At 28.8% G+C, this 199,176-nt stretch carries 182 protein-coding genes, 1 tRNA gene, 2 rRNA genes, 2 riboswitches and 2 other annotated features; of the genes, 27 read left to right on the top strand and 158 right to left on the bottom strand.

The window, feature by feature from the left end:
* The 3 genes from BLP75_RS13125 to BLP75_RS13115 form a co-directional block, all read right to left on the bottom strand.
* Positions 1-171, bottom strand: a 16S ribosomal RNA gene (locus BLP75_RS13125); the annotation flags it as partial.
* A 328-nt stretch (positions 172-499) separates the two neighbouring features.
* Positions 500-1,870, bottom strand: coding sequence for a hypothetical protein (locus BLP75_RS13120; protein ID WP_092726754.1), 1,371 nt, complete (start codon positions 1,868-1,870; stop codon positions 500-502).
* Between the two features lie 237 nt (positions 1,871-2,107).
* A complete protein-coding gene (locus BLP75_RS13115; protein WP_092726753.1) occupies positions 2,108-3,352 on the bottom strand; it encodes a serine hydroxymethyltransferase in 1,245 nt (414 codons plus the stop codon).
* A 575-nt stretch (positions 3,353-3,927) separates the two neighbouring features.
* On the opposite strand from BLP75_RS13115, the gene BLP75_RS13110 reads away from it, so the two are divergent.
* Positions 3,928-4,716 carry a threonine/serine exporter family protein gene (locus tag BLP75_RS13110; RefSeq protein WP_092726751.1) on the top strand — a complete coding sequence of 263 codons (789 nt, stop codon included), beginning with the start codon at positions 3,928-3,930 and terminating at the stop codon, positions 4,714-4,716.
* Positions 4,716-5,177, top strand: a complete 462-nt coding sequence (locus BLP75_RS13105) for a threonine/serine exporter family protein (RefSeq protein ID WP_092726749.1) — start codon at positions 4,716-4,718, stop codon at positions 5,175-5,177. The genes BLP75_RS13110 and BLP75_RS13105 overlap by 1 nt, the downstream gene beginning before the upstream one ends.
* Positions 5,178-5,323: 146 nt before the next feature.
* Here BLP75_RS13105 and BLP75_RS13100 read toward each other — a convergent pair whose 3' ends face one another.
* A complete protein-coding gene (locus BLP75_RS13100) occupies positions 5,324-5,776 on the bottom strand; it encodes a SoxR reducing system RseC family protein (protein WP_092726748.1) in 453 nt (150 codons plus the stop codon).
* A gap of 139 nt (positions 5,777-5,915) precedes the next feature.
* Positions 5,916-6,209 carry a metal-sensitive transcriptional regulator gene (locus BLP75_RS13095; protein WP_092726746.1) on the bottom strand — a complete coding sequence of 98 codons (294 nt, stop codon included), beginning with the start codon at positions 6,207-6,209 and terminating at the stop codon, positions 5,916-5,918.
* Positions 6,210-6,416: 207 nt separating this feature from the next.
* On the opposite strand from BLP75_RS13095, the gene BLP75_RS13090 reads away from it, so the two are divergent.
* Entirely contained in the window at positions 6,417-6,662 is a 246-nt protein-coding gene (locus tag BLP75_RS13090; RefSeq protein WP_092726744.1) for a small, acid-soluble spore protein, alpha/beta type, read from the top strand.
* A 92-nt stretch (positions 6,663-6,754) separates the two neighbouring features.
* Here the strand turns inward: BLP75_RS13090 and BLP75_RS13085 are convergent, their stop codons facing one another.
* The 23 genes from BLP75_RS13085 to BLP75_RS12975 form a co-directional block, all read right to left on the bottom strand.
* Entirely contained in the window at positions 6,755-8,548 is a 1,794-nt protein-coding gene (locus tag BLP75_RS13085) for a hypothetical protein (RefSeq protein WP_092726742.1), read from the bottom strand.
* 224 nt (positions 8,549-8,772) lie between these two features.
* Positions 8,773-10,563 (bottom strand): aspartate--tRNA ligase, encoded by a 1,791-nt coding sequence (gene aspS, locus BLP75_RS13080; protein WP_092726740.1) that lies wholly within the window; start codon positions 10,561-10,563, stop codon positions 8,773-8,775.
* 207 nt (positions 10,564-10,770) lie between these two features.
* A complete protein-coding gene (gene hisS, locus BLP75_RS13075; RefSeq protein ID WP_092726738.1) occupies positions 10,771-12,033 on the bottom strand; it encodes a histidine--tRNA ligase in 1,263 nt (420 codons plus the stop codon).
* Complete coding sequence (gene hemZ, locus BLP75_RS13070; protein ID WP_092726736.1) at positions 12,023-13,495, bottom strand: coproporphyrinogen dehydrogenase HemZ; 1,473 nt, start codon at positions 13,493-13,495, stop codon at positions 12,023-12,025. Before hemZ ends, hisS begins: the two co-directional genes overlap by 11 nt.
* Before the next feature lie 60 nt (positions 13,496-13,555).
* Positions 13,556-14,185, bottom strand: coding sequence for an MBL fold metallo-hydrolase (locus BLP75_RS13065; RefSeq protein WP_092726735.1), 630 nt, complete (start codon positions 14,183-14,185; stop codon positions 13,556-13,558).
* Positions 14,186-14,197: 12 nt separating this feature from the next.
* Complete coding sequence (gene dtd / locus BLP75_RS13060) at positions 14,198-14,647, bottom strand: D-aminoacyl-tRNA deacylase (RefSeq protein ID WP_092726733.1); 450 nt, start codon at positions 14,645-14,647, stop codon at positions 14,198-14,200.
* Positions 14,648-14,657: 10 nt separating this feature from the next.
* Positions 14,658-16,871 (bottom strand): RelA/SpoT family protein, encoded by a 2,214-nt coding sequence (locus BLP75_RS13055; protein WP_092726731.1) that lies wholly within the window; start codon positions 16,869-16,871, stop codon positions 14,658-14,660.
* 109 nt (positions 16,872-16,980) lie between these two features.
* The gene (locus tag BLP75_RS13050; protein ID WP_092726729.1) at positions 16,981-17,493 is read right to left on the bottom strand and encodes an adenine phosphoribosyltransferase; all 513 of its coding nucleotides are present in this window, start codon (positions 17,491-17,493) and stop codon (positions 16,981-16,983) included.
* A 14-nt stretch (positions 17,494-17,507) separates the two neighbouring features.
* Positions 17,508-19,985: a single-stranded-DNA-specific exonuclease RecJ gene (recJ, locus tag BLP75_RS13045; RefSeq protein ID WP_092726762.1), complete on the bottom strand. Its 2,478-nt coding sequence runs from the start codon at positions 19,983-19,985 to the stop codon at positions 17,508-17,510.
* 44 nt (positions 19,986-20,029) lie between these two features.
* Positions 20,030-21,694, bottom strand: a complete 1,665-nt coding sequence (locus BLP75_RS13040; protein ID WP_092726727.1) for an ABC1 kinase family protein — start codon at positions 21,692-21,694, stop codon at positions 20,030-20,032.
* A gap of 96 nt (positions 21,695-21,790) precedes the next feature.
* Positions 21,791-22,291, bottom strand: coding sequence for a gamma carbonic anhydrase family protein (locus BLP75_RS13035; protein ID WP_092726725.1), 501 nt, complete (start codon positions 22,289-22,291; stop codon positions 21,791-21,793).
* Between the two features lies 1 nt (position 22,292).
* A complete protein-coding gene (gene scfB / locus BLP75_RS13030) occupies positions 22,293-23,666 on the bottom strand; it encodes a thioether cross-link-forming SCIFF peptide maturase (protein WP_092726723.1) in 1,374 nt (457 codons plus the stop codon).
* A 149-nt stretch (positions 23,667-23,815) separates the two neighbouring features.
* Positions 23,816-24,187 carry a hypothetical protein gene (locus BLP75_RS13025; RefSeq protein ID WP_092726721.1) on the bottom strand — a complete coding sequence of 124 codons (372 nt, stop codon included), beginning with the start codon at positions 24,185-24,187 and terminating at the stop codon, positions 23,816-23,818.
* Between the two features lie 237 nt (positions 24,188-24,424).
* The gene (gene scfA, locus BLP75_RS13020) at positions 24,425-24,568 is read right to left on the bottom strand and encodes a six-cysteine ranthipeptide SCIFF (RefSeq protein WP_092726719.1); all 144 of its coding nucleotides are present in this window, start codon (positions 24,566-24,568) and stop codon (positions 24,425-24,427) included.
* Between the two features lie 65 nt (positions 24,569-24,633).
* On the bottom strand, positions 24,634-24,996 hold the full coding sequence (locus BLP75_RS13015; RefSeq protein WP_092726716.1) for a TIGR04086 family membrane protein: 363 nt from the start codon (positions 24,994-24,996) through the stop codon (positions 24,634-24,636).
* A 58-nt stretch (positions 24,997-25,054) separates the two neighbouring features.
* The gene (yajC, locus tag BLP75_RS13010; RefSeq protein ID WP_092726715.1) at positions 25,055-25,342 is read right to left on the bottom strand and encodes a preprotein translocase subunit YajC; all 288 of its coding nucleotides are present in this window, start codon (positions 25,340-25,342) and stop codon (positions 25,055-25,057) included.
* 219 nt (positions 25,343-25,561) lie between these two features.
* Entirely contained in the window at positions 25,562-26,683 is a 1,122-nt protein-coding gene (gene tgt, locus BLP75_RS13005; protein ID WP_092726713.1) for a tRNA guanosine(34) transglycosylase Tgt, read from the bottom strand.
* A 16-nt stretch (positions 26,684-26,699) separates the two neighbouring features.
* Complete coding sequence (locus tag BLP75_RS13000) at positions 26,700-27,206, bottom strand: phosphate-starvation-inducible PsiE family protein (RefSeq protein ID WP_242872434.1); 507 nt, start codon at positions 27,204-27,206, stop codon at positions 26,700-26,702.
* A gap of 9 nt (positions 27,207-27,215) precedes the next feature.
* Positions 27,216-28,241 carry a tRNA preQ1(34) S-adenosylmethionine ribosyltransferase-isomerase QueA gene (gene queA / locus BLP75_RS12995; RefSeq protein WP_092726712.1) on the bottom strand — a complete coding sequence of 342 codons (1,026 nt, stop codon included), beginning with the start codon at positions 28,239-28,241 and terminating at the stop codon, positions 27,216-27,218.
* 149 nt (positions 28,242-28,390) lie between these two features.
* On the bottom strand, positions 28,391-29,407 hold the full coding sequence (gene ruvB, locus BLP75_RS12990; protein ID WP_092726710.1) for a Holliday junction branch migration DNA helicase RuvB: 1,017 nt from the start codon (positions 29,405-29,407) through the stop codon (positions 28,391-28,393).
* A 35-nt stretch (positions 29,408-29,442) separates the two neighbouring features.
* On the bottom strand, positions 29,443-30,045 hold the full coding sequence (ruvA, locus tag BLP75_RS12985) for a Holliday junction branch migration protein RuvA (protein ID WP_092726708.1): 603 nt from the start codon (positions 30,043-30,045) through the stop codon (positions 29,443-29,445).
* Entirely contained in the window at positions 30,038-30,547 is a 510-nt protein-coding gene (gene ruvC, locus BLP75_RS12980; RefSeq protein ID WP_092726707.1) for a crossover junction endodeoxyribonuclease RuvC, read from the bottom strand. Before ruvC ends, ruvA begins: the two co-directional genes overlap by 8 nt.
* Before the next feature lie 120 nt (positions 30,548-30,667).
* Positions 30,668-31,291: a hypothetical protein gene (locus BLP75_RS12975; protein ID WP_092726706.1), complete on the bottom strand. Its 624-nt coding sequence runs from the start codon at positions 31,289-31,291 to the stop codon at positions 30,668-30,670.
* A gap of 157 nt (positions 31,292-31,448) precedes the next feature.
* Here BLP75_RS12975 and BLP75_RS12970 point away from each other — a divergent pair, with 157 nt between their 5' ends.
* Together BLP75_RS12970 and BLP75_RS12965 are read left to right on the top strand one after the other, a co-directional pair.
* Positions 31,449-31,769 carry a hypothetical protein gene (locus BLP75_RS12970; protein ID WP_092726704.1) on the top strand — a complete coding sequence of 107 codons (321 nt, stop codon included), beginning with the start codon at positions 31,449-31,451 and terminating at the stop codon, positions 31,767-31,769.
* 182 nt (positions 31,770-31,951) lie between these two features.
* Complete coding sequence (locus BLP75_RS12965; RefSeq protein ID WP_092726703.1) at positions 31,952-32,275, top strand: DUF1540 domain-containing protein; 324 nt, start codon at positions 31,952-31,954, stop codon at positions 32,273-32,275.
* 85 nt (positions 32,276-32,360) lie between these two features.
* On the opposite strand, the gene BLP75_RS12960 is transcribed toward BLP75_RS12965, so the two are convergent.
* The 3 genes from BLP75_RS12960 to nadE all read right to left on the bottom strand — a co-directional run bounded on the left by BLP75_RS12960 (position 32,361) and on the right by nadE (position 35,261).
* Complete coding sequence (locus BLP75_RS12960) at positions 32,361-33,506, bottom strand: ComEC/Rec2 family competence protein (RefSeq protein ID WP_242872433.1); 1,146 nt, start codon at positions 33,504-33,506, stop codon at positions 32,361-32,363.
* A gap of 136 nt (positions 33,507-33,642) precedes the next feature.
* Positions 33,643-34,365 (bottom strand): YebC/PmpR family DNA-binding transcriptional regulator, encoded by a 723-nt coding sequence (locus BLP75_RS12955; RefSeq protein WP_092726701.1) that lies wholly within the window; start codon positions 34,363-34,365, stop codon positions 33,643-33,645.
* Positions 34,366-34,505: 140 nt separating this feature from the next.
* Entirely contained in the window at positions 34,506-35,261 is a 756-nt protein-coding gene (gene nadE / locus BLP75_RS12950) for an NAD(+) synthase (RefSeq protein WP_092726699.1), read from the bottom strand.
* A 239-nt stretch (positions 35,262-35,500) separates the two neighbouring features.
* Between nadE and BLP75_RS12945 the strand changes: the two genes are divergently transcribed.
* Positions 35,501-35,869 (top strand): sulfite exporter TauE/SafE family protein, encoded by a 369-nt coding sequence (locus BLP75_RS12945; RefSeq protein WP_170139190.1) that lies wholly within the window; start codon positions 35,501-35,503, stop codon positions 35,867-35,869.
* Positions 35,869-36,246 carry a sulfite exporter TauE/SafE family protein gene (locus BLP75_RS12940; RefSeq protein WP_092726696.1) on the top strand — a complete coding sequence of 126 codons (378 nt, stop codon included), beginning with the start codon at positions 35,869-35,871 and terminating at the stop codon, positions 36,244-36,246. Before BLP75_RS12945 ends, BLP75_RS12940 begins: the two co-directional genes overlap by 1 nt.
* A 135-nt stretch (positions 36,247-36,381) precedes the next feature.
* Here BLP75_RS12940 and BLP75_RS12935 read toward each other — a convergent pair whose 3' ends face one another.
* The 4 genes from BLP75_RS12935 to hflX all read right to left on the bottom strand — a co-directional run bounded on the left by BLP75_RS12935 (position 36,382) and on the right by hflX (position 39,710).
* On the bottom strand, positions 36,382-37,026 hold the full coding sequence (locus BLP75_RS12935; RefSeq protein ID WP_092726694.1) for a YigZ family protein: 645 nt from the start codon (positions 37,024-37,026) through the stop codon (positions 36,382-36,384).
* Between the two features lie 171 nt (positions 37,027-37,197).
* Positions 37,198-37,635: an NUDIX domain-containing protein gene (locus tag BLP75_RS12930; RefSeq protein ID WP_092726693.1), complete on the bottom strand. Its 438-nt coding sequence runs from the start codon at positions 37,633-37,635 to the stop codon at positions 37,198-37,200.
* Positions 37,636-37,752: 117 nt separating this feature from the next.
* A complete protein-coding gene (locus BLP75_RS12925; RefSeq protein WP_092726691.1) occupies positions 37,753-38,418 on the bottom strand; it encodes a HEAT repeat domain-containing protein in 666 nt (221 codons plus the stop codon).
* Between the two features lie 8 nt (positions 38,419-38,426).
* Positions 38,427-39,710, bottom strand: coding sequence for a GTPase HflX (gene hflX / locus BLP75_RS12920; protein WP_092726689.1), 1,284 nt, complete (start codon positions 39,708-39,710; stop codon positions 38,427-38,429).
* A gap of 135 nt (positions 39,711-39,845) precedes the next feature.
* Between hflX and BLP75_RS12915 the strand changes: the two genes are divergently transcribed.
* Positions 39,846-40,109 (top strand): cysteine-rich small domain-containing protein, encoded by a 264-nt coding sequence (locus BLP75_RS12915; protein WP_092726688.1) that lies wholly within the window; start codon positions 39,846-39,848, stop codon positions 40,107-40,109.
* 64 nt (positions 40,110-40,173) lie between these two features.
* Here BLP75_RS12915 and BLP75_RS12910 read toward each other — a convergent pair whose 3' ends face one another.
* The 4 genes from BLP75_RS12910 to BLP75_RS12895 all read right to left on the bottom strand — a co-directional run bounded on the left by BLP75_RS12910 (position 40,174) and on the right by BLP75_RS12895 (position 44,322).
* Positions 40,174-40,809 (bottom strand): TIGR01906 family membrane protein, encoded by a 636-nt coding sequence (locus BLP75_RS12910; protein WP_092726686.1) that lies wholly within the window; start codon positions 40,807-40,809, stop codon positions 40,174-40,176.
* A 185-nt stretch (positions 40,810-40,994) separates the two neighbouring features.
* On the bottom strand, positions 40,995-42,545 hold the full coding sequence (locus tag BLP75_RS12905) for an ABC-F family ATP-binding cassette domain-containing protein (protein ID WP_092726684.1): 1,551 nt from the start codon (positions 42,543-42,545) through the stop codon (positions 40,995-40,997).
* Between the two features lie 268 nt (positions 42,546-42,813).
* The gene (locus tag BLP75_RS12900) at positions 42,814-43,521 is read right to left on the bottom strand and encodes a zinc dependent phospholipase C family protein (protein ID WP_092726682.1); all 708 of its coding nucleotides are present in this window, start codon (positions 43,519-43,521) and stop codon (positions 42,814-42,816) included.
* A gap of 9 nt (positions 43,522-43,530) precedes the next feature.
* Complete coding sequence (locus tag BLP75_RS12895; protein ID WP_092726681.1) at positions 43,531-44,322, bottom strand: N-acetylmuramoyl-L-alanine amidase family protein; 792 nt, start codon at positions 44,320-44,322, stop codon at positions 43,531-43,533.
* A gap of 144 nt (positions 44,323-44,466) precedes the next feature.
* Here BLP75_RS12895 and BLP75_RS12890 point away from each other — a divergent pair, with 144 nt between their 5' ends.
* Entirely contained in the window at positions 44,467-44,829 is a 363-nt protein-coding gene (locus BLP75_RS12890; RefSeq protein ID WP_092726680.1) for a hypothetical protein, read from the top strand.
* 314 nt (positions 44,830-45,143) lie between these two features.
* Positions 45,144-46,127: a SpoIVB peptidase S55 domain-containing protein gene (locus BLP75_RS12885; protein WP_092726677.1), complete on the top strand. Its 984-nt coding sequence runs from the start codon at positions 45,144-45,146 to the stop codon at positions 46,125-46,127.
* Positions 46,128-46,216: 89 nt separating this feature from the next.
* On the opposite strand, the gene yunB is transcribed toward BLP75_RS12885, so the two are convergent.
* Positions 46,217-46,921 (bottom strand): sporulation protein YunB, encoded by a 705-nt coding sequence (yunB, locus tag BLP75_RS12880; RefSeq protein ID WP_092726674.1) that lies wholly within the window; start codon positions 46,919-46,921, stop codon positions 46,217-46,219.
* Between the two features lie 315 nt (positions 46,922-47,236).
* Here yunB and BLP75_RS12875 point away from each other — a divergent pair, with 315 nt between their 5' ends.
* The gene (locus tag BLP75_RS12875; protein WP_092726672.1) at positions 47,237-49,966 is read left to right on the top strand and encodes a transglycosylase domain-containing protein; all 2,730 of its coding nucleotides are present in this window, start codon (positions 47,237-47,239) and stop codon (positions 49,964-49,966) included.
* A gap of 82 nt (positions 49,967-50,048) precedes the next feature.
* Here BLP75_RS12875 and spoVAE read toward each other — a convergent pair whose 3' ends face one another.
* From spoVAE to BLP75_RS12820, 11 genes are all read right to left on the bottom strand, one after another.
* Positions 50,049-50,411 (bottom strand): stage V sporulation protein AE, encoded by a 363-nt coding sequence (spoVAE, locus tag BLP75_RS12870; protein WP_092726671.1) that lies wholly within the window; start codon positions 50,409-50,411, stop codon positions 50,049-50,051.
* Between the two features lie 6 nt (positions 50,412-50,417).
* Entirely contained in the window at positions 50,418-51,434 is a 1,017-nt protein-coding gene (spoVAD, locus tag BLP75_RS12865; RefSeq protein ID WP_092726669.1) for a stage V sporulation protein AD, read from the bottom strand.
* A gap of 12 nt (positions 51,435-51,446) precedes the next feature.
* A complete protein-coding gene (spoVAC, locus tag BLP75_RS12860) occupies positions 51,447-51,890 on the bottom strand; it encodes a stage V sporulation protein AC (RefSeq protein ID WP_092726667.1) in 444 nt (147 codons plus the stop codon).
* 2 nt (positions 51,891-51,892) lie between these two features.
* Positions 51,893-52,309 carry a stage V sporulation protein AB gene (locus BLP75_RS12855; protein WP_170139192.1) on the bottom strand — a complete coding sequence of 139 codons (417 nt, stop codon included), beginning with the start codon at positions 52,307-52,309 and terminating at the stop codon, positions 51,893-51,895.
* 11 nt (positions 52,310-52,320) lie between these two features.
* Positions 52,321-52,905, bottom strand: a complete 585-nt coding sequence (locus BLP75_RS12850; protein WP_092726664.1) for a stage V sporulation protein AA — start codon at positions 52,903-52,905, stop codon at positions 52,321-52,323.
* A gap of 100 nt (positions 52,906-53,005) precedes the next feature.
* Complete coding sequence (sigF, locus tag BLP75_RS12845; protein ID WP_092726662.1) at positions 53,006-53,770, bottom strand: RNA polymerase sporulation sigma factor SigF; 765 nt, start codon at positions 53,768-53,770, stop codon at positions 53,006-53,008.
* 26 nt (positions 53,771-53,796) lie between these two features.
* Positions 53,797-54,231 carry an anti-sigma F factor gene (spoIIAB, locus tag BLP75_RS12840; RefSeq protein WP_092726660.1) on the bottom strand — a complete coding sequence of 145 codons (435 nt, stop codon included), beginning with the start codon at positions 54,229-54,231 and terminating at the stop codon, positions 53,797-53,799.
* A gap of 13 nt (positions 54,232-54,244) precedes the next feature.
* A complete protein-coding gene (spoIIAA, locus tag BLP75_RS12835) occupies positions 54,245-54,580 on the bottom strand; it encodes an anti-sigma F factor antagonist (protein ID WP_092726658.1) in 336 nt (111 codons plus the stop codon).
* 97 nt (positions 54,581-54,677) lie between these two features.
* Positions 54,678-56,651, bottom strand: a complete 1,974-nt coding sequence (locus BLP75_RS12830) for a molybdopterin-dependent oxidoreductase (RefSeq protein WP_092726656.1) — start codon at positions 56,649-56,651, stop codon at positions 54,678-54,680.
* A 206-nt stretch (positions 56,652-56,857) separates the two neighbouring features.
* The gene (locus BLP75_RS12825) at positions 56,858-58,489 is read right to left on the bottom strand and encodes a DEAD/DEAH box helicase (RefSeq protein ID WP_092726655.1); all 1,632 of its coding nucleotides are present in this window, start codon (positions 58,487-58,489) and stop codon (positions 56,858-56,860) included.
* A gap of 130 nt (positions 58,490-58,619) precedes the next feature.
* The gene (locus tag BLP75_RS12820) at positions 58,620-59,579 is read right to left on the bottom strand and encodes a calcium/sodium antiporter (RefSeq protein ID WP_092726654.1); all 960 of its coding nucleotides are present in this window, start codon (positions 59,577-59,579) and stop codon (positions 58,620-58,622) included.
* A 318-nt stretch (positions 59,580-59,897) separates the two neighbouring features.
* Between BLP75_RS12820 and pflB the strand changes: the two genes are divergently transcribed.
* Together pflB and pflA are read left to right on the top strand one after the other, a co-directional pair.
* Positions 59,898-62,129 (top strand): formate C-acetyltransferase, encoded by a 2,232-nt coding sequence (gene pflB, locus BLP75_RS12815; protein ID WP_092726653.1) that lies wholly within the window; start codon positions 59,898-59,900, stop codon positions 62,127-62,129.
* Between the two features lie 366 nt (positions 62,130-62,495).
* Positions 62,496-63,230, top strand: coding sequence for a pyruvate formate-lyase-activating protein (gene pflA, locus BLP75_RS12810; protein ID WP_092726651.1), 735 nt, complete (start codon positions 62,496-62,498; stop codon positions 63,228-63,230).
* Between the two features lie 93 nt (positions 63,231-63,323).
* Here the strand turns inward: pflA and thiI are convergent, their stop codons facing one another.
* Entirely contained in the window at positions 63,324-64,496 is a 1,173-nt protein-coding gene (thiI, locus tag BLP75_RS12805; protein WP_092726650.1) for a tRNA uracil 4-sulfurtransferase ThiI, read from the bottom strand.
* 47 nt (positions 64,497-64,543) lie between these two features.
* Positions 64,544-65,695 (bottom strand): cysteine desulfurase family protein, encoded by a 1,152-nt coding sequence (locus BLP75_RS12800; protein ID WP_092726648.1) that lies wholly within the window; start codon positions 65,693-65,695, stop codon positions 64,544-64,546.
* Positions 65,696-66,680: 985 nt separating this feature from the next.
* Here BLP75_RS12800 and BLP75_RS12795 point away from each other — a divergent pair.
* Complete coding sequence (locus tag BLP75_RS12795; protein ID WP_092726647.1) at positions 66,681-67,676, top strand: asparaginase; 996 nt, start codon at positions 66,681-66,683, stop codon at positions 67,674-67,676.
* Between the two features lie 110 nt (positions 67,677-67,786).
* On the opposite strand, the gene BLP75_RS12790 is transcribed toward BLP75_RS12795, so the two are convergent.
* On the bottom strand, positions 67,787-69,829 hold the full coding sequence (locus tag BLP75_RS12790) for an ATP-dependent helicase (protein WP_092726645.1): 2,043 nt from the start codon (positions 69,827-69,829) through the stop codon (positions 67,787-67,789).
* Between the two features lie 456 nt (positions 69,830-70,285).
* Here BLP75_RS12790 and BLP75_RS12785 point away from each other — a divergent pair, with 456 nt between their 5' ends.
* Positions 70,286-70,963 carry a DUF975 family protein gene (locus BLP75_RS12785; RefSeq protein WP_092726643.1) on the top strand — a complete coding sequence of 226 codons (678 nt, stop codon included), beginning with the start codon at positions 70,286-70,288 and terminating at the stop codon, positions 70,961-70,963.
* Positions 70,964-71,149: 186 nt separating this feature from the next.
* Here the strand turns inward: BLP75_RS12785 and BLP75_RS12780 are convergent, their stop codons facing one another.
* The 34 genes from BLP75_RS12780 to BLP75_RS12615 all read right to left on the bottom strand — a co-directional run bounded on the left by BLP75_RS12780 (position 71,150) and on the right by BLP75_RS12615 (position 107,991).
* Positions 71,150-72,709: a ClC family H(+)/Cl(-) exchange transporter gene (locus BLP75_RS12780; RefSeq protein WP_330385811.1), complete on the bottom strand. Its 1,560-nt coding sequence runs from the start codon at positions 72,707-72,709 to the stop codon at positions 71,150-71,152.
* Between the two features lie 70 nt (positions 72,710-72,779).
* Positions 72,780-72,872: transfer RNA gene (locus BLP75_RS12775), tRNA-Ser, on the bottom strand.
* Positions 72,873-73,029: 157 nt separating this feature from the next.
* Complete coding sequence (locus BLP75_RS12770) at positions 73,030-74,040, bottom strand: ABC transporter substrate-binding protein (RefSeq protein ID WP_242872432.1); 1,011 nt, start codon at positions 74,038-74,040, stop codon at positions 73,030-73,032.
* 344 nt (positions 74,041-74,384) lie between these two features.
* A complete protein-coding gene (locus tag BLP75_RS12765) occupies positions 74,385-75,809 on the bottom strand; it encodes a sensor histidine kinase (RefSeq protein ID WP_092726640.1) in 1,425 nt (474 codons plus the stop codon).
* Positions 75,809-76,498, bottom strand: a complete 690-nt coding sequence (locus tag BLP75_RS12760) for a response regulator transcription factor (protein WP_092726639.1) — start codon at positions 76,496-76,498, stop codon at positions 75,809-75,811. Before BLP75_RS12760 ends, BLP75_RS12765 begins: the two co-directional genes overlap by 1 nt.
* A 231-nt stretch (positions 76,499-76,729) precedes the next feature.
* A riboswitch (cobalamin riboswitch) is annotated at positions 76,730-76,911 on the bottom strand.
* 39 nt (positions 76,912-76,950) lie between these two features.
* Positions 76,951-77,262 (bottom strand): energy-coupling factor ABC transporter substrate-binding protein, encoded by a 312-nt coding sequence (locus BLP75_RS12755; RefSeq protein WP_092726637.1) that lies wholly within the window; start codon positions 77,260-77,262, stop codon positions 76,951-76,953.
* The gene (locus BLP75_RS12750; RefSeq protein ID WP_092726635.1) at positions 77,234-77,977 is read right to left on the bottom strand and encodes an energy-coupling factor ABC transporter permease; all 744 of its coding nucleotides are present in this window, start codon (positions 77,975-77,977) and stop codon (positions 77,234-77,236) included. Before BLP75_RS12750 ends, BLP75_RS12755 begins: the two co-directional genes overlap by 29 nt.
* 192 nt (positions 77,978-78,169) lie before the next feature.
* Positions 78,170-79,033, bottom strand: a complete 864-nt coding sequence (locus BLP75_RS12745; protein ID WP_092726633.1) for an ABC transporter ATP-binding protein — start codon at positions 79,031-79,033, stop codon at positions 78,170-78,172.
* Positions 79,033-80,109 (bottom strand): FecCD family ABC transporter permease, encoded by a 1,077-nt coding sequence (locus BLP75_RS12740; protein WP_092726631.1) that lies wholly within the window; start codon positions 80,107-80,109, stop codon positions 79,033-79,035. The genes BLP75_RS12745 and BLP75_RS12740 overlap by 1 nt, the downstream gene beginning before the upstream one ends.
* Entirely contained in the window at positions 80,109-81,137 is a 1,029-nt protein-coding gene (locus BLP75_RS12735; protein ID WP_092726630.1) for an ABC transporter substrate-binding protein, read from the bottom strand. Before BLP75_RS12735 ends, BLP75_RS12740 begins: the two co-directional genes overlap by 1 nt.
* 273 nt (positions 81,138-81,410) lie before the next feature.
* On the bottom strand, positions 81,411-81,680 hold the full coding sequence (locus BLP75_RS12730) for a hypothetical protein (RefSeq protein WP_092726628.1): 270 nt from the start codon (positions 81,678-81,680) through the stop codon (positions 81,411-81,413).
* A 551-nt stretch (positions 81,681-82,231) separates the two neighbouring features.
* Complete coding sequence (locus BLP75_RS12725; protein ID WP_092726627.1) at positions 82,232-82,540, bottom strand: DUF8180 domain-containing protein; 309 nt, start codon at positions 82,538-82,540, stop codon at positions 82,232-82,234.
* Positions 82,541-82,554: 14 nt separating this feature from the next.
* Positions 82,555-82,971: a DUF3842 family protein gene (locus BLP75_RS12720; protein WP_092726625.1), complete on the bottom strand. Its 417-nt coding sequence runs from the start codon at positions 82,969-82,971 to the stop codon at positions 82,555-82,557.
* 68 nt (positions 82,972-83,039) lie between these two features.
* Positions 83,040-83,225, bottom strand: coding sequence for a CooT family nickel-binding protein (locus BLP75_RS12715; protein WP_092726623.1), 186 nt, complete (start codon positions 83,223-83,225; stop codon positions 83,040-83,042).
* A gap of 291 nt (positions 83,226-83,516) precedes the next feature.
* Positions 83,517-84,455, bottom strand: a complete 939-nt coding sequence (lipS2, locus tag BLP75_RS12710) for a LipS2 family lipoyl synthase (protein WP_092726621.1) — start codon at positions 84,453-84,455, stop codon at positions 83,517-83,519.
* The gene (gene lipS1, locus BLP75_RS12705) at positions 84,452-85,318 is read right to left on the bottom strand and encodes a LipS1 family lipoyl synthase (protein WP_092726619.1); all 867 of its coding nucleotides are present in this window, start codon (positions 85,316-85,318) and stop codon (positions 84,452-84,454) included. Before lipS1 ends, lipS2 begins: the two co-directional genes overlap by 4 nt.
* Before the next feature lie 3 nt (positions 85,319-85,321).
* Entirely contained in the window at positions 85,322-87,250 is a 1,929-nt protein-coding gene (gene acsV, locus BLP75_RS12700; RefSeq protein WP_092726618.1) for a corrinoid activation/regeneration protein AcsV, read from the bottom strand.
* A gap of 168 nt (positions 87,251-87,418) precedes the next feature.
* Positions 87,419-87,793: a glycine cleavage system protein GcvH gene (gene gcvH / locus BLP75_RS12695; protein ID WP_092726617.1), complete on the bottom strand. Its 375-nt coding sequence runs from the start codon at positions 87,791-87,793 to the stop codon at positions 87,419-87,421.
* Between the two features lie 30 nt (positions 87,794-87,823).
* Positions 87,824-89,950, bottom strand: a complete 2,127-nt coding sequence (acsB, locus tag BLP75_RS12690) for an acetyl-CoA decarbonylase/synthase complex subunit alpha/beta (RefSeq protein ID WP_092726615.1) — start codon at positions 89,948-89,950, stop codon at positions 87,824-87,826.
* A 97-nt stretch (positions 89,951-90,047) separates the two neighbouring features.
* The gene (gene acsE / locus BLP75_RS12685) at positions 90,048-90,860 is read right to left on the bottom strand and encodes a carbon monoxide dehydrogenase/acetyl-CoA synthase methytransferase subunit (RefSeq protein WP_092726614.1); all 813 of its coding nucleotides are present in this window, start codon (positions 90,858-90,860) and stop codon (positions 90,048-90,050) included.
* A 50-nt stretch (positions 90,861-90,910) separates the two neighbouring features.
* Positions 90,911-92,287 carry an acetyl-CoA decarbonylase/synthase complex subunit gamma gene (gene acsC, locus BLP75_RS12680; protein WP_092726611.1) on the bottom strand — a complete coding sequence of 459 codons (1,377 nt, stop codon included), beginning with the start codon at positions 92,285-92,287 and terminating at the stop codon, positions 90,911-90,913.
* A 30-nt stretch (positions 92,288-92,317) separates the two neighbouring features.
* Positions 92,318-93,262: an acetyl-CoA decarbonylase/synthase complex subunit delta gene (gene acsD / locus BLP75_RS12675; RefSeq protein ID WP_092726609.1), complete on the bottom strand. Its 945-nt coding sequence runs from the start codon at positions 93,260-93,262 to the stop codon at positions 92,318-92,320.
* 19 nt (positions 93,263-93,281) lie between these two features.
* Positions 93,282-94,052, bottom strand: a complete 771-nt coding sequence (locus BLP75_RS12670) for an ATP-binding protein (protein WP_092726607.1) — start codon at positions 94,050-94,052, stop codon at positions 93,282-93,284.
* A gap of 62 nt (positions 94,053-94,114) precedes the next feature.
* Entirely contained in the window at positions 94,115-95,512 is a 1,398-nt protein-coding gene (lpdA, locus tag BLP75_RS12665; RefSeq protein WP_092726605.1) for a dihydrolipoyl dehydrogenase, read from the bottom strand.
* A 109-nt stretch (positions 95,513-95,621) separates the two neighbouring features.
* Positions 95,622-96,503, bottom strand: a complete 882-nt coding sequence (locus BLP75_RS12660; RefSeq protein WP_092726604.1) for a methylenetetrahydrofolate reductase — start codon at positions 96,501-96,503, stop codon at positions 95,622-95,624.
* 31 nt (positions 96,504-96,534) lie between these two features.
* Positions 96,535-97,212 (bottom strand): methylenetetrahydrofolate reductase C-terminal domain-containing protein, encoded by a 678-nt coding sequence (locus tag BLP75_RS12655; protein WP_092726602.1) that lies wholly within the window; start codon positions 97,210-97,212, stop codon positions 96,535-96,537.
* 27 nt (positions 97,213-97,239) lie between these two features.
* Positions 97,240-98,112 (bottom strand): bifunctional 5,10-methylenetetrahydrofolate dehydrogenase/5,10-methenyltetrahydrofolate cyclohydrolase, encoded by an 873-nt coding sequence (locus BLP75_RS12650; protein WP_092726600.1) that lies wholly within the window; start codon positions 98,110-98,112, stop codon positions 97,240-97,242.
* A gap of 94 nt (positions 98,113-98,206) precedes the next feature.
* Complete coding sequence (locus BLP75_RS12645) at positions 98,207-98,839, bottom strand: cyclodeaminase/cyclohydrolase family protein (RefSeq protein ID WP_092726599.1); 633 nt, start codon at positions 98,837-98,839, stop codon at positions 98,207-98,209.
* Between the two features lie 92 nt (positions 98,840-98,931).
* Entirely contained in the window at positions 98,932-100,608 is a 1,677-nt protein-coding gene (locus BLP75_RS12640; RefSeq protein WP_092726598.1) for a formate--tetrahydrofolate ligase, read from the bottom strand.
* Between the two features lie 148 nt (positions 100,609-100,756).
* Positions 100,757-101,536 (bottom strand): ATP-binding protein, encoded by a 780-nt coding sequence (locus BLP75_RS12635; RefSeq protein WP_092726596.1) that lies wholly within the window; start codon positions 101,534-101,536, stop codon positions 100,757-100,759.
* A gap of 226 nt (positions 101,537-101,762) precedes the next feature.
* The gene (gene cooS / locus BLP75_RS12630; protein ID WP_092726594.1) at positions 101,763-103,682 is read right to left on the bottom strand and encodes an anaerobic carbon-monoxide dehydrogenase catalytic subunit; all 1,920 of its coding nucleotides are present in this window, start codon (positions 103,680-103,682) and stop codon (positions 101,763-101,765) included.
* 379 nt (positions 103,683-104,061) lie between these two features.
* Positions 104,062-104,973 (bottom strand): bifunctional enoyl-CoA hydratase/phosphate acetyltransferase, encoded by a 912-nt coding sequence (locus BLP75_RS12625; RefSeq protein ID WP_092726592.1) that lies wholly within the window; start codon positions 104,971-104,973, stop codon positions 104,062-104,064.
* Between the two features lie 107 nt (positions 104,974-105,080).
* Complete coding sequence (locus BLP75_RS12620) at positions 105,081-106,223, bottom strand: tetratricopeptide repeat protein (RefSeq protein ID WP_092726590.1); 1,143 nt, start codon at positions 106,221-106,223, stop codon at positions 105,081-105,083.
* A gap of 13 nt (positions 106,224-106,236) precedes the next feature.
* On the bottom strand, positions 106,237-107,991 hold the full coding sequence (locus BLP75_RS12615; RefSeq protein WP_092726588.1) for a B12-binding domain-containing radical SAM protein: 1,755 nt from the start codon (positions 107,989-107,991) through the stop codon (positions 106,237-106,239).
* 166 nt (positions 107,992-108,157) lie between these two features.
* On the opposite strand from BLP75_RS12615, the gene BLP75_RS12610 reads away from it, so the two are divergent.
* Complete coding sequence (locus BLP75_RS12610) at positions 108,158-108,358, top strand: hypothetical protein (RefSeq protein WP_092726586.1); 201 nt, start codon at positions 108,158-108,160, stop codon at positions 108,356-108,358.
* A 4-nt stretch (positions 108,359-108,362) separates the two neighbouring features.
* Here BLP75_RS12610 and BLP75_RS12605 read toward each other — a convergent pair whose 3' ends face one another.
* The 4 genes from BLP75_RS12605 to BLP75_RS12590 form a co-directional block, all read right to left on the bottom strand.
* Positions 108,363-109,289, bottom strand: a complete 927-nt coding sequence (locus BLP75_RS12605) for a hypothetical protein (RefSeq protein ID WP_242872431.1) — start codon at positions 109,287-109,289, stop codon at positions 108,363-108,365.
* Positions 109,290-109,520: 231 nt separating this feature from the next.
* Positions 109,521-111,221: an arginine--tRNA ligase gene (gene argS / locus BLP75_RS12600; protein ID WP_092726582.1), complete on the bottom strand. Its 1,701-nt coding sequence runs from the start codon at positions 111,219-111,221 to the stop codon at positions 109,521-109,523.
* 93 nt (positions 111,222-111,314) lie between these two features.
* The gene (locus tag BLP75_RS12595; protein WP_092726581.1) at positions 111,315-111,758 is read right to left on the bottom strand and encodes a 2-thiouracil desulfurase family protein; all 444 of its coding nucleotides are present in this window, start codon (positions 111,756-111,758) and stop codon (positions 111,315-111,317) included.
* A 130-nt stretch (positions 111,759-111,888) separates the two neighbouring features.
* Positions 111,889-114,267 carry an endonuclease MutS2 gene (locus BLP75_RS12590; protein ID WP_092726580.1) on the bottom strand — a complete coding sequence of 793 codons (2,379 nt, stop codon included), beginning with the start codon at positions 114,265-114,267 and terminating at the stop codon, positions 111,889-111,891.
* A 281-nt stretch (positions 114,268-114,548) separates the two neighbouring features.
* On the opposite strand from BLP75_RS12590, the gene BLP75_RS12585 reads away from it, so the two are divergent.
* Positions 114,549-116,000 carry an aminoacyl-histidine dipeptidase gene (locus BLP75_RS12585; protein WP_092726578.1) on the top strand — a complete coding sequence of 484 codons (1,452 nt, stop codon included), beginning with the start codon at positions 114,549-114,551 and terminating at the stop codon, positions 115,998-116,000.
* A gap of 77 nt (positions 116,001-116,077) precedes the next feature.
* Here BLP75_RS12585 and BLP75_RS12580 read toward each other — a convergent pair whose 3' ends face one another.
* The 19 genes from BLP75_RS12580 to infC form a co-directional block, all read right to left on the bottom strand.
* Complete coding sequence (locus tag BLP75_RS12580) at positions 116,078-117,304, bottom strand: DUF4179 domain-containing protein (protein ID WP_170139193.1); 1,227 nt, start codon at positions 117,302-117,304, stop codon at positions 116,078-116,080.
* Between the two features lie 14 nt (positions 117,305-117,318).
* Positions 117,319-117,840 (bottom strand): sigma-70 family RNA polymerase sigma factor, encoded by a 522-nt coding sequence (locus BLP75_RS12575; protein ID WP_092726575.1) that lies wholly within the window; start codon positions 117,838-117,840, stop codon positions 117,319-117,321.
* A 154-nt stretch (positions 117,841-117,994) separates the two neighbouring features.
* On the bottom strand, positions 117,995-118,915 hold the full coding sequence (locus BLP75_RS12570) for a GNAT family N-acetyltransferase (protein ID WP_092726574.1): 921 nt from the start codon (positions 118,913-118,915) through the stop codon (positions 117,995-117,997).
* A gap of 73 nt (positions 118,916-118,988) precedes the next feature.
* The gene (locus tag BLP75_RS12565; RefSeq protein ID WP_092726572.1) at positions 118,989-119,396 is read right to left on the bottom strand and encodes a DUF3887 domain-containing protein; all 408 of its coding nucleotides are present in this window, start codon (positions 119,394-119,396) and stop codon (positions 118,989-118,991) included.
* 17 nt (positions 119,397-119,413) lie between these two features.
* Complete coding sequence (locus BLP75_RS12560; protein ID WP_092726571.1) at positions 119,414-120,226, bottom strand: YhfC family intramembrane metalloprotease; 813 nt, start codon at positions 120,224-120,226, stop codon at positions 119,414-119,416.
* 14 nt (positions 120,227-120,240) lie between these two features.
* Positions 120,241-121,461: a sensor histidine kinase gene (locus tag BLP75_RS12555; protein ID WP_170139195.1), complete on the bottom strand. Its 1,221-nt coding sequence runs from the start codon at positions 121,459-121,461 to the stop codon at positions 120,241-120,243.
* Positions 121,462-121,551: 90 nt separating this feature from the next.
* Positions 121,552-122,268: a LytR/AlgR family response regulator transcription factor gene (locus tag BLP75_RS12550; protein ID WP_092726568.1), complete on the bottom strand. Its 717-nt coding sequence runs from the start codon at positions 122,266-122,268 to the stop codon at positions 121,552-121,554.
* Positions 122,269-122,467: 199 nt separating this feature from the next.
* Positions 122,468-123,601 (bottom strand): XRE family transcriptional regulator, encoded by a 1,134-nt coding sequence (locus BLP75_RS12545; protein ID WP_092726567.1) that lies wholly within the window; start codon positions 123,599-123,601, stop codon positions 122,468-122,470.
* A 198-nt stretch (positions 123,602-123,799) separates the two neighbouring features.
* Positions 123,800-124,372 (bottom strand): HD domain-containing protein, encoded by a 573-nt coding sequence (locus tag BLP75_RS12540; protein WP_092726565.1) that lies wholly within the window; start codon positions 124,370-124,372, stop codon positions 123,800-123,802.
* A gap of 33 nt (positions 124,373-124,405) precedes the next feature.
* Positions 124,406-126,817, bottom strand: coding sequence for a U32 family peptidase (locus tag BLP75_RS12535; RefSeq protein ID WP_092726564.1), 2,412 nt, complete (start codon positions 126,815-126,817; stop codon positions 124,406-124,408).
* 94 nt (positions 126,818-126,911) lie between these two features.
* The gene (locus BLP75_RS12530; protein ID WP_092726562.1) at positions 126,912-127,511 is read right to left on the bottom strand and encodes a cell division protein ZapA; all 600 of its coding nucleotides are present in this window, start codon (positions 127,509-127,511) and stop codon (positions 126,912-126,914) included.
* Between the two features lie 24 nt (positions 127,512-127,535).
* Positions 127,536-129,926 (bottom strand): phenylalanine--tRNA ligase subunit beta, encoded by a 2,391-nt coding sequence (gene pheT / locus BLP75_RS12525; RefSeq protein WP_092726561.1) that lies wholly within the window; start codon positions 129,924-129,926, stop codon positions 127,536-127,538.
* 16 nt (positions 129,927-129,942) lie between these two features.
* Positions 129,943-130,962 carry a phenylalanine--tRNA ligase subunit alpha gene (pheS, locus tag BLP75_RS12520; RefSeq protein WP_092726560.1) on the bottom strand — a complete coding sequence of 340 codons (1,020 nt, stop codon included), beginning with the start codon at positions 130,960-130,962 and terminating at the stop codon, positions 129,943-129,945.
* Positions 130,963-131,011: 49 nt separating this feature from the next.
* Positions 131,012-131,243, bottom strand: a binding site (T-box leader).
* Between the two features lie 52 nt (positions 131,244-131,295).
* Positions 131,296-132,093 (bottom strand): TrmH family RNA methyltransferase, encoded by a 798-nt coding sequence (locus BLP75_RS12515; RefSeq protein ID WP_092726558.1) that lies wholly within the window; start codon positions 132,091-132,093, stop codon positions 131,296-131,298.
* A 1-nt stretch (position 132,094) separates the two neighbouring features.
* On the bottom strand, positions 132,095-132,766 hold the full coding sequence (locus BLP75_RS12510; protein WP_092726757.1) for a potassium channel family protein: 672 nt from the start codon (positions 132,764-132,766) through the stop codon (positions 132,095-132,097).
* 60 nt (positions 132,767-132,826) lie between these two features.
* On the bottom strand, positions 132,827-134,203 hold the full coding sequence (locus BLP75_RS12505; RefSeq protein WP_092726556.1) for a TrkH family potassium uptake protein: 1,377 nt from the start codon (positions 134,201-134,203) through the stop codon (positions 132,827-132,829).
* Positions 134,204-134,542: 339 nt separating this feature from the next.
* A complete protein-coding gene (gene rplT, locus BLP75_RS12500; protein WP_092726553.1) occupies positions 134,543-134,899 on the bottom strand; it encodes a 50S ribosomal protein L20 in 357 nt (118 codons plus the stop codon).
* A gap of 53 nt (positions 134,900-134,952) precedes the next feature.
* The gene (gene rpmI, locus BLP75_RS12495) at positions 134,953-135,147 is read right to left on the bottom strand and encodes a 50S ribosomal protein L35 (protein WP_092726551.1); all 195 of its coding nucleotides are present in this window, start codon (positions 135,145-135,147) and stop codon (positions 134,953-134,955) included.
* Between the two features lie 27 nt (positions 135,148-135,174).
* On the bottom strand, positions 135,175-135,666 hold the full coding sequence (gene infC, locus BLP75_RS12490; protein WP_330385813.1) for a translation initiation factor IF-3: 492 nt from the start codon (positions 135,664-135,666) through the stop codon (positions 135,175-135,177).
* A 461-nt stretch (positions 135,667-136,127) separates the two neighbouring features.
* On the opposite strand from infC, the gene BLP75_RS12485 reads away from it, so the two are divergent.
* Positions 136,128-137,531: an ATP-dependent metallopeptidase FtsH/Yme1/Tma family protein gene (locus BLP75_RS12485; RefSeq protein ID WP_092726547.1), complete on the top strand. Its 1,404-nt coding sequence runs from the start codon at positions 136,128-136,130 to the stop codon at positions 137,529-137,531.
* A 150-nt stretch (positions 137,532-137,681) separates the two neighbouring features.
* Here the strand turns inward: BLP75_RS12485 and thrS are convergent, their stop codons facing one another.
* The 13 genes from thrS to queG all read right to left on the bottom strand — a co-directional run bounded on the left by thrS (position 137,682) and on the right by queG (position 154,209).
* A complete protein-coding gene (gene thrS / locus BLP75_RS12480) occupies positions 137,682-139,601 on the bottom strand; it encodes a threonine--tRNA ligase (RefSeq protein ID WP_092726546.1) in 1,920 nt (639 codons plus the stop codon).
* A 137-nt stretch (positions 139,602-139,738) separates the two neighbouring features.
* Positions 139,739-139,961: a binding site (T-box leader), on the bottom strand.
* Positions 139,962-140,026: 65 nt separating this feature from the next.
* Entirely contained in the window at positions 140,027-140,629 is a 603-nt protein-coding gene (locus BLP75_RS12475) for a DUF445 domain-containing protein (RefSeq protein ID WP_092726544.1), read from the bottom strand.
* Between the two features lie 94 nt (positions 140,630-140,723).
* The gene (locus BLP75_RS12470; RefSeq protein ID WP_242872430.1) at positions 140,724-141,524 is read right to left on the bottom strand and encodes a putative sporulation protein YtxC; all 801 of its coding nucleotides are present in this window, start codon (positions 141,522-141,524) and stop codon (positions 140,724-140,726) included.
* Between the two features lie 263 nt (positions 141,525-141,787).
* Positions 141,788-142,723 carry an ABC transporter permease gene (locus tag BLP75_RS12465; protein ID WP_092726543.1) on the bottom strand — a complete coding sequence of 312 codons (936 nt, stop codon included), beginning with the start codon at positions 142,721-142,723 and terminating at the stop codon, positions 141,788-141,790.
* Positions 142,723-143,817: an ABC transporter permease gene (locus BLP75_RS12460; protein ID WP_092726541.1), complete on the bottom strand. Its 1,095-nt coding sequence runs from the start codon at positions 143,815-143,817 to the stop codon at positions 142,723-142,725. Before BLP75_RS12460 ends, BLP75_RS12465 begins: the two co-directional genes overlap by 1 nt.
* A 1-nt stretch (position 143,818) precedes the next feature.
* Entirely contained in the window at positions 143,819-145,378 is a 1,560-nt protein-coding gene (locus BLP75_RS12455) for an ABC transporter ATP-binding protein (protein ID WP_092726540.1), read from the bottom strand.
* Between the two features lie 386 nt (positions 145,379-145,764).
* Positions 145,765-146,817 carry a BMP family lipoprotein gene (locus tag BLP75_RS12450; RefSeq protein WP_092726538.1) on the bottom strand — a complete coding sequence of 351 codons (1,053 nt, stop codon included), beginning with the start codon at positions 146,815-146,817 and terminating at the stop codon, positions 145,765-145,767.
* A 321-nt stretch (positions 146,818-147,138) separates the two neighbouring features.
* Positions 147,139-147,987, bottom strand: a complete 849-nt coding sequence (locus BLP75_RS12445; protein WP_092726536.1) for a DegV family protein — start codon at positions 147,985-147,987, stop codon at positions 147,139-147,141.
* A gap of 40 nt (positions 147,988-148,027) precedes the next feature.
* Entirely contained in the window at positions 148,028-148,498 is a 471-nt protein-coding gene (gene trmL / locus BLP75_RS12440) for a tRNA (uridine(34)/cytosine(34)/5-carboxymethylaminomethyluridine(34)-2'-O)-methyltransferase TrmL (protein ID WP_092726534.1), read from the bottom strand.
* A 203-nt stretch (positions 148,499-148,701) separates the two neighbouring features.
* Complete coding sequence (locus tag BLP75_RS12435; protein ID WP_170139196.1) at positions 148,702-150,060, bottom strand: VanW family protein; 1,359 nt, start codon at positions 150,058-150,060, stop codon at positions 148,702-148,704.
* 1 nt (position 150,061) lies between these two features.
* Positions 150,062-150,691 (bottom strand): endonuclease III, encoded by a 630-nt coding sequence (nth, locus tag BLP75_RS12430; protein ID WP_092726532.1) that lies wholly within the window; start codon positions 150,689-150,691, stop codon positions 150,062-150,064.
* Between the two features lie 227 nt (positions 150,692-150,918).
* The gene (locus BLP75_RS12425) at positions 150,919-153,177 is read right to left on the bottom strand and encodes an ATP-binding protein (protein ID WP_092726530.1); all 2,259 of its coding nucleotides are present in this window, start codon (positions 153,175-153,177) and stop codon (positions 150,919-150,921) included.
* A 126-nt stretch (positions 153,178-153,303) separates the two neighbouring features.
* Positions 153,304-154,209 carry a tRNA epoxyqueuosine(34) reductase QueG gene (gene queG / locus BLP75_RS12420; protein ID WP_092726529.1) on the bottom strand — a complete coding sequence of 302 codons (906 nt, stop codon included), beginning with the start codon at positions 154,207-154,209 and terminating at the stop codon, positions 153,304-153,306.
* A 64-nt stretch (positions 154,210-154,273) separates the two neighbouring features.
* On the opposite strand from queG, the gene BLP75_RS12415 reads away from it, so the two are divergent.
* Complete coding sequence (locus BLP75_RS12415) at positions 154,274-154,678, top strand: RusA family crossover junction endodeoxyribonuclease (protein ID WP_092726527.1); 405 nt, start codon at positions 154,274-154,276, stop codon at positions 154,676-154,678.
* A 141-nt stretch (positions 154,679-154,819) separates the two neighbouring features.
* Here BLP75_RS12415 and BLP75_RS12410 read toward each other — a convergent pair whose 3' ends face one another.
* The 10 genes from BLP75_RS12410 to BLP75_RS12365 form a co-directional block, all read right to left on the bottom strand.
* The gene (locus tag BLP75_RS12410) at positions 154,820-155,815 is read right to left on the bottom strand and encodes an aldo/keto reductase (RefSeq protein ID WP_092726526.1); all 996 of its coding nucleotides are present in this window, start codon (positions 155,813-155,815) and stop codon (positions 154,820-154,822) included.
* Between the two features lie 33 nt (positions 155,816-155,848).
* Positions 155,849-156,685 carry a deoxyribonuclease IV gene (locus BLP75_RS12405; protein ID WP_092726525.1) on the bottom strand — a complete coding sequence of 279 codons (837 nt, stop codon included), beginning with the start codon at positions 156,683-156,685 and terminating at the stop codon, positions 155,849-155,851.
* Between the two features lie 97 nt (positions 156,686-156,782).
* On the bottom strand, positions 156,783-157,349 hold the full coding sequence (locus tag BLP75_RS12400) for an ArsR/SmtB family transcription factor (protein ID WP_092726523.1): 567 nt from the start codon (positions 157,347-157,349) through the stop codon (positions 156,783-156,785).
* Between the two features lie 83 nt (positions 157,350-157,432).
* A complete protein-coding gene (gene glsA / locus BLP75_RS12395) occupies positions 157,433-158,350 on the bottom strand; it encodes a glutaminase A (RefSeq protein WP_092726521.1) in 918 nt (305 codons plus the stop codon).
* 96 nt (positions 158,351-158,446) lie between these two features.
* Positions 158,447-160,114 carry a nucleoside kinase gene (locus BLP75_RS12390; protein WP_092726519.1) on the bottom strand — a complete coding sequence of 556 codons (1,668 nt, stop codon included), beginning with the start codon at positions 160,112-160,114 and terminating at the stop codon, positions 158,447-158,449.
* A gap of 40 nt (positions 160,115-160,154) precedes the next feature.
* Positions 160,155-160,916 carry a sugar phosphate isomerase/epimerase family protein gene (locus tag BLP75_RS12385; protein WP_092726518.1) on the bottom strand — a complete coding sequence of 254 codons (762 nt, stop codon included), beginning with the start codon at positions 160,914-160,916 and terminating at the stop codon, positions 160,155-160,157.
* Between the two features lie 9 nt (positions 160,917-160,925).
* Positions 160,926-161,459 carry a signal peptidase I gene (gene lepB / locus BLP75_RS12380; protein ID WP_092726516.1) on the bottom strand — a complete coding sequence of 178 codons (534 nt, stop codon included), beginning with the start codon at positions 161,457-161,459 and terminating at the stop codon, positions 160,926-160,928.
* 61 nt (positions 161,460-161,520) lie between these two features.
* A complete protein-coding gene (locus BLP75_RS12375) occupies positions 161,521-162,321 on the bottom strand; it encodes a hypothetical protein (RefSeq protein WP_092726515.1) in 801 nt (266 codons plus the stop codon).
* A gap of 194 nt (positions 162,322-162,515) precedes the next feature.
* Entirely contained in the window at positions 162,516-163,814 is a 1,299-nt protein-coding gene (locus tag BLP75_RS12370) for an RsmF rRNA methyltransferase first C-terminal domain-containing protein (protein ID WP_092726512.1), read from the bottom strand.
* Positions 163,811-164,536, bottom strand: coding sequence for a PrsW family intramembrane metalloprotease (locus BLP75_RS12365; protein WP_092726510.1), 726 nt, complete (start codon positions 164,534-164,536; stop codon positions 163,811-163,813). The genes BLP75_RS12370 and BLP75_RS12365 overlap by 4 nt, the downstream gene beginning before the upstream one ends.
* 123 nt (positions 164,537-164,659) lie before the next feature.
* Between BLP75_RS12365 and sleC the strand changes: the two genes are divergently transcribed.
* Entirely contained in the window at positions 164,660-165,931 is a 1,272-nt protein-coding gene (gene sleC / locus BLP75_RS12360) for a spore cortex-lytic germination protein SleC (RefSeq protein ID WP_092726508.1), read from the top strand.
* Positions 165,932-165,966: 35 nt separating this feature from the next.
* Here sleC and BLP75_RS12355 read toward each other — a convergent pair whose 3' ends face one another.
* The gene (locus tag BLP75_RS12355; protein ID WP_092726507.1) at positions 165,967-167,337 is read right to left on the bottom strand and encodes a PdaC/SigV domain-containing protein; all 1,371 of its coding nucleotides are present in this window, start codon (positions 167,335-167,337) and stop codon (positions 165,967-165,969) included.
* Between the two features lie 453 nt (positions 167,338-167,790).
* Between BLP75_RS12355 and BLP75_RS12350 the strand changes: the two genes are divergently transcribed.
* The 3 genes from BLP75_RS12350 to BLP75_RS12340 are packed head-to-tail and all read left to right on the top strand — an operon-like array spanning position 167,791 to position 170,499.
* Positions 167,791-168,636, top strand: a complete 846-nt coding sequence (locus BLP75_RS12350) for a DUF3100 domain-containing protein (RefSeq protein WP_170139197.1) — start codon at positions 167,791-167,793, stop codon at positions 168,634-168,636.
* Between the two features lie 22 nt (positions 168,637-168,658).
* The gene (locus BLP75_RS12345; RefSeq protein WP_092726504.1) at positions 168,659-169,129 is read left to right on the top strand and encodes a hypothetical protein; all 471 of its coding nucleotides are present in this window, start codon (positions 168,659-168,661) and stop codon (positions 169,127-169,129) included.
* Positions 169,130-169,185: 56 nt separating this feature from the next.
* Positions 169,186-170,499 (top strand): M20 family metallopeptidase, encoded by a 1,314-nt coding sequence (locus BLP75_RS12340; RefSeq protein ID WP_092726502.1) that lies wholly within the window; start codon positions 169,186-169,188, stop codon positions 170,497-170,499.
* An 83-nt stretch (positions 170,500-170,582) separates the two neighbouring features.
* Here the strand turns inward: BLP75_RS12340 and BLP75_RS12335 are convergent, their stop codons facing one another.
* From BLP75_RS12335 to BLP75_RS12320, 4 genes are all read right to left on the bottom strand, one after another.
* The gene (locus BLP75_RS12335) at positions 170,583-171,869 is read right to left on the bottom strand and encodes a transcriptional regulator (protein ID WP_092726501.1); all 1,287 of its coding nucleotides are present in this window, start codon (positions 171,867-171,869) and stop codon (positions 170,583-170,585) included.
* Positions 171,870-172,108: 239 nt separating this feature from the next.
* Positions 172,109-173,467 carry a 23S rRNA (uracil(1939)-C(5))-methyltransferase RlmD gene (rlmD, locus tag BLP75_RS12330; protein ID WP_092726500.1) on the bottom strand — a complete coding sequence of 453 codons (1,359 nt, stop codon included), beginning with the start codon at positions 173,465-173,467 and terminating at the stop codon, positions 172,109-172,111.
* Positions 173,468-173,494: 27 nt separating this feature from the next.
* Complete coding sequence (locus BLP75_RS12325) at positions 173,495-174,217, bottom strand: pseudouridine synthase (protein ID WP_092726498.1); 723 nt, start codon at positions 174,215-174,217, stop codon at positions 173,495-173,497.
* Positions 174,217-174,546 (bottom strand): DUF1904 domain-containing protein, encoded by a 330-nt coding sequence (locus BLP75_RS12320; protein ID WP_092726496.1) that lies wholly within the window; start codon positions 174,544-174,546, stop codon positions 174,217-174,219. Before BLP75_RS12320 ends, BLP75_RS12325 begins: the two co-directional genes overlap by 1 nt.
* A gap of 295 nt (positions 174,547-174,841) precedes the next feature.
* Between BLP75_RS12320 and fba the strand changes: the two genes are divergently transcribed.
* Positions 174,842-175,705, top strand: coding sequence for a class II fructose-1,6-bisphosphate aldolase (fba, locus tag BLP75_RS12315; protein WP_092726494.1), 864 nt, complete (start codon positions 174,842-174,844; stop codon positions 175,703-175,705).
* Positions 175,706-175,818: 113 nt separating this feature from the next.
* On the opposite strand, the gene BLP75_RS12310 is transcribed toward fba, so the two are convergent.
* The 7 genes from BLP75_RS12310 to BLP75_RS12280 all read right to left on the bottom strand — a co-directional run bounded on the left by BLP75_RS12310 (position 175,819) and on the right by BLP75_RS12280 (position 181,291).
* Positions 175,819-176,304, bottom strand: a complete 486-nt coding sequence (locus BLP75_RS12310) for a hypothetical protein (protein WP_092726492.1) — start codon at positions 176,302-176,304, stop codon at positions 175,819-175,821.
* A 29-nt stretch (positions 176,305-176,333) separates the two neighbouring features.
* Complete coding sequence (locus tag BLP75_RS12305; protein ID WP_092726490.1) at positions 176,334-176,894, bottom strand: 5' nucleotidase, NT5C type; 561 nt, start codon at positions 176,892-176,894, stop codon at positions 176,334-176,336.
* A 155-nt stretch (positions 176,895-177,049) separates the two neighbouring features.
* A complete protein-coding gene (locus BLP75_RS12300) occupies positions 177,050-177,898 on the bottom strand; it encodes a hypothetical protein (protein ID WP_092726489.1) in 849 nt (282 codons plus the stop codon).
* A 96-nt stretch (positions 177,899-177,994) separates the two neighbouring features.
* Complete coding sequence (locus tag BLP75_RS12295) at positions 177,995-178,687, bottom strand: metallophosphoesterase (RefSeq protein WP_092726488.1); 693 nt, start codon at positions 178,685-178,687, stop codon at positions 177,995-177,997.
* A 96-nt stretch (positions 178,688-178,783) separates the two neighbouring features.
* A complete protein-coding gene (locus tag BLP75_RS12290) occupies positions 178,784-179,584 on the bottom strand; it encodes a GTP pyrophosphokinase (RefSeq protein ID WP_092726487.1) in 801 nt (266 codons plus the stop codon).
* A gap of 50 nt (positions 179,585-179,634) precedes the next feature.
* Positions 179,635-180,549 carry an MBL fold metallo-hydrolase gene (locus BLP75_RS12285; protein WP_092726486.1) on the bottom strand — a complete coding sequence of 305 codons (915 nt, stop codon included), beginning with the start codon at positions 180,547-180,549 and terminating at the stop codon, positions 179,635-179,637.
* 13 nt (positions 180,550-180,562) lie between these two features.
* Positions 180,563-181,291, bottom strand: a complete 729-nt coding sequence (locus BLP75_RS12280; RefSeq protein WP_092726485.1) for a YkgJ family cysteine cluster protein — start codon at positions 181,289-181,291, stop codon at positions 180,563-180,565.
* Positions 181,292-181,377: 86 nt separating this feature from the next.
* Between BLP75_RS12280 and BLP75_RS12275 the strand changes: the two genes are divergently transcribed.
* The gene (locus BLP75_RS12275; protein ID WP_092726484.1) at positions 181,378-181,629 is read left to right on the top strand and encodes a hypothetical protein; all 252 of its coding nucleotides are present in this window, start codon (positions 181,378-181,380) and stop codon (positions 181,627-181,629) included.
* Positions 181,630-181,991: 362 nt separating this feature from the next.
* Positions 181,992-182,327: a hypothetical protein gene (locus tag BLP75_RS12270; RefSeq protein WP_092726483.1), complete on the top strand. Its 336-nt coding sequence runs from the start codon at positions 181,992-181,994 to the stop codon at positions 182,325-182,327.
* 150 nt (positions 182,328-182,477) lie between these two features.
* Here BLP75_RS12270 and adhE read toward each other — a convergent pair whose 3' ends face one another.
* Both adhE and BLP75_RS12260 read right to left on the bottom strand, forming a co-directional pair.
* On the bottom strand, positions 182,478-185,123 hold the full coding sequence (adhE, locus tag BLP75_RS12265) for a bifunctional acetaldehyde-CoA/alcohol dehydrogenase (RefSeq protein ID WP_092726481.1): 2,646 nt from the start codon (positions 185,121-185,123) through the stop codon (positions 182,478-182,480).
* Between the two features lie 421 nt (positions 185,124-185,544).
* Complete coding sequence (locus BLP75_RS12260; protein WP_092726480.1) at positions 185,545-186,141, bottom strand: DUF4230 domain-containing protein; 597 nt, start codon at positions 186,139-186,141, stop codon at positions 185,545-185,547.
* 172 nt (positions 186,142-186,313) lie between these two features.
* Between BLP75_RS12260 and BLP75_RS12255 the strand changes: the two genes are divergently transcribed.
* Positions 186,314-187,909 (top strand): putative manganese-dependent inorganic diphosphatase, encoded by a 1,596-nt coding sequence (locus BLP75_RS12255; RefSeq protein WP_092726478.1) that lies wholly within the window; start codon positions 186,314-186,316, stop codon positions 187,907-187,909.
* Between the two features lie 109 nt (positions 187,910-188,018).
* On the opposite strand, the gene BLP75_RS12250 is transcribed toward BLP75_RS12255, so the two are convergent.
* The 10 genes from BLP75_RS12250 to rrf all read right to left on the bottom strand — a co-directional run bounded on the left by BLP75_RS12250 (position 188,019) and on the right by rrf (position 199,155).
* Positions 188,019-188,543: a peptidylprolyl isomerase gene (locus tag BLP75_RS12250; RefSeq protein ID WP_092726477.1), complete on the bottom strand. Its 525-nt coding sequence runs from the start codon at positions 188,541-188,543 to the stop codon at positions 188,019-188,021.
* A 156-nt stretch (positions 188,544-188,699) separates the two neighbouring features.
* Entirely contained in the window at positions 188,700-189,290 is a 591-nt protein-coding gene (locus BLP75_RS12245) for an AAA family ATPase (protein WP_092726475.1), read from the bottom strand.
* A gap of 155 nt (positions 189,291-189,445) precedes the next feature.
* Positions 189,446-190,198, bottom strand: a complete 753-nt coding sequence (locus tag BLP75_RS12240; protein ID WP_092726473.1) for a patatin-like phospholipase family protein — start codon at positions 190,196-190,198, stop codon at positions 189,446-189,448.
* An 18-nt stretch (positions 190,199-190,216) separates the two neighbouring features.
* Complete coding sequence (locus tag BLP75_RS12235) at positions 190,217-191,515, bottom strand: M18 family aminopeptidase (protein ID WP_092726471.1); 1,299 nt, start codon at positions 191,513-191,515, stop codon at positions 190,217-190,219.
* 110 nt (positions 191,516-191,625) lie between these two features.
* Positions 191,626-193,860, bottom strand: coding sequence for a DUF3553 domain-containing protein (locus tag BLP75_RS12230; protein WP_092726469.1), 2,235 nt, complete (start codon positions 193,858-193,860; stop codon positions 191,626-191,628).
* Between the two features lie 314 nt (positions 193,861-194,174).
* A complete protein-coding gene (locus BLP75_RS12225; RefSeq protein ID WP_092726468.1) occupies positions 194,175-194,993 on the bottom strand; it encodes an energy-coupling factor ABC transporter ATP-binding protein in 819 nt (272 codons plus the stop codon).
* Positions 194,986-195,684: a cobalt ECF transporter T component CbiQ gene (cbiQ, locus tag BLP75_RS12220; RefSeq protein ID WP_092726466.1), complete on the bottom strand. Its 699-nt coding sequence runs from the start codon at positions 195,682-195,684 to the stop codon at positions 194,986-194,988. Before cbiQ ends, BLP75_RS12225 begins: the two co-directional genes overlap by 8 nt.
* Before the next feature lie 110 nt (positions 195,685-195,794).
* Positions 195,795-195,978, bottom strand: a riboswitch (cobalamin riboswitch).
* A gap of 134 nt (positions 195,979-196,112) precedes the next feature.
* Positions 196,113-197,888, bottom strand: a complete 1,776-nt coding sequence (locus BLP75_RS12215; protein WP_092726463.1) for a cobaltochelatase CobT-related protein — start codon at positions 197,886-197,888, stop codon at positions 196,113-196,115.
* Positions 197,889-197,959: 71 nt separating this feature from the next.
* Positions 197,960-198,913 carry an AAA family ATPase gene (locus tag BLP75_RS12210; protein ID WP_092726462.1) on the bottom strand — a complete coding sequence of 318 codons (954 nt, stop codon included), beginning with the start codon at positions 198,911-198,913 and terminating at the stop codon, positions 197,960-197,962.
* A gap of 125 nt (positions 198,914-199,038) precedes the next feature.
* Positions 199,039-199,155, bottom strand: a 5S ribosomal RNA gene (gene rrf, locus BLP75_RS12205).
* Between the last annotated feature and the right edge of the window lie 21 nt (positions 199,156-199,176).

Here is a 199,176-nt window from a genome sequence, read left to right as displayed (position 1 = left end):
TATGTTATCCCGTATTAGCATACCTTTCGGTATGTTATCCGTGTGTACAGGGCAGGTTACCCACGCGTTACTCACCCGTCCGCCGCTCTCTTCCGAAGAAGATCGCTCGACTTGCATGTGTTAGGCACGCCGCCAGCGTTCATCCTGAGCCAGGATCAAACTCTCATATAAAAGTTGTCCATTGCTCAGCTAATCATTATCTGAATATCTGGCTTGGTTGTTTGTGTTTAATTCTATAAAGAATTATGTTTGTTTCTATAAATTAACCTACTGTTTAATTTTCAAAGTTCTTTTTTGTTGTCCTCTTTTCTTAAGGACAAGTAATACTATATCACCTATAATTAACATGGTCAATGCTTTTTTACAAAGTTTTTTATATTTTATTTCTTTAATCATATATTTCCCCATTTTCACAAAAAAATACAGGAATATTTTAATATCCTGTATTTTTATATACAAATATTATTTGAACTAAATTTTATTAACAAACTTAATTAAATCATAGTATAAATATAGCAACTATAGTTGTTACCGCAAGACCTATCATTACTGGTATAAAATTTCTCTTGCCTAACTCTACTGGGCTAACTCCACAAATAGCTGCTACTGCAATAAGTGACCACGGCACTATACAACCTCCACCTACCCATATAGCAGATATCTGACCTAATGCCGTAAGTGCACCTACATTAATATTTATAGCATTCCCAAATACAGCTGCTAACGATCCAGCCAAAGACATACCAGAAAATCCAGATCCATCTAACCCAGTTATTCCTCCAACAATAGTTTCAATCCCAGCTGCAGCAACTTTATTAAATGGTACTGCTTGAGATAATGCAACTCCTATATCTGATAATAATCCTTGTGATCCTTGCGGTAATACATCTCCAAATACTTTAACTATAGGAGCATCACCTAAATAGAAAAATGCCGCTATTGGAATAATTACAGCAAATACTTTTATTGCAAATGTAAAACCTTCTATTATATGTTCTGCAACCTTATCTAATGTTGTTTTAGGGTTATTCATAGTATTTATTATAATTAATAGTACACCAGCAGTACCTCCTAATAATGCAGACGCATCTCCACCTTTTAAATTAAATTTATACATTGCAACTATATCTAATATAAATCCTATAGCTACTAAAAGTACTGATATTTTTGCTTTTGGACCTATCTCCTTAGCTTCAAAATCTTTAGTTGTTGCTAATTCTTCGTCAAATACTCCATTTTTCAAATCTCGTCTTAACATATAAAAAGCAACTGATATTGTTACAATCCCCATTATCCAATATAAGATCATACCTTCTTTTATAACAGCCTCTACAGGTATACCTGCAGCTCCAGCCGTTATACTAGGCGCACCTTGAATAATAAAATCTGTAGATAGTGCTAATCCATGACCAAACAAATTCATCGCTACAGCTAATCCCATTGCAGGTAAACCTGATCTTAATGCTATTGGTAAAAATACAGCTCCTACTAATGCAGATGCTGGTGATGGCCAGAAAAACCAAGACATGAAAAACATTACAGTTCCAGCTACGAAAAATGCTGCAGTAGAACTTTTTATAGATTTAGAAAATGGCTTTACCATAAAATCAATTGCATTATTCTCTTCCAATGATTTTGATAATGCAACCATAATACCTATTATTAAAAGAACTGGACCTAGCTCTTCCAATGCTACTACAAAGGATGTAAATACTCCGGCTAAAGCACCTACCACACTTTTTTTATAAAACAAACCTAATAAAAATGTACCTATTATACAAGGTATTACACTTTCTTTTCTCATTATCATAGTAATCAATATAATGATCATGAATAAAATATAGATGTAGTGAGCTCCTGTTAATGCCAACTTTATCCCCCCTTAAGTTCTGATACAATCATTATATGAACTTTAAAGAAACTTGTTCCAGTTGCAGTGTCTATGTTATTTACTTAACTTTTTAAATTTGTTCGTAAACAAACTTAAATTATTCATTGTCTACTCTATAGACAATATTTCAAATGAAAAAAAAGATGAATATATAGTTATATCCACCTTTATTGTATGAGTCTGTTTAATTTTAATATTAAATTCTAAATCATCTTTTTAATTCATTAAATTATATTCTTCATATAATGGATATTTATTAGTTAGACTTATTACTAATTCTTTTGCCTTTTCTTCATTGTCATAAGTTAAACATAAATCTATAGCTTCAGCTATAATAACCATATCTTCTTCCTTCATTCCTCTAGTTGTAACTGCTGGTGTTCCTATTCTTACTCCACTTGTTACTATATATCCATTAGGATCATTAGGTATAGAATTTTTATTCACTGTTATATATGCTTCATCTAGTCTATGTTCAGCTTCTTTTCCTGTTATATTTTTATTCGTTAAATCTACTAATATTAAGTGATTATCACTACCTCCACTTAATAACTTAAACCCTCTCTTTGTAAGTTCTTCAGCCAAAGCCTTACAATTTTTAACTACTTGTTTTTGATATTCTTTAAATTCATCGCTTAATGATTCCTTAAAACAAACAGCCTTAGAAGCAATTATATGTTCAAGTGGTCCACCTTGTATTCCTGGGAATATCGCCTTATCTATAGCAGCAGCATATTTTTCTTTACAAAGTATAATACCTCCGCGAGGACCTCTTAATGTTTTATGAGTTGTACTTGTAACAAAGTCCGCTACTTCACATGGATTTTGATGAAGACCTGCTGCAACTAATCCTGCTATATGAGCCATATCTACCATAAGCATAGCGCCTACTTCATCAGCTATTTCTCTAAATTTTCTAAAATCTATTTCTCTAGGATAAGCACTTGCCCCTGCTACTATTAACTTTGGCTTTACTTCGTGTGCAACTTTTCTTACTTCTTCGTAATTTATAAGTCCATTTTCTTGACATATACCATATTCATGGAAATTAAAATATTTTCCTGATATATTTACAGGCGAACCGTGAGTTAAATGCCCTCCCTGTGATAAATTCATACCAAGAACAGTATCACCAGGGTTAAGGATAGCAAAATATACACCTAGATTTGCATTAGCACCTGAATGTGGTTGAACATTTGCATGCTCAGCATTAAATATTTTTTTCAATCTTTCTATAGCAATAGATTCCATTTCATCTATATGCATACATCCTCCATAATATCTTTTTTGAGGATATCCTTCAGCATATTTATTAGTTAAATGACTTCCCATAGTTTCCATAACTGGAATTGATACTATATTCTCTGAAGCTATAAGCTCTATATTTCTTTGTTGTCTTGTTAATTCTTTTTTCATACTCTCATAAATTTCTGGATCTGCTTTTTTTAAATTTTCAAACATAATAAACCCTCCTATAATAAAAGTTTATAATTTAGGAAAAATAAATTATAAAACAATAATTCTTTTTATAATTTATTCCTAAAAAAATCCCTTTAAAACTTAATTTTTTATGCTTAAGGATATTATGATACTTAATTTTCTGTTGATAACTCATGAAAGTAAGTTATATCAACAAATTGGTTTTAGGCATAAAAAACATTTTGAGCAACGGACGAAGTCGTTGGCGACATCAGCGAAGCGAATTTTTTATATAAATTAATTTTTATAATTTTTCAAAGTATTAAAGGGGAATATATTTATTAATTTAGAATATCTTTATGAAGTGGCTAATTTAAAAATTATATTTAATTTATAAATATATCAACATATATATATTCAAATTTTGTATAGTTTAATCCATATATTTTTAATTGTTTTGAATAAAGTAAATCAATATTTTTTGCAATTTAAAACTTTGTAAAATACAGGCTTGTGTTAATCTTTATTAATAATAAAAAATAATTTAATTTATTGATAACATCTAATGCAAAATTTGGTATAATCGTTATATTAATTTTTATTTGGAGGTATTTTGGATGGGTAACGAGTATAATCAAGAATACAAAAAAGATGTACTTCGATTAGCATTATTTTTAGGAGAGCTTATGCTTTCTAATGGTGCAGAAACTTATCGCGTTGAGGATAGCGTTTTGCGAGTTTGTAGGTCAAGAGGTTTTAAACATATAAATGTGTTTACTTCTCCTACTGTAATAATTATTTCCGATGAAAGATTTGATGGTCTTTCTTTTATGAAAACAATAAAAAGTAGATCGATAAACTTAAATAAAATATCATTATTGAATAATTTTTCAAGGGAATTTGTAACTAATACTGATATTTCAATTAACGATGCTATAAAGCAGTTAAAAGAATTAGGAGATGTTAGCTCTTATCCCCCTAATCTAGTCTATTTATGTACTGGATTAGCATCAGCATTCTTTGCATGCTTATTAGGTGGTAATAACATAGTTAATTTTATATTTACATCTATAACCTCAATACTTGCAGTTATTACTTATAAAAAAATAATGAAAATAAGTTCTATACCTGCGTTTTCAAGTTTAGTAGCATCTTTATTAATCGCATCGGCAGGAGTAATACTTACTCAATTAGGTTTATTGGATACTCCTAGAATGTTAATAGTAGGATCTATTATGCCATTGCTACCTGGAGTATCATTTATAAAAGGTATTCGTGATTTAATATCCGGAGATTTAATGTCTGGTGTTGCTCGTGCTTTTGATGCTGGTATGACAGCAATATCAATCGCTTGTGGCGTTGGACTGATATTAGATATTTGGCTTAGAGTTGGAGGTGTATTCTAATGACAGATATGCCAGTTTACATGCACTTTATTTATGCTGCATTGTCTACAGTTGGATTTTCAGTATTTTTTAATGCTCCAGTAGCATCATTAATTCCAGCAGGAATCACTGGTGGTGTTGGATGGGCTATATATTTCTATCTAATGACAACTACATCAAATTCAATACTTTCAAACTTCGTTGCCGCATTAGTTGTTTCTTTATTTAGTGAAATATTAGCTAGAAAATTAAGACATCCAGCAATATTATTTGTAATTCCAGGTATTATACCATTAGTTCCAGGACTTGGTATGTACAACACAATGCTATTTCTAGTTCAAAAAAATTACGATATGGCAATATCTACTGGTGCTGATGTACTGTTTGTTGGAGGTGCAATAGCATTAGGTGTTTTAGTTATAACTTCATTAGCTAGAACTATTAGTATTTTTAAGATAAAGAAAAAATTAAATTCACAGTGACTGATTACAATCATTGAAAAATTAGAGTTTATTACGCAAACAAATTCTAATTAAAATTACTAAAAAAATATTATTTCATAAAAAATAGCCCTCTCTAACAATCCTATTAGAGTTGGCTATTTTTTATTACAGATGAACAGTCAATATTATAGTTTAATTTCTGAACCACCTTTTAGTACTACTTCGGTTACAATAGGTATGTATTCTCTACTGTCTCTAAACTTACTATCATTCTTCTTTAAAATTAAAAAGGCTAGTAACATTAGAATTAATCCCATCATGCCGCTAAGCAATTCTACATTTCCATTAAATGATATTGAATCAAGTATGAAATATGTAGTAATAGTTCCAACTAATAAAAATAATAAAGGTAACATATATACTATTGCAGCTGCCTTTAATACATTAACAGTTTCCATATTAACTTTAACTCTATCCCCAACTTGTGCTCCTATAGTATTATCCACTTCAACTATAATATCTTTTTTTTCTGAAGTTGTAGCACATTTACCGCAAGATGCACAAGCAGAATGTCTTTGCATTTTTAATTTAGCTGTTTTCTTGTCCACAATGTCTACAATATAGCCTTGTTGTTCCAAAAAAATCCCCCCCATTTTTTATTTACTTGTATATTAATATATATTTTTTACAAATAACTAACCTTATTTATATGCTAATTATAATATTAACTATTTTAACTATAATATAGCTCAATTTAATTTTTAAAATTTATATAACTTACTTAGTAAACTTATTTATAGTGCTCATAAGCTCATCTATCATATTTTCTGTACCTTCTACATCTCCATTTTTTAAACTCTCAGAAACACACCCCTTTATGTGATTTTCTAAAATAATAGTTCCAACTTTATTAATAGCGGATCTTATTGCAGATATTTGGATTAATATATCTACACAGTATCTCTCATCATCCACCATTTTTTGAATTCCCTTTACTTGACCTTCTATTCTCTTAAGTCTCTTCATAAGAGCGTCTTTATCATTTTTTTCTGATAAATGCTTTTCTTCCATAGTTTCACCTCATATTTATCTGATATTAATATTATAACTTATTTTTAAAAAACCTTACATAATAGTTATAATTTTATTTAATCTTGTTATAAATTTATTGTATTTTGTTCATTCTAAAAATATAAGCTTTAAAATATTAATTTAGTTACATCAATATTTATTTAATAAGTATTTTAGAAATTTATTATATTAAAAGGAGATATTTATATGGATAATCAATCTAAAATGAATGCGAAACAAGCTTTAAATAATATGAAAATGGAGATAGCTAATGAATTAGGTTATAACTATAATTCAGAAACTAATAAGATAGAAAGCAATGCACCTCAAGGAACGTTAGAAGGTGCTGCTAAAAACGTTCTTGCTGGTGAAGAAGTCGGAGGATTAGCAACTAGAAAATTAGTTGAAATGGGAGAAGAAATATTACTAAATGAATATAACAATAAAAATTAACTTTATTAAAATGTATTAAATATTTTGCATTATCATTATAAAATAATAAAAACGTGTAGTTATTCTCTACACGTTTTTTTATATAAAAAACATTACTTATGCTCTTGAAAGTATACTTTCTCGCTATAAGAAATTAAATCATTATATTCTTCCTTGGAGTATGTATCGCTCTTTAGTGCGAATTCTGAAAGGTTTGTTTCTATCCAATGTTCATCAAACTCATTCTTGGTCTTTGCTGAAGCATAGAAAGTTCTACAGTCTGGACAAGTAAACATATTGTGAACTAATAATTTTTCAATATTTTTATAAACGGTATAGACACCAGATACTTTAAGTTGATATAAAACCATTTTTTCACATCTGGGACAGACATAATGAGATTTATTATATAAGGAATCATTATATAATAAACTAGGAAAGCTTTCATAGTCTAAACGTGCTTCTCTACAAGATTCAATCCCTCTAATTGTGCCTATCCAATCTATATCTTTTAAAAATAATCTTCTCTGTTTTAATTCCTCAATCCATCTATGATTTACTCTTTTTATTTCTTCTTCACTTGTGTTTGATATTATTTCTTTTATGTTTATAATTCGTTTATTTATATTATTTATAAATGATTTATAACTACCCTCTGTAGTAAATATATTTTCAATCATTTCTAAATTTATTTTTTCTAAGTCTGAGTAAGATATAGGAGATAGTGGTATTAAATCTAATTCAAGTTTAAACATATTTACATCTCTAGTATCCTCTATAACGTCTTCTTCACTATACTCAAATCTATAAATATTTTGTATTAGGTTATTATATATTTCATAAAAGCTAAAAATTTTCTTTTTCTTATCTTTATCATATGAATAAAATTCATTTATATCAACTAATAAGTTTCCATTCGGATAATGAATGTAATTCTTAAAATTTTCTTTAAATACTTCACTGATAGCTAATAAACTTACCATCATTTCCCACTCATTATTTAAAGTTAACATTCTAGGTCTTCTACCTACCATACAAATTAAATCTTTAGCAATTTTAGTATCAGATGATCCTTCAATATAATTTAAAATCTCACATTCAACTTCCTTGCTATATACTTGATTGCTTAATTTTATATCAACCTTATTTATATTTATTTTAAGTCCAAAGCTTACAATGCCTCCACCTAACACCTCTACCACTTGGCTAGTATAAACATTACCTTTATCTATTTCTATAATTAACTGATTTGATAATTCCTCTTCAATAAATCCTAATTTATTATTATCTTTATCATAGACAGCAATAGTACAATACTTATTTTCATTATCATACTCTTTTACTAATCTAGTTACGTCACCTTTTTTCATATTAGAAATTAATTCTTGCCTATCATCAAAGGTAACATCAATAACCTCAGTTATAAGTTCATCTGATAAATGCGAAAATAATGAATCTAGTTTAATTTTTTTCTTTTGTGAAGGCTTCGGTGTTCCTTTAATTATTCTAGCTTGCAATTCCTTTTGAGAATTTGATGTTTTTGTTATTTCTAAGACTTCTCCATAGTAATTTAGGCCTGCATTAATTCTAGGAGCCAATATATCTGTTACATCTTTATTACATTTTCCTATGTATTCATTATTTTCATTGTAAACCTCTATAATCTCTTTGCTTTGATTTTCAATTTTACTTACTAATAATAGTATCTCGTTATTTTTCATTTGATTTATAATTTCATTAACTTTATTTGATTCTTCTAATTCAATATACGTTATAAGTGAATCTATATTTTCTAAGTTAGATATATTTACTTTTTTATTTACATTGTTGTAGGCGTTATTTGACTTAGAATTATTGTTCTTGTCATGAAAATTTCGTCTTCCTAAGAGTTTTTTTATCATACCCATCAAACATCTTCCCTTCTATCCTTATATATATGTCCTAGTATATCGCATATTTATACCATATTTTACATATTTCTTGAATTTATTATTTATAATATAATTACACCTCTTACAAAAAACTAATAAAGCATTATACTCTAATTTTCCTTAAGCATAAAAAAGTACCTACTGAATTAGTAGGTACTTTTTAACTGATAAATATTTTATCAATTTATATTAATCTAAAATTATTCTTTGTCTGCTATTTCAACTTTTATACTTAATTCTTCTAATTGAGTATCTTCAGCAACAGCTGGAGCATTTGTCATAGGGCAAACAGCACTTTGGTTTTTAGGGAATGCTATAACATCTTTTATGTTAGTAGTTCCAGCTAATATCATTACAAGTCTATCAAGACCAAATGCTATACCAGCATGAGGAGGAGTTCCGTACTTGAATGCATCAAGTAAGAATCCAAACTTCTCTTGAGCTTCTTCTTCAGAGAATCCTAAAGCTTTGAACATTTTTTGTTGAACGTCAGCGTTAAATATTCTAACACTTCCTCCACCTACTTCATATCCATTTATAACTATATCATAAGCCTTAGCTCTTAAAGATGCTTTATCATCACCATTTAATCTTTCTATGTCTTCATCTAATGGAGATGTGAATGGGTGATGCTTAGCTATCATTCTTCCTGTTTCTTCATCTTCTTCAAATACAGGGAATTCAGTTACCCATAACATGTTGTAAACATTGCTATCTAATAAGTTAAGTCTTCTTGCAACTTCAAGTCTAACTTGTCCTAGAGCATCAAATACTACTGAGTTTTTGTCAGCAACAAATAGTAATAAGTCACCAGCTTCAGCATTCATTCTATCAAGTATAGCTGTCATTTCTTCTTCATTGAAGAATTTAGCTATTGGAGAAGTAACTTCTCTATTTTCGCCTATTCTCATCCAAGCAAGACCTTTAGCTTTATAAGTCTTAGCATGATCTTCTATTTTACTTAATTGTTTTTTACTTATTGCTTCACTTTGTCCTTTAACATTTATACCTCTAACACTCATACCATCTTTAGTAGCATTAGCAAATACTCCAAATCCACAGTTTGCTACTATATCAGATATATTAGTTAATTCATATCCAAATCTAGTATCAGGCTTATCTGAACCGTATCTTTCCATAGCTTCAGCATATGTCATAACTGGAAGTGGTAATTGAACATCTACATTTATAGTTTCTTTAAATATAGTTTGAACCATTTTTTCCATTATAGCCATAACATCTTCTTGTTCAACGAAAGACATTTCACAGTCTATTTGAGTAAACTCTGGTTGTCTGTCAGCTCTTAAGTCTTCATCTCTGAAACACTTAACTATTTGGAAGTATCTATCCATACCACTTACCATTAATAATTGTTTAAATAATTGTGGTGATTGTGGTAATGCATAGAATTTACCTTCGTTAACTCTACTTGGTACTAAGTAGTCTCTAGCGCCTTCTGGAGTTGGCTTTATTAAGAAAGGTGTTTCTATTTCAAAGAAATTATTTGAAGATAAGTAGTTTCTAACTATGTTAGCAACTCTACTTCTTAACATTAAAGTCTTTTGCATAGATGGCTTTCTTAAATCTAAGTATCTATACTTTAATCTTAATTCTTCTGATACATTGTCATCATCTTTTATGTATATTGGTGGTGTTTCCGATTTATTTAATAATCTAAGTTCAGTTGCGAATATTTCTATATCACCAGTTGGCATGTTAGGATTTTTAGAACTTCTTTCTGCAACCTTCCCTTTAACAGCTATAACATACTCTGATCCTAATTTTTCAGCTTTAGCGAAAGCTTCTGCATTAACATCAGTATCGAATATTATTTGACATAATCCACTTCTATCTCTTAAGTCAACGAATACTAATCCACCTAAGTTTCTTTTCTTTTGTACCCATCCCATAAGTACAACTTCTTCATCAATGTTTGATTCTCTTAAGTCCCCACAATAGTGAGTTCTTTTTAATCCGTTTAGAGTTTCCATTATCTACCCTCCAGGTCTTTATTTTAATTCGATTATACACCTATTATTTCTTAATATCAAAAATATGTCAATAAATGAGAAATAATTTATAATCTATCTAAACACAATTTAAAGTTATTTTTACCTATATTAAGTAAAAATAACTTTAAATTTCTTAATTATATATATTTATTATTTAGACTTATAAATTTTAAATTGAATTTATAATTATAGTCTATTTTTTAGCTCTGTTACTATTTCACTTAATTTTATAGTAGTTTGTTGTGATGCAGCCATGTCTTTAAGAGTTACACTATCATTAGCTAATTCATCATCACCTATAACTATAGTAAATTTAGCATTTATTTTATCAGAATACTTAAATTGAGCTTTCATACTTCTATCTAAGTGGTCTGCATCTGCACTTATATGATTAGTTCTTAGATCTTTTAATATTTTAAAGCTTTTTACTTTAGCAGCTTCTCCTAAAGTGGCTATGAATATATCTGTTGATTTAGGATTTGGTATTTCTATGTTGTTATTTTCCATCGTTAATAATAGTCTTTCAGCTCCTATAGCAAAACCTATACCACTAACACCTTTAGGTCCTCCTAATTGTTCAACAAGCCCATCATATCTTCCACCACCACAAACAGTACTTTGTGAACCTATATCATTAGATATTATTTCAAATGCAGTTTTTTTGTAGTAATCTAAACCTCTAACTATAGTTTTATCAACTACAAAGTTTATCTCCATTTCTTTTAAGTACTCTTGTAACTTTCCAAAATGATCCTTACAATCATCACATATATGATCTATCATAAATGGTACATCTTTTAAATTTTCTTGACAGTTAGGATTTTTACAATCTATAACTCTCATTGGATTTTTATCTTTTCTTTCTAAGCAAGTTTCACATAATACATCACTCTTAGCATCAAGGTATTCTTTTAACTTAGCATTATATTCAGCTCTACAAGTTGGACATCCAACAGAGTTTACACTTACTGCTAAATCTTTAAGACCAACTTCATTGAAAAATTGTACTGCTAAAGCTATAACTTCAGCATCTAATGATGGCTTATCACTACCTAAAGCTTCTATCCCAAATTGATGGAATTGTCTTTGTCTACCAGCTTGTGGTCTTTCATATCTAAAGCAAGGTGTTATATAAAATAACTTAGTTGGTTGAGTATCAGCATGTAATTTATTTTCTATAAATGCTCTAACTACACCAGCAGTACCTTCTGGCTTTAAAGTTATATCTCTTTCACCTTTATCAGTGAATGAGTACATTTCTTTTTGTACTATATCTGTAGTGTCTCCAACACTTCTTTTAAATAGCTCTGTATGTTCAAATACTGGAGTCCTCATTTCTTCATATCCAAATAGTGCACAAACTTCTCTAAATTTATTCTCAACATAATTCCATTTGTATGCATCTTTTGGAGTTATATCCTTAGTTCCTCTTGGAGCTTTAGTTAACATTTTGGTAAATCTCCTTTCTCTTTCTTTCAATCATTTCATCTACTCTATCTATATATTGTTCAACGTTCTTTACGTTTTCTACTCTTTCAATTCTATCTTCATCAACATATACAAATTTTGAAATAGACCCTGCACCTAATGCATAGTTGCTTTGCTTCTCCTCCATTATTTGTATATTGTAAATACACTCATATCCTTCTTTAGCATAACCTATGTTTTCTAAATTTCCTAACATATGTTTTTGACGATACATGTAATATGGATTTAATCCCATATTTTTAGCATATTCCATTGATAAATCTATCATTTTTATCATTTCTTCATATCTTGTAAGCTCATATTTATCTAAGTTTTCTTTTAATGAAGATGCTCTCTTAACAGCTAATGTGTGAACTGTTAAACTCTCTGGAGAAAGCTTTTTAATTTCTTCTAAAGTATTTCTAACCATCTCTAAATCTTCATCAACTAAACCTAATATAAGATCCATATTTATATTATCAAATCCAATTTCTCTTGCCATATTAAAACAATCAATAATATCTGCTACACTATGATCTCTACCTATTTTTTGTAGTGTCTCATCGTTCATAGTTTGAGGATTTATACTTATTCTACTTACATTATGCTTTTTAAGAACTTCTAGTTTTTCCCTAGTTATCGAATCTGGTCTACCTGCCTCTACCGTAAACTCTTTAATAGTACTTAAATCTAATTCTTTATATAAAGCATTAATTAAAGTATCTAAATCTTCATGTTCTAGAGCTGTAGGAGTTCCTCCTCCAATATATAAAGTTTCTATTTCTTTATTAGTATCTTTAAGTATTTTTGCCATACCTTTTATTTCTAGTATTAACTTCTCTACGTATTCTTTTCTTAAGTGTCCAAATTGCTTTAAAGGATTTGCAGGGAATGAGCAGTAATAGCATCTAGTTGGGCAAAATGGAATTCCTACATATAAAGAAATTTTATTTTTATCTATAGGATAAATAAATACTCTTTCTCTTTTAGCTATTTCTAATGCTAAATCTATTTTTTCATCCATTATAAAATACTTTTCTTTAAGAATTTCTCTTATTTCTTCATCAGATTTTTGTTCATCTAATAAAGTATGAACAATTTTAACCGGTCTAATTCCAGTAAGTATACCCCAAGGAACATAAGTATGTAGTCTATTTTGTAGTACCTTAAACATACTTCTTTTTATACACTCTTTAGTAACTTTTTTTATTTCTTGTTCACTTAGACCACCGATTTTAACATGGTCAGCAAATTCAAATTTTAATTCATAGTTTTCATAGTACTTAGTTTTAGAAATTACATTATCATTGTAAACATAAAGCACATTTTCTAACATCCTACCAAAACTTTTTTGTTCTATAAATTCGAAGGTAGTAGTAAATAATTTTATCAACTCAGCTACTTCATATTTATAATCATGTCCTTTTAAAATTACACCTATCATAATTTGCTCCTTTTTTATAGTAGTAACATGTTAACTAGGAGCAGTAAGTAATATTGTATATTATCTGCTCATATATGGATTAGTCATTTTTTCTACACCTAATGTAGAGTGAGGACCATGACCAGGATATATTACTACATTATCTTCATATTTTGATATTTTTTTAAGTGATTTTTCTATTTGCTTATAGTCACCGCCATATAAGTCCGTTCTTCCTATACTTCCAGCAAATAAAGTATCTCCTGTAAACATTTCATTTCCAACTCTTATGCACATACATCCTTTAGTATGTCCTGGAGTATGTAGAAATGTTAATTTTAAGTTTCCTAATTCTAATTTATCCTTATCTTTAACATATATATCTGCATCAAGCTCTTGAGGCCCACAATGCATCATATTACTTAGATTTTTCTTCTTGTCTAAAAGTAGTTCTTTTTCATCATGATGAGCAATTACTTTTGCATTAGTTCTTTCTTTTATGTATTTAACTGCACCTATATGATCACCATGACCATGAGTAAGTATTATATATTCTAAAATCAACCCATTGTTTTTTATATAACTTAAAACCTTTGATTCTACATTTGCACCTAAGCCTGGATCTATTACAGCACATTTTTTACTTTCATCGTCACTTAAAATATATATATTCTCACCAAAATTTGGTTCAACAAACTTCTCTATCTTCATTTTAAATCCCCCTTAGAAACTTTTATTTGATTCTAACAGTATAGTAACAGGACCATCATTAGTTAAGTCTACCATCATATGAGCACCAAACTCTCCTGTGCCCACTACTACATCTTGATCCTTAGCTTTTTTTATAAATTCTTCATATAAAGGTATCGCTACATCTGGTCTTGCAGCATTTGAAAAACTTGGTCTTTTTCCTTTTCTACAATCACCGTATAAAGTAAATTGAGATACTACTAATAGTTCTCCACCTACATCTTTTAAAGATAAATTCATTTTCTCATTTTCATCTTCAAAAATTCTTAGATTTAAAATTTTATCTATCATATAATCTACATCTTTAGATGTATCTTCATGAGTTACTCCTAACAAAACAAGTAATCCTTTACTTATTTCTCCAGTTACATTTTCATCTACTGTAACTTTAGAAGAAGATACTCTTTGAACTACTGCTCTCATATCTTACCTCCTAATTTACTACTCTATATATATCTTCTACACCTGGTATAGATTTTATTTTTTTCATTAATAGTGTTAATTCATCTATGTTGTTAACTTCAACTAATAAGTTAACACTTACTATGCTATCTTTTCCTTTTCTAGCATTTATACCATTTAAACTCACTTTATCTATTGCTACCATATGAGTTATATCATTTATTATACCTTTTCTGTCAACTGCTCTTATTTGAATTTCTGCTTCAAATTTAGACTTGTTAGCATCACTCCATGAAACTTCAAGTAATCTATTTTGGAAGAAATCACCATTGCTATTTGCATTTGGGCAGTCTGCTCTATGTATAGCAACACCTCTTCCTTTAGTAACATATCCAACAATATTATCACCTGGAAGAGGATTACAACATTTAGCAAATCTAACTAATATATTGTCTAATCCTTTTACAACTATTCCTTGAGAGTTGTTTTTTCTTTTTTTCTTATACTCTTGATCACTTAAGTTATGGTTTTTAAAATCTTCTGGCTGATTTGCTAGTTGATCTTTTTGTATTTTTTTCGCTTCTTTTTCATAAAGTTCTCTCACCTTAGAAACTACTTGCGATGCCATTATACCACCGTATCCAATTGTAGCAATTAAATCTTCTACACTTGGTTGATTGAAGGTTTTAGCAATATGTTGCATATGTTTATCTATAGATGGATCTTTTGTTGGCAAGCTATATTTCTTAAATTCTCTTTCTAATATTAAGCTTCCACGTTCTATATTTTCTTCTCTTCTTTCCTTTTTAAACCATTGTCTTATTCTACTTTTGGCATTAGGAGTTTTAACTATACTTAGCCAGTCTCTACTTGGTCCATTAGAATTAGCTGAAGTTAATATTTCAACTATATTCCCATTTTGAAGTTTGTAATCAATAGTTACTATTCTTCCATCAATTTTAGCTCCAACACATTTGTTACCTACATTAGTATGAACTCTATAAGCAAAATCTATAGGTGTTGCTCCTGCTGGAAGTTCTATAACATCTCCCCTTGGAGTAAATACATAAACTTGACTACTAAATACATCTTCTTTAAGTGCGTCTAAAAACTCTTGTGGATCTTTTAAGTCTTTTTCCCATTCCATCATTTGTCTTAGCCATTTAAGCTTTTCTTCTATATTTTGCTTACTTCCTTCAGCTGATTTACCTTCTTTATATTTCCAGTGAGCTGCTATTCCGTATTCAGCTATTCTATGCATTTCTTTAGTTCTTATTTGAATTTCTACAGGATCTCCATCTGGACCTATCACCGTTGTATGTAAACTTTGATACATATTTGGTTTAGGCATTGCTATATAGTCTTTAAATCGACCAGGGATAGGCTTCCATAATGTATGTACCATTCCAAGTACAGCATAACAATCTTTTACAGTATCTACTATTATTCTAACTGCAGTTAAGTCATAGATTTCTTCAAAACTTTTATGCTTATTATTCATCTTGCTATATATACTGTAAAAATGTTTTGGTCTACCATATACATTATATGAAATATTAACGCTTTTTAACTTTTCATCAAGCATTTCAAGTACATTTTCAATATATGCTTCCCTCTGGCTTCTTTTTTTAGCTACTTTTTCAACTAAATCATAATATCCTTCTGGATCTATATATCTTAAAGCTAAGTCTTCTAACTCCCACTTTATCATAGATATACCTAATCTATTCGCTATTCCACCATAAATCTCTAGAGTTTCTTTAGCTTTAGCCTTAGCCTTTTCAGGAGGCATAAATTTTAAAGTCCTCATATTGTGTAATCTATCAGCTAATTTTATAAGTATGACTCTTATATCTTTAGCCATTGCTAAAAACATTTTTCTTAGATTTTCAGCTTGTGTTTCCTCTTTTGATTGATACTTAATTTGTCCAAGTTTTGTTACCCCATCTACTAAGTTAGCTACTTCTTGTGAGAACTCTCTTTCTATATCTTCATATGTGTAATCCGTATCTTCAACAACATCGTGTAAAAGTCCCGCTACTATAGTTTCTATATCAAGTTCCATGTCACTAAGTATATTAGCAACAGCTATTGGATGTATAAAATAAGGTTCCCCTGATTTTCTAAACTGTCCTTCATGAGCACTTTTTCCAAAGTAATAAGCTTTTTCCACTAAACTAACATCTGCATTAGGTGCATAACTTTTTATTTTATCAATTAGTTCTTGTAATTGTTTATCATGCATAATACCACCTATTTTAAGTATGAAATTCGCATTTCTGCGTTAATTATATCTAAAATTCTCTTTTCGTTATACTAAAATAGTTGGTATGATACCAACTATTTATATGTTATTAGTATTTGATTAGAGAATTAACATTATATTGAGTTAATTTATCTCTTCCATTTAAAAACTCTAGTTCTATTAAGAATTGCATAGAAACAACTTCTCCACCTAACTTTTCTATAAGCTTAGCAGCAGCTTCCATAGTTCCTCCAGTTGCTAATAAATCATCTACTATTGCAACTCTTTGACCTGGCTTTATAGCATCTTTGTGTATTTCTAGCGTATCAGTTCCATATTCTAATCCGTAGTTATAGCTTTCTACTTCATGAGGTAATTTTCCTGGTTTTCTAACAGGAACAAATCCTATTCCCATTCCATAAGCAACAGGTGTACCCATTAAGAATCCTCTTGCCTCTGGCCCTACTATTACATCTACATTTTTATCTTTTAAATCCTTTATAAATTCATCTATTGTAAATTTAAAAGCTTCTCCATCTTGCATTAATGTTGTTATGTCTTTGAAGTTTATACCTTCTTTTGGGAAATTTTCTACTTCTCTTATTACTTTTCTTAAATCCATTTTTTGGACTCCTCCTAATAGCTTTCTTTGTATTCTTTGCTCAACTCTTTCAAATTTTTAAGTATCTTACTTTCATCTAAGTTTAGCTTTTCATTTGGTTTTGGTAATATATTTATATAAATAGATTTTATATTTAATATTTCATCATATTTAAATCCAAAATCTAGTAATGACAATTCTTTAAATACTTTTATTATCGCAAATAGCTTTAGAGGTATCATATTAAATACCTTTTTTATGTCCTTTAAATTGATTTCTATATTTTTTTGGCTTAAAGCTATTTTATATACTGAAATGAACTCTTCTCGATCTAAAACTAAGTTATTTACAATATTTTTTAAGTAAATTAAATCCGTTTGGCTATAATATTTGATAATTGAAGTTTCATTATTCGCGTTCGTGCATAAATACGAATAATCGCCTTTATTATACAAATAATCATAAAGAATAATATTATTATATCTTTTTATGTCTATTTTATCAATATTTGGAGAAAATATAAGTTGTAGTTTATCATTATTACTAGTAAAATTATTATAACTAACTTCAAATTCTCCACAAATTTCCTCATCAACTAATGATATATCTGATAGTGCATTATAAAATCCATTAACTGTATTTGCTATAATTAAGGTATTCTTAGTTATATGTTCAAATATATTTATATTTTTATTTCCATTTAAGGCTTCCTCTATATTAGATGCATTCATTTTATTGCAAATAGCATCTTCATCTACATCATTTAACTTGTATAAGTTGTCTATATCGGGAATAATTTTTTCAAATAATTCTATTGAATCCTCATTTAAGCTTGTATTTTTAGGATGTGATAACCTCATATCTTTTAATAAAAATTGGACACTACGATTGCCCATAAAATTATTTTCATCTAGTTGGAATAGTACATCTACTTTATCACCTGTATTAAATCCACCTTTTAAATATGCCATATTAAAGCCTATACAGTCATATGATTTCTCTTTTTCTATGGTAAACTTCAGATGCTGCTTGTTTTTACCTATAGCCATTATATTTTTAAGTATTGCATCTCGAACTATAAATCGAGGATTTGGATTGCTTAGCCCAAACGGTTCTAATTTATGAAGTTCTTCTACTAAGTCTAAATTTATTGCATGTTCTTCTAATTCAAACTCAACTTTTATATTTTCAATTAAATCATCTTCACTTAATTCGTATTGGGCAAACTTATTTACTTCTCTTGAAAGTTGTTCCACCTTATCAGAGTCCAACCCTAAACCTGCAGCTTGCTCATGACCACCAAATTTATTTAGTAAATCTTTACACCTAACTAGAGCATCAAATATGCTAAATCCTTTTATAGATCTTGCTGAACCAGTAGCTTCTCCATCTTCTATAGTTAATAATATTGTTGGCTTATAATACTTTTCAGTTAATTTAGATGCAACTATACCTATTATTCCATGTTGCCATCCTTCTTTAGCTATAACTAAAACTTTATCACTTTTATATCTTTCATTAGATTCTATGATAGCTTCTGCTTCTTGATACATCTTAGCTTCTATTAATTGTCTTTCATTATTTTTCTCTTCTAGTATATTAGCTATCTCTTTAGCTTTTTCAATTGACTTAGTAGTGAATAATTCTACGCCCAGCTTTGAATATCCCAGTCTACCTGATGCGTTTATTCTTGGGCCTATAGCAAATCCTATGTGTGAAGATCCTATTTTATCACTTTCTACTCCGCAAACTTTTATAAGTTCTTTTAATCCTATATTTTTGCCTTCTGACATAAGTTTTAAACCATTTTTTACAATAATTCTATTTTCGTCTACCAATGGAACTATATCACAAATTGTAGCTAGAGTTACTATTTCTAAATAATTATATAAACTAGTTTTAAATTCTTCTTTTGGTGTAAGTGCTTGAATAAGTTTGAAAGCCACACCACATCCACATAGCATGTCAAAAGGATAATTACAATCATCTTGTTTTTGATTTATAACAGCATATGCATTAGGAATTTCACTTTGGCATTCATGGTGATCTGTTATTATAACATCAATACCTAGCTCATTTGCTAAATCAACTTCTTTAACTGATGTAATACCACAGTCTACACTTATAATAAGGTCGCATCCTTGTGAATGTATGTTTTTTATAGCATCTTCATTTATTCCGTATCCTTCTTCTAATCTATTTGGTATGTAATAATTAATTGGATAATTTATAGAATCAAAGTATATACATAATATAGATGTTGAAGAAACCCCATCTACATCATAGTCTCCATATATCCATATTCTTTCTTTATTTTCAATTGCTATATTTATTCGCTCTACAGATTTTTTCATATCTTTCATTAAGAAAGGATCTCTAAGATAATCTAGCGATGGATTCATAAATATTTCGGCATCTTTTTCATTGTCTATTTTCCTATTTTTCAATATTTGACTAATTTCCGGGGAAATTTTTAGCTTATTACTCAATTCGTCTGTTTTTACACTCCCCATGTGTTTTAATGTCCATTTTTTATTAAATTTCAACCTTTTCACCTCTATTTCTTCCTATACTGCGATCTAAATATCTTAATCACTAACAATAGTCCTATTATAAAAGATATAAAGAACCCAGATAAAGCTGTAAGTCTTATCCAACTATTCCCATTTATATTTGGTGACGCTATTATTAACGATGAACCTACAACTATAGATGCTAATACCAAACTTAACGATATTTGAGTAGTTAAATCAGTTATTCTTCTTTCTAATGACTCAAATTTAACATCATCTATTTGAATTTTTATATTATTTTTTTCTATATTTCTAAGTATACCCCTCATTTGCTTTGGTAAAGTTTTAATATCTAAAATCATTTCTTCTGTAGCATGCTTTGTATTCATGAACACTCTTTGAGGATTAAATTTATTCACATAATAATATTTCATAAATTCTTTTCCTATTGATGAAACTGAAAAATCAGGATTTAATTCTCTGCCTGTTCCTTCTAAAGTTATTACAGTTTTAGCTAATGTTGCTAATTGAGAAGGAATTGATACTTTATACTTTCTAAAAAACCTAAATACTTCATTCATTATATCTCCAATACTAATTTTATCTATCGGAACATCATAATAATAATGCATTAGATATAATAAATCTTGTCTAAGTCCACTTATATCAATTTCGGTGTTTAACGCATCCATTTCCATTAAAATATAAATTACTCGATCTACATTTTTTTCTATAACAGCTATAGCTACTTCATTTAATAAATTTAAGGTTTTTTTATCTACTATACCTATCATACCAAAATCAATATATGAAATTGTATTTTCTCCTAATACAAATATATTACCTGGATGAGGATCTGCATGGAAAAATCCATGTTCGAAAATTTGTTTAAATAAAGACCTTACACCTATATCACTAATGTTTTTGGTATTCCATCCATTGCTTCTAATCTTCTTTATATCACTTAATTTAACTCCATTAATCTTTTCCATTACTAATACACGCTTAGTGCTATATTCACCGTATATTTCCGGAATGTATACTTCACTACTATCTCTAAATATTTTTCTAAATTTTATAGCATTTATAGCTTCAAAATTATAGTCCAGCTCCCTAAGTAATTGTGTTTGGAATTCTTCAACTATCTGTATTAAATCAACTTCTATATCTTTATTAAAATCTTTTAATGCTACTGCCATGGTCTTTAATATTTCTAAATCTGATTTTATTGTTTCTTCGATATTCGGTCTTTGAATTTTTACAATAACTGACTCACCAGTTTGCAACTTAGCTTCATATGCTTGTCCAATTGATGCTGCTGCTAAAGGCTTATCATTAAAATCTATAAATACTTTTTCTATATCTAATCCTACTTCATGTTTAAATATTTCTTTTGCTATATTTGTGTCATATGGCTCTACACTATCTCTAAGTTTACTTAATTCATCTATAATATCTTGATCTAATAAATCTTTTCTTGTGCTAAGAATTTGACCTAATTTTATATAAGTAGGTCCTAATTCTTCTATTGCTCTTCTTATCTTTTCACCTGTTGACATGTTCTTTATTTCATCAGATGGATTTGTTATTGGTATTCTATAAGCTACGCCCTCTATATTTAATTTTTCTACTATAAATGAAAATCCGTATTTTATTAATATATGAACTATCTCTTTATATCTTTTTAAGTTCTTGTAACTTACTCTCATTTTTATCAACTCCGCTTTATGTTATATAAATAAAATTTATAATTTTATATTATTTAAAAAAAGGGCAATATTAAGATTGCCCTTTTAATTTTACTACTATTTATGATTATTTGCAGTTTCTACATATTTTAAAGCAGAATTCACAAGATTTTCTTTTTCTTTTTCATTTAATTCTCTCACTACTTGAGCTGGAGATCCAAAAGCTAATACTCCTGATGGTATTTTTTTACCTGGAGGAACTAAACTTCCCGCACCAAGTAAAGTATATTCTCCTATTTCAGCTCCATCTAGTACTATCGATCCCATACCTATTAAAGTATTATCTCCTATTGTACATCCATGTATTAATGCTTTATGTCCAACAGTTACATTTTTTCCAACTACAGTAGGATGATCTTTACATATATGAATTACACTTCCATCTTGTATATTTGTATTTTCCCCTATTGTAACAGTATTTTCATCTGCTCTTATAACTACGTTGTACCATATATTTGCATTTTTTTCTATTGTAACTTTACCTACAACATCTGCACTTTCTGCTATAAACACAGATTCATCAATTTTTGGTTCTGTACCTTGATACCCTTTTATCATTTTATTCACCTTCTAATAATAATTTTGCCTGTATCATTATTGAACATTCTGTACGTTTCTTTTGCATTTCACAACCAAGTTCATATGGTTTCATTACATCACCATTAAAGTTAGTTGCATTTGCGTGACATCCACCTGAACAGTAGAATTTATTCCAACATTTTTTACAGTCTTCTTTACTGTACACGTGTGCATTTCTGAAGCTTTCTGTTAATTCTTCTGGGAATACTATCTCTTCATCTAATATGTTAGCCATTTTATATTCTTCATTTCCAACAAATTGATGACATGGATATATATCACCTTCTGGAGTTATTGATAAGTATTCATTACCTGCACCACATCCTGTTATTCTTTTTATTACACATGGACCTTGGTTTAAATCTATCATAAAGTGGAAGAACTTAAAGTCATCCCCTTTTACTTTCATGTCAGCATACTCAACAGCTAGCTTTTCATATTCTTCAAATACCCTAGGCATATCTTCTTCTCTAAGTGCATATGGATTAGATTCTTCACCTACAACTGGCTCTACTGAAGTAAGTTTAAATCCTTCATTTGCAAAGTGCATAACATCTTTAGAGAAATCTAGATTATCTCTTGTGAAAGTACCTCTTATGTAATAATACTTGTCCTCAGGTCTATTCTCTACTAGTTTTTTGAACTTAGGTAATATTATATCATGACTACCTTTATCATTTAATGTTGGTCTCATGTTATCATTTACTTCTTTTCTTCCATCTAAACTTAATACAACATTGTGCATATTCTCATTTATGTATTCTATCTTTTCATCATCTAATAATATTCCATTAGTTGTTATTGTAAATCTTATGTTCTTGTTATTTTCCTTTTCTACACTTCTTCCGTACTCAACTAATTGTTTAACAACATCAAAGTTCATTAAAGGCTCTCCACCAAAGAAATCTATTTCTAGGTTTCTTCTGTTTCCTGAGTTAGCTATTAAGTAGTCTATAGCTTTTTTACCAACCTCAAAGCTCATTAATTCTTTAGCTCCACCAAAATCTCCTTGGGCAGCAAAACAGTATTTACATTTTAAATTACAGTCATGAGCTACATGTAGACATAAAGCTTTTACAACCTTTTTTCTATCTACAAAGCTTGGATGAAACTGATAAGTATCTTCTGTATATAAAAGACCTTCATTTTCTAAAGTCTCTATTTCCTCATATGCTTCTATTATTTGTTCTTTTGAGTATTGTGCTCCTAGTGTATTTAATATTTCCTCTTTTGTGTTTTCTTTATAGTAATCTACTAAATTATAAGCTACTTCATCAACTACATGAACTGCCCCTCCATTTACATCTAGTACTATATTGTATCCGTTCATTGAAAACTTATGTATCATACTCATATATATGTCCTCCTAATATCAAATTGCTCCATCTATATTGACAATTTTCCCAAATTGTATTTTAACTCTATTCTTCATTATATAACTTTAATAAAGTATAGGCAAATAAAATTAAATAAGGTTGCCAATTAAGGCAACCTTATTTAATTTTATATAATTTTTTGTATTTCCTTCATTGGTATTTCTATTAATTTTTCTAAACCATTTATTTTTTCACCTGTAAATTCTAATAATGCATCTTTCTTTTCAATAATTAAATTGCCAACTTTATTAAAATCAACTTGTTCAAACATTTCTGTTACATTATTTCCTACTGAAGATACTGCTTCCCCTACTTTGTCCAATTTAACTGAACTTAATATATCTTTATTATCATCAACTAAGTTGCTAACATTTTGAACTTGTTCTCCTATAAATGAATTAGCATGTAGCATTTTATCTATTTTAAATTTTTCTATCACTATAAGCCCAGCTGATATTAATATAACTGAGCCAAGTATAGTTCCTAACTTAATTTTCATAATATCTCCTCCAAAGTGTTAATTTTATCTAGATTATATCATATTTTAAGATAATATACATGACGTTGAATATATTTAATATCTATATTTTATAATTAGTTCGTATAAACGCTAATATTATTATATTCTGAGTAACATACGAATTTATTAATGCTATAAACAAATAAACTTTTTTACTAAAAATAAAATAAGACCCCATAATTATGGAGTCTTACCTCATAGTGTATTAAAAATTTATTATCTTTCACACTCTTGGTTTGCAACTGTACAAGAAGTTTTACAAGCTGATTGGCAAGATGTTTGACATTCTCCACATCCACCTTTTGCAGCACTATTCTTTAAAGTAGCTTTAGATAAAGTTTTAATATGCTTTTTTTCCATTTCAACTACCTCCTACTTAAATTTTCCATATTGATTATATCACAAAAAATCAATATGGAAAACTTCTATTTAAAGTTTACACCTAAAACTCCGCCTATACCTCCTGATAGAGATACTAGTAATACTTTATATAGCATGTCAATTTCGAAAGCAAATTGATCTTTAGCTAAAAATACTATTAATATAAGACATACTATGTACATTAATCCAACTAACAGTCCGTATATAAGACCTTTTTCTTTTATATGTTTAGAGGCATAAAATCCTCCAAAAGCTGATGATATTGTTGTTATAAATGATGAAGCCATTGCAATGCTGCTTCCTGACACACTAGTAAATGTTAATATTAAGTTATAAATTAATAATGTTACTAAAGTTAATATGTATGCATATCCTAGTCCTTTTAGAATATGATTAGATTTTTCCATAAAAACACCTCCCCTTATACAATATATATTCAAGAGGAGGTATCTAAATTCCAAATTATTATTCTGATTTTTTCTTTGGTTCAACAGTACCTATAGCCCATTTTTCAAATGGAACTTTATTTCTGTTTGGACCTAATTCTAATACAACATGATCTTCTTCAACTTTTGCAACTGTAGCTATTATTCCACCTATAGTGCTAACTTTATCTCCAACTGCTAAAGTCTCTCTCATTTCTTTTAATTGCTTTTCTTTTTTCTTTTGAGGTCTTATTAATAAGAAGTAGAATACAGCAAATACTGCTACCCACATTAATATTCCCATTATCATCTGTTGAGTTGATCCCATGGTTTTCACTCCTTCAAATTATAGTTTATGTATTACACTACGATATAATCATTATATATTAAAACAATTATAATTAATAGTGTAAGTTGTCTAAATTATTCCTTTAATAAATATTATAAAGTTATTGATTGATTTATTCTATATATTTTAAAAAGGGACCTTAAATTAATTTATTTCTGTAATAAATTTTATTTTTATCAGCCCCTTTTATATTAAATATTACTTTGTGTATCCGTAAGCTTTGAAGAATTCTTCTTTAAAATCTAATAATCTATCTTCCATTATAGCTTCTCTTACTTGCTTCATTAAGTTTAATAAAAAGTGTAAGTTATGTGTAGTTATAAGTCTTGATGCTAATATTTCATTAGCTTTTACTAAGTGTCTTATATATGCTCTAGAGTAATTTCTACAACAGTAGCAATCACAATTTGGATCTAATGGTCCAAAATCTCTAGCATATGAAGCATTTCTAACTACAATTTTCCCAACGCTTGTCATAGCTGTACCATTTCTAGCTATACGAGTCGGAAGTACACAGTCAAACATATCTATTCCTCTTATAACACCTTCAAGTAAATCGTCAGGACTTCCTACTCCCATTAAGTATCTTGGCTTGTTTTCTGGCATTAAAGGCACTGTATAATCTAATACTTCATACATTAACTCCTTAGGTTCACCAACACTAAGTCCACCTACTGCATATCCAGGTAAATCTAGCTCTAAGATTTCTTTAGCTGATTGCTCTCTTAAGTCCTTGTACATACCACCTTGTATTATACCAAATAATGCTTGTTTTTCAGTGTTTGTATGTGCTTCTTTACATCTTTTTAACCATCTAGTAGTTCTTTCTAAAGAATTTTTAACATATTCTCTATCTGCAGGATATGGAGCACATTCATCAAATGCCATCATTATATCTGATCCTAAAGCATTTTGTATTTCCATAGCTTTTTCTGGACTTATAAAATGTTTAGATCCATCTATATGAGATCTAAAATGTACACCTTCTTCAGTTATTTTTCTAAGTGGCCCTAGACTGAATACTTGGAAACCTCCACTATCTGTAAGTATTGGTTTATCCCAGTTCATAAATTTATGAAGTCCACCAGCTTCTTTAACTAAATCATGTCCCGGTCTCATATATAAGTGATACGTATTACTTAATATTATTTGAGATCCTATTTCTTTAAGTTCTTCTGGAGTCATTGACTTTACTGTTGCTTGAGTCCCAACAGGCATAAATATAGGAGTTTCTATAACTCCATGTGGAGTGTGTAATCTACCTAGTCTAGCTCCACTTTGTTTACATGTTTTTATAAGTTCATATCTTATTGCACTCATGTTTTGTCTCCTTGTTTTAATGTTTTGATTTTTCTGCTTGTAATTTTTTCTCTCTACAAGCTTCACATTCTTCACAACTTTGTCCTTCTTCGCATTCTTCATAATGAATGCTTGTGACATTAATATTGCTATTATCGTTACTTACTAAATATTTTCGTATTGCAAATATTCCAGCTATTGCTATTACTCCAATTAAAACATCCGCCATACCTTCGCTTTTTGGAAGCAATAACATTTTTCTTGCTATGGCATATAATAAAACTTCTATTAATGCACCAGGAAGATGAAGAGATAGCATAACAACCAACTCTACACCTATTACTAGCAGTAGTATTTGACCTAATAGGTCATTAAGCTGACTATATTGTACTGGAGTCTGAAACTCTACTATATAGGCTTTCCATATCATTCTTAGGACATCGATAGTCCCTAAAAATACAGCAATTAAAACTACCATTGCTAAAATAGATTCAAATATATACGCTATTCTTAATGATAAATTATTTTTATCTAAATTTTTCATTATTTCCCCCTATTTTATAATCATAGCATCTCCAAAACTGAAAAATCTGTATCTTTCTTGTACTGCAATATCATATGCATTAAGTGTACTTTCTTTTGAGCAAAGAGCACTTACTAGCATTATTAATGTAGATTCAGGCAGATGGAAATTAGTTATAAGTTTATCTACTACTTTAAACTTATATCCTGGATAAATAAATATATTCGTCCAACCGCTACATTCATTTATAGATCCATCTTCATTACTTGCTGATTCTACTGTTCTACAACTAGTAGTACCTACGCATATAACTTTATTTCCATTAGCTTTCGCTTTATTTATTTTTTCACTTGCTTCTTTATCAACCACATAATACTCTGAATGCATCTCATGGTTTAAAACATCATCAACTTTAACAGGTCTAAAAGTACCTAAACCAACATGTAAAGTTACAAAGGCAATATCTACACCTTTTTCTTTTATTTGATTTAATAACTCTTCTGTAAAGTGTAGCCCTGCAGTTGGTGCCGCTGCTGAACCATTATGTTTAGAATATACAGTTTGATATCTTTCTCTTTCTTCTAATCTCTCTGTTATATATGGAGGTAGAGGCATATTTCCTAATTCATCTAAAACTTCTTCAAATATTCCTTCATAATGGAACTTGATTATTCTAGACCCTTCTTCTGCTAATCTAACTACTTCTCCTATAAGTTTTCCATTACCAAATGAAAACTTAGTTCCTATTTTAGCTCTTTTACCTGGCTTAACTAATGCTTGCCAAGTATCTTCTTCTGTTCTTTCTAATAGTAAAAATTCTATCTTACCTCCAGTATCTAGTTTCTCTCCGATCAATCTAGCTGGTATTACTCTAGTATTATTAAGAACTAAACAGTCTCCTGGATTTAAATAATTTATTACATCTTTAAAAATTTTATGCTCTATTTCTCCTGTTTTCTTATCTAGTACCATTAATTTAGAACTAGATCTATCTTTTATAGGAACTTGAGCAATTAATTCTTCTGGTAGGTCAAAGTAAAAGTCACTCGTCTTCAATTTTCAACTTCCTTTCCAAAATTTTATACAGTTACCATGATAACAAAAAATAAGTGTTTTTTCTATACAAATATGCTTATTTGCATACATAGTTAGAAACTCTTATTATTTGAATATTATACAAAACTTAACTTATCTATTTTATTTTATTACTTACTTGGATACGGTATATTTAAATGTTCATATGCTAATGGCATAGCAATTCTACCTCTAGGTCCTCTGTTTATAAATCCTAATTGTAATAAATATGGTTCATAAACATCTTCTATAGTATTTCTATCTTCACCTATTGAAGCCGCTAGAGTATCTAATCCAACAGGTCCACCTCTAAACTTTTCTATGATAGTCATTAATAACTTCTCATCTACATAGTCTAATCCTAAGTTATCTACGCCTAAAAGTTCTAAAGCCTTTTGTGCCACATCATCTGTTATATCTCCATCAGCTCTTACTTGTGCATAATCTCTAACTCTTTTTAATAATCTATTCGCTATTCTTGGTGTTCCTCTAGACCTTCTAGCAATCTCTGTAGCTCCGCCTACTTCTATGTTTGCTCCTAGTATCTCTGCAGATCTGATTACTATTTGAGCTAGTTCATCAACTGTATAATAATCTAGCTTGCAAATTACTCCAAATCTATCTCTTAATGGATTTGTAAGCATACCAGCTCTAGTTGTTGCACCTATTAATGTAAACTTAGGTAAGTCTAATCTTATACTTCTTGCTGAAGGTCCTTTACCTATTATTATATCCAAACAAAAATCTTCCATAGCTGGATATAAAACTTCTTCTACACTTCTATTTATACGATGTATTTCATCTATAAATAAAACATCATTTTCATTTAAATTGGTAAGTATTGCAGCCAGATCGCCTGCCCTCTCAATAGCAGGTCCTGAAGTAATTCTTAAATTAACACCCATTTCATTAGCTATTATATTTGATAATGTTGTTTTACCAAGTCCTGGAGGACCGTATAAAAGGACATGATCTAACTGTTCATTTCTTGATTTTGCTGCTTCGATAAATATTTTTAATTGTTCTTTAGCTTTTTCTTGTCCTAAATAATCATCTAGTGATTTAGGTCTTAGACTATTTTCTATATCAACATCTTCGTTTTTCATTGTAGATGTAATTATTCTATTTTCATCTTCAAAATCGAACATTTATGTTCCCCCTTCTATAAGTTTGTATTATTAATTTACCTTAAAGATTTACTCATTATATATGTTAAAGATTTCTTTATTATATCTTCTGTGTTTAATCCATCTTTTTTGCACTTATCTACTGCCTCTTTAGCTTCTTGTGAAGAATAACCAAGTGCTAATAAAGCATCTACTGCTTCATCTTTTGACACAGCTATAGGCGCCTGTGTAAGCAGTGTAGGTTCAAATTCAATATTATTTTTATCTACTTTATCTTTTAATTCTAATACTATTCTTTCTGCTGTTTTTTTACCTACACCAGGTGCTTTAGATAGCTTAACAATATCTTCACTTAATATGTAAGCACCTAACTGACCCGGAGTACCAAATGATAAAATTCCTAAGCCTACCTTAGGACCTATTTTTGAAACAGAAGTTAGTAGCTCAAACATTTGCATTTCTTCTTTTGTAGAAAATCCACAAAGGCTCATATCATCTTCTCTAACAATTAACTTAGTATATATTTTTGCCATCTTTCCCATTTGTAAATCTTTAATTGTATTTGATGATGCATTTATTTTATATCCTATATCATTATTTTCTATTACTATACTATCTAAATATATTTCTTCAATAGTTCCTTTTATATAACTATACATATTTACCCCCTATGTTTTTCAGAGTTTTCTCTAATTTATTAGCATGAGCATGACATATAGCTACAGCTAGTGCATCTGCTACGTCATCTGGTTTTGGTACTTGCTTTAAATTTAAAAATGATGTTACCATTTGTTGTACTTGAGCTTTTTGAGCTCTACCATAACCTACAACACCCTGCTTTACTTGAAGTGGAGTATATTCATAAACAGGCTTATCATTATGTGCACATGCAAGCATTGTAACTCCTCTAGCTTGAGCTACTGTTATTGCTGTTTTTACATTTTTATTAAAGAACAGCTCTTCTATTCCGACTTCATCTACATTATATTTTTTTATTATAAGATCAATGCCTTTATAAACAAGTTCTAAGCGTTTTAAAATATCCATACCTGCAGGTGTTGTAACTGCACCATAGTCTATTACTCTAAACTTAGAATTTTTATACTCTATTATCCCAAACCCAACTATAGCTATCCCTGGGTCTATGCCTAATATTATCAATTTTGTATTCCTCCTGCTAAAACTTTACCGTTCATATAAAACTTATGTTCTAATCTATTATATCACAAGTTTTTATATACAACAAAAAACAACCTCATCTAAGGGGTTGTTTTAATGTTATTAACTTCCAAACTCTTCTAATCTTGTATATGCTTCATCTTCTGAGTTTAGTATTATTCCTTTTTTAATCTCATCTTGAACTTTCTTAGGTAAAGCCCCTATACTTATATCAGTTTTTTCTACAAGTTCTTTTTTACCTTCTTTATCATATTTATACAATACTATAAATTCATCTTCTGTCTCTAAAGTATATTTGTTAAACTTAGCTGGATCTACTTTAGTATCTGCATCACCTGTTGACCCTACCTCAGACAATATAATTTCATATTTACTTAAACTTTCTACATGTCTTTCTGGATATTTTTCTTTCAAGTAGTCTCTTATTTCTGTTTCACTTTTATTAAGTAACGCTTTATCTATAGTGCCTATCATAATAGGTGCTGTATCTGAATCACTTCCATCTGTACTTTTTTTATGTACCCAAACTTCACAATCCTTACTTAATTGGAATACTTCTTTATTTTCTTTTTCTACAGTTTTTTCAATTTTCTTCTCAGCATTAGCAGTTTTATTTCCTGTATCTCTAGTTTTCACTCCTAAGTAGATTCCACCACTTAAAACAACAACCCCTAGCAATATTAATGCTGGCGCTTTCCAATTAAATGGATCTTTTCTTTCAAACATAAAAATACCTCCTTCTACATAGACTTTTATCCTTGATAAATTTTTCATAAAATTTAGGAATTTTTTAGTAGTTTTTATATTTGGATTTTTATCCCATTTTGCAAATTTTATACATATTATATGTTATCATTTAAATTTTTTATTTGGAGGTGATGTAATGAGTGCATATGTTAGATTACTATCTGATAGACTTGACTTCTTAGAGTTTAAACAAAATATACTCCTTTTAAAACAACCTCAACATAAAGCCTCTGTTTTTCATGAATTAAAATTAGAAGATTTTTTAAAAATTAGAGACTTCTCTGCTGAAATTGAAGAAAAAATTTTATCAGGAAGCAGAATAACTATATCTGATTATGAGAAGGAACTTTTTATAATTTGGCCACCAATAAAGATGTATCCTTCAGCTTCTACTCTAGTCGCTAAAGCATTGATGAGTGAGGATAACTTCAGTACTTTATTTAAATATTTCAATTGATTAATCGTATGCATTTATACTTTAAATCCACTGAGAGAATTTATTCTCTCAGTTCTTATTTGTACACCTTTTTTGTGCACCATTTAATTCATACTTAATTTTTTATAGTAAATTTTGATATAAATTTTATATTTTGGGAGATACTCATTAAAGAACAAGATATTTGTTAGGAGGTATTTTTTATGTCAAATATAAACTGTAATGTAATGAATTGTGCTCATAATGATAGTGGGGTTTGTTACGCAAATAAAATTTCTATAAATGGTAAAAAATCTCGTACTAGTACTCATACTTGTTGTGGGTCATTTTTAGATGCTGCTAATTATAGCAATCTAACTAATAATACAGAAGGAAATGGACCTTGTTCATTTGTTGGCTGTAATGTTAAAACTTGTACTCATAATGCTGGTACTGTATGTGCACTTAACAATATTGCTGTAACTTCTAGCGCTCCAAAAGCTAATTTATATTCAGAAACATATTGTTCTAGTTTTAAGTGTAAATAATTTATCAATTACATATGTTTAATATTTAATAATGTAATAAAGAGCACCAAGTATTATACTTGATGCTCTTTCTAATGTTTAATATTTAATAACAAATACTACAAGCAGTCCTTTTGCTTTCTTCTATAGTACCTGCAATTGGATTTTTCATGCCTGAACAAGTTGGATCGCTATGATACTTTTTACCTTTAGCACTCCAATATACTTTATCGGCATTAACTATATCTTTTATTTTTTTATTTTCACTTTCTATCTTTTCTTCACTAACACTTGGAGATACATTTGTTTCTTGAGTTATAACTTTTTCTTTGTTATAAGTAGTATTTTTATTATATTTAGAGTTCTTCCCTGAATTGTAACTACCTTTTTTACAGTCTACTTTTAGTCCATTTCCTGTTGAAATAACTATTATATCCTTACATTCATCACTTCTATGGACTTCTATAGATTTCTCTTTTAATAAATCCATTGTTTCTTTATGTGGATGTCCATATTTATTATCTTCTCCAACCAATATAACTGCATATTCTGGATTTGTTTTTTCTATAAATTCTCTAGTTGAACTACTATGAGACCCATGATGACCTATTTTTATTAAATCAACATCTCCTGGATTTAAATTTTTCTCAATATCAGCCTCTGCATCACCCATTAACAGTATTTTATCGTTGCCATTTGTATATGATAAAACTATAGAATTATTATTTGGATCATCTGTATTAGCTACAGACAACACCTTAAATTTTGAATCTCCTAGTTTGAATTCACTATTTAATAATGGAACACTCGGCGATAAACCTTTATCAGCGGCAGATTCTATAAAATCTCTATAGCTTTTAGTATCTGCATCTCCATTACTTACATATAAATGATTAACTTTTATAGCATCTACTACCGCATCTAATCCACCTATATGGTCTGCATGTGGATGTGTTGCAAATACATATTCTAGTTCCTTTACGCCTTGATCTTTTAGGTAATTTACTACTCTCTTTTCATCATCATTGTCTCCACCATCTATAAGTGCAGCTTTACCATCTTTAATAATCAAAATAGCATCTGAGTTACCAGTATCTATAAAGTGTATTTGTGAATCATCACTTTTATTTATTGATACATTACTATTTGATAAGTTACTTGAATTATCATCTACAGATTCACATCCAATCTGTAAATAACCAAGTACTATTATCATCATTATACATAATATATTTTTTAATTTATTGTTCATAATTTTTTTATAAAGGGTCGTTTCCTCTTTAATGTCCTTTCTGATTAATTTATTATATTTACTTATTTTTGTATAAAAAAATACTGCCTAAAACATAAATCTTAAGACTTATATTTAAAGGCAGTATTTGAGTAAATTATTCGTTTATTTCCCAGTTATGGAAGATATTTTGAACATCATCATCATCTTCAAGCATATCTACTAATTTATTCATATTCTTTAATTGAGCTTCATCAGTTAATTCTGCAGTTGTCTGAGGAATTAATTTTACATCCGCAGATATAAACTCATATCCTTTAGCTTGTAATGCATCTCTAACTGCACTAAAATCTTCTGGTGTAGTTACTACTTCATATCCATCTTCTTCAGTTATGAAATCTTCAGCTCCAGCTTCTAAAGCTACGTCCATTAATTCTTCTTCTGAAACTTCGTCATTAGCCTCTATTAATATTTGTCCTTTATTATCGAACATGAATGATACACATCCACTAGTACCTAGATTACCACCATTTTTATCGAAATAGTATCTTACATTTCCAGCAGTTCTGTTTTTGTTATCAGTTAAAGTTTCAACTATAACTGCAACTCCTCCTGGTCCATATCCTTCATAAACTATAGTTTCGTAATTTTCATTAGCTCCAGCTCCAGCACCTTTTGCTATAGCTCTGTCTATGTTGTCATTTGGCATATTGTCAGCTTTAGCTTTTTCTATTGCTGTCTTTAAGTTTGCATTGTAATCTGGGTTTCCTCCACCCTCTTTAGCTGCAACTGCTATTGCTCTAGCATGTTTAGTAAATATTTTTGCTCTTTTTGCGTCTTGTTTACCTTTTTTATTGATTATATTTCCTATACGTCCCATAATTCCACTCCTTAATACGTATAATTAGTATATATATTACTTGAGGGTAAATATTTAAAGTATGTACCCATTTGTTTAGTATATATTTAGTAATTTTATTATCACTCGTAAATTTTAGCACAAATAATTAAATTAGTAAATTAGAACTTAGGTGGTTTTGGAGCTATATGTCTTTTATGTTCACTTATTCTGTGTAATCTTTCTATAATTTCCTTATCTTTTTGAGGTACTTCGTCTAATCTTCCTTCAACTACCGCATCTATCATATCATAAGTTGTACCCATTTCTATTTCATCAGTTTGACCTTCCCAAAGTCCTGCTGACGGAGATTTATTTATAACATCTTCGTGCACCCCTAATGCCTTTGCCCATTCATATACGTCTCTCTTTGTAAGATTAGCTAGAGGTACTAAATCAACTCCTCCATCTCCATATTTAGTAAAGTATCCTGTATGTATTTCAGCTGCATTATCTGTTCCAACTACTAAGTACCCTAAATTATTAGCTACAGTATATACAGTGCTCATTCTAACTCTAGCTCTTAAATTTGCATCTGTCATTCTTAAATATTCTTCTTTATGTAAATTCTTTTCTTTTAATTTTTCTGTTACTGTATTTAGTATTAAGTTTTGAGGCTCTGTCAAATCTAAATCTAAGTATTCTATATTACATCCATTTATAACTTTTAAAGCGTCTTCTCTATCACTTGGATTACTTTTTATACTCATTATCACTCCCATAGAATTTTCAGGAAATGCTTTTTTTATAAGATAAGCAACTACTGCTGAATCTATACCTCCAGATACACCTACTACTAACCCCTTGCAGTTTGCTTCTTTAACTTTTTCTCTTAGCCATTCAACTGTCTTATCTATTTTTATATTTATATCTGTCATATTTTACTCCTCTCTCATTTTTACATTTTTTGTATAAATGTATTATATCATATAATTTTATACTTCTATAATCTAGGTTTATTTTACCTTAATTTTAAGTATTTACTCTTTATTTATACAACGTATTATAAACTATTTTTATATAAATTTTATTTAATGTTAAGGTAAAAATAATAATATTTGGTTTTATAAATATAATTTGCTATTTAGGTAAAAAATATAATGAGTAGGTGATTAATGTGAAAAATAATAAATTTGGATTTAGCTTTAAAAACTCCTTAATCGGCTTATTTACAGGCTTTATTAATGGTGTATTTGGTTCTGGAGGGGGAACTCTTCTAGTTCCAATTTTAAATAATATTGTAAAAGTAGAAGAACATAAATCTCATGCTACTGCTCTAGCTATAATCTTATTTTTAACAGGTGCAAGCTCTGCAGTATATATTTCTAAAGGTACTTATGATATAGGACTTACATTTAAGGTAGCTATTGGAAGCATCATTGGTGGTGTTATCGGAGCTAAAATTTTATGTAAAGTTACTGGTAAATTTTTAAGAATATCTTTTGGATCAATTATGATTATTGCTGCGCTAAGGATGGTGTTTTAATGTTATTTGCAATAATTGGTTTTTTCGCTGGTATAATTGGTGGTATGGGAATGGGAGGCGGAACTATTTTAATTCCAGCTTTAATTTTATTGGCAGGAATTGATCCTAGGATAGCTCAAAGTGTTAACTTACTATCCTCTATCCCAATGACTATAATAGCCCTTTTTATACATATAAAAAATAAAAACGTAGTTTTAAAACTAGTAATCCCAATAGCATTATTTGGAGTCTTAGGTGCTGTTTGTGGCTCATTTGTCGCTAACTACATATCTCCACAAATTTTAAAAAGAGTATTTGGGTTATTCTTATTGATAGTTGGCTCTATAGAAATAAAAAAAGGGGTTAGTGTGCCTAAAAATAAAAATTGCCCTAAATAAATTTGTTCTTACAGAAAATTCACTTTGCTCATAACGTTAAAGATTTCATCCGTCACTAAAAAAATGGTTAGCTAAATTTTTAGCTAACCATTTTAAATAAAAACTAAGTTTTTATCTTCATAAATTATAGCATACTTAAAGAATTATTTGACCATCTTGTTCCGATAAATAAAATTCTTCACCCAAAACTATTTCTGCTGTAGCACTTGTTATATCTACCATTCTTGATGTTAAAGAATCAACTTCACTAATTCTTGAATATACTATCATTTCTACATTATCTTCATAAATAGTATCTTTCACAAAATACCCCATATTCATTATTTCATTTTGAATTTTTCCAAGTTGATTATAATCTATCTTTATTTTAACCTCTTGATACATTACTTTCTCAATTATTTTAGCTACTTCTAATCCTACTTTTGCACCTTTAGTATATGCCCTAACTAATCCCCCTGCGCCTAATTTTATACCTCCAAAGTATCTAGTCACGACAACTACTACATCTCTTAAATCTTCTTTTTTTATTACTTCTAATGTAGGTATTCCAGCTGTTCCTTGTGGTTCTCCATCATCACTATATCTTTGTATATTCATGTTTTTTCCAACTGTATAAGCCCATACATTATGAGTTGCATCTTTGTGTTTTTTCTTTATTTCATTTACAAACTCCACTGCTTCTTCTTCTGTTTTTATAGGTTTTGCATAACCGATAAATGTTGATTTTTCTATTATAATTTCATCCGAACCAAAATCATGTAGTGTCTTATATGTACTCATTTTTTCCTCCTAGTATTTCTCTTTAGCTTGTTTCTATAATTTATGTTTAATTTGATTTAGTTATTTTATTAAATGTATTTATATAATTTATATACTTTATTATATCCAATATAACTATATAAATCAAAAAGAAAGGGCTAAGCCCTTTCCTATTCTTCTTCTATTAATTTTTTATACAGTCGCATTACCTTCAACTATTTGCTTTTTTAAGTCTTTATATTTTTTATATGATATATCTACTAACGACTTTTCTTTGCTATGAGTCAGCATATCTAATGCTTCTTTCACTTTATAGAATCCACCATCAGTAAGGTCATCATTTAGAATATATTCTGTAGTTTCGGTCTCCATAATATACCACATTACAGCATTGCATATTTCTTTTTGTCTACTTCTTGAGAAAAATTCATACATAGTATCACCAGCTGTTTCTATAACAGTAGCATCTACTCCTGCTTCTTCCTTAACTCTTAAAACTGCACTTTCATGCTGAAACTCATCTTCATTAATCTTACCTTTAGGAAGTGTCCATTCACCTCTATCATTTTTAACTATAAGCACTTTATTTGCATAAAATACTACTCCACCTGCACAACGTCTTACTATCATATCAAATTCCCTCCTAGTAACTAAATTCTTTTTTTTATGTTAACTTCTGGAGATAAACCATAGGTAAAAGTTTATTTTGTTAATTATATGTTATCTATAAAACCTTTATGTTAAATTTTAATTCTTTGATTTTTCTAAAATATCAATAGCTTCTTCATAAGCTCTTAATACATAATCTTTTTCAAATTGTTTCTTACTTTTTAACTGTCTTAACATCTTTAAACTATTAGTATTACCTATTTTCGCAAGAGCCTTAGCACAATATTGCCTAGTCTGTGCATTGGTGTCATAAAGTCCTCGTTGTAGATATTCTCTACTTTTAGGTGATTCAATCTTTCTTAGTGCTGAATAAGTGATTCTTCTTACATCTGAGTGTCTATGCCCTGTTAATGGATGTAGTAGTTGTAAAAATCTATCATCCTTAAGTTCACCAGTGGCCCAGATTAAAATCATTAAATCCTCAGCATTTCTTTCGGTAAGTATTCTTTTATAAAGTTTCCTCTTAAAATCCACCACTCTTTCTGCATTTAAACTATTCATAAAATCTAGTCTTTCTGATTTATTAAGACCTAAGAATTTATCAATAGTATCTTTAGAAAGCTCAACTTTATCTTTAAGCATAGCTTTGATTTCAAGTTTAGCTTTGATTAGTTGGTCATTGATTTCTGAAGTTGACAAATTTCTAATTTTACTAATTTGAGATACTGTTTTTGATTCTTTATATAGAAGATAGGTTATGTAATAATCTTCTAAGTTGTCTATATTATCCCAACTTATATTCATATTATTACCTACTTTTCTAATATATAGTCTTTATATATATTATAATCTTCTTCCATTAAATTTACATCAAGTGTTATTCCATTTTCCCCATATTCAAAGTTTTCAACATTATACTTTTCTTTCATTTTGCTGAATATATCACCTTTGTCATATGGTAGTAATAAAGTTACATTATACGTATTTTCCATTAATGCATCTTCTATAATACCTAGTAATTTATCCATATTTATGCCTTTTTTAGCTGATACATAAATTACATCATCATGATTTTTAGGATATATATCTAACTCTAGTCTGTCTATTTTATTGTAAACAAGTATTGTTGGTTTAGCATCTGCACCTAACTCTTTTAATACACTTTCAGTAGTCTTTTTTTGTAATTCATAACTAGAATTTGTAGCATCAATTACATGCAGTATTAAATCTGCATATTGTACTTCTTCTAATGTAGCTTTAAATGCTTCTACTAAATCATGGGGAAGTTTACTTACAAATCCAACAGTATCTACTACTAAGAATTCTTTTTTACTTGGTAAAAGAGCTTTTCTTAGAGTTACATCTAATGTTGCAAAAAGCATATCTTTTGCTAATACTTCTTTGTCTTGTTCATAATCTTTGTGTGTTTTTATCAGTTCATTTAATAAGGTAGATTTTCCTGCATTTGTATATCCTACTAATGCAACTATTGGTATATTTGATTTTAGACGCTGAGCCCTTTGAGTTTCTCTAGTCTTTTTAACCTCTCTAAGTTCGCGTCTAATATCTGCCGCTTTATTAAGTATATTTCTTTTATCTAATTCAAGCTTTTGTTCTCCTGGACCTCTAGCACCTATACCAGCACCAGTTTTACTAAGCTCTCCACCCATTCCTGTAAGTCTAGGTAATCTATATTTTAATTGAGCTAGCTCAACTTGAAGCTTTCCTTCTTTACTAAGAGCTCTCTGAGCAAATATATCTAGTATTAATGTTGTTCTATCTATAACTTTAATACCCACTACTTGTTCTATATTTCTTATATGTGCTCCTGATAATTCATCATTAAAAACTACCATTGTAGCTTCTAATGATTCACAATATGCTTTTATTTCTTCAACTTTTCCTTTTCCTACGTAAAATGCAGCATCTCTACTTTGTTTATTTTGAATTAAACTTCCTACAACTTCAGCTCCTGCTGCTTTTGCTAATTCTTTAAGTTCTTCCATTGACTCATTTATGTCTATATCATCAATTTTTCTTGCTGTAGAAGTTATATTAAGTCCTACAAGCAACGCTTTTTCTCTTTTTTCTTCCATCTTAACACCTCATTTTAATACTTATGTAAAATTTTTGTGTACTTTTTATACCTTTGTCACTATTTTTTTTATTATACCATTAATGTAAATATTTAGTATAATTATATTAGTTCTATAAAATTAGGAGGTTTTAATATGAGTGAAAATTATAAGTTTTTCAACCATAAAAATTGTGAGTACTTCCCTTGTCATAAAACTAATAAACCAGAAGAATTTAACTGTTTATTTTGCTATTGTCCATTATATGCTTTAGGTAAAAACTGCGGCGGAAATTTTAAATATAGTGAAAATGGTATTAAGGATTGTTCTAATTGTTTATTACCTCATAATAAAAACAACTATGACTATATTATGAGTAAATTCCAAGATATTATTAAAATAACTTCTAAGGAAGATTAAGGTATCATAATTTTTTAGTAGACTGTTATTTTAATATTGAGTTAGAATCAAAAAGGAGAGCATATTACTGCACTCCTTTTTTTCTTAATAATCTATATATAATATAAATTAGCATGCTAGATAAAAATATAAGAGCTAACATCATAAGACCAGCATGAAAGAAAAATGCTTCTGGCAGCATAGTTATTACAGGATCTATTTTAGGATTAAAAATCCAATAGTCATTGTCAAACATTAATTTATGAAACATTGTAAAACTATATTCAAAATTTATTATGATTGGTATTGATAGTATCACTGGTATACTAATTAATGAAATTGATGTTATCTTTAAAAAAGAAAGATTTTTATTTTTTATATTTATAATTATGCCAACTAATGAAATCACTAACGTTATATTAAAAATTTTATTTATATTTTGAAATATATCTCTTACTTCTTCAAAATGTATTTTTCCTTGTGGTGAGGATGGTATCGTAGGCATTTTAAATTCTTTCTTATCTTTACTTAAATTATAGTCTATTAAATAATCATAATTCAATCTAATTTCTTCTTCAGTTAAACCACTTAATTTTGGTATATCTAAGTTGGATATATCATAGTAATAAATTTCTTTAAAACCCACAGTAAATTTTATTACCCCAGTTATTATTAATATGCTAAAGCATACCGAAAATATTATATTTAAAATTTTTTTCATATGTTAAATACCCCTAAATTATAATTTTGAACTTAAGTACTTTTATATTTACCATTTATTTATTTTTTATATTATACGTAATATATTTTTTATTTTATAGTAATCTCTATTAATTACTTAATAACCTAGATATAATTAATCTCCCTGAAAACATTAGATTTACAGGGAGATTAAAATTTATAAATTTATACTATTTTAGTAGTGAAATCTTCTATATTCCATACATCATCAACTATATCCATATAGAATTCAGGCTCATGGCATACTAATAAAACAGTTCCCTTGAATTCTCTTATAGCTTTCTTTAATTCATCCTTTGCTTCTACGTCTAAATGGTTTGTAGGCTCATCTAGAACTAGTAAGTTTATATTTTTTAGCATTATCTTGCATATTCTAACTTTAGCAGCTTCTCCACCACTTAAAACTCTCATCTGACTTGTTATATGTTCATTTGTTAATCCACACTTAGCAAGATTCTGTCTTACTTCAAAATTACTAAGTCCAGGGAATTCTGACCAAATTTCATCCATAGGAGTATTGTAATTGTCTCTTGAACTTTCTTGTTCAAAATAACCTACATCTAAATAATCTCCTAATTTAACATTTCCTTCAAAAGGTTTTGTTATTCCTAATAAAGTTTTAAGTAATGTTGATTTACCTATACCATTCATACCTTTTAATGCTATCTTTTGGTTTCTTTCTAATATGAAATTAAGTGGTTTAGTTAATGCTTCATCATATCCTAAAACTAAGTTTTCAGTTTCGAATACAAATCTACTTGATGCTCTAGATTCCTTAAATCCAAATGTAGGCTTTATTTTTTCCTTTGGTCTTTCTAAAATTTCCATTTTATCTAATATCTTTTGTCTACTGTTTGCCATACCACGAGTAGCAACTCTTGCTTTATTTCTAGCAACAAAGTCTTCTAATTTTTTTCTTTCTTCAACCTGTTTTTCATATGCATTTTCTTCTTGACGTTTTTTTATCTCATCAAGTCTAACAAACTCATCATAGTTACCTTTATATCTATTTAACTCTCCATTTTCCATATGATATATTACATTACATGTATCATTTATGAAAGGTATATCATGAGATACTAATATAAAGCTATTTTCATATTCTTGAAGATATCTTGTTAACCAAACTATATGTTCTTCATCTAAGTAGTTTGTAGGCTCGTCTAATATTAATATAGTAGGATTTTCAAGTAATAACTTTGTTAGAAGTACTTTTGTTCTTTGACCCCCACTTAGGTCAGTAACATCTTTATCTAATCCTATTTCACCTAAACCTAGCCCATTAGCAACTTCTTGTATTTTAGCATCTATCATATAGAAACCACTATTTTCTAAAATAGTTTGTATTTCCGCTGTCTCTTCTAGAAGCTTTGTCATTTCTTCATCACTAGCTTCTCCCATTTTATCATACATACCGATCATTTCTTGTTCTAAGTCAAACATATTTTTAAATGCATCTCTTAGTATATCCCTTATACTTTTACCTTTTGTTAATACTGTATGCTGATCTAAGTAACCTACAGTCGCCCTAGATGACCACTTTATATCACCTGCATCTGGCATAAGTTTTTTAGTTATTATATTTAAAAAAGTCGATTTCCCTTCTCCATTAGCTCCAACTAGTGCTATATGTTCACCTTTTCTAAGTCTAAATGAAACATTTTCTAGTATAGTTCTTGCTCCGAAACCATGACTTACATTTTCAACTACTAGCATTTTTCCACCTCTTTATTATTTTTTGTCTACATATTCTATACTATAATATATTCTTTTTTGACTTAAATCAAGTATTCTACCTAATAAACACATAGTTAATGCTATAAGATTTTCATATTTGTTGAATGACTTTATTAATCATTGAAATTTTATACTTTCTAATGTTTATTGCATAAAAATAGAATTAAACAAAACTATGTATATTTTAACACCTTATCTGTCTAATCCTATTCATACTTTTATAAATCTATATCGTGATATATTAATTTTACATGTATATTAAGTCTTTAAAAAACATAATCATACATCCAGCTGTAGATTTTTGAGATAACGTCAATGATTTAACAGCTGTCAAATAAAACTTTGTATTTATATCATTTATATTCTTATACATATAATCTATATTTAGAGCATGCATAGAATTGTGATCTGCATATTCCTCTATGCTATCCAATATTAATGGAATATCACTTGATTTAAATCGTTTTATTTTTTTATAATTTTCTTTTACATATACCTCAAATTGTCTATGGTTATCTAATAATCTTCCTTTAGCATGTTGAGGTATAGTTAAATCCTGTATTATATGACATGCAGCTCCAAAGAAAAACATACTTTTAGAAAAATTATCTTCTTTAAAGTACTTTAAGGCTTTGTTATAATAATTAACTGCTACTGTCATAGCATTTTCCTCATAACCATATTTACCTTTTCCTTCTATAGGATTATAAAAATGATGATATGATTTAAAATCTTGATCTGCCCAAACTAGACCTTGATTCATTTGTGTTAAATATTCTTTAAAGAATCTATATTCATTTTTATATCCAGAATTTTTCAACATATCCAAAGCATTATTTTGTATAAATAAATGAACTTCACAAGTAGTATTTATTATGCTTTTTTTAATTGGATTTACTACCTTAAAAGTTCCTCTTAAGGCTGATGCATATGCATTTTCTATTTTTTTCTTCATCGTAATCACCTAATTTTTTTGTCTTAAATATTCTTCAACTCCATCTGCAACACTTTGCATTAACTTTCTTTGATAGTCTGGATTAGACATCATCTGGTCTTCATTATAATTACTTAAAAATCCCATTTCAACTAAAACAACAGGTACTTCAGACCAGTTAAATCCTGTTAAATCATTACGTTCAAATATTCCATTTACATTAATTCCTGCATTAGTCATTTGATTTTTTACTAATTTGGCACATTGACTACTAGAGTCATATATATTAGATGTATATTTGCTTTCTTTAGCTGGTATCAATATCGATGCTCCCGTTTTACCTGAGTTATCTAAACTGTCTGCATGAATTCTTATAACCATATCAGCTTTTTTATCATTAGCTAATCTTGCTCTTTCTGCATTACTTATATTAACATCATGAGTTTCTCTCGTCATCATGACATTATAACCCTTACCTTCTAGTATATGTTTTAATACTGTAGATGCTTCTAAATTTAATACATATTCTGGTTTTTTTGTTGCAATCCCTGTTGCTCCTGATGATACCCTTGCCTTAGTTTGAGATGATCCTGGAGCTACAGGTTCTGGGTTAGGATCTCCCTTTTCTTGGTGACCCGGATCTATATATATTAGAAAATTTTTTTCATTTGTTTTATTGTCCTGTTTTTTGTCATCTTTTTGCTGTATACCTTTACTAATTAAATTTGTACTTTTATAAAGATTACTAATTGGATTTGATGTTCCTATAATAATGATACCTATAGCAATTATCGTAGTTACCAATAATCTATATTTTTTCATATTGTATACCCCTTTCATACATAAATTAATAAAAAATAAATACTTATAGTATTATTTCCAATATTTATATTTTTATTTAATTTTATTCTTTAGTTTTTATTTAATAAGTAATACATATATATTTATATAGGGGGTATTGTATATATGGGTTGCGATAATAATAATACAAATTCAAAAAAACAGCCAGTTTTATGTAAATTTGGTTATGTAGATTATATAGTTCTTGCTTCAACTATAGCTATAGCTTTAGCAGAGGATTTTGATAATACTGATTTAAATATATTGGCTACTTTTTTTGCTGTATTGTCAGATGAATTAGCATTAATAGCTTCTGTACAACAATGTCCTTCTTCTGAAGATGGTGATACAAGTGAGGAAGTTTTCGTTCCACCGGTTCCTGATGTAGCTGTAACTTCATCTAGATCTAAAACAAATTTTAAAAATAATAATCCTAAAAAAAGAACTGTAATCAAAAAAATTAAAAGAAAAAAAATCAAAAAAAAATAAACACTTAGTTATCATAATTATTAAGTGTTTTACTTTTATTATTTATTTTTACATAGCTTCCATTTTAATTTTTATTTCTTCATAAATATCTAATCATTATATATATCATTTATACATATATGAACTTTATTAATAATTTTTATAGTATTGTTTATACTAATCAATCATTTTATTGATAATTAATTGATTAATTGTTTATTTTTGAAATCTACGGTTTTATTGTTTCTGTTTTCCAAGAATCAAAAACCTATTCTTGTACAACATAATATTAAGCACCAAAACTTATCAAGTATTTGACAGAAAGAAGGTGTTTTATGGGTACAAGAATTTCGACCTCTAAAAAACAAAATTTAATAAAGTTAAAAATTATCTTTATTGCTTCTTTTTTATTATATTTTTTCTCTAGCAGCTTAATTTATGCACAATCTAATTCAGATTCAGATTATTTAATTCCAATTGGTAACATAGTGCAAATTGATGCTGAATTAAAAAATGTGATAGTTAGAAATTACGTTGAAGGATCTCCTTTTACATTAGGTGATGCTATCATAGCAATTAACAAAACTCCTATAAGCGATTATAGTGACTTTTCAAAATTGTTGTCTAGCATATCTCCTTCAGATAAGGTTTCTGTTTTGGTAGGAAGAGGAACTCATAACTTTACCTTAGAAACTACTAAGTCTGAGTTAGAAAAAGTAAACATAAATGGTTTACTTTCAGGTTTTGCTACTTTAACTTATATTAATCCTAATGATAATACTTTTGGAGCTGTTGCTCACCCTATTAGTGTAGGTACTTCTCGAAAAGTTGATATAAGATTAGGTAATATATCTACAACTTCAGACTTACTTATACAAAAATCAGTTAAAGGTAGTGTTGGTTCAATTAGTGCTAAAAGAAAAGATACTATAGGTCAATTTACTACAAATACTGATTTTGGTATTAAAGGTGATATAGTAGGCTTTGATACATCTAATTTAAAATCATATAAAGTTGCCTCTTTAGATGAAATTCAATTAGGCAAAGCTCAAGTTATATTACAAACAACTTCTAATGGTTGTCAAAAATTTGATATACAAATAATAGATATACAAAAACAAAGATCACCACAATCAAAAACATTAAAGTTCAAAATAGTTGATAAAGATTTATTAGCTCAAACTGGAGGAGTTGTCCAAGGAATGAGTGGTACTCCTATAGTTCAAGGTGATAAAATAATTGGTGCTATATCTCATGCAGTTGAAAATGATCCAAGTTTTGGATATGCAGTTTTTATTCAGTGGATGACTGATAAATAATTTTAACATTTAGGGAGTAGGTTAAAATCTACTCCCTATTTATCTATATTTTGCATTTTTTTATAATTTATATTCATTGTTTATTATTTTTATTTACTTTTAGTATTGTTTACGTCTACCTTAGGAATAGTATTTATTACTCCATTATCCGGTATATTTACATAGCTATTAGGAACATCTCCTACTATTATAGTTTCACATATTGGTATTTGTGCTTTCACTTCTTTAGTTGTAGTAGTTAATGGTATAACTACTTTTACTTGTGTCTTAGCTTGCAAATAAATTGAGTGTCTTGATTGATTAATTCCTGATGATTCAAAGTTAGTTTTAAAGTCTACGGATACAGTTCCGATTGGCTCTATCGAAACTTTAAGTTGAGGCCCATATTTAGCAAGTATAGGACTTCCAAGTGCTGTTCCTATTGGTATGTAAGATGTTGTAGTTTTCACTTGTTTTAATTCATCCTGAATTTGGAGTGCTACATCTGATGCTATTTTATTCATCATTATTGTATTAGCTTGAATCATAGTTATTTTTCCATCGGAATCTAACTTAGTATTCATTAAATCAGAATAACTTATTTTATCTTTTACTATTTCTCCAACAGCCTTATTGATTGATCTATTTGCTAACTCTAAGGCCTTAGTTTCTGCAAGTACCGTTATTGTAGGCCTTAAGCTTGTATCTACATATATAAAACTTCCTATAAATACTGATAATACAAATATAGTTGAAAAAATAACTATTATTTTCTTAAAATCGTTACTTTTTGGCTCTCTAAGTTTTCTCTTCATATTATTCCCCCTTACATATCTTATGTTTCCATCATTTATTACTTGCTTTTTTATTGATATAATTATATTTTTTTATAACTTTAAACAATCACATATTTTTGCCTCTATTAGCTAAAAATAAATTATATTAATACTATTTTTAATACCATTTATTTTTTTATTTTGTTAACTATTTTTATCCATAAAAAATGTATACTATTTTTTTTTACATTGACGTATATATTAAGTGTTACATTCTATTCATTTTTATTATGTAATTAGAAAATTATGCATAGATGTGGTATAATATTACATTAAGTAAGGAGGTTAAGCTTAATGAGTAATGATAACAATGAGAATAAAAATAAAATTAGAAGAAAGAAAGTTACTTCATCTTCTACACCAAGTAGTTCAAGCACTACTCGTAAAAGTGGTACTCGACCTACGAGGCCAAATAGTAGTTCTACTTCAAATACAAGTAATTCTTCTTCGAGGCCTAGTAACGCTTCTTCTAATAAGAAAAAAAGTACTCGACCAAGCAATAAGAATGACAAGTTTAAGTTCTTAAGAGTTGCTGGTATAGTATTTTTAGTTATGCTAGTTGTTGGAACTGCAGCTGGGACAGGTTTAGTATTTGCTTCACTAAGAAATGTTGAACCAGTTACTAAAGCACTTCTAGATAAGAAAACTTATCAGACAACTACTATTAAATACTCTACAGGAGAAATTTTATCCAATGCACCTAGTGTTAATAAAAAGGAACCTGTACGCTTAGATGATATGAGTGATTATCTAAAAAAAGCTGTTATTGCCATAGAGGATGAAAGATTCTACGAGCATGGCGGTGTTGATGTCAAAGGTTTACTTCGTTCTGTTGTTAAGACCTTAACAGGAACTAAGCAAGGTGGTAGTACAATACCAATGCAGGTATCTAAAATGTTATTAACATCTAAAGAGCAAAGTATACCTCGTAAAATTAAAGATATTTACTATGCATATGAAATGAGTAAAACTTTAACCAAGGATGAAATTTTAGAAGTTTATTTAAATAACTTCTTCGTTGGTAAAGGTCTTGCTGGCGCTGAAGCTGGAGCTAGAGGATATTTTGATAAACACGCTAGTGAGCTTTCATTAGCAGAATCAGCATTACTTGCTGGATCTACTAAAAACCCTACTAGATACTCTGCTTATAAAACTGCAAAGTTAGAGGGTACTGAAGGTAAAGAAGACGTAGAAAACAAGTTATTGTTCTTTATAAATACTCCTGATGATCTACTTGATGATCCTAGTGCAATGGAATTACAAATGGTTGATAAGTTAGATTCATGGGGACTTATTCCTACAAAAGAAACTTACAAACAATTAAAATCTGGTACTATGGTTGTTAGAAAGGCTATAAATAACCCAGATGCTAAAATAAGACAAGAAACTGTTTTGGCTAAAATGTTACAAGTGGGTTCTATAACTCAAGAAGAGCATGATAAGGCTGTTGCAGAACAAATAAAAATAAAACTTCCTAAACCAAAAGATACTGTAGTATCTTCAGTTGAAGATCTTATCGAATATGAAGTTATAGATGCTTTAGTTCAACAAGGTAATACTAAGGATGAAGCTTATAATATGTTCTATAATGGAGGATTAATAATAAATACAACTATTGATCCAAGTATGCAAGATGTATTAGAGGAAGAATATAAAAATGGTTCAAACTTCCCTGGATCGAGAAACGGAGAGGGAATTCCACAACCTCAGTCTTCAATGGTTATTTTAGACTATAGAAATGGTCAGATAAAGGCTTTAGTTGGTGGTAGACATATAACAGGAAGAAAAGGTATAAATAGAGCTACTGATCCAAAACAACCTGGATCAACTATTAAACCATTATCAGTATATACTCCTGCTATAGATACATTAAAAATAACTCAATCTAATGCATTTAGTGATGCTAAAGGTGGATATAAGTTCAAACAAAATAATAAATGGAATCCTAATACAACAACTGCCGGAAGCGGTACTATGAGTTTACGTAAAGCACTTGCTTACTCATCAAATACTATTGCTATAAAAACTGCAGAGATGTTAGGTGAAACTTATGAAGACACTGTTGATGTAATGATAGATTACCTAAGAAACTTCGGAATAAGTACATTAGTTGATAGTAAAACTACTGACCCTAGTCATAATGATAGAACTTATCCAGCCTTAACATTAGGTGGTATGACAAAAGGTATATCTCCACTTGAAATGGCTGCAGCTTATGGTACTTTAGCTAATGGTGGTGTATATGTAGAACCTATAATATTCACTACTATAACTAGTTATGATGGCCAGTTAATAGTAAAAAATACTCCTGAAGAACACAAGGTTGTAGAACCTGATGTAGCATATGTTATAACTGATATGTTACAAGCTGTTATAACTGAAGGTATAGGTGGCTCTGCATCTCTTCCTAAAGATATGCCAGTTGCAGGTAAGACAGGTACAACTAATAAATCTTTAGATGTTTGGTTTGTTGGCTATACTCCATATTATGTTGGTGCAACTTATATTGGTGATGATGCTGGTAGGAGAGATCCTAATACAGGTGAAATATTAGCACGTCAAAGTGTTTCTGGTGGTAGTGGTACAGCTGCTAAATTATGGGCTAAAGTTATGAGACAGGTTCATGAAAACTTAGATACAGTTAAATTTAAAGTACCAGAAAATGTGTACTTTACTAAGATAAACTTAATAGATGGTGGTAGATCTTCTGGTGGTTCTAGCGCTGCATTTGTAGAAGGTACTGCTCCTAGCAAATATTCTTCTTATAGAAATCCAGCTCCTAAGGTAGAAAAGAAACCTGAAGAAGAAACAAACACTAATCCTGATGACGGTGGTGGAACTACTCCAACTCCTCCTGATGGTGGCGGAACTACTCCAACTCCTCCTGATGGTGGTGGAACTACTCCAACTCCTCCTGATGGTGGTGGAACTACTCCAACTCCTCCTGATGGCGGTGGAACTACTCCAACTCCTCCTGATGGTGGCGGAACTACTCCAACTCCTCCTCAGGAACCAACAGAATAAACAAAAATGGACTATCTTAAATATGATAGTCCATTTTTTTATATAATTAAAATATTTATAATAAATTTACAGTTATTTAATTTTAAGGCTTAGCTTTTGGAGTAAATACAACTGCCATTATATATCCAAAAACTATAGCTGCTGCTATACCTCCAGCTGTAGCTGTAGTACCTCCTAAAAATATACCTAAAAAACCATCTGTCTCAATGGACTTCATAACACCTTTAGCTAAAGAGTAACCAAATCCAATAATAGGTACTGTTGCTCCTGAACCACCAAATTCTACTATAGGCTCATATACGCCTAAGAATGTTAAAATAACCCCAGCAGTAACATAAGTAACCATTACATATGGAGTTTGCATTTTAAAATAATCCATAAGTACTTGTGCAATTAAGCAAATTAGGCCACCTACAAAAAATACTTTTATATAATCTAATATCATATTTTATCACTCCTCATTAACTATAACCACAGCATGGGCAACACAAGGTATAGTTTGTTTTTGTAGTGTACTTGTTGGTGATAATAAAGCTCCTGTTGATACCAACATTACTTTATTAAATTCTTTATTTTTTAGTTTATTATAAATATAACCTGCAAATATAGATGCTGAACATCCACATCCACTTCCACCACAATGAACATCTTGTTCTTCTAAATCAAATACTTCTATTCCACAATCAGTATAAACATTAGAGATATCTATACCTTTTTCTTTTAACAAGTCTTCTGTGATTTGCTTACCTAATTTACCAAGGTCTCCTGTTGCTATTAAGTCAAAGCTATTAGGATCGTCCTTAGTGTCATTAAAATATGCATAAATTGTGTCAATAGCTGCTGGAGCCATTGCTGCGCCCATATTATTACCATCATCAATACCTTTGTCTATAACTTTTCCTACAGTTAAAAACTTAACTTTAGGACCCTCTCCTTTTGAGCTTATAAGCACACTACCTGCACCTGTAACTGTCCACTGTGCTGTCATAGGCTTTTGATTTCCAAGTTCTAGAGGAAATCTAAATTGTCTCTCAGCTGTACAATAATGACTAGATGTTCCAGATAATATAAAATCAGCAAATCCACCATCTATTAGCATCGAGCTTAGACACATACCTTCTGCCATAGTAGAACACGCACCATATATTCCAAAAAACGGAATTTGAAGTTCTCTAGCCGCAAAAGAAGCTGGGAATAATTGATTTATTAAATCTCCACCTATCAAGTAGTTTATATCTTCTAATTTTTTTCCTGCTTTTTCTGCTGCTTTTTTCATAGCAGTTTGAACCATTTTACTTTCCGATAACTCCCATGATTTCTCACCATATAAATCATCATCTAATATTAAATCAAAATACTCTGACTTAGGACCTTTGCCTTCTTTAGGTCCTACTACAGATGCCGCAGATATTATAGTCGGCCCATTTTGTAATTTAACTGTTCTATTTCCTATCCTTTTAGTTGACATCTCTTCACCATCCTACTTTACAAGAGTAAAAATATAATAAAAAAATCCACATAAGATTGATGAGCCTATACCATAAACTAATACAGGTCCTGCAACTTTAAATAAATTTGCACCTACCCCTAAAACATAACCTTCTCTTTTATATTCCATGGCTGGAGACACTATAGAGTTTGCAAATCCAGTGATTGGAATAATAGATCCAGCTCCTGCTCTTTTACCTATAAGGTCATAAATACCTAAACCAGTAAGAAATGCACCTATAAATATTAAGGTTATAGATGTTGATGTTGCTGCTGCCATTTTATCAAGACCTGCTAATTTCATATATGCATCATTTATTCCTTGTCCTATAACACATATAGTTCCTCCTACTAAAAAAGCAAGAGTATAGTTTTTCAAATATTTCGGCTTTGGACTTATTTCATCTACATATTGTTTATACTTTTTTTTATCCATAGCTATCCTCCTTGTATTATTTGCCATCCTATGAATGATCCTACTACTTTTCCAATAAGCATAGATATTATTATATATTTTAAACACATTGTAGGAATTTTAAGTCTTCTAGATACTACCGGTATATAATCTAATACTTCTGTAAGACCTGAACTTAAAAAACCAACAAAAACGCCATAGGCTAATCCAAAGACAACTACTCCAATTTTGCCTAAATTAAAATGTATACTTTGGATAGATATAAATCCACCTAGTAATGTACCTACCACTAATAAACATTCATATACATTTATATATTCTTTTGTTTTACTAACTTGAGCCATTCTAGGTATAATACCAATTAATATTAATAAAGCAACTACACCTGCTCCTACCATTATTCCTGATGAAACTCCAAATAAAATTAAAAATGCTTTCACACCATACCTCATTATTTCTTTCTTAGTTGATTTTCGATTTCTTTATTCAAAGAAATCATTTTTAAGTCTAGAGGGCTAGGCTCTCCCTTAGAATACGTAGGTATAAATTTGTTAAAAAACACAGCCACACCAATACCTATTCCTATTGAATATGGTAGCTGGAAATAAGGTAAGTATAATTTAGCATCTTTAGTAATTGCATTTACCATCATAAATTGAGACTGTGCCATATTTACATCTGCATGAAAATTCATTATCCCCATTATAGATCCCATTAATACGACTATTGAAACTATAAATACTCTTAGGTATTTTGTCTTATCTACTTTTAAGTCATCAAAAAAAATTATTACATCATCTGGATTTAAAAAATTAAGACGTAAGTTTAAATGCTTATTATTAACAGCTTCTATTATTTCACCTAAATGTATTACGTCATACTTAGAAGTATTATTTTTATAATTTCTTAGGGGGATTTTTTTTATTTCATTTTCATACTCTTTTGGATATATAGAGTATATATCCTCTAAATAGATATTAGTTTTAGTAATATTAAAAGGGGTTATTTTTTTAGGTATTAAGTAAATATCTTCCATTTATAATCCCTCCTTCTTTGTTATTATTTGTTTAATACAAAAAAATAAACCATAAAATTTAATTAGATTTATACTAAGTAAATTCATGGCTTATTTTAATTTAACTAATATATGATTTTAACTTTGATAATACTTTTTTCTCTATTCTTGATACTTGAACTTGAGATATATTTAGTAATTCTCCTATTTCACTTTGAGTTTTATCTTCAAAATATCTCAACATTATTATCTGTCTTTCTCTTTTTTCTAATTTTCCCAATACCTCTTTTAAAAGTAAATTATCTATTACCTTTTCTTCTTCACTTTCACCCTTCATACTTATTTTGTCTATTAAGCATATCGGATTTCCTTCTTCTTCATGTATTACTCCATGTAAGTATTCTACTGAAAAATTTGATTCCATAGCCATTACTAAATCTTCTTTTTCTACATCAAGTTCTTTAGCTAGCTCTTCAATGCTAGGCTCTCTTCCTAACCTTTTGGTTAATATTTCACTAGTTGTTTTAGCTTTTATGGCTATTTGTTTTAAAGATCTTGATACTTTAACCATACCATCATCTCTTAGATATCTTTTAATTTCTCCTAATATCATAGGTACCGCATATGTTGAAAACTTGACATTAAACTTTGGATCAAACTTATATATGGCTTTCATTAGACCTATAGAACCTAATTGGAATAAATCATCTCTATCATAACCTATATTTAAAAATTTTGTAACAACACTTCTAACTAATCCTAAATTATTAGCTATTAAAATTTCTTTAGCCTCTTCATCCCCATGCTGTACCTTATCTATTAATTTAAGTGTCTCTTCATGGCTAAGCAATGCTCTTTTTTCTTCTTTTTTTGCAGTTATCCCCATAATAAAACCTCTATTCTTTTTGGACTTTATTTAGGTAAGTTTATTTTTTTTGTCATTACTATCTTTGTTCCATCATTTTTTATTGAACTTACCGTTACACCATCCATAAAGCTTTCCATGACAGTGAATCCCATACCTGATCTTTCAAGCTCTGGTTTTGATGTATAAAGTGGTTGCATAGCCATTTGAACATCTTCTATACCATTTCCTCTATCTTCTACTACAATTTTTACTTCATCTTCATTTTCATTTATTTCACATCTTAAGTATACAAACTTTGACTCATCTTCATCATATCCATGTATGATGGCATTTGTTACAGCTTCTGATACTGCTGTTTTTATATCTGCTAATTCATCTATTGTTGGGTCTAACTTTGCTGCAAAAGATGCAACTATAACTCTTGCTAAACTTTCATTTTCAGACTTGGCAGAAAACTTCACTTCCATTATATTACTCATAATATATTCCCCCTTACAAAGAACTTACTACTTCTTCATATGTATCGTAAATGCCTATTATCTTGTTCATACCTGATAAATTAAATATTTTTTTGACTCTTGCATTTACGTTTACTACTGATACTTTTCCACCTTCGTTGGAAACCTTTTTATATCTTCCTATAATTACACCTATACCTGATGAATCCATAAATTTGATATTTTTAAAATCAAATATTATATTTTTTACTGACTTTGACATCAATATATCATCTATTTCATCTCTAACTTCATTAGTTATATGATGATCTAGTTCTGTAGACATAAATTCTATTACTAGATTTTTGTTATCTAAAGAATATTTTATCATTGGTATGCCCCCTTACTTTATTAAAAGTTATCTTAACTCTCTTATACTTCTAAATGAATTCTAGTAAGCAACATACTTATCCTTCAGTGAAATTTAACTACTTTTGTTTTATTATGTCTACAAAGGTTTCATTATACACTACTTGTCCCCCCATATCAGATGTTCCTCCTTCTATTAAGAAGTTTGGATTACCATGTTTTTTCCACCATCCTGCATACATTTTTATAATATAATCACTTATACTATTATCTATGTTTATTTCAACGTCTATTTTGGCATATTTAGATCTCAGACTTACAACCTCATTATTTTCTATATTTAACATATTTGCCATTTTATAGTTAATATATGCCTTAGATATACATTTTTTATCCATAAAGTGTTGACTGAATAATGTTTCTGAAGAATGATTAGTCAAAATTCTAAATCTATTTTCCTGCTTTATACTATAATATTTAGGTATAGGACTTAGTCCATCATTTTTAGCTTCATTAGAATATAATTCAAATTTTTTAGAATCTGTTTCAAAATTTTTACCTTCCCATGCTATAGGATTATGTATAGTTATAAAATCTTGTTTTATTTTTTCTAAGCTTATATCTTTATAAAATTGACTTAAAGGTTTTATTATTTGGTTTAAATATTCTCTTTTGCTAACATAAGGATATTCTTTAATATTCATTTTTTTTGCTAATTCTCTAAAGAAATAGTATTCATCCATTAATTTACATTTAGGTTCAACTGCTTTTTCATTATATGTTATATATGGATTCGTCATTGAGCTAAATACAATATCTTCACTTTCTAAGGTATTTGTACAAGGTATAAACAAATCACAAGCCTTAGCTGTATCTGTCATAAACATATCAAAACATACCTTAAATTCAATTCTTGAAATAGCCTTTTCTAATTGATTTAGATTTGGTAATTGATTTAGCAAATTACTTTTTGTAATAATAGCCATCTTTAAAGGTATTTGTTGTTTATTGTCAATAGTTTCATTTATGAATTCACTTATTTCACTAACATAAAACTCTCTACTATCACAATACTTAGAGCTATTATAAGGATCTAAATTTAATACTTTGGGATATACCATATTAGCATAGTTTATGCCACCTCCACTAAATCCAATTTGACCTGTTATAGCACCTAATGCATTTATAGCCCTTATTGTATTACCTCCATTTGTATATTTTTGCATTCCTGTACCTATGTGGATACAACTATATTTATTAGTGTATAAATTGACTATTTTTTCTACCATGTCTAATGTTACACCACATTCATCTAATAAATAATTTATATCTAGTGTGTCTAAATATTTTCGATACTCATCAAATCCCTTAACATAACTTTTTATATATTTTTTATCACATAAATTTTTTTCTATTATAATTTTCGCCATAGCCATAGCTAGTGCACCATCTGTTCCTGGCTTTATTTGAACATATAAATCAGCTTTGTCTGCTGTAGATGTTTTAATTGGGTCTATAACAACTATGATGGATCCATTTTTCTTAGCTTTATTTATCATTTGCATTGTATGTATTGTAGTATATGCTGGATTTTTTCCCCAGACAAAAATACTTTTACTATTTAGCATATCTTCTATTGCATGACCTTTAACATATCCAAAATCATATTTTTGAGCTTTTATTCCTGCACTCCAGCATGGTCCACCTTTACCTCTACTACCCCCACCATAAAAGTTAAAAAATATTTCTCCTATACTTTTTAGTACTGATCCATTTCCATATTGTTCATAATACATTACAGACTGTGAAGAGTAGTTTACTTTATAGTAATTTAGCTTTTCTGCCATTATACTAATTGCTTCTTCAAAACTTATCTCTTTCCATTCTCCATTAACTTTAAGCAATGGCTGGTATATTCTATCCTTATGATTTAGTCTAGTTACGTGCGCTCTTCCTTTTTTACATATCATCCCCCTTGTGTATGGATGATTTTTGTCCCCTTCTATTTTGATAATTTTGTCATCTTTTACATATACGTTAAATTTGCAACAATCAAAACAGTCCAAAGTACATCCATGACTTAGTATTCTCATATGCTGATACCTCCATTATGTAATTATATGTATTATATCAAATTTAATTTGGTCACATGTATATTTTTTATTATAATATATTTCCTTAATCGTAAAAAATTCGCTTCGCTTAAGCCACTGGGTGGGCACTACACTTCATATTGCCAACTACTTCGTCCATTGCTCAAAAAAAGCTATCTCGCATGCGAGATAGCTTTAATTTTATATTATTTCTTTTTTCTGTTAGCTTGTTCTATGTTTATTTTGTTACCTTTTATTTTTATATCTTTCATTTTTTCTAGTACTTTCTTAGCATTTTGCTTAGGTACTTCAACGAAAGTATATTTATCATATATATCTATAGTTCCAACTAATTTACCTGGTATTCCAGCTTCACCAGCTATAGCTCCAACTATATCTTTAGCTTGAACTCTTTGATTTCTACCAACATTTATAAATAATCTTACCATTCCTTCTTGAGCTCCAGTAGTTCCTTTTGAACGACCTTCTCTTCTTTCTCTAGTACGCTCTCTTGGCTTTTCTTCGATTATTTCTTGTTTTTCTTCACCTAAAGCTAACTTTAGAAGTGCAGCTGCTACGTCCATTGAGCTGTAATCTTCTTCTGCTTCTTGGCAGAAACTTTCTATCCATTGTAATTGCTTAGCTAAATGACCTTCATCTATAACAGTCTTAACTTCTTTGAAGAATGCACTTACTTTCTTTTCTTCAACGTCTGCTATTGATGGTATATCATGTTTAACTAATTTAGTTTTAGTATATTTTTCTATATCTCTCATCTTTCTCATTTCTTTTCCAAATACGAAACTGAAAGATATACCATTTCTACCTGCTCTACCAGTTCTTCCTATTCTATGAACATAGTATTCTTCATCTTGTGGTAAATCATAGTTAAATACTGCTTCAACATCATCAACATCTATACCTCTAGCTGCAACATCTGTAGCTACTAATATATCTATTGTTCCACTTCTAAACTTATCCATTACTATATCTCTTTGAGTCTGCTTTAAATCCCCGTGTAATGCATCTGCAAAGTATCCTCTAGCTTGTAACTCACTAACTAATTCATCAGAACCTCTCTTAGTGTTGCAGAATACAACAGATAATTTAGGATTATAAACATCTACTAATCTACATAATACTTCTAATTTGTTAGCCGATCTTGTTTCTATATAATATTGCTTTATGTTTGGAACTGTAAGTTCTTTTCTAACAACCTTTATGTGCTCTGGGTTATTTTGGTATGCTTTAGTTAAATCTAGTATCCCCTTTGGCATTGTAGCTGAGAAGAATATTGTTTGTCTGTCTTCTGGAGTTTTCTCTATTATAGTTTCTATATCTTCTCTGAACCCCATATCTAACATTTCATCCGCTTCATCTAATATAACCATTTTTACATTATCCATCTTTAATGTTTTACGGTTTATATGATCTATAACACGCCCTGGAGTACCTATTACTATTTGAACTCCACCTTTTAATGATTTTATTTGTCTATCTATTGGTTGACCACCATATATAGGTAAAGTTTTTATTCCGTGCATATACTTTCCTATTTTTCTTATTTCTTTAGAAACTTGTATTGCAAGTTCTCTTGTTGGACAAAGAACTACCGCTTGTAAGCTCTTGTCTTCTGGATCTACTGTTTCTAATACTGGTATACTGAATGCTGCTGTTTTTCCCGTTCCTGTTTGTGCTTGTCCTATAACATCTTTTCCAGATAATATTACAGGTATTGATTGTGATTGTATCGGAGATGGCTCTTCAAACCCCATGTCCGCTATAGCTTTTTTTATATCGTCGTTTATTTGTAAATCTTCAAATTTCATTATATTCATATATTATTTCCTTTCCGTTATCAGTTTATCTTAACTTTTCTATTATATATTTATTTCAGATAATATGCAATTAGTATTTTGTCCCTTATATATAGAGAATATTCACGACGATATAAACTTAAATAATTTATTATGTAACAATATACATTAAGTACATTGTAGTTATATATGTAAAATAAATGAGTAACATTAATAGCCCTTGCCATCTATAAATTCTATCCTTTTTAATAGTAGGCAATATTAATACAAGTAATAATACTATCATAAAAGGAAAATCTATTTTCATTGTTTGTGATAGTATAGGTATATTATTCGGAATAGCAGATATACCTATTACCGATACAATGTTTAATATGTTAGCTCCTAATACATTTCCTACTGATATAGCATGATGTTTCTTCTTTATTGCAGTTATAGATGATACTAATTCTGGCAAAGATGTTCCTAAAGCTATTACAGTTAAGCTTATAACACCTTGAGGTATCCCTATTACTTGTGCTATTTTAACACCATTATCTACTAGCAATCTTGAACCAACTACCATCATTATTAAACCTAAAACAAAAAATATACCTATGCATATAAGCTCAGATACATTTGTATTTTCTTTTTTTCTAGAAGATTTAGATATCTTTTTATTTTCATCTGCTACACTTTTGTAATTTGTGTACATATATATAGCTAGCATTATTAAAAGCATTAGACCATCATTTTTAGTTATCTTTCCATCTAGCCCAAATACAATTAATAAAATTACAGAAATTAATAATAAAACTGATTTTGAAAAAAACATACTCTTATCTACTTTAAATGGACTTATAAGCCCTACCAATCCTAAAACCAATCCTGTATTACAAATAATCGATCCTACTGCATTACCTAAACTCATTGTTGTATGCCCTTCTAAGGATGCAAATAAAGATACTGTTAATTCAGGCAATGTTGTTGCAAAACTTACTATTGTAGCACCTAATATTAATTCAGATATATTTGTTTTTTTACCTATTATAACAGTATAGTTTATAAATATATCCGCGCCTTTAGTTATTAGTATAAAACCAAGTAAAAATAGAAATACTACTATTAACATAAATTCACCCCTTCCTTATATAAATAGATATTCAGAATATGTACATACTATGCTAAGAGTTTAATTTTTAATATTTAAATTTTTTTATTCTTTATGTTTTATATTAGCTATAACTGGGTATTTATGTACTATAAGATATTAAAATAAAAGTCAGTTATCTAAAAATCGACAATTTCATAACAAATTTTGTATACAAAATACTATTTTTATGTTATGCTTATATTGTTTAAAAAATATCTAGCTAGATTTTATATATAAATTAAAACAAATTAACTTTTTACAAAAACTAAACCTGACTTAACTAAGGAGGCTATTCACATGAATGCATGGCAAGGATTTAAAGAAGGTAGATGGACTAAAGAAATAGATGTTAGAGGGTTCATCCAAGCAAACTACACTCCATACGAAGGAAATGATTCTTTCTTAGCTGGAGCTACTGAAAACACTAAAAAATTATGGGACGAAGCTATGGCTCTTTTCAAAAAAGAAAGAGACAATGGTGGAACTCTAGATGTTGATACAAAAACTGTATCTTTAATAAATGCATATGGACCAGGATACTTAGACAAAGAATTAGAAACAATAGTTGGTTTCCAAACTGATGCTCCATTAAAAAGAGCTGTAATGCCATTCGGTGGTATAAAAATGGTTGAAAACTCTTGTAAAGCTTACGGATACGAATGTGATCCTGAAATAAGCGAAATATTCACTAAGTACAGAAAAACTCATAACCAAGGTGTATTCGATGCTTATACTGCTGAAATGAGAGCTGTTAGAAAATCTGGTATAGTAACTGGATTACCTGATGCTTACGGAAGAGGTAGAATAATAGGAGACTACAGAAGAGTTGCTTTATACGGTGTTGATAAATTAATAGAAGATAAAAACAACCAAAAAGATACTTTAGACGTTTCTACTATGGATGAAGGCGTTATAAGATTAAGAGAAGAAATAGCTGATCAAATAAAAGCTTTAAATGAATTAAAGAAAATGGCTGCTACTTACGGATTCGATATATCTAAGCCAGCTACTAACTCTAAAGAAGCTGTTCAATGGTTATACTTCGGATACTTAGGAGCTATAAAAGATCAAAACGGAGCTGCAATGTCATTAGGTAGAACTTCTACTTTCTTAGATATATACTTCGAAAGAGATTTAGCTGCTGGTACTATAACTGAAGAAGAAGTTCAAGAAATAATGGACCACTTCGTTATGAAGTTAAGAATGGTTAAATTCTTAAGAACTCCAGAATACAATGATTTATTCTCTGGTGACCCAACTTGGGTAACTGAGTCAATCGGTGGTATGGGAATAGATGGTAGAACATTAGTAACTAAGAACTCATTCAGAGTTTTAAATACTCTTTATACTCTTGGACCATCTCCAGAACCAAACTTAACTGTATTATGGTCTACTCAATTACCAGAAGGATTCAAAAACTTCTGTTCAAAAGTATCTATAGATACAAGTTCAGTTCAATATGAGAACGACGACTTAATGAGACCATACTGGGGAGATGACTACGGTATAGCTTGTTGTGTATCTGCAATGAGAATAGGTAAGCAAATGCAATTCTTCGGAGCTAGAGTAAACATGGCTAAGACTTTATTATACGCTATAAATGGTGGTGTTGATGAAAAATCATTAGCTCAAGTTGGACCTAGATTCGAGCCAATAACTTCAGAATACTTAGATTACGATGAAGTAATGGCTAAGTTTGAACCATTCACTGATTGGTTAGCTAACTTATATGTAAATACATTAAACGTAATCCACTACATGCATGATAAGTACTCTTATGAAGCATTAGAAATGGCATTACATGATAGAGACGTATACAGAACTATGGCTTGTGGTATAGCTGGATTATCAGTATGTGCTGACTCATTATCTGCTATAAAACATGCTAAAGTTAAAGCTATAAGAAATGAACAAGGAGTAGCTGTTGACTTCGAAATCGAAGGGGATTACCCAATGTACGGAAACAACGATGATAGAGTTGACCAAATAGCTTGCGACTTAGTTGAAAACTTCATGAACAAAATAAGAAAGAACAAAACTTACAGAGATTCTGTTCATACTCAATCAATATTAACAATAACTTCTAACGTAGTTTACGGTAAGAAGACTGGTAATACTCCTGATGGTAGAAGAGCTGGACAACCATTTGCTCCAGGTGCTAACCCAATGCACGGAAGAGATAACAGCGGAGCTTTAGCTTCATTATCTTCAGTTGCTAAATTACCATATGAACATTCTCAAGATGGTATATCTAACACATTCTCTATAGTACCAGGTGCTTTAGGAAAAGATATGACTGAAAGAGTTCAAAACTTATCAGCAATGATGGATGGATACTTCGGAGATGGAGCTCATCACTTAAACGTTAACGTATTTGATAGAGCTACTTTAGAAGATGCTATGGAACATCCAGAAAAATACCCTCAATTAACTATAAGAGTTTCAGGATACGCTGTAAACTTCATCAAGTTAACTAGAGAACAACAAATGGACGTTATAAACAGAACATTCCACGGAAAAATGGCTTAATTATAACATCTAATTTCTTACATCGACAGTTTATACAATTGTCACAAATCAAAGTATATAATTTTTCAGAGTGTAAGTCTCATCAACTTACACTCTTTTTTTTATAATTAACTCTCCCCTTCTCTCTTTAAATAAAATTAATTAATGCATTTAAACTATATACAATCCGATATATTGATTATAATCATATTATGTTTTAACATATATTTTCTGGGTATAATATAAATATAGTAAAGATTACATAAACGTTTGTTATAGACTTTAAATATATAATATTCTATAATATATTTATAAAGGATTTTTGTATACAGTATATTACACATAAAAATAAACTTAAATTTAAAATCAACTTATGAGGTGACTATAATGGTTAAAGGAAGAATTCATTCAATAGAAACATTTGGTACAGTAGATGGACCAGGAATAAGATTTATATTATTTATGCAAGGATGTCCATTAAGATGTAAATATTGTCATAACAGAGACACATGGGATGCTAAAGGTGGGAAAGAATACACTACAGATGAAATAATAAATCAAGCACTTAAGTATTCTTCATATATGAAATTCTCTGGTGGTGGTATAACTGCATCAGGTGGAGAAGCTACACTACAACCAGAATTCTTAACAGAATTATTTGCTAAAGCTAAGAAAAATAATATACACACTTGTTTAGATACATCAGGATTTGTTGATATAGAAACTGTAGATCCTATACTAGATAATACAGATCTTGTTTTACTTGACTTAAAACATATGGTTGAGGAAAAATCAAAAGATTTAGTTGGTGTTGGAATTGAGAAAACATTAAAACTTGCTAAACATTTAGACGAAAGAAATATACCAGTTTGGATAAGACACGTTCTTGTACCTGGGATTACAGATGATGTTGAAAACTTAGAAAAAATAGGTCAATTCGTTTCAACACTTAACAATGTAGACAGACTAGAGTTATTACCTTACCATACACTAGGTGTTCATAAGTGGGAAAACATGGGTATTGATTATCAATTAAAAGATACTCCAGATGCTACTAGTGAAGATATTGAAAAAGCTAAACAAATAATAGAAAAATTCGGTGTTAAAGTATTTAACAAATAAATTTAATTACGCCCTTTTTAAATTCATTTTGAGTTTTTAATATATAAAATAAAAAAGCCCTCAGGGGCTTTTTTATTTTATATATATATTTAATTAAAATTCTAAATCTTCTACTTCTATATTATCTATAGCATCTTGTATTAATTTTTCAACATCTAATTTACGTTCAGACATTTCTATTCTATCTAACTTAGGCTTTGTAACAGGTTTCTTTGGAGAGAATACTGTACAACAATCTTCTTCTGGTAATATAGATGTTTCAAAAGTTCCTATCTTTTGAGCTATATCTACTATTTCAGTTTTATCCATAGCTATAAGTGGTCTAAATACTGGTATGCTTACTGAAGCATTTGTACAAGTTAATCCTTGTATTGTTTGAGAAGCAACTTGTCCGATACTCTCTCCAGTTACTAAAGCATCACAATGTCTCTTTTCTGCAACTCTTTCAGCTATTTGCATCATAAATCTTCTTGATATTATTGTCATCTCTTCTTCTTTACAGCTTAAACCTATAGCTTTTTGTATTTCTAATATATTAACCTTGTGTAATCTTACTCTACCACAATACTTAGCTAATATTTTACCTAAATCCTTTACTTTCTCTTGTGACTTTTCACTTGTAAACGGATAACTGTGGAAGTGTATACATTCTAAATCCATACCTCTTTTTGCTACCATCCAAGATGCTACTGGACTATCAATTCCTCCTGATAAAAGAGACATAGCTCTACCATTAGTTCCTAAAGGTAATCCTCCATATCCAGCTACAGTATCACTATATGCCATTACATGTGTTTGTCTATATTCACATTTTATCTTAACCTCTGGATTTCTAACATCAACAGCTATTCTATCTTTTACTTGAGATACTAAGTATCCACCTATATCTAAACTCATCTCTTGAGAAGTTAGTTCAAGACTTTTATCTCCTCTTCTACTTTCAACCTTAAATGATTTAGCACCTTCTTGTATTTTTTCTTCTAACATTTGAAGTGCTAATTCTTTTAATTTATTGTAGTCTTTTTCAGCTCTAACAGCTGGACAAACACCAACTATACCAAATACTTTTTTAACTTCTTCTATTACTTCTTCATAATCATAATCTTCTAGATCTACATATATTCTTCCGAATTCTTTGTATACCTTAAAATCACCTAAAGGTTTTAATATATTTTTAATATTTTTTATTAATTTATTTTCAAATATATATCTATTCTTTCCTTTAACTCCAATTTCTCCATACTTAACGATTAATGTATTGTACAATTGTCTCACCTCTTGTTTTTATTTTATTTAAATTATTTTTAATCATTTTAACGTCTTTTCATTATCATCCTTAAATCATTTACTGATTCAACTAAAACTGGAATAACAGATTTAATATCTTCTTCAGTATTTAAATCTGATAAACTAAATCTTATAGCGCCTTCTATTTCTACAGGAGCTAAGTTCATTTCATTTAGTACATGACTTCCTTTTTTCTTTGATGAACATGCAGACCCAGTTGAAACATATATACCTTTTTGTTCTAAATAATGAAGTAAAACCTCTCCTTTTACTCCTCTGAAAGATACATTTAATATGTGACAAACTCCATCTTCTGGAGAATTTATTTTTATATCATCTATATTTCTTTCTATCTCATCTTTTAATGAGTTTTTTAATGAGTTTATCTTATCTATAGTAGAATTTAAATCTTTATTTATAATACTTACAGCTTCACCTAATCCATATATACCAGGTGTATTTTCTGTACCAGATCTTATACCTATTTCTTGACCACCACCTGTTAGTATAGGTTTTAATCTGTTATTTTCTTTTATATACATAAATCCAATTCCTTTTGGACCGTGGAACTTGTGTCCACTTACACTCATAAAATCTATATTATATCTTGATGGTTTGAAATTTATCTTAGAATACGACTGAACTGCATCTATATGTAGATAAACTTTATCATTTAAAGATTTTAAATACTTTCCTATTTCCTGAATTGGTTGTATTGATCCTACTTCATTATTTACATGCATTATACTTACTAAGCATGTAGAAGGTTTTATAGCCTGTTTAAACGCTTCTATATCTATTTTTCCAGTAGTATCTACAGGTAAATATGTTACTTCAAATCCATCTTCTTCTAAGTCTTTTAATGTATTTAAAACAGATGGGTGCTCTATAACTGTTGATATTATGTGATTTTTTCTTTTTTTATGTAAATTTGCAACCCCTCTTATTATAGCGTTATTTGCTTCAGTTCCTCCAGATGTAAAATATATTTCTTTATCCTTTGCACCTAAAGTTCTAGCTATACTTTGTCTTATATTCTTTATATTTTTTTCTACTTCAATACCTTTTCTATGTAATGAAGATGGGTTAGCATAATCCGTGCTTAATGCATATACCATTTTATCAATTACTTCTTTATATGGTTTTGTAGTCGCACTATTATCTAAATATATATCCATATACCTCACCGCTTTCTATTTAATATATAAATTTATATAAATTAATTATCAAATTTTCTTATTTTTAATAAAATCACTTTTATTTATTGTTTCCAAATTTATATCTTATTTATCAAATATAATAAAATATTTATTATAAATAAGTGTAAATATAAGGTAAATAGTTATTATAACCTTTATTTTTCAATGCTTTAGATTTTAAACTCACATCCTTTTATTATATCACTATTTGTATTTTTTTTTAATATTTAATCCCTAATATTAGTAAATATATATTTTTTTGTAATAAAAAGTCGCCTGAATCCTATCATCAACTACCCCATCCGTTACTTAAAATATAATGATAAAAAGAATGAAATTTATGAAAACGTTTATTATATACTTTTTTGTAGAATTGTAAATTTTTACAATATTTTTTGTAATAATCTATTGATTTTACTGTCGAATTTTGATATTATTTACTTATGGTTATCCCCCTGATAACCTTAGTAAAATCTCTATTCCCAATACCCCTTTAAATGAATATTTTTATTCATTTATAGCCTACTTCATGATCGGATATCGAAGTAGGTTTTATTTTTTTGTATAAATTTATAAGTTAATAATATATATAATTCGACTAATGTTGATTTTATACGCTAAAAAAATATTTTAATAGATTTTTTTGAAAACTATTGATTTTTCTGTCGAATTTTGTTATTATTAATACATGGTTATCCCCCTGATAACCTTAATTAAAATCTCTATTCCCAATACCCCTTTTGAACGGATAGACTTTATATCCATTAGTTAAGTTGTCAACGGAAGTCAACTTAACAAAAAAAAAGAGCTTCCCCGAGCTCTTTTTTTTATGCATTTTTATAAAAATTTTCTTTAAATAAATCACTATTTTTTTATTTTAACATTCACATAATAGACCTATATATATTTTTTTTGATATAATCTAATTATAATATATTAAAATGTTTTAAAGGAGGCAGTGCATATGGCTAAAAAGAAAAAAGTGGCTATAGTTTTCACAGGTGGAACTATATCTATGACTGTAGATGAAAAAGTTGGTGCAGCTATTCCAACATTATCAGGTGAACAAATAATGTCGATGGTTACCAATATTGATAAAGTTGCTGAGGTAGAAGTTCTTAATTTTGATGAAATACCAGGACCTCATATAACTCCAGAAAGAATGATGGAGTTAAAAGATTATGTAAATAATTTACTTGTAAGAGAAGATATTTCTGGAGTTGTAATAACTCACGGTACAGATAGTTTAGAAGAAACAGCTTATTTCTTAGATTTAACTATAACTAGCATAAAACCTGTAATAGTTACTGGAGCTATGAGAAGTAGTTCAGAGCTTGGATATGATGGTCCAAGTAACCTTTCTGCTGCAGTTTGTACTGCAATTTCTGATGATGCTATGGGAAAAGGTGTGTTAGTTGTTTTAAATAATGAAGTAATGTTAGCTTCAGAAGCTACAAAAACAAATACTTTAGCATTAAATACATTCCAAGCATTAGGATCAGGTCCTCTAGGTATAATAGATTGTAATGAACTAGTGTTATCTAAAAATACTGGATCAAGAACTATAATTGATACTGATATAGTAGAATCAAAAGTAGCTTTATTAAAATCAGGTGTCGGAATGGATGCTGAATTTATAAAATTTGCTACAGACAATAGTTATAAAGGAATTGTCATAGAAGCTATGGGTAGAGGTAATATACCACCTCAAATGTATCAAGGAGTTAAGTATGCTAGAGAAAACAATATACCTGTTGTTATAGTGTCTAGATGCCACTCTGGTAGAGTATTTGATAGTTATGGATATTTAGGTTCTGGTAGGGATTTAAGAAACATCGGATGTATATTCGGTGGTGACTTACCTGGTCAAAAAGCTAGAATAAAATTAATGTTAGCTTTAGGCAAAACAAATAATTTAGATGAAATAAAAGATTTCTTCGAAAAAGGAATTTATTATTAAAATAAAAAGGATGTCTAGATAATATTTATTATTTAGGCATCCTTTTTATAATACTATACTAACGAATTTTTAAAATTTCCCCAACTTAAATCTAGAATTTAATTTTAGGTTTATATTTTCCAAATCATATTTTTCACCATACAAACTTTATAATCAAGCGTCCTATCTCCATCACTAAACCTTATTTTAATAGAACTTCCTTCTTTTTGTATTATAGTACCTTCTTTAAATTTTTTATGATATATTTTATCTCCAATAGTAATTTGTTCTATCTCTTTTTTAGTAGGTGCTTTTATATCATCAATAAATCTTGATTTAGATACCTTTTTTCCATACTTATTTATAGGAGAACTTATATATAGATTTTCCTCTGCTCTAGTTATCGCTACATACATAAGTCTTCTCTCTTCTTCTATTTGTTCTATCTTTTTTTCATCATCTTCTATGTCATATGATTTTTCATGTGGTATAGTTCCCTCATTCGCACCTATTATATAAACATTTTTAAATTCTAGTCCTTTAGCACTATGCATAGTTGTAAAAATAACACCATCTGTATTTTTATTATTCTTATTATCTACTAATTCTGATTTGACTCTATCTATATGTTCTAGGTAATCCTTTATAGTTTTAAAATTAGTTGCAGAGCTTTCTAATTCATTTAAAATCTCTATTAATCCATTTGTTTTTATTTTTCTGTTTGTACAATAATCTAATATGTATCTATCATAATCTAAACTTGTCCTAATGTAAGATATAGCATTTTTAGGATTTAATGTTTTTAGATAACTTAAATCAATATCTAAATCATTTATAGTTTTTACTTGTTTAGGATGCAAATTACATTTATTTATTAGTGCATTTATAAAGTCACTTTCATCCTTTACCATATTTACATTATCCTTAGATATATATCTAAATGGTTTATTGATTATTCTTACCCAGTCTTTGTTATTTTGAGGATTTAATCCTATTCTTAGATATGCTAGTATATCTTGAGCTGCCCAATGATCATATATAGTAATTATAGAGTCTTTTACTACAAATGGTATTCTCATATCCATAAACACATCTACAAGTGCTCTAGACTGTATATTAGTACGGTATATCACAGCAAAATCCGAATACTCTACATAATCTTTTTTTATTTCTTCTAATATATCTTTAGCTATAAATACAGCTTCTTCTTCTGAATCCTCTGGTGATACATAATTTATTTGAGCTCCATTACCTTGACCACATTTTATAACCTTTTCATATCTATTTTCATTTTTTTCTATAAGCCTATTAGCAATATCTATAATTTCTTCTTTTGATCTATAGTTGATATCTAAAACAACTTTATTTGTACCTTCAAAATATTCTTCAAACTCTAATAAAAAATCTGGCCTTGATCCCCTAAATCCATAAATACTTTGATCTTCATCTCCTACTACAAATATATTATTCATAGGATTTGCTATTAATTTAAGTACTTCAAATTGCACCTTATTTATGTCTTGAAATTCATCTACAAGAATATACTTATACGCACTACGTACTCTTTGTAATGCTTGATTATTATTCAATAACAACTCATATGTTTTTATTAACATATCATCAAAATCTATTTTATTTATTTGACTTTTATACTCTTCATACATATTATAAGTTTTTATAAACTCATCACTACTAAGTATTTCTGAATCAAAATCATATTTGTCCATTAGCTCATTTTTTACAAATGATATTTCATTTATTACTTGTCCAACAGTTTCATCATCATCTGCATTTTCTATATTTAAATTTTTCATAATACCTTTTAACGCTAATCTTTTAGATTTTTCATCTAATATACTATCTAAATCATATTTAACAAAAAATCTTAAGATCCTAAAGAATACTGAGTGAAATGTTCCATATGTAACTTTATTCATTCTATAATCTTTACTTAAACTTAATGCTCTATTTTTCATTTCTACTGAAGATGCTTTTGTAAAACTTATTGCTAATATACTTGTAGGTTTTATTTCTTTATTTACTACCATATTAGCAATTCTATATGTTATAACTCTTGTTTTGCCCGACCCAGGACCTGCTAATACCATACACGGACCATTTAAATGTTCTACTGCCCGCTTTTGATTTTCATTTAATTTATCTATACTTATCATAATTACCACCTTGCAATATTATTTCATCCGTTATTTAAAACTTTTCTATTTTTAATTATAAACTTTATACTAACTATATATACGAAATATAATTATAGATAAAACTATTATAATCTATAATTAAAATAATTGAAATTTTTACTATAATTAAAGCCTTACTTTATAATACCTATCTTATACATATATCTCCATTCAGGTATCAAAATCACCCTTTCACGTAAAATCTATTGTCTAATAAAAGCATAGATGATATCCTTACAATGCAAATCACTGCTAAGCATTTAATATTTATGAATTATATTATTAAAAAAATGGATTTATTATTTTTAACCTCTATTTACTATATATTATTAAATTTATTTAGTGGTTTAAGCATTATCCTAACTTAGATATTTATATTGCTTGATATAAATATCTAAGTAGCTTTTCAAATTAAAATCAATATCAGGAGGATTTATGAGAAATTTTTCAGAAATAAAAAGTACATCTAGAGAGCAATTATTAGATAACTGGAAACTACCTGTTTTATTTACTTTTTTGACATTAGTTTTATATGGTGTTTCTATATATTTTGATGATGATATATCAAATTTTGGCATAGCAGTCACTTTAACTGTTAGTATATTAGTTGGTATATTGAGTATTTTTCTTACTAATATTTTGCTAAATATAGCAAAGTATAATGAAGTTAAAAGTATAAAGGTACCTTTAAAGAAATTTTTAAGAATTATAGGAGCAAGCATTGTGATATTTGTACCAATGTTTGTGCTAATATTTTTAGTAGTTCTAGGAGCAACACTTGCATTAGTTAGTATCACAGATAGTTTTATTCCTATAATAATTATTATAATTACAATATATTCATTTTGCTTTATAGCAGGCTTATATTTATCATTCGTAAATTATCTAATTTTAGATGATAATAAGATATTTAAATCAATTAAATATAGTTTTTTATATATGAAAGGTAATTTATTAAAAACAATATGGTTATGTATAACATTTATTCCATGGATGTTAGTAACAGTAATAACATTAGGTTTAGGATTATTATACGTAGGACCTTATTTACAACTAGTCTATACAAATTACTATTTAGAATTAAAAAATGAATTTAATGCTAAGACTGAATAATAAAAAAGTCGCTTCGCTTCTGTCGCCAACGACCTAAAAAACAGGTCCGTTGCTCAAGCCTAGCAGTTGGTATTATAACTTATTCATAAATCAGATAAGTTATAATAACTTAGTATATAAAAAGGTTAAAATCTATAATTATAGATTTTAACCTTTTTAATTTAAACTTAACTTTTTTATTATAATTTAGCACTCTGCTAATTTAGTTACCTTTTCTAATACTTCTGAAGAACTATTTTGGTCAGTCATAACTGTCAAATAATCACCTGCTATAATTTTAGTACAACCTTTAGGTAATATTTCAGTATTGCCTCTTGTTATAGCCACTACTAAGCAATTTGTAGGCCATAAAATATCCTTAATACATTTACCATCAAGCTCACTATTCATATGGACTGCAGCTTCTAATAAAGTTTTCTTACCATTTCCTTTATATTTATTTTCTCCTTTAGATAAAAGCCTTTCTAATAAACTTTCATATATAGGATGAACTTTTAATATATCTGATGTAATTTGTGCAACTACTACTACTATAGAAAGTGATAATAAGTGCTCTAAAGAACCTGTCATTTCAGAAATTAATATAATTGCAGTTATAGGTGCTTTTACAGTTGCAGCGAAATGCCCTGCCATCGCTAATACTATAAAGTTTATAATATAGCTATCTGGTACACCTAGATAAGATATAGCTATAATTCCAACTACATTTCCAACTAATGCTCCTAATGTAAGTAAAGGGAAAAATATTCCACCAGGAACTCCTGAACCAAAACATATAAATGTAAATAAAAATTTAACCACTATAAACACAAATAAAATATTTATAGCAACTCCACCACTTTTTAAGCTCATTATAAGCTCATGTCCACCACCTAATAATATTGGTGATATTAAACCCACTATACCTGTCATTATAAAAGGTATTATTGTTTTAACTTCTGTACTTAGCTTACTATTTTTGAAAATACTTTGAGTTTTTAAAATTCCATTATTGAATATAAATCCACTAATACCTATTACTATACCTAATATTATAAGTACCCAATAGTATTTTAATGGTATTGGTGTCAATGCTCCAAAGTGTAATGATGGTATTAAACCGAAGAATTGTTTTGATACAAAATCAGCAGTTAAAGATGCTATCATTGCTGATAATAATACTAATGGAGAGAAGTTCTTATGAGCTTCTTCTAAAGCAAACATTACACCTGATAATGGCGCATTAAAAGCGGCAGATAAACCTGCACTGGCTCCACTTGTTATTAAATATTTTTCTTCATTTTCTAGTTTTTTTAGATTTTTCGATACGCCTTCTCCTATACAAGCACCCATTTGAACTGATGGACCTTCTCTACCAACTGATAGCCCAGCCCCTAGACAAATAAGTCCTCCTATGAATTTATGAATTAAGACTCTAAACCAATTTACTTCTAAGCGCCTAGTTAATATGCCTTCCACTTGAGGTATACCACTTCCACTTATCATTGGTTCTCTTTTGATTTGTTTTGATACTATATAGCCTAATATAATTAATACGATAAATATTATTGGTATATATACTAGATTTTCTTTTCCTCTAGAATATACTTCGATAAATACATGACTTAACTTAGATGCAATAAATCTATGTAGTACTATAATTAAGCCTACTAGAATTCCAACTAAAAAAGAATCTCTTACTAGTCTGTATTTAGAATTTTGAGCTCTTTCTAGCATATTGTAAGCTCTTTCTCTACTGCTTCTCACGTAGAACATCTCCTTTCAACTTATGGAAAATCCATAAAAAAAAACTACCGATAAATCGATAGTCTTTCACTGGCGGAGAAGGAGGGATTCGAACCCTCGCACCGGTTTAATCCAGCCTAATCCCTTAGCAGGGGATCCTCTTGAGCCACTTGAGTACTTCTCCAAGCTCTGTTCACTTACAAGTTAATTATATTATATTATTTAAAATTCGTCAATATAATTTATATATATTTTTTATATTTTATTAATTTTTTTATTTAAACTTATATAAAAAAATAAGGGCTACGATATCGCGTCCCTTATTGCTTTATGATTAACTATTATTTTTTTAATTCTGGATACAACCCTTGAGCAAATGTATTTATACCATCAATAGTTCTTACACCACTACAATACATATCTCCTAATGCTATAGGATTAACTCTCTTATCCTTTACAGCTTTTAAACTTGCTAATGCTTTATTATTTAAAATTTTATTAATTTCACCTTGAGCTACATTCTTATCATTTCTATCCATATATACTACAAATATAGAATCTGGATTTAATTTTATTAAGTCCTCTTCGCCTATATCTCCACCTTTTGGATTTAATAATTCTGCACCTAATTTAGACACCATATCTCCACCTAAAGTTTTAGCTCCGTAAGTGTAAATCTTTCCATCCATATATTCAACTATTAACGTTGTTTGTTTTTCTTGATCTTTTACTTTATTTACAACATCGTCTATACCATTTTTTATTTCATCTGTTATAGATTTAGCTTTATCTTCAACATCAAATATTTTTCCTACATTTAATATATCTGTTATTTCATTATCTACTGTTTTTTCCTCTGTAGCACCACTATTTACTGACATATATGTATTTATCCCTTTATCTTGCCAGTAGTTTACTTCACCTAATCTTTTTTCATCAAATATAGACCACCAAGAGAATATAAGGTCAGGTTTTTCCATTATTACAGTTTCTTTATCTGGTGTAAATTTATCTGAATAATTTACTTTACTAAAAGCTTCTTTATATTCATCTTTAACTTCATGATCTAAACCTGCAGCTAATTTTATTTTATCCTCTAATCCTAATGCTAACATTGTTTCAATAGAGTTTTGATAAACTGCTACAACGTTTTCTGGCGACTTATCAAAAGTAACTTCTATAGGTTCTTTCTTATAATTATAAGTTTGAATAGTTACTGGATAATGAGATGATTTACTTCCTCCTGAAGAAGCCTTATCACTTGAATCATCTACTTTCTTCGAAGCGCAACCAACAAGACCTAAAACTAACACAGTTCCTAACATTAATGCTATGCTCTTTTTTAATTTCATAATTTCCTCTCCCACGCTTAATTTTTCTCATATATAAAAATAAATTTCTCTACTTTAATTGATGAAATTTAAATATTTTTAATAAAACTTTAAAGAGAGTATCTCTAAAATCTTAGATCTACTCTCCTATATAATTATTTATTGCAAGCTTCACAAGTACCTGCCCCATTACAAGTACATTGATGCTCTTTACAAGTTGCGCACATATATTTTATCCCCCAATTCTTATTCGTATCTTCTTAGATATTATATCGTACAATTGTGTACTTTTTGTGTCAAAACTATGTCAAACTTAGCTCAATTTACATTTTACGCCAATATAACTTATTTTCTATCATTTTAAACTATTCATAATGTATCGTAAACACAAATCTAGAGCCTACTCCCACGTTTGATTCAACATATATTTCTTCATCTAAATGTCTTATTATTTCTGCTGCTATAGATAAACCAATTCCAGTTCCCATAGATTGCCTAGACTTATCAACTTTGTAAAATCTATCAAATACAAAAGGTATGTCCTCTTCATCTATTCCAATTCCAGTGTCAGATACAACAACTCTTATAAACTCTTTTTCTATACTAGTTTCTAAACTCACAGTTCCTTCTTCTCCTGTAAATTTAAATGCATTATCTAACAATATTACCAAAACTTGTATTATCCTGTTATAGTTAGTAAATACAATAGATTTATTATTTTCAATTTTTTTTATAGTTAAATTTATATCTAGATCATTTGCAATTACTTCAAATTTTTCATATATCTCATCTAAAATATCATTTAAATCAACTTGATCTTTTTTTACTGATACATTTCCAGCTTGAAGATTTGATAACTCTAGCATATCTTTTATTAATACTTCTAATCTCATTGATTCTCTTAGTATCATACTATAATATTTTTTTCTATCTAGTTTGTCTGAAAATACATCATCATTTAACATTTCTGCTACTGCCCTTATAGATGTTACTGGGGTTTTTAATTCATGTGAAATATTAGCTACATAATCTTTTCTCATTTGATCTAATAACTTAGCTTCCTTATCATTTTGTTCTAATCTTAATGTTAGTTCATTGAAAGCTCTCGCTAAATCTCCTATTTCATCATCTTGGCTTTCTTTTATTCTTATTGAATAATCACCTTTAGCCATAGACATTGTAGCATTAGTCATATCATCTAATGGTTTAAACCATTTTTTGCTTGATAGATATATCGGTATAATAGTGGATGTTAAAACTAAAACTACACTTATCATTAGTACAACATAAAATCCTACAAATAAATCTGCAAAATCTTTTGTAAGCTTTATAACAAATATAGCACCTACAATTTTACCATCTTGCTTTATAGGCTCTCCTACAATTATGGAATCTTCCTTCAATCCATAAATTTTAGTAACACCTTTTATTGAGTTGCCTCCTAAAACTGTATTTATGTATGGTTCTAATCCTTGTTTTATTTTTATATCATCAATTATAATTCCATCTTCTCTTTTAGGATATATTTTACATATTGATTGTTTAGAATTATCATATCCTTTTATAATAACATCATTTCCTAATATATTTTCTAGCCTGTCAGGCAACTTACTAGCCATAATATCGTATTGTGATATAGTATCTTCTACCTTTTGCTGAATTTCTTCTAATTTAATTTTTAAGAAATATTGTTTCAATGTTATACTACAAAACAATATCATTACTGAAACAGCAACTATACTAGCAATACCTATAGTTCTAAATATCTTTTTAAATAGTGAATGATTCATTAAGACACCTCAAATCTATATCCTACACCATATATAGATTTAATTTCCCACTCAGAATCATAAGAGCTTATTTTTTTTCTTAATCTCTTAATTTGAGTATCTACTACCCTAGTATCTCCAAAGTAATCATATCCCCAAACTTCTGATAATATGTAATCTCTCGTTAATGTCTTACCTGGATTAGATGCTAACATATAAAATATTTTAATTTCTTTAGGTGTAATATTAACTGGGTGGTTATTGATATATACTTCGTGACTTTCTAAATTTATTTCAAGATTTTTATGTTTTATTAAATCACTTTTTTTATACGAACTTGCACTAGTTACTCGTCTTAAAACGGTTTTTATTCTTATTACTACCTCTCTTGGCGAAAATGGTTTAGTTATATAATCATCTGCCCCCATTTCAAGTCCAGTTATTCTGTCTATAGTCTCACCTTTTGCTGTCAACATAATAATTGGAACATTACTTACTTTTCTAATTTCTTTACATACTTCAGTTCCAAACATCTTTGGCATCATTAAATCTAATAATATAAAATCAGGATTATATTCTTCAAATTTTTTTAACCCATCGATTCCATCATATGCTGATACATAATCCATACCTTCTAATTTTAAATACTCCCCAACTGTTTCATGTATTGATTCTTGATCATCACATATTAAAATTAAAGTCTTTTTCAAAATTACTCACTCCTTTATCCCCTTGTAGCCATTTAACCTCTTGCTATAAAGATACTAACATAAAAAATGCTTTAGCAATACAGCTAAAGCATTTTTTATGATTAAATCATTTATTTTATTAAAAATAGGTTAAGGTCAAAATTAAAAGCTCAATCAAACGGGGATGAGCTTAGTATACCTATATAATAAATATTCATATAGTCAGTAAGAACCTTCCTCATCCCCGAAGAAATCCTTTATATATTATAGGTAGATATCCTGGCTTAGCTTCATCCTACTAGTTTACCTTCCCGTGAAATTATCACAGTGGTTTAACAAACGTTCGTCCACATTACAGTAGCGGGTGCTGCAAAGGATTTTAACCTTTTTCCCTATTAATCTCTTTTTAGAGAGCCTATAATAGATTTAATTTTTATAATAAAAATGCTTTATAATATATATTATACATGCATTTATTTAGCTTTTCTACTACCTAAATAATATCCTATGATTCCAGCTCCTAAAGCTGCCTGAGTAGCAAATAGTAAACTTTCTATTTCTCCACTAGGTGGCTCATATAAGCTGCTAAACCAAGGCTTATAGTCTGGAGATATTTCTGTTATTGCATCTTCTGCTTGACCATCAGCTCCTCCATATTCCGCTCCTGGTTTTAATACTAAAGGAATCACTATAAGAGCAACTGCTATTAAAAGCATTATAAAGTTGTTTTTATTAGCTTTTTTATTAGCTTTATTTTTATTTGCCTGTTTCGCATTTGTACTCATCGTAGTCTACTCCTTCCTCTTCTCTTTGTGTGATCATGTTATATATTATACTTGTTAATATACCTTCACCTATTGCTATAGGTATTTGAGTTAAGAAGAATATTCCTAAGAATTTAACTAAAGATGCCATAACTCCACCAGATGCATCTGGAAACGCTAATGCTAGCTGAGTTGCTGTTACTGTGTATGTAGCTAAGCATCCTAATGCAGAAGATATAAACACATTAAATCTAGTATTTACATTAAACTTTTTAAGTAATTTATATAGTCCATATGTAACTAATGCTCCTACAACTGCCATTGAGAATCCATTAGCTCCTAAAGTTGTTAACCCACCATGTGCTAAAAGTATAGCTTGGAATAAAAGTACTATCGTTCCTAAAACAACCATTACACTTGGTCCAAATAATATAGCTCCTAGGCCTATTCCTGTTGGATGTGAACAGCTACCTGTTAATGATGGTATTTTTAGTGCTGATAATACGAACACAAATGCACCACATAGTGCTAACAATACTTTCTTTTTAGGATTTTCCTTAAGTATTTTTGTAATATTTTTTAATCCTATTAAAAAACATGGTATAAATATTATACTCCATGCAATAGACCATTTTGGAGGTAAAAATCCTTCCATTATATGCATGGCATGCGATTGAACAGGATTAAGTAGTATAAACATGAATGCTGCTATAATCCCTAATCTAAAATTTTTCATTAGTCCATCTCCCCTTATTAAGTTTTTCTAATTTAATTATACAACTAAATTGTGTCTTTTTTGTGTCATATAATTGTCAAAATTAGTACAAATTCCTTATATTTTTACACAAAAGTTGTATTTTAGTTATTATAAAAAGCAGTAACTAAATTTTTTAATTTTAGTTACTGCTTTATTATTAATACATTTTATTTATAATGCTGCTTGCGTATGTTCATGGTAATGTTCATGCTCACCTGTAAATCCATCTTCATGAATATGGTCATGACCTACTCCATTAATATGTTCATGCGTGTGCATAAATGATACCTGTAATTTTTTATTTATAGGATTTATGCCTACATATGCATTCACTCCAAATACTTCTTTTAGCATCTCAGATGTTATAACCTCTTCTACTTTACCTGCATTTATTATTTGTCCCGATTTCATTACTATTAAATAATCACAGTACATAGATGCTAGGTTCATATCGTGTATAGCTGATAATGTAGTTATCTTAAGACTTTTAACTAAGTCCATCAACTGAATTTGATACCCTATATCTAAGTGGTTTGTAGGCTCATCAAGTACTAAAAAATCAGTATTTTGAACTAGTGCTCTTGCTATTAAAGTTCTTTGCTTTTCTCCACCAGACAGTTGAGAAAAACTTCTTTCTGTATAACTTTCTAGTCCAACTTTTTTCAACATGTCTTTAACCATTTTTAAATCTTCTTTAGAGTAATCTTCGAAAACTGATTTATATGGATATCTTCCCATTTTAACGATTTGTTCTACTGTAAAATCAAAATGTGTATTACTTTCTTGAGCTAAAACTGCTATTTCTTTTGCACAATCTTTGTCCTTCATTGTTGATAAGTCTTTATTATCTAAAAATATACTTCCATTAGTTGGCTTATAAAGCCTATATATATTTTTAAGTAATGTTGATTTTCCTGAACCATTAGGCCCTATAACTCCAACAAATGAACCTTTAGGTACATCGAATGATACATCTTTTAATATTTCTTTTTTATCTATATTAAACTTTAAGTCCTTAACTTGTACCTTAAACATTACTCTTTCCCTCCAAATGAATAGTTTTTCTTAGAAATTAAGTATAGGAAGAATGGTCCTCCAACTAATGAAGTTATTATTCCTATTGGTATCTCTATTGGTGGGAAAAGACCCCTTGCAGCTATATCTGAACCTATTAAGAAAATAGATCCTATTAATGATGAAAGTACAATTAATTTTTTATGATCACTACCACATATAGTTCTACATATATGCGGTACAACTAAACCTATAAATCCAATCGCACCAGTTATTGCAACTAATGCTGATGTTAATAATGTTGCTAATATTAAAATTACAGTTTTTATAAGTTTTACATTTATTCCAAGTATTATTGCACTATCATCACCTAAAAGTAATATATCTAATGATTTAGACATTATTATAGCTATTATCATAACTAATATTAGTATGATAAATGGGAATAAAAGTACATCCCACTTAGCACCACCCAAGCTACCTATAGTCCAAAAAAGAGCTGTTTTAGCTTGATTTGAGTTTTTAGCTGAGTATATTAGTAAATTTGTAAGAGCTGCAAATATAGTTGATATTGCCATCCCAGAAAGAACTAATCTTGTTGTAGAGCTAGTTTTTCCCATTTGAGTTCCTATTGCAAATACTAAAACCCCTGATAATATGGATCCTAAAAATGCTCCTGTTTGTAAACTATGTATTCCAAATATTCCACCTAATACTAAAACTGCAACTGCACCACAAGATGCTCCTGATGATATACCTAATATATATGGTTCTGCAATTGGATTTTTAGTTACACATTGCATAAGAACCCCACAAATTGCAAGACCTGCACCACATATTGCACCTAATAAAACTCTTGGAAATCTTATTTCCCATATTATATTTTGATTCATAACTGTTGATACATCACTAAAAATTGCCCCATTTGTTAATTTGCTAAGTAATACTTTATATACTTCTCCAGGTTCTATATATGTACTACCTATTGCTATTGCAACAACTGATGTTGCTGCTAATAATATTACTAGTGCTATTACCCAAAATAAGAAACCTTTCTTTTTAGAAAGGCTCCTTTTATTTTCTACTGCCACTTGCATTATTTATTTTCTCCAAAGAAATATCCATGCATTTTTTCTATAAGCTTAGGATTTCTAACACCTGGAGATAAGTCTGCTAATTCTACAACATATATTTTATTGTTCTTTATAGCAGGTACGTCTTTAAGAGCTGGATGAGCTTTTAAGAAATCTATTTTCTTTTGTACTGGTTCTCCTGCTAAGAAGTCAGTTACTAATATAACTTCTGGATTTTCAGCAACTATACTCTCCCAAGAAACATTTATATATGGTTTATCTGCATTTTTAGCAAATACGTTATTTCCACCTGCATGCTGTATTAAATCATTAGCAAGTCCTTTACCAACTACCATCGCATCATTTTCACCAGAATCATAAACCATCATTTTTACTCTATCTTCAGGTTTTATATCTCCTACTTTATCTGTTACAACTTTTATATCACTTTTCATTTTATCTACAACTTCTTTAGATTTATCTTCTACTCCAAATACCTTTCCTAACAAGTCAAAATCTTCATATACAGTATCAATTGTTGCATCTGGAGAATATGACTTAGCCATAAAAGGTGCTATTCCATTTTTTATAAGTTCATCTGGAGCTCCTGTTGTTTGTTCACTTATAGATGAATCCCATCCACTAACAAAATCAGCTCCTGTAGCTAAGAATCCTTCTTTAGATATAGAGTGACCTTCTCCAACTTTTATTACAGGTATTTTTTCATATGCTTCTTTATACTCAGGTAATATTGGATTATCTAAAAGAGCTGTTCCTACCATTCTATCCCCTAAATCTAATGCTAATAACATCTCTGTCATGAATTGAGATAATGTAACTGCTTTTTGCTTTGGTGCATCTACTTTTACATTGTAATCTTTAGCACCATCTGAGTATACGTATTCTACTGGCTTAAAGTTACTTGCCTCAACCTTTGTATTAGAACCTTCTTCTTTAGTTTTTTGATTTGATGAGCATCCTACTGCGCTCAGTGTTAACCCTGCTATAGCTAGTACAACTAAAAACCTTTTTAAACTTTTACTTTTTACCATTTCAAATTCTCCCCTTAATATATGTATTTATTTTAATTATTTAAAGTTTATTTTCCAGTTTCTTATAATTATAAGGTTTAACTATACTTTGTATATATTTCACTTTAAATTTATCTTATAATTATAATAACGTATTCTCATAATTATAGAAACCTTAATTTATATTAATAAAAAAACCATGAAGTTATATATTGGGGCATGTCAAACAAACCCTTTAATATAAACCTTCATGGTTTTAAATTCAATATCGTAATTAAATTTTATCTAGTTATTTTACGCATGTATATGTTCATGATCATTTGTGTGAGCATGTCCATGTTCATGTGTATGTTCGTGACCATGACTATGAGTTCCTGTGAATCCATCTTCATGATTATGGTCATGTCCTTGTCCATTTACATGGTCGTGATCATGTCCGTGTTCATGTGTATGTGGATGTACATGATCTTCATGTTCATGGCTTCCACAACAATTTTCTCCCCCGTGTCCACAACATCCATTTATATGTGGATTATGATGAAATCTAAAATTATTTCTTAACATAGTAGCCCTCCAATTTATGATAATTCTTAATACAGATACTTCAGTACCCCTTTACTACGTAAGTATACATTACGATATTATATGGGTAAATACCTCTTTTATTTTCCAGAAAATTTAATTTTATCTATATTTCTTTCTTTTTTTATAGTTTTCATTCTTATTTTTAGATTTCAAATTATTTTTAAAAATATTTTAATTAAATATATTTAATTCGACGTCTATATTCATTTTATGTAAATTTTTATATATTTTTGTTTTATACTTTTACTTGATTGTCATTAAACTTTATTTTATACTTTAGTTGTAAGTACATAACTAATAGAAATTTAGTATTTGAAAATACTTATAGGAGTCAGAAGACTATGTCTTCTGGCTCTTTTTTATTTCTATTACCAAAGTTAACGTTTTTGTTTATATTCTACTTTCCCCAAAAGTAAGAATTGTACATACTTAAAGGATGAGTTTTAATCTCATCCTTCTTTTTTTGTGATTAATATTTGATTTGTATATAAAATAAAGCATAGGTAATCAACCTATACTTTATTTTATAATTACATATGTTTTTTAGCTTCTATTAACATTTCATTTGCTTTATTCATGTATTCTATAGCTTTTTCTATGTTATCTGCTGTATCATTTTTTCCTATAGCTCTTGCTTTATCTACCCATTCTCTAAATCCTTCTTCATGAGTTTCATTATGATTTACCCAATGAAGTAATAATATTTTTAAAGTTTTTTCATCTTTATTTTCTGTACTATCTCCATGTACATGTGGATGAACATGATCATGTGCGTGTCCATGTTCATGGTCATGATCATCTGCGTGATGGAATCTTATTTTTTCATTATTGAATATCATATTTATTCCCCCATTTACTTTATGTTAAATTCTTTTTTTATTACTTTTATGCAATCTTTTATTAATAATGCTAATGGTTTATTTTCCAATCCTACGATTTCAACATCTTCAGGCATTATAGGTAAAAGTACCTTTAGAGCTTCACATTCTGCTACTGCTGTACTAATACCACATGTAACTTCTCCCATCATGGAGTTTGGCATAACCACAGATACTGGAGCTACTACAATATTAGCTTTCTTCACAGATGTTATTATTGCATTTTCCCCTGTTGCTCCTTTATTTGCATGAGATTTCATCATAGAGCTTGTAGCGATTGAATTTGTTCCTAATGCATATATGTCTATGTATGTGGGTAATTCCTCTCTTAAATTTGATACTATTTGGGCTCCGATTCCTCCACCCATTCCGTCTATTACTGCTATTATCATATTACTTCTTCCCCTAGTGTCTAATTTTTGAAATTTATGTACCTCGCATTTTACATATTTTGCTTGAATTATTCTGATATTATTATTTTATGGTCCATTAATTTTATTTCTTTTATTTTACCATCTATTATTTTTTGTTCACCTAATAAATCAGTTAAATAAACTTTTCCTTCAAAAGGATCTACGCTTACTACATTATCCATAACTCTCTCTAATTTATCATTTTTTAATACATATGCTGCTGATTCACACATAATAACCCCTCCATAACTTTAAATTTATTAGTTTTGTTTAAGCTTCATCTTATTTGTTTCTTTGCTTTTTTTATATTTCCTCTAATTAAATTTTATCAGTTTATGCATGTTTAGTAAACGTTTTAATGCAAGCAAAAAAAGGTTTCTAAACGTATTTCATAATACATTAAGAAACCTTCATGATTCCAATTTTTAACATTCATTTATATTTTAAGTATAGCACCAGTTTTTGTACAAAGTCAATTAAATTATATTACATGTACTTATATAGCTATATCCTTAATACTTATTCTATAAATTTAATTCTTTTATAGATTTATCTATTTCCTCTTTATCTAATGATCTTGAATAATTATAAATAGTACTTCCTGGTCTTTCATTATAATAAGGTCTATTGCAATCTTTACATCCTCTTATCTCAAATGGATATCCTTTATTTATATCCTGTTTTATATTTTCGCTTATTTTTATATCTTTTAAATATCCTTCTTCAAACTTAAAACTATCTTTTAAGCATCCTTTATTTATCATATATGTCATTAATTGAACTCTTCTATAACTTTCAATAGAAGGCTGATTTATATTTTCCATTTTAGTTCCTTTTACAGGTGTAAATGCAAACAGACTCACAGTTACATTATTTCCTATTAAGTAAGTGTATAATTTGTATATGTCTTCATGAGATTCACCTAGTCCTACAATTATATGAGTACTTATTTTACCAGGGTATTTCATAGCCATATCTGTTACAAATTTAATTTTTTCATTATAATTATTTCCTTTTATTGATTCATATAAATCTTTATTTGCTGCATCTATTGCTATTCCTATTTTATCAACACCATATGAAAAGAACTTTTCAATTTCATCGCTACTTTCAAGCTTAGCAGACAGTGATATTGGCAAGTCAATATCATCTTTAATATACTCTATAAATTCTTTTACAGTTTCATGTGCATCATTACTTGCCATAGATTGAATACATATTCTTTTAATATTTGATCCTTTGTAGTTTTTAAATGCATTTAAAATTTCTTCTTTAGAATACTCTGGCCATATAACCCTTGAAAGCTTATCTTTTCTTGTACTACTTTCTGTTGACTGAGAACAAAATGCACAATTATTATTGCATCTATTTCCTATCATAATATAAGCTGTTGTGGGAGGAATATCACTTTTTTTATTTAAAATTCCAAGTTCAATTGCAGTTCCTAGTGACAATCTAATCATAATACACAACACTCCTTAGTCTCAAATATTATCATATCCATTTCTAATGCTTTTTCTTTTGCACTTTTAGACGGTAATACTATTTTATTTACTCCGCATTGTAACGCTATATTATCGAGCTTTTTTCTATACATACCTCTTGGCCTCATACACCCTAAGTTTATTTGAGTATTAGGTAATTTTATTCTAGCTTCGCATAATACATCTGCTAACTTATCTAAATTTGGAGGACTTACATTTTCATATTCCGTATTTTTAGTTGGTATTAATACTATAAATGTAACTTTTTCAGGAGGATTTTGAGATAAATAATCTATAATTTCATATTCACCTTTTATTTCTCCACCTTTTAATCCTATACAAATATGTGGAGCTACATTTGTGTATTTTTTAATATTCTCATAAGTTTCTATATAGTCTTCTTTATTTTTATCTATTTTATAAACTTCATTTATCGTTTCTTTATCAAATACCAAGTCAAATGATACTACATCTATATATTTACATACATTTTTTATACTTTCCTCATCCATAAGACCTAGGTGAGCATTTAATTTATAACCTTCTTTTTTTAGCTTCTTTAATGTTTCTACATGACTGTTAATAGGCACATCACCCTCAAAGCTACATCCACCACTTAAAAGCATACTACTTATATTTCTAGTTTTTACTTTTTCATTATAGCTATCTATTGGAGTCATATTTTTTAGGTAGTGTCCATTACAATGAGCACAGTTTAAATTACAACTATCATTTGTAGTACTTATTGCTAATGTTTCATTAGGGTAAGAAAACTCTATTTTATTCCCAAAATTTCTATTTTTTATTTCTAGCGCTGATTTCATTTTAGAAGATATATTCATATTTTATTCCCCCAATAATGATTTTACTGTTGGGAATTGTTCTATATTTGTATGTGGTAAAAAGCATGCTGATATAAATTCATCCATATAAGTAGGATAAACACTTAACTCAACATAAGTCATCTCATTGCCTATTTGTTTAAGTTTTTGCTTTGCATCTTTACTTATAAGTGCTAAATAAGAACCTACTAAAGAGCTATTTCCTATATACTCAAATTTTTCCCTTTCTATATCAGGAAGAAGCCCTATTAAAATTGAGTTTTCTATATTTAAGTTATTTCCTATTCCACCAGCTATATAAACTTTATCTACAATACTGAAGTCCATACCTAAACTTTCAACAAGCACACTCGCTCCTGAGTATATTGCCCCCTTAGCTTTTATGAAGTTATCAATGTCTACTTCAGTTACTGTTATATCATTTTCTAAGTTGTATTCTTCTTTAAACGCTAATACGTATTCACCTATTTCGTGCTCATTAAATCTTATTCTTTTATTATCTAAATCCCTCTGTAATTTACCTCTTCTATCTACTATCCCTGTAATTAACATTTGGCATATTAAATCTATTATTCCAGACCCACATATTCCTATAGGGTCACAATCTCCTATAGTTGTAAGATGTGGTTTTAAAGTTTCTTTATCTATACTAACCTTTTCAACAGCTCCATTAGAAGCCCTCATACCACAGCTTATTCCTCCACCTTCAAAAGCAGGTCCTGCTGAGCATGCACAACTCATCATAAAATCTTTATTCCCAAAGACTATCTCTCCATTTGTTCCTAAATCTATAAATAATATATTTTCATCACTTGCCCATATTCCAGCTGATAAAACACCTGCTGTTATATCTCCACCCACATAACTAGCAACAGATGGTGCTAAATATAAATATGCACTTTTATTAACATTTAATCCTATATCATCAGCCATTAACTTTGGTGATTTTAAAAATGGTGGTATAAAAGGTTCTTGTCTTAGGTAATCAACATATACACCTAAGAATAAACTAGACATAGTTGTATTACCTGCTACAACTAGACTTACTACATTATCTTTATCTATTTTATTTTTTATATATATTGATTCTAGTAATGGATTTATAGTTTCTTCTATTACAGCCTTATTTAAATGATCCAATCCATTTTTCTTTGATGAATATATTATTCTATGTATTACATCTGCACCGTATTTTATTTGTGCATTTCCTGATGATGCTTTGTCTATTACTTCTTTAGTATATAAATCAACTAAACAAACTACTACTGAAGTTGTTCCGATATCTATAGCAACACCGTAAAGTCTATCTTCTGTGTTACCTGATTCTATATTTAATATTGTTATTTTATTTTTCTTTTTAACATATGTTATAGTTACTTTAAAATTATTTTGCCTAAACACAACAGGCATCTTTTTAAGTATATCTAATTTAAAATCTATCTCATCATATCCAAGATTATTTCTTACATGTCTTTCTAATCTATCAGCATCACTTATATTATCATCTAAAGTTGGTTCATCTAATTCTATATAAGTTTTAACTATATTTGTTTTAAAATCTAGATTATGAGTTTCTATTATATTCTTAGCTCTATCAAAAATTTCCTTGTCCCTCTTTTTATCACTACCTTCTATTTTCATGCCATGCATTGATGATGATAGTTTTGAAGGTACTTCTATTTCTATATCCTCTATTACTTTCGTATTACAAGCTAATATATATCCTTGTTCCCATTCCTCATCTTTTATGTGTAACGTTTTCTCAGTATCGACATTACCTTTTAATAACTTAACTTTACACTTACCGCAAGATACATTTCCATTACATGGAGCATCTATAAAAATATTTAAATTTCTTGCAACTTCTAATAAATTATCCCCTTTGTTGCAATAGACTTCTTTATTGTGTGATGTAAAATTAATCTTTATCATAATCTCTTCCCCCCAATATCTATTTCTACTATAATTTTAACATAAATCACCTTATAAATCGTGTCATTCATGCCATTATATATGAAATTTAAGATGATATTCGATTTAAACAACATAAAAAAGGTATAGCAGATTTATATTGTTTATCTACTATACCTTTTAATGATCTTACTCTAACCCAGCTTCATAAGCATCTGAGTTTAATAAGTTTTCTAACTCATCTGTATCAGATAACTTAACTTTTACTATCCATGCATCATATGCATCTTCATTTATATATTCTGGCTCATCATCTAATTTTTCGTTTATTTCAACTACTTCTCCAGATATTGGAGCTATTAAATCAGATGCAACTTTTGAAGATTCAACTACACCAAATTCGTCTCCTACAGTTAATTCATCTTCAACTTCTGGCATTTCAACAAATAAAACTTCCCCTAATTGATCTTGAGCAAAATCAGTTATTCCTATATAAGCAAATTCACCTTCAACTTTTACCCAAGTGTGTTTATCTGTATATTTTAAGCTTGGTATAACTTTCATTAATTTATCCCCCTAATATGCTAAATTAAATTACATTACACATTCCATTCCTAATGCTGGATGACCTTTTTCTTCTAAGAATGCTAATACTCCTTCAGACTCAGTAGCTATAGTTTCATCACATATCATGTCTGTAAAGTTTTCTATACCAGTCATTTCTTTAACAGTAGCATTTAATTTTTCAGATACATATTCTTTTAATTCTTTTGGCATCCAAACTATTCTTTCTGGTCCACCTTCTGCATAAGCGAACTTTTTAGAAGATATGAAGAATCTTCCGTGTCCCATGAATCCAGGAGTTTGAACTCCTCCACCTGTCATAGAAGCAAGTTCACCAAATGTCATACCAACTGGAGTTATTCCTGGGAACTCTCTGTTTACTATAACAAATCCGTTAGCTTCTGGCATTATACCACATATACATTCGAAGCATCCACAAGAAGTCATTGGATCTTCAAGTATAGAGTATAATGTAACACTTTCGACAGCACCTTGAGATATTTCACTTACTGTATTATTTACAGATTCCCATACCCCTGTTCTTTCATCTAAACATTCACCTTTAACTATTGGTTGACATGGTCCTGTTGGATCTAATTCTTTAGTTGCCTTAGCATCTAACCAGCTAACTGCTCCACAAAGTCCAAGTCTTTCAGGAGTAACAACACAAACATGTGCAGGTGCGAATGATTGACAAAGGTTACAAGAATAGAATTCTTCAACACTTTCATCAACTAATGAAGCTGATCTTTCATCTCTAGCAGCATATCTTATTATAGCTTCTTCTTTTAATTGTGATACTTTCTCAGCATCTGTTATTATAGTAACTTCACACTTATCAACAACTGATTCAAATTCATCTCTCATCTTAGCATATAAAACTTCTCCTATATGCTCTAATCTGAATCCTTTATCATATGCATCTTTAGATATTCTTACCCAAGACATATCTCTTTGACCAACGTGCATTACACCTTCTATATAGTTTAAGAAGTAGTGTAAACGTCTTTCTAGAACTGGTTCAAAGTCATCTTGCATAGCTTTACCAGCTATTTTAACCATTATAGCAAGAGGTAATCTTACAACCCCATCCGCTTCTATTTCATCTATATTAGGACCTACAACTTCTATCTTATGATCTTCAACATCACTTAATTCTTTATTAACAACTAATTCCCAAGCTTCAGTTTTATTTCCACCGAACTCAGCAAACATATCGTTCTTTCTTATTCTTTCACCTTCAAATGCTGCTGCAAATGATACTGGTATTGGAATTTCTGTTATTTTTATTTTTATTCCTCTAGCTTCTAATGAAGTAGCTACGAACTTATCATAGTCTTTTTGAGTTAATAAGTTCATTGGAACTTCTAACACAGTTTGATCAGTTATAACTGGGAATCCTAAAGCTATTGCTCCAGCTCCACAAGATACAACTAATTCACTCAATGGTCCAAATGCATTAACAAATGCAGGAACTCTCTTCGCAGTATATTCTAATAATCCAGGTAAATCTCCAGGAGTTAAACCTCCGAATATTAAAGCTGCTCTTATAGCAACTGATACTACGTGTATAACAGCAGTTACGTCATATCCTAATGGTATAACTCTTAGTTCAAGACCCATCTTAACTTCAGCTTCTATAGCTTGATCTATTACTTTTCCAACTAAGAATGTTAATAAACCTTTAGATTGGTAGTCTTTTATTATATTAGCAGCAGTTTGAGCATCTGGACACTCTCCAAGTACAACTGCAACCCCTGGTATATCCCCAGTAACTAGAGGTACACCTAGTGATCTTATTATAGGGTCAGTTATATGACCTGCACAAGGCTCACTATATGGAGCATCCATAGTTGAATATTTTATAGCTTCTATTACTTCAGCTGCAAGAGCTGTAGCTAAACCTGAATTTAAAGCATGCTCTAATAAATGAGTTCTATTTATTAAACTTTCAACTACTCCTAAAGCCCCTTCTAAGTCAGCTAAAGATCCCATTTTTTGTCCTGTTGCTGCATATATACAAGGTAATGAATATGCAGTGTCAGGGAATGCAACCTTATGATCTCTTCCGTGTTTTTCTATTGATTCATTTAATAATCCTTTAGCCGCTGCTAAAGCTTGTTCTGAACCATTAAATATTGTATTATATAAATTCACTCTACTTCCCCCTTTTAAGCTTCTTATATATTTTTATAACACATAAGAAATTATACTTCATGCATAATTTCCTATGTGTTGTCAAAGACTCTATGAATTATGCGTTAAATGCAAATCCACCTTCATTTAATTCTAAGTAAGAATCTGCGTATAAAGAAGCATTTCTTATTATGTCACAAGACTTAACTGTTCTCATTAATTCTTCATCACAAGGATTTACTATAGCTGAACTAAATCCATTTGCCATAGCCATTGCTAACCAAGCACTATCAAGTATTGGTCTTACATGTTTAGGACAACCGTTAGATACATTTGATAATCCTCCAGTTGTTAATAATCCCATTTCAGACATCATTCTTATAGACTCTAAAACATCCATTTGTTGGTCTTGCATTCCTTTTATAACTAAGCATAATGGGTCAAATAACATATCTTCAGCTTCTAATCCTGCCATTAATCCTCTTTCTAACATTTCTTGACAATAAGCCATACGTTCATCATTATCTTTAGGTATACCTTCTTTAGCACATAAAGCTATAACTCTAGCTTGATATTCCCCTGCTAAATCTATTAAATCTATTCTTCCGCCTGCATCTGCAGAATTTATTATTGCTTTTCCATTTATAGGATTATATACCTTAAGTCCAGCTTCTATAGCTTTTCTATTTGCTGTATCTAATGCTAATGGTACATTGTTAAATTCATTTTGAAGTAATTGAACTCCCCAAGTCATTAACTCTTCTCCATCTTTTTCTGCAGGACCTATATTAAAATCTATATAATGAGCTCCAGCTTCTAATTGCTCTTTTGCTCTTTTTAATATTGCTTCAGGATTTCTTTCAGCTAATGCCTTTCTTATTACTGGCGATATGCAGTGTATTCTTTCACCTATAATCATAAATTTTTCCATTATTATTATCCCCCTTTATGGATTTTTAATAGTCTATAAGTTCATTATTCCTAAGCGTTTGCTAAAGCTTCATCTTTTTTAGCTTTATAATCTTTTAAGAATTTAGGTATTTCCATAGATTCTTCTGTACCTATTATTACGTTCCATCCTGGTAAACTATCTTCTATATCACCTTTAAGTACTGCAACTTTACCTGGTATTATTAAATCTCTATTCTTAGTCATTTCTTCTACTTTAGATTCTTTTATGAAGTTAGCTATTGAACTTCCGCTAAACTTACCTGCAGACCAAGCTGTTAATACTGAGTATCCTCCAGCATCTGGTATTGCTAACCATACAGGAACTTTAGATCTTTCTACGTCTCCTGATACTATGAAGTAAGTTAATGCAAAGTCAACAGTAACTATTACTGGTGAATTTTCATCTGGGTTATTTATTGGGTAAACTTTTGGCTCAACTCTCATTGGTTTTTGTGGGTCAGTGTATATATTTTGTCTTAATGCAAATAATGATAATGCTTTTGCGTAATCTATGTCATCTATAACTATTATAGATCCATATTTAACTGTAAACATTGAAGATAATGCAACTTCCATCATTGGTTTATCTTCTGATAATTTATTTGCAAATACTATTGATGGGTATCCAAATGTTCTATCTTGTTCTTTTAAAGCTATTCTTCTAACTTGAACTGCATTTGTAAATGTATCTTTTATATTTTCTCCAGTCACATCTAATATTAATTCTCTATATCCTGCAGCTTGTATTGCCTCAACTGTAGTATATAATTCTTCTAAACTAGATGCTTTAACTCCTAGAGCTAATTTATCTTCTTTTACTACATCTATCATAGCTTGATAGTTGTCTTTAGTAGCTCCATAAACTACTGGTTTTTTATCTTTTAATATTTCAACTGCTTCTTTAGCTATAGCTGGATCTTCACAAACTAATATGTAAGATAAATCTAATCCGCTATCTTTAACTTTATTTACTACTCTTAAGAAGCCATCTTTATTTTCAAAGTATTCTATAAGAGCCATTTCCGCTCTCATTTCTTCACCTATTCTTATATAGTTAACAGCTTTCATATTTGCAAGTTTTGCATCAACTTCTTCGTCAGTCATGCACTCACAAAATGCTACTGCATATCTATTTCTATTAACTAATGTTTTTTCATGTCTGAATAATACAGTTTCTCCACCTAATTCATATTCAGATTTTCCTGATCCAACCTTTACAGTTCTCATTAATGGTGCAGTTGCCTCTGATAATTTTGCTAATGATTCATCTGACATATGTGGACATTTACCTATTTCTACAGCTCCTGATGCAACTTTCATACAGAAAGCCATACAAGTTGGAAATCCACAATCCTTACAGTTTTTCTTTGGTGTTAATTTAAATATATCTAAAGCTTTTAGTGCCATGATTTTTTTCCCCCTAACCTTACAATTTAATTAAGCTAATGCGCTAACTAATTCTTTTACAGTTTCTATTGATTCTGGATGACGAAGTATAACTGCGTTCGAACCACCAACTAATGAACTTACAGCTGTTGATATTTCCATAGCTATTCCTCTTTTTTCTACACATCCCCAAGCTGGTTCATCTTCTTCACTTGCTATAGATTCTTTAACATGCCATGTTTCGAAAGAAACTGGAGTTATTATAGGCATTTGTAATGATTTATCATTTTGACCAAATGCAGCAAGTCTAATTCTATCCATAGTTGATGCAACATACTCGTATCCATAACCAACAGCTGAAGCGCCTACGTTCATAACTATATTTTCAGATTTTACTCCTAATTGAGTTAATAAAACGTTTAATTGCTTAGCTAGGTTTATATCAACTGATGATTCAGCTGATACTTTATGATTGTAAGCCATAGTAGTTGCTGCTCCTACAGCTTTATAATTATCTTCTGTAGCAGATAAGAATAAGCAATTGTTTCCATCTACTGCTTGAGCAACCTTTTCAAATACTTTTCCATCTTTTTCATGGTTTCCACATCCAGATATAACTAAAGGTAAACTTATTGCATCTACAACTTGCTTAACTATTTCAGCACATTCTTCTGGAGTTTTATCTAATCCATTTGGATCAGCACTTTCAAGCTTTAAGCATATAAAATCTGCTTCTGTATTTTCTTCTACATGCTTAGCCCATTTAACTGGACAGTCACAAACTTCTTTATACATTTCTTTAAATGAATCAGTCCATCCTTCTGGATAAACGTCAGTTATTTCTATTCCTACTTTTTGAGTGTTTCCTGCTTCTCCATCAAAGTTATAAAACGGTAATATATTTTCTCCACCTATTTTTATTGCTTTTTCTCCTGTCCCTATTTCCACTTCTGATACTTTACCAGAATACTTTTGAACAGACATCTTAAATGCCATAGTTTTTTCCCCCTTAAGCCTATTTTAATTCTAATTTGGCCATTATATCATTTATAGCCATTTTAGCGTGTGAATCTTCAGGTAATTTCACCAGTGGTATTCCCGAAGAGTCATACTCATATATCATCTCATCCATAGGAACTACTCCTATAAGATTTAGATTATGCTTTTCTATTTCTTCTTTTATACCTTCATTTAAAACACCATTAGGTACTTTATTTATTATTAAGTATATATCTCCTACACTTAACTTAAGTTCTCTTGCTAAGTCTCTTATTCTTGCAACAGCTTGAACACTACGTCTTGCACAGTCACTAACTAATAGTAATTTATCTATATGCTTAGTAGTTTTTCTGCTTAAATGTTCCATTCCAGCTTCATTATCTATAACTAAATATTCATAAGCATCTGAAAGTTTATCAGTTTGTTCTCTTAATATTCCATTTACATAACAGTAACATCCTTCCCCTTCAGATCTACCCATTACCATTAAGTCGTATCCATCACCTTCAGCTAAACAAGTGTTTAATCTGTATTGTAAATATTGAGCTTTCGTCATACCTCCTGGAAAAGCATTCCCTTGTTTTTCCCTTTGGTTAACTTCTTCTCTAATTGCACCTATAGTTGTTTCAACCTCAATGCCTAATACCTCATTTATGTTTGCATTAGCATCTGCATCTACAACTAATACTGGTCCTTTTTTATTTACTGCTAAATAATTAATTAAAAGCCCTGTAAGACTAGTCTTACCAGTTCCACCTTTTCCTGCTACTGCTATATTATATCCCATATCTAAGATTTCCCCCTTTGTTTGTCAAGACAGAGCTTTTAAACTTACTCTGATCTTTTTTCTTATGCTTTAGCCTTTGCTACTTTTGGAGCGGCATGTATACATTCCCCATGTACATCATGTAGAGCTTCCATTAAACCTTCAGATAATGTTGGATGAGCATGTATTACGTCTCCTACTTGCTCTACTGTTAATCCTAAATGTATTGCAAGGGATAATTCTGTTAATAGGTCTGTAGCATGAGGGCCTACAATAGATGCTCCAACTATCTTATCTTCACTATCAGCAAGCACTTTTATAAATCCTTGGAAGTGACCTATAGCTTGAGCTTTACCTAATCCTCTAAATTCAAACTTACCTACGTTGTATTCTAAACCTTCAGCTTCTAATTGCTTTTCAGTTTTTCCAACTGCTGCTACTTCTGGTTCTGTATATACACATCTTGGTACTGCAGTGTAATCAACAACTTTATTTTTACCAAAAGCGTTTTCTACAGCTACTATACCTTCTTTAGAAGCAACATGTGCTAAGAATGGAGTATCTATTAAATCTCCTATTGCATATATACCTTCTACATTAGTTTGTAAGTTTTTATCTACTACAATTTTACCTCTATTAAGTTCTATACCTATTTCTTCTACCCCAGAACCTTCAAGATTTGGCTTTCTACCTATTGCCAGTAATACATACTGTGTTTTTATCTCTTTTCCATTTGAAAGTGTAGTTACTACTTCGTCTCCTACTACTTCACATTTCTCTATTCCACTATCTGTTAACACTTTAATTTTATCCTTTTTGAACTGTCTATGCAACTGTTTTGCAACATCTTTGTCTTCAAAAGCTAATATTTGATCTCCTCTATTAACTATAGTCACTTCAGTTCCTACAGTTCTTAAAAATTGACCAATTTCACACCCTATAACTCCGCCACCAATTATAAGCATAGACTTAGGTAATTCTTCTAATCCTAGTACTTCATCACTAGTTATTATTCTTTTTTTATCATATGGGAACATAGGAAGCACTACAGGAACAGATCCATTAGCTAATATTATTTTATCAGCATTTATGATTTCTTTTGTCCCATCTTCTTTAGTTACTTCTATAGTATTTTTATCTACTAATTTTCCGAATCCATTAACTAATTTTACGCCTCTTTTTTCAAATAAAAATTCTATTCCACCTATTAACTGACTAACTATCTTATCTTTTCTATTCATTATAGCTTTAAAATTAGGTTTAACTTCGCCTTCTATATCTATTCCAAAGTCTTTAGCTTCGTTTATATTCATTAACATTGAAGAAGATGCTAATAATGCTTTAGTTGGTATACAACCTACATTTAAGCAAGTTCCTCCTACTCTTCTTTTTTCTACAACTGTCACTTCTGCACCAAGCATGGCAGCTTTTATTGCTGCAACGTATCCACCTGGTCCGCCCCCGATAACTGCTATTTTCATATGTTTTTCCCCCATTTGTATGTAATAAAATCTATATCTATCCTATTACTTAGATTTCTTAATCTAAGTAATAGGATATTAAAGTCTAAATTGTATTTTAATTTATATTTTATAACCCTGCTGCATCTAATATAGCAGGAACATTTTCTTCAGCCCCTATTGCCATTATGTGAACTCCATCACATAAGTCTTCATCTATTAATTGTCTGATAAATTCTCCAGCCATTTTTATACCTTCTGATACCCAATTTTCTTTTCCTGCAGCTCTAAGTCTTTCTATTTGATCATCTGGAACAAATATTCCTGGAACATTTGCAGTCATGAATTTAGCCATTCCTGGAGATTTTAAAGGTACTATACCAGCTAGTATCTTACAGTCCATATCTTTAGTTAATTTTCTAAATTCTCTCATGTGTTCTATATCATAAACAGCTTGAGTTTGGAAGAATTTAGCACCAGCCGCTATTTTTTTTCTCATTTTTAATAATTGTACTTCTATTGGAGCATACTCTGGAGTTACTGATGCTCCTAAGTAAAACTCTGGAGAACCTTTTAATTGATTTCCAACTAAGTCAGTCCCTTTCATTAATGTTTCAGCAGTTTGAAGTATACCAACAACATCTAAGTCAAATACTCCTTTAGCTTGTGGATGGTCACCAACTACTGTATGGTCTCCTGTTAAAGCTAGCATATTATTTATTCCAAATACACCAGCAGATAACATTTCACCTTGTATTGCTATTCTATTTCTATCTCTTCCAGTCATTTGTATAACTGGTTCTAATCCTACATCTTTTAATAACTTGCAAGTAGCAAGTGAAGTTGTTCTCATTACTGCAGATTGGAAGTCTGTTACGTTTGCTGCATGAACTCTCCCTACTAATGGTTTTGCACACTCTATTAAGTGAGATAAGTCAGTTCCCTTTGGAGGTGCCATTTCAGTAGTTACTGCAAATTTTCCGCTTTCTAGTGTTTCTCTTAATAAGCTCATTAAAAAATCCCCCTTTTAACCTTTTATAAGCTTAAGCTTGTGCTGTAGCTTCTTCTTCTTTTTTCTTTGTATTTAAATGTCTTGGATTATTTTGTTTAGAATAATCCTTCATAGGTCTTATTTCTATCATGTTTTCTAATTGATCTATGTCTTTTAATCTTTCATATATCATTATCCATGCACAGTCATTTTCTGGGCTTATTTCACACTTACCATTTTTAGCTCCACCACATGCACCATTTATTAATCCTTTAGCACACATAGTTACTGGACATATTCCTCCTGTCCATCCAAGCTCACATTCTCCACAAGCCTTACAAGACTCTTCAAATTCTCCAACTCTCTTTGTTTCCCCGATAAACATAGTGTTGTTAGCTGGATAAACTGGTAATTTTTTTACATTTTTAACTATTGTTTGTGTTCCATCTCCACAAGCTAAAGATAAAAGAGCATCTGCTTCTTTTAATTCTTCTTTTAAAACTTTTAAGTCTTTTTTAGATTTTAAAAGATTACAGGCTGGATCTAATAATGTATATCCTAAAACAGTTTTGCCTTCTGCTTCTAAAGCTTCTTTCATTTTAAGAACTTCTTCTTCTCCACCACTCTTACAAGTAGCAGCACATTGATTACAACCAACTAAAACAACTTTCTCAGCATCTTTTAAAAATCCTAAGATTTCTTGCATTGGTTTATTTTCAGAAATTATCATCCCTATTCCCCCCTAAAACTTTATCTCTTATTTGTTGTTTTGTAACTTACAAGCTTTAACTACATGTTTAGCAAGTATAGATGTAGTTACAGAACCTACTCCTGCAGGAACTGGAGTTATCATAGATACTTTATCAAGTACTGCATCAGTATCAACGTCTCCGCATAATTTACCTTCTTCATCTACATTTATACCAACATCTATAACAACTGCTCCTTCTTTTACGAAGTCTTCTTTAACCATTTTAGCTCTACCTACTGCCGCTACTAAAACATCAGCTTCAGATGTTACCTTAGCTAAATCTTTAGTTCTAGAGTGACATATAGTTACTGTAGCATTTTCATTTAATAAAAGCATAGCTGCTGGTTTTCCAACTACCATACTTCTTCCAAGTACAGCTACTTTAGATCCACTTAATGCTACATTATAGTGTTTTAATATTTCAACTACTGCAGTTGGTGTGCATGGAGGGAATCCTGTTTTATCACCTTCCATAACCTTAGCAGAGTTTATTGGGCTGAAACTATCTACGTCTTTTTCTGGTGCTATTATATATTTTATAGCTTCTTCGTCTAATTGCTTTGGAAGAGGTCTAAAGCATAATATACCATTAATATTAGTATCTTCGTTTAATCCTTTTAATGTTTTAACATACTCTTCTTGAGTTACATCTTCTGGTAATTCTACAACTTGTGTTTGTATTCCTGTACTTTCGCATCTCTTTAATGCTCCTCTTTCATAAGCTAAGTCGCTTCCATTTGCTCCAACTCTTAATATAGCTAACTTAGGATTTATACCCTCTTTAACTAATTCATTAACTTCTTTTATTAAAGTTTCGCTTATTTGATCTGCTACTGGTTTTCCTTTTATTATTTGTCCTTTAGTTGCAGTTATTTCCATTGTTTCAACGCCCCCTAAAAATTATTTATAAAAATTTATATAATATATACCTAAAAGGTATTTGTTTTCTTCGTTAATATAATTTAATAAAATATTACTTACCTAAAGCTTTTTCAACTTTAGCATAAACTTCATCACAGATTTTAACGCCTTCTTCTACTAGACTGTCTACCTCTGTTTTTACTTTATTAACATATTCTTGATCTTTTATAGAATTTATATTGATAACAACATTTAATTGTCCGCTAAGTATAGCAGCTCTTAAACATTGAACTCCAACACCTACATCACTTATAGCTAATTTCGAACCTTTATCTACTAAGTCCTCATGTAGCTTTATTGCATCATAGCAAACTCTTACTATGTTTATAGGTACTTCACAAGCTACCTTTAATGCACTTTCCATAGTTTCTTCTTTTATCTTCTTTTCTTCCTCTGTTGATGTTGGAAGACCATAAGCTTTTGAAAGAGGTAGGAAATTTTCTGCATCTTCATCTATCATATTTAATAGTTTTTCTTCTATTTTTCCTGCCTTAGCAAGTATTTCTTTTACGCTTTCTTCATATTCAGCGTATTTTTTCTTTCCTATAGTTAAGTTGCATACCATACTGCCTAAAGCCATACCTATAGATCCAACTAGAGCTGCTGCTCCACCGCCACCAGGCACTGCTGCTTTTGAAGCTAATACTTCTACAAACTCAACACAAGTTTTTTGAGATATCTTCATTATTTTTCCCCCTTGGATAATCTGAAGGTATTATATTATGTATACAGTAGGGTGTAGAAATATCTACACTCTACTATTTTTTAATTTATTTATTAGAATAATCCTGAAATTACTCCATTTTCATCTACATCTATTTTTTCAGCTGCTGGAACTTTTGGAAGTCCTGGCATCTTCATTATTTCTCCAGTAAGAGCAACTATAAATCCAGCACCAGCTGAAACAGTTAATTGTCTTACTGTTATTCTAAATCCTGTTGGTCTTCCTAATTTAGTTTGATCATCAGTTAAAGAATATTGAGTTTTAGCCATACATATTGGCATATTTCCAAATCCTAAACCTTCTAATCTATCTAATTCTTTTTTAGCTTGTGGAGTAAAGTCTACGCCATCAGCTCCGTATATCTTAGTAGCTATAGCATTTATTTTTTCTGCTATAGTTAAATCATCTTCGTAACAGAATTGGAATTCATTTGGTTGGCTAGTTAATCTTACGATTTCTTTAGCTACTTCAATTCCACCTTCTCCACCTTTTGCCCAAACTTGAGATAATGCAACATTAACACCTAGTTCTTGACATTTTTGTCTTACTAAGTTAACTTCTGCTTCAGTATCAGTTGGGAATTCATTTATAGCAACTACTGCTGGTAATTTATATACTTGAGTTATATTTTCAACATGCTTTAATAAGTTTGGAAGTCCAGCTTCTAAAGCTTCTAAGTTTTCATTGTTTAATTGATCTTTTGGTACTCCACCATTGTATTTTAATGCTCTTACAGTAGCAACTATTATAACAGCATCTGGCTTTAAGTCTGCCATTCTACATTTTATATCTAGGAATTTTTCAGCACCAAGGTCTGCACCAAATCCACCTTCTGTTACTACATAGTCAGCAAAATGCATTGCCATTCTTGTAGCTATAACTGAGTTACAACCATGAGCTATATTTGCAAATGGTCCACCATGAACAAATGCTGGTGTTCCTTCTAATGTTTGAACTAAGTTTGGTTTTAAAGCATCTTTTAATAATGCTGCCATAGCTCCATTAGCCTTTAATTGTTCTGCAGTTACAGGTTCTCCTTGGAAGTTGTATCCAACTATTATTCTTCCTAATCTAGCTTTTAAATCAGTTATATCACTTGCTAAACAGAAAGCAGCCATTACTTCTGATGCAACTGTTATATCAAATCCATCTTCTCTAACTACACCATCTGCTCTTGCGCCTAAACCATCCACAACATTTCTTAGTTGTCTATCGTTCATATCAACGCATCTTCTCCAAGTTATAGTTCTAGAATCTATTCCTAATGTATTTCCTTGGTGTATATGGTTATCAAGCATAGCAGCTAATAAGTTATTAGCAGCTCCTATAGCATGGAAATCTCCTGTAAAGTGTAAGTTTATATCTTCCATAGGAACAACTTGTGCATATCCTCCACCAGCTGCTCCACCTTTAACACCAAATACAGGTCCTAAAGAAGGCTCTCTTAGTGCAACTAATACATTTTCTCCTAATTTAGATAATCCATCAGCTACACCTATAGTAGTAGTAGTTTTTCCTTCTCCTGCTGGAGTTGGGTTTATTGCTGTAGTTAATATTAACTTAGCTTTTTTACCACCATTATTTCTTTTTAATAGGTTATAATCAACTTTAGCTTTATATTTTCCATATAATTCTATGTCATCTTCCCCTAAACCTAGCTTTTTAGCTATCTCTCTTATATCTTGAGGTTGAGCCTCTTGTGCTATTTCTATATCAGATTTGAATCCCATACTTGAATCTCCTCCTAAAAATTAAATATTTAAATAAATTTATATGACACTACGTATATCTATTATATTTTTGGAAATACTTGATATGTAATAGTGTTTATTAAGCCAACCATCAAGGTTAGTTGATGGCCAGCTTATTAACTTTTAATTACAAGTTTTGCAACTGCATTAATTTTTGCTGAATTGCTTTAACTTGACCTCTTGTTTCTTCACTTGTGTCATATGGAGATTGGTTCGCTCTGTCTGAATTTATAACATCATGGTTATAATAAATAAAACCTAATGCTTCTCCATCTTCTAGATTAGAGATTATAAATTCTTCATCCTCTTTATTTCTAATTTTATTACCTACAACAAATACTTTTTTGACACCTATATCATTCCCTAGCTTTTTAACTTTTCTATAAGTTTGTAGACTTCTTTCACCTGGTTCAACAACTACTATAAATGCATCTACACCTGAAGCAGTTCCTCTACCTAAGTGTTCAATTCCTGCTTCCATATCCATAACAACTACATCTTTATTTTGTAGTATTAGATGAGAGCATAATCTTTTTAATAATACGTGTTCTGGACAAACACATCCAGATCCACCTGAATCTACTGTTCCTAAAGTTAGTAATCTGACACCATTATATTCTTTACAATAATTTTCTGGAATATCATCTACTTTTGGATTCATTTTGAACATTTTTCCAAATGATCCTACTGATGCAGCAGTTCTATCAGATACTAATTTTTTCATTTCTGATATGGGAACTATTGAATCATATACCTCTCTAGGGAAACCTAGTGCTAAAGCTAAATTTGCATCAGGATCGGCGTCTACAGCAACAACTCTATACCCGTCTTCAGCAAACATTCTAGATAACATTGAAGAAAAAGTCGTTTTACCTACTCCGCCTTTACCAGTTATTGCTATTTTCATATTATACCACCTTTTGTCATCTTCAACCGTATTAAAGTTGATTATTTTTATGTTTTGCCTTATTTTTTTATCTTTTTTGTTTATATTTGAGCATTCTACTTTAAACTGTTAAATTTTTGTTTTTTTATACGCAAATAAAACTATAGTTAGTTCTTCTGGAACTCATTTTGTTCAATACTAACTTTTCAAAGTAGTATGCATAGTTTACTTAATTTCTATTTAATTTCTAAGCTTCTGCATTAGCCATCATTTTTTCTTCTACTAATTTTTCAAAGTGAACACGTTTTTTCTCTATGTCGCTTATTATAGTAGCTGCTAATTCATGACAGTTTTCATTAACTGTAAATTTAGCCCCAACTTTTTCCTCTAGCTCTCCACATAGTATTTCAACTGCTCTTGATGATCCTGTTACTGGAGGCATTATACCTAAGTATGTATCTATACCTGATGCAACAACATAGCAACCTATAGCTACTGCCTTTTCAGACATCCATTCTGGAGCTATACCAACTGCTGGTATATCACACATATCCATATCTAAATAATTAGCTACTGCTGCAACAGTTTCTAATATACGGCTTATATCAACACAAGATCCCATGTGTAAAACTGGTGGAATACCAACTAATTGACAAACTGTTGCTAAACCTTTACCAGCATATTTTTGAGCTGCATCTTCATCCATTAATCCAAATTTAGCTGCTGCTTGAGCTCCACATCCTGTAGAAACAACTATGATATCATTTTTAATTAATTCTTTCATTATAGTTACATGAGCTTCATTTGAAACACCTTTAGCATTGTTACATCCAACAACTGCTGCTGCTCCTCTTAATACTCCTGATTTTAAACAGTCTACTAATGGCTTAACTGTTCCTGCAGGGTCTATTTGAGAGTTTACAACATTATCTAATTTGTTGATTACAGCTTCAACACTAAATCCAACTGTAGCTGCTGATTTTAGTTCTGGTATAAGAACTTTTTCTTTATTTCTATTTTTAAAGTTTAATACTGCTTCTTTTACTATTTTCTTAGCATCTTCGTATGCATTTTCTTCTGTAAATTCTATATATGTTGATCCTGTTATTTTTGCTTTTGGAGAAGTTGTTACGAATTTTGTATGATAGCAATCAGCAACTTTTGCTAATGCTGGGAATATACATTGAACATCAACTATCATAGCTTCAACAGCGCCAGTTACTAAAGCAAGTTCTTGTTGGTGGAAATCTCCTGCGATTTTAACACCATGTCTCATAGTAACCTCGTTACCTGTACAGCACATACCAGCTAAGTTTATACCGTCAGCTCCTACTTCTTTAGCTAACTCTAATAACTCTGGATCTTCTGCTGCTAAAACTATCATTTCTGATAATGAAGGCTCATGTCCATGTAGTAATATATTTACCTTGCTTTCCTCTAATACAGCTAGGTTAGCTTCTGTTCTTCTTGGTGTTGGAGTTCCAAATAGGATATCACTTAAACGTGTTCCCATCATAGATCCACACCATCCATCAGCTAATGATGTTCTTAATGATAAGTGAATTAAACTGTCTATGTCAGCCGTACACCCTATATGAGTTGAATGCATTATTGTAGCTATTTCTCTATCTATAGCTCTAGGTTCTATTGCGTATTGTTTCCAAACTTCTTGTCTCTTTTTAGGAGCATATTTTAAAAATCTTGATACGCCATGTGGTTTACCAAACTCCATTAATGCTATATCTGCAACTTCATGAGCTATATCATAGATATCTCTGTCTTCTGTCTCTACATCCCAATCCTTTGCTAATGCTATTAATTTTGCTTCGTCTCTTATCTTATAGTTACCATCTCTACTTGATAGTGCTAATGTATGAGCTATATCCCTTGCATGGTCAGAGTGAGCTGCTGTTCCTCCAGCAACCATTCTTGCAAAGTTTCTACCTACTATAACATGCTCGTCTGCTCCACATAACCCTCTAGGAGTTTTTGGACTTATTCTACATGGCCCCATTCCACATATTCTACAGCAGTTACCTTGAAGACCAAATCCACATTGAGACTTGAACCCAAGTTTTCTGTCATACATTGTCTCTACGCCATCTTTTTCAGCCTTATCTAACAAGACACGGCTATTTAAATCGATAGTTAACATTTTTTTATCCATATTCCTATCCCCTTTTTTTCTTGATTTTTAAGTCCTCAGGTGATAAAAAATTATGTCCATTGTAAAACCTTTTTTTATGAATTGCCTACTTTGATTATATACTAAATCTTGTTAAATTGATATTGATTTCAGTATTTTTTTAACAAAATTAGTTACTAAAATATAATTTATTTGTAAGATAAAATATATTTAAATTTTAATTAAATCCTTAATAATAACGTATTTTTGTTATTTTTTTATCATTCGTATTTGTCATTAAATATTGTAATTATTTTAACTTTGTAAATTCATTCAAAACCTTGTCAAAACGTTTACCTTATTCAATTTTAATTATAGTATTAATTTTCCAATTTGTATATATGATTTTTAAAGTAATCCATTATTTCATACTTTTGGCTACCAATGCTCCATATGCAATTGAATATAATTTTGATTCATGGCTATCTGCTCTTGATACTAAAACAATTGGTGCCTTTGCTCCCATTATTATTCCAGCAGATTTTGACTTAGCCATATATGTAAATGATTTACCTATTCCATTTCCTACTTCAATAGTTGGTACTACTAATATATCAGCATCTCCACTTACTTCACTTTTAAATCCTTTTATTTCACTTGCTTCTTTAGATACAGCTAAATCAAATGCTAAAGGACCTTCTACTAATACATTTTCTCCAAATTTCCCCTCTTTACATGCCTTCTGAAGTAAATCTGCATCAACTGTAGCTTGCATTTTTGGATTTACTTTTTCTTTTGCAGCTAAACATGCAACCTTTACTGTTTCCATTCCTAAAGATTTTGCAGCTTGAATAGAGTTTTTAACTATTTTTTCCTTTTGATCATAATCTGGAGCTATATTCATTCCCCCATCTGTCAATAATAGCAACTTGTGATAACTTTCAAGTTCATATATCATAACATGACTTAATAGACTATCAGTTCTAAGACCATAGTCTTTATTTAATACTGACTTTAAAAGTACTGCTGTATCTAGCAACCCTTTCATAACAAAGTCAGCTTTTTTGCTTGATACTAATTCAACTGCTATTTTAGCACTTTCTTCTATTGATTCAGCATTAATTATTTCTATTCCTTCTAAACTAAATCCTATTTCTTTAGATATAGCTTTTATCTTATCAGCTTGTCCAACTAATATAGGTTTTATTATTTCTTTTTCTACTGCATCTTTTATTGCTATCAAAACTTCTTTATCTTCTGCTGCAGCCACTGATAATATTACTTTATCATTTCCCTTAAGCTTAGCTAACATGTCTTGTAAATTCTTTATCATATTAATGCCCCCCCATTTTATATCTATTTAAATAATAGCATATTTATAACAAAAAAGACTTCTAAATTTAGAAGTCTTTTTTATAATGTATCTTTCTATTATTTAAATTATCTATAGTTGTCTAATTCTTTTAAACAAGCTACTGTTATTTCATCCTCTGGATTTAATTCATAAGCTCTCTCTATATAATAAATAGCATCATCTAAATTGCCGTTATTTAAATATGCCATTCCTAAATTACAAAGTATCTCAGGATCTTCTTTTATTTTTGCTGCTGTTTCAAAATGTTCTATAGCTTTTTCCATATTAAATGTAGCAGCTTCACATAGACCTAATTCTACTATTGCATCAACTTGATGAGGTTTTATTATTAATATTTTTTCAAAATATTTTTTAGCCTCTTCTACTTCATTCATTTCTTTATATGCTAGTCCTATCATAAATAGTAAGTTCCACCAATCAGGATGATCTTCTTCTAAAGGTAGTAGTTTTTCTAATCCTTGTTCTGGTTTTCCTTGGAATATTAGATTATATCCTTCTTCATACTGAACTTTAAAATCCATTTTACCTATATTATCTTGAACTTCAGCACATAAATCTGCATCTAGACCTAACTTTAAAGCTTCTTCCCATATTACTTTAGATTTAAGATATTGACCTTGATTATAGTAATGGTATCCTAAATGATAATAAGCAGGTGCAAATCCATCTTCTAATTGAATAACTTTTTCTAATTTTTCTAAAGCATCTAATAGGAATTTATTCATTGCATTATTATCCATATCTTTTTGATATTGTTTAGCTACTTCCTGACATACTATAGCATAATGATATAGTCCATCTATATCATCTGGATACATAGTTATTAGGGCTTTTAAGTATATTAATGAATCTGTATATTCACCTATATCAAAATACTTCTTAGACATATAGCCCATATATGATTTTAAATCTAAATCTATTTTTCTACAAAATGCATCTAAGAATTTTTTGTATTCATCATTATTTTTAAATTGACTATCTATACCAATTATAAATACCATGGCATCAGCTATAGACATTGCATTTATATTATCTTGAGCTGTTTTCTCTTTTATACCTTTTACTAATACTTCATTTTTTATAGGTACATCTAGTCCGCCTTTTGGAATATCATATCCATCAACTTTGAATTCTCCGTCATGCTTTATTTTTATAAAAGCTAACTCTTCAGCTTTTTTTAATATATATTTTTCTATTTTGAATTTCATACTAAATCTCCTTTTATATTTCAACTGTATAAGCTTTCGATTTTTCAAATACTTTTTTATTATCATACACAAATAATATTACATTTTCAACTTTTTCGACATTACAATTTATGTCTGCCTTTAATTTTAATATATCAAAACTAAATGGCTCAAAGTGTACATGCTTTATTATTTGCTTAGCAGGTGTATTTTTAAACTGTGGTAAATACTTAATTGTATTTTCTTCATCTTGTAAAAATACATGACATCTATTTTTAAAATCTTCCATCTCTAGCTTGTTAAAGAAATTAGGTATATTTGATGTTTTTCCAAGTGATATATAATCATATTTTAATATATCATTAAACAATTCTGTATCCTTATTTATTACATCATTATAAAAATCTAATAGTATTTTATATAGTTGGTTTTTTCCTTGTGCCATGTCAAAGTATCCATTTTTATCAAAGTAAGTTGCAAAATCTTCAAAGAATTTAAACGGACTTTCTTTATAATAGTTAAAAATTATATATCTCATCGATAGTACAAAGTTTTTCGAATTATAGTATTTTTCTAATATTTCTTCGATATCTTTTAACTTTAGTATTTCAGCATAACTTATATAATCATTATATAAAACTTCATATGGTGGATAATCCTTATATCTGTACCCATGCTGATTAGATGTTTTTCTTATGCCTGTACCCTTTATCATCTTTAAAAATCCTAATTGCAGATGTTCTATTCCTAAATTAAAAACATCATTAAATGATTTTTCAAAGCTTGTATAATCTTCATATGGTAATCCTGCTATAAGATCTAAATGTTGATGTATATTTCTATATGATGCTACTTTTTGAACTACATAAGATAATTTTTTAAAATCATCTCTTCTACCTACAGCATCTAATACTTTTTGGTTAGTAGTTTGTACACCTATTTCAAATTGGAATAACCCCTCTTTACAGTCAGATAAAAAATCTAACATATCATCGTCTAATAAATGAGCAGTTACTTCAAAATGATATGTTGTATAATCATTATCATTTTCCATTAAAAAGTTCATTATCTCTTTTGCAAATTCTTTATTTGCATTAAATGTTCTATCTATAAACTTTATTTGAGAAACTCTTGCATCAATTAAAGCTTTTAAATCTCTCTTTACTCTATCTATACTGAAATATCTTAGTCCTTTTAAAGTTGATGATAAGCAATACTGGCAATTAAAAGGACATCCTCTAGATGTTTCATAATAAACTATTCTATTCTCATACTCTTTAGGATCTAAATTTTCGTATGGACTAGGAATTTCATCTAAATTTTGTAATAGTTCTTTAGGTCTGTTTGTAATTATTTCGTTTTTGTCCCTATAAACAATGCCTTCTACATCATTAATTTTTTTAGTTCCTTGTAAATACATTACTAAGTCTCTAAAAACTAATTCACCTTCACCGCATAGTATATAATCTACAAATTTATATTTTTGCATAGCAGCTTCACTATCGTATGTTACTTCTGGTCCACCTAAAGCTATTTTTGTATTTGGTTTTATTTTTTTTATGTTATCACATAGTTTAACTATATCGTTAATGTTCCATATGTATGTAGAGAATAATATCATATCATAATCATTTTTATGTATATCTTTTAGTATATAATCTAAATCATTATTAATAGTGTATTCTTTCAAATCTACATCAACTAAGTCCTTAACAAACTCTTTTAAATATCTGATGGCTAAATTTGTATGAATAAACTTTGAATTTAGAGTTGTTAATAGTATCTTCAATTTTTTCACCTCTTTTTAAATATTAGTATATATTTTTGCCCTAGTCTTAGGTTAAAATAGTATATGTAATATCCTATCAAAATTTTCTTTAATAGAAGGTATTTACATATATTTTGTAGAATATAATAGCATTATAAGTTTATCTGAGTTTAGAAAGGAAGTTATTATGGAATTAATTGATCACGTATCTATCAACGCTTTATCAAAAAGAGATTTATTACTTATAGTAAAGGCCCTAGAGTATACAAATGAAAATACTGGCCTTAACGATTTTATCGATCTTAGAAATAGTATAATAAAAGAATTATGTTTCTTAACTAATACTACTGAAGATCAATTTGTTGAGTATCTAGAAACTAATAATTAGATTATTATGATTTTCTAAATTTCAATTCATATATACCAGACTTAGCTTTTATAGTCATATTAAGTATATTATTATTAAAATTCTTTGATACTATTGTTATTTGATTAAATATAGGGTCTAGTGCAGATTCTCCAGTTTCAAGCTTTATTAAACTTCGTGGGTCTGCTTTTTTATCATATATTTTTTTATTGATTTTATATTTTCTCAATTTGATAATGTATTCAGACATCGACAACACAAAATCTATATTGTCTATATTAAGATTTTCTTCTTCTCCTAATATAGATAGTATAGATTTTTTTATACTTATAATTCCATCATTTTCTATATCTCTATTTTCTATATAAATATCATATAGTATATTTAAAACACTACATAATATTTTTTCCTCATTATAATCCTCTATTTTTAAATCTATATACTTGTCTATCTCTTGTATTGCTTTTATTCTTGCCATTTGAAACTTTATAGTATTCATTTTATCTAATTCAATAGAAAATCCAATTATTCTTTGCTTTGAATCTTGAAGTAATTCTTCATATTTTATATTTTTATCTTCTATTATTTTATGAATAACATTATTATATACCACTGCACTTAATATATATTCAAATAAATAATCTTCTCTCTTTAGGTATTTAATATACTTATTTACCATATCTATAATTACTTCTTCACTTTTTAATATATTAGTATTAGATAGTATGATTGGCAATAATATATTTAATATATTGTTGTATATAGGTTTTTCGCCATAATAATTATAATAAATAAGTTCATCTTTTAATCTATTATTATCTATATAAACATATCTTTGTGTGGCATCATCAACTAAACATTTCGTATTTATTATAAGTAAGTCTTTGAGTCCATTATCATTGATATCAAATGCACTTATATATGCTTTTTTGATTATATCATCTTTCATCATATTACCTTCCTTATGTAATACTCTATAATAATTATTTTTATCTTCTATTGTATTTAATATACTTTTTTAAGACTTTCTAAAAAAAAAGAGACAGCTTACAAGCTGTCGTTTATACAGGGGGATAGTAGTTCACAAAAAGATTATGTTTTCTACTATCTACTTTAATTATACGATACTCCATTTTTAGATGTAAAGCATCAGTTTTCGACATCCCTGTATTATTTTATATTATTACATTCTTTCTGGTGCATGCATTCCTAATAACTTAAGTCCATTTTCTATAGATTGTCTAGTAGCTGCAACTAAAGCAAGTCTTGCTTTTCTTAATTCAGCATCTTCAACTAATATAGAATTGTCATGATAGAACTTATTAAATGCTTGAGCTAAATCTAACACAAATCTAGTTATTACATGTGGTTCATTCTTTCTTAAACCAGCTACTATACACTTATTGAATGATGCTATAACTTTTAATACTTCCGCACTATCAACATCATTTAATAATTCATAATTTATATCTGTAGTAACTTCTTCATTAGCTTTTCTTAAAACTGCACAACATCTTGCATGAGTATATTGTACATATGGTCCTGTTTCTCCATCAAAGCTTAATGTTCTATCCCATGAGAATGTGTAATCTTTTATTCTACTGTTAGATAATTCTTGGAATACTACCGCTCCAACACCTACTTGCTTAGCTATTTCATCAACATTTAAAGCATTAGGGTTTTTAGCAAGCATTGTTTCTTTAGTTTTTTCTATTGCTTGTTTTAGAACATCTTCTAAGAATACAACTCTACCTTTTCTTGTTGACATTGTTCCATTTTCTAATGCAACCATACCGAATCCTACGTGAACTAAATTTTTAGCCCATTCAAATCCCATAAGTTCTATAACTTTAAACCATTGCTCAAAGTGTAAGTTTTGTTGAGAACCAACTACATAAACACACTTATCAAAGTTATAAGTTTCATGTCTATATATAGCAGCAGCTAAGTCTCTTGTCATGTAAAGTGTTGAACCATCATTCTTAGTTATAAGTGCTGGTGGCATTTTGTATTCTTCTAAGTCTACTATTCTAGCACCTTTAGACTCTTTTAAAAGACCTTTTTCATTTAACATATCTATTACTCTTGGCATTTTATCTGAGTAGAAACTTTCACCTGCTAAAGAATCAAATTCTATGTCTAATAAGTCATAAACTCTGTTGAATTCCTTTAAACTTTCATCTCTGAACCATTGCCATAAAGCAGTTGCTTCTTCGTCACCATTTTCTAACTTAGTGAACCATGCTCTTGCTTCATCTTCCATTTCTGGATGTGCTTCAGCTTCATCATGGAATTGTATGTATAATTTTAGTAATTCTGGTATTGGACTTGCTTCTACAGCTTTTTTATCTCCCCACTTTTTGAAAGCAACTATTAATTTACCGAACTGTGTTCCATAGTCTCCTAAGTGGTTTATTCTTGTTGTATTGTATCCTTGAGATTCATACATTTTGTATAAAGCATTACCTATAACAGTAGTTCTTATATGTCCTATGTGGAAAGGCTTCGCAATGTTTGGAGATGAGAATTCTACTATAACATTTTCTCCTTTTCCTATATCGCTACGTCCATAGTTTTCTTTTTGTGTTAATACATCTTTTATAACACTTTCCGCTAATTGAGATTTGTTAACGAAGAAGTTAACATATCCACCCATTGGCATTACCTTAGCTATACTACCTTTAGCTTCTATTGATTCAGATAATTCAGCTGCTATCATGTTAGGAGCTTTTCTAAATACTTTTGCTAATTTGAAACAAGGGAATGCAAAATCTCCCATGTCTTTGTTTGGTGGTACTTCTATTAATCCAACTATTTCTTCAAAAGATAAGTCCTCTATCTTTTCTTTTAAGCATTCTGCTATTGATAATTTAAAATCTTGCATGCATTTTCTCCTCTCTCTTCCTCTTATTACTTTATGGTAAATCAATTTCTGAGTTTTTTCAAGTTATTTACTACATTTCCTGACTATATTTTCTTATATTTCCTTTTCACTTATTACTTTTATTCCATTATGTTTTAATAAGGATGTAGTAACACCGATTCCATCTCTTTTTTTACCTGTAAATGTTCCATCATATATATAGTTAGAACCACACGATGGACTTCCTTCTTTTAATATTGCTTCTTTGCAATTATATAGTTTAGCTATCTTTAAAGTTTCGTTAGCACCTAACTTAAATTTTTTAGTTACATCTAACCTTTTATTAGTTATTACGCTCGTCTCTCCATTAATAACCGCATCACCATCTAATCTTATTATTTCAGATGGATCTCTAGGGGTACTCATACCACCTAACTGCTCTGGACATACAATTATAAATTCTTTATCCTTTAAGTATTCTAATACCTTAAAATCTTTATTATTGTCGCCATTATACTTACAATTTATTCCAAGTAAGCATGCTGATACTAGTATCATCTTTTTTCCACCTTAGTTAATTTATTATAATATCATTATGTAGTAACTTAATAGTATTTAACATTATTTAAGTTATAGCAGTAAAAATTCTTTTTAATTTTACCACTATAACTTAGTATTTATAAATAGTTTATTTTAATGTAACTATGGTTACTCCAGCTCCACCTTCACCATATTGACCACCTCTTTGAGATTTTACATGTCTGTTACGCTTTAAAATATCTTGTAAACCTGATTTTAACACTCCAGTACCAATTCCATGTATTACTGTAACTGATTCTAATCCTGCTACATATGCATCGTCTAAATACTTTTCTACTTCCATAATTGCTTCTTCTAGATTCATACCTCTTAAATCTACTTCACTCTTAACTCTTCCTGATTTAGATTTAATTATATTTCTTGTTGATTTTGTAACTGTAGTTTTAACATCTTTCTTAATTCTCTTTAAAGATTTAAATGGTAAGTTCATTTTCATTATACCAATTTGTACTACAGCTTCTTTTTTGTTTTTATCCACAGATACTACAGTACCTTGTTGATTTAATGTTATAACTTTTACTTCTTCTCCTGCTTTTAAATCTTTTATTTCTTTATTAGCAACCTTAGGAACTATCATACTTTTTACAGTTGGTTGTAAACTTCCCATAGAACTTGACAGTTCTTTTCTAAGAGCTTCTATTTGTTGGTTCTTTTCTTTAGACGCTTTTTCTTCTTCTAAAGCTCTAAGTTCTTTTATTATGTTATCAACTTCTTCTTTAGCTTGTCTAGTTACTCTAAACGCCTCTTGTCTTGCTTGTTCCATTATTTTTTCTTTTTGAGTTGTTATTTTAGAAATTTTTTCATCATACTCATTTTTAAGTCTCTCAATTTCTAATTTTAACTTTTCAGCTTCTTCTCTTTCTTCTATTGCTTTGATTCTATTTTTCTCAACATTTTGAAGTACATCTTCTAATGCTATGTTATCCGTATTTATAAACTCTTTAGCTCTTGTTATTACATAATCACTTAATCCCAATTTTTGAGATATTTCAAATGCATTAGATTTACCAGGTACACCTATAAGTAATCTATATGTTGGGCTTAAAGTATCTAAATCAAATTCAACTGCAGCATTTTCTACTCCATCTTTTGTAAGAGCATAGTTTTTTATCTCACTATAATGTGTAGTTGCTATACATTTACCGCCTGCCATATGAACATCTTCAAGTATAGCTATAGCTAATGCTGCACCTTCTATAGGATCAGTTCCCGCTCCCAACTCATCAAATATAACTAACGAATCTTCAGTAACATCTTTTAATATAGAAACTATATTTGTCATATGAGATGAGAATGTTGATAAACTTTGCTCTATACTTTGTTCATCTCCTATATCTGCAAATATATTATCATAAACACACATACTACTTCCAAAATCAGCTGGTATGTGTAATCCACTTTGAGTCATAAGTGCAAATAATCCAACAGTTTTAATTGTTACAGTTTTACCACCTGTATTCGGACCTGTTATTACTAATGTATGGAATTCTCTACCAAGATATACAGTATTAGGGACAACTTTATCTTTTTCAAGCAATGGATGTCTTCCATTTTTTATATTTATATATTTATCTTCGTTTAATGTAGGCTCTACAGCTTTCATTTGAATAGATAATTTACCTTTAGCAAAAGCAAAATCTAACCTACCTAATATCTCTTGATTTGAAAGTAATTCCTCACAAATTTCACCAACCATAGCAGATAATTCGGCTAAAATTCTTTCTATTTCTTCTTGCTCTTGTAATCTTAATTGTCTTAATTCATTATTCATATCAACTATACTCATTGGTTCTATAAATAATGTAGCTCCTGAAGAAGACTGATCATGAACTATACCTGAAACTTGTGATCTATATTCAGCTTTTACAGGTACAACAAATCTATCTCCTCTAACTGAAATTATTGCATCTTGTAAATATTTCTGATATGTAGTAGATGATATTATTGAATTTAATTTCGATCTTATTGATTGATTTTTTTGGACTATTCTTCTTCTAACATCTCTAAGTGTACTAGATGCATTATCTGATATTTCTACTTCACTTATAATTGCATTAAATATGGCATCCTCAATATCTCTATAAGTATATAAAGAATTTGATAATGACTGAATTATTGGAAAATTAAAATCCTCTTCTTCAGAAGAAGATAAGTTATTTTTTAATATCCTAGCAACTCTTAAAGTATCTGCAATCATTATTAAGCTACCTGGATCTAATGAAGAACCTACATTAGCTCTTTTAGCTTTATCTTCTATATCATATATGCCTTGTAAACCAATTCCACCTCTTTTTATAAGGATAGCCTGAGCTTCACTCGTTTCTTCTAATGAAGATTTAACTTCATTATAATCTGAACTTGGTGTTAGCTTTTCTATATATCTCATACCTAATGAAGATGAGGCTTTGCTCTTCAATAGATCTATTATTTTGTTGAATTCTAAAACTCTTAATGCTTTCGGATTCATGATTCCTCCTTTTAAATATCTATTTGTTATTATGATGTGTTTTTTGAGTATATTTGTATTATACTATTTATGTAGCTATTTATATATTATACATAATCATAGTTTGTTTGTACTATAAAAACTTCTCTAAATTTTAACAAACTTGTTCTTGTATATTATTATAAAAATAGTATACTAATAATAAAATACATCATAAATTAGTAATATGTATTTTTTGTATATTATGCACTTAAAATAGTTGTCTTAATCTACTTTAATCATTAATAAAAGGAGTTGTATTTATGGAAAACGTATTAAAAGGCTTAAAACCAGAACTTGTATTAAATTACTTTGAGGAAATATCTCAAATACCTCGTGGTTCTGGAAATGAAAAAGCTATAAGCGATTATTTAAAATCATTTGGAGAAAAATTAGGTTTAGAAACAATCCAAGATGATGCCCTAAATATAGTAATAAGAAAACCTGCTACTAAAGGTTATGAAAATTGCCCTGGAGTAATACTTCAAGGACATATGGATATGGTATGTGAAAAAAATAAAGACACTCAACATGATTTCACTAAAGATCCTATAAAATTAAGAGTAGATGGCGATATGATATACGCAACAGGAACAACTCTTGGTGCTGACAACGGTATAGCAGTTGCTATGGGTATGGCAGTATTTGCATCTACAGATTTAGAACATCCTGCTTTAGAACTTTTAGTTACTACTGATGAAGAAGCTGGTATGACTGGAGCTATGGCTCTTGATGGTTCTATACTTAAAGGAGAATACATAATAAATCTTGATTCAGAAGAAGAAGGATTTTTACTTGTAAGTTGTGCTGGTGGAGTTACTGGCTGGACTAAATTAAATGCTGAATTTACTAATGCAGATGCTAATAAGCAAGCTTTATTAATTGAGGTAAAAGGTTTACTTGGTGGACATTCAGGTATGGATATAATAAAACAAAGAGCTAACTCTAATAGATTAATAGGTAGACTTTTAAATTTATTATGTGTTGACTTTGATTTAGCTAAAGTTGAAGGTGGATCTAAAAACAATGCAATCCCTCGTGAGTCTGAAGCTGTTATATTAGTTGATAAAAATGATGTAAACAAAGCTAAAGAATGCATACAAAAAATAGCTGCAGAATTTAAACATGAATTTAGTACTTCTGATCCAGGATTAGTTGTAGAATGTTTAGAAACTACTGCTGATAAAATACTTACTAAAGAATCTAAAGAAAATTATATAAAAGCAATAAATTTAATACCAAATGGAATACAAACTATGAGTATGGATATAGAAGATCTTGTTGAAAGTTCTACTAACGTAGGTGTTGTTAGAACTACTGACAACGAAATCACTTTTGAATGTGCTGTTAGAAGTTCTGTTGGTACTTTAAAAGAAGATATAACTAATAAAATGAACTTATTAGCAACTACTTTAGGTGGTAAATTTGAATTAGAAAGTGACTACCCAGCTTGGGAATACTGCAAAGGTTCTAAGTTAGAAGATATATGTGTTGATACTTATGAAAAATTAACTGGTAAAAAACCTGTTATAAAAGCTTTACATGCAGGACTTGAATGCGGATTATTATTAGACAAGATGCCTCATGCTCAAGCTATATCTCTTGGACCTAACATGTATGAAGTTCATACACCTAATGAGCATTTAAGTATTTCTTCTACTGAAAATACTTGGAACTACTTAGTTGCTATATTAAAATCTATGAATCAACATTAATATTTAATGTTTCTTGTAGAACATAAATAAAAAAATAGTAAGGAATATTCCTTACTATTTTTTTATTTTAAATTAATTTAATTTTTATGTTTTATAGTTATAGATTGATCATTAAATTTTTTTGTATGATTAAACTTTTTACCCCAATCCTCTATCACTGGTATTATTTTTATGTCTTTTATATTACTATTTAGCTCACCTTCAGCATATATAGATTCAGGATTGTAATTTAAATCTATACTATTTTTAACTTCTATATCTTCTCCTTTTTCACCTTTTACAATAAACTCTAAGAACTTAGGGTCATGTCTTCCATCTTTATTTATATTTTTATTAACTTTAAAGCTATGTTTAATTTTTATTTTAGTAGGTGATACTCTTACTTCTTCTATAGATACATCTATATCAGTATATCTATCTTTTATTTTTAGCTTTTTATTAACATTATAAATATCAATATCATCAATTAGTTTTTTAGCATTTATAGTAGTTTTAAAATTCCAATTCCCTAATATATTTATATTTCTCGTTTCAAAAGACTCTCCTGTATCTGCATTTACACCTCCACCTTTAACGTCACTTTCCTCTACATATTCTGGAGTATTTTTTAATTTAGCATCTTTATTTAATGTATATCCAATCTTATCTATATCAATTTTTATATCATAGTTTTTATTTATATCTAGGTTATTTGTTAAATCAAATTTTTCTACATCTGGTTCTCCATCATTATTTTCATCTAGATTATCTAATTTACAAGTTAATAACATATTTTTAGAATTATCATCATTAGCTTCTCCACTCATAGCTCCACCAGTATTCGTAAATATCAAATCTCCTATTTGAATTTTCGGCTCATATAACTCTGGCCATGTATCTTCAGATTCATCTATACCTAAATAAGCCTTATCTAATTTACTATCATCAACTTTTAAGCTTAGTAGTAACTCTCCATCTCCAAGCATTATTTCTTTTAATTCTATTTCTATACCTTTATCCTCAACTACTTGATTTAATTCTACTTTATACCCATTAAATGTATTATCTTCTCTATTAAAAAAATATTCTATTTGTTTTCCTATATTTCTTATATATGCTAAACTCGGTTCACTTACGATAACCATAGAACCTATTAATATCCCAATACTAGCAATTGCCATTTTCTTTTTATTATTAGATACCTTATTTTCTCTTATTTTATTTTTCATTTTATTTTTAAATTCATCATTGTTATCAAATTTTATTTCATCATATTTATCTGTCTCTATTTTTATATCATTAAAAATATCAAATTTATTTTTCATATATATCACCATCCTTATTTAGATATACTCTCTCTAATTTTCTTTCTACCTCTAGATAGTCTGTTATACAGATTAGATACTTTTGTATTGTTTTTAATAGCTATCTCTTCTAGGTCTTCTCCTTCTAAATAATGTTTTATAAACAATTCTTTATCTCTTTCATTTAAATGACTTAGTATTTCTTTTATTTCTTCATCTATTTCTGATTTAATTAACTCTTTATCTATGTAACATATATCTTTGCTTATATCTACTGTTTCTAACTTAGATAAATATTTTCTTTTATAATCTATTGCTTTATATTTTGAGATTGCGCAAACCCAATTTTTAAATGAATTTTTATTTTTATCAAAGCTTTTTATATTATTCCATACAGATAAAAATACATCACTTACACACTCTTCCTCATAATTTTTCAATCCCCCTAAATGTTTCCTAACTACCGATGTTATAAGCCCTCTATACTTATCTATAACCATTTCCATTCCAACTTCTTTTTTCTTTTTAATATATTTGATTATTAATTCATCCTCCAAAATTATTCCTCCTTATCTTGTAAAAGCTTTTACATTAACTATTACGTAACTTATATATAAATCCTATCAATAATTTTATAATTTTTTATATTTATATTTATGCGCAAAAAAACAGAGCCTCAGTATGTAAAACTCTGTTTTTATATCTGCAATTTTATAATTTACCCCAGTGACCCATAACATGGCTTATTTTAAAGCCTCTTTTTTGATACATCTTGTATGCTACTTGATTTTGTTCTATTACAATTAATGAAATTTCTTTAGCTTTATTATCTACTAAAAACTGAATCGCAGTTTCCAATAATCTTTTGCCATATCCTTTTTTTCTATATTCCTTGCATAATCCTATATCAAATATGCCTCTTTCATTTTCAATTGTAGCTTCCATAAATCCTATTTCTAAATCATCGTCACATACAATAAATTTATATTCTAATTTATTATTTTCTTTATAATCATTTAAAAATTTATCAATAACCTCTATATTAGCAATAGTTCCATGGGGCATGTCCGAAAAAGATTTATTGTATATTTCAATATATCTATTTTTATTATCTTTGTTTAATGGCTTTATCTCTAATATTTCATGTATTTTACCAACTTCATTTAATTTCATTTCTAAAGATCTATATTCTATTTTTAATTTTATTCTTTCAGCTATCTTGATAATTTCTCCATCACTTATCCCAATTCTAATATCCTCAGCTCCATAACTTTTTACTATAGATGATCCATATTTTATTAGTTGTTCTAATATGATATCTATATTTCTTATTTCTTTGTTTATACTTACCTTATGTATATATGCTGTCTTTAATTGTTTAGCAACTTCGAGTACTATGCATAAACTTGCTACTACTTCAGTTTCTATAAAATAAAATAATACCCCTTTTCCATAATCATGTATCTTTTCATTAAATATTTCATTCATTTGATCAATTGAATTTACCAAGTTTGTTTCTAGTTTCATAAATTCATATACTTTTTTTATTTCTTGTTCGTTTAAATCGCTGTATGATTTTATCAATTCTATTCTCCCCTTTATAAAAAAATCTCTTCGCTCCTGTCGCAACATAAAAACGCCCCTATACTATATTCATTAAATTATAGCATAAGGGAGTTAATTATAGCATTTATTTACTTTTATCTTACTTTATTATATATAATCCTTCTAACTTCATATCTTTGTTATAAGTTATTTTAAACTGAGCTTTACCTTTTTCACATTTTATAATCTCTACTACAGTAGCCATTTCTTGATTATCATCATTATTTCCAACAACACCTTCTTTATTGATAGAGTCAAATTTTCCTATTGTGTTTTGTATTGGTTCCCATACTTCTTTTAATTGTTCTTCTGTAATTGCGGCTTTCAGTTTATCGCTCATCTTATCTACTACACTTTCATAATCATTATTACAAAACATCTGAACTATACTTTGAGCATCAGCCTTTAATGCTGCTTCATCAAAATCCTCACTTAGCTTAGAACTACTACAACCTACTAATATACCTCCAACTAAAAATGTTAATAAGAATACTTTTAATTTATTCATATCTATTCCCCCTTTACTTATCTTCCTTTTTTATTATAAAATTTAAAATCAGTTTCCTTTTTATATAATTTTTTAGAATATAATATAAATACGCCTAGTACTAGTGCACAAATAAAAATATATATTTCTAATCCTATTGTTCCTACGTTAAATAATTGTGGTAATATTACTATAGGTGCATTAACTAATGTATGTATTAATATGGCAACAAACAAATATATAATCTTTCTATTTCTAACTCCATATAAAACAATTAAAGAAAGACCAATCTGTATTATCATTGCAAATATTCTTTCTATACCTCCCAGTAATGCTGATGTCGATGTTAAGTTAATACATTGATTGTATAAAACTTGACCTGTTACTGTACTAGATGAACTTATTAAAGCATCAAAGGTTCCATTATTTATCATAATACAGCCTACTAAAAGATTTAAACATGATACACCTGTTATTAATAATGCCTCTATGCCTCCATGCCCGAATCCATAATAAATACCATCTATCCATTGATAATTTTTCTTTAAAATATATTTAAATGCTATAAATCTTCCAACTTCTTCAAATATACCTGCGGTTAATCCTAAAAAAATTCCATATAAATATGGATTGTTAGATATCTTTATAAACCACATCATATTAGGAAGTACATATGTTAGTATTGGAATTCTAATTAAAATTTGTGATATAAAAAATACTAAAGACCCTACAATAAATGACTTTGGAACTCTCTTATCTTTTATTGTAAAATATACAAAGCTTCCTATTGAAACTAAAAAACATATCGCTATACTAATTGATAAACTTATTATTATATCTTGTGATATCATAACCTACCTCCAATTTATATTGGTATTACAATATTTACTTTAAACTCATCTTCTTTATAGTCTATCAACATTGTTCCATCATATTTTTCTAAAGATTTTTTTATATTTTCAATACCTAAACCATTATGATTTTCTTTAGTTGATTTAAATTTTTTATTTTTATATATAGGTTTGTTAATTATAGAATTAGATATATTTATTACTAAAAGTTCATTAAATTTATTTATATCTAGCTTAATGTAAGCATTTTTATCTATTTCTAATGTAGCTTCAATGGCATTATCTAATAAGTTTGCAAATATTGTAGTTATATCTATATCTCTTATAAAACTTAAATCTACATCACCTATTCTACAAATCACATCTATATCTTTTTCTTTTATATAATCAAATTTATCATTTAAGATAATATTTAAAACTTTATTACTTGTATAATATCTTTGATTTAACTCATTTAACATTTTGTGTATGTCATTTGTATATTCTTTTGCTGAATTTGTATCATTTATTTTATACAATTCTTCTATTGTATATAAATGGTTCCTTATATCATGAGCAAGTTTTCTTGATCCTTGATACTTTTTCTCTAAGTTATCATAATATTTATACTGAAGCTCTGATTGCTGTTTATATAAATTAACTTCATTCTCTAGTATATTTTTTTTAGAAATGCTATCAAACATATAAGTGATATACACATTTATAATAAGTATCAATAATACATTAATATTCAGTATAATCGTATCTTCTATTCTAGAAAATATTTGTATGTAGCTAAATAAACTAAACATATATATAAGACTAAACAATTGTATAATTATAAATCCTAATGTTTGCATTATCGTTAATTTACTTGCATTTCTCCTATTTATAAATAATACTGCTAGTTTACAATATATAAATTCAATTAATCTTATTGAAATCACTAATACGATTTGATAATATGCTATATTTTGAATGTGTATATCTAATGCAGATATCGCTATCGTAATTATTCCAGTGGCAAGTATATCACATATAAACAAACACACAGAAAATGTAATATAATATATTTTATATTTTCTGGAGTTATTATAATAATAACTACCTACTAAAATAGTACCTATTGTTATTGTTACTAGATTCAACAATCCATTACCTAATAATGATATCGCTGAAACTATTATTGTAAAAATTAAATATACTAAAATATAAGTGCTTTTCTTTTTATAAATATTTTTTTCTACTTTTGCCATAAAATAAAAACATATATATGTAAAAAATATATTACCTAACATAGGTAACAAAACAAATGCAATTGTATTTATATAATTTTCTATATTCCTCTACCCCCTTTTGCTTTTTTCTATCTTATTACTTAGATAACTATTTAAATTGTGTCTAAATTGAGTAGATTTTTTCTGTGATAGTGGAATCAGACTTCCATCCATCATATGCACATCATATCCTTTTACTGATTTCACATTATAAAGACTTATAACAAAACTTTTATGAGGTATTGTAAAATTATACTCTTCCATTCTATTTGCAATATCTGATATTTTTTGTTTTATTGTATATGTATAATCTTTTGTCTTCATTAGTACTTTTCTTAGCTTATATTCAAAATAATATATGTCTTTTAAATTAATTCTAACTATACCTTCTGTGGTATTAAATTCTAAAACCTCATCTACTTCTTCATACATATATGATATTGCTTCGTTTATATGGTGATGTATATCTTTTTCTTCAAACGGTTTTAATATATATCCAAATGCATGTACCCCAAATGCTGAAGATGTATAGTCAGTATAATTAGTCACATATATTATTTTTACAAGTTTATCTTTTGCTCGTATTATTTTAGCTGTTTCTATTCCATTAATTCCTTTCATGTCAATATCTAAAAATAATATATCTAATTTAGAATAGTTTTCTATCAACTCCTCTCCACTACAATATGTTTCTATTGTAATTTCTTTATTTTTGTAATTTTCTATTATCTCTTTTGCTTTATTTAATACATTTTTTTCATCATCACATATAGCTATTTTTAACATTTATTTTTTCCTTTTTGGTAAATTTACTTAATTTCATTATATATTTAATAAGTTTGAGTATCAATAAACATGTGTAAAGTACAGTAAACTAGACATAACTTACAGTTTATTTAGTATTTGATTTAATTTAATCATAAAAATATTTAATAAAAAACCCACTTCATTTAAGATGATGTGGGGTTTTTATTAAATATTTATATTATTTTTTCTTTTTAAAGTTTACTTTTGTTACATTATCCCTTTTGTAACTATTTTTAGGAGATAACATTTTATCTTTTAATCCAAGTAAGTTTTCTATATCATCTGGATATAGATTTAATCCACAATTAGCTAAGTTATCCACTAATTCAGTTCCACTCATTATGTTATTATCTATTAACATTTCCACAGATTTTTTAAGTAATGCAGGATTTGTAGCTTTTATATTTTCATCTAAAGGCTCTTTCTTTAACCAGCCTTGCTTTTCCATTTCTCTCATCAAATACATGTACTTCTTATAGTTTATCACTTCTAATTGATATGCTCTTAATATCATTGCTGATATAGGAACTATCCATTTCTTTTTAAGCTCAACATAATCTTCTAATTCATGTGCTTTTCCTAAATCTTCAAAGAAAGTTTCTTTTGGTAATAAGAATGCACATGCAAATTCTTCTTTAGAAAATCTTTTAGATGGTATACCAGCTTCAACAGATACTATATATGCTAATTCATATGCTAGATCAAAGTTTCTTATTGTTGCTGATTTTCTATCATTACCTAAGCACACTAAATATCTAGAGTTTCTATCTATGCTTTGCTTTTGTGTAAAAGATACTGCACCTCTTTTTTCTACATTCATAGATGATATAGATATACCATTAACTTCTAATAAAGTTACCATATTTCCTATTGGTCCATCACCTAATCCCCAGTGTCTTCTCATTTTAGTTGCTAAGGTTTCCATATCATCATATTTACTTAAGTTATCTGGTAAGTTTATTGCTGGGAATTGTATATAACTTTCTATAAAAGATATTATTTTATGAGTCATAACAATCTTTTCTTTGTATGATATTTCTTCAACTCTTGGTATTGGTGATTCTGGTCTTATATGTGTATTTTCTATAGTTACTCTTATATCATCATTTTGGAAAAAGTATTCTTTTGGGAAGTTTAAAGTATTTGATAATTTCATTACATTTTCTACTACAGGTTTATATTTATCTTCTTCAAATGCAAGTATATCTTTTTTGTTTATTTTAGTTTCATTAGCTAAAACATCTATTGTTTTTCCTCTATACATTCTTGCTGTTTTTAATCTTTTTCCATTGAATATTTTTTTTCTACTCATATTATCTATCTCACTTTCACGTTTATGGTGTCCGACGCTTAAAATTCTTTTTTCATATCGCCAACAATATGAACCTCGATCTCGCTTCGGTTATATCCGTTTCTCAAAATTTAAAATGCCCTGGATACAATTAATACCCAGAGCATTATTCAACTTTATTATGTTGATAATAATATCATATTTAATTAATCTAGTCAATTATAGACCTAGTGTATCACTAATTCCTTGCATTGCCTCTAAAGATAATTTAGCAAATTCAGCAAAAGGAATTCCTAAGTCTTCTATACTTCTCATTGCATCTCTATTGGCTCCAGCGGCAAACTTCATTTCTTTCATTCGTTTCGTAACAGACTTAACTTTAACACTTGCTAATTTTTTATCTGGATATACAAGAGCTATTGCAGTTATAAATCCAGTTATAGGATCTGCTGCGTAGATCGCTTTATCCATTACACTTTCTCTTTTAATTCCATTTTCATCTTCATTATGAGCTTTTATTGCTTGATATATGTATTCATTTCCAAAATTTTCATTTTTTAAAATTTCTACTGTTTTTATTCCATGTAATCTTGATTCTTCTGCGTTATTTTTATAGTCTAATAAATCTGAATCTAAATCATGTAACAAGCCAGCCATAGCCCATTCATCAGTTTTTTGTGGCTCTAATTTTTCTCCCAATGCTTTCATTACAGCCTCTACTGCATAAGAATGTTTAATTAGATGCTCACTTTGCAAGTATTTATCTACTAGTTTAACAGCTTGATCTCTCATTGTTCCCAATACCTCCTGAATATACTTATATTTTTATTCTACACCTTTATAATAATGTCCTGCTGTTACACCTATTTTGTCTAACTCATTATAAAGTTTAGTAGCTTTAACACCTAGTCTATATTCATTTTTTAATACTTCTTGATATGCTTCTATCACTGCCTTAACCTGATCTTTTTCTTCTAATGTAAAGTCTAATCTGAATATATTTATTCCTATCTCATTTAGTTCCTGTAAATTATCTAACATACATGTTACCTTTGAGTTATATATAGTACTTCTACAGAATATGTCTTGTGAAATTCTATATTGTTCTTCTTTAAAGTCTTTTAAAGCATATGTACTTTGCTTACATATAGCAGCTCTTTTATCCTTTTTACAATCACGAACTATAACACCCATTGGACAATATTCTGTTATCATAAGTGGAGTATATCCATAAACTACAGCTTCTATATTGATATCTGTATATTTTAATGTTTCTTTTATCTCATATATATTTAGCTCTTGAGATATGCATAAATTTTTAGCACCAATCTCTTTAAAATAATTTATAGTTTCACTATTAAATGCATTTAAATAATAGTCTATGTTTAATTCTTTATTTTTAAAATAATCTAAAGCTCCCCATATTCCAACTTGAACAGCTCCTACTCCAAGCTCATTTGCTTTTTCTAATTGTTTATATTCTTTATGCCTAATTATTCTAGGAGCTGAATAAATTACCTTCGCGTTAAACTTCATACCTAACTTTAGTGCTTCTTCTAATGTTATTACATCTTCATAATAAATAGTATCTATTCCACATTCTAGAGCACCTTGTAATTGCTCTAAATTTTTAACTTTAGCTGATATTTTTTCAGATTCTTCTCTTTTAACTTTAATTGGATTATATTTTAATTTTTTATTTTTATGATTTCTATTTTTTATTTTCACTCTTTCTTTATTTAATAATTCTATACAGTCTCTTCTCATTTGATTTAGTATACTTATTGGTAAACTAACATTGTCATCTAATATAATATCAGTATTTCTAAGCACATATGGTGTATTTCCAAGTTTTTGCATTTGTTGCTCTATTTTTTCTTTGTTTAAAGCAACTTTCATAGCTTCTTCTACTATTTTATCACCTTCAATAGTTACAGAATTGCCTTTTTCATCACTTAATGTAAGAATTGGATTTTTACCTAATTTTATAGTTACTTGAGCATCAATTATACTTTTAACAAGCTCTTTGTCTTGCTTAAATGTTGATTGAACTCTATCCATTAGCTCACTATCAGATGTTTTAAATACTACTTGTCCTCTTTTTGCTTCTCCAACAAAGTCTAACTCTATTAGCTCCCCTTTATATCCTATATTGTGAGGTTCTCCATTTTTTAATATTCTTCCTATTGTTCCTCCACCTAGGTTTATTCCATCACCTTTTTTAAGAGTATTTTCAAGCATTATTTTTAATCTTTTAGTTCTCTTATTGTGGTCTAGTACCTTTCCTATGTATAAACCTTGGTTGTTTGGTATTTCAGAATTCATTACATCTTTTCCTACTTCTCCAAGTAATAATCCTTTAGTAAACTTTCTATTAAATATAGTATATAAATCACTCATTGTTTCATCTGAAACATTTAATTTATTTGTATCTAAATACTCATTAATAGAATTTCTATAACTTCCAATTACAGTTGCTACATATTCTGGTCTTTTCATTCTTCCTTCTATTTTTAAAGAATGTACTCCAGCATCTATTACTTTATCTATTTCTTGAATTGTACTTAAATCTCTTGGACTTAATAAGTAATCTCCATTGCTATTTATTACTTCTCCACTATAAACATCTATTAGCTCATATTTTTGTCTACAAGGCTGAGCACATCTACCTCTATTTCCTGACCTATTTCCTATCATAGAACTCATTAGACATTGACCTGAATAACACACACATAGTGCACCGTGTACAAATACTTCTATATCTGCTTTACAATTATCACATATATACTTAATCTCATCTACCTTAACTTCTCTTGCTAAAACTACTCTATCAAATCCTACTGATTCTAAGTATTTAACATCTTCTAAAGAATGAGCTACCATCTGAGTACTTGCATGTATTTCAAAATCAGGTAATTCTGTTTTTATAAGCTTAGCCATTCCTATATCCTGAAGTATTATTGCATCTATATCTATGTCATATAAAAACTTAGCGTACTCAATAAAATCATGTATTTCATTTTGCTTTATTAAAGTATTTGCAGTTACAAATACCTGTACATCTCTTATATGTGCATACTTTACAGCTTCTCTTAATTCATCTCTATCAAAATTGTTCGCTGATGCTCTAGCACTAAAATCTTTACCACCTAAATAAACAGCATTTGCTCCATTTTGTACAGCAGCTTTTAATGCTTCAAACGACCCAACGGGTGCCAATAATTCTACGTCTCTCATTTTATCCTCCTTAAGGAATATTTATCCTAATATTTATAATATCCTTAAATATTAAAATTAAAACCTTCAGGTTCCCCTGAAGGCTTAATTTTTATTATTTCATTGCTCTAAGGTACTTAACCTCATTTTCAAGCTCAATTTTTTCTAACTGAATCTTATATGCATCATTTTGGAACTTAGATGATAGTTTTTGAGCAACTTCGGCTTTTTCTTCAGCCACTACAAGTTGTTCTTTAAGATCCTCTATTTGAGTCTTATAGTTCTCAACTTCACCATTAGAAGAACCAACTTTATTTCCTAATTCTTCTATTTGTTTCTTTTGCTCTTCTATCACTTTGTTTAAGTCCTCTATTTGTGCTTGGTAATCTTGTTCTTCTTTGTCTTTACTTTGAAGAGCAGCTTGTAAATTTCTCATTTCTATTTTAAGCTCTTCATCTGAATTTCCAACTTTTCTTTTTAATTCTTCATTTTCTTTTATTATATCTTCATTTTCTGTAGAGCATTCAAAGAATATATCTGCTATATTTATAGCTGATAATATAGCTGCCATTGATGCACTTAACTTAGGATTTGCTTCCATAACCCTAGTCATTTCTTTATCAACATATGATGCAACACTTAACATATGTTTTTCTGATTTTTCGCCCACCATCGGATATTCATTACCGTTGATTTTGACCATAACCTTATTCATACTAACACACACCCCTTACGTTAGCTAGTTTGATCTTAAGTTTGCGTTTAGTTTTTCACTTAACTCACTTAATATCTTATCGTGTACTTTTGCTACATCTTCATCTGTTAAAGTTTTTTCAGCACTTCTATATGTTATAGAGTAAGCTATAGACTTATGTCCTTCCTCTATTTGAGAACCTTTATAAACATCAAATAACTTGTAACTTTCTAATATATCAGATGCATTAGCCTTGATTATATCTTCTATTTGCTTAACAAACACTTCATCCTTAACTATTAATGCTATATCTCTAGATGTAGATGGGTATTTTGGTAATGCGCTATATCTCTTAACTAAAGTTATGTTTTCAAACACTAAATCTGCATTTATTTCTGCAACATAAACCCTTTGACCTAAGTTATAATTTTCTATAACGTCTGGATGTAATTCCCCAAAAGTACCTACACATATATTATTATACACTACTTTTGCACATCTTCCAGGATGGAATGTAGAGTTTGTAGTTTCTGATTCAATTTCATATCCTTTTAATCCTACATTGTTTAATATAGTTTCAACAATACCTTTTAATGAGAAGAAATCAACTTCTTTTCCATACATTCCTATGCAATATTTTTTAGTCTCTACTGGTAATCCATTTTGAGGAGTGAATGTATTTCCACATTCAAAAGCATAAGCTTCTTCTACTTTATGAGATACATTTGTAGCTAATACATTTAACATATTCGGAATTAATGTAGTTCTCATTACAGAAGTTTCTTCTCCTAATGGATTCATTATTTTTACAAAACTTCTTTTCTCATCATTTTCTGGTAAGTTTATTTTATCTACGCCTCTAGGACTTACAAATGAATATGTTAATATTTCATTTAATCCACATGCTATAGAGTTTTCTTTTATTTTATCCATGAATTTTTGATTTTCAGTTTTCACACCAGCTGTAGCATTTCCTTCTAAATCTGCTGCTGGTATATTTTCATATCCATATATTCTAGCTATCTCTTCTAATATATCTGCATCTTCAGTTATATCTAATCTGAAGCTTGGCACTTCTAATTCTAATTTATCAGAGCTTATTAAATTACATTTAAACTCTAATCTTTCTAATATGTTTATAAATTGATCCATAGATACATTAACACCTAATAATTTATTTATTCTTTGTGGGTTAACTGTTACCTTTTGAACTTCTTCTTTAGTTGGATAATAATCTAGCATTCCATTTAATACTGTACCACATCCTAATTCTTCAATTAACTGACAAGCTCTATTTACAGCCATTTCTGTTAAATTAACATCTATTCCTTTTTCAAATCTAGAAGATGCTTCAGTTCTTAATCCTAATTTCTTAGATGTAGCCCTTATATTTTCCTTAGCAAAGCTTGCTCCTTCTAAGAATATAGATGCTGTTTCATTTTTTATTTCTGAGTTTTCTCCACCCATTATACCAGCTAAGTCTAATGTCTTATCTTGGTTTCCTATTACTAGCATATCTGATGTTAATGTTCTTTCAACACCATCTAATGTAGTGAATTTTTCACCTTCTTCAGCTAATTTTACTATCATTTTATTGTATTTTATATCATCTAAATCAAATGCATGAAGAGGTTGACCAAGTTCTAACATAACATAGTTTGTTATATCCACTATATTGTTTATAGGTCTCATACCTGCTTCTATAAGTCTTCTTTGCATCCAGTATGGAGATGGTCCAACTTTAACATCTTTTACAACTTTACCACAGTATCTCTTACATAAGTCAGTTTGGATATCTATCTCAAATTGCATTTCTTCGTCTGATCCATTAACTTTTATCTCTGGGAATTTTAAATCTGTTCCTAAAGTAACAGCAGCTTCTCTAGCTATACCTATTATTGATCTACAATCTGGTCTGTTTGAAGTTATTTCAAATTCTATTAATGCATCATTAATACCTAATACATCTCTAACATCCATCCCTAATTCAAATGAATCTTGATGATCTAATATGTATATTCCATCTTTTTTATGCTCTTCAACATATTGATCTGGTATAGTTAATTCTTCTGCACCACAGAACATTCCTTCTGATAATACTCCTCTTAACTTACCTTTTTTTATTTTGAAGTCTCCTGGAAGTACTGCACCTATTCTAGCAACAGGAACATAATCTCCAACTTTTATATTAGTTGCATTTGTTACTATTTGAAGTACTTCACCATTTGCTACTTCTACCTTTGTAACTTTTAATCTATCTGCATCTGGATGTTGTTCTATTTCTAGTATTTTACATACTTCAACTCCATTTGTTTCTTTTCCGTAGAATTCTACTGCTTCAACTTTTGATCCTGTCATAGTCATCATATCAGCAAATTCTTGTGTTTCTTTATCTATATTTACATAGTCTCTAAGCCATTTTACAGGTACTAACATATTAAACTCCTCCTAATTAAAATTGAGCTAAAAATCTCATATCATTTTCGAATAATAATCTTATATCATCTATTTCATATTTAAGCATTGTTATTCTGTCTAATCCCATACCGAATGCAAATCCGCTATAAACTTCTGGGTCTATTCCACAGTTTCTAAGTACATTTGGATGTACCATACCTGCACCTAATATTTCTATCCATCCTTCACCTTTACACATAGAACATCCTGCACCTTCACATTTGAAACAAGTAACATCTACTTCTGCACTTGGTTCTGTGAATGGGAAGTTATGTGGTCTGAATTTAGTTTTTGTATGTTCTCCGAATAACTTTTTAACGAACATATTTAGTGTTCCTTTTAATTGAGCCATTGTTACATCTTTTCCGACAACTAATCCTTCTATTTGATGGAACATCGGTGAATGTGTAGCATCTGGTGCATCAAATCTGAAACATCTACCTGGAGATATTATTTTTATTGGTAATTCTTGACTCTTCATAGTTCTAACTTGAACTGGAGAAGTTTGAGTTCTAAGTAATAACTCACTATTAATGTAGAATGTATCACTCATATCTCTTGATGGATGGTCTTTAGGAGCATTTAATGAATCAAAGTTATTCTCAACCGTTTCAACTTCTGGTCCTTCTGCTATACTGAATCCCATTCCCATAAATATTTCGCTTACTTCGTCTGTTATTTGAGATATAGGATGTTTTTTACCTACTTTAACAGCTTTAGCTGGCATAGTAACATCTATAATTTCTTCAGCTAATTTCTTTTGTTTTTCTATAGATTTTAATTCTTCTTTTTTAGAAGATATACTTCCTTCTATAGATTCTCTAACCTTGTTGGCAACTTGACCTATAACTGGTCTTTCTTCAGCTGATAACTTACCCATTTCTTTAAGTATTGCTGTTATTTCACCTTTTTTACCTAAATATTTAACTCTTAGGCTTTCTACAACTTCTATACTTGAAGTTTCTTTAATTTCATTTAAAGCAGCTTCTTGTAAATTAAGTAATTTTTCTTGCACTATTTTTCACCCTTTCATTTTTTATATTAAAAAAAGCCCTTCATCCCTATCTAGGGACGAAAGGCTATAGTTTCGCGGTACCACCCTAGTAGCTTAATAATAAAAAATTATTAAACCACCTCGAATAAACTTAACGCGTTTTGACGTTAAAGCCTACTGAAAATTTCAGCTTTAATACTCCAGAGGGAACTTCTTTTGAATTCTTAGAAAGTACTTTCAGCCTAGGTACTTATCTCTGAGCTAAGTTAAATCAAAATACTTTTCTCTTTCATAGTATGTAAAAATATGTTTTTCATATAATTATACCATACATAATACAATTTTTACAATATGCTAAACTAGGTATTTCTTTATTTCATACATCAGAATTGCAGAACTTATTGCTGCATTTAAAGATTCTGCTTTTCCGTATATAGGTATTTTAACCAGTACATCTGATTTTGATACTAATTCTTCATTTATACCATTTGCTTCATTTCCTATAACTAATGCTGTTTTGTAATTATACTCTACAGTATTATAATAGTTGTTTGTATCTAAATAGCTTGATACTATATCAAAATTCTTTAATTTAAGAACTCTTAGTGCCTCTTCTTGAGTTGTGTGTATTATATTCATATCAAATATTGAACCCATAGTTGATCTTATAACTTTAGGATTGTATACATCAACACACCCTTTTAAAGCCACTATTGCATCTACTCCCGCTGCATCTGCAGTTCTTATTATAGTTCCCATATTACCAGGATCTTGTATTCTATCTAATATAAGAACAAATCTATTTTCATCAGTCAAGTTTTCTTCTAGAGTTTTAGGCTTAAATTTAACTACACCTAAAATACCTTGAGTATTTTCCGTATCTATTAAGTCATCAAATATTTTATTTGTAGTTTTATATGTTTTTATATTTTTTGCTTTTAATATTTCTAAAAAATTTACATGTTCTTCTTTTTTTTCAAAGTCTTCATTTATAAAAACATATTCTAAATTTGCATTACATTCTATAGCAAGAGTTAGAATTCTATACCCCTCTATTATAAACTTTGATTCTTTATTTCTATTTTTTGTTTTTAATAATGATTTTGTATATTTTATTTTTTCATTATCTTTAGCTGTTATCATTATAGACATGCTACTTTCTCCTAATTAAATCTTTATTTTCTGAAGCAATGCTGCTTATATTTCCATTTTGCCCAATTACGACTAAAATACTACCTGATTTTAATTCCTCATCTGGAGCTGGAGTAACATTTATGCTTTTTCCTGTCTTTATAGCTAAAACTGTTATTTCATATCTAGCCCTTAATTCTAGATCTACTAATGTCTTTCCTACCCAACTTGTAGGTGTTACTATCTCTACTATCGAATATTCTGGGTCTAGTTCTATATGATCTAGTATATTATCTGAAACTAAATTATGAGCAACTCTAACTCCCATGTCTCTTTCCGGAAAGACTACTCTATCTGCTCCTATTTTATAAAGAACTTTAGCCTGTAGCTCATCTTTAGCCTTACATACAATTTGAGATACACCCATTTCTTTTGCTATTAAAGTAGCCATTATTGATGCTCTAATATCTGAACCTATTGCAACTATTGCAACATCAAAATTTCCTAAACCTAGTGATCTTAGTGACTGCTCATCTGTAACATCAACTATAGCTGCATGAGTAACCTTATCTGCTATATTTTGAATTACTTCTTCACCTTTATCTATTGCCATAACTTGATGTCCTAAAAGATGCATAGTTGTTGCTACTGATGCTCCAAATCTACCGCATCCTATGACTATATATTGTTTCATTTCTTTCTTCCTCTCCATCTAAAATTTATCTCCAATATTACTAATTATATATGCTTCTGATTATCCAACTATTATTTTTCCTTCTGGATATCTTATTGGTGGATTTTTCTTTATTCCTCTAGATGATAGTGCCATAAATATAGTTAATGATCCAACTCTTCCCATAAACATAAATAGTATTATAAACATCTTTCCTAATGTACTTAATGTTGGACTTCCTCCTATACTTGACCCAACTGTAGCAAATGCTGAAACAACTTCAAACCCAGCCTCGACTAATGTGAAGTTTGGAGATGTAACAGATATAATCAATGTTCCAAATACAACAACTACTATACCAATAAAGAAAATACCTAATGATTTTCTTACTGTTGATGTACTTAATCTTCTTTCATAAACTTCTATATCTTCTTTTCCAAGTATAAAAGATTTAACAGTAATAAGTAATGTTGCTAAAGTAGTTGTTTTGATTCCTCCTCCAGTTGATGCAGGAGATGCACCTATAAACATTAGTATTATAAAAACAAATATACTACTCTGATGTAGAAGTGCTAAGTCAACTGTATTAAATCCAGCAGTTCTTGTTGTAACTGATTGGAATAATGATGCTAGTAATTTTCCTCCCATGTCTAATGGTCCTAATGTTTTTGGATTATTATATTCTAATGATAGTATAAATAACATTCCCCCAACCACTAATAAAGCAGTTGTAAATATTACTACTCTTGAATGTAGATTTAATTTAGAAATTTTTCTATTTTTAATAACATCTAATATAACAGGGAATCCTAGTCCTCCAAATATTATTAAACTAGATATAGTTAATGTAATAGTATAATTATCTACATAGCTTGTAAGTGATGTAAATGGACCTGAAACATTTCCCATTAAATCAAACCCCGCATTACAAAATGCAGATATTGCATGAAATATACTATACCAAAGGCCTCTTGCTAAACCAAATTGTGGTATGAATACCGTAGATAAAAGAATCGCACCTATACCTTCTATTGTAAAAGTCATTAATAAAACATATCTAGTTAATTTTACTAGACCAGATAAATCTATTTGGTTTAATGACTCTTGTAGTAAAAGTCTTTCTCTTAAATTTATTCTCTTTTTAGTTATTAAGGCAAATAAGGTAGTTATAGTCATAAATCCAAGTCCACCAATTTGTATTAATGTAATTATAACCAACTGCCCAAATCCATTCCAGTATGTGGCCGTATCTACCATGATTAATCCAGTAACACAGACCGCTGATGTAGATGTGAATAATGCATTTAAGAATCCTATACTTTCTCCACTTTGAGTTGATATTGGTAAAGTTAATAAAACAGCACCTATAAATATAACCATAGCAAAGCCCATGACCATTATTTGTGTAGGTTGTCTTTTATGTATGAAACTACCAATTTTGTTAAATATAGTTCCCATCTAACCTTAGGCCTCCTTCATAATTTATGAAATTTTAATTATTTTTTGTTATTTAATGAGTCTTTATAACATTATTATATTATATTCCAAAAGCTATTTAAAAACAATAAGGTGAAGAAGTTATTTAGTTAAATTTATGTTAGAAATGCTTTATCATGTTATACAAAATATTATTTACCCAAATACAATTTTAAATTCTAATGTGTTTTAATTTACTTATATATAGATAAGTAGTACAACTAAAGAATAAAAATTAGTTTTTTAAATTGTATTTTTTAATCTATATAACAAAAAAAGCCTTTGAATTTTCATTCAAAGACTTTAAATATCACTTTATGATTAAGCTAATTTTGACTTAGCAACTTCTACTAATTTAGCGAAACCTTGTGGATCGTTTATAGCCATTTCAGATAACATCTTTCTGTTAACTTCAACACCTGCTAATTTTAATCCGTTCATGAATCTTGAGTATGATAATCCATGAGCTCTAGTTCCAGCGTTTATTCTTTGTATCCAAAGTTTTCTGAAGTCTCTCTTCTTTAACTTTCTACCTATATATGCGTTCTTTAACGCCTTCATTACGAATGTATTAGCTGGTCTATATAATTTGCTTCTTGATCCTCTGTATCCTTTTGCAAGTTTTAACACTTTTTTATGTTTCTTACGAGCGTTCATAGCTTTTTTAACTCTTGCCATCGTTATGACCTCCTTTGTTTTCCTCTTTAATGTTATTTATTTTAATCCGATTTTTAGTATGGTAATAATTGTGCTATTCTTCTAGCATCTCCTGCAGTAACTATTCCAGATTTTCTTAATTGCATCTTAGTTTTAGCATCCTTCTTAGTTAGTATGTGTCTTCTGAAAGCTTTTGATCTCTTTAACTTTCCAGTTCCTGTCTTCTTGAATCTTTTAGCAGCACCTCTATGAGTTTTCATTTTAGGCATGTTAAGTTCCTCCTCTCAGTTAATCATCTATTTTTTTGGATCTATCATTACAACCATGCTATTACCCTCAAATGCAGGGGCTTTTGTTGGTTCACCAAACTCTTTTACTATATCTATAAACTTAAGCATTACTTCTTTACCAATGTCTTTATGTCCTAATTCTCTACCTCTGAATCTAAGCTCAACTTTAACTTTATCTCCTTTTTTAAGGAACTTTATAGCATTATTAGCCTTAGTGTTTAAGTCGTTTGCTTCTATACCTGGTCTAAGTCTAACTTCTTTAATAGTTACAGTTTTTTGATTCTTTCTAGCTTCTTTTTCTTTTCTAGATTGTTCATACTTATGCTTTCCGTAGTCCATTATTTTACATACTGGTGGAGCAGCATTAGGTGATATCATTACTAAATCTAAATTTTTATTGTTAGCCATTATTTGAGCGTCTTTAGCGGCCATTATTCCTAGCTGTTCACCGCTATCTGAGATAACTCTTATTTCTTTATCTCTTATTTGATCATTGATTGCTAATTCTTTGCTAATAGTAGGACACCTCCAAATTTTTTTATATATACAAAAAGCGAATGATATAAATCATCCGCCATATAAGTTAACAAATTCAACAAGCTTAATATAAAAATTATATAAAAGCTTTAACTTATATTTACCCGACAACCTAAATCGTAAGGTGAGAAGCGGACTTCTTCTTGTTTTTTCATCAGTTACTCTATATACTATATCATTATTTAATTATATATGCAACTATTTTTTTATTTTATTTTACATTTTTTTATTTACTTCTATTATTACACCTTTATTTTATTTTATCAAAATTTTAATATGAGTAATTATTTAGCTAATTCTGGTTATACTTAAAGATGTTACATATTCTATGGTTTGTTTATGGAAAAATTTAAATAATAAATATTAGCAACTATGGAAACTATAAGATAAATAAATAATTTTTATTATTGAGGTGTATGGCTATGAAAATGTTAGACAATTTTTTAAAGAAACTTAACAAACCAGTGCCTGTATTTGCTCAAACTAAGATGGAAAAGGAAAATCCAACAGACGATGCTGCATCAACTAAACCTAAAACTACATTTGAAGATGTTGCAGGATTAGAGGAAATAAAAGAGGAGCTATTCGAAATTGTAGATTTTATGAAGTCTCCAGATAAGTACAAAAAAATGGGTGCTAAAATCCCTAAAGGTGTACTATTCTATGGTCCTCCTGGTACAGGTAAAACATTACTTGCATCTGCTGTTGCTGGAGAAACTAACTCTTCTTTCTTCAACGTTACTGGTTCTGAGTTTGTTGAGAAATACGTTGGTGTAGGTGCCAAACGTGTTAGAACTTTGTTTGAAAAGGCAAGAAAAGAAGCTCCTAGTATAATCTTCATAGATGAGATTGATGCTATAGGCGCTAAAAGACATTTAGAAAGTAATAATGAAAAAGATCAAACATTAAATCAGCTTTTAGTTGAAATGGATGGATTTACAAAAGATTCAAATGTAATAATAGTAGGAGCTACTAATCGATTAGACTTACTTGATGAAGCCTTGTTAAGACCAGGAAGATTCGATAGACATATTCATATAGGTTCTCCTAACTATCATACTAGATATGAAATTTTAAAAGTTCATACTAACAATAAACCAATTGATTCATCTGTAGATTTAGAAGTTTTAGCTAAGAAAACACATGGATTTAATGGAGCCCATCTTTCTAACATAGCAAATGAGGCAGCAATTTTTGCAGTTAGAGATAAGAGTGACGTGATTACATCTGTTCATTTTGATAAGGCACTTGAAAGAGTTATAGCCGGACTAGAATCTAAAAGTTCTGTGCTTATAGAAAAAGAGAAAAAAATAGTTTCTTATCACGAAGCAGGTCATGCACTTGTTAGTAATTTAGTAGGATTATGTCCTATACAAAAAATTTCTATAGTTCCAAGAGGTCAGGCTTTAGGATATGTACTTCAATTACCTGATGAAGATAGATATATTTATACTAAAGATGAGTTAATAGGAAAAATGAAAATTTTATTAGCTGGTAAAGCATCTGAAGAAATAATTTTCAATCATAAATCTACTGGTGCTAAAGATGACTTAAAGAAAGTTACAGACATTGCAAACCAAATGGTTTGTGAATATGGTATGAGTAATTTAGGATTTATGACTATAGACGGAAATGTAAAAAGTTTTATGTCTGAAAAAATTCAAAAAGAAGCTAATGATATAGTGCAAACATGTTACAAAGAAACACTTGAACTATTGAAAAATAATATAAACGATTTGCATGTAGTTTCTAAGCACTTATTTGACAAGGAAACTATGACTCATGAAGAACTAAAAAGTTTAATTACAAAAGAATGTGTAAATTAATTTATTTATCTATTATGAAAAATATAAAAAGAGCTAATCAATTTTAGATTAGCTCTTTTTATATTTCTTATCTGATTTTATATAAGATAATTTTTTAAATACAAAAGCGTACTAAGTAAATTACTTAGTACGCTCTAATTATAATCTATACTATGCTTGTATTACGTTAGTTCTATCTTCAACTTCTTTTAAAACAGTTGCTATAAACTCATTTAATTCTAAGCTTCCTATTTCTCCATTATCTCTAGATCTTACAGATATCTTATTTTCAGCAGCTTCTTTTTCACCTACAATTAACATATATGGTATTTTTTCAAGCTGTGCTTCTCTTATCTTAAATCCTGTTTTTTCTGCTCTATCATCTATTTCAACTCTTATGCCTTTTGCAAATAAAGCTTTTTTAACTTCTTTAGCATAATCATTGTACTTATCTGATATTGGAAGTATTCTTACTTGTGTTGGAGCTAACCATACTGGGAATTTACCAGCATAATGCTCTATTAATATTCCTATAAATCTTTCTATACTTCCGAATGCAACTCTGTGTATCATAACTGGTCTATGCTTTTCACCATCTTGACCGATGTAGTTTATATCAAATCTTTGAGGTAATTGCATATCTAATTGTATAGTTCCACATTGCCAAGTTCTTCCTAAACAATCTCTTAAGTGGAAGTCTATCTTAGGTCCGTAGAATGCTCCATCACCTTCATTTAATATATATGGTAAGTTTAAGTCTTCTAAAGCTTCTCTTAATCCATTTTCTGCAGTTTCCCATTCTTCATCTGTTCCCATAGAATCCTCTGGTCTAGTAGATAATTCTAAGTGATATTCAAATCCAAAAGTCTTGTAAACACTATCTATTAATTTTACAACACCTTTTATCTCATCCTTTATTTGCTCTGGTAACATGAATATATGTGCATCATCTTGAGTGAACGCTCTAACTCTCATTAATCCATGTAATGCCCCTGATAACTCATGTCTATGAACTCTACCTAATTCAGCAACTCTCATAGGGAAGTCTCTGTATGAATGTGGTTTAGCTTTGTAGAATAACATACCACCTGGACAGTTCATTGGCTTTATAGCAAAATCTTGTTCATCTATTTGTACAGTGTACATATTTTCTTTGTAGTGATACCAGTGACCTGAAGTTTCCCATAATTTTTGGTTTAATATTATTGGAGTTTCTATTTCAACATATTCATCTGCTCTGTGTATTTCTCTCCAGAATTTTAATAATTCATTTTTAAGCTCCATACCTTTTGGTAAGAATAATGGGAACCCTGGACCTTCTTCTGGTATAAAGAATAAGTCTAATTCTTTTCCTAATTTTCTATGGTCTCTCTTTTTAGCTTCTTCTAACAGGTGTAGGTATTCTTCTAAATCTTTGTTCTTTTCAAAAGTAATACCATATATTCTTTGAAGCATCTTGTTCTTTTCGTCACCTCTCCAATAAGCACCAGCTACACTTAATAACTTGATAGCCTTAACTTTTTTAGTTGAAGGTAAGTGTGGCCCTCTACATAAGTCAGTGAAGTCACCTTGCTTGTAGAAAGATATTATTTCTCCTTCTGGTAATTCTTCTATTAATTCAACTTTGTATATTTCTTCATTTTCTTTAGCCCAAGCTAAAGCTTCTTCTTTTGGTAATTCGTATCTTTCAACAGCTAAATCTTCTTTAGCTATTTTTTTCATTTCTTTTTCTATCTTTTCTAAGTCTTCCATAGTTAATCTATGGTCTAAATCTATATCATAGTAGAATCCATTTTCTATACTTGGCCCTATAGCAAACTTAGCTTCAGGATATAATCTTTTTATAGCTTGAGCTAACATATGAGCTGATGTATGTCTAAATACATCTTTACCTTCTACATCTTCGAATTTAAATAAATTTAATTCGCAATCTTTCTCTACCTTGAAATCTAACCCTACTACTTCCCCATCTACAGATGCTGCAACTATAGCTCTTGCTAAACCTTCGCTTATAGATTTAGCTATATCCATAACTGAAACTTCATTTTCAAATTCTCTTACTGAGCCATCTTTTAAAGTAACTTTTATCATCTTTGTTTACCTCCTTATTTTTTATGTGTCTCAAAATTCACTTAACTCAAATAACGTTTTACACATATATCCAAATTAGTGGTTATAATTTATAATTTAATTCCTGATAATATAAAAAAACTCGGCCCAAATAAAATATTTGGGACGAGTTATTAATTCGCGGTTCCACCCAAGTTGGCATATATAATGCCCTCTTGATGACTGTAAGGTAGTCAACCGAATCTTTTCACACACTAGTAATGCTACTAAATTCCGCTCCAAGGTAGTTTTCAAATAGTCATATTTAGATAAGCTTTCAGCCCACGACTTATCATCTCTGAAAATTGTTTCTATTTTACTCTTCCTCTTCTTAGCTTGTTAATATTATTTTTTAATAAATTTAGTATAATTATAACAGATAGTTTTAAGGCTATCAACTATAATTTTTACATAAATATAATTATTAACCCTTGAACAATTCCTATAACAAATCCTAATACAAATCCTAAGATTTCTATATGTTTTAATTCCTGCTTGGCTATTCTAAGTATTATTTCCTCTAGTTCATATAAATCTAATTCATTTATTTTAGTTTCTACCATTTGTTGTATATTTATACGTTTATTTGCTTTAATTATTATTTCTTCAGATAAATCATCTATACTTTGTCTAATTTCTGCTTCTATCGCATCTGATACATAACCTTGAATTATACTTTTTAAAGGTCCAGGAGCAAAACCTATCTTTTCATTAACTATAAGTTTTATTTTTGTTTTTATATACTCTATTACATTTTCTTTATCTTCTTCTGTAATTAGATTTTCTAATATTTCATCAAGTGAAAGAAACTCATTTTGAATTACTTCCCCTATATTAGTAGCTATCTCAGCTTTTCTTTTTGGTATTAGCCCTATTATTTCTTTATTTATTATAGGTATCCTTATAGGTTCTATAGGCCTAAAAATCAACTTTATAGCAACTACATTTGTTATATAACCTATTATCCCACCTATACAAGCTAATATTAATATCTTTAGTGCATTATCCATAAAATAAATCTCCTCATTTCAATATAATTGTATATATAATTTGCTTTCTAATTATTATATAATACTTTTATACTATATTGATATGAGTTTTTTGCTAATTTTGATAAATAAGATTTACTTTATTTCCAAATATAGACTTTATAGTTTGAACTATCTCTTTAGATGAGTTATTTTTTAAAGTATCTAGTATTTCTATTTTGCCAGGACATAAGGTTAACAATGTACTTATTAGGTAATCTTCATAATTTAAATTTTCTTGTATTACCATATTAATTATTTCTTCATTGTCTATATTGTCTATTTTATTACCATGCTTATCATACAAAATAAAAGAATTATCTTTTAGTATATGTACTTTAAGTAAATCAATTTTTTCTTCTTGTATTTCAATAAAATACTTCAACACATTTATAAACTCATCTTGATCTTTTTTTATTATGTATTCTTCGACTGCAATATCCCCTATCGTAGATATATATCTCATAAACTCTTTCATTCTAAAGTTTACAAATCCTTCTATATTTATATAGTCATTAGTAAGTATATAATTATTTATTTTATTTCTTATAGAATCTTTTATAAAACACTCTTTTGTTTTAAATAATTCTAATGAATATGTATAAATTTTTTCTTCCTCATTCAAGTAGGTTTCATGATATTGCTTCCAAATGTATTCTTTTAATAATTTATATTTCATTATATTTAGTATCAATATTGTTATTTCTTCTGTCATAGATTCAATATCTATATTTTCTTTATTTGTTTCACTTATCTTAATTTCAATAAGACCATCATTGTGTCTCAGTTCTTTATTTAAATTACTATTATTTAAAAATCGTAAAGCATACATTTTGTCTTGTTCTGATAAACTTAGATGAATGTTTTTTGTTGTCAAATCAATCGCTCCTTTCTTAACGATAAGAGGAACTGTGTTAGTTATCATATTATATTAAATTTTATTTAGAATAGCTTTTGTTTAACCTAAAATTTAATATTATTCTTATGTCCTATAACTTTTATTATAACTATATTTATTGTATTTAATTCATTTTGCTTAACTATAATTATCTTTTTATAAAATTTTATTTATTGTTTTTATACATATTATTTATTTATATTTTTTCAAAAAAAAGATGATAGCTTAAAGCTATCATCTTTTTATCTTTCACCTTTTTTGTATGAATTACCAAGAGCTGCTGGAGCCTTAGAACTTTTAACGAAAAGAACTAATACTACTAGCGTTACTATATATGGTATCATTGACAGTAAGTTTTCATTTATACTAAATGGTAATTCTGGATTTCCAAAGTATACTGATAATGCTGTTGAGAATCCAAATAATAAACATGCTACCATTGACCATTGAGGTCTCCATTTACCAAATATAACTGCTGCTATAGCTATATACCCTTGACCAGATATTAATGTAGGTCTGAATGAAGAAACAACAGCTAAACTCATTGATGCTCCTCCAAGCCCTGCTAGTATACCTGATAATATAACTGCTTTATATCTAGTTTTAGCAACATTTATACCTAATGTATCTGCTGCACCAGGATGCTCTCCTACTGCTCTTACTCTAAGTCCGAACTTAGTTTTATATAATACATAATATACAACTGCAACTAATATAAATGCTAAAAATACTGTTGCATATGCATTAAATATTGTATCTAATATGCTTCCAGATGGGAAAACTCCATTTAATGGTCTTGGTATTTTATTTTCCATTGGTATTGTTGGTGTCATAGTTGCACCATCAAACATTATTTTAGATGTAAATAACGCTACACCTGGAGCTAATAAGTTTATTGCAACACCTGATATTGTATGGTCTGCATTGAAACTTACAGTTGCTATAGCATGGATTAAAGCAAATAAACCACCTGCTAATCCACCTACTAAAAATGCTATCCAAGGATTTCCTACCATATATCCAGCAGCCGCTCCTGCGAATGCTCCTATAGTCATCATTCCTTCTATACCTATATTAACTATACCTGAATTCTCTGAGAATACTCCACCTAATGCTGCAAATATAAGGGGTGTAGAGTACATCAGAGTAGTACTAAGGATTAAAGCTATATCTTCCATTATGCATTACCCCCTTTTTTCTTTTTATCTCTCATTTTTACGTATAACATTCTTAAAACACTACTTAAAGCTATAAAGTAAACTATTGACCCTATAACTATATTAACTACCTCTGAAGGAGCTCCTACAGCTTGCATCTTAGTTCCTCCATATTTAAATGCACCAAATAATAATCCTGAGAATATAACTCCAATTGGATTACTATTTGCTATTAAGGCAACAGCTATACCATCAAAACCATAACCTTCTTGAGCAGCAAGTATTGTTATATTGTTAGATACACCCATAACTTGTATGGCTCCAGCTATACCTGCTAATAAACCTGCTATTGCCATAGATTTAAATATTGATGAACTGACATTTATTCCACCGTATTCAGCACCAAATTTGTTATATCCAACTCCTCTTAATTCAAATCCTAAAGTAGTTTTGAATAATACAAATGCTATTATAAGTACTAATATTATAGAGATTACTATCCCCCAGTTAACCTTAGTTGCAGGTCCTACTAATCCTGTTAACCAATCTATTCCTATGGATGCCGAATCATGTATACTTATTGATGCTTCACTGTTTGGTCTTGCTAACCAAGTACTTTTTATCATAAAGTTACTTAAATAGAAAGCTATCCAGTTAAGCATTATAGTTGCTATAACTTCATTTATTCCAAACTTAGATTTTAACCATCCTGCAAATCCACCCCATATAGCACCAGCTAATGCTGCTACTAGTAATGTAAGTGGTATATGTATAATTGCAGGAAGTTCTATTCCAGAACCTACCATAGTTGCAACTAGTGCACCTACTATAAACTGACCTTCTGCTCCTATATTAAATAATCCAGTCTTAAACGCAAATGCTATAGAAAGACCTGTTAATATAAGAGGTGTTGATCTTATTATTGTCCACGCTATAAATTTAGGCTTTCCAAATACACCTTCTATCATAGCTGAGTATGCCACTATTGGATCTTCTCCAGCTAAAACTAATGCTATCGCTCCTACAATAAGTCCTAATACTATAGATATTAAAGAGAATAATATCGCATTGTCAGCTAGGGAAAACTTCTTTTTATTTTTTATATTATCAACCATTCTATTTACCTCCAGCCATCATAAATCCTAGTGTATTCTCATCTGCATCTTTTGCATCAACAATTCCCACTATTTTTCCTTCATAGATTACAGCTATTCTATCTGAAACATTCATAACTTCGTCTAATTCTAAAGATACTAAAAGTACTGCATTTCCTTCATCTCTTTGCTTAACTAAAGACTTATGAACGAACTCTATGGCACCAACATCTAGTCCTCTTGTTGGTTGAGTTGCTATTAATAATTGTGCTTCTCCTGTTGCCGCTCTAGCTACCTCTATATTGTCAACTTCTCTACCTATTATAACCTTTTGCTGGTTACCTCCAGATAAAGCTCTTGCTTTTGTTGTATGGTCTGTTGGTCTTACATCAAATCTATTTACTATTTCTTCAGCATATTTATCAATAGCTTCTTTGTTTAATACACCATTTTTAGAGAATCTTGAATCTTTATAATTTTGTAAAACTGTATTTTCAGCTACAGAGAAGTCTAATATTAACCCTCTTTTATGTCTATCTTCAGGTATATTTTTTATACCATTAGTAAACATATCTTTAGGATTTTTATTTAAAAGTTCTTTACCATTTACTTTTATACTTCCTGATTCAGCTTTTCTAAGTCCAGTTAAAGCCTCAACTAGTTCAGATTGGCCATTTCCATCTATACCAGCTACACCTAATATTTCTCCTGCCTTAACTTCTAAAGATAAACCATCTACTACAGATATCTTCCTATTATCTTTCACTATTAAATCTTTTACTTCTAATACTGTTTGTTCTGGCTTAGCTTCTACTTTATCAACTTTAAAGTTTACTTCTCTACCAACCATCATAGCTGCTAAATCATCTTCTGTTACTTCAGAAACTTTTACTGTGTCAATATATTTACCCCTTCTGATTATAGTACAGTGATCTGCTGCCGCTTTAATTTCTTTTAATTTATGAGTTATTATTATTACTGATTTACCTTCTTTTGTTAAGTTTCTTATGATTTGTATAAGCTCTTGTATTTCTTGAGGTGTAAGAACAGCTGTTGGCTCATCTAGTATTAATATTTCAGCTCCTCTATATAAGGCCTTTAATATTTCTACCCTTTGTTGCATACCAACTGTTATATCCTCAATTTTAGCATTCGGATCAACATATAACCCATATTTTTCAGATATTTCTTTTACATCTTCTATTGCTTTTTTTAGGTCTACAGCCCCAAGACCTTTTGTTGGTTCAGTCCCAAGTATTATATTTTGAGCTACTGTAAAAGGTTGAACTAACATGAAATGCTGGTGAACCATCCCTATTCCATTGGCAATGGCAACATTTGGATTATCCATGCTTACTGATTTTCCATTTATAAGAATATCTCCTGATGTAGGTTGATATAAACCATATAGTATGTTCATCAGAGTAGATTTTCCTGCTCCATTCTCACCTAAAAGAGCATGTACTTCACCTTTATGTACAGTCAAATCTATGTTTTCGTTTGCAACGAAATTCCCGAACTTTTTAGTTATCTGTTTCATTTCTACAACTTTTTGACTGTAGTCGACATTACTATTCTTCATCGCTCTTTATTGCCCTCCTTAATTTAATATTCAGCATTTTTATTATACTAAAATACATTGTACATAACAAACAATTTTACTAATTTTTTCGAAAAAGTTGATTTTTGTCGTTTTTTGTCTAGTACTTTTCGAAACTTAGATATTATCAACTATTTTATTTTACCATTTCTCTGATAAATATTATTCTTACCAAAAGAATCTAAAATATTTTATTCTATGGTATTAAAAAGTTTATTCTCACTTTGATTTCATTAATCACTCTTATTTCGTAACATAGGATATATATTTAAACTATTGTTTATCATTAGGATTATATTTTGAATTTTTTGCCAATCTGACATGTAATTTAAAAAACTACCCTTTAATAAGGGTAGTTTCTTTGAATACTACTTCTTTAATTGATCGTATTCAGCTTTATTTTGAGGAACTTTTATTTCTCCTGATTTTATCTTTTCAGCTTCTTGTTCAACATATTTTAATACTTCTTCTTTAACATGTTTATCACTAGTTGGAGCTATACCAACTCCACCCATTTCTAATGTATTAACTACAACTTTTCCAGCCTCATATTTACCTTCTATTAAAGACTTAACCATGTTATAAACAGCTACATCTATATTCTTCATTGCTGAAGTTATTACATTATCTGGAGCTAATTTATTTTGATCTTGGTCAACACCTATAGCTTTTTTGTTATTTTCTTTAGCTGCTTCTATCGCACCTATACCAACAGCACCAGCTGCTGAGAATATTATATCAGCATCTTTTTGATGCATTTGATTTGCTATAGATTTTCCTAAAGCTGCATCTGAGAAACTGTTAGCGTATTGTACAAGTACTTCTGCTTTTGGATTAGAAGCTTCTACACCTGCTCTAAATCCATAATCAAATCTACTTATAACTTCACCTTCTATACCACCTATAAATCCAACTTTATTAGTTTCAGTCATTTTTCCTGCTACTAATCCTGTTAAGTAAGATGATACATTATCTTCAAATAATAATGAAGTTACATTTTGGGGTTGTTTTTCATAAGCTGCATCTATAAGAGCAAATTGATTTTCTGGATAATGTTCTGATGCCTCTTGTATAGCATCTGATAACTTAAATCCAACTCCTATTATTAAGTCCATATCCTCATCAATGAATGTTTCTAAGTTTGGAACGTAGTCTGCATCTTGCTTAGATTCTAAGTATTTAACAACTACTTTATCTTTTCCATATTCTTTTTCTATCTTTTGTAAACCTTTCCAAGCAGATTGGTTAAATGACTCATCATTTACTCCACCTACATCTGTAACCATCCCTATTTTAAAAACTTTATCCTCCTCTTTGCCAGCAGACTCACCTTCTGATTTATTTCCTGAGCTACATCCTACTAGCATACTAGCACTCATAACGACTGCTAAACCTAATGATAATAACTTTTTAAGTTTCATAGATTCCTCCCTAAAATATAAATATTATGTACTATTGATTATATAGTACACCATTTTGAAAACTTTTTCTATATAAAAAAAAATTTTTATGGCAATTAAATGTATATTTTTTGTATAATAATGTAACTTATTTTTTGAAATTAGTGTGTAATTATTCTTTTTACACAATTTTCTAAAAACTTAGTTAGTATTCTTACTTATTATTGGTATTTTAACGTTTTTAAAGTATTTTTTTCATATTTATTTTATTTTTTATTTACTTATGCTTATTATTATCAAAATAAAAAGCCCTCTTACGAGGACTTCCTTAAATATGACATACTATTTATTTTTTAGACATATAATTCCAGTTAAACCAGGTCCAGCATGAGATCCTACACAAGTTCCAATTTGGAAGTATAATATTCCTTTCGGATTAAATTGTTCTTTGACTACTTCAGTTAACATTTCTCTTTCTTTGAAATCATCACTATATCCTATGCAGATAACTTGGTCTGTTAAATTTGTTCCACAATTTTCTTTTATTAGTTCAATCATTTTAGATATTACATTCTTCTTGCCTCTAACTTGACATACAGGAGCGACTAATCCATCTCTTATATCTAATATAGGCTTTATATTTAATATGCTACCTATAGCAGCTTTAGTAGAAGATATTCTTCCACCTTTTTGTAAATATTCTAATGTATCTACTGAGAATAAAACATAAGTCTTTTCTCTTAGTATTCTAACTTCTTCTAATATTTCATCTATATCTTTACCTTCTTGAGCAAGTTGTGCTGCTTTAACAACTAATATACCTATAACATACGAAAATGCTAATGAATCATATGTATAAATATCTCCACCTATATCATTCTTAGCCATAACTGCGCTTTGATATGTTCCTGTAGCTACAGATGATCCTGCTATGTAAAGTACTTTTCTGCCTTCATTAACGTATCTTTCAAATACTTCTTTAAATTGAGCATATGTTGCTTGCGATGTTTTTGGATATACATTTTGTTCCCTAAGTGTTTTATAGAATTCATCATTAGATATATCTACGCCATCTTTATATTCTTTTTTATCTAATATTACAGTTAACGGTACAACTTCTATATCATATTTTTGAATTAACTCTTTAGGTATATCTGATAAACTATCACAAATGACCTTTATATTTTTCATTTTAATTGTCCCCTCCTAAACTTGCTTAGATTAATTGGGATTATCTCATATTAGGATAACCTAATTGTCTTAGTGCCTCGTACACTACTATCGCAACTGAGTTTGATAAGTTTAGTGATCTTGCTTTTTCTACGTTTATCATTGGTATCCTCATGCAAGTATCTAAATTTGCTTTAATTAAATCTTCTGGTAATCCTTTTGTTTCTTTTCCAAATACTACGAATGAATTTTCAACAAACTCCATATCAGAATGTGATTGATTAACTTTTGTTGTTGAGAAGAAAAACTTTCCTTCTGGATTCTTTTCAACGACTTCTTCGAAGCTGTCATAGTACTGTATATTTGCTAAATCCCAGTAATCTAATCCACTTCTTTTTAAATATTTATCCTCTAAAGAAAAACCTAATGGTCTAACTAAATGTAATGTTGTACCTGTTGCAGCACATGTTCTTATTATATTTCCAGTATTTTGAGGTATCTCAGGTTCTACTAATACTACGTTTAATGACATATAAAATCCTCCTTTTACGATTATTAAATTTACATTATGTATCTATAAATTTAAATTTCTATATATTTTTTTAGAATTGATATTTCTCAAATATAATTATAACAGAAATTTTCTTTATCTCAATGATTGCTTTATTAAGTTATTTTTCTGCATATTAAAGATTAAAATCTCCCATTTTAAATTTAAATGGGAGATTTTAATCTTTACATAACTTCACCATTAAGGTTATTATTTTGTATTTTTTTCTTAGTTCCATATATAACTATCTTGTCCATAGGAGGATAATAGTTTTCCTTTATAAGTTCTTTAACTACATCTCCATTTGATTTATATATTCTAAAAGTATTTACTGTATATCCTTTTCGTCCTTTTTGATAGATACTTTTTTCACCTTCATATAATTTATCACTTTGCTGACATTTTGTTCTATATGGAAGTGATTTTACAATTTCTGTAATTATTTCTATATCTTTTTTATTTTCTTCATTTCCGTAAATAGTTGATACAATTTTGTTATCATATACTTTATGAGTAATAAATATAGGAGTTTCAAAATTATTTTTAAATCTTAAATCAATATCACCTGTTGATATAGTAGCATCTCTTCCTTTTGATATATATGAACTTGGTATACTATGATTTTTAACATTTGTTATCTCAAGCCCTGCATAAAGGGCTGCATTATATAAAGTAGTAGATACTTGGCACAAACCTCCACCAGAACCTTGTTTTAATTTTCCATTTATAATTACAGGTGCTTTTTTAAATTGGCATTTTACATCTGGAGATTGTATATAAGAATTAAATGAAAATTCTTCAGTTGGATTTAGTATAATATTACTTGTAGCTTTAGCTCCAACTCTTATATTATTAACTCTATTGTATATATTAGGATTAAAATATGTTTCATAAGTCCCAAGTACTGAATTTATTTTACATATATCATCATATAAGTATTTAGGTGCTACTGAAATTGTAGGAATCTCCTCTTTTTCATAATTCATCTCATTTATTTTAGTGATTATTATTCTTTTAAATTTTCCTTTGTCTAATCCTATTCCATATGTTTCTCTTTCATAAGCTAAGTTTTCGCCATCTAAACTTATACTAGCATTAATAGGTAATCTGCTTATGTTTTGTTCAATATTTTCTATAAAAGCTTGTATCTTTTCATTATTGTATGATTTATTTAAATGTATATTTACAGTTTCTCCTAGCTCTAAGTTAACTTTAGTTTTTATATTAGATATTATATTTTTATCTCTACCTATATTATAGGCTTCTTGTACAGAATTTCTTATATTATAATTAACGCCTATATCATTTATATTTAAAACAAACTTGCTATCTTCATTAATAAATATAATTTGATTATGCTCTTTAATAAATTTTTCTATTTTCTTTTGAGCCTCTTCTCTAGTTAATTCAGATACATCTATATTTTCTACATATATATTTTTACAAATTTTTTCTTCATTATTTTTAGCTTGTGCTACATTTATACTTCCTAAAAAAAAGATTCCTACTGCTATTAATACTGTTATTATTTTAAGTCGTTTCACATCAGTCATTCCCTTCTTTATAATAACTACAATCGTTTTTTATAGGACAAATTTCACATTCTGGTTTTCTGGCTTTACATATCCTCCTTCCATGAAATATTAAAAGATGATGAGAATGAGACCATCTTTTTTTAGGTATAACATCCATAAGTTCAAATTCTGTTTTTTCTGGTGTCTGAGTTTGAACCAATCCAATTCTATTTGCTACTCTAAATACATGTGTATCAACTGCCATAGCATCTTGATTAAAAGCATTGCTTAAAACAACATTTGCAGTTTTCCTTCCTACCCCAGGTAATTCAACTAATTTATCTAAGGTATCTGGAACTTGTCCATCATATAACTCACATAACATCTCTGATGTAGCTTTTATCTTTTGTGATTTACTTTTATACAAACCACAACTTTTTATTTCTTCGCTTATCTGATCAACACTTAGTTTTGAAAATGCTCTAGCTGTATTATATTTTTTAAATAATTCTTCAGTTACTTTATTAACTCTGACATCTGTACATTGAGCAGATAATATTGTTGCTACTAATAATTCAAAAGGAGTTGTATAGTTTAACTCACATTTAGCATCTGGATATGTTTTTTCTAGTACATCCAATATTTTATTAACATCCTTCATTTTAAAATCTCCCCTTTTTATTTAATTACTTATTAATATATTATTTATCATCTTCAGCAATATATAACAAATTACTGTACTATTATATATGTAAGTTTTTCACATAAACACTTACATTTACCGTATTCTTAAAATTATACTATTTAGTTTAAAATTTAAAAAGAAAGCAAAACTTTCTAAGTGATGCTTTCTTTTCATTTATTCCCATTTAATTTTTTATAAAAACATTATTTTGACTCATTTTTTATTTTACTAAATTCTCTAAGTCTATCAACTGTTAGTTTTTTGATATAATCAAAACTCATATCTGTTAAAATTTCAAGCGCTTGTTCTACTCTTTCTACTTGATATATTTTAAACATGCCTTTTTCTATAGCTTCATTTAACTCATCTGATAGGACTAGATTTCTACTATTATTTTTAGGAATTATAACTCCTTGATCTCCAGTTAGACCTTTTCTCTTACATGTAGAATAAAATCCTTCTACCTTTTCTGCAATACCTCCAACCACTTGTATATCACCTTTTTGATTCATAGATCCAGTTACTGCGATATTTTGTTTTAATGGTATTTTAGTTAGTGATGAAATTAGCGTATATAATTCAGCTCCTGTAGCACTATCTCCATCAACACCACCATAATTTTGTTCAAAACAAATATATGCATTTATAGATAAAGGAAACTCTTGAGCAAAGTTTTCAGCTAAATATCCTCCTAATATAAGCACTCCTTTGTTGTGTATTGGACCACTCATATTTACTTCTCTTTCAATATTTACTATGCCTTTATTTCCAGGACTAGTTGTTACAGTTATTCTAGAAGGTCTTCCGAATGAATATTCTCCCATATTAAGGACTGATAATCCATTTATAACCCCTATTTTTTTACCTTGAGTTTCTATAAGTGTAAATCCATTTTCTAATGACTCATCCATTTTGCTTTCTATTCTACTTAGTCTTTTTCTTCTTTCATTTATAGCCACTTTAACATCCTCTTTATCTACATACTCAACACCTCTAATTGTTGCATATGCATCTCCCTCTATAATGACTTCTAGTATCTTATTAAATTCCGTTGAGAGTTTACTATTATCACCAGATACCCTAGTACTAAATTTTATAACTTCTTGTACTGCATCATAAGTAAAATGTTTTAATTTATTTTTATTACATTGCAATGCTATAAATCTAGTTATTCCATCCTCATTAGTATCATTTTTATCCATCTCATTATCAAAATCAACGAATATCTTGAAGTATTTACTAAAGTCTGCATCATAATTATAAAGTAAATTATACATATAATTATTTCCTATTAATATAACTTTCATATCTATAGGTATACTTTCAGGTTTTATAGAAGTTTGTGTATCTACTCCTATTTTTCTTGACTGTATAGTTCTTTTTAACATATCCCAAGATAATCCATATCTTAATAATTGATCTGTATATAATACTAAATATCCTCCATTAGCCTTATGAACAGCACCTGGAATTAATTTTGTAAAATCTGTTTTTACTCCACCATTATAGTAATCATACTCTGCTTTACCAAATAAATTAGATGGACTAGGATTCATTTCTACTATTACAGGAGCAGAAGAGCTTTTTTTATCACTTCCATTATCTACAAATAAATTCACTTTATATTTTGTAAAATGCTCTTTGTCATATTTATCTTTTAATTCTTCTTCATCCATATAAAATAAGTACACATACTCTAAAATATCTTTTCTCATATTAGCTAAGTATTTTTTTACCTTATCATATCCTTTATATTTTTCAGTTAAAAGTTCTATATGCGGGTCTATTACAAATTTAGCTACCTCTTCCTCTAAATCTAGCAATGCTTCTTTTGCAGCATCTTCTAAGTCTCTTATCTTATATACAACTTGAATTGCCATACTTTCTAACTCTCTTTTAACTTTGTAAAATTCTTCATCTGCTTTTTGTTCTTCTTCATCAGTTTTTTCTTCATCTTCTTTTTCATCTTTTATAGGTATAAACACCATTCCAACTTTACTATTTTTTAATTTAAAACCTTTTTCTTCTCCATATTTTTTAATTTTTTTCAAAAGAGTATCTTTTTCTATTTCATATTCTTCTATTAATTGATTTTTTCCTATTTCAAAATCTTCACTTTCAAAAGCATCTACTAATTCATCTAATAAAGTTTCTATAAGTTTTTCTATATCTTTTTTAAATATTTTTCCAAGTCCTTTCTTAAGACCTATAGCAACTGGTTCTCTAGGGTGTTCAAAGTTATATACATAACACCAATCTTTGTGATTGTCTTTTTGTGATGCATATTTATCCAATGCTTTCATAGCATATGTTGTTTTCCCCGTACCAGACTCCCCAGCTATATATATATTGTAAGCAGGGTTATTTATTCTTAACCCTATCTCCATAGCATCAATTGCTCTTTTTTGACCTAATATACTTTCTAGAGGTTCTATTTCGGATGTGTTATTATATGTTAGCATAACCCCTCCCCCTTCTTTTTCTTTTATACATTCTATGTGTTATAGCTTGTAAATGTTGAGTCAATTTTAATATTTATTAAAACTCTAAAATTTATAGTTTAATTACGCAAAAAAGAGCATCTTATATTAAGATTGCTCTAAATCATTTACTATTTCTAAATTTCTTTTTATTAAATTTTTTCCTCTCCAGCTAAAAGCCCTTTCACCGTATGTACGTTTAAACTCTTTATTAGACATTAGGCTTATAGTTTCATATTCTAAGTTATATATTAGATCTTTCATAAATCCTTCAATTTCAGTTTTTGAAATGTTCTTGTTATGAGGACATACATCTTGGCACACATCACATCCAAAAACTTTGCCATTATTTCTTATACTTTCTTTTTCTTCATCGGATAAAGTCTCTTTTTTTTGAGTTAAATAAGATATACATCTTTTAGGATTCATCTCATAATTTCCTAAAAGAGCATTTGCCGGACAATATTTTACACATTCGCCACAATTTATACATGTTTTTGGTAGTGGTTCATCTGGATAAAACTCATAATTATTTATAATATATCCTATAAACACATAAGAACCATATTCATCAGTTATTATGTTATTATTTATTCCAAAGTAACCAACTCCTGAAATTTGAGCTAAGTGCCTATCAACTAACGGTCCATTATCTACAAAAATTTTATACTCAAAACCTTTTATGCTTTTTTCTAAATAATTACAAATTTTTTGTAGAAACTCTTTTGTTATTATATGATAATCTTTACCCCTACAGTATTTAGATAAATTAGAGTCTCTATCATCTTCTACATAATATGGAAAAGCACATACTATTATTGATTTTGCATTTTCCATAGTTAATTTAGGATTTATTCTTTTCTCCAAAATAGGCTCTTCCATTCCTGTAGTATGTCCATTAGACAATCTATGTTTTATTATTTTTTCTAAAGTATCATAAGGACCTACGCCTGCTATTCCTACACATTTTAATCCTAATGATGCACAAAATTCTTTTAATTCTTTTTTATTCATAAAATATCCTTTCATTAATTTATTATTAGTCTTATAATAACTAAAGTATAAGGATGGTGATAATTTGATAAAATTAACAATCCCAGGTAGACCTATAAGTAAATCTAATTTTAAACTCCACAATGTTCATGGTCAAGCATGGATGCCATCAAAAGGTAAACATTCTAAGTACCTTGCATATGAAAATATGATTGCAGGTTTTATAAATCAACAATATCAAGGTGAAACTATAGAGGAAGAATTAATTACCGTATTAAAACTATATTTTCCAAATAAACGTATGGGTGATTTACACAACTACCCTAAAAGTATTTGTGATGGAATCGAAAAAAGCGGTATTATAAAAAATGATAAACAACTTAAACCAGTACTTTTATTCGACTTTATAGATAAAGAAAACCCACGTGTTGAAATAGAACTTTATCCTGCATCTAAATTTGATGTTTCTTATAAAATTATAGAAAAATAGATATTTTATTACTTAATTAATTAGTCTACTAGATTTTGTATAGTTTATAATAATGAAAGAGAACTTAAATTCACAAAATAACCACTTTAGTAAATTTAAGTTCTCTTTATTATTCTCTATTTTTAAATTTATAAACGTATATTATCCTAGTTTATTAGCAACATCCTTTAGCATATCTCTTATAGGTAAGTCATATGGACATTTTGTTTCACAAAGCCCACAGTTTATACATTCACTTGCTTTACCATTTGTAGCTTCATATCTTTGTATTGCCCAGTCCTTTAAATTATATCTAGTATAATATCCCTCAAGTAAGAAATTAGCAGGAATATTTACGCCTACTGGACATGGTAGACAATATTCACATCTTCTACAGAATCTATTTCCTAGGCTTTTTCTTATTTCTTCAATTTTTTCATTGTCTTCTTGATTTAATTTTAGATCTTTAAGTACATCTGTATTTTGTCTAACTTGCTCAATACTATCCATTCCAGGTATAGCTACATCTATATAGCTTTTAGATAGTATGTATTTTATAGCTAGTGTTGCATCATCAAGTGCTCCTCCAGCTAAAGGCTTCATTACAATGATTCCTATGCCTTTTTCATTAGCCTTTTTAAATACATCATCCGCTTGATCTTCTACTATATTATATGGAAATTGTATTGTTTCAAATTTATCATCTTCAACTACTTTCTCTATAGTTTCTAAGCTATGGCTCGTAATTCCAATATGCTTTATCTTACCTTCTGATTTAGCTTCCAATAACGCTCTATACGCCTTATCTTCATTAAATATATCTTCATATTCTTCACTTTTTAGATTATGTATTTGATACAGATCAATATAATCAGTTTTTAAATTTCTTAAGCTTATCTCAATGTCATTTTTCATAGATTCATAACTTCTAGACATACTTTTTGTAGCAATAAAAAAATTTTTTCTTCTACCCTCTAATGAATTCCCTATATATTCTTCACTTACTGTATATCCTCTTGCTGTATCTATAAAATTTATTCCTTGTTTCTCTAACTCATTAATTACATCATTAGTATCCTTTTGAGATATTCTTTGTATCGGTATTCCTCCAAATCCTACCCTTTTTATTTTCATACCTGTATTTCCTAATAACCTCATATTCTTCTCCACCTAACTATATAAAATATTAAATTATTTACTTTCTAGTATATCTTTTATCATCTTTATTTCTCTTTTATGTCCTTCATCCTCTAATGGAGTTTCTAAAAAGAATGGTAAGTGACTTAGCCTTGGATTAGTCATAAAATCCATTATGGCATCTAACCCTATTTTACCTTCTCCAATTACTTCATGTCTATCCTTTTTATCCCCAAATGGCATCATACTATCATTCAAATGCACCGCTTTTAATTTTTCTAATCCGATAATACTATCAAACTCATCTAGTACTTTATCTAATTCATTTACAATATCATATCCTGCCGAAAAAATATGGCATGTATCTAAACATACACCTAGCTTTTCATTATGAGTTACTTTATCTATAATTTTTTTTATTTGTTCAAACTTAAATCCAATTTCTGTTCCTTTACCTGACATAGTTTCTAAAAGTATTGTTATTTTTTCATCACCTTTTATAGCTTCATTTAAAGCATTTGCTATTTTATCTATTCCGACTTCCTCTCCTGAACCTACATGGCTTCCTGGATGGAAACACATATACTCGATTCCTAAGTAATCCATTCTTTCAATGTCTTCTTTTATTACTTTTTTCCCAAATTCATATACATCATCTTTAGCTGCAGCGAGGTTCATAGTATACGGAGCATGAGCTAATAATGGCCCAAAATTATAGTCTTGTCTTATTTTTTGAAATTTAGCTATATCTTTTTCATCAAATGCCTTAGCATTTCCTCCCCTTGGATTTCTGCTAAAAAACTGAAATGTATTTGCACCTATTTGCACAGCTACTTCAGCTGCTTTACCATAGCCTTTTGCTATTGATATATGTGGTCCTATTACTAACATATAAATTCCTCCTTATTGTCATTAACTAATTGCCATTATAGTATTTTATATTTTAAGTATACCCAAAAAAATAAGTATCAACAAATGTTGATACTTATTATATATTAAATGACTCACTTTCTGATATAGGTATAGTTAATAGCGCTATATCAAACATCTCATCCATTTCAGTATGTTCTCTCGACTTTAGAATTTCATCTAACTTCAATTTTATTGCATTATTTAACTCATTTATTTCACTTTGAGTTAAATTTACATTATTATATTCAATTACACTCTCATCTAAAAGTCGTTCTTCCTCTGCTGCATTGTAGAATAGTTCGCTCATATTCTCAAACTTCGATATACTAAGCTCCTTTTGCTCTTCTTCTGTATGCAAAGAAAAATTAAGTACTTTTTTCCCTACAACTATATTTTTAGCCTTTGGGTAATAGTATTTCTCTACTATGCCTGATTTTATTTTTTCTTCTACTAATTCTAAAATACCTACCTTATATAACGTTTTTATATGATAGTTTATTTTAGCATGAGGCTCATCCAGTAATTGCGATAATTGTTTAGCTGATAAAGGCGATTTATCAAACGTTTGTAAAATATCGATTCTTCTAGGATGCGCAATAGCTTTTATACATTCCAGGTCCCTTAAAACAAGTACTTCTTTCATTCCCCCCACCCCTATAAAAAAATTATTTTATTTTTAATTTAATTATATAGTAAGTGTTAACAGTTGTCAAAAAATTCTATAATTTAAAAAATATTTAAATTCATCCTTTGTGATAAGTCTTGTAAAACTTTTACTCCAGCGATACTATTTCCTTTTTTATCTAATGCTGGTCCATAAACTCCTATACCCATTTTATTCGGAACAGATGCCATTATTCCGCCTCCGACACCTGATTTTGCAGGTATTCCAACCTTTATAGCAAATTCTCCTGACGCATCATACATACCGCAAGTTATCATAAAAGTTTTTACCATTCTTGATACACTTTCACTAATTATTCTTTCTCCATTTGCTATGTCAACACCGTAAGATGCAAGATTAACTCCTATTCTCGCCAAATCTACTGCATCAATTTCTATTGAACATTGTTTAAAATACAGCTCCAATACTTCATCTACATCTCCATCTATAAATCCATCATTCTTAAGAAGATAGGCCATAGCCCTATTTCTATCTCCGGTCATTTTTTCAGATTTATACACATCGTAATTTATACCTATGTTTTCATTTCTTGCCATTCTTCTAAAGAACTTTAACATTCTCTCTTCTCTTTCTTCTAAAGTTGACCCCTTTATTAAAGATGTCGTCACTATAGCTCCCGCATTAATCATAGGATTACATGGTTTTTTTGTATCATTTGTTTCTAACTTCATTATAGAGTTAAACGGATCTCCACTAGGTTCCATACCTACCTTTGAAAAAACATATTGCCATTCATTATCCATAAGCGCCATTGCAAGTACTATTGTTTTAGATACACTTTGTATTGTAAACTTTGTATCACAATTCCCTGCCTTATACACGTTATTATCTTTATCTATTATACATATACCTAAGTCATCGCGCTTAGCCTTTTTTAATTCCGGTATATAACTTGCAACCTGACCGTAATTTGTATATTTTCTATTTGAGTCTAGTACTTCTTGAATAATTTTTTCCATATTTACCTCCTTATTTAGTTTTATTTCGAAATATTATGTATATATATAATACAGAAAGTCCTGACATTCTGTCAATATCAGGACTTTTCTATAAAATTAATCTACTATTTTACTACCGCCTATGAATTCTCTAAGTATTGATGTTGAATGTATATCAGATGTATCTTTCAATTCTATAAAATATTGAAGGAATTTCAATAGTCTATTAGCTTCTATATATGATGGATTTGATCTATCTATTTCTTCTAGTAATGGTTTTGCATATTTTTTTAAGATAGCAAGCTCATATACACAAGCTGAGTTAAATATTACATCTGCTTCTTCTTGATAAGGGAATATATTTTTCTTTTCTCCTCTTCTAACAGAATCCCATTGCATTATAGTTTTTTCTGCACTGTATCCTCTAAAATTATAATCTCTTACCATTCTTCTTATTAATCTTAAGTCCGTCGTTGGTATTCTATTATGATCATCTAAATTTATTTGAGTTAAAGCACTTATATAAATTTTAAACTTATCTTCATCTGGTATTGCTGATGTTAACATTGGATTTAATCCATGTATACCTTCTAATATTATAGGTTGATTTTCATCTATCTTTAATTTTTTGCCTGTTTCTTCTCTTATTCCTAACTTAAAGTTAAACTTTGGAAGACTTATTTCTTTTCCATCTAATAAATCCTTAAGATCTTTATTAAATCTTTCTAAGTCTATAGCATATATAGATTCAAAATCAAAATTTCCAAATTCATCTAATGGAGTATCTTCTCTATTAACAAAGTAATCATCTAAAGATATAGATACTGGTTTTAAACTATTAACTCTAAGATGTATTGATAATCTATGAGCAAAACTAGTTTTCCCTGATGAAGATGGCGCAGCTATTAAAATAACCCTTTTACCTTGATCTTTTATCATGTCTGCAATCTGAGAAAGTTTCTTTTCATGTAATGCTTCAACAGTTCTTATAACTTCTGGATACTCATCGTTCTCTATTATTTTATTTAATGTAGTTACTTTATCTACTCCTATTAACTTTGACCATAGTTCAGCCTCTTGATAAACACTTGCTAACTTTGGCTGTGGCTTAAATTCTATAGGTTTTGTTTTATCATTTTCACTTGGTCCTAATACTATGATTCCTTTTTGATAAAGCTTTAAGTCAAAAGTTTTTATATATCCAGTAGATGGCAGCATATATCCATAAAAATGATCTATATAATTATTACACTTATATATTTTTACATCATCATATTCCTTATATTTTAATAATTGTGCCTTTTCATCCATTCCATAGCTTTCAAATATCTGCATACCTTCTTCTCTATTAGTTGATATTTTTTCTATTTTATAGTTGTTATTTATTATTGACATCATTTTTTGTTTTATAGCTTCAACGTCTTTCTCTTCTAATTCTCTATCTAAATGAACTTCACAATATAGGCCATTAGATAAAGAATGCTCTATCACTACTCTGCTATCTTTATAAAGTTCATTACATGCCATTATAAAAATAAATGAAACAGTCCTTGAGTATACTCTTAAACCATCCGGACTAGACGTATCTAAAAATTTAACTTCACAATCTTCATCTACACTATAACTTAACTCTCTTAGCTTATTATTTATATCTGCTAAAGCTATATACCCCTTATAATCATCTTCTATATTTTTGGCTATATCTTCTAAAACTATTCCTGAACATCCTTGTGGTATTTGATATTGCCTTTCTTCCCCATTTATTTTAATATTAACATTCCTCATACAATTTCTCCTTTCTCCTACATATAGGAAAAAGAGGTTTTTATGCCTCTTTTACAATAGTTCCTAATATTTTTATACTTTCTTCAATGTACTCATATCCAATTTCTAATATTAAAAAATCAGGCTTAGTTTTTACAACTTTTCTTATATGTTCTATTGATAGTATCCCTTTTCCTATGCCAATATGTATATCGTCTATACCATCATTATCACTTAAATGAACTAATCTTATTTTATCCTTAAGCTTTCCTAAATAATCGCCTGAATTTATTAAGTTATGACCCGTATCATAACAAAATCCTAATCTTTCATTTTTTATCTTATTAAATATATATTCAAAATCATAGTCCATGTTACCTATATTAGAAAAATCACCTTCTTTTGAATATACATTTTCTATAAATACATTTTGTTTTGTACTCTTTGTTAAATCATTTAGAAATTTGATACTAATTTCTAAGTATTTTTCTCTGTTTTTTTTCAATCTATTAGACATAACATATCCTAGGTGAAGGTTAAAATAACTTATTTCTAATAAATTTAGCTCTTTTTTCATGTCTAATACAAATGATTTCCAGGATTCTCTTATATATCGAATATTTTCGCAAGTATTTAATTCCATAGGTAAATGAATACCTATAGATAAATCTAAATCTTGAAATTTTGATTTATATTTAATTAATTCTTTACATTCTTCTATATTATCAATACCCACTTCTATATGTTTTATCTCTTTTATTTTCTCGCATATCTTTAATGCTTCATCTAAATTAAATAATAATGCCGAAATTCCTATTTTCATATAATACCTCTAATCAATAGTTCCTATATGGTTAAATGGGAATAATCTTATCATAACTTTTCCCATTATGTCTTTCTCATTAACTAAACCTACATCTTCATATCTACTATCTAAACTTTTTTCTCTGTTATCTCCCATAGCAAATAATTTGTCTTTAGGTATAACCATGTCTATATTTCCATCAGTGTAGTTATTGTGAATATACGGCTCATTTACTAGATTATCATTAACATAAACCTTTGAATCTTCTATTTTAATATGATCACCTTCAACAGCAATAACTCTTTTTACTAAATCTTTAGGATTTCCATCTTCTTGTAATAACTCTGTACTAAATACTATTATATCTCCTTGCTTTGGCTCACCTATTTTGTATGCCATCCTATTAATTATTAAATAGTCATTTTCCTCTAATGTAGGATACATTGATTCCCCTCTTACTAATGTGGGTTTAACAAATTGAGTTATTATAAAGGCAAACACAAGAGCTGTAATAATTATCTTCATCCACTCTATCGCTTCTTTCTTTATTTTTTCATTCATCCACACCATCTCCTCTAAAACTAAGCTCACTATATCTAATGGTTACTATAGCTCCCTATATCTAATGGTTACTATAGCTCCCTATCATGTGTATAGCCATTTCATTGATATTATCATACTTATTCATCTTTATGCCCAAATCTAAAAGTTCACATGCTTTTACTAAATCTTGTACAACCTCCATTGGGTTTCCATAAATTTCTTCAATATCTTCACTACTAACACCTTTAAATCCATGACCAACTGGACTTTCATTTCTAAGCTTAATTAAATTTTCAAGTCTTTCTCCATTTAGTATCTCTAATACTTTATCCATTCTTTTAGTTTTTTTCACATGTCTATTAGTATATTGAGTAACTCCATGGATTAAATTTCCATTATATATATTATACTTCTTTTTCAAAGTATATAGTATATTTTTCTTAGACAACATATACCCATGCATCGACACTTTATAAGCTTTAGATTCTTTGGTACTTACAAAAATATACTTAAATAAAGCTTCTTTCAATCTATACAATCTGCCTAAAAAATCTATATATTCTTCATTTACAATTTGAATTTTTATATTTTCTATTAATTCAGATAGTATGTCTTCTGGTTCTCCCTTTATTAAGTTATCTAAATTACTCATTAATTTTTGAACTTCTCTTCTACTTTGCATCTCTTCACTCATATTTTTTATACTTGATAATGCTTTTTTGAAATCAAAGTTTACGGCATATTTAGATGACTCCATTAATAAATATAAATCTCCTTCTATGATTCCTGCTTCATCTAATATATCTAGTACTGCATCATAATCATATCTTTGCAAAAACTTAGATATGACATACTCCTGACTTTTATCTAATGAGCCCATTATATACCTCCTCTATTGTAACTATAATAAATCGCTAAAACTTCCTTTCTTTATTATTAAACTAGATTATATCTAAATATACATTTTCCTCAACTTTATATCTCTCAATTCTAAATTTATTTAATATAAATATTTTCTTCTGTTCTAAAAAAAATGTATAAAAAAATAGCTATCTTAAAAAGATAGCTATTTTTTTAGTATGTTATTCTTAATCCCTTAGGATAATGATTCTTTAAAACTCCATTAGATTCTTTTCCCCAACCTAAAGGAACTCCTTCTACAGATACTAAAACCCACCCTCTGCTTTTTCCTGTATTTATAATGTTTCCTCTTAAATATTCTAAAACTTGATTATTATCTATTTTTAAATTTTCAACGTATTTTGCATCATCTGTATTTAAATAATGAGCAAGTGCGTGAGATGGTTCAAATCTATTTTTCTTTAATGTGCCTAAATGTAATCCGTATCTTAAAACTTTAAGTTTTTTTGTATCAGGAGATTCTTGTGGTATTAAATATAAATTTTCACCTCTGATATCAAACTTATTTTCCATAGATACATTTAAAAATTTATTTTCAAAATCTTTGTAGTCTTTAATTTCTTTATCTAGCTTCTTTATCTTAATTTGCTTAGTACTACAATCTTCATCTTCTAGTTTTTGGATTTTAGCTACAAAGTGACCTTCTCCTTCTACTTTGTGTGGCCATAGTCTTTCTGTTTCTATTAATTTAGCATTAGGATACTCTTCAATAAATTCATTTATTACTGTCTCATTTTCCTCTGTAGCAAATGTACATGTTGAATAAACCAATACTCCTCCATTTGCCAACATATCATATCCATCTCTAATTATTTCTCTTTGTATAGATTGACATTCAAGAACCTTTGCATAACTCCAGTCTTTAATTGCTATTTCATCTTTTCTAAACATGCCTTGTCCAGAACAAGGAGCATCTATTACTATTTTATCAAAATAGCCTGTAAAAACTTTTCTTAAATTATTAGAATCGGTATTAGTTATTATGCAATTTTTAGCACCAAATCTTTCTAAATTTTCACCTAAAGCTCTAATTCTAGTAGGATTTATTTCATTTGAAACTAAAAGTCCTGTATCATTTAATTTTGAAAGTATATATGTAGATTTTCCACCTGGAGCTGCACACATATCTAATACTTTATCACCTTCATTTATTTCTAATTTAGGTACAACGCTCATTGCTGATGGTTCTTGTAAATAATATGCACCAGCTTCATGTAATGCATTTTTTCCAGGTCGATCTATTGTTTCATCATAATAAAACCCTTCATTCGCCCAAGGAATTTGTTTTAATTTAAATAGGTCTAATTTTAATAATTCTTCTTTACTCATTTTTAGAGTATTAACCCTTAAACCTGTAGTCTTAGATTTTTTATAACTATTTATAAAATCCTCATACTCATCTTTAAGTATTTCCTTCATATCATCTAAAAATTTTTGAGGTAATGTGTTCAATTCTTTTCTTTCCTTTCCCTATGCTTTTTCCTTCTAAAAAATCTTTTTTTAGAGTTCTTTGTATAATTGTCTAATTTATCTAAATTTATTTTCCATAAAAATACGATATAAGCTATAAACAATATAATAGACCATCTATATTCTATCATCAATATAAAATCAAAAACTCCATGTAATAATATTGGAAATAGTAATGAAAATGATAAATATTTTCTTTTTTTATTTTTACTTCCGCTATATTTATATTTAGAAATATAATATCCCATAGTTATTGCAAACATCATATGTGCAGGTATTGATATTACAGCTCTAATCATTCCTAATTGAATTGCTGTACTTGAATCTTCACACATTAAATAAACAATATTCTCAATAGTAGCAAATCCTAATGATAAAAATATAGAATAAATTATTCCATCTAATTTTTCATTAAAATGCTTCTCTCTTAATAAGTTCGGTGTTAATGCTATCCATTTTACACCTTCCTCAACGACTCCAGCAACTATGAAGGATATATATATATAATTTAAATACCCTGTAAAGACATTAAATTTTAATAATATAAATTCTAACATTATAGCTATAATACTTATAAAAACACCTAATACAAAAAATTTTCCTAATACCATTACCGGCTCTTTGTCATATTTATCTTTTAAATATATCCATAGTATAACTCCTATTGTTGGAGCTATAGCTAATGCTAATAGTTCAAATTTCATTTAAACACATCCCTTATTTTTATTTTCATATATATTATTTCCAATTCCCTTAACAAAATAAGAACTATCTTCATACTATAATATACAGGATATTATCAATGTCTCTAAAGAAAGGGTGATTATATGCAAGATGGTTTTCTAACGGTAAGTGTTTTAGATAATCTTACTAATAGACCTATTGAAGGTGCTACTGTAAATATCTACTCAAATCCAGAATCAGGAGAGCGTTCATCCATTGTCTATCAAAATTTAACAACAGATTCATCTGGTCAAGTCACTGGTCTAAAATTAGATGCTCCGGACATTATTTTTTCTCAACAACCTTCTGATGTAAGACCATATAGTCAATATACAGTTGAAGTACAGATAGATGGATATGAGACAGTACTCGTTGACGGAACTCAAGTTTTTCCAACTGTAGAATCTAGACAGAATGTTCCTCTTCTATCTAAAGAAAGATGTAGAAGTTCTTACTCTAGACAAAATGAAGAAGTTTATAATATAGGAGATAATACTCTATACGGAACTTATCCTCCTAAAATACCAGAAAGCGATTTAAAGCCATTACCACCACCAACAGGATTTGTAGTTTTAGATAATCCAGTGGTACCTGAATTTGTAGTGGTTCATGATGGCCTTCCTGAAAACACTTCAGCCAAAAACTATTGGATTCCATTTAAAGAGTATATTAAAAATGTTGCATCTTCTGAAATTTATTCAACTTGGCCTGAACAAACTATTTATTCTAATGTAATAGCCATTGTTTCATTTACTTTAAACAGAGTATTTACTGAATGGTATCGAAACAAAGGATATAATTTTACAATAACATCTACTACAGCTTATGATCATAAATTTATATATAATAGAAATCTATTTGATACTATAAATGTTGTTGTTGATGACATATTTAATACTTTTATAAAACGACCTCCGACATCTAGACAGCCACTACTTGCTCAATATTGTGATGGTAAAAAATCTCAATGCCCTAATCAAATGACTCAATGGGGTAGTAAGGATTTAGGAGATCAAGGAAAAGATTTTGAAGCTATACTTAGATATTTTTATGGAGACGAAATAGTTTTTGAAAAAGCTCCTGTTGTTAGTGGTGTTCCAGTGTCATTCCCTGGTGAAACTCTTCAAGTTGGTTCTAGTGGAAAATATGTTAAAACTATACAAAATCAACTAAATGCAATAGCTAAATCTTATCCAGCTATACCTAAAGTTAAAGAAGACGGTATTTATGGAGAATCTACAGCTGAATCAGTAAAAACATTCCAAAGAATTTTCGGATTACCTCAATCGGGGGTTGTTGATTTTAAAACTTGGTACGAAATATCTAGAGTATATGTTGCTGTTACCAAAATAGCGTCTCTAAATCCAACTATATAGCAAATGCACCCTATAAATATTTATAGGGTGTATTTTTATTTAAATATATTAACATATTGTTCTTTTAATATATGATTTATAACACTTGAATTTATAAAAAATTCAGGCTGACCCGCTGCATAAGGTGCTATTTCATATAGATCAAAATAAATAACTATATTATCATCTTGTATATAAAATTTATTATCTGGCTTTATGCCTTCAAATTGATATACATCTTTAAATTCTTTATCATTTTTTATAATACTTTCTATTTGCTTCCTAATTTCTGAATCAATTACATTTTTATACTCAGAGTTTTGTTTAAATAAGTCATTTAATTTTAATAATTTTCCATTTATCATATCTAAATTATATGGAACATCTTCGTAATAACCATGAGCTCCACCGCTATACTTATAATATCTAACAATTATACTAAGTACATTATCACTATTTTTCTTCACTTCATAATTTACATTTGCTACAAATTTTTCATCTTTATTTGGTATTTTACCTAAATATTCTTTTGCTTCTTGTTGAGATTGATTATAAAAATTCATTATATCATTTCTTATTTTATCATTTATATACTTTTCTATATCCTTATTAGAAGTTATGATTATAGGTATATTTATTATACTGTTTATATAATCTGTATTTTTCGTAAGTGTTTGTGTATCTACATTAGCAACGATTCTATTTGTTCCCACTGTCCTTATCTTATTTTTAAATATTTCAACAGGTACTTTAAATTCATATATTGCATTAGTTTTACTAGATCGGTAAGGATTAAAGTATATTACTATACCTCCATCAGATATTATATAATTTGTATTTTTATTTATCTTTATTTTACTCTTATCTACATTTAGATTATGCTTTTTAATATAATCATAAATATATTTACTCAAAACCTCTTGATAATCTTTATTATCTTTTAAGAAATGGTCTAGATATATTCTTTGCCCAGTTTTTAAATCAAATATATAACTTTCCTTTTCTAATATAAAATCTTTTTTTCCAACATTAGTATTTTTATAAATAATAACATTTAATAAGTTTCCATCTTCAAATGCCACACCATAGTTTATCGATACATCTATATTTTCTTTAGATTTTTTTAATTCCATATTTTGTCTTTGTATATTTATAAATTCATTTATATTTTTTCTTATATAAGAATTTATATATCTTTGAACTTCTTCATCTTGACAGTGAATCTCTGGCATTTTTATACTTATAGATAATTTTCTGTCATCTATCTTTATCTTTTCCTCTGTTATTTTTACTGTCCTCAGCCCTTGAGATATATTTGCTTGAATTATATCTTTAATTTTTAAATTATTACTTGAACTTATTGATATTATTAAAAATGCTAAAACTACTGTAAATATAATATAACCTATATTTTTTTTGTTTTTCATAGTCAGTTCCTCCAAAATATAATTCAATTATTATTCTTAGGAAAAGTAGTTTTTTTATTCTCAATAAAATATTTTTAATTATAAAAAATTAACTTCGCTAATTTCTCTAATTACTTAATACATTACTTAAAACATCATTTAAGTAACTATGTAAAAGCTATTATTTACTTACTATAAGTTTTAAAAATAATTCTACATTTATTACCCTGAAAAACATTTTTTAAACATATTTTTATTTTTTAATTGACTTTGGTTTTGAAATCGTTTATCCTTGCATTAAGGACATATTAATGACATGTCAAATATTAAGTCAAATTGTGATAAAACATAAGACAATATTGATTTCTTATTTTACATATCTATATTTTTTAAAGTTTAGGTAAACGAATTCCTTTTAAGAACTTATAGCACTATTACCTAAATTTATTAACTTTTACATTTTAGGAGGATATGATGGAAAATAACAAAAATCTTATCAAATTAATGATTACAGCTTTTGCTATAGTCATAGGCTGTGAACTAATTGGTGAATTTACAATTAATATAGGTCCCGTTGCCTTAGTTTTATTCCCAATGTTATATGCAGTTATTATCGGAATTATAATTACACCTGATTTACTAGGTAAGAAAATTAAAGCTTTAAAAGAAATTATAGGTGAAAAAGAAATTAATATTGCTGGTGATATAGTTGGTATTGCACTAGTTTTATTAGGTATAAAATATGGTTCTACGGTTGGGCCTAACCTTGCAAAAATAATACAAGCAGGACCTGCTTTCTTAGCTCAAGAATTCGGTCATATTTTAGCTCCAATAGTAGCTTTACCATTAGCGTTATTATTCGGGTTTAAAAGAGAAGCAATTGGTTCTTGTTCTAGTATAAGTCGTGAAACTTCTTTAGGTGTTATATCTGAAAAATATGGAATAAACTCTCCTGAAGGTAGTGGTGTGCTTGGAACTTACTTAATGGGAACTGTTATAGGAACTATATACTTCTCTATACTAGGTTCAGTTTCAATATACACAGGCCTTCACCCATATGCTTTAGGTATGGCAACAGGTGTTGGTAGTGGAAGTATGATGACAGCAGCATCTGCAGCACTTACAAAAGTTCCAGAAATAGCATCTGACCCTGTAATGGTTGATACTATACTTTCTTATGGGGCTACAAGTAACATGATGTCTAGCTTAACTGGATTAATATTCTTAGTATTTATTACATTACCATTCACTAACAAACTATACGCTGTATTAGAGCCAAAGCTAGGTAGAAATAAAACTTCAAATAGAAAATCTGCATAATTAGAGAGAGGTGCATTTTATAATGTTTAATAATATAAATTTAAAAAGATCAGGTTATCAATTATTAGTTATGTTAATGGTAGGAGCAATGATTCTTGCTGGGCAATTTATAAGTAAAGGGGTTTCTATATTTACAGCACTTCCTGGTATGTTAATAATGATAGCAGCTGCTATGGTAGCTATGATGTTAAAAGATTTATTCCCAAAATCAATTTTCCCTGCATTTGGATTTGCTACTATAATAGGTTTGCTTCTAAGTATTCCTGGAAATCCAATATCAGATGTATTTAATGAACAAGTTGCTAATATAAACTTTATGGCAATAACTACTCCATTATTAGCATTTGCAGGTATATCTGTTGGTAACAAAATAGAAGAGTTAAAAGCAATGTCATGGAAAATAGTTGTTATATCTTTAATAGTTTTTACAACAATATTCTTTGCTTGTGCTTCTATCGGACATATAGTATTAAAAATTCAAGGTGTTATATAATACTTTGAATTAATCGTAATCTAAATATTAATAAATCATAATTTGGAGGAATTATTATGAATAAACAGCAATTAAAGGATTTAATAATAAAAACAATAGATGAAAATAGAGATAAAATAATAGAAATAGGTCATGGAATATATCAAACTCCAGAATACGGATATAAAGAATATAAAACTACTGAAGCTGTTGCAAATTTTCTAAGTGATGAATTAGGACTAGAAGTAGAGAAAAACATAGCTGTTACAGGTTGTAAATCTACTGTAAACGATAGCAAAGAAGGACCTCATATATCTATATTAGGTGAATTGGACGGAATTTCTTGTAAAGAGCATAAAGATGCTAACGATATTGGCGCATCTCATACTTGTGGTCATAATATACAAATTGCAGGTATGTTAGGTGCTGCACTTGGATTAGTTAAAAGTGGTGTATTAAATTCTTTAGATGGTAAAGTTACATTTATGGCTACTCCTGCTGAGGAATTTATAGAATTAGAATATAGACAACAATTAAAAAATAAAGGTGAGATAACTTACTTTGGTGGAAAGCAAGAACTTGTAAAAAGAGGTTATTTTGATGATATAGATATATCTATGATGTTCCACTCTTTAGATATGGGAGAAAATAAAGCATTAGTAGGTCCTGAGAGTAATGGATTTATAGGTAAAAAAGTTCAATTTATAGGTAAAGAGTCTCATGCAGGATCTGCTCCACATGAAGGCATAAATGCTTTAAATGCTGCTATGTTAGCAATAAATAATGTAAATGCCTTAAGAGAAACTTTCAAAGAATCTGAAAGAGTTAGATTCCATCCAATCTTAACTAAAGCTGGTGATATAGTTAATGTTGTTCCTGCTGATGTTCAAATGGAATCTTATGTAAGAGCTAGAACTATAGATGGAATGATAGATGCTAGTGAAAGAATAAATAGAGCATTAATAGCTGGTGGTACTGCTATAGGTGCAGAAGTTGTATTAACTGAAATACCAGGATATTTACCAATTTTACGTTATAAAGATATGGATAAATTATTTAGCGATAACCTAGTTAATTTAGGTATAGAAAGTAATAAAATAGTTGATGGTGGAGATTTTACAGGTTCATTTGACTTCGGTGATATATCTCACTTAATGCCAACACTTCACCCAATGATAGGTGGTGTAAAAGGAGCTCTTCATACTAGAGAGTATGAAATAATTGATGAAGAGTTAGCTTATATAGTACCCGCTAAATCAATGGCTATGACTGTAGTAGATTTATTATTTGATGGTGGTAAAGAAGCTAAAAATATCTTAAATGATTTTACTCCAGTTATGACTAAAGAACAATATCTAGATTTCTTAGCTAAGTATGACAGAACAATATAGTTGAATCCCCTTCAACTTATTTGACTTTCAATATATGATTAGATAAAAAATAGGAACTTTACATAAAGTTCCTATTTTGCTTTTTAAAATAATATTTCTATTAAATTTTTAGGTCTTCCTCCACCTTTGCTAGTCTCTTTTGCACAAACTCTAGCTAAATCAGCTTCAACTAATTTATTTAAAATACGTCTAGAACTTCTATCACTTATACCTAAATAATCTGCTAGTTCCTTTGTATCATATACTTTACTTTGTCTTATTTCACTAATAGCCATTATTTTTACTATGGACTCACAGCTTAATCCCGTTTTACTGGATATATCTATTATATATTCTTCTGATGCTATTAATGAGTATGCTAACTCATTATCAGATCCTAGTGGACCCTTTATAGTTTCATTTTCGTCAATTGAGAATATTTCAAAATCATTTGAGTCTAAGCATCTCTTTAAAGCTTTATAACCATTAGCTTCTGCTTGATAAGCAGTTACTCCAATTCCTATTCCAACTCCTAAAGAAAATCCCCTTGATTTTATATCATTTTGTAATTTAAATAATTTATTATAATTTATTTCATTATTAATTGCTCCTCTATGAGCAAATATTATATATTCATCTCTACCAAAATTGAATAATGATCCCTGAATACTTTTTACATATTCAACGATTACCTTATCAACTTCTGATTTTTTTATCATATTAGAGTAATAATTTTCTTTACTACCTTTATAATCTACCAAATGCAATATTTCTACTGCTATTTGTGAGCTTTGTGCTTTATTTAAAGCATAGCTAGTTTTTACATTTTCATAACACACTTTTATAAGAGGCCTCGTAGCTTCAAGCCTAAATACAGGGTATCCTTGTTTTTTAAGTTCATTATATACCCCTGCAAAGCCTGTAAACATAACATCAATCTTATTTTCTTTGTATAACTTAATATGCCATTTAGCATACTCCATTTCATCTATTTGGTTAGAAAAAGGTTTCGAAAATACTTCTTTAGAATTTATATCTATTTCTTTTAATATATCCTCTAAAATTTCATTTTCTACAACATCTATACTAAATTTTTCTAAACTCATATTTGCATTTCTTACTTGTAAGAATGCCTTCGTTATACTTGTACCACCTCTGGATACAAATGAATTTGGTTTTTTAATTTCATGTTTTGCTTTTACTGCTTCTGATACTCCACATCCTGTAAAGATTATTGCATCGCATTCTTCTTCACAAACATCTATAACTTCTAAAGCTTGAACAGCTTTTTCTCTTATATACAATTTAACTTCTATTTCTTTATCTATTTCATTTAAATATTGTTTTATTTTGTGACTCGAGTCACTTGGTCCTACAACTCCTAATTTCATTAATATCCTCCGATAATAATTGATATGTGATTAAACATATTATTATATTAATCCTTCTTTATTATTTTAACATATATATTTTTGTTATTTCAAAGTATCTAATTTTATACATAAAAAATTCGCTTCGCTTAAGCCACTGTGTAGGCGCTACACTTCATGTCGCCAACGACTTCGTCCGTTGCATAAAAAAAGCTATAGGAAAAAACCTATAGCTTTATGATATGATTATTTTAATTTTATTATCTAACTTTAGTTAATTTAACTACTGTTTCAGTATGAGGTGTATTAGGGAACATATCCATACACTTAACTTTATCAACCTCATATCCGTAATTTCTAAATTCAACTAGATCAAGAACTAATGTCTTAGGATTACAAGATATATAAATTATTTCCTTAGATCCAAACTTAGATATATCTCTTACTGCATCCTTGTGTATACCTGGTCTTGGTGGATCAACTATTATTAAATCTGGTTTATGCTTTAAATTCTTAACAGTTTTAGCAACATCTCCTGCTATAAATTCACAATTAGTTAAACCGTTTAATTTAGCATTTTGATTTGCAGCTACTACAGCTTCTTCTATTATTTCTATACCATAAACCTTTTTAGCAGCTCCTGCCATAACTTGACCTATAGTACCAGTTCCACTATATAAGTCAAATACTACCTTATCTTCATGGTCTCCAACAAACTCTCTAGCTATAGTATATAACTTTTCTGCACCTTTAGTATTTGTTTGGAAGAACGAGAATGGAGATATTTTAAATTTAAGACCTAATATTTCTTCTTGTATATAATCTCTTCCATGTAAGACTCTTAATTCATCACAATTAACAGCATCCGCAAGTCCATCATTTATAGTGTGTAATATACTAACTATTTCTGACTCTGTCTCAAGATTTAATAACATGTTTTTGTATTCTGTCATATCAAAATCAACTTGAGAAGATGTAACTATATTTACCATAAGTTCTTTAGTATTAACACCTTTTCTAACTACAAGGTGTCTTAAATACCCCTTATGATTTATTCCCCTATAATAAGGAAGTTGTTTTTCATTGAAGTATTCTACTGTTGAAGTTAATACTTTTATAAAGTCTTGGTCTACTAATACACATCCGTCAACTGTTACTATATCTATATGTCTTCCTTTTTTATGCATACCTAATGTTAATGGTCCATCTTTCATTTCATCTCCAAAAGTATATTCCATTTTATTTCTATATAATGTAGTTTCAGGACTTCCTTCTATTCCCATAAATTCAAATCCAAATAAATCTTGCTTTAAGAATAAATCCATAACTTGTTTTTCTTTTATTTCAAGCTGAGTTTCATAAGGAATAGATAATATGCTACATCCTCCACATTGATTAAAATGAGGGCAAGTTTCTTCTGTTTCCATTGGTGATTTTTCTAATAGTTCTACCATTTTAACATCAGCTTTTCCGCTTCTAGTTCTTTTCACTGCTGCTTTTATTTTTTGGCCAGTTATTCCACCTTTCATATGTATTTCTCTGTTTCCTAACATACTTACAGATGTTCCACCGAACTCCATTTTATCTACTTCAAATTCTATAATGTCTTTTTTCTTCACTAATTTTACCTCCGTTAGCATTTATATCTATCTTTCTTCAATTAATTTGATTTCTTCTTCCGTTAACTCTCTATATTCTCCTAAAGCTAGGTTTTCATCTAACTTTAATTTGCCCATAGAAAGTCTTTTTAAGTATACTACTTTTTTATCTACGCTCTCAAACATTCTTTTTACTTGGTGAAATTTACCTTCATGTATAGTAAGCTCTATCTCTGATATTTCATCACTTTTTAATATTTTCAACTGTGATGGCATAGTTTCGTATCCATCATCAAGAGTTACTCCTTTCTCAAATGCAACTATATCTTCGTCAGTTACAACACCTTCTATTTTTGCATAATACGTTTTAGGTACATGTTTTTTAGGAGATAAAACTCTATGAGAAAGTTGTCCATCATTAGTTAAAACTAATAATCCTTCTGTATCTTTATCTAGTCTTCCTACTGGAAATGGTTCAAATACTAAATATGAAGGATCTATTAAGTCTAGTACTATTGGATCATGTCTATCAAAGGTAGCTGATATATATCCATCTGGCTTATTTAACATTATGTACACAAATTCTCTATAATTAACTTTCTCGCCATCAAATATTATTTCATCATTTTCTGGATCTACTTGAAGTCCTGGATTATTTACAACTTTTCCATTTACACTTATTATTCCATACTTACAGTATTTTTTTATTTCAGCTCTACTACCGCATCCTATATTTGAAAGAACCTTATCTATACGTAATTTTTTAGCCATTAAAAATGTTCTCCATTCTCATAGTATTTTTCTTTTTCAAATACTGTAAATGCTAAGTCCATGCTTTCTACATTTAAATTTTTTCTTATGTTATCAGTTATTATTTTTGCAACTACATCTTGAACTTCTTGTCCTCTATCAAACCATGCTACTTCTACAAATGGATATACATCTGATATTTTACCATCTCGTATAGCAACTGATTTTATACATTCAATTTCAAAATAATCTCTAGGACATTTAACCGCTTCTACTAACTCATCTATCATTTTTTCGCTTATTTTACATATATCATTTTCATTTATTCCTCTTACTTTTATCTGTGGCATGATAACCTTCCTTTCTGTTTACTCAAATTTTAATTGTAAGTATTAATTTTATAAATTTATTTATAATAAATTTAAACTATATTTTTACATTAAAATTTAAAATTTAATTAGATAACATCTGATTTTCCTCAAGTATTTTCAAATTTATACTTATTTATAGATATTATTATACTTTTAATTTAATGTTATTACAATTTACTATGTACTTTTTTTAAAGAAACGTTATAATATTAAGTGATGGGTAAATTTTAAATTTGATGATTTTTTAACAAATTAATTATATGGAGGTTGCATTATGTTAGTTTCAGCTAAAGAAATGTTAAATAAAGCGAGAGAAGGAAAATATGCAGTAGGTCAATTCAACATCAATAACTTAGAATGGACAAAGGCGGTTTTATTAACTGCTCAGGAAAACAATTCTCCAGTTATCTTAGGTGTATCTGAAGGTGCTGGTAAGTACATGGGTGGTTACAAAACTATAGTTGGTATGGTTAACGGACTTTTAGAAGAATTAAACATAACTGTTCCAGTAGCTCTACACTTAGATCACGGTAGTTATGATGGAGCTTTAAAAGTAATAGAAGCAGGATTCTCTTCTGTTATGTTTGATGGATCTCACTACGCTATAGAAGAAAATATAGCTAAAACTAAAGAAATAGTTGAAATAGCTCATGCTAAGGGAATATCTGTAGAAGCAGAAGTTGGTTCTATAGGTGGAGAAGAAGATGGTGTTGTTGGAACTGGTGAAGTTGCAGATCCAGCTGAGTGTAAGTTAATAGCAGATTTAGGTGTTGATATGTTAGCTGCTGGTATAGGTAACATACATGGTCAATATCCAGAAAACTGGGCAGGATTAAGCTTCGATGCTTTAGAAGCTATAAACAACACTACAGGAACTATGCCATTAGTATTACACGGAGGAACTGGTATACCTGCTGATATGATACAAAAAGCTATATCTTTAGGTGTTTCTAAAATAAACGTTAATACTGAGTGCCAATTAGCTTTCGCTGCTGCAACTCGTGGATACGTAGAAGCTGGTAAAGACTTACAAGGTAAAGGATTTGACCCTCGTAAACTTTTAGCTCCAGGATTTGAAGCTATAAAAGCTACAGTTAAAGAAAAAATGGAATTATTCGGTTCTGTAAATAAAGCTTAATTTGTAAATCGATCATAAGAATGTAATTCTATATAAATTTAAAATTTATATTTAAATGATAAAAAGAGAGTGTCTTTAATTTATTAAAGATACTCTCTTTATTTTAATTTATATTAACTATAAAATTTCGAAGCTCCTACTAGTTGTCTCTTCCCTACTAGTTTAGCTAAATTAGTAAGAGATGCAATTTTAATTTCTTTAAAGCTTACTAAAAATACAAATTTAAAATCTGTAAATGTTTCATCTATATTATATACATCAAAGAAGCATCTTACATTATCAAATGAGTACTTATCTTGTATCTCCTCTTCAATCTCATCTGTAGCATCTTTTAGATATGCTCTTATATCCTCAAACAATACATTGAAGTAAGATTCATCTATTTCTTCTCCTAGCTCTTCAAGGACTTCTTCTAATTCAGCCATTTCAAATATATCTCCTGATAACTGACAGTCAAAAGCCATTATATTTTCTTGATTAATGCTATTAGAAATATCTTGTATATACTCAAAATCTGGACGCAATCCTATAATATCCTTTACTTCTTGACTGTTAACTTGGATACTACCTTTTTTATTTTGTATACTTAACTCTACCACAAGATCACCTCCCCCAAATTAAATGATACTTAACTATATGACTCTATAATCTCATTTATATCATTCCAATTTTCAACTCTAGTTATGTTTTCATGTTCAACAGATTTATTGTAATTAGTATCTATTAATAATACTGTCATTCCTTCATTAGCTAATTGTAATGCATTAGCAGGATTATCTTCTATGAAGATATTACACTCTAATTCTTTAGCTTTACTTATTTTATTATCACTTCCTAATAAGTACACATCTATTGATGAAAATCCTTTGTCATTTAGCCAATTTGTTGTAACTTCTGTTAAAGATTCATTTCTAGCCGTTACAAAGTACAGATTATGCTTAGTATATAAATTAGCTATTATCTCTTTAGCTCCTTCTACAACTTCAGCTTCACCGTAAGAGTGCATATAGGTAGTATGGAATTCATGTAATATTGTATCCATATCAACCCCGTATAGTTCTTGCCAATCATAAGTATAGCATCCATCAGCTGTTATTTCCTTATTATATAGTTCATTTAAATAAGGAATAAAGTGATATGGATTTGTTATTGTTCCATCTATATCAATACATATATTTAGTTTATTCATATTGTCCTCCCTAATTACCTATTGAACTTTCTAATCGAAAATTATATCATATGTTAAATTATAAATCAAAGCTCGTACTTTAATTATATGTATATAATACCAAAAAGCTTACCTAAAAAGGCAAGCTTTATAATAATTTACATAAACTTAATTTTTTATTCTTCTATTTTTTTGTTTAAATCTGATATTCTATCTTTAAAGCTTGCTATTTGATTATCTGATAGCTTTAAGTATTCTGTTATTTTACCTACGTATTTTGGATTTTTAGTATCTACGAGTTTCACAGAATATTCCATAGCTTTTTCTCTCAATTCATATGCTTTCTTTACATCATTTTTAGCGTTTTCTAATACTGTTGTATACTCTTGTTTAGATAGTACTGGTACATCAAGTTTTTCATATGTTTTAATAACTTCATTACATTGTTTTTGAGCATACTTTAAATCTTCTTTTATATTAGATAGATTTTTTATATTTTCTGAAATATTTTTAGTATAAGGCATACAATCTCTCATCGGCATAAGAGCAATTGTTTCTATATCATAAATTTGTTTTTTAAAATTAAATATAATGTCTTTATCTGTCTTTTCTTTTGATTGTATTTCTTCTATTGGCTTCATTTCTTGACTTTGCTTTTCTTTATTATCTTCGTTTAATTGTGACTGTTCCTTTTTAATGTCTTTATTATTTTCTTTTGCTTGATCTTCTTTTATACTAGCAACATCTTTATCTTTATTCTGATTTGAATATTCTTCATTTACATTTTTATCAAAATTAGAAGCGTATCTATCATCATATTTGCCATCATTTAAATAGTTTTGATAATACATAGCTTCTTTTATTTTATTCAGGCCACTCATGTAAATATTGGTTGTGACTATGCTTGTTACTAATACTACGTAAATACTACTATATATGCAAGATCTTTTGAAATTGCTATAATTCCTAAATAATATTACTAAGGGAATAAGGTATAAAAATAAGAACACTAATACCCATCTCATTTATAAACATCTCCTTCTTTTGTATATTGAAACAAAAATCCCCCAATATACCTATTTTAACCATTTAGTTTATAGTATTTACAATTTTTTGTTTTATTAATCTAAAATTTTAATTAATTTAAAATCAGTATAATCACAAGATGCTAGTATGTACTCTACTCCATTTTTATCACCTTTAAGTCCCATTTTAAATGATTCTTTACCATGTAGGTGACCGTATATTACTTTCTCTACATTATATTCCTCAAAAAGCTTAGTAAATATAGAATCCTCTAATTTATCATTAGTAGGAGGATAGTGAGTAATCACTATTAATTTTTTATATCCTTTTTTACGAGCAGCTTCAAGAGATAATCTAAGTCTATTTTCTTCTCGTTTATATATTTTCAAGTCATTTTCATCAAACTTAACATCATTTGGACACATCCATCCTCTACCACCACATATAGCATAATCTCCATATTCGTAGAAATTAGTTTGTAAAAAATTCATGTTTTCATATAACTTATTTAGACCTGTAACAGTAGTCCACCAATAATCATGATTTCCTTTAATAAACACTTTGTTTCCTGGTAAGTTATTTATTATGTCTAAATCTGATTTTGCTTCATTTAAGTTTATACCCCAAGAAGTATCTCCTAGGACTAATACTAAGTCGTCTTCCTTTACACTATTTTTCCAACTATCTATTATTTTCTGCTCATGCCCAGCCCAATTTTCACCAAATACATCCATCGGTTTATCTACTGATGTTGAAAAGTGCAAATCTCCTATTGCATATAAACTCATATCTATTTTCCTTTCTGATTATATCTTTATTTCTATATTATTTCCTAATTATTTATAATTTAAAAAAGAAAGTTATCCAATAATATGGATAACTACTTAATCACTTTTATTGTTACTATTATATTTTTCTAATAGATAATCTATTTCTTTTTTAAGATGTAGTATTTCTGCTATATCTCTTTCGGTATCTATTTTATCTAATCTTCTTTGATATACAAGAGCTTTATGGGTATCACCTAAGTTGTATAACTCTTGAATCTTATTTAAGACATCTCTCACTGTAATAGATTTAACTTGGCACATTACTTGAGCCTTCATTATATCTTCTCTTATTTCACTCATTTCTTGGTCTAATAAGAATGCAGCATCTGCAGCACGTCTTAATCTTATTGCTAGATTTTCTGGTATATAGTGCTCATACTTATACTTTAAAGAGTGTTCTATTGTTGCCCAGAAATTCATAGCTAAAGTTCTTATTTGTATTTCACACAATATCTCTTTTGAACCTGCTATAGAGTTTATAGGATACTTTATTATTACATGGTAACTTCTATATCCACTATCTTTAAAATTTTCTATATAGTCTTTAGTGTAAACTACAGTCATATCGCTTCTACTTTGAATTAGCTCTACTATAGTATATATATCTTCAACAAACTGGCACATTATTCTTATACCAGCTATATCTTCCATTTCACCTTCTATATCTTCAAGGTTAAGTCTATTAGCCTTTGAGATTATAGATGCAATTTTTTTAGTTCTACCTGTAACAAATTCTATTGGAGAATATTCTCCCTTTGTTAAGAATTCTTTTCTTATATTTTTAAACTTTACTTTTAACTCTTCAACAGCATGGTCATAAGGAGCTAATACTTCATCCCATCTTTCGTATTCCATCTCACTCACCCCTTGTTCTATTTTTGCAGCTATATCTATTTTATCATAATTTATTTTCTTTTGGTATAATAATACAATTCTCCATTATCTAATGTATAATCTATTTTTTCTAACTCTGCCAAATAACTAATTACAGAAATTAATGAAGATCTAAAGAAATGATATTCCTTGTAATTGTTCTTTAAATCATTCTTTAATATTATATTTTTTAATAAGTTATCTATACCCATGGGTACTTTTAACTCTTCTAATATTTGATTTATATACTTATTTATTGAATTTATATGCTCATTTATTAGTTCTTCGCTATCATTTCTCGATATTATTGTTTTACCATGTCCTAAAACCAAATAATCATATTCTATATATCTTAATTTATTTAAAGAATCTAAATAAGCTTGCGTATCAGACATAAATAAAAAATCAAATTTAGAAAACATATCTGAATCTATTAATAAATCACCTACAAAAAGTACATTATCAGGCGTCAATATACCTATACATCCAGGTGTATGTCCACTAAAATCTATTATATTAAAATTTACTCCATTTATAGATAATATTCCTTCTTTAACAACTTTATTAATTTCAATTTTTTCTGAAGATCCTTTACGCTTTAATCTACTCTCCATAAACAGATTATTTTTTCCACCAAGTATATAGCTCGAAAACAGTTCTTGATTTTCTATAAATGCTTTTGAATACTCTGATGACATTATTTCTAAAGCTTTATAATGACTTTTAAACTGGTTACAAGAAGCATAATGATCATTATGTTCATGAGTATTAATTATCGCCCTTAAATCAGTATTTTGTGAATTTAATATATTTATTATTTTTTTAGGCCTTAAACCGCCTAAACCCGGATCTATAATTAAAGCACTATTATCTTTAAAAATATATACTCCTGTATTCGTACCTCCTTTTATATAAAAGGTACTTCCATTTACTTTAGTTAACTCCATCTAATCACCCATTTTATAATAATATCTTTTTTAATCTATTTATAGCTGTTTGTCTTACACTTTCATCTTTTGAAACTCTTATTTTTATATTGTAAGCAGTATCTTCATTTAACATTGAGTCTATAAAATACTCTACAACGCCTCTATCCTTAAACTCTATATCTATTATTCCCTTAGAGTAAATATTAGAGTCAAGTATCATCAATTCATCCGCAAAACTTAATCTTGTTGACTTATCCATATGTCCATTTTGTGGTACAAAATCCTCACAATATTTTATTTTATAATTCACTACTTCATCATTTATGTCAAACCCGTATTTAGATTTTATTACTTTATTATATTCTATATTCCTTTGAGTTACATTTTCTAAATTTTTATTATAATCATCTTTCTTCCAATGACCAAATAATCTACAGTTTAAAGGTCTTACTTCATATATAAGGCATCTATTATTTTCATCTTTAAAAGGGCATGCACTTTTTTGAACAAATTCTAAAAAATAATAATCTAAAACTTTACTTAAACATTTCTTTCTTAATTTATCATTACTCTTTAAGTGCTCAAATATATTTATAAACTCTATTAAATTTATCCCTACAGATTCCATACAACAATTACCACATCCTGTACAGTTTCCACTTGGTAAAGTAGCATAAATGCTATTTAGTCTATCAAACAGTCTATTTTTTTTACAATAATCTATACAATTTAAAATATCATTCTTTTTTATACTAGTCATTATTATTACTCCTTGTTATAATTATTAAGTTAATACAAACAATTATTATAACACATTTTTTAAGACTTATTATAGGAGGCAATTTTATGAATAGATATACTAAGATAATAAATATGATGGATAGTTACTTCACTAAGGATTACGAAAAAACTAAGAAAAACATAACAAAGGTAAGAGAAGTAAGAGAAGAAACAGTTAGAAAATTTTTCTTACAAGGTGATTGTGAAGTTTTAGTAGTATTCGAAGATACTGGAAGAGAAATACTTATAGATGATTTCTCTCCTGAAGATGAAATAAGAAAATACCTAGGGCCTAAATTTATACCTAAAAAAAGATAATAAGATGGATGCATATGCATCCATTTTTTACGTTTAAGGATATTATGATACATCAAAAACTGTAGATAACCTATAGAGTATAGTAATATCAATATCTTTGTGAAAGTAAAAAATGACATTTTTGAGCAACGGACGAAGTCGTTGGCGACAGGAGCGAAGCGACTTTTTTATTTTTGATTTTTAATGTATAAACTAAATATATCTGTCCATACTAGTAATATAAAATTAAATATTTAACTCAATCTCCCCCAATTTTGAGCTTTCGTTCCCCCAACGAAAGCTCTTTTATTTATTAAAACTAGTTAATAATTAATTTATAAGATATAATGTTTCTAATATGAATTTAGAAATGAGGTATAAACATGATAACTGTCGGAAACTTAAACTTAGATACAGACTTTGAATATAGAGTTATAAGAGAAGAAGATAATGATATAGATTTATTTGTAGATTTGAATTACCGTAGCCTAGATATAGATAATAATGGATCCGATTTATTTGGTTCTAGAATTCAATTTCCTTTTGTAAGGTCTATAATACTTAGACTAAATAAAAATACTCATGATATGACTGTTCATCTTATGAGGGATATAGATCTATTCTCTGCTTTTGCTAATTTTGAAGTAAATTATGAAGGTTCTGTTATTAATATAAAAAATAATTTTGAAAAAGTATCTATGTTTAAATCTAATATATAGATACTTTATTATAACCACAAAAAGGGGGCCTTAATAGGCCCCTCTTATTGTGTTATGTTTATTTAGTTACATTGTATTACGTTTTAATTGCATAGTCAATGTAATTTTTCTGAATTTTTATAAAATTAATTTATTTCTTTCTGTATCTGATTATTTTTTTTCATTTAGCTTTGCTTTACTTGATGGATATATTGTTTTATATATATCAACTAACTCAGTTACTAATGGTAATCTTGGGTTAGCTGGAGTACATTGATCATCAAATGCATCTAAAGCTAATTTTTCTATTGCATCAAGATATGCTTTTTCTTCTATTCCACATTCTTGGATAGACATTGGCATATTTACTTCTTTCATTAAGTTTCTAACAGCTTCTACTAAGCTCTTAACACCTTCTTCTGTAGTGTTAGCTTTTAATCCTAACATCTTAGCTATTTCTGCATATTTCTTATCTGCTACGAATGACTTATATCTAGGGAATGCAGCAAACTTAGTTGGCATAGCTGCATTGTATTCTATTACATGTGGTAATAATATAGCATTTGCTCTACCATGTGGTATATGGAATTCTGATCCTAACTTATGAGCTAATGAGTGGTTTACTCCTAAGAAAGCATTTGCAAACGCCATACCTGCCATACAAGATGCATTGTGCATTTTTTCTCTAGCTTCTTTACCTTCTGCAGTATTAGCTCCTTTATATGATTTTGGTAAGTAATCAAATACCATTTGTATAGCTTTCATAGCTAAAGCATCTGTATAATCAGTTGCCATTATAGATACATAAGCTTCTATAGCATGAGTTAATACGTCTAAACCTGTATCTGCAGTAACAGCTGCTGGTACTGACATTACGAAAGCAGGGTCTATTATAGCTACATCTGGAGTTAACTCATAATCAGCTAAAGGATACTTAACATTGTTTACTTTATCAGTTATAACTGCGAAAGAAGTTACTTCTGAACCAGTTCCTGAAGTAGTTGGTATAGCTACCATTTTAGCTTGTCTTCCTAATTTAGGGAACTTGTATATTCTCTTTCTTATATCCATGAACTTAAGTCTTAAATCTTCAAAGTCTGCTTCTGGGTTTTCGTAGAATAACCACATACCTTTAGCAGCATCCATTGCAGATCCTCCACCTAAAGCTATTATTGTATCTGGCTTGAACTTTCTCATTGCTTCAGCACCATTTAATACTGTATCTACAGATGGATCTGGTTCTACATCAGCAAATACTTCTATCATAACTGGATTTCTTCTTTTTCTTAAGTTGTATTCTAATTTATCAACATATCCTAATTGAACCATCATTCTATCAGTAACTATCATTACTCTTTCAACATTTGGTAATTTTTCTAGATATTGTATTGAACCAACTTCATGATATATTCTTTCAGGAACCTTGAACCATTGCATATTTACTCTCCTCTTAGTAACTTTCTTAACGTTTATTAAGTTTACAGCAGATACATTGTCTGTTGTAGAGTTATTACCCATTGATCCACATCCTAAAGTTAATGATGGAGTATTTACATTGTATATATCTCCTATAGCTCCGTGAGTAGATGGTGCATTTACTAATAATCTTCCTGTTCTTACTCTATTTCCAAACTCTAATATTACATCATCATTATTTGAATGTATAACTGCTGAATGTCCTAATCCTCCGAATTCAGTCATATCCACACATCTTTGTATTCCTTCTTTAGCATCTTTAGCTTTTATACAAGCTAATACTGGACTTAATTTTTCTTTTGATAATGGATGATCCATTCCTACTCCACCTATTTCAGCTACTAACATTTTAGCGTCTTTAGGTACTTCAAATCCTGCCATTTTAGCTATTGTGTATGGACTTTGTCCAACTATATTAGGGTTTAATGATTTTGTTTCTGGATTTATAACAGTTTTTTCTAATAATTCTTTTTCTTTTGCATTTACAAAGTAGCAGTTATAAGATTTCATTAATCCTACTACTTCATCATATATACATTCTTCTACTATAACAGCTTGCTCAGATGCACATATCATACCGTTATCAAATGTTTTAGATAATATTAAATCATTTACTGCTTGTTTAACATCTGCACTCTTTTCTATGAAACAAGGTACGTTTCCTGCTCCAACTCCTAGTGCTGGTTTTCCTGAAGAGTAAGCTGACTTAACCATTCCAGGTCCTCCAGTTGCTAGTATTAAAGATACTCCATTGTGCTTCATTAATGCACTTGATGCTTCTAATGATGGAACTTCTATCCATTGTACACAATTTTCTGGTGCTCCAGCTTCTATAGCTGCATCTCTTAATATTCTAGCTGCTTCTGATGAACATTTTTGAGCTGATGGATGGAAACTGAATATTATTGGATTTCTACCCTTCATAGATATTAATGTTTTGAACATTGTAGTTGAAGTTGGATTTGTAACAGGAGTAACCCCAGCTACTACACCTATTGGTTCTGCAACCATCATGTATCCTTCTTCTTCATTTTCTTCTATTACCCCAACCGTTTTCTTATACTTTATACTATTATAAACGTATTCTGTTGCGAATATGTTTTTAGTTACTTTATCTTCAAATATACCTCTTTGAGTTTCTTCAACTGCCATTTGAGCAAGTTCTATATGCTTATCTAGACCTGCCTTAGCCATAGCTGCTACTATTTTATCAACTGCTTCTTGGTCTAACTTTAACATAGCTTCTTTTGCTACATTAGCTTTTTCTACTAAATCGTTTATCATGTTTTCTACACTGAATTCTTGTTTTACTTCTTTAGCTTTTTTAACTTCTTTACTCATACTGTTGGTCCTCCCAAATGATAATTTATATTAAACTGCGTTAGTTATTTAACAAACTTGCTATATTTAGATAATACATTAACACCCTAAATGTGTCAATATTTTTTGTTATTTTTTTATCTTTTTAAATTATTGAAAACGTTTTTATTTTAATTTACTAGTAAATTGCTTCTTTTTCTAACCTTTTAATATGCTTTTAAATACTGTTTTTATAAATATTTTATTTTTGTTAAGTATTAGTTAAATTTTAATCAATGTATTTGTTATTATTTTTTCATAAAATTTTTATATCACTTCTATTATCTATATAGCTACAAGAAATTATTCTTAATTTACTATTAATATATATTTTCAAATTTATATAAAAAAAGATAGAATTTTAAATTTAAATCCTATCTTTTTCATACTCACTTTTAATATTTTATTTAAACTCTACTACGACATTTTTATAGCCTATATTTTTAAGCATATTTTGTATGCTAGTTTTTGTGCTCCTTTTAATCTCTTCCATTAAACCTTCCTTTAATGCTTTTTCTTCATATTCTTTTTTATACTTATTTATATCATCTAATACTTCTTGAATTTCTAACTTATTAAACAGAGAACTTTTAACATCATATACATATATATTATCACTATCTATATAATGATCTAATATCTCACACTTATCTATTTGTATTTGTATAGACTCTCCATTGTTTTTTACTATCTTTATATCTTCTGGTTTTACCCCTCCATTAATTATTCCATTGTATTTTATTATAAATGATTTTTCTGTAAATGGTATTTTCATCTCATTTATACTTTTATCCTTTTTAACAGTTATTACATTAGTATACTTATACTTTACTGTACTTAAATCTAACACTTGGCTTATGGTATTCATAACTCTATCAGTATCTTTATATATATTTTGATTACTTTTAAATTTATGTATAAAATACGAACCTGTTATTACCAGTATTAAAATGGGTAATAATATAAGTACTTTCTCAACTTTTTTCGATTTTCGCAACACATCGTTTCCTCCTTTTGATATAATATTTTTGTTATTAACAAATATATTTATAAAGGCTACAAAAATATTACATATTAAAATTTTATTAATTAATATTTTGTTAATTTAAATTATATATTTTTAGCATATTATCAAATCGTATATATGTTACGGTATGAAAGGAGTATTTAATATGACATTATCAGTTTTCGGACATAAGAATCCAGATACAGATTCTATATGTTCTTCAATTTCATTAGCTCACTTAAAAAATGAATTAGGTGAAAAAGCTATACCTTACGCTCTAGGAGAGGTAAGAAAAGAAGCTTTATATGCTTTAGATTACTTTAAAGTAGAAGCTCCTCAAATTTTAAAAAATGTAAAAATAGAAGTTAAAGATTTAAGCTATGATAAAGTGGAAGCTTTATCATTATCATCATCTATATTAGAAGCTTACAATCTTATGGAAAGTACTCAAGTTAAAACTTTACCTATAGTATCTAATGACGGCGAGTTTATAGGATTAGTTACTATGCAAGAGATAGCTAAGAGTTTACTTCACCAACATTTCAATACTATACATACATCTTTATCTAATATATGCAAGAATCTTGATGGTTCAGTACTTGTAAATTGTAACGAAGATGTAAAAGGTAGAGTAGTTACTTTATCTTTTGGTATGGACAGTGTTATGGACATATTAAAAGAAGGAGATATAGCTATAGTAGGAGATAGATACGATATAATAGAATATGCTATAGATGCTAAAGTAAAACTTTTAGTTTTAGCTGGTTCAACTACTATATCTGATGATTTATTAAGCTTAGCTAAGCAAAACGGAGTTTCTGTTGTCTCTGTAAAATCTGATACATACAAAACATCTAATGTAATAAATCAATGTAACTTCTTAAGCGATATTGTTTTAACTGAGAATTTAGTTATTTTCAATGAAAATGATTATGCAGATGATATAAAAAATACAATGTTAAATACAAACTTTAGAGCTTATCCTGTTGTTAACAATGACAAAAAATTCTTAGGGCTAGTATCTAGAAAACATCTTCTAAATCCAACTAAGAAAAATGTTGTATTAGTTGACCATAATGAATATGCTCAAAGTGCAGATGGTATAGAGCAAGCTAACATAGTTGAAATAGTTGATCATCATAAAATAGGAGGAATAGCTACTGATGTACCTATGTCATTCAGAGTTATGCCTGTTGGATGTACTTGTACTATAGTTTATCAAATGTACAAAGAAAATAATGTTGAGGTACCTAAACATATAGCTGGTCTTTTATTATCTGCTATATTATCAGATACTTTATTATTCAAATCTCCAACTACTACAGATATGGATAAAAAAGCGTGCGAAGAATTAAGTAAAATAGCTGATGTAGATATGGAAAGTTATGCTATGGAAATGTTCAAAGCAGGAACTTCATTAGATGAATATAGCATAGAAGAAATAGTAAACATGGACTTTAAAGAGTTTAGTATGAGCGGAAAAAGAGTTGGTATAGGTCAAGTATTCACTTTAGATATAGATTCTATATTTGCTAAAAAAGATGAATTCTTATCTTATATAAACTCTACTGATTATGATATGTTAGTTTTAGCTATAACTGATATAATAAAAGAAGGTTCTTACTTAATATACAAAGCTAACGATAGCGTAATAGCTGAAGCCTTTAATGTAGATGCTAATCAAGGAGTATTTGCTGAAGGTGTTGTTTCTAGAAAGAAACAATTAGTTCCTAACTTAACTAGCGCTGTAAATAATATGTAATTATATACATTTCAATTAAGGTACTGACAATGTCAGTGCCTTTTTATTTTTATTAAAATAAAAACACCCTACAAATTTGAGGGTGTTATAGAAATACATTTTCCAATTATTACATTTTTTCTACGTCAGAGTAATCTTGACCAAATGTCTCAACTGTTACAGACTTCATAACTTGTGGAGTTTTAGGTCTATCAGCTCTATCTGTAGCTGTTGTAGCTATTTCATTTACAACATCCATACCTTCTATTACTCTACCAAATCCAGCATATTGTCCATCTAAATGTGGAGAGTTTTTATGCATTATAAAGAATTGAGAACCAGCTGAGTTTGGTGCCATAGTTCTAGCCATTGATAATACTCCTGGCTCATGCTTTAAGTTATTAGTAAATCCATTACCTCTAAATTCTCCTTTTATAGCATGTCCTGGTCCACCCATACCATTTCCATCTGGGCATCCACCTTGTATCATAAATCCTTCTATTACTCTGTGGAATCCTACTCCATTATAGAATCCTTGGTTAATTAATGTTACAAAGTTCTTTACTGTATTAGGAGATATATGTGGATATAACTCTGCTACTATTTTCTTTCCATTTTCCATTTCTATAGTTACTATTGGGTTTTTATTTTCCATGTTCATCTTCCTTTCATTATTAAAACTTTTATATGTAATCTTACTCTATTATTATATACTAACTTCTAGAAAAATCTCACTAAAATTTAAATTAATAATATTATATTTAGTATTACATTTTTATAGAAAGTAAAAAGCTACTAAATTAATAGTAGCTTATTTTTCTTCATTTAATTGTGGCGTTTCTTGATAATCAATATTTAATAACTCTAATATTTGCTTAGCTCTTTCTTTAGTAGAACCTTTAACTTCTACAAAGTTAACATTTTCCGCTTTTAAGAAACTTAATATAGCATCGTCTATTTGAATAGCTATATCTTCATCTTGCCATCTAACTCCATCTTGTACATATCCAAATTCTCTTGGAACATATACTACCATATCGTAATTTTGCATATCTTCTATTGCTAGGCAATATAAATCTTTAAGTATTTGTATTTCTTTTTTAGATCTATCTCTGTTACCTAACATAAATCTTCCGTATATGTAAGGTACAAAAGTAGCATAATCTGTAAGGGCATAATCAAATGTAGATAATTCATCTTCTATTTTCTTTTGACCTAAGTAGATTCCATACTGCTCTGCTATAGTCTCTATCATACCTTTATCTTTTAAATATTCTGTTGAATACTCTAAAGCATAACCTACATCTAATCCTGCTATTTTCATCTCAACATATAAATGTTGTATTAATGTAGTTTTACCACATCTAGGACCACCTAAAACTGCTATTCTCTTAGTTGCCATATTTATATCAACTCCATATATTTTTTTCTAATTTAAAGAACCTTTATATTATACTAACATTTAGCAGTTTATTCAATAAAATTCGCTACAATTCTATTTATTTACATAAAAGCGTTCATATTTTTACACTTATATAAAACAATAATATCTTAGGCTTATATATTTAGTTTTACGTTTTTTCCTATTTCATATCCCTTATTATACATTTGTGTACAGAAATTTTTTTCAAATTTTAACGTATCTCCTTTTTCAAAAGCAGTTTCAGGTCTTATTATAATTATATTATCTGCATTGTACTCATTTTTTATTTCATCGGGTAAAACATAGTCATGTGCTGTGGATATAACTATAATTTTATCCACAGTTTTTTCTAATAATGGTTCTATTAAAGTATTATTTAATAATCCTCCATCAAGCTTAAACCCATCATATAATCCTTCACTTACATCTTTTACAAATTGTTGTTTTAAAGGTAAATTTGCTTTTGGATTACAAGGTAATAAAGAGCTGTATTTTACTGCACTTAAGCTTTCTTTTTCTCCTAGTATTTTTACATTCTCTACCTTTTCCCTAACATTTTTATTATAAATCTCTATATAGTTCACATAAAAATCCATTTCCTGTTTATTTTCGGTATCAAGTGCCTTAAGGGTATCGATAACATACGAATTATCCACAGTGTTATCCACTATTCTAATATCGTTTTCAGGATTTGTTTCAATACTTGTCCACATTTTTTCTAAGTTTTCAACATTTCCTGTGAATATGTAATATCCATTTATTGCACCTATAGATGTTCCTGATATAGCATCAAATTTATTTATTCCTCTATCATAAAGTGCTTTTATTACACCTGCTTGATATGATCCCTTAGCTCCTCCACCAGAGAGACATAGCCCTATTCTCATGGTATTTCATCTCCTTACTTATATCTCATAGAATTTATTAAATGTCTTATATATATTGTAATGATCTTCTACATTTCCTAACTCTCTTATAGAGTGCATTGCAAGTATAGGACTACCAACATCCACTGACGGTATGTCTAAGTGCGTAGATGATATAGGTCCTATAGTACTTCCACCTCTTTCATCTGATCTATTTACAAATTCTTGATAATTAACTCCAGCTTCTTTGCATATAGATTTGTATACAGATATAGATTGAGCATCACTTGTGTACGCTTGATTAGCATTTATTTTTATAACAGGACCTTTGCCCATAACTGGTCTACTTGTTGGATCATGCTTATCTACCATATTAGGATGAACTGCATGTGCTAAATCTGCTGATATTATAAATGATGAATATATTGCACTAAAGAATTCTTCTCTTGATTTTTGTAAAGATAGGCATATTCTTTCTAGTATATTTATTAACATATTTGAATCCGCACCTTGCTTAGTAGAACTTCCTACTTCTTCATTATCAAATACAGCAACTACATTTACACCCTTACTTCCATTTGCATCTATAAGTGCATGTAAACTTGAGTGTGCCATAGATAAGTTGTCTAATCTTCCTGTTGATATAAACTCTTCATTAGGACCTATTAAGCTTCCTTTTTCAAATTCATATAAAAATAAATCAAAATCAATGATTTCTTCTAACTCTACATCTAATTCTTTAGCTAGTTGCTTCAATAAAAAATTATCTTTTTCTAAATTTTCATTTATTAAACCTACTAGCGGTAACATGTCTTTTTGTTTATTTAATGCATATCCTTCATTTACTGTTCTATTCATATGTATAGCTACATTTGGTATTATACATATTGGCTTTTTAATGTTAACCATCTTTTCAACAGGTCTTAATGCATTTTCACCTTTTAAAACAACTCTTCCTGCTATAGCTAATGGTCTATCTAACCAAGTATTTAGTATTGGTCCACCATAGCATTCTGTATTTAATTTTAAATATGTACCTTCTACTACCATTTCTGCTTTAGGTTTAATTCTAAATGTTGGAGAATCAGAATGAGAACCTACTATTCTAAAACCTTCTTTTTCTACATCTTGTGAATTAACTGTAAAAGCTACTAATGCAGATGAATTTTTAGTCACATAATATCTTCCATTTACTTCAACATTCCACTTTTCATTTAATATTAACTCTCTAAATCCATTTTCTTGTAACAACTTTTTAGATGTTTCTACAGCTTGAAAAGCCGTAGGACTTTCATATATAAAGTCTACTAAATCTTGCGCAAATTTCTTTTGTTCCATTGGTATAGCCTCCCTGATTAACAAAATTTATTTAAATAACTGTGCATAATTATGTTTTATTAACATAGCTTATGCACAGTTTATTTTTAACAAGTTATTTAATTTATTTTTTATAATACATCTAGTGTTGTATATTCCTTGTTTATCTTCTTAATTCCTTGTTTTTCAAATGCTATAGTTACATCAGATCCCATCATACCCACAACAGTACCTACTCCAAATTTAGGATGATGTACTTTTGCACCAGGCTTTATATCGTCTAAGTTCGACTCTTTAGTTGTGTCTTTAATTGTAGCATTAACTTTTGTTGCAACAGCTGACTTATTAACATTTGTCATATATTTTTGCTTATACTTATCTAATACATTATAATTTGCCTTTGAGTATGAAGTAATTTGCTTTTCTTCTTTGTTTAGCTTTTCTATACACTCTTTAGGTAATTCTTCCATAAATCTAGATGCAATTGATGGATTTGTTTTTCCATATAAAGTTCTTTTTTGAGTTAATGTCATATATAATGTTTCTTTTGCTCTTGTTATACCAACATAACAAAGTCTTCTCTCTTCTTCTATATCTGACTCTGCCATAGACCTTACAGCTCTTGATATAGGGAATAGACCTTCTTCCATTCCTATTAAGAATACAACAGGGAATTCTAATCCTTTTGATGTATGAATAGTCATAAGAGATACTTTATCAATTTCTTCTTCTTCATTACTTTCAGATGTAAGTGCAACACCTGTTAAGAATTCTTCTAGACTCTGATCTTCACTACTTTGCTCAAATTCTATTGCTATAGATATAAATTCTTTTAAGTTATCTTTTCTATCTTTAGCTTCTTCTGTATCTCCTTTATATAAATCATCTATATATTCATAGTAATCTGTTGTTTCTAATACTTTTTCTATTAATTTACTTACAGGATAAACTTCCTTTATAGTTCTTAGCGTACCTATTGTATCTACAAATGCACTTATACTATTTCTTGCTTTAGTAGATATGTCTGAATTTGACTCTATATCTATAAGAACTGAATACATACTTTCTTGCTTTAAACTAGCTCTATCTTCTATTTTTTCTATCGTTCTAAGCCCTATACCTCTTCTAGGTACATTTATAATCCTTTTGATTGATATATCATCTTGAGGGTTTTGTATAACTCTTAAATATGCAATTAAGTCCTTTATTTCTTTTCTTTCATAGAATTTAGTTCCTCCATATATGTTATATGGTATTTGGCTTCTATTTAAAGCATCTTCAACTGGACGTGCTTGAGCATTAGCTCTGTATAAAACAGCAAAATCTTTGTAAGATCTATTTTGTTCCCTTGCTATTTTAGCTATCATATCAGATACAAAGTCAGATTCTTCAACTTCATTTTCTGCTACTTGAATTTTTATTAATTCGCCTTCTTTTTTTTCACTCCAAAGTTTTTTTCTTTTTCTTTCTATATTATTAGAGATTACTGTATTTGCTGCATCTAGTATTATTTGAGTTGATCTATAATTTTGCTCTAATTTAACTACATGAACATCATCATAATCCTTTTCAAACTCTAGTATATTCCTTATATCAGCACCTCTCCATCCATATATACTTTGGTCATCATCTCCAACAACACATATATTTTGATGTTCCTTTGCTAACATTTTTATTAATTCATATTGAGCTTTACTTGTATCTTGATACTCATCTACCATGATATATTTAAATCTACTTCTGTAGAATTCTAATACTTCACTATCAGTTCTTAATAATTCTACTGTTTTGTAAATTAAATCATCAAAGTCTAGTGCACTATTTCTTTTTAAACGATCTTGATAAAGTGCATAAATATCTGCAATTTTGCTCATTCTAGCATCTGACATATGCATCTGTTTAAACTCTTTAGGGCTATGTAGCTTATCTTTAGCCCCTGATATAGTACTTATAACTACTTTAGGTTCAAATGCCTTATCACTTAGGTTTAGCTCTTTTAAACAGTCTTTAACTAATGTTACCTGGTCAGCACTATCGTATATTATAAAACTTCTATTATATCCAATTCTATTTATATCTTTTCTAAGTATACGTACACAACAAGAATGGAAAGTACTTATCCACATTTCCTTAGTATCTGAACCTAATGTTTCTTCTACTCTCTCCCTCATTTCATTGGCTGCTTTGTTTGTAAATGTTATAGCTAATATATTTGGGGCTTGTACACCTTTGTTCTCTATAAGGTGAGCAATTCTAGTTGTTAGAACTCTAGTCTTACCCGAACCTGCTCCAGCTAGTATAAGGACAGGGCCTTCTGTCTTTTCTACAGCTTCTCTCTGTGCAGGATTTAATGTATCTAAATTCATATGCTTCCTCCTGTTAACAGTTATATAACTCTATTTTAATCTAAAACTTATTTTTGTTCAAATTTAAAGAATATCAACACCTTGATTCTCTCCAATATATTAAACTTTAAATCTATATCTATAAATTTATGACTCCTTTAAGTATATAACTAATTCTTCATTAAAAAAAGCATAGGTTGATGAATTTATAATCTACCGTACTTTTTTATAGTTATAAAATAAAGAAAAAACCCTAGACGGCTTAAATCTAGGGTTTACTTTATAGAAAAGCATATTATTAAAATCTATTTATATTAAAATAGGTTTAGGGCAAATTAATGATTTGATATAAGCACAGAATCATTCCAATACTTATACAAATCTTCTTCACATTTAAATAAAGGTATATTCATATTTTTATGAAGTTTTACAAGCCAAGGAAGTTCTAATCCAGCTTCAATAACTTTATCTTCTTTTACAAATACTTCCTCGATACTTCCATCTTCTATCACTTCGCCTTTACTTAAAACATATGCATAATCGCATATTTCATATATTAAATTCATATCATGACTTGATATCACTATCTTAACACCTTTTTGTTTAAGGTTTTTTATAATATCTACTATTAATCTAGTACTTACTGGGTCTAAACCTGCTGTCGGCTCATCTAATAGGACTATTTCATTTTCCATTGCTATAACAGAAGCTATTGCTACCCTCTTTTTTTGGCCATAGCTTAAAAAATGTACTGGTTTATTTATAAAATCTATTCCATTAACAGCAACTAGTGCATCTCTAACTCTCATATTTATTGTTTCTTCATCTATTCCAATATTTCTTAAAGAAAATGCTATATCATCATATACTCTTGAATAAAATATTTGTTTTTCTGGATCCTGAAATACTATACCTACTTGTTTTCTTAAATTATATAAACCTTTTTTTGTATAGTTTATTTCTTGATCTTTGAATAAAATTTTTCCTGATGTAGGCTTAAGTATGCCCATTAAATTCATAAAAAATGTAGATTTGCCAGAACCATTTGATCCTATTATTCCTATCACATCACCTTTTGAAAAATCCATATTAACTTTTTTTAGTGCATGTGAGTTTTTTTCGTATTTGTAGTTTAAGTCATTTATTTTAAACATTTTCATCCCCTACTATGTGAAATTTGCTATCATATAATTTTATGTCTAAAGATATACACATTTCATCATACCTTTTCATCATCCTCTTAAATAACATATTTCCTAAAATTCCAATTGAATTATAAGATGTTTTTAAATTAATGTATCCAAATCTTAATTGTTGTGATTTTCTTATATCTGATACTTCTTCTAAAAATATAAATATAAATCTATATACTAACATAGATAGCTCTATTACTGTATCTGATATATGTAACTTTTTTAATAAAAATATTATCTGATTAAATGGTGTTGTTAATATAAAAAAGTATATACATGTTAAACAGGCAATAGCTCTAAATAATATATGTACAGATGTAATTATTGACTTATTTGATATGCCTATATTTAAAGACATTATATTAAGACTATAAATTAATCCTTTTGAATCAAATGATATATTTATAAGGTTTATTAGAACTCCCATTATTAAAAAATACATCGGTATTTTTACAAGCTTTAAGTAACTTTTTAAGTCTATTTTAGCTAAAAAAACTATAAGAGAACTCATAAAAGTTATAATACTAATCAAGCAAAAAATATTTTTAAATGCCATAGAAATTATTAAAAATATTAAGCCTATGCTTCCTTTTATCTTTGGATTTATTTCTGTTAAACTGTTTGTATATGCGTATTTATCTATTAAAAGCATACTTAATTCTCCTTACAATATAAAAAGCCTAACCAAAGGGTTAGACTTTCTTTTTCAATACTAATTTTATACACAAGTATTTTAAGAAACTTTCTCCCACCCCGAAGAAATTACTTTAATATTACTAGGCAGGTCTCCTGGCTTAGCTTCATCCTACTCTTTTACCTTCCCATGAATAATAAATCATAGTGGTTAAAATAAATTTCGTCAGCTTTACAGTAGCGGGGGCTGCAGAGGAATTACACCTCTTTCCCTATTAATCTTTTATCAAGAACCTAAAATATATATTTAATATTTATTTTACTAACTTTTGTAACATGATAAATTATACTCTAGATGTAAAAAAATTTTGATAAATTGCCTTACTTATATTGTATTCTACATAAATACTAATATTCCTTTTTTATTTTGAAAAAAATTTTTAAAATTTAATTTCTAATTATTTTTTTCAAATACATAGACACTATATCTGAAAATCTTTCTATATCTTTAGTATATACGAAGTCCCTACCATATATCAACCTTTGTGCTTCTAAATCATTTTCTTTTCCTGTAAATACTCCTAATACTAAAATATTTTGTTGCCTAGCTCTTCTTACTTCATTGGCAGTATCTTTTATTCCTATCATCCCTCTATATGACATTTCGCCTCTTATACTACGCTCTCTATCTTTTCCAATTTTTATATCATTGGGTTTTCCATCACTTAAAACTATCAATATTTTATTTTCTTCATTTCGATTTAATAAACCATCACAAGTTGATTTAATTGCTAGTCCATCTCTATTATTTCCTGCACAAAAATATTCAAATATATTTTCAATTTCTTCTATTTTATCTTCATAATCTTTAAATCTTTTTAATATAGTGTAATCCATAAAGCTAGAAAATCCCATAACTCTGTTAGGAATACCTACCATGGTTAGAGCATTAGCTATTATATATGCTTGTGTAGCAACATTTGCTTGATTCCTGCTCTGAGACCCACTTCCATCTAGTAATATGTCAATTACATATTTCCCCTTCTCATTTTCAATATCTTTATAAAATATTTTGTTATTACTACTTTTTGTAGCTCTCCATGCTCTATTTGCATGTATAGTCCCACAATCTGAATAAACTCTACTAGTTTCACTTTCCTCTATAAGAATTCTTGATAAGCTATCCTTTAATTTTATTATATTCCTTTTATGTATCTTAGCTTTATCTCTAAACTTACCTATATTATTTTCTTTTTGTCTTGTAACATATTTAATTTGAGCTACATTACTACATTCACTTCTCAATACTCCATCTGTAAAATGTATTCTACAACCTTCGTGTACATTTCTGCAATTTTTAGTTTCAATTTTTTTCAATTCATTTTTATTTAGATATGATTTTCCATAATAATGTTCCATTTTATTATAGATTTTATCTAATGTCTTTTCATCTACATATAAAACTCTTTCTTTAGCATTTTTAGAGATATCTATATCAATTTCTCCAACACTTTCAATTAACATAGATGAGGATATATTACTTATTTCACTTTCAATCATCTCATTCTGTTCATCTTCATAAAGCTCTTCATACATAAAATCTGAAAATGTATCAAAGTCTATATCTGTATCATTTTTATATTCTATAGAATTTTCTTTTATATCTTGAGATTTTATAACTTTTCCTTCAAAAAATTTAATGTAAATATTATCAATTTCTTTTAAAATTTCTATTATCGGTAAATTTATATCAATCTTCCTAATACAATTTAAAATTCTTCTACTTAGACCATCTACTGAAGGATGTTTACCCATATTTTCTAATACTATTACATATTTAATTTTTTGTATTACATCATCTTTATATATTTTTGTAAATCCATCTAGCATATCTTTATATGCTTTTTTTCTTATATCTTTTATTCCTGGTCTTTCTTGTATTACTCTATCTTCTACTATTATATTTAGAACTACTTGAACTAAACCTAATAGTATATTAGAATCATATCCTTGTTTTATCCTATTGTATAAATATTTTTTAACTATATTCCATTCTATATATTTATGTCTTGCACCTGTCATAATAGCAAAATATAACGCTACATCCTTTGATGTATAGTCTTGTTCTGATGCACTTATATCTTCATTATATTTACCTGAAATAGTCCAAGATAAATTATTTATTCTATTTTCAAATTCATAATTATTATATATCCATTTCATAATTTTCCCCTAATTATATAGTGTTTGTATACAAATAAAATCTATAGTTAATTTTGTAAAACATTAATAGCCTAAAAACTTGATTCTAATTGACCATTTAGACTATTATGTGGAAATACATCCTTAGATTCCCAAATACTTGGAATTCTTGTTTTTATAATATCCCCTACTATTTCCTTTTCATATTCATCAAAAGTCTTACCTGTTATACCCATATTTATTGCTAATTTAGGACTAAGACCTCTTTTTATTGTTTTTAATGAACCTATAAGCCCTCTTAAATCTATTGATTTACTTGAAATTTCTCCATTTTGTGATTTCAATTGCAAATCAAGGAATATTCCTGCAAACTGAAGTAACTTTTCTCTATCTGCATCAGGAAATTCATTATTCAATATAAGCATAAGTTTATCTTCTTCTATTGACGGTATATCAATAACCATAAACCTAGATACTAGTGCCTCATTTAATTCCTTTGTACCTGCATATTCATAGTTCATCGTTCCTATAAATCTAGTTGCCGGATGTAAATTTATTCGTTCATAACCAGGCACATCGATTATTCTCCTATGATCTAATGCAGAATGCAGTACTGCAATAGCATCATTTTTAGCCATATTTATTTCATCGAATATACCAAATCCACCATGAATTGCACATTCATATACAGATCCACGTCTTAACTTTACCTCATTATCTATAAAAGTATCTGTTCCTATTAATGTTGTACTATCTGTATTTATATGAAAAGAAGTATTCCACTGAGGTCTTCCAAATAGCTCAGATAAGTTATCTGCAAGTAGATTTTTACCTGTTGCCTTAGGGCCTGATAAAAGTATATTTTCACCTTCAAGTATAGCAGCTATGCACATATCCCATATTTCTCTCCCATAGAAATAGTTATTTGATTGTGATATTCTATGTTGAAGAGAATCTTCTAATTTATAATATTTTTTAAAGTACAAAGCATCTTCTATTAACTTTTTATTTACATTTTGTTGTTTTAAGTTCTCTATTATCCCCATTTTATGATCCCCTTTATTAGAAAGTCTATTTAGTTATAATTTTAGCATATATATTTAAATAAAAACAGAAAAAGCCTAGAAGCAACAATATGTGCTTCTAGGCTTTTATTAAAATAAAAAAGATTACGTGGCTACGTCTTACTCTCCCAGGGGGTCGCCCCCCAAGTACCATCAGCGCTAAAGAGCTTAACTTCTGTGTTCGGAATGGGAACAGGTGTATCCTCTTTGCTATAATAACCACATAATCTTTATTTTTAGAGTTA

Origin of the sequence: Romboutsia lituseburensis DSM 797 (genome assembly GCF_900103615.1) — a bacterium.
Lineage (GTDB): Bacteria > Bacillota > Clostridia > Peptostreptococcales > Peptostreptococcaceae > Romboutsia_F > Romboutsia_F lituseburensis.
Note: the sequence above shows the minus strand (reverse complement) of the source record. Positions and strands in the feature narration are given on the sequence as shown.

Bases quoted from the DNA above. Each gene is read 5' to 3' on its own strand.
- BLP75_RS12545 (WP_092726567.1), bottom strand. From the start codon at position 123,601: ATGAGTAGAAAAAAAATATTCAATGGAAAAAGATTAAAAACAGCAAGA.
- thrS (WP_092726546.1), bottom strand. From the start codon at position 139,601: ATGATAAAAGTTACTTTAAAAGATGGCTCAGTAAGAGAATTTGAAAAT.
- BLP75_RS12410 (WP_092726526.1), bottom strand. From the start codon at position 155,815: ATGAGGTTATTAGGAAATACAGGTATGAAAATAAAAAGGGTAGGATTT.
- BLP75_RS12595 (WP_092726581.1), bottom strand. From the start codon at position 111,758: ATGATACTAGTATCAGCATGCTTACTTGGAATAAATTGTAAGTATAAT.
- hisS (WP_092726738.1), bottom strand. From the start codon at position 12,033: ATGTTAACTAAAGCTCCAAGAGGAACTAAGGATATAACTCCAAAAGAT.
- BLP75_RS12270 (WP_092726483.1), top strand. From the start codon at position 181,992: ATGATAACTGTCGGAAACTTAAACTTAGATACAGACTTTGAATATAGA.
- adhE (WP_092726481.1), bottom strand. From the start codon at position 185,123: ATGAGTAAAGAAGTTAAAAAAGCTAAAGAAGTAAAACAAGAATTCAGT.
- BLP75_RS12670 (WP_092726607.1), bottom strand. From the start codon at position 94,052: ATGGGATATAATATAGCAGTAGCAGGAAAAGGTGGAACTGGTAAGACT.
- BLP75_RS13015 (WP_092726716.1), bottom strand. From the start codon at position 24,996: ATGGAAAAATCTAATCATATTCTAAAAGGACTAGGATATGCATACATA.
- BLP75_RS12425 (WP_092726530.1), bottom strand. From the start codon at position 153,177: ATGCTAACATATAATAACACATCCGAAATAGAACCTCTAGAAAGTATA.
- BLP75_RS13110 (WP_092726751.1), top strand. From the start codon at position 3,928: ATGGGTAACGAGTATAATCAAGAATACAAAAAAGATGTACTTCGATTA.
- BLP75_RS12605 (WP_242872431.1), bottom strand. From the start codon at position 109,289: ATGATGAAAGATGATATAATCAAAAAAGCATATATAAGTGCATTTGAT.
- BLP75_RS12510 (WP_092726757.1), bottom strand. From the start codon at position 132,766: ATGAAACAATATATAGTCATAGGATGCGGTAGATTTGGAGCATCAGTA.
- spoVAD (WP_092726669.1), bottom strand. From the start codon at position 51,434: ATGTCAACTAAAAGGATAGGAAATAGAACAGTTAAATTACAAAATGGG.
- BLP75_RS12280 (WP_092726485.1), bottom strand. From the start codon at position 181,291: ATGACTAGTATAAAAAAGAATGATATTTTAAATTGTATAGATTATTGT.
- lipS2 (WP_092726621.1), bottom strand. From the start codon at position 84,455: ATGATTAGATTGTCACTAGGAACTGCAATTGAACTTGGAATTTTAAAT.
- BLP75_RS12405 (WP_092726525.1), bottom strand. From the start codon at position 156,685: ATGTTAGTAATAGGACCACATATATCAATAGCAAAAGGCTATGGTAAA.
- BLP75_RS12345 (WP_092726504.1), top strand. From the start codon at position 168,659: ATGTTTAATAATATAAATTTAAAAAGATCAGGTTATCAATTATTAGTT.
- BLP75_RS13095 (WP_092726746.1), bottom strand. From the start codon at position 6,209: ATGGAAGAAAAGCATTTATCAGAAAAAAATGATAAAGACGCTCTTATG.
- BLP75_RS12610 (WP_092726586.1), top strand. From the start codon at position 108,158: ATGGAATTAATTGATCACGTATCTATCAACGCTTTATCAAAAAGAGAT.
- BLP75_RS12745 (WP_092726633.1), bottom strand. From the start codon at position 79,033: ATGTTTAAGGTACAAGTTAAGGACTTAAAGTTTAATATAGATAAAAAA.
- BLP75_RS12790 (WP_092726645.1), bottom strand. From the start codon at position 69,829: ATGATAAGTATAGATAAATTAAATGAAAATCAAAAGCGGGCAGTAGAA.
- acsV (WP_092726618.1), bottom strand. From the start codon at position 87,250: ATGATAAAGATTAATTTTACATCACACAATAAAGAAGTCTATTGCAAC.
- BLP75_RS12565 (WP_092726572.1), bottom strand. From the start codon at position 119,396: ATGAATAAATTAAAAGTATTCTTATTAACATTTTTAGTTGGAGGTATA.
- BLP75_RS12620 (WP_092726590.1), bottom strand. From the start codon at position 106,223: ATGAAATTCAAAATAGAAAAATATATATTAAAAAAAGCTGAAGAGTTA.
- BLP75_RS12215 (WP_092726463.1), bottom strand. From the start codon at position 197,888: ATGAAATGGATATATAATAATTATGAATTTGAAAATAGAATAAATAAT.
- BLP75_RS13000 (WP_242872434.1), bottom strand. From the start codon at position 27,206: ATGAAAAATTTAGATAAAAATAATTTATCATTAAGAATAGCGTATATA.
- BLP75_RS12725 (WP_092726627.1), bottom strand. From the start codon at position 82,540: ATGATATTCAATAATGAAAAAATAAGATTCCATCACGCAGATGATCAT.
- BLP75_RS12255 (WP_092726478.1), top strand. From the start codon at position 186,314: ATGACATTATCAGTTTTCGGACATAAGAATCCAGATACAGATTCTATA.
- BLP75_RS12515 (WP_092726558.1), bottom strand. From the start codon at position 132,093: ATGTCTATAATGATAACAGCTAAAGATAATGAAAAAATAAAATATACA.
- acsE (WP_092726614.1), bottom strand. From the start codon at position 90,860: ATGGAAAAATTTATGATTATAGGTGAAAGAATACACTGCATATCGCCA.
- BLP75_RS12660 (WP_092726604.1), bottom strand. From the start codon at position 96,503: ATGAGCTTATTAAGAGAAACACTAGAAAGCGGAAAATTTGCAGTAACT.
- BLP75_RS12450 (WP_092726538.1), bottom strand. From the start codon at position 146,817: ATGAAACTTAAAAAGTTATTATCATTAGGTTTAGCAGTCGTTATGAGT.
- tgt (WP_092726713.1), bottom strand. From the start codon at position 26,683: ATGAGTGCAATAAGATATGAACTTATAAAAACATGTAAACAAAGTGGA.
- lpdA (WP_092726605.1), bottom strand. From the start codon at position 95,512: ATGAAAATAGCAGTTATCGGGGGCGGACCAGGTGGATACGTTGCAGCA.
- sigF (WP_092726662.1), bottom strand. From the start codon at position 53,770: ATGGGGATAACTGCAAAAAAAGAAGAAAAAAGAGCATTGCTTAGCCAT.
- BLP75_RS12350 (WP_170139197.1), top strand. From the start codon at position 167,791: ATGGAAAATAACAAAAATCTTATCAAATTAATGATTACAGCTTTTGCT.
- BLP75_RS12875 (WP_092726672.1), top strand. From the start codon at position 47,237: ATGAGTAATGATAACAATGAGAATAAAAATAAAATTAGAAGAAAGAAA.
- spoVAC (WP_092726667.1), bottom strand. From the start codon at position 51,890: ATGGATAAAAAAAAGTATAAACAATATGTAGATGAAATAAGTCCAAAG.
- scfB (WP_092726723.1), bottom strand. From the start codon at position 23,666: ATGAGTATGATACATAAGTTTTCAATGAACGGATACAATATAGTACTA.
- glsA (WP_092726521.1), bottom strand. From the start codon at position 158,350: ATGGAAAAAATTATTCAAGAAGTACTAGACTCAAATAGAAAATATACA.
- BLP75_RS12770 (WP_242872432.1), bottom strand. From the start codon at position 74,040: ATGAAATTAAAAAAGAGCATAGCATTAATGTTAGGAACTGTGTTAGTT.
- BLP75_RS12625 (WP_092726592.1), bottom strand. From the start codon at position 104,973: ATGATAAAGAATTTACAAGACATGTTAGCTAAGCTTAAGGGAAATGAT.
- BLP75_RS12885 (WP_092726677.1), top strand. From the start codon at position 45,144: ATGGGTACAAGAATTTCGACCTCTAAAAAACAAAATTTAATAAAGTTA.
- BLP75_RS12335 (WP_092726501.1), bottom strand. From the start codon at position 171,869: ATGAAATTAGGAGTTGTAGGACCAAGTGACTCGAGTCACAAAATAAAA.
- BLP75_RS12820 (WP_092726654.1), bottom strand. From the start codon at position 59,579: ATGTTAATAGTAGTATTTCTATTTTTACTTGGTTTTATACTAATAACT.
- yunB (WP_092726674.1), bottom strand. From the start codon at position 46,921: ATGAAGAGAAAACTTAGAGAGCCAAAAAGTAACGATTTTAAGAAAATA.
- BLP75_RS12305 (WP_092726490.1), bottom strand. From the start codon at position 176,894: ATGAATAAACTAAATATATGTATTGATATAGATGGAACAATAACAAAT.
- BLP75_RS12570 (WP_092726574.1), bottom strand. From the start codon at position 118,915: ATGTTGCGACAGGAGCGAAGAGATTTTTTTATAAAGGGGAGAATAGAA.
- BLP75_RS12250 (WP_092726477.1), bottom strand. From the start codon at position 188,543: ATGGAAAATAAAAACCCAATAGTAACTATAGAAATGGAAAATGGAAAG.
- sleC (WP_092726508.1), top strand. From the start codon at position 164,660: ATGCAAGATGGTTTTCTAACGGTAAGTGTTTTAGATAATCTTACTAAT.
- BLP75_RS12285 (WP_092726486.1), bottom strand. From the start codon at position 180,549: ATGGAGTTAACTAAAGTAAATGGAAGTACCTTTTATATAAAAGGAGGT.
- BLP75_RS13040 (WP_092726727.1), bottom strand. From the start codon at position 21,694: ATGAGAGTAAGTTACAAGAACTTAAAAAGATATAAAGAGATAGTTCAT.
- nth (WP_092726532.1), bottom strand. From the start codon at position 150,691: ATGAAGGATGTTAATAAAATATTGGATGTACTAGAAAAAACATATCCA.
- BLP75_RS12375 (WP_092726515.1), bottom strand. From the start codon at position 162,321: ATGGGCTCATTAGATAAAAGTCAGGAGTATGTCATATCTAAGTTTTTG.
- BLP75_RS12900 (WP_092726682.1), bottom strand. From the start codon at position 43,521: ATGAAGAAAAAAATAGAAAATGCATATGCATCAGCCTTAAGAGGAACT.
- BLP75_RS13035 (WP_092726725.1), bottom strand. From the start codon at position 22,291: ATGATAAAAGGGTATCAAGGTACAGAACCAAAAATTGATGAATCTGTG.
- trmL (WP_092726534.1), bottom strand. From the start codon at position 148,498: ATGTCATTAAACGTAGTATTAGTAGAACCTGAGATACCTCAAAATACT.
- BLP75_RS13090 (WP_092726744.1), top strand. From the start codon at position 6,417: ATGGATAATCAATCTAAAATGAATGCGAAACAAGCTTTAAATAATATG.
- BLP75_RS12970 (WP_092726704.1), top strand. From the start codon at position 31,449: ATGAGTGCATATGTTAGATTACTATCTGATAGACTTGACTTCTTAGAG.
- gcvH (WP_092726617.1), bottom strand. From the start codon at position 87,793: ATGAAAGTTATACCAAGCTTAAAATATACAGATAAACACACTTGGGTA.
- BLP75_RS12540 (WP_092726565.1), bottom strand. From the start codon at position 124,372: ATGAGAGATCAAGCTGTTAAACTAGTAGATAAATACTTGCAAAGTGAG.
- BLP75_RS12755 (WP_092726637.1), bottom strand. From the start codon at position 77,262: ATGAGTACAAATGCGAAACAGGCAAATAAAAATAAAGCTAATAAAAAA.
- BLP75_RS12825 (WP_092726655.1), bottom strand. From the start codon at position 58,489: ATGAATATAATGAAATTTGAAGATTTACAAATAAACGACGATATAAAA.
- spoIIAB (WP_092726660.1), bottom strand. From the start codon at position 54,231: ATGAGTAATATAATGGAAGTGAAGTTTTCTGCCAAGTCTGAAAATGAA.
- BLP75_RS12210 (WP_092726462.1), bottom strand. From the start codon at position 198,913: ATGGGGATAATAGAGAACTTAAAACAACAAAATGTAAATAAAAAGTTA.
- argS (WP_092726582.1), bottom strand. From the start codon at position 111,221: ATGCAAGATTTTAAATTATCAATAGCAGAATGCTTAAAAGAAAAGATA.
- BLP75_RS12235 (WP_092726471.1), bottom strand. From the start codon at position 191,515: ATGGAACAAAAGAAATTTGCGCAAGATTTAGTAGACTTTATATATGAA.
- BLP75_RS12245 (WP_092726475.1), bottom strand. From the start codon at position 189,290: ATGGCAACTAAGAGAATAGCAGTTTTAGGTGGTCCTAGATGTGGTAAA.
- cbiQ (WP_092726466.1), bottom strand. From the start codon at position 195,684: ATGCTTTTAATAGATAAATACGCATATACAAACAGTTTAACAGAAATA.
- BLP75_RS12385 (WP_092726518.1), bottom strand. From the start codon at position 160,916: ATGAAAATAGGAATTTCGGCATTATTATTTAATTTAGATGAAGCATTA.
- pheT (WP_092726561.1), bottom strand. From the start codon at position 129,926: ATGTTAGTACCTGTAAAATGGCTTAGAGACTATGTAAATATAGATAAA.
- aspS (WP_092726740.1), bottom strand. From the start codon at position 10,563: ATGGAAACTCTAAACGGATTAAAAAGAACTCACTATTGTGGGGACTTA.
- BLP75_RS12560 (WP_092726571.1), bottom strand. From the start codon at position 120,226: ATGATATCACAAGATATAATAATAAGTTTATCAATTAGTATAGCGATA.
- BLP75_RS12460 (WP_092726541.1), bottom strand. From the start codon at position 143,817: ATGGTTGATAATATAAAAAATAAAAAGAAGTTTTCCCTAGCTGACAAT.
- BLP75_RS12925 (WP_092726691.1), bottom strand. From the start codon at position 38,418: ATGAATATAAGTTGGGATAATATAGACAACTTAGAAGATTATTACATA.
- recJ (WP_092726762.1), bottom strand. From the start codon at position 19,985: ATGGGGAGTGTAAAAACAGACGAATTGAGTAATAAGCTAAAAATTTCC.
- BLP75_RS12795 (WP_092726647.1), top strand. From the start codon at position 66,681: ATGGCTAAAAAGAAAAAAGTGGCTATAGTTTTCACAGGTGGAACTATA.
- BLP75_RS12830 (WP_092726656.1), bottom strand. From the start codon at position 56,651: ATGAGAATACTAAGTCATGGATGTACTTTGGACTGTTTTGATTGTTGC.
- lipS1 (WP_092726619.1), bottom strand. From the start codon at position 85,318: ATGAATATATCTTCTAAAATGAAATCAGCGCTAGAAATAAAAAATAGA.
- hemZ (WP_092726736.1), bottom strand. From the start codon at position 13,495: ATGATAGGTGTAATTTTAAAAGGACATGATTATAAATATGAAGTAGCT.
- BLP75_RS12735 (WP_092726630.1), bottom strand. From the start codon at position 81,137: ATGGTAAAAAGTAAAAGTTTAAAAAGGTTTTTAGTTGTACTAGCTATA.
- BLP75_RS12455 (WP_092726540.1), bottom strand. From the start codon at position 145,378: ATGAAGAATAGTAATGTCGACTACAGTCAAAAAGTTGTAGAAATGAAA.
- BLP75_RS12740 (WP_092726631.1), bottom strand. From the start codon at position 80,109: ATGCAAGTGGCAGTAGAAAATAAAAGGAGCCTTTCTAAAAAGAAAGGT.
- BLP75_RS12765 (WP_092726640.1), bottom strand. From the start codon at position 75,809: ATGAATCATTCACTATTTAAAAAGATATTTAGAACTATAGGTATTGCT.
- scfA (WP_092726719.1), bottom strand. From the start codon at position 24,568: ATGGAAAAAAAGCATATTAAAACTTTATCTAAAGCTACTTTAAAGAAT.
- BLP75_RS12585 (WP_092726578.1), top strand. From the start codon at position 114,549: ATGGAAAACGTATTAAAAGGCTTAAAACCAGAACTTGTATTAAATTAC.
- spoIIAA (WP_092726658.1), bottom strand. From the start codon at position 54,580: ATGATAAAATATTCTTTAGATAACAAAAATCTAGTAATAGAATTTATG.
- BLP75_RS12300 (WP_092726489.1), bottom strand. From the start codon at position 177,898: ATGAGATGGGTATTAGTGTTCTTATTTTTATACCTTATTCCCTTAGTA.
- BLP75_RS12975 (WP_092726706.1), bottom strand. From the start codon at position 31,291: ATGTTTGAAAGAAAAGATCCATTTAATTGGAAAGCGCCAGCATTAATA.
- BLP75_RS12935 (WP_092726694.1), bottom strand. From the start codon at position 37,026: ATGAGTACATATAAGACACTACATGATTTTGGTTCGGATGAAATTATA.
- BLP75_RS12295 (WP_092726488.1), bottom strand. From the start codon at position 178,687: ATGAGTTTATATGCAATAGGAGATTTGCACTTTTCAACATCAGTAGAT.
- BLP75_RS12225 (WP_092726468.1), bottom strand. From the start codon at position 194,993: ATGTTTAAAATAAATGACTTAAACTACAAATACGAAAAAAACTCACAT.
- spoVAE (WP_092726671.1), bottom strand. From the start codon at position 50,411: ATGATATTAGATTATATAAAAGTATTTTTTGTAGGTGGCCTAATTTGC.
- BLP75_RS13115 (WP_092726753.1), bottom strand. From the start codon at position 3,352: ATGTTTGAAAATTTAAAAAAAGCAGATCCAGAAATTTATGAGAGTATG.
- BLP75_RS13105 (WP_092726749.1), top strand. From the start codon at position 4,716: ATGACAGATATGCCAGTTTACATGCACTTTATTTATGCTGCATTGTCT.
- BLP75_RS12850 (WP_092726664.1), bottom strand. From the start codon at position 52,905: ATGGAAGATATTTACTTAATACCTAAAAAAATAACCCCTTTTAATATT.
- nadE (WP_092726699.1), bottom strand. From the start codon at position 35,261: ATGACAGATATAAATATAAAAATAGATAAGACAGTTGAATGGCTAAGA.
- queG (WP_092726529.1), bottom strand. From the start codon at position 154,209: ATGAATAAAAAAGAATTAAAAGAATTTTGTGCATCATTAGGATTAAAA.
- BLP75_RS12400 (WP_092726523.1), bottom strand. From the start codon at position 157,349: ATGAAAGAAGTACTTGTTTTAAGGGACCTGGAATGTATAAAAGCTATT.
- BLP75_RS12555 (WP_170139195.1), bottom strand. From the start codon at position 121,461: ATGGCAAAAGTAGAAAAAAATATTTATAAAAAGAAAAGCACTTATATT.
- BLP75_RS12580 (WP_170139193.1), bottom strand. From the start codon at position 117,304: ATGAAAAATAAATTTGATATTTTTAATGATATAAAAATAGAGACAGAT.
- BLP75_RS13050 (WP_092726729.1), bottom strand. From the start codon at position 17,493: ATGGATTTAAGAAAAGTAATAAGAGAAGTAGAAAATTTCCCAAAAGAA.
- BLP75_RS12960 (WP_242872433.1), bottom strand. From the start codon at position 33,506: ATGAACAATAAATTAAAAAATATATTATGTATAATGATGATAATAGTA.
- BLP75_RS12275 (WP_092726484.1), top strand. From the start codon at position 181,378: ATGAATAGATATACTAAGATAATAAATATGATGGATAGTTACTTCACT.
- BLP75_RS12895 (WP_092726681.1), bottom strand. From the start codon at position 44,322: ATGAAAAAATATAGATTATTGGTAACTACGATAATTGCTATAGGTATC.
- BLP75_RS12750 (WP_092726635.1), bottom strand. From the start codon at position 77,977: ATGAAAAATTTTAGATTAGGGATTATAGCAGCATTCATGTTTATACTA.
- BLP75_RS12650 (WP_092726600.1), bottom strand. From the start codon at position 98,112: ATGGAAATAACTGCAACTAAAGGACAAATAATAAAAGGAAAACCAGTA.
- BLP75_RS12800 (WP_092726648.1), bottom strand. From the start codon at position 65,695: ATGGATATATATTTAGATAATAGTGCGACTACAAAACCATATAAAGAA.
- BLP75_RS12930 (WP_092726693.1), bottom strand. From the start codon at position 37,635: ATGATAGTAAGACGTTGTGCAGGTGGAGTAGTATTTTATGCAAATAAA.
- fba (WP_092726494.1), top strand. From the start codon at position 174,842: ATGTTAGTTTCAGCTAAAGAAATGTTAAATAAAGCGAGAGAAGGAAAA.
- dtd (WP_092726733.1), bottom strand. From the start codon at position 14,647: ATGAGAGCAGTAGTTCAAAGAGTATCTTCTTCTAAAGTTACAGTAGAT.
- BLP75_RS13055 (WP_092726731.1), bottom strand. From the start codon at position 16,871: ATGCATGATAAACAATTACAAGAACTAATTGATAAAATAAAAAGTTAT.
- BLP75_RS12240 (WP_092726473.1), bottom strand. From the start codon at position 190,198: ATGAGAATAGGGCTATGTCTCTCTGGTGGAGGAGCTAAGGGATCATAT.
- BLP75_RS12465 (WP_092726543.1), bottom strand. From the start codon at position 142,723: ATGGAAGATATAGCTTTAATCCTTAGTACTACTCTGATGTACTCTACA.
- lepB (WP_092726516.1), bottom strand. From the start codon at position 161,459: ATGAATGAAAAAATAAAGAAAGAAGCGATAGAGTGGATGAAGATAATT.
- BLP75_RS12390 (WP_092726519.1), bottom strand. From the start codon at position 160,114: ATGAGGAATGTTAATATTAAAATAAATGGGGAAGAAAGGCAATATCAA.
- BLP75_RS12320 (WP_092726496.1), bottom strand. From the start codon at position 174,546: ATGCCACAGATAAAAGTAAGAGGAATAAATGAAAATGATATATGTAAA.
- BLP75_RS12325 (WP_092726498.1), bottom strand. From the start codon at position 174,217: ATGGCTAAAAAATTACGTATAGATAAGGTTCTTTCAAATATAGGATGC.
- BLP75_RS12965 (WP_092726703.1), top strand. From the start codon at position 31,952: ATGTCAAATATAAACTGTAATGTAATGAATTGTGCTCATAATGATAGT.
- BLP75_RS12640 (WP_092726598.1), bottom strand. From the start codon at position 100,608: ATGGGATTCAAATCTGATATAGAAATAGCACAAGAGGCTCAACCTCAA.
- BLP75_RS12730 (WP_092726628.1), bottom strand. From the start codon at position 81,680: ATGTTAAGAAATAATTTTAGATTTCATCATAATCCACATATAAATGGA.
- BLP75_RS12915 (WP_092726688.1), top strand. From the start codon at position 39,846: ATGAGTGAAAATTATAAGTTTTTCAACCATAAAAATTGTGAGTACTTC.
- BLP75_RS12475 (WP_092726544.1), bottom strand. From the start codon at position 140,629: ATGGATAATGCACTAAAGATATTAATATTAGCTTGTATAGGTGGGATA.
- BLP75_RS12645 (WP_092726599.1), bottom strand. From the start codon at position 98,839: ATGAAGATATCTCAAAAAACTTGTGTTGAGTTTGTAGAAGTATTAGCT.
- pflB (WP_092726653.1), top strand. From the start codon at position 59,898: ATGAATGCATGGCAAGGATTTAAAGAAGGTAGATGGACTAAAGAAATA.
- BLP75_RS12635 (WP_092726596.1), bottom strand. From the start codon at position 101,536: ATGAAAATAGCAATAACTGGTAAAGGCGGAGTAGGTAAAACGACTTTT.
- yajC (WP_092726715.1), bottom strand. From the start codon at position 25,342: ATGGGATCAACTCAACAGATGATAATGGGAATATTAATGTGGGTAGCA.
- BLP75_RS12890 (WP_092726680.1), top strand. From the start codon at position 44,467: ATGGGTTGCGATAATAATAATACAAATTCAAAAAAACAGCCAGTTTTA.
- acsC (WP_092726611.1), bottom strand. From the start codon at position 92,287: ATGGCACTAAAAGCTTTAGATATATTTAAATTAACACCAAAGAAAAAC.
- rpmI (WP_092726551.1), bottom strand. From the start codon at position 135,147: ATGCCTAAAATGAAAACTCATAGAGGTGCTGCTAAAAGATTCAAGAAG.
- BLP75_RS12720 (WP_092726625.1), bottom strand. From the start codon at position 82,971: ATGATAATAGCAGTAATAGACGGAATGGGTGGAGGAATCGGAGCCCAA.
- BLP75_RS12505 (WP_092726556.1), bottom strand. From the start codon at position 134,203: ATGGGAACTATATTTAACAAAATTGGTAGTTTCATACATAAAAGACAA.
- BLP75_RS12340 (WP_092726502.1), top strand. From the start codon at position 169,186: ATGAATAAACAGCAATTAAAGGATTTAATAATAAAAACAATAGATGAA.
- BLP75_RS12355 (WP_092726507.1), bottom strand. From the start codon at position 167,337: ATGAAAAACAAAAAAAATATAGGTTATATTATATTTACAGTAGTTTTA.
- BLP75_RS12940 (WP_092726696.1), top strand. From the start codon at position 35,869: ATGTTATTTGCAATAATTGGTTTTTTCGCTGGTATAATTGGTGGTATG.
- hflX (WP_092726689.1), bottom strand. From the start codon at position 39,710: ATGGAAGAAAAAAGAGAAAAAGCGTTGCTTGTAGGACTTAATATAACT.
- BLP75_RS13085 (WP_092726742.1), bottom strand. From the start codon at position 8,548: ATGGGTATGATAAAAAAACTCTTAGGAAGACGAAATTTTCATGACAAG.
- BLP75_RS12785 (WP_092726643.1), top strand. From the start codon at position 70,286: ATGAGAAATTTTTCAGAAATAAAAAGTACATCTAGAGAGCAATTATTA.
- ruvB (WP_092726710.1), bottom strand. From the start codon at position 29,407: ATGTTCGATTTTGAAGATGAAAATAGAATAATTACATCTACAATGAAA.
- BLP75_RS12715 (WP_092726623.1), bottom strand. From the start codon at position 83,225: ATGTGTGAATCAGCAGCATATGTATTAAAAAATGATAAATTAGAGAGA.
- BLP75_RS12910 (WP_092726686.1), bottom strand. From the start codon at position 40,809: ATGAAAAAAATTTTAAATATAATATTTTCGGTATGCTTTAGCATATTA.
- BLP75_RS13065 (WP_092726735.1), bottom strand. From the start codon at position 14,185: ATGAAGATAGAGAAGTTTGTTGAACCAAATTTTGGTGAGAATATATAT.
- BLP75_RS12905 (WP_092726684.1), bottom strand. From the start codon at position 42,545: ATGCTAGTAGTTGAAAATGTAAGTCATGGTTTCGGAGCAAGAACTATA.
- BLP75_RS12445 (WP_092726536.1), bottom strand. From the start codon at position 147,987: ATGAAAAATATAAAGGTCATTTGTGATAGTTTATCAGATATACCTAAA.
- BLP75_RS12550 (WP_092726568.1), bottom strand. From the start codon at position 122,268: ATGTTAAAAATAGCTATATGTGATGATGAAAAAAATGTATTAAATAAA.
- pflA (WP_092726651.1), top strand. From the start codon at position 62,496: ATGGTTAAAGGAAGAATTCATTCAATAGAAACATTTGGTACAGTAGAT.
- BLP75_RS13025 (WP_092726721.1), bottom strand. From the start codon at position 24,187: ATGAAAATTAAGTTAGGAACTATACTTGGCTCAGTTATATTAATATCA.
- ruvA (WP_092726708.1), bottom strand. From the start codon at position 30,045: ATGTATAGTTATATAAAAGGAACTATTGAAGAAATATATTTAGATAGT.
- BLP75_RS12230 (WP_092726469.1), bottom strand. From the start codon at position 193,860: ATGAATTTAGATACATTAAATCCTGCACAGAGAGAAGCTGTAGAAAAG.
- BLP75_RS12590 (WP_092726580.1), bottom strand. From the start codon at position 114,267: ATGAATCCGAAAGCATTAAGAGTTTTAGAATTCAACAAAATAATAGAT.
- cooS (WP_092726594.1), bottom strand. From the start codon at position 103,682: ATGGATAAAAAAATGTTAACTATCGATTTAAATAGCCGTGTCTTGTTA.
- acsD (WP_092726609.1), bottom strand. From the start codon at position 93,262: ATGGCATTTAAGATGTCTGTTCAAAAGTATTCTGGTAAAGTATCAGAA.
- BLP75_RS12655 (WP_092726602.1), bottom strand. From the start codon at position 97,212: ATGATAATTTCTGAAAATAAACCAATGCAAGAAATCTTAGGATTTTTA.
- BLP75_RS12485 (WP_092726547.1), top strand. From the start codon at position 136,128: ATGAAAATGTTAGACAATTTTTTAAAGAAACTTAACAAACCAGTGCCT.
- BLP75_RS12530 (WP_092726562.1), bottom strand. From the start codon at position 127,511: ATGAATAAGGTTATGGTCAAAATCAACGGTAATGAATATCCGATGGTG.
- BLP75_RS12290 (WP_092726487.1), bottom strand. From the start codon at position 179,584: ATGGAATACGAAAGATGGGATGAAGTATTAGCTCCTTATGACCATGCT.
- BLP75_RS12535 (WP_092726564.1), bottom strand. From the start codon at position 126,817: ATGAGAGACGTAGAATTATTGGCACCCGTTGGGTCGTTTGAAGCATTA.
- rplT (WP_092726553.1), bottom strand. From the start codon at position 134,899: ATGGCAAGAGTTAAAAAAGCTATGAACGCTCGTAAGAAACATAAAAAA.
- BLP75_RS12365 (WP_092726510.1), bottom strand. From the start codon at position 164,536: ATGAAATTTGAACTATTAGCATTAGCTATAGCTCCAACAATAGGAGTT.
- BLP75_RS12955 (WP_092726701.1), bottom strand. From the start codon at position 34,365: ATGGGACGTATAGGAAATATAATCAATAAAAAAGGTAAACAAGACGCA.